This window comes from Vibrio anguillarum (assembly GCF_003390515.1).
Classification (GTDB): domain Bacteria; phylum Pseudomonadota; class Gammaproteobacteria; order Enterobacterales; family Vibrionaceae; genus Vibrio; species Vibrio anguillarum.
In genome coordinates this window covers 580984-793134 of record NZ_CP031478.1, presented here as the reverse complement: position 1 = coordinate 793134, position 212151 = coordinate 580984, and the positions used below count along the sequence as shown (strand labels likewise).

Here is a 212151-nt window from a genome sequence, read left to right as displayed (position 1 = left end):
GACGGATATCGACTTCTTGCACCGCTTAGCCGCCGAAGAGGGCTTGGTGTATCACTTCATTCATGAAGAAGGGAAACACACCCTCTTTTTCAGTGACGACAGCCAAAGCCTGATAAAGCGAGAAACGCCTATCCCTTACAACGTCCTTGCGGGTGGCGTAATGGAGAGCCCTTATGTGTCGCAATTAACGCAACACAGCCAAACCGAAGTGAGCCACAGCGCGCTGCAAGATTACAGCTTTAAAAAACCGAGCTACTCGTTTGCTCAGCAAGCGCAAGGGCGCGAGATGGATTACCAGCAAGCGACCTACGAACACTTTGATGCACCGGGTCGCTTTAAAGACGACGTCAGCGGCAAAGCCTTTAATCAAATTCGCTTAGAGTACTTACGACGAGAAGCGCGTACCGCGACCGGAAAAAGTAACCATCCGGGCCTGCAAGCGGGCACAAAGTTTGATTTACAAGAGCACCTTGACGACAGCATGAACCGCGATTGGGTTGTCGTGCAAGTGCATCATCAGGGGCAGCAGCCACAAGCATTGGAAGAAGAGGGCGGCAGTGGCGCGACCACGTACAGCAACCAATTCACGCTCATTCCTGCCGATGTCACGTGGCGTGCGACACCGCAAGCCAAACCTCAAGTGGACGGCCCTTGCATGGCTTTGGTGGTGGGCCCTGATGGCGAAGAAATCTTCTGCGACGAACATGGCCGCGTCAAACTGCATTTCCCGTGGGACAGATATTCCAACGGCGATGAGCACAGCTCATGCTGGGTGCGCGTCTCACAAGGTTGGGCTGGCAGCCAATATGGCATGATAGCCATTCCGCGCATTGGTCATGAAGTCATCGTCTCGTTTCTCAACGGCGACCCAGACCAACCCATAGTGACAGGCCGTACCTACCATGCGACCAACAAAGCGCCGTACACACTACCGGATAACAAAACCAAAACCGTGCTGCGCAGTGAAACGCACCAAGGAGAAGGGTTTAACGAGCTGAGTTTTGAAGACCAAGCAGCGCAAGAGAAAATCTACCTACACGCGCAAAAAGACTTAGATGCCTTGGTGCTCAATGACGCCACGGCGCACATCAAGCACGACCAGCACCTCACGGTGGATAACGACCAGTTTACGCACGTTAAACATAACCACCACCTCACGGTGGAGGGCGAAAGCCGCGAATCGGTTAAGGGTAGCTGTATATTAATGGTCGATGGTTCCTTGCACGTAAAATCAGGGCAAGTTTGGACTAATGAAAGTGGAGATGAAATCCACATCAAAGCTGGACAAAAAGTGGTGATCGAAGCTGGATCAGAAATTACCGTGACAGCCGGTGGCAGTTTTGTCAAAGTCGATCCTGCTGGTGTCCATCTTTCTGGGGCGGGCGTTAATTTAAACTCAGGCGGAAGTGCGGGCAGTGGCAGTGGTTTTAGTGGCGATTTACCGTTATTACCTGGTGAGCTTGAACTGCAAAAATCCCCCGCGCCACCTCAAACCATTCTTTACCAAGCGCTATTGCAAGCTGAAGAAGCACGAGTGCCAGCCGTAAAAGTATGCCCATTAGCCGGGGATGCCTAATGTTGAAATCGTGGTTTGAAGCACAGTCAGAGCATCAATATTGGTTGGTTGATCATAAACTTCACAAGCTTGCTTTAGCGCAAAATGGTGGTTTTGGATTTGAGGAAGCCGTGCCTTTATTTTATGGCTCCATGTTTGACTCCGTTATGCCGCTATCACCGTGGCTAATTCCTGTAACTGATATTGTGTTGGAGTTGCCAGAATCGCTCCTTGCTCAGGGACTAGCGTTGTCAAGCCCGGTAAGCACACAAGAAGTTTTGGGTCATCTGCGGAGCCTATTAGTTGCCGCATTAGATGGCGAAGAAGTGATGTTTCGCTTTTATGATCGTGATGTGATTGTTCCCATACTACGAGCGATGGATGAAGCCGAGGTGAATCACTTTTTAGGCAACATCAACCAATTGGTGGCGATTGATCACCATGAAGAAGACGTTCTCATTACCTTCAGTAATACCTCATGCAGTGAATTTGTGCTTCGTCACGGGACTTGGTGGAAGATGTTACCTCACCACCTAGCGCCTTTGTACAACATAAATGTTCATGCCAATTCTTTAGAAAGACGTTGGTGGGAGCTATTGCCGCATCTTTTACAACGCCTAGAATCACCGCAGCAGACGATACTATCAGCCTTGCAATCAGCATTAGAAAAGCAAAATAGCTACGAGGTCGCAGAGCAGCATGCGTTAGTTGCGCTCGTCACTGCAACCGATACCGCGCTTGATGATTTATCCCATCCTTTACATTTAACATCGGATGAACTGAAAGAGTTAAAAGCCATTAAGGAGAGCTGGCAATGAGAAGTACAACAGGAGTTAGCCCTTTTTGTGCGCCGTGTGAAAATCGAACGCATTGGATTGAAATTATCATCCGTGATGAGTTCAATAAGCCATTTGAAGGCATCACTGGTACTATCACTGACTCAGCAAAGCATGAATTTCCCATCGTATTAGGTGAAGCACCTATCTTGCTTAAAACGCTTGCCCCCGGCCCGGTGACGCTCACTCTCGATGCTGAACAATGGTTAAGAGAGTCTCAGGGTAAACTGAGAACACCCAATAATGAAGCCGATCCTACTTTGGATTTTGCCAAGCAATACCAAGACCATTTAGGTAATAGTGCTAGTTTTCTAAACGTAACCAGTGGCGATCTAACCGAATTAACGCCAGAACAAGCTCTACCCGTAAGGCACCAAAAAGGCCAAGCGGATGCTTGTAATTTACTGACAGATAAAAGTTATGTTCTTAAAGTGATAGGATTTAACTTTATTACCTTACGTGTAGGTATGTTTTTTGATGGTACGGCCAATAATAGCTACAGTGCGCAGTGGGGGAAAACTCAGTTAGAGAATTACTATCAAACATGGAAAATGAAATACAAGGTTGATTGCGACATTATTTCCAGAAAAACAGGGCGGCTTAAAAACGACATTCCTGCTACTCACTTATCGAGCGAGTGTTTTGATTATCCTAAAAAAGACAATTTTTTTATCTCTTTATTTAAAAATGATGAAGGCGAAGTAGAGACAGTGGCAGGCAGCGCCACTAATGAGCTAACTAATGTACAGAAGTTGTTTGAATTATACTCACAAGATAAATATCTCAGCGACCTAAATGTTTTTACACATGCTGAGTATGTCACTGGTATTGGCACTGGTAATAGTAAAAACATTGAACCCGCTGATGAATCTACGTTTGGGCAAGGGTTAGGGATAGGTCAGTATGGAGTCACAGCAAAAGTAACAACTGGCGTAAAGCAACTATCGGATAATATGCATATGGTTGTGAGTCAAATCTTTGCTCAGTTAGGAGATGATGTTGATGGAATAAATAAAATTCAGTTCGATGTGTTTGGTTTTAGCCGTGGAGCTGCCGCGGCAAGACACTTCATCAATGTGGTTTTGGATGGCGAGCAGAGCGAGTTTGCTCAAGCGTTTAGCGAGGCGTGCCAAAAAAGTGGCGTTCCCTTGGCGTATGGGTTTGATTGGGATGAAGCAGATGAGGCTAAAGCCAACTGTGAGATTACTTTTGCAGGCCTGTTTGATACCGTAGCTTCTGTGGTTGACCTACTCTCTTTTGATTTTTCAACTCATCATGATAACGGTGATGTGAGGTTATGGCTTGATCCTCAGCGCGTTCGGCGTGCTGTTCACTTAACCGCCGATCCTAGCATTGAGTGCCGCTATAACTTTAGCCTTAACCATCTTAACTCTGTTGATTCGGCTGCGCATTTTCATGAATTTGTTCTTCCTGGAGCCCATTCCGATATTGGTGGCGGTTACCATTCACGCCTGAGCTACAACAAGAGTGATTATCTCTTGCCGATCTTAGAAAAAAAGTTGGTGAAGCGTGCGAGCCGCTCTTTCTCTGACCGCTGGGATAAGGATCGCGCCGAGCAATACGTGAGAAGAAAGCTGGCTGAGTATAAACAGCGTGATTTAGCCACTGGTTGGCAGGAGAGTGATTACACAGAGCCAGAAATTGAATTTATCAATCATAGTAAAAAAGAGGGCGGAAGAGTGGTTGGTCGCCTTTATATACAGCGCAAAGTGGAAGGAGAGCTCTCCCGTTTATACCTCAGATTGATGTATGGTTTAGCTGAGTTTCACGGGGTACCAATAACTGATGATAATGGTTTTTTATGGCAAGACCCAGATCGTGGTTCTTATAGAGTAATGGACTTTCCTGCACAATCGAATAATAGTTTAGCTGCTAATTTTAAGGCATTAAATCAAAAAGTACTGGATATGGCGAAGCAAGGGCAATATGCCAAGTTAGAGAGTGAGTTTGATGCAAAACGTAAACAAGAGTTGATGCAGTTAAACTTATTTCATCATTCGTCGGATGATAGTTTTGCACTCAAACCGCTTTGGGACGAAAGTCAAGGCTGCTATAAACGGTCTAGCTACTCATGTGAGAAAGGAAAATAAGTTGAATATTAAGGCAATACTTATCATTTTATCTTTGTGCTTGCTGAGTTCTTGCGCCTCTAATGCAAATAATGCAAAATATGTACCAAGAGATAAATGGCGAGTGGGTGTTGTTATGCCCTCTTTTTACCCTGTTAAAGTTACTCAGGCGTATGGGGTAAATGAAAATGAAAATTGGACATCATTGCTGCATAGTTTTACACCGCAATCTTTTAGTAATAGTGAGTTAAGTAACGCGCGTAAAAAGCTGCCTAACTATGATGGTTTTGGTCTTCCTCTTCATGCCATAAGTATAACAAGTCGATACCAAATAGGTGGTACGAATCACTTGCCAGATAGTGTTTATTTATATTGGGTTTCGCTAGTAAATACTCAATTTTATGTCACGAAATATATTGTGCCAGAGTCTATAAAGCAACTTATGGCAAAACAAGACAGCTATACTCGAGCTAATGGTTTTGTTGTCAATCCCTGCTATCGCACGGACTTTGTATTTGGGTTACTGCCAAATGGGCAAGCCAAAGTTTGGCTAAGAGGTTGTGGCGAGACCGTATATCTAGCAGAATTAGCACCAGATAAAGTCATGGATCGTGATAGCAACGGTTTTACAGCTGACACATATAAAGAGGCTTCTTATTTAGGGCGTATTCACCAACGCGCAAAAGACGCAGGTGTATCAATTGACCCGATTCCTTGGGATAAAGTGGATAAGGTGTATTCAATGGAAGAGATCAAATATCTCAATTAACCATTTTTGACCTGAAAGTAAAATGTATTTGAAAAATGTATCTGTTTTGTTGATCACGGCATTGTTAAATGCTTGTTCATCGTATGCGGGGCCAATACCAGAGAAGGCATGGAGCGTTAGCGTCTCTATGCCCACTTTTTATCCTGTCAGTGTTACTCAAGCCTATGGGGTGAACGATGCGCAAGATTGGACATCCCCTTTACATACATTTTCTCAGTTTATGAGGATCAGTGCATTTGAAAATATCAAAAAAGAACTTCCTGACTATGATGGTTTTGGATTACCAATACATCCCTTCGCAATGAATCGACGAGGTGATCAGGTAATGCGAATTAAGCTACCACCTGATACTCTTTACTTGTATTGGGTTTCACTTATTAATACCCAGTTTTATGTCACCAAATATACTGTATCTGAAGACGTTAAAAGTTTGATGGCAAGAAAAAGTCTTTACCAAAATCGAGATGGTTCATTGGGTAATGTTTGTTATCGCACCGAATTCGTGTTTGGTTTACTGCCCAATGGGCAAGCCAAGGTTTGGCTAAGAGGCTGTGGTGAAATCATCTATTTAGCTGAGTTGGGACCGGATAGAGTATTGGATCGTGATAGTAATGGGTTTGATGAAGAAAGATATAAACAGGGTTCTTTACTAAATGATATACAACAACGCGCAAAGGACGCAGGTGTATCAATTGACCCGATTCCTTGGGATAAAGTGGATAAGGTGTACTCGGCGCAGGAGATTAAGCCACTCCAGCACTAGAGATTGCTTTGAATCAGAGTAGTGATCTGAACGTGCTTGATGCACTACTATAGAGACACTGCTGACTTGAAAAGGAATGACCATGGTTACTGCTCTATATGCATCGATACTTTCAGCATTATTTTTGTGGCTAGCGATTAACGTTATTAAACAGCGTCGGGCTAACCAAGTGAGATATGCCGATGGTGGAGTACCAGCACTGCAATTAGCTCGCAGCGCGCAAGGAAATGCCGCAGAATACATTCCTATTACTTTAATCCTAATGGGGTTATTGGAGTTTAATGGTGCCAGCGTATGGTGGATCCACGGGGTGGGTATTACGTTTATCGTTGGCCGAATTTTACATGCCAGAGCGATTTTAAGTGACCAACTGAAAGGGCGGATTCGTGGTATGAAGCTAACGTTCAGTGCGCTGGTTATCTTGATCGTGCTGAATATTGTTTACCTGCCTTTTGGCCAAGTATTGGGTTAAGAATGCTATTCATTCACGGCAGGGTGAAGTTTATCTTGATAGGTGGCCAATTCTCGGCGCAAGCCTTTAAATGTGGTAAAGGCACTGTCAGTGGACAGTTTGTTCACTAACCAGTTAGGTAGTGCACCTCCTGGATTAGCGAAGGCAATATAATCGATGTGAGTCATACCATTAGTCAGTTTTTGCAGCGTCCAATGTGCGTTGACTTGAGTGATACGGATGTATCCCGGTTGTTCAGGCAAGTAATTTAGGGCATCCACTATGTCTAAACTTAAACCATTAGGTAGCATCTCAAATTTTGAATAAGTCACCATATCTCTGTTTTTAGCTGGCCATGGTGCCGAGAATTGGGTGTAAACAATATTCTCGGTATCTGAAATTTTTTGCAGCACACGGCTGTTACTCACGTTATCTATCCAGTTTGGTACATGTTCACTGTCATCTAATAGCCGCATAAAAGCGAAATAGCTAGTGGGTACGAACATTTGCGCCCGTATTTGGACTAAGCCATCGCTATGGTGGCGCGAGTAGATCGTAATGCCGTCTTCTGATTTTACCTGTAACCAATCGACCGAAGTCGCTGCCAAACTAGCAACATTGCTAAATAGTAGGCTTAAACCAACTATCCATTTCATCATGGTTCTTTCCTCATTGATGTTGTAGCACGTGGCCTTATTTTTGTCGTGTTGGTTACAAAAAGTGGGTTTAAGAACTGCACTAGCATAAAAACATAAATATATTATGTATACGTTTTGTTTTATTAGTTTTTGTTATGTTTCTTAAAAGTTTGCTCAATGTTCAGGTACGGCAATGAAATCTTTAAGATGGTATGAGGTTTGGCTCTGTCTCATCCTATCATGGATTTCTATTCCCGCATGGGCAGCGCCATCCTCAATACACAATAATCATATTATTCGTATTAGTGCTGGTGAATGGCCGCCGTTTATTGGTCAACACCTTGAAAATAATGGTTTTGTTGCTGAGATCATCCGTAAAGTATTTAAGGATGCTGGCTACGAAGTTGAGTTTCATTTTTTCCCATGGGCGAGAGCATACGCCGAAGCCAAAGCTGGACGTTATGATGCAACTGCTATTTGGATGTTTAACCAAGAGCGAACGGTAGATTTTTATTATAGTGAAGCGGTGAGCGATGAACGCTTCGTGTTTTTTCACCATAAAGAAACCGACTTTCACTGGGAAAGTCTCTATGATCTTAAGGGGTTACATTTAGGAGGTGGCATTGCCTACAGCTATGGTGCCGAGTTAGACAGATTGTTAGAAACGCAGCAAATAAAAATGTCTCGAGTCAATGATCCAAAACAGAACTTCGAACGGCTGGTGAAAAAGAGGATTGATCTCATGCCAGAAGAAATTCATATCGGTTATTACACTCTGGATAAATACTTACCGCAATGGCGAGAAATGATCACGCACCATCCCAAACCTTTTCTCATCAATAATAACTATCTATTGTTCCCTAAAATGGGTGAACGAAGTGAGCAACTGTTGACGCTATTTAATCATGGACTGAAAGAAAGTGATGTCTCCATGATTGAATGATTCGCTTTTTTTGAATGGCCCTTCCTTCTTACCTTTCCGCAGTGAATTAAAAGGCGGTTAAATTAAGTTCAGAGACGCGAGCAGGAAGATGCCTAGTGTACAAGTAAACAGTGAAAATACGGTCGTCAATGCAATGATGTTGGCCGCTAAGGTTGCATTTCCTCCCATAGCTCTAGCCATAACATAACTGGCCGCAGCGGTAGGGGATGCACTCATCAAAAAGACTAGCCCGAGATCTAACCCGCGAAAGCCAAAAAGTAACGCACCCGATGTGATCAATATCGGGGCGAGAATCAGCTTATGGGCAGTGGCAAACCAAGCCGGTGCTTTGTCGCTTCTGAGTGAACCTATATTGAGTGAGCCGCCAGTACACAGTAGTGCTAATGGTAGTGTCATATTGGCAAAGTATTGGCCAGCATCAGTGACCATTTTCGGGATTGGAAGAGATAAGGAATAGCATAAAACACCGAGCAGAATACCAATAATCAGTGGGTTTTTGGTGAGTGTTTTGGCTATTACTCCTGCGGCTTTGAGCCCTGAACTTTCCCCTTTTGGCGTGAGTGTTATCACCGCTTGAATATTATAAAGGATAGTGGTTGCGGCAACGTACATCGCCGCTAATGCTAACCCAGGTTCGCCATAAGTATTTGCGACATAAGCCAAAGCGATAATAGCGGTATTCGCACGAAACCCGCCTTGGATGATCACGCCGTGATCCAGATGTTGTGGGAACGCTTTTTTGGTGAAAAAAGTCGTGAAAAGAAAAAATAGGAAATTAGCGAGTAGTCCATAGCCGATCAGTGCTGCACTGGAAGAAAAATCGTGCTGTGATTTGACTATGCTAAGAAATAGCATGGCTGGTAAGGTGACTTGGAATACGATGCGTGACGCGACATCGATGAAATTATCGTTGATAACCCCCGTTCGCTTTAGTACAACGCCCAGTACTAACATCAAACAGATAGGCCCTGTAATTGAGGCCGAAAACAAAAGTTGTTCGATAATCGTTGTCATATCAATCCATTGAAGTTGCTCATAGCGTTGCTATTCTTCCACAGTTCCTCATTTTGCAAAATCAAATTTGCAAAAAAGAACGAACGTGCTAAAAATAGCATGGTATGAATTGAGAGTCGGCATAATATGAGCAAAGGTAGAATTACAAGAGAAAATGTACTGAACAAAGCGTTCGAATTAGCCAGTGAAAGCGGTTTGGAAAGTATCACTATCGGTGAGTTGGCAAAACAGTGCGGTTTATCAAAAAGTGGTTTGTTTGCGCATTTTAATGCTAAAGAAAATTTGCAAATTGCAGTATTAGAGCATGCCCATTCTGTGTTTACTGAGCGTGTTATTACGCCGGCTCGCCTGATTGGCGACGAGAATATCGAAGCTAAATTGCGAGTGCTGTTAGAGCACTGGTTAGGTTGGAATCATTCATTCCAAGGCAGTTGTATGTTTTTAGATGCGTGGAAAGATGCCGCAACTTGTGATTGTGCAATTCAAAAAGTACTTAAAAAAACCATCGCGACTTGGATTCATTACTTGCAAATTCAAATTCAAAAAGGGGTTGATAGTGCACAGTTTCATCCGAAATTGGATGTAAAGCAGGCTGCTTATGAGTTGTATGGACTCTATTTAAGTGCTCATTTGTTCTACTCGATCTACGGCCAAGTGGAAAGTTATCAACATTTTTGGAAAGGCGTGGACGATTTAATGTCTCGATGGCGAAATATAGTGAAGCAGCAATGTTAGCTAATTCTCGCTTTTCGCAGCGAGAAGAACGAGCCTGCAACAGCGAAAATGCACTTTTATTTAACAAAATCAAATTCTTAATAAAATAAAAATTTTTAATTATAAATAGTACGAACGTTCTATTTTATCGAGAGGAAGGGCAACTCAGTGAGTGAAAAAATCTATTTCAGCACCTCAAACACATTCAGTGTGAAACGTACATTGGTCAATATGAGCACTCGTCTTCATCACACGCTCGCACCGTCACATGCCAAAAAAGTTGCACGAAATGTATTGTTGACTCCGGCAAGAAGTAAGCCTCAAAACCAGCCGCCAATTGGCCTGAAAACTGGCCGTGTAATGTGCGTTGAAGGGGCTCTGACTACTTATCAACTCGGAAGTGGTCCCATTTGGTTATTGACTCATGGTTGGTCTGGCACGGCAAGTCAGTTTTATCCACTGATGGAGCATATTGCGGCACGTGGTTATACGGCATTAGCTTATGATCACCCAGCACATGGTCAAAGCGAGGGCGTGTATGGTCACATTCCTGCGTTTGTTGGAGGGTTGGAAGCGATACTCGATAGTATTGACAATGTTGCTGGTATCGTTGGACACAGTATGGGGACGGCCGCCGCATTAGAGTGCCGACATCATAAAATTGAGCATTGTCCAATGCTATTGGTCGCGCCCGTGCTGGATTATTTGGATAACTTATTCAGCAGTGTGGCAAGGTCTGGCTATTCGATGCGCTTATTTGAGGCCGTTGTTGCGGAAGTTGCCGATCAATATCGTTATCCCATTCAATCTATCGATCCTTACCATAAGCTTGCTCAGCGTCAATCTCGCAGCGTCATTGTTCACGATGAGAATGACAAGTTCACCAAATATTCTGTTTCAAAGCGAGCGGCAGAAGAAATCGAGAAAGTGTCACTTATTACCACCCAAAACCAAGGACATGGACGTGTGATGAAAGGTGAACAAGTTAAGTCCGGATTTGATTTGTTGGCAGGAATACCATGCTAAGGTGTTCGTTTTAAGTTAATTTGAAGCCGTAATTGGATGGGCGTAATTTAACCAATAGTTTTCCATTTATTTCAAAGTGTTAAATTGTTAACCATAGTCTTGATAAGGTTAACAATTTCGCAATAATTATTATCTCCTTGTTTGAATATGTGTGATCATATTGTTGCCAGTAGGCCCTCATAAGGAAAAATAATAATGAATAGAAACGATAGTGTCCCTTTACCCTCCAACACCCGAGAATGGTTTTTTAACCGCAACAGCCTTATCATCCTAGCCGATATTGTCCTGTTTTTTGTCCTGTACAATGCCTTGCCTGTTGATTCTAATGTCGCTTTGGGCATTAGTATGCTGGCATTTATTGCTGTGCTGTGGTTAACGGAAGCTTTACATGTCACGGTCACTGCCATTCTTGTGCCTATCATGGCCATCGTTTTTGGTGTTTTTAACACCCAAACGGCGCTCAATAACTTTGCTAACTCGATTATCTTCCTATTTTTAGGTGGATTCGCATTGGCTGCTGCTATGCATCGGCAGGGGCTGGATAAAGTTATTGCCGATAAAGTTCTTATCATGGCGCGCGGGAAAATGAGCGTTGCGGTATTCATGTTGTTTGGTGTGACTGCCGCGCTTTCAATGTGGATCAGTAACACCGCCACCGCTGCGATGATGCTACCGCTTGTGCTTGGAGTGCTCAGCAAAGTGGATAAAGACCGTGGTCATTCGACCTATGTTTTTGTGCTGTTAGGTATTGCTTACAGCGCCAGCATTGGTGGTATTGCAACCATCGTAGGAAGCCCTCCTAACGCGATTGCCGCGGCTGAGGTTGGTCTTTCATTTACAGATTGGATGAAATTTGGTGCTCCAACGGCGGCGATTATGCTGCCCATTGCGATTACTATTTTATATTTCGCATTAAAACCGGATCTTAATGGAGAGTTCGAGCTCAATTATGAACCTGTTACTTGGGATAAAGGTAAAGTCGTCACGCTTGGTATTTTCGCATTAACGGTTTTTTGTTGGATATTTAGCAAACCAGTCAATGCCATGCTGGGTGGTTTTGCGAGCTTTGATACTCTGGTTGCGCTGGGTGCGATTGTTTTGGTCAATTTTGCCCGAGTGGTGCACTGGAAAGATGTAGAAAAAACGGCAGATTGGGGGGTATTACTGCTGTTTGGTGGCGGTATTTGCTTGAGCAACGTACTTAAGCAAACGGGAACCAGCGTTTTCCTAGCCAATGAACTAAGTGCCCTGATCTCTCATTTAGGTCTGTTCTTTATTGTATTCGTGATTGCTGTTTTCGTGGTGTTCCTAACGGAATTCGCGAGTAATACAGCCAGTGCAGCGCTGCTTATTCCGGTGTTTGCCAGTGTTGCTGAAGCCTTTGGTATCTCACCCGTGATTCTATCTGTATTGATTGCTATTGCGGCTTCTTGTGCATTCATGTTGCCCGTTGCGACGCCACCCAATGCGATAGTGTTTGCCTCTGGACACATTAAGCAAAGTGAGATGATGCGAGTGGGTATGATGTTAAATATTGCTTGTATTGGCTTGCTGACCATGATTGCGATGTTGTTCTGGTAAGCTAAGCACAAACTACTTCAATACTAATGAGCTCTCAATTCAGAGAGCTCATATTGAGATGTTATTACTGTTGGTTAACGAATTCTTTAAAGCGTGCTTTCGTTTTCTCATCAGCCTTGTTGTACCAAAAATGCAGCATTTCTTCGGCGGCGTTTTGTACATTTCCTGACTGAGCTAGTTCATTTTGCAGCATAGCAACATCCGTCATTCCAATAGCCGCAATACCCCCTGCGCGATTATAGTCATTTGCTTCACGGATATAGTCACGGCCTACTTGATACCCTTCTTTAAGAAGGCGATCTTGCTTTATCTCTAGTGTTTGGCCTGCTTGGTCAATCAGTGACCATTGCATTGTTTTAATCTCTTTCTCTGCTCGATGTGCATCACGGTATTCAGGCATGGCAAAATTCAGTTTTGCATCCTTTGCGGTGAATGTGGCAATGACTGCATCGCTTTCGATAATCACGCGATCATTCCCTTGCGTAAAATAAGGCGCGTATTTGAAGACGATTTGTTGTTCACCATCGGCCAGCTCAAGGCTTTTCGCTGAGGAAAATAGGCTGCCAGAAGTTTCGGGCTTCTGACCATTCACCGCTAATAAGTTAATGGTGTCTGGAATTTCAAGAGTGATATTAGCCAATACAGAGGTACTAAAGATCATGGTTAATGTACATAAAGCCGGTTTAATTAGGTTCATTATTTTATCCTTGCAAGCAATAGAGTAGAGGTTGCCGATAGTTGGTTGTAAAAGCAAGTTCTCAACGGCATAAGTGACTAATTTTCATTGAAATGTAACATCTTTAGTGCGAGGCATGCGTCATGCATTCGTCAATATTATCAGATCGTTAGTCACGTGATAATGTCATTCTCTTAATTTTAAATTATGCCATTTAGTCTTCTTCAAAGGCCTTAATTAGCGTAAAAAATTAAACTTACCTGCTTTGCTTTGTCAAAATTCTGAATTCCTGACTCAGAATTGCTTTTAAGATGTAACACGGTGAATCCCCATAACAAAATTTTAACGATGACTCGAAAAGCGTTTTTATTTTTTTGCTAAAAAAAATAAGTCTTGTAAATACTGAAATGGATGTTCTTCAATGCCTTATCAGAAGAGCAGCTTGCTTAAATGTAAGTGAAACATTCAGAAATGAGAGATATAGGTATGAATCGTATTACTTTGTGCGCCGCAAGTATTGCAATGGCTCTTTCGGGCACGGCAATGGCAGCACCAGCAACCCCTAGCGTCGATGTCTATGGGTCGAATAATCTACAGTTTTCTAAAGTTGAATTAGCCATGGAAAGCACGGCTGGTTATAACCAAATGGTCAAATATTATGACCAAGCGCCGATTGCCGTTAAGTTTAACCAATGGAGTGGTACAACGGGCAACACGTATAAAATCTATTTTGATGGCGCACAGGTCGCGACAGGCCCAATCACTGGCAGCCAAACCACCGCAAACTTCAGTTATGCACAAGGTGGTGTTTACCAAATGACAATCGAAGCTTGCGACGCGACAGGTTGCAGCAAAAGTGCACCCGTTGAGATAACAATTGCCGATACCGATGGCTCACATCTCAAACCTTTGGTGATGAATATTGATCCCAATAACAAGACTTACACGACCGATAAAGATACGGTGGTTGGAACCTACTTTGTTGAGTGGGGCATCTATGACCGAAAATATACGGTAGATAACATCCCGGCTGATAATCTGACGCATATTCTATACGGCTTCATTCCAATTTGTGGCCCTAACGAATCATTGAAATCCGTTGGTGGAAACAGCTACAACGCGTTGATGACAGCATGTAATGGGGTGAATGATTACGAAGTGGTGATCCATGACCCTTGGGCGGCCTATCAAAAGAGTTTCCCGCAAGCGGGTCACCAATACAGCTCTCCGATCAAGGGCAACTATGCCATGTTGATGGCGCTCAAACAGCGTAATCCAGACCTCAAGATCCTTCCTTCTATTGGTGGTTGGACACTCTCTGACCCATTTTTTGATTTTACCAACAAGGCCAATCGCGATACTTTTGTTGCTTCAGTGAAGAAATTCCTAACCACTTGGAAATTCTACGACGGTGTTGATATCGACTGGGAATATCCTGGAGGAGGTGGTCAAGCAGCGGATCGCGGTGACCCAGTCAATGATGGCCCTGCGTACATTGCGTTAATGCGTGAACTGCGTGCCATGCTTGATGAATTGCAATCGGAAACTGGTCGTACTTATGAGCTCACGTCAGCAATTGGTGTTGGTCATGACAAGATTGAAGATGTTAATTATGGCGAAGCCATTCAATATATGGATTACATCTTTGCCATGACTTATGACTTTTATGGCGGTTGGAATAACGTATTAGGCCACCAAACCGCGCTTTACTGCGGATCATTCATGCGCCCTGGTCAGTGTGATGGGAAAGGAGTAGATGAAAATGGCGAACCTTATAAAGGCCCAGCTTATACGGCGGATAATGGTATCCAGTTACTGCTAGCACAGGGTGTCCCTGCTAATAAGTTAGTCTTAGGTGCGGCTATGTATGGCCGTGGCTGGGAAGGGGTGATGCCGGCTTCATTAAGTGATCCAACCGACCCGATGACAGGGGTAGGTAACGGAAAATTGAAAGGCACTTCCGCGCAAGGCGTGTGGGAAGCGGGTGTGATTGACTATAAAGGCATCAAATCATTCATGTTAGGGGCTAATAATACCGGTATTAATGGCTTTGAATATGGATACGATGCACAAGCTGAAGCACCTTGGGTTTGGAATCGTACAACGGGCCAACTGGTTACTTTTGACGATAACCGTTCAATCAAAGCCAAAGGCGCCTATGCTCGAAACCTTGGTTTGGCCGGGTTGTTCTCTTGGGAGATTGACGCTGATAATGGTGACATCCTAAATGCGATGCATGAAAGCTTAGCAGGAGGAGGTACTACACCCCCCGCGAACCGCGTGCCCACTGCAAATGCAGGTGTTGATCAATCGGTGGTTGGTCCGGTGAGTGTTGTTCTTGATGGCGGTGCATCAAAAGACAGTGATGGTACTATTGTCAGTTACGTGTGGCAGCAAACGGCGGGCACAGCAGTGAGCTTAGTAAACGCTAATTCTGCACGAGCCAGTTTTGACGCGGCCGAAGTGGTACAAGTACAAACGCTGACGTTCAAGTTGACGGTCACAGATAACAAAGGCGCAACGGCTTCTGATGTTGTGACTGTAACGGTCAAACCTAAAGCAACTGAGCCTGTGAACACGCCACCAGTGGCGGTGATTACTGCGCCAAGCAATGCCAGTGCCGGTGAGGTTGTGGTGGTGGACGCTTCCGCTTCAAGTGACGTCGATCAAGACACCTTAACTTTCGTATGGGATGTACCTGCAGGCCTAAATGCAACCATTCAAGGTGCGAGTGTTTCGTTTGTTGCTCCTGAGTATACCCAAGACACCACGCTAAGCTTCACTGTAACTGTCAGTGATGGTAAAGCGGCGGCCTCTGCAAGTGCATCGGTTATCGTGGCGAAGAAAGATTCTGGTGGTGGTGACACTTGCAGTAACTTGTGGGATAAATCAGCGGTTTATACTGGCGGTCAACAAGTTTCTTGGGCTGGTAAAGTATGGGAAGCCAAGTGGTGGACAACTGGCGAAAACCCATCGACTACTGGTGTGTGGGGAGTATGGAAAGAGATTGGCCCTGCGAGTTGCCCAACAAGCTGATTGCTTTAATAAACCAGCTACCTCAATAAGCTAACGGGTTTAATAAACTTTTTATTGCAAACAATGACTTCAAGCCTCGTTCTAACACGAGGCTTTTTTGTGCGTTTTTCTATGTTTTTTCATTCATCACTTGCAATTCAATATTTTTGCTTTAGTGTTATATATGTGTATAACACTATATCGGTATAAAATTGTGACAGATTGGCAAGATAACCAACCCATATTCCGTCAGCTAGCCGACAAAATTACCGAGCAGATCCTACAAGGTATTTGGCTAGAAGATAGTGCGTTGCCTTCGGTAAGAACCGTTTCGGCAGATATGAAAATCAATCACTTAACTGTCATGAAAGGCTATCAACTGCTTGTTGACGAAGGCATTGTTGAAAAAAGACGAGGTCAAGGTATGTATGTCGCGAAAGGAGCGCTAGCGCAATTACAGGCGAAACAAAAGCAGCACTTTTTAGAGCAACAGATCCCAGAAATTGCACAAACACTCAAGCTATTGGCGATGCCGCTTGAGGATTTTATCAACCAACTACAACAGCATATTGAAGGTGACCAATGAATCCATTAGTCGAAGTCAACGGTGTATCTAAACAGTACGCAAAGCATGCCGAGTCGGAAGCTCTGCAGAATGTGAGCTTTAAGCTCTACGCAGGACAGGTGCTCGGTTTGCTCGGACATAATGGTGCGGGCAAGTCGACCTTAATTAAGTCGTTGCTCGGTGCTCACCATTATCAAGGTGACATTTTGATCCAGGGCTTAAATCCGATTACGGAACATGCGCAAGTGATGGCGCATCTTTCCTACATTTCAGACGTCAATGTGTTGCCAGATTGGATGACGGTTAAACAAATTTTGCGTTATACGTCAGGCGTGCATCCCAGCTTCTCGTTAGACAAGGCCACGCAAGTCCTTGCACAAACCAACATTCGTTTATCAAGTAAAATTCGTACCTTATCAAAAGGGATGAAAGTACAACTGCATTTAGCCATTGTGATTGCCACCGATACCAAAGTGCTGATTTTAGATGAGCCAACTCTTGGTTTGGACCTAATCTACCGTGATACCTTCTATCGTCACTTACTCGAATGGTTTCATGATGGTGAGCGTGCCTTGATTATTGCTAGTCATGAAGTATCGGAAATTGAACATTTGCTAACGGATGTGCTGATCTTGAAGCAAGGTAAGGTCGTGCTGCAAGACTCAATGGAGGCGATTACACAAGGGTATTTTGTTCTAGAGGCCAGTAACGCACATCAAGACGTTATCCAAACCTATCGTCCTTTGGCATCTCAGCCAAGCTTGGGAACAACAAAGTGGTTGTTGACTTCAGAACACCGTCAAGCCGTTGAAGGGCTTGGTTCTATTTACAGTGTAAAACTTGCTGAACTATTTCTTGCCTTGCAGAAGGAGAGCGCATAATGCACCCCAGTATTTATATGCTTGAAAAAGAGCTGATTGAAAACAAAAATGTTACGCGTATTCCTTTGTTTCTATTGGTATGCGGAACCCTATTGTTCATCAGTTTGTTAATGAACAATACACTGCAACACAACCTGTTTTTTGAGATGGAATTTGGTGGCGACATCAGTGATGTCCATATCGAATTTGTGGATGATTTCAACACCTTTATCATCATGCTTGTTGGTTTTATTTCGCTAATGCTCAGTTCACTCTATTTCCCCAGAACATTCCGCAAGGAGCGTAAAGAGGGAAGCTCGATGTTCTGGCGCAGCATGCCAGTGACGAACAATATGACCCACATAGTGAAACTGGGGTTTGGCTTATTTGTAATTCCTGTGGTCTGTTCCGTGTTAGTCATTTGTGCGGACGCTCTGCTGTGGGGGCTTAACTTAGCGACAGAAAACCGTTTAGCTCTACTATTTGAACAACGTTCTCTAGGATATGCCGTTCAACACTGGTTGAATTACCTCAGTATCATGTGGGTGATTGCTGTGACGATGCTGCCATTAGCCTGCTTTACTTTAGTTATTTCACAGATATTTAATTCGCCGATCCTTGTGATGTTCGTGGGCGGTTTCGCGCTTAAATGGATCTCGATTGTTATGCTGAATTCTGACATTGTAGGGGAGTTTTACCACGCGATTTTCAACTTGCCGTTGCAGTTAATGACTTCTTCAAACATGTTCACGGCTTTTGAAGGTGCTGGTTGGGGTAATTTATTTGTGTATATCATGATTGGTATCGCCAGTTACTGGATTAGCCACAAGCTCTATAGTACTGATGAACTTTCATTGAAGTCACTGTTGACCCGATAAGTTTCTGGTTAAGCTTAATCAAAAAGAGAGCGTTTGTTCTCTTTTTTTTCGCCTACTTCCTGCGGTTACTATGGTGAGGATAGAAAAGGTTAGACCAGAAAAATTCACTCAAAATTAGAAGTTAGTTCCAAAGTGATGAGTAATCAACTCTCTGACCCACATGATATAAATGTGTTAAATGCACTATGCTATTTTGTAGTCCTTTGTGAGCAATGACAAAGACGTGGACCGCTTCAAGTTTTATTTCGAGGCTTGAAATTATAATGTCCAATTGATCGAGAATTCTATCGGTTTGAGTTAAATTACTATTACAAATAGGTCTACCTATGTTTAAAAAAATGTCGTTAAAAAACAAACTGGCGATTTCAGCCAGCGCTGCCATTATTCTTGGGGGATTACTCGTTGAAGCATTGTCGTATCGAGCTGCACTGGAGCGATTAGATATTGATGTTGAACAACGATTACAAAGTACCACCGCTTCTTATAATCAGTATGTGACGGACTGGTTACTGTCGAAAGAGCGTGCTTTAACCTCGCTGTCGCAAGATGCCGAGAAACAAGCCATCGTGACACATTTAAAACAAGTTCGAGATTCTGCAGCGTTTGACAACGTATTTCTTGCTTACCCCGACGGTTCGCAAAACAACGCTAATGGTGTCATCTTGCCGCCGGGGAACGATGATCCGCGCAAATGGGGCTGGTATACAAACGCTAAAGCAAACCCATCAAAAGTGTTTATGGATAACCCAACCGTTGCTGCGGCAACGGGCGCTAATGTGGTTTCATTAGGTAAGGCACTGAATTTAAATGGCCAACAAGTCGTTTTAGGCGCCGACGTAGAAATTACTGACATCCTCAACAGCATGAAGCAAGTTATTTTGCCGGGTGAGGGGTACATGTTTATTGCTAACGATAAAGGCAATATTTTTACCCATAGTGATACTAAGCTGCTCAATAAAAGTGTTTCTGATCTGGGTTTAAATTTCGCTGATATCCGCCAAGCGATTGCGAAAAGCAGCGATTTATTGGTGGATATTCGAGGTGAGGAGTATGTTCTCTACGCCCGAAGCATCAACGGAACGAATCTCAGTACTGTTGTGGTCATCAATCACGATTCGCTCATCGCACCTTTATCTGAAGCTACTTTCAGCCAGCTCATTGTTACTGCCGTTGTCGTCATACTCTGTACTCTGCTGTTCAACTTATTGTGTAATATTTTGTTCCGTCCTTTGAATAATGTTTCTCAAGCGTTGGCACAAATTGCAAACGGTAGTGGTGACTTAACCCAACGTATTGAAGTAGAGAACAGCGATGAAGTAGGTGAATTGGCCAGAAACTTCAATACCTTTGTGGAAAGCTTACAACAACTTATTGGCCATATTCGTCACCAGTCTCATCAATTGGAAGCGCAATCAGAACATGGCGCGCATCGCGCTAATCAATCGGCATCAGAGCTTAGTCACCAGCAGCAAGAAATTGTGATGGTCGCTACTGCGGTCACTGAAATGGCGTCGGCAACGCAAGAGATAGCCTCTCACGCAGAGCAAACGGCAAAAGCGGCGCAAGACTCGGCAACCAGCACCAACAATGGACATGCCTTGGTGATTCATACCAAAGGCTCGATCAATAACTTGGCAAAATCAGTGAGTGAGGCCAGTGGCGTGATTGCCGCACTAAACCAACACGCGCAAGAGATTTCGACCGTACTGGCAACCATTCAAGGCATTGCAGAACAAACCAACTTACTTGCGCTGAATGCGGCTATTGAAGCTGCGCGAGCGGGTGAGCAAGGCCGAGGTTTCGCAGTGGTAGCAGACGAAGTCCGTGTGCTTTCTCAGCGCACCCATACTTCTACCGAAGAGATAAAATCAACCATTGATACCCTGCAAGAAACGACTAAACGTGCGGTATCGTTGATGCAAAGCAGCTCAACGCTCGCTGAGAACTCAGTGGAAGATGCCGATAAAGCATCCGGTGCGCTTGAAGAAATTAAAGCAGCGGTTGCCTTGATCAGTGATATGGCGACGCAAATTGCGACGGCAGCCGAAGAACAAACGCATGTGACTAGTGAAATTACACAAAATGTCACTTCTATCAAGGATGTGACAGAGCAACTGGTCATTGGTGCAGAAGATAGCTTGAGCCAATCCAACGAACTCAAGCAGCAAGCGGAAGAGCTGAGTGCAAAAGTGGCGACATTTAAATTAGCGTAACGGTTGTTTCTTTCTTATTCAAAAGGCTCTGCGGAGCCTTTTTTTGATCAGATTGTTATGTTTTCTCACTTGGTGAGAAAGCAAGTCTGTTATTAATCTTAAATTCTCGATATATAAGAATCATAGTTGAGGCGTGGAATAAATGAGGCTAAAAAGAAAACATGAACGAAACGAAATTATCGGCCAGCCAAGTTAATGAAAAGTCACTGCAATTATTGATGCAAGTGGCGGTAAATGAAGAGCCAGTATCAGCGAAAACCTTGAGCGAACAATTGCAAGTTCCGCTGAGTAGTTTGTACCGACATCTGAAGATTTTGAAAGAGTGGAACTTGATTGAAGAGAGCCCACACGACAAAACGTTGATCATCGGTTCGGCGGCTCTACTTTTAATGCGCAGTTATGAAACGAGTCAACACAATTTAGATGCAGTCGATGCGGTGTTAAGTCGATTACAGAAACAGACAGGCGAAATGGCGGCATACATGGTTCCGGTGGGATACCGAGCCTTGTGCGTTAGCCAAAAAGAAAGTATGCAGGCACTTCGATGCAGCTTCGTCCAGGGTCAAAGTCAACCCCTGCTTCGAGGTGCCTCATCTAAAGTGATGTTGGCGTATTTACCCGCTCCGCGCTGTGAAAAAATTCTTCGTTATTTTGGTGAAGACCACCAAATGGAAAAATGGCAGACAGAGTTGGAAAAAATACGTCGTAATGGGTACGCCGTGAGCACGTCAGAAATTGATCCTGGCGTTTCCGGAATTAGTGCCCCCGTAATGAAAGGGAGTAAGTTGATCGGCGCAATTTCAGTGATGGCTCCAGCCCATCGTGTTGAAACCAACAAGCAGCGGATCATTTTACATGTATTGCAGGCAGCAAGAGCGTTGCCACCAGAAAGGTAATTCATAATGCTAAGTTTATTCAAACGCTACCGTATGAGTCGTACACAGAGCCAACCCGCTTATCCATTCACGTTCATGACACTCTGTGAACAGATAAAGCCAATGTCTCAAGTAGAGTTTGAATTTGCTCAGCAGAGCCTTGAATTTGCATCAGATTGGCTCTATCAGCGTCAATCCACGCCTTGTTACTCTGATGCGGGACATATAGTCGTCAAAGATAAAAATGCCACCCGTTTTCAAGACACCTTGAGCCATCAATTAGCACTGAGCTCAGTGCCCGTCGTACTAGCGAATTGTCACGAAATGCTGCTCAATGCATTACCAGTGATGGCTTTTGAGAATGACGAAGTTGGTATTGTGAGTATCGGACATCATTTTGAGCTGAAACAAACGCTGGACCTACAAGTTGGCTCTGCATTTCATTTTGCACTCTCTCGCTATAACAATACGCGCCTATTTTGTATTGGAATTGATGAAATGCATCAATCCAACCAAGTGTGGGAGTATGCAGAAGATTTAGGCTGTGATTGGTTAACGCTGAATGAGTGTGGTTTTCGTCATCGTAATCAACTAAAAAGCCAATTAGGTCACTACATAGAGCATTGTGATCAACTGATCGTGACGATTGATTTAGCCTCTTTAGTTCCGGGAGTGGGGGTTGATGAGAACAACGCGTTAGATAACCAAATGGTATTAAGAACGTTAAGGCAATGTGCGCTTTCGGGCAAGGTAAAGCTTATCCAACTGGTGGGGGCGAAGGATAAATTGATTTATTCTAAGCAGACCAAAGAAATTTTAGATGAGCTATGTGCTTTATCACCTGATGTGATCCACGCTGCGTAGTGACATATTGATTATCATATATACCAAACAAAAACCCCAGTTGTCTGGGGTTTTTGTTTTATAGAACTCAACTATTTGAAGTATGCTAAGTGTATTGTTCGGTTTTTAGTATTAGGTTAATGAGCACTAAATTTGCTGAGTGATAATGAAGTGGCTTGTGCTTTCTGGAAGAGCTCTTTACTACAATCGCTCATCACTTTGCTGTCATTAAGCAGTTCGAGTGAATGTTGATTAAGATTGCTCAGTTGCGTTAGCAAATCTTCAACATGTGACAGTTGCTCATCAGATGAATTGACCGCTAAGTGGTTGGCGTTATTCGCTTGATTAACATCCTTGATTGCTTGGCTGACTAACTCGTTACTACTTTCAATAGCTTCAACGCAACTCATTGATGCATTGACACTTTCCCCCATGTAGCCGATCAAGTCTTTCGAAAAGTTACTAAGCACGGTAAGGATCTCTTCCACTTGGTTGGTTGAAGAGGATGTTTTTTCCGCTAGGTTACGCACTTCGTCTGCCACGACGGCGAACCCGCGACCATTCTCACCCGCGCGAGCCGCTTCAATGGCCGCATTGAGCGCAAGCAGGTTTGTTTGATCAGCGATCGTACGGATGATCTGTAAGATATCGGTGACTTTTTCAACCTGGGCATTTAGGCTCTCAGCGGTTTTTGCTGTTACTTGTGACTTTTCTGCTAGGTTTTTATTTTCACTTAATGCATGTTTAAGTTGTTGTTGACTTTCTTGCCCAGAAATAACTGCTTGTTGTAAAGACAGCGACGCAGTATTGATATTCTCAGTGACTGACGCAATGCTTTGCCGAGCACCTTCACCAATTTGTACTGATTGCGCAATTTCCCGCTGCTGACCATTGATATTGTGTTCTAGCTGCTTCACTTGTCGTTCAACAGCTTTCGTAACATCAGTGACATTGCAGATGTTTTGTTCAATAGGGTGGAAGGTGTGTTCCACTTTTTCAATGAACATATTGATTGCTGTGGCAAGGTCACCTAACTCGTTATCTTTGTTAAATGGAATTCGTTGCTTGAGGTCACACCGACCAGAAGCCAATGATTCACATAAGTTTTTCAGCTGATTTAAAGGATGCAGTAGAGCGCTCCTCAAAATAAAAAACAAGCCAATAAAAGTAATCAACACGAAGGTTATGCCAATTGAAATGGCCCATAGCCCCAGTTCCTTGGAAATGGCATTGACCTTGTCAAATTGCCACTGAGTGACTAAGTAACCCACCAATTTTGCTTCCTTGCCCGACGTTAATGGGTTGATGATGATCACGTGTTGTGTGCTTTGTTCAATAATGATGGCGTTGGTTGATGCTTGGGTCAGCGCATTTTTTATATTGACTCCGCTAGGAGATACGGACTTCTCATTTAATTGATAGAATAAAGATCCATCTGCAAGGAAAACCGCTATATGTTTGAGTTCTTTATTGCTGCTATCGACAGCGACTTTAACCCGCTCTTCCAAGCTCTCTACTTTGTTAAAGCGCACCGAAGTGGCGACGTTTTCAGCTAGAGAAGCCGCCATTTGTTGATAAGTTTGAGCGCTCAGCGAGTACATCACTGTGGCACTTTTCGACCATAGAGCATAGGAAATAGCAATCAGCGATACAACGCTAAGTAGCGACGCACTTGCCACTACCAACCGACTAATACTAAGTCTCATATAGAGTAATCCTGATCAATGAGTTAAAGAGCTTCTACGTTAACGCCGATGGTGATGGCACCAATCACTTTCCCTGAGCTAGGGTCAACCACGCTGTGGCTTATCTGTGACTGAAACATTTGGGTCGACTCATCTTCTTCTATCTCACCAATTAGATATGCGCTTGGACCTTTAAGGTAGGTGTCTTGCCACTTTTCCTCATCTCCTTGCCAGTAGTCAGAAGTAATCTCGCTTTGGGCGACATTCAGCCCTTTGTTATCCATAGCAAAGATCTCCGTAATTAGCCCGTTGCTAGCTTGTTGAATCGATTTAAGTTCAGAAGATGCGGGGGAAGAGAGCAGTTTGTTGATCAGTGGAGCATCGGTTTGGCCCACTTGGCTACGCCAATCCTTGTCGAGTTGATCAATTTGCATTTGAGTTAGGTTAGCGTGTTGAGCGTTTTGAGCATTAATGGCTTGGATTAAAACGGGATTAGCAATGATTTCAGCCACCTTGGTATCAATGAAGTTTTTTAGCGCCCCTTCAAACTCATTAGCAAAGGAGGAAAAGGAGAAACAAGCGATCAGGCAAATAAAATATTTCATAACAGACTCCAGTCGAGTTAGGTATTTTGCGTTGTGTATAAGGTATGTAGTGATCTTAGATGTTCATATTCATCCATATGCACTTTGAGCCTAGTTTAAGAATAGAAAACTGTAAAAAAATAGGTGTGATTTGAGCGCATGATCAAATGAATATTCATCTCTTGCCAAACAAAACAAAAAACTATCCGTTTTGACAATTGACAAGCTTGATGGCGGTGCCGGTTGTATTGTTTTCTCGACGAGGTCGGTTAGAAAATATCGATTTTGGAGTGATACTTGTGGTGACCCAGCTGTGCTGAATGGCTTATTTAGCTAACGCATAGATTTTATTTTTTAACTCACTGTCACCGTTAAGCAATGTAAATTTAACTTATTTGTCACGATAGACCGCTAAGCTGCTTGCAAAATCCAATAACAAGACAAGTAAAGTCAAGGAGCAAACATGTGGAAGCGTGAGAAGCGTGAAGAGCAAGAGTCTCAATTTAGTGAAATGATCGAAGCGAGACTCTCTCGCCGCCGTTTTATGGCGGGTAGTGCGGCAGTCAGTGCAGGCGCGTTTTTATCTTTAAATCCAGTTGCTAAGGCTGTGGCGGCAAAGTCGAGCTCTTCACTGCTCAATTTTGAAGCCATTCCTGTCTCAACGGCAGATGCCATCGTTGTTCCTAAAGGGTATAAAGCGACCCCGTTGATTTCATGGGGTGACCCCATTTCTGTTGATGCTCCTGAGTTTGACCAAAGTGGTAAACAAGATTCACGAGCACAAGAGCTTCAATTTGGTGATAACACTGATGGCATGAGCTTCTTCCCAATTTCGGATGATCGCGGTGTACTTGCGATTAATAATGAATACACCAACTACGAATACTTGTTTGATCACAAAGGTAAATCGATGACAGCAGATGATGTGCGTAAAGCGCAAGCTGCGGTCGGCGTTACTGTCGTTGAAGTGATGAACAAAAATGGCCAGTGGACGGTTGACCGCGCAGGGAAGCGTAACCGTCGTATCACGGCAAACACACCAATGTTGCTCACAGGGCCAGCTGCAGGCCATACGCTAATGAAAACCGCCACTGATCCTAAGGGCTTAAATCCACTGGGAACTTTTAACAATTGTGCGAATGGTCAAACGCCGTGGGGGACATACTTAACGTGTGAGGAGAACTTTGATGATTTCTTTGGTAGTAACCAAGATGGCGTGAAGTTAACGGCTGATCATAAGCGTTATGGTATTGAAGCCAAACCCAGTGATTATCAGTGGCACCAACATGATGAGCGTTTTGACGTTGCGAAAAACCCCAATGAGCCAAACCGCTTTGGTTGGGTGGTGGAAATTGATCCGAACGATCCAACATCGACGCCACTTAAACGCACGGCGTTAGGCCGTTTCAAACATGAGAATGCGGCGCTTACTCTCAACAAAGACGGCCATGCTGTGGTCTATCTGGGGGATGATGAACGCGGTGAACATCTATACAAATTTGTTTCAAAAAATCTCTACCAAGCTGGTAACGATGCGGCGAATCGCAATTTATTAGAAGAAGGAACCCTCTTTGTCGCTAAGTTTGATATGAATGAGAAAGAACTGAAAGGCTCGGGAAAATGGCTTGAACTGACCTTTGGTAAAAATGGTTTAACGCCAGAAAATGGCTTTAAGGACCAAGCCGAAGTGATGATTTTTGCTCGCCGCGCAGCGACTCAAGTGGGTGCTACGACAATGGATCGTCCTGAATGGGTTGCGATTCACCCTGATAATAAGCACGTGTTCTGTACACTGACCAACAATAAAAACCGAGGTAAAGAGGGGCAACCTGTTGGTGGTCCTAACCCTCGCGCTAAGAATAACTATGGCCAGATTCTGCGCTGGATGCCAGCCAATGAGGATCACACTAGTACTGTGTTTGCATGGGATCTGTACTTGATTGCGGGCAACCCAACGGTACATAAAGGCGATCTCTATGCGGGCAGCGACAATATCTCAGCAGACAACATGTTCAACAGCCCAGATGGTATCGGCTTTGACAAAGCGGGTCGCTTGTGGATTCAAACCGATGGCAACTATTCCAACAAAGGGGATTTTGCCGGGCAAGGCAACAACCAAATGTTGTGCGGGGATCCAATTACTGGTGAAGTAAAACGTTTCCTAACTGGGCCGATTGCTTGTGAAATAACAGGGTTAACTTTTTCACCGGATCAAAAAACCATGTTTGTTGGCGTTCAACACCCTGGGGAAGATGAAGCGCCATCGCATTTCCCATACGGCGGAACCACCAAGCCGCGTTCGACCATTATGATGATCACTCGTGAAGACGGCGGGGTGATTGGCGCATAAGCCCTGATCATTTCCTCTGAAGGGAGCTGCGGCTCCCTTTTTAACATTCTTGCTGTCGGTCAACGCTGTTGCCATCATCCATTCACGGTCTTGGAGTCTCCTATCTTGCACGAAAGAAGACGTTGTTTCGGTTAGGCAGGACATGGTCTGGTTTGCCTTTCCTACACGTTATGTATGAATTCTTTGTGTCAGGAAAATAAGTAAAAAGGGTGAGATCGGGGCGATTATTTTCCCTCAAATTGACAATTGCTTGATACGTTCTTTGCGTGTCGTCCGTTATTATGCTGATCTTCAATAATCCAGCGGTGTCTATTGAGCGTGAAAAAGCAAATCCAAATGAAAAAATCGGGCTTAGTACTCTTAGCCTTGTTCTCGTTGCTGTTAGTTCCCATCTCATTGGTTGGGTCTTCGATTGATTTGACCACGCCAGTGAGCGAGGGCGTCGGTGCATTTTTTACCTATTTAACCGATTCGGCTGGTTGGCAAGGTTTTGGCTTTACCTTTGCTTTGTTGGCTTTTTTGGCAACACGGACAGCGACTTCCCGCATTGAACTGCTTAACCGCATTATTCAAATTGGCTTGTTATTGATGATTGGTATGGCTGCCAAAACGGGTTTAAAACATCTGACAGAGAGCCCTCGTCCATACACCGAATTAATGACGTATGAGTTACTTATCCCAAACCCTGCGCATTTTTATAAATTGAGTGAATTACAAAAAGAAAGTGTGATGACCGACATCGCAACCCAAGTCAGTGACTGGCGTTTACGTCATTGGCAGGGTGAAAAGGACTATTCATTTCCTTCTGGCCATACGATCTTCGCTGCTATTTGTCTGGCTTTCTTTGGTGGTCTGTTTATTGAACAAAAGCGCTATATTTTTGCGGCAGGTCTACTGCTTTGGGCCTGTGGGGTCGCCTTTAGCCGCTTATGGTTAGGGATGCATCGTCCGGTTGATTTATACGGTTCCTTGCTGTTTGTCAGCATGATTTACCTTGTGATACCCAAGGTGTACCCCTTAGATCACCCTAAATTAAAACCACTATTAACGCGTCTTCATCTCTGTTAACGGGTCACGAGTCATCATAAAAAAGCCAGCACATTTAAACGTGCTGGCTTTTTTGTAATCACATTTTACAATCACATAAGTAACGGCAATCAGGCAAAGAAAGAGGAAGCCACACCAATCAAACCACCGAATACTCCCCCCCAAACAACCAGCCAGCCAAGGTGCTGTTTAATCATCTTCTGTACCATCTCTTTCACCAATTTAGGCGTGAGTTCATTGAGACGTTGATCGATGATGTTTTCGATGTTAGCGGTGATCTCTTCAATCATCTCAGGAGCTTCTAACTGCTCTTTGAGCGCTTGTTTAACGCTATCGCTTTGGCTGATATCAATCATAGATTGCTGCATTTTTTCGACAAACGGTTGCTTGAGTGGTTGTAGCGCGTCGGTTCCACCAAACATCGCCAGCATGCCGCCAAATGGAGAGTTTGCAATCACTTCGACCAAAGAATCAAAGGTTGGGTTGAAGTCAACTTTGGCAATCACAGGCTCAAGATCCAACGTTTTACTGCCCGTCATCTCTTTACTGAGGAAGCGGTCAATATTGGACTGGGTGAAAAATTGCTCCATCATCAGGCTCTTGATTGCGGTTTTGAACTCTTCAAAGCGAGCAGGTATCACACCCGAGCCATATAGTCCTGGCACTTTTTCAAACAGCATGTGAATCGCAAGCCAGTTGGTGATTGCGCCAGAGAAGGCAAATAAGCCCGCATACAGCGTAATAGTGTTATCCAGTTGATAGCCCGCAGCAAGGAGCGCTAGCGCAATGATATTAGTGAGTAAGCTCTTGTTCATAATCCAAATCTAGTTAAATAAAGGGAATGGGCGAATTCTAAGGAAAAAGAGTGAATTGTGGAAGCATCAACGGAGCGCAAACTCCGTTGATAAACCATTAAGCAATCTCAATGTCGTCGCAACCGATAAAGCCACCCGTTTGGTGCGCCCATAGATGTGCATAAATGCCGTTTTGAGCGATCAACTCTTGGTGTGTGCCTTGCTCAACGACGTTACCTTTATCGAGTACAATCAACCTGTCCATTGCGGCAATAGTTGATAAACGGTGAGCAATGGCAATCACGGTTTTGCCTTGCATCAGCTCATTTAAGCTCTCTTGAATTGCCGCTTCCACTTCGGAGTCGAGTGCGGATGTGGCTTCGTCGAGTACCAATAGTGGCGCATCTTTTAACAGCACGCGGGAAATAGCAATTCGCTGGCGCTGGCCGCCAGACAGTTTTACGCCGCGCTCGCCCACTTGCGCATCATAGCCTAGGTTACCAAATGGGTCGGTGAGTGTTTCGATAAACTCATGCGCGTGTGCCTGCCGGGTGGCTTGCAGCAGTTGTTCTTCACTTGCATCAGGGTTGCCATACAAAATGTTATCGCGGATCGAGCGATGCAGCAGTGAAGTATCTTGCGTCACCATACCAATTTTGCTGCGCAATGAATCTTGGGTGACGTCATTGATCGCTTGCCCATCGATACGAATTTGCCCACCTTCAACATCATGAAAACGAAGTAGTAAATTGACTAAAGTCGATTTCCCAGCGCCAGAACGCCCTACTAAGCCCACTTTTTCACCCGGTTTAATGGTCAGGTTTAAATGGTTAATAACGCCTTTATTCTCGCCATAGTGGAAACTCACGTCATCAAATTCGATGCCACCTTGTGCAACCTGCAACGGTTTTGCGTTGGGTTTATCTTCAATGGTGATCGGTTTCGAGAGGGTTTTCATGCCATCCACGACTGTGCCCATGTTTTCAAAGAGCGCACCGACTTCCCACATGATCCATTTCGACATGCCATTAATGCGCAATGAAAGGCTGATCGCAATCGCGATTGCACCAATACTGATGGCACTCTGCATCCATAGATAAATCGAAGTCGCCGCAATCACGAACACCAAAATATAGTTGGCGAGTTCAACGCACAGGTTAAAACCAGTCACTAAACGCATTTGGCGGTGAACCGTGTCTAAAAAGCTCTCCATGCCTTGTTCGGCATAGTCGGTTTCTCGGCGGGTGTGTGAGAACAATTTGACCGTGGCAATATTGGTGTAGCTATCGACAATGCGCCCCGTCATGGTTGAGCGAGCATCGGCTTGTTCTGATGCTACTTTTTTAAGCTGTGGTACAAAGTGAAGTTGAATACAAATGTAGGCCGCGAGCCAGACGAGCATCGGCACCATTAAACGCCAGTCTGCTTGCGCCAACATCACCACAATCGCAGTGAAATAGACTGACACATAGACAAACACATCCAAGGTCTTCATCACTGTTTCGCGGATGGATAACGCCGTTTGCATTACTTTAGTGGCAATTCTTCCCGCAAAGTCATCTTGGTAAAAAGAGAGGCTTTGTTTGAGCAGATAACGGTGCGCTAACCAACGGATCGACATGGGATAATTGCCGAGCATAGTTTGGTGGATCAACAGTGAATAGATGCCAATCAAAAGTGGCATGATCACGAGTACTAAAATAGATAAACCGATCAAGGTGTCTCGGTTCTCAGTTAGGAAAGTCTCTGGGTTACTGGATGAGAGCCAATCCACCAGTTGGCCCATAAAACCGAACAGTGATACTTCAACAACGGCAATTAACGTGCTGATTAACGCCATTAAAATGAGTGGTTTTTCAAAGCCGCGCGTGTAGTAACGACAAAAGGCCCATAAGGTCGCAGGAGGCTGTTTGGGTTCCTCTTTGGGAAAGGCTTGGGTAAAGCTTTCAAATTTTTTATACATCGAAAATCCTTATGCCAATTCTCGCTAAAGTATGAGAGACCAAAAGCCTAGAACGCGAGAATCTAACGTTGAACTCCTATAAGGGGAGCAAATGATGGAGTAAGCCGAACAGAAGTATAACGAAATCACAACATAAGTGGCGGATTACTTTTCGCGCTTGGCTCTAGAAAACGGCGCCTGATTAATACGGTGGTTAATGCAGCAAGCATCGGCTCGAATGGTCAGTAACGTCCATCGGGTGAAAAAGTGAAGCGAGTTAAATATCGTTATCGACGATAAGAGAACCATAAACGAGTTGCGTTACTTTTAAGTGAGTTTTTACTGTGAATATTTTTTGAATAAGGGTGAATATTTTTAGGTGTGATGAGGATTTTGCCGTAATTTTTAATGTGAAAAATAGTTTTCTCAGTAATTAATAGGAGTTATTCGATGAAATAACCCAAAATTCAGTCAATGTTGTTTTAACATTATGCTTACAATTGGCCTAAAGTGAGTAGAAGGGAAAGTTTCTATGATGTTGCAGGAACAAGTGATCACACAGCCAGCCGTGAATACGGTGCAAAATGCCAATTGTGTCGTAATGGTGCCGCCAAAAGAGTTCAAATTTAACGCTCAAACGGCACAAGATAATGAATTTCAACACCAAGTTGCATTGAGTACCGAACAAGTTCGCATCCAAGCCATGGCCGAATATCAAAGCATGGTTGAGACACTGCGTCTCGAAGGCGTACAAGTAGTGGAGTTTGATTACCCATTATCTGAAGTGGAAACGCCAGATGCCGTCTTTCCCAATAACTGGTTTAGCACTACGCCAGAGGGAACCTTGTTTACCTTTCCGATGGCTTGTAAAAATCGACAGCAAGAAGTGCGCCCACAAGCGTTGGTTGAAGCCCTTACTTTGTCAGGCCGAAAGGTATTGGCGCAAGATTCGTTGCTCGCGTATCAAGACCAGCAGGCTTATCTTGAAAGCACCGGTGTGATGGTGATGGATCACCTTAATCGAACCATCTATTCGGCGTTGTCACAGCGCTGCGACCGTGAAGTGCTAGAGGAGTACGCCAAACGTATCGGTTATGATCGCGTGGTCTCTTTTCAAACGGCGTTGCCTTCAGGCCAACCGGTTTATCACACCAATGTGATGATGGCGGTTGGTGAAGCATTCTGCGTGATTTGCGATGAAGTGATCCCGGAGTTTGAACGTCATTTTGTGGTTAAATCACTGGCTAAAGATAAACAGATCATCTCAATTTCACTTGAGCAGATGAACTGTTTCTGCGGCAACATTTTACAATTAGAAACGGCGGCAGGGGATAAAGTGATCGCTATGTCACAATCGGCGTTTGATGCCTTTTCGCCGGCGCAGCGTGCGCAGCTAGCCAGTCACGGTAAGTTACTGCCGTGTAATGTGAAGACCATTGAGGATATTGGCGGTGGTTCGGTGAGATGTATGTTAGGGGAAGTGTTTTTGCCTGCTATTGGCTAAGATTGATGTACTCAACGCCATTTTTGCCATTTTTCTTCACCTGATACATTGCTTGGTCGGCCAATTCATATAAGGTTTCAAAAGTATGCATTGAGGTTGTGAATTGGCAAACACCAATACTAAAGCCAATTTGCACTTCTCCATGACTTAATTTTAGTGGTGAATAGGCTTTGGTTAACAAACTGTCGATAAACTGCTTTAACGTTTCTGTGCTTTGATTGATGCACAATAGGACAAACTCATCGCCGCCCAAACGAGCAATCGATGATGGTTGAGGCGCATTTTCTTGAAGCCATTGAGAAACTTGGAGCAGCACGAAATCCCCAGCTTGGTGCCCAAGATGATCATTGACGGTTTTAAAGTCATCCAAATCGATAAAAATCAGTGCCGCAGAGTGTTCGACAAGATCATTCATCTCGTCAAACTTAGTTTCTAACGCCTTTCGATTTAATAGGTTGGTCAATGGATCTTGCGCGGCGAGTTTGGAGAGTTCTAATTCATAATGTTTTTCATTGGTAATATCCGTGTGGGTGCCCATCATGCGCAGCGGCTTTCCATTCTCATCATATTCAACGATTCGGCCGCGATCCGACACCCAGCTTTGACCTCCATCTTTGCGGATCATCCGGTGTATGATCTGATAGGTGTCAGCCTTGCCATTCAAATGGTCCTCAAAAGCGCCCACGGCTAAGTCATAATCATCGGGGTGGAGTTTGCTTTTCCAAATATCGACGGTGGCGTCTAGCTCGTGTGATTGATAGCCAAGCATATCACCCCATTCTCTATTGAATATTTTAAGGGTTCCGCTAGGAATGTGTTGTTCCCAAAGACAAAGTCCAGTGCCTTCTAGTGTTGCATTCAGTTTTTCTTCAAGAGAGCTGTTTTCTTTTTTGAGATGCTCAACTTGCTCTTCAAGCTGCTTGATTCGTTTTAAGTACTCTTCCATAAACCGTGATGAACCGAGTCTGCATTTATGTCGAGTGTGCCACAGTTTGCCGATGGATTCACAAGGTTGTTGATATCTTGTTCAACATACATCTCATTTTTTCCCGTGGGTCACAAAGCTTATTTGGTTTGAATAAATTTGCTGTAGGTACTGACTCGGCCGTTGATGTACTCAATACCGCAGTGAATGCTGTGTTCGTTATTGCCAACAATCTGATATTCGACAATAAATTCACCGCTGATCACTTTGATAAATAAGAAACCGTCGATGACTTTCCATAATCCTTGTAGCGTTTTTTCACCAAACAGATCTCGCTCGACCAACGTGCCATTAGGCTTTAAATGCAAAGCGGAAGAAAAACCGTCTACATTCACTTTTACCCAAGTATGTTGGTGAGCTTCAAAGCTTAATATTTTGCGTCGACACTTAACCCATTCTGCCAGCGCTTGCTCTTGGGTTGGGGTGAGCGTAGGGAGCGCTTCCATTTCTAAAAGGGTGTGATGCTTTTCATACCAGAAGAGTTGTAAGTGAAGTAATTTCATTGGTTCTCAGAGTGTTATGCATCGGGGCGTTATCAAAAAGCAACTCTGCGCGATTGTGTTGGTGATGTCAATATTTGCCAAGAAAAGCTACCGCGCTCATGGGGGAGAGGGCGCGGTATTATCCAATATGAGGATGAAGGATGCATAAAAGATGCACCCGAGCACAATTTATAGGTTGAATAAATGAGCTATAGGTTGAATAAACGAGGCGAATCAGCGGCATCGCAGGCTTGATTTAGCCGATGCTGCGCAACACGAATATTGTGTTTCCAATGTTCATCTTGCGCCCACATTTCGATCACCATCGGCACAACACAGTTTGCCTCTTTCAGCGTTTGGGAAATAGCATCGAAATTGACTTCTCCTTCACCAATCACCAAGTCTCGAAATTGGCCCGTGGAACTAGAGGTAACACAATGGGTATCTTTAAGGTGGATCTGAGTAATGTGTGGCATACCAAGTGCCAATTCAGTACACACATCGTAGTTCCAACCTGAAATGTTGCCTACATCTGGATACGCCATAAAATAAGGGGAGGGTACTTCCCGCTTTAGTATTTCGAACTTGCTCAGTGAATTAAGATAGCTGGTATCCATGATCTCCACTGCCAGCATCACGCCAGCACGCTCGGCCAGTTTGGCGGCAAGCTGCATGCCTTCAATGAAACGTTGATGAGTTTCTTTATTAGCGGGTTCGTAATAGACATCATAGCCTGCGAGTTGGATGGTGCGAATGCCCAGTTTGTAAGCTAAGGTAATCGCTTTCTCCATGTGCAGAATGGCTTGCTCTCTAATGGCGGGGTCTGACGAGCCAAAAGGAAACTTGCGGTGTGCACTTAGGCACATCGATTGCAGCGGGATTTGGTATTGCTCACACCATCTTCGTAGCTGATAGATGGTTGCATCATCCCAGTCTAAGCGTTGACGACGTTCATCCGACTCATCGACGGATATCTCTAAAAAATCAAACCCTAGCTCTTTCGTTGTGGCGAGCTTTTCTTCCCAACTGAAATGATTGGGGAGTGCTTTTTCATACAACCCGATACGTTGGCGTGGCAAATGCTGATACATACGGCCTCCTAGCACCAAAAACGATCGATTTGACTGCGCAGTGCTTCGGCAGTGACGCGACCTTTTTCACCGACCAATGCACGCCCCGCAATGAACGTTTTGGCCTTAATGCCTTCAAATAAATAGAGATCATCTGGCACGATGCCACCTGTGATGGAAAGTTCAAGCCCCATATCGGATAGAGTTCGCATCTTCTCAACATCTTCGCTTGTCCAACCAATACCGGCCAGTTCGGCATCTCTTGAACGGTGATAAATAGCTTGAGTGATACCAAGGTCAATCCACGCTTGTGCATCAGCAAAGGTCCAGTTGCCGTAAATTTCGATTTGGATTTCGCCATCCAGTTCATCGGCGACTTTCTTACACGCGCTGATGGTGGCGATATGTGCTGCGGCAGAAACGGTGATCCAATCTGCGCCAGCTTCAAATGCCATCCGCGCCAAAATAGCACCGCCATCGGTGGTTTTCATATCGCACACTAGAATATGGTCAGGGTGATTATGGCGTAACGTTTTGACGGCCTTCATGCCTTCAGCAAAGGCGAGGATGGTGCCGACTTCGATGACATCCACAAAGCTTGCTACGTTTTTTGCCACTTCGATGGCAGAAATAAGGTCAGTTTGGTCGAGAGCGATTTGGATCATTGGTTTAGTCATGAGAGTTATCCTTGAATTTTGTCACGGATCAAACGGGCGAGCCCGTCGTGATTGTTATCGGTTGTACAAATCAGTTTGGCGTGGGATTTCACCGTATCGTCGGCATTGGGCATCGCCACACCGAGCCCTGCGTAGTCGAGCATTGAAATGTCGTTATGGTTATCGCCGACAGCCAGCACGTGATTAGCGTGGTAGCCGAGCGATTGCACATATTCAGCCAAGCGCTGACCTTTACTGTTGCCTTTGGCAGCGAAGTCGACGCGATTCGACCATGAACGCTCACCGTTGAATGTCTCTTGTACCCAAGCTTGTTGGGCAAGGCGTTCAACGGAACTCGGTAGCCCTTCAACCACAAATTTCCAAATAAACGTTTCTTGCTCGACGCGGTGACGAAACGAGTCAATTTGCTCGATTTTGGGCTGTGCCGTCGGTGGATACTGGTTGGCCCATTTTTCTAACGCTTGCATGTAGGCGATTGGGCTACGCTTGGAATAGGTCATCGCGTCGGTCACATACATCACCAGTTTCATTTGAAACTCTTTAGCCAAAGCGAGAAAGGTCAATGCATCGTGCTTGGTGATGGCATTGTGCTTGAGCACTTTTTCATTTTGGTAGTCATACACATAAGTGCCGTTGCAGCAGATGATGGGGGTTGTGAGCCCCAATTCTTGATAATAGGGTTTAGCCGCCGTGTGGTGACGGCCAGTCACGATCACCACGTGGCAGTGTTGCTGCGCTTGTTGAATCGCCTGCTTTAGCTGAGGATGAATGGTGTGTTCATCAGTCAACACCGTGCCATCAAGATCGAGCGCGAGAACTTTATACATAGCCGCTACCTTTGGCCGTAGTAAGCGTTATCACCATGCTTACGTTGATAGTGTTTATCGGATAATTCCGGTTGAATTTTGATGCCACTGTTGAGTGAACGAGTCGCCAGCGCCATGGCGGAAATCTCCTCCAAGACGACGGCGTTATGAACCGCATCGTTAGCATCTTTGCCCCAAGAGAAAGGAGCATGCCCGGCGACAATCACGCTTGGCACCGCCATCGGATCAATGCGACGATGTTTGAACTCTTCGATGATCACAAGGCCGGTATTTTTCTCATATTGGCCAGCGATTTCATCGCAAGAAAGTTTGCGTGTGCAGGGGATGTCACCGTAAAAATAATCGGCGTGAGTGGTCCCTAAAGCAGGAATGTCAATGCCCGCTTGCGCCCAAATAGTGGCACTGCGCGAATGGGTGTGTACCACGCCGCCAATCTCTGGATAAGCTTTATAGAGTTCGAGGTGAGTGGCGGTATCACTGGATGGATTAAGTGTGCCTTCCACAATCGCGCCGTTAAGATCAACGATCACCATGTCATCGACTTTCATCACATCGTATTCTACGCCGGAAGGTTTGATGGCGATGACGCCCTTCTCGCGGTCTATTTCTGATACATTGCCCCAAGTGAAAGTGACTAAACCGTATTGGGGAAGCTTAAGATTTGCCGCAAATACTCGCTGTTTTAGTTCGCTATACATGACATCCTCACTCGACCAATTGTGCCGCTAACGCTTCATCAATTACTTGGTAAACATCCTGCGGAGTACGACAACGGCGCAGTTTATCGAGATCAACGCCAGTCTCGCTCTCTTCATCATCCAGCACTTGGGTTACTTCCATTAATCCTTCCATATGCTGATCAGACGAGCTGCCAGCCAAGGTGATCAGCACATCGACTGGTTCATCTTCGCCGTCAAAATAGACAGGCGTTTGTAGCGTCACTAAAGCAAAGGCGGTTCTGATCACGCCATTTTCAGGACGAGCATGAGGCAGGGCAAGATTCGGCGCGATGACGATATACGGGCCTAATTGTTCAACGCTGCTGATGATGGCATCGTGATAGCAGGGGTGGATGGCTCCTGATTTGATCAGCCTATCCGTACCAATTTTGATCGCCTCTTGCCAAGTGCTCGCTTGGGCATTTAATTGAATGGAGTCATTGTCGATCAGTGATTGTTTCAGTCCCATGGTTCTATCTCCAGAGTGGGTGCCAGTGCGTCTGGCACCTATTGTTTTTGTACCTATCGTTTTTGTACTTATCGTTTTGTAGTAATAGCTATTTCAAAGTGACAAAGTTTTTATCGATGATATCGAGCAGCTCATCACCAAAAGAGTTCGGATTCAGCATGTTTTGTACGCCGAGCACAAACTTGCCTTCTCCGGGCTCCATCTCACCAGAGAGATGTTTTGATGAGACGATGATGTCGGTGGTGGCGAGCTTAGATTTATAATCAGACACTGCGCAGGAATCCATCACGTGTGGAATGCCTTTTTTCTCCAGATACTTACCGATTTTCATCTTCATCATCATTGAGGAGCCTTGCCCATTGCCACACACGGCTAAAATGCTGACCGGGCGCACGCCATCACTGACTTTCAGTGCTTGTTCGACGGCGGCGATGACGTCTGGATCGTCACTGATGTTCACCAAACCTTGTGCATCTTCCTCTTCACGCAGTTTTTTAGAGGCAAAGAACATGTACACACCAGCCAATGCAATCAGTACAAAGAAGAACAGTTTTGAGACGGATAAGCCTTGCATGATTGGCGGGAAGACTAACGCCCAGTCGGCCATGCCCATCCAGCCACTGAATTCGGTGCCGTATTGGTTGAAGATGTGAATGGCCCATGCTGAGCCAACGACTTCGATGATACCCATCACAAAACAGATCTTCATGACCGCGCGCCAGCCGCCAAAGTGGTTGGCAAAAACACCAATGGTCGCGTTGGAGAAGAACATCGGGATAAAGCCGGGAATGATCATGATCGGTGCATCAAAAGCGAGCATGGCCAGCACCGCCGTAAATTGACCAATCGCGCCCCACATAAAACCAAACACCATGGCGTTAGGTGAGAACGCGTAGATAGCGGCGCAGTCAATGGCTAAAACCGCGTTAGGAATGACGCGCTCTGAGATACCTTTAAAGGCTTCAGACAGTTCGGCAACGAACATACGTACACCCGCTACGATAACTTGAATCGCTACCGCAAATTTAAGGCCAGTTTCTAGAATGTAGATAGACCAATGGGTTTTTCCCGCCATTGCTTGCAGGTTGTCTAAACCAAATGAGAGCAAAATAATGCCGAAAAATAGCGTCATCACAATCGCGGTTGCGGCAATACTGTCGTGGAAAATGTGCAACCATTTAGGCAGCTCAAGGTGGTCGACACTCTCGTTTTTGTCGCCCAATTTGGGGGCAATCTTAACCGCAATCCAAGACGCGACTTGTTGCTGGTGGCCGATGGAGAAACCGGCTCCACCCGTGACGGCTTCGGTGGGTTTGAACATAATGTTGGAGGAGATAGACCAGTAGAGCGCCATCAAAACAGCCGAATAAAGGATGGTTTCCCACATGCTTGCGCCCAGCACAAGGTAGAACACCGCAATTAACCCTGCCTGTTGGAACATAATATGCCCCGTTAGCATGATGGTGCGAATGCCTGTGTAGCGGCGCAGCAAAACGAGCAAGATGTTGATCGCCAGTGCCAGTAGTACGGTATAACCAACCCAAGAATAATCATCCCCCATGATTTCCATGGTGGCCATCATTGAGGTGTACGGGTCGATAACCGAGCCAGTTAAACCATGATATTCCGATAATTTCTCAATCACAGGCTTAAAGCCTGCCACTAAGGTCCCTGCACCCACCTGTACCAACATAAAGCCGACGATGGTTTTGATCGACCCTTTAATGATGGTGGTGGTATCTCTTCTTAATAACCAGTAACCGATAAGGGTGACTAAGCCCAGCAGCAAAGGTGCTTTAGTCATTACTTGGCTATAAAAAATGTAGAAGATATCGTAGATGAACTGCATATCTTTACCCCTTGATTCTCTATTTATCGTTATGTGTATTCCCGTCTTACTCGAAGCTGGGTGTAGGTCAGAGTGAATCAGCAAGGTGATGCCGATTTCAATCCTGTTTTGCTCACGAAATAGACTTTACCAATCAAAAGTAATCATTCAATGCTCATTTGTGATTATTTTGATTTTTATCAATTTCTTCGCCAAATGGAGACATTATTTGATACTCAAGTCACAGTTAAAATTTTATTTCAAATAAAATCAATTAGTTAGGTTTTATTGTGAGCGAGAGGGAAGTTTTGTTTGTCCAGTGTTTGACATTGTAATGGATGAGAAATAGAATCAAAACAAATCATAAATAATCACCAAGTAATCACTTGATGAAAAGATAAGGTGATAACCATGAACGAAGTACAAAGACATAACGAGATACTGTCTTTGCTAGACAATATGCGCACCATCAACGTCACGCATATTATTGAGAAATTTAACGTGTCACCAGCAACGGCCCGCCGCGATATTTCTAAGTTAGATGAGCTAGGTAAGCTGAAGAAAGTTCGCAATGGTGCTGAACGTTTAGAGATTAGAAAGCGAGCGTGGACGCCGTTAAATATCGACAGTACGGATCATTTCCATGAAAAATCACAGATTGCCATGGCTGCGGCTAAGCTCTGCAACCCAGGTGACAGTGTGGTAATTAACTGTGGTTCGACCGCCTTCTTGCTCGGTAAAGAGTTGTGTGGCCAAGATGTTCAAATCGTGACTAACTATTTCCCACTGGCCAGTTATCTTATCAATGAAGATCACGACGATGTGATCATCATTGGTGGGCAGTACAACAAAGCACAAAACATTTTCCTCAACCCCGCCCCTGATTCGTTAGGTGGTTATGCCGGACATTGGATGTTCACCAGTGGTAAAGGGCTGACGGAAAATGGCCTATACAAAACCGATATGCTCACCGCCGTTGCCGAGCAACAGATGCTAGAGCAAATCGGTAAGTTAGTGGTGGTAGTGGATAGTTCTAAAGTTGGGCAGCGTACGGGCATGCTATTTTGCCCCGCCAGCAAGGTTGATATTGTTATCACTGGCAAAGCCGCCGATCCGCAAGTTATCCAAGCGCTACAACAGCAGGGGACAGAAGTGATTCTGGTATAGAAAGCACTTCGTTCTACACATTCTAATAATAAACACAGGCTCAGTGTCTTCACCTTTGGTTAAGACGCTTGGCTCCCTACATCCAAAATTTGTCTAACTGATCGTGAAATAAAAGGTGTTGCTATGAGTAAAATTGATGAAATCACACGCGATTCATGGGTTCTCAGTACGTTTCCTGAGTGGGGAACTTGGCTGAATGAAGAGATAGAAAAGACCGAAGTGGAAGCTAACACCTTTGCTATGTGGTGGCTTGGTTGTACAGGCATTTGGCTAAAAAGTGCCGGTAATACCAATCTTTCGATCGATTTTTGGTGTGGGACGGGTAAGAAAACGCAAAAGAATGCCTTGATGAATCAACAGCATCAGATGATGCGTATGGGGGGCGTGCGTGAACTGCAACCCAACTTAAGAACGTCTCCTTTTGTGTTGGACCCATTTGGCATCAAAGAGATTGATGCGGTACTGGCGACGCATGATCACGCTGATCATATCGATATTAATGTCGCAGCAGCTGTGCTGCAAAACTGTGGTGAGCATGTGAAATTTATTGGGCCACAAGCTTGCGTTGACCTGTGGCAAGGCTGGGGAGTACCGAGTGAGCGCTGCATTGTGGCGAAAGTGGGTGATTGCATTGAAGTTGGCGATATCAGTATCCGAGTGCTGGACTCTTTTGATCGCACTGCGTTGATTACGCTGCCTAAAGGTGTTTCATCTTATGATAAGGGGATTCTTGATGGTATGGATGATCGCGCGGTCAACTACTTATTGGAAACCTCCGGTGGCTCAATCTACCATTCAGGTGATTCGCATTATTCGAACTACTATGCCAAGCATGGTAATGACTACAAGATTGATGTGGCGCTGCTCTCATACGGTGAAAACCCACGAGGCATCACAGATAAGCTGACTGCATCTGATATTTTGCGCGCAGGCGAGGCGTTAGATTGTGAAGTGGTGATCCCATTCCATCACGATATTTGGGCTAACTTCCAAAATGACCCGCGTGAAATTGAAGTATTGTGGCAAATGAAAAAAGATCGTCTGCAATACGGTTTTGCGCCATTCTTTTGGCAAGTGGGTGGTAAATACACTTACCCAACCGACAAAGGACGTATGCATTACCAGCATTTCAGAGGCTTTAAAGACATTTTTGTCGATGAACCAGAGCTGCCTTTCAAAGCATTCTTGTAATATTCTGAAAGCAAAAATTAGAGAAGAGAAAGAGGCCAATTGGGCCTCTTTGTTTATTGGTAATCTCTTTGCTTATCGGTAGTGATGTACAGCACTTAATTTTATACTTCAGGTTGGTAGTGCAAAATTGTCATTGATATGGGCGATTGCAACAACTCCCCTTCTGCATGGCCGGGTTGTACGTTACGTAAATTGGTATCGCATATCACTTCCCAGTTTTGGTTACGATCTTTAGGTAGAGTAAAACGAGCGGGTGCGTTGGTTTGGTTGATCAAGTAGAGCATTTCAGCCCCATCCGATCCAATGCCCATCTGCAATGCCACAGAACTTAAGCGGTTCCAATCATCATGTTCCATCAGTGTGCCATCCACGCGTCGCCAGAATACGCGGTTGGCATTACGTTCCTCACCGCTAAAAGCACGAATAAAGGGCACCATATAAAGGTGTCTTGCCGCCACCATTTGACTCAACCAATGTTTGAAGTAGCTTTTGCGTTCGGTCATGTTCCAGTCAAGCCAACTGATCTCATTGTCTTGGCAATAAGCGTTGTTATTACCTTGCTGAGTATGAGAAAGCACATCCGCGGTGAGAATATGAGGAATGCCAAAAGCAAAAAGCAAGCTCGCCATCATATTGCGTTTTTGCTTTTCGCGGGTTGCTTTTATCACCATGTTCTCGGTTTCGCCTTCGACGCCATAGTTGTCGGAGCGATTGTCACCGTGACCATCTCGGTTTTGTTCACCATTCGCTTCATTGTGCTTATGCTTGTATGACACCAAATCTTGCATGGTGAAGCCATCATGATAAGTGATGTAATTGACGGTCAGTTTGTAGGGCCAGTTTGCGGCACTGTACAAGTCGCGCGAGCCCATTAAGCGTGTGGCGAACTCTTTTAAATAGCCTTGATCGCCGCGCCAAAAGCTGCGTGTGATATCACGTAATTTGTCGTTACATTCATTCCAACCGAAAGGAAAATTGCCTACTTGGTAACCGTTTGGACCAATGTCCCAAGGCTCTGCAATCAATTTGACTCGTTTTAACGTTGGATCTTGCGCCACCGCTTTAAAGAACGCAGCATCGGGGCTGAAATTATCGCCATTTCTTCCAAGCGTTGCGGCCAAATCAAAACGAAAACCATCGATTTGGTATTCGCTAACCCAGTAGCGCAGCGTGTCCATGACTAGGTTAAGGGCGGGTTGATAAGAGAGATCAATGGTGTTACCACAACCGGTAAAATTCGCGTAATGTTGGCCGTGTTTTAGATAATATTTAGGGTCGAGTGCTTTTAAATTGAAAATAGGCCCATCTTCGCCCCCCTCTGCTGAGTGGTTATAAACCACATCCAGTATCACTTCAATTCCGTGACGATGCAGTTCTCTGATAGCCGTTTTCAGTTCCGTTACCGCATCTTTTTGCGCATAACGTGGATCTGGCACCATAAACAGATAGGGGTTATATCCCCAATAGTTGACTTTGCCCATATCCAATAGATGTGGCTCATGCATACAAGCCGCGATGGGCAGTAGCTGTAGTGTGTTGATGTTTTGCTTGCGATAAAACTCCAGCATCTCCTCACTGACTAAGCCTAAATAAGTGCCTTGTTCTGCTTTAGGCACTCGCGGATTGAGTTTGGTCACCCCTTTGACATGGGTCTCAAACAAAATAGTCTTATCGCGAGGTATGTGTGGCTTTTTAGTTGATTGCCAATCGAATTGATCGTCGACCACGACACACTTAGGCAGCTCGAAACTCTTTTTTGAACTAAATGGTGTTTTATAGCCTAAGTTTTTATCTATCGCCTTTGCGTAGGGGTCGGAAATATAGTGTGGCTCGTCACCATTTAAAATGAGGTAACCGTATTTTTGCCCTGCTTTAATGTTTGGCACATGAGTGTACTTCACGCCCGCATATTCATTCTCTAACTCGTGGGTGGTGAAACTTCCCTGTTGATCAAACAGAGCGAGTAGAAGCTGTTTATTTGCTGGAGCATGAATAGCAAAATTGCAACCTGTGTTGTCAAGGGTTGCACCGAGTGGGTAAGGGCTAGAAATAGTACATTTCATATGGGCATCTTTAATTGTTATTTTGCTGCACGTCATCGCTTTAAGTAAAAAGCTTTGTTGATATTAGGTCAAGCGCCCAATGAATAAAATTTGAATGTAATTTTATTTCATTTTAATGATGTTATTGGCCCTAAATAGTGATCAATAAGGCATTTTGTATTCTATTTTATAACCATTAACTGATCTCCTCCCCCTGAAATCCGTGATCCGTGCTTTAAAAACGCCATACTATAAAATTACTCATCCTTTCTCCTCCCCCCCAAATTACTTTGAGGTGGAGGAAGCAAGCCTATTACGCCTTTAGTAATCTTATCACCGTTGAAACAACTGGGGACTTAGTCCCGTCTTACCTCTTCTTTTAGCGTCTATCTGTCAACTGCCTTGCAGGTTCCAATAGGAGAAGAGTGAAAGTTTTAAATGCTGTCCGTAGTTAAAATTTTCCATAAATATAAATCGTCCTTAATGGAGTTAAGAATGAAAAAAGTAAGTGTAATTGCTGCCGCAGTGGCTGCTACTCTAGCAGCAGGTTCTGCTTTTGCTGTTGATTTTAATGGTTATTTCCGCGCGGGTACCGGAATTAGTGGTCAGGGTAATGGTGATCTTGCTGTTAACAAGAATGGTGTAGGTCGTCTCGGTAACGAAAACGACAACTACTATGAGTTTGGTTTTGCTGAGGAGTTAAAGACAGGCGAGCAAACTTGGCGTGTCGAATCAATGATTGCACAAGGTAACAAAGGTGCAAATGGTTGGGAAGATGGCGATTTCAACGTTGCTCAGTTTGCGGTAAAAGCTAAAGGTCTTATTGCTGGTGATGAGTCTGCTGAAATTTGGGCGGGTAAATCTTATTACCAACGTAAAGATATCCACATCACCGATTTCTATTTCTTGAACACTTCTGGTACAGGTGGCGGTATTCAAAACCTATCAGTCGGCAATCAGAAACTGTCACTTGCTTTGATCCAAGATGGCGATAATACCAACTCAACGGGTTATATCTTTGATGCGCGCTTAGCCAATATTGGTCTTTGGGAAAATGCGAATCTAGAATTTGCATTGGCTTATAACTTTGCAACCGAAAAAGGTGATGCAACAGAGCAAGCTGATGATGGTTTGTTGGCATCAGCCATTCTGCACCAAGGCCTATCAAACGGCTTTAACCAAACAATTCTTCAAGTGGGTACCAATGGTTATGGCGTGCAAGCGGCTAATCTTTGGGGTGCAGGCACTTATTATAACCGTGGTAATGCAGATCAGAACGATGCAACTGGCTACCGTTTATTAAACTGGGGTGTAGTGAGTTTTGGTCAATCGTGGGAAATGGGCCATCAACTTGCGTACTTAGCAGGTTCTGATATTGGGGCTAGTAAAAAAGACATTGATCAGTATTCAGTTGTTGTGCGCCCAATGTACAAATGGGATGAGACAATGCGCACTGTATTTGAAGCTGGCTATAACGCTGGTGAGAAAATTAATAGTGCAGGCACAGCAACAGAAGATTTCGGCAATGCGAAATTGACAGTTGCACAAGCGTGGGCAATGGGAGACAGCTTCTGGGCTCGTCCAGAGTTCCGTGTATACGGCTCATACCTACTTGATACCGAAAACAAAAATGCATTTGCAACTGGCAAAGACACTGAATACGTCGTTGGCATTCAAGTGGAAGCTTGGTGGTAATTCCTCCTTGTTCTTATTAGTCTAAATCCATATGCTGATAGCCGACTGATGTCGGCTATTTTTTTAACGACTCGGAGATGAGTCGTTAAAAAAATACTAAAGGAGCGGAAAATGGTTTTTAAAACACTACTATTAGGTAGTTGCATTGCTTTAACTGGCTGTCAAACAGCTCCTGTTGTTGAGCAAACACAAAGTTCGGCAGTGCAAGCTGTCAATAATATAGAACAACTACAAGTCACAAAAGTGAAGCTACCGAGTACAACAAAAATGGTGCTCACAGCCAATACTCAGCGCTTGCATAACTCATTGATTCATAGCCCTGTCGCCGTGTTTGAAATACCAGCCGATCGTGGCCAAATGAATTTAACGGTCACCAGCGAAATTCAAGATTCAGTATTTTATCCTTATGTTGTTATCACAGATAAAACAGGAACCGTTTTAGAATCGTATACCGACACTGAGTTCGAATATCGTAAGCCACGTTTAAATTTGGGTAATCGTCTGGTTGCTGATTTGGAGTTTTATCCTCCCCAAGGTCATAAAACGCTTTTACTTATTGTTTATACAAAGGAAAAAGATCTATCAGGCGTAACTTATGTTGCACATCCTGGACGTATTGATGCCGAAGGCCGTGGTAACTACATGCCGGAATTAAAAGATATTCCAATGCCACACGGTTTGACTGGAACCATTGAGTTGGATGTTTCTGGTCCCAGCTTTCTATCGTTTGTGAAGCCTGAGAATAAAGTAAAGACAGTTTCAACGGATGAAGCAAAACTGATAAAAAAAGTGCAGCCAGATACTGAAACTTACTACAAGGTATCGATTCAGAAAGCGGTAAAAGCGAACGATATATCTAAAGCACTTAGCTTACTTGATGAAGCCAAAGCGCTAGGTATTGATGGAGCACAAGAAGTCTTTGTTAAAGCCGTGAATGCGAAATAATTAAAGATCGTACTACTGGCGTCCCTATGTGGACGCCTTTCTTTTTCTAGTCTCAAAATTCTGAGCTTCGATTACTAAAGATGACAAGCGAATTATCACTTCTCTCACTTTAGAACTCACTAGATCATTCAATGCAGAGATAAATATCATGGAACCCAAATGGTGGCATAGCGCTGTGGTATACCAAATATACCCGCGCAGTTTTTACGATTCTAATCACGATGGTATCGGCGATTTAAATGGCATTATTAGTAAGCTTGATTACCTTGCAGAGTTAGGCATTAACGTTATTTGGCTATCTCCTGTTTATCAATCTCCAATGGATGATAACGGTTATGATATTTCTGACTACCAAGCAATAGCTCAAGAGTTTGGTTCCATGGAAGATATGCAGCGTTTACTGAGCGAAGCACAAAAACGCAATATTAAGATAGTGATGGATCTTGTCGTTAATCACACATCGGATGAACACCAATGGTTTTTACAAGCGAAGCAATCGCGAGACAATCCGTATCGAGATTACTACATTTGGCGGGATGCAAAACCGGATGGCAGTGTACCGGATGATACAGGGTCAATTTTTGGTGGCAGTGCTTGGCACTGGGATGAGCAAACGCAGCAATATTACTTCCACCTTTTTTCTAAACGTCAGCCAGATCTGAATTGGGAAAACCCTAAAGTGCAGCAAGAAGTGCACAGCATGATGAACTGGTGGATTGAACAGGGCATTGGTGGTTTTCGATTAGATGTTATTGATTTAATTGGCAAAGAAATTGATAAGGGCATTACTGGTAATGGCCCGCGCTTGCATCCGTTATTACAGCAAATGAATGCCGCCACCTTTGGTAATCAAGATCTGCTGACCGTGGGAGAAACTTGGGGAGCCACACCAGACATTGCAAAACTGTACAGTGCGCCGAGTCGTCGTGAGTTATCGATGGTTTTCCAATTTGAACACATCACTTTGACGTGGGAGCAGGGTGACAAATGGAGCCCTATTCCGTTAGATCTTAAGCAGTTTAAACAGGTATTAACCAAGTGGCAGATTGAGCTTGCCGATCAGGGTTGGAATTCATTATTTTGGAATAATCATGACCTACCACGCGCTGTATCTAAGTATGGTGATGACAAACGCTACCGAGTTGAATCTGCGAAAATGTTGGCAACGAGCTTACACTTTCTGAAAGGCACGCCTTATATTTATCAAGGCGAAGAGATTGGTATGACGAATGTGGCCTTCGATTCGCTCGCTCAATACCGAGACATCGAGACGTTAAATTTTTATCGTGTGAAGACAGAATCGGGCGTTTCTCATCAGCATATGCTGGATGCTATTCATCAAAACAGCCGCGATAACGCTCGAACGCCAATGCAATGGTCAGCGGATAAACACGGCGGATTTACTCAAGGTTCTCCGTGGATAGAGGCGAATCCTAACTACCTAAAAGTCAATGTTGAACAAGCGCTCGCTGATAAACAATCGATTTACCATCACTATAAAAAGTTAATTGCACTGCGTAAAAAACACCTGTCCATCGTCTATGGATCGTTCACGCCTTTATTTGAAGAACATGACCAAGTGTTTGGCTATGTGCGTGAGTACCAAGGTGAGCAAATTGTCGTGGTCAGTAATTTTTCATCGGCCACTGTTTGTTTAACAATACCCGAAAAGTTTCAATTGAGAGCGGTGGAGTGTTTGAGCTCTAATTATCAAGAGATTGAAAAATTAGAAGAAAACCTAGTACTCGAGCCTTATCAATCCATCGCGGTTTTGATGAGAGAGTAAAGTGAGTGGCTCATTTTTGATCTGGAATGAACGCAGCGATTTGGCTGCGTTTTTTCATTCATTGACTCAAATCGGAATCTATTCCTCAATTAGTGTGATTGTGCGTAACACTCTTGAAAAGAGTACGGTACTATCTTAGTGCTAAGGCTATGTGGCTTAATTAATCCACGAGCATTAGATATAGAGTGGCCTCTCTGTTTTGGATGAACGAATTTGACTGTTTCGTATGCTTTAAATGGTTCGAGACAGAATGAATGTGGTCAGACTTTTTCAAAGATTGAGAAAAATGGTCGATAATGAAGTTAATCAGCTAAATAAGATTTGAATCAATGAGCACTATTGGGATTGCCATAGGCGCAACCGGGTTATCACTTATCCTCATCTTCGTGTGGATGTTTTCGCTCTCTTTGCGCAAAAAACGCTTAGAGGAAGAGAGAAAAGAGAGAGAAATCGCTTATCGCAAAGCGATAGAAAAATCACGTGAACAAGAAAGACAAGATCGCTTGTTTAAGGCCGAAACAGGCCATGTGCCGACGATTTTGTATTTAGCGAAAGAAGCCGAACGAACCAACCTCAAAGAGGCGATGTACTGGTATGACAAAGCGGCAAATTATGACAATGTTACGGGAATGTATGGTGTTGTTCGGATTTGCCAAAAGTTTCGAGATGATCTGATTTTGCGGGAAAAAGAGAAGTTTTGGCAGACTTGTATTGCAGGAATTGAAGGTAACTTAACCGCAAAGTATGAAACTGGCATGGCCTATATTCATGGCCGTGGCGTGGAAGCGAATACTGCGAAAGGAGTCTCGTTAGTACAAGAGGCTGCGGAAGCGAATTTGCTCGACGCTGTGATTTTCATGGGGGATTGGTGTGTTTCACATGACAATATTGCGCCATCACCAGCGGATTCAACATTTTGGTATTCCAAAGCCGCGAAGCTAAATAGCCCGATAGGACAGATGAAACTAGGCTTGAATTACCTTAAGGGTGTTGGTGTCGCAATGGACCACAGTAAAGCTTGTTATTGGTTAGAGCGAGCTTCTGAAAAAGGTCATGTAGAGGCGATGTATCACGCAGGAGAAGCTTGGATAGATAAAGGTTCAAATGGCAATGCTATTGCTTATATTTGGTTATTTTTATCGGCTCATTTTGGTTTTGAACCAGCAAAGGTGCTAAGAGATCAAGTGGGCTCACGTATCGGTGTCGATTCTGTTGTGGGGTTACAATCGTTGGCCAAACCACTCATGAAGAAAATCGGCGCGGGTACTGTAAGTAAACACTCAATTATTAAGGCGCTGAACAAGCTCTACAAACGTGGGATCCCTATCCCAGAGAAAGGGGAGTTGCCTGATGAAGACGATCTCTCATTGAGCGTAGGGGCGGATGCCTCCGAAGAGCGTTTGTCATCCAGCCCATCTGATGATCATGAGGTTCTAACGAGATTAGATTTCTCCAATACTTCAATGGACAGGTAATGCTGGATCGATAAAGTGGCTAAGCACTGTAAATAAAAAATCTCTGAAATAAAAATCCCCAGCGAATCGACTGGGGATTTTTGTTGGTATCGGTTTTAGTGTATCGATTGATTATGCTGATTTATTGTGCTCAGCTTGGCAAACCGCAGCGGTGAAGACAACATCTGTGGAGCTGTTGAGCGCGGTTTCGGCTGAATCTTGAATCACGCCTATGATAAAGCCAACGGCAACAACCTGCATTGCTACGTCATTTGAAATGCCAAATAGCCCACATGCGAGCGGGATCAGCAGCAGTGAACCACCGGCCACACCGGATGCGCCACATGCAGAAACAGCAGCAACGATGCTCAGTAGCAAGGCTGTCATCAGGTCAATTTCAATACCTACTGTGTTTACTGCAGCTAGGGTGAGAACCGTGATAGTAATGGCGGCACCAGCCATATTAATGGTCGCACCGAGTGGAATCGAGACTGAATAAGTATCTTCATCCAGTTTTAGTTTCTCACACAATGCCATGTTTACTGGGATGTTGGCGGCGCTTGAACGTGTAAAAAATGCGGTGACACCACTTTCACGCAAGCACTGGAACACCAATGGATACGGGTTTTGGCGAGTTTTCGCGTACACAATGATTGGGTTGACAACTAATGCGATGATCAACATAGCACTGAGCAATACGAATAAAAGGTTGGCATAACCAGCCAAAGATTCAAAGCCAGTCGTGGCAAACGTGGATGCAACCAAGCCGAAAATACCAAACGGTGCTAGGCGAATAATAAAACGCACAATTTGTGAAACGCCGTGGCTTAAATCTTCAAATACGGCTTTAGTTGTTGCTGAGGCATGGTGTAAAGCTAAGCCCAACCCAACAGCCCATGCCAGAATGCCAATATAGTTTGCACTCATTAGAGCATTGACTGGGTTATCAACCAGCTTAAACAGCAGGGTATTAAGCACTTCAGCGATGCCTTGAGGAGGCGTTGCACCTTCTGCCCCCGCAACCAATGTTAAGGTTGTAGGGAAGATAAAGCTCAATACAACGGCAGTAAGAGCGGCGGTGAAGGTCCCAAAAAGGTAAAGCACCACGATTGGGCGCATATAAGTGTGTTGGTTTTTCTTTTGGTTTGCGATGGACGCGGCGACCAAAATAAACACGAGGATCGGCGCTACGGCTTTAAGTGCGCCAACGAAAAGGTCGCCAAGTAGGCCGACGCTTTTCGCATCATCGGGTGAAAGGGTTGCTAATATCCCACCGAGAACGATACCGGCGAGTATTTGCAGAACCAAATTGCCACGCGCAAAACGGGCGAAAATATTGTTGCTTTGCATAGTTATCCCTGCAATAAATCGAATTACATCCTGCATGACCTAAATACTACGAAGCCATAGCATCGGTTATGGTAGACAAATAGAGTTATAGTGACATCAGTGAGCTCCACTGAAGGGGGTAATGATATCTACGCGGGATATTGTGTCTAGAATTAATTGATAATCAGCACAAATAATTAATCAATGTGTGGAAATGCAATCGATTTTGAGTGAAATGTAAATAAAATGTAGCATTTGTGGTGGTGGAATGATAAGCCTCTCGTCGGGATGTCTCGCTCTCGCCATTAGACTGGTCAATGAGCGTTTAGTGCGATGATAAAAGAGGGTAAGCCAACATCGCTCACCCTCTTCTTTTTAATGGTGTGCCATACCACTCATCACTTTTTTTACTGGTGCAGTAATGGTTTGCTGCTCACCATTGGCAAAGGTCAGTTGTACGTCAATCTTTTCACCTTCAACCAATGGTTTCTTCAAATCAAAAAGCATGATGTGCAAGCCGCCCGGTTTGAGTTCGACGTGCCCTTTGGCCGGAATTTTAAATTCAGTGACTTGACGCATTTTCATCACATCTCCTTCGGTGATTACATCATGCAACTCAACTTTCCCTGCCACATCGGTGTTGGCCGATACAATGAAACGGTCCGTTTCACCTTTATTCATGATTTGAGAAAATACTGCGCTGGTGGTGGCGGTTGGTGCGGTAGCACGTGCGTAAGGGTGATGCACCATAATATCTGTGTTCGCAAAAGCAAGTGGGCTAAAGGCAAGGCTTGCTAAAAAAAGAGCATTGAGCTTCATGTTATTTTCCTTGTGATGACGTCATTATTGTTTTGATGGCTTCAACAATGGGAGCCGGTGAAAGCGTGTGTGGGACTTTAGTGATTAATGTTCCATCTGGTTGTAAAAAGTAGAAGTAGGAGCTGTGATCTAATGTGTATTTCAGTTCAGATCCCTTTAATTCGGTTTTGCGGAAAATGACGCCATACTGATGCGCCAGTGGTGTTGTAATGTCTAAAGGAGCAGAAAGTCCCTCGATCATAGGGTGGAAATATTGGGCGTATTGATGAGAAGCATCAGCAGCGTCACGCTCTGGATCGAGAGAGATAAATAAAGGGCGCAACTTTGCTTTGGTTACATCATCCAGTTGATTGAGTGCACCTGCTAACATAGCCAGAGATGTTGGGCAGACATCTGGGCAGCGTGTAAAGCCGAAGTAAACAACACGTATGCGTTCATCTTTAGTATCAAAAATAGAGATGGGTTGATTTGCTTTGCCAAATAAAATCACCTCAGAAGATGAGCTATTACCGCTCTCTAAATCCATACTTTGCTGCGTATCAAAATAGGTTTTTATGCCAAAGCCTAATACAAACGCAACCACCAATGCCAAAGACCAATTTTTACTCATCTTTCCATCCTTATTGCCGGAAATACTTGGGTACGACCGTCAGAGAGTTCGCCAATCCATGTCATTTTTTCAGTCGTGCAAACTGGGAGTACAATCTGTGCTGTGTAGAGCCCGTCTTCCTGCGGCGTCAGTGCATATTTAGCGGTGCCCATCTCCATCTCTAGCCCATTGAGTGTAAGTGTGAGTTTACTTGCATTGGCTTGCGGCCATTCAACGGTCAGAGTGTTAGCCACCAAAGGTTGAGATTTATCGTGTGCCAATGTCATGACAACATCTCCTTGTCGACAAGGGGCACTCGACAATTGGCAATATCGATTAATGTCTGGAGAAGAGTGTGCTGAAGAGAGCCAATTGAAAATATCGCTGCTAAAGTAACCCGCTAGCAGGGCTAGAACAAAGACGCCGATTTTGATTGCGTTGTGCATGGGGACAATCCAAGCGGTTATAAAACGCGAATGTTATCACAGCTATCTTTTTTCAGTGGTGATGAATGGATAAAATGTGCAACAAATCAATATAGTAAAGGTGAGTTTCCCCACCTTTTCTCATTCATGCTATGCGGTGTGATTTACACATCGTGATGTTTTGCATATTGCTCCAAGCCAAGCACGAGGGCAACAGCGCAAAGCATCAATAAAATGGCTACCAGCAGTTGCGAAGGCTGTGAAGTGATGGACTCAAATTCCAATGGAGAAAGGTTTCGCTGTAGTAAAGGAACGAGCTCGCCGTGAGAATTGGTTCGCCAAGTGAGCGTTTCTTTCCAAGGCCAGATTTTGGGTAAGGTGCCGATCATTAATCCCGTAAGAAAAATTAAGGTCAAATCTCTAAATTGTTTGAGTAACCAAGACAATACGTGAGAAAAACTCAGTAAACCACCAATACATCCGAGTAAAAAGAGTGCCAAAATATCGGCTTGCATCTCTTTCACCGCGCCCAGTACCGGTGCGTACATACCAATCAGCAACAGGATAAAACTGCCAGAAATTCCCGGTAGAATCATGGCGCAGATGGCAATAGCACCGGCTAGAACTGTGTTCAGCGCTGTTGGTTCCATCTGCATTGGGTTAAGCACCGTAATACTGTAAGCAAACGCAACTCCCAGCAAAGCGAAGAGCAACCGAGAAAGTTTGAATTGCTCAATTTGTTTCACAATATGGAATACCGAAACTAGAATTAAACCGAAGAAGAATGACCAAATGGGAATAGGATGCGTGGCTAACAGCCAAGAAATGAGTTTAGCCAAAGAGAGGATACTGGTGAATATTCCCCCAAACAGTGCGAGCAAGAAGAAGCCATTAATATGTTGAAATGCGGCGGCTAACCCATCTCGTTTGACTATGCGCAATAAACTCGGGTTAATCCTACGAATGCTTTCAAGCAAAGTGTCATAGATACCAGTGATGAATGCAATGGTTCCACCCGAAACACCCGGCACAACATCGGCGGCGCCCATGGCCATCCCTTTTAAAAACGTACTGAAATAGTTCATTGAATCTGCATGATTAAGTGTATGTGCCGGAAGTATATAATGAAATAACTAAGAAATGCTTGTACAAAAGATGAGTGAGTGGTGCTGGCTTAAGGTGAAAAAGCGCAGAAAGTTAGTTTGTTTTATAGCAACTGGGTGAGTATTGTTTTGCATTCGTTTCGCATAATGCAATTTGCGTAATGCGAAAAAGTACTACATTTTGATGAATTAATGCGATGCATAGCTAAAAAGCAGACCTTTTTTAGTTGGCATACTTCATGCATAATACTATTCGACCCTTCTTAAAGCCGAGGGTCACCTAGCCAACTGACGTTGTTAGTGAATGAATTTGTTCACACTATATATAAGCCAATCGCATCATTGCGGTTGGCTCTTTTTTTGTCTGTTAGGTATGATACGCCTCCTCGCTCGTCTAATGAGAGTTTGCAAATGACAATCACAAGCCGTGAGCGAAGATGTTTTTCGAGCAAAACCAGTTAGGCCATACGTTCGTAAAACCCATCAAATAAACATCGTATATCATTGAAAATAAACAATATCCATAAGGATGATCCGTATCGATCAATCGTATTTTTTTCGAGTTTATCAAGCTTTTCTTTGATGATCTCCAAACTCATTAAGGAAGATGAGTGAAGCAGTAATAAGAGGTTATATGCACCATTTAATTTCAATTGGGCCCCTTGAGTCTTTCTTAATCGCTATTAGCGTGCTTTTTTTAGGTCACTTTATTAACGCAAAACTGCCTATCTTGGAAAAATTCAACATTCCTGAGCCCATCGTCGGTGGCTTAATTGTCGCTTTCGCGATCACTCTTCTACATTTTTACGGCTTAGATTTAGAGTTCTCATTGCCGTTGCAGAATATTTTTATGCTGATGTTTTTCAGCACCGTAGGCCTTGCGGCCAATTACACTCAACTGGTTAAGGGTGGAGTAAAAGTCTTTCTTTTCCTCGCCGTTGCCTCGTTTTATATCATCATCCAAAATGGCGTCGGTGTATCGTTAGCGACGGCTCTTGGTCTTGACCCACTGATGGGGTTGATCGCCGGTTCTATTACCCTCTCGGGTGGACACGGTACGGGAGCGGCGTGGGCTCAAACATTCAACGACAATTATGGGCTTAGCAATACGCTAGAAATTGCCATGGCCTCAGCGACCTTTGGTTTGATCATTGGTGGGATTATCGGTAGCCCAGTTGCCCAAAAACTCATTAATAAAAACGGGTTTGAATCTGAGTATGGACGAGGAACCAAAACGCACGATAAGTTCCCAGAGCTGGTTACGTACAATGAATATGAAGAAGATAAAGTCACCGCTAAGAAAGTGATCGAGGGTTTGTTCATCCTTCTTATTTGTGTCACTGGTGCTAAATATTTAGAACAGTGGGTAAGTGCATTTGAAATCAAATGGTTGATGATCCCCGATTTTGTCTATGCGCTTTTCATCGGTGTGTTCATTACCAATATACTGGAATTGACGAAAGTTCATAAAATTGATGCTGAAACCGTTGACATCTTAGGCACCGTTTCTCTATCGCTATTTCTTGCAATGGCACTCATGAGTTTAAAGTTATGGAATATTTTTGACTTGGCTGTCCCATTTCTGGTGATTTTAGCGGTGCAATCGGTCGTGTTGGGTATTTTTGCTTATTTTGTGACATTTAAAGTCATGGGATCAAATTATGACGCTGCTGTGATCGCTGGTGGGCACTGCGGTTTTGGTCTTGGAGCAACCCCAACCGCTGTGATGAATATGGGCTCATTGGTGACACGATATGGGCCATCACCACAAGCGTTTATGGTTGTGCCTATCGTAGGTGCATTCTTTGTGGATATTGTGAATTTGGTTATCTTGCAGGGATATATTTCTTTTCTAGGTTAAAAACAATGCAGTTAAAAGCAATGTAAAAAGTAAAAACGCCCTGACTTAACTTGTTTAACAGGGCGTTTTTATTACTTCAACGTCAATTTGGTGCCATCAAACTTCAGTTGACCTAATAAACTTTTCGCATTTTTGACACCTTCTTCATCAAACTGCACTCCGTAACGAGCATAGTGCAGTGAGCGTTGCAAGTTACAAACTTTACCCATCAAAGGCGCAAAGAATTGGCTGCTGCGAGGATCAGTAAATAATTCGAGACTAATCTTATCACCCACTTGGAAAGTACGCCCAAGAGGAGGTGTGACAAAACGACAGCCACTTTTGGAGAGATCTCTTACCTCACAATCCGACTTATGCGTTCCTACCGTTGCTTTTCCTGCTAGATTCACATCGTAACGAGCTTCTTTGCGCAGTTGGGTCACTTGCATGCTGTTGGGAATAGATAACATGGCGAGCGGTATAGGCTCTTGCAATACATGTAACAACTGGCTACGAAAATGGATTAAAGCTCCTTCGCCACGTGGTGAAATAGCTCTGATATTCATCCAAAAACCTTCTTGGAAGAAAAAAGAGAGATCATCTGCGGAAATTTTAGGAATTTCTACAAGGAGATGGGAATGAGAGTAGGTACCGATAAATGACGTTTTACACTGGAATTTCGTACCAACGGGAGTGGTTATACTTAAGGTTAGTTCGCTACTGTGTTCAACCATAGATAACGCATCAGTACTATTAAGTGTCGATAGGGTTTTATTACGTTCGGTTGAACGGTTTGGGTTCTGTTCATCTTTCAGCACTGCCGACTGCGATTCCATCTTAATTTTCTCCGTGATGCAGTAGCTGCATTTTATTCTAATTTTTGTAATAGTTTAAATTCTAGGGGTAGATGTTGGAAGATTCAATTCTGAGAATATCAATTTATTTGATTTATATATCAATTAGGACGTTACCATGATTCATGAAGTGCAACATGATATACAAAATTGTCAATATAAAGTACATCTTGAGGGAAATCTATTCGCAACTGTGACATACCAACAACAGGATGAAGTGTTGTTTATTACTTCGACTCGCGTACCGGATGAACTTCAGGGTAAAGGATACGGAAAAATAATGATGGAGAGTGTATTACCGCAAATTGAAGCGCAAGGTTACACCATTAAACCTGTCTGTAGTTATGTTGTGCATTATTTAAATCGACACAGTGAATGGCAGCATTTATTGCATCGAGAGTCGTAGCATACAAACCCATTAGCTCGGTGTTGTGTTTACTTTTAATGTGACCGCGACCAGTGCATGGTCAGTACTAAAGTTATCGAGCTCATAGCTCGGGTTGACCAGATGTTGATCAAGCACAGTATAGTGGCTGATATAGCTTTTCATTGGCTGGACAAAAGGCGCGAAGTCTGCGGAAAGAAGAATATAGTCGAGTACAGATCCCGTGGAGCCGGCGTAATGAGTGGCTTTGCGAGGCTGCTCAACACTCTCGGTATGCAGATCCCAAGCATCGTAAAGCGCATAGTCAGCCAGCGGTTGTTGTGTTTCTGGTCTGCGGTATAAGGCCTGCGATAGTAGTCCTTGAAACTCCTCGTGATGTAACGGTTTATTAAAATCGCCCATTAGCACACAAGGCCGCCCAGTTTGTTTTTGAGTATTGACGATATATTGGTGAGTCAGGTTTGCTTCAAAGCCTCGCTGAACAGTAGAGAGCCAGCGTCCTAGCGTTTCTTGTTGCCATTCATCGATCAGATGATGAGGTGCCGCAGGCGATTCTGCCGGACGTTGAGATTTAAAATGCACAATATAGACATCGATATCCCCGAGCATTGGCAGGCAAACCGTAGCGTGTAACGGTGTACGATTAAAGCAAAAAGGGGCAGCTTGGTTTGGTAGCGTGCCATGTACGGCGCTCACTTGGCGCAGAGAATAGCGAGAGGCAATTACTACAACCGGATGGCTATAGATGTATCCATCTTTGACGATAGGTTCATCTACACAGGCCACATACGGGTAGCCTAAATCCATCATCTGGTTGCGTAGTTCATCAAAACTGAAAACTTCTTGAAAGCCAATGATATCGGCATCCAGCTGTTTGATCTTCTGGCTAAACCATTGCTTTTTTTTCTGCCACTCTGCTTGCGTGTAAATATTGTCGAACTGATAATATGCGTTCGGCGGAGCTAAATAATTGAATAAATTAATCGTTGCGAACGTAATCGTCATGTTAAATCCCAATATTTGTGTCTCGGTCGATCTTATACCCGAACGGTGTAATTTAGCAGTGCTAATCCCTAACCTTGTTTCCTGTTGTGATGAGCTCTCGCCTTTTAAGGCGACTTGAGTATATGATGCGCTGAAACATAGATAAGGATCTCTCATGTACCCTAAAGCCTCTCAAGGTTGGCGCACGCCACAAAATTTCCTATTGATTATCTCCATTATTGTGCCGATTGCATTTTCTAGTTGGATGGCACTGTTGAATAATTTCGTGATTGAAAAAGCGAATTTCGATGGTTCAGACATTGGCTTATTACAAAGTGTACGAGAAATCCCCGGATTTTTAGCCTTCACCGCCGTATTCGTTTTACTGTTCATTCGAGAGCAGCGATTTATCCTGATCTCATTGGGTATGTTGACGTTAGGAACCGCGATGACGGGTTTTTTCCCTTCTTTAACCGGGTTACTGCTCACGACATTATTGATGTCGACTGGGTTCCACTACTTTGAAACGCTTAAACAATCCTTGTCTTTGCAGTGGTTAAATAAAGATGAAGCGCCAGAAATGCTTGGCAAACTCATTTCGGTTGGAGCACTTGCATCACTGATCACTTACGGTGCTTTGTGGGTAATGTTAGAAGTGTTTCAGCTCGATTTTAAATGGGTCTATGTCATTTCTGGCGGTGCTGGTTTTGTGCTGGTGTTGATCATTGCATTTGCCTTTCCTGAATTTAAAGCGGAAGTGCCACAAAATAAAAAGCTCGTGCTACGCAAACGTTATTGGCTGTATTACGCCTTGACCTTCATGAGTGGTGCGCGTAGGCAAATTTTCACTGTTTTCGCTGGTTTCCTTATGGTGGAGAAATTTGGCTATTCAGCGGCCGATATTACCTTACTGTTTTTGATCAACTATTTGTTCAACTTTTTGTTTGCTAAACGTATTGGTAAGTTCATTGGTGTAGTCGGCGAGCGTAAAGCGTTACTGTTTGAATACACGGGGTTAATTGTTGTTTTTGTTGGGTACGGTCTTGTACAAAACGCACATTGGGCGGCGGCACTTTATGTGGTTGACCACCTCTTTTTTGCCTTGGCTTTGGCGATTAAAACTTATTTTCAGAAAATTGCAGATCCTGCGGACATGGCGTCTACAGCGGGAGTTTCTTTTACCATTAATCATATTGCGGCCGTGTTCATCCCCGCCACGTTTGGTTTAATTTGGCTTATCTCTCCGGCGAGCGTCTTTTACATTGGAGCGGTAATGGCACTTGTTTCGCTGCTTTTATCACTCAATATTCCAATTAAACCCGAAGCGGGTAATGAAGTTAGAATTCTGCGTTGGAGCGACAGGTAACAAAAGGGTCGTTTACGACCCTTCGGAAAGTTACTCAGTGCACACTTGGTTGCGGCCATTCGCTTTCGCGCGATATAAGGCTTTGTCGGCGCGGTAGAATGTGCGTTGTGTATTTTCACCATCTCGATGCAAGGTTATACCGATACTGACGGTTAAGCCGCGCTCACCTAGAATATCGTGCCAACCAAATTGGAATATGCGTTCTCGATAGTTTTCGGCATGCATTTCAGCTTGGTCGAGCGAGCAATCTTCTAAAATCACCAGAAACTCTTCTCCACCAAAACGGACACAGGAGGAGCCTCGGAATTTAAAGTAGTTTTTCAACTCACGTGAAACATTGACTATCGCTTTGTCACCAACCAAGTGACTAAGTTCATCATTAATCGATTTAAAATGGTCAATATCAATGACTAGAAATGCAAATAGCTTCTCATGAAGCAGTAGGTCTTTCAGCTTTACATCTAACCAGCGGCGGTTGTGTAAAGTGGTGAGTGGGTCAGTGAATACATCCTGTTGAAGTTGGGCTACGGCATTCTTTTGATGTTCTGTGGTTTCTTTGAGCTCGCGATTTTCAATCTCAGATAAGATCAATTTCAATTGCAATTCAAAGCGCGATAAGCGACGCAGTTGATTGGCCCCCAGCTCACTAATCGGGATGTTTTTCATCAGATCAGTTTCAATTCGAAAGCCTTTTTTTTCATAAATCAGGGCGGCTTGATAAAGGCCTTGGCGCTCGCACACGGCACTGAATGCTCGATACAGCTGCTTGGCCATCGTGGGTGACGTGTATCGTTGCAGACGTTTGTCTGTACTGGCCAGCATCATATTGGCAATATGACTTTTGCCTATTTTAGCCAGGCAGTTGGCCGTTTCAATTCGAATCATATTCGATAGCCAGGTGGAATTCATATTCCCAGCACTGTACTGAACACTAGAGAGCGTAATGAGCGCTTTATCGACTTGATCCTGATGAAGATAAAGTTGAGCTTGATAGAGTGAAATTTGCCCGGTAAGAATTTTATCGCTGACCAAAATACTCAGCTCTTCACACTCTTTAATTAGGTCGGTGGCGGCGGAGATTCGGTGCAGTTGAATGTAACACGATAGCATGTAAAGTTTATAACGCAGGCGTAATGAGCGGCTGGTGATTGCGTGATCAATACTATCAATTTTTTGATAGTAACGAAGGGCTCGGCTGTGCTCGCCATAAGCATCACACAGGTTACCCATGCCAATGACGGCTAGTACATATTCGTCAATGTAACCCGTGTCGACGGCAATATTAGAAGCGGACACATATTCGTTGAGCGCCGCGGCAAATTCACCGCTTTCCATTAGGCGATCGCTCAAACTGTTTTTCACAGACAAAATAATTTCGGCGTCCTTAGGCAATTCAAGTAATGCTAAGGCGTGACGAAGCTCCTCTATGCTGGCGGACGACTGATGCAGTTCTGAACGATACTCTGCACTGATGATGTAGCTAAGTGCTTTTTCTTTTGATGTTGAGGCTATATGTTGTCGGACGTGATTCCAGAAAATGATGGCCTCCTCTCCGGAAACGGAGGTGGCATCCAAACCCGTATCTTTAATTTTACTGAGCAGTACTTCCATGCGACCATTCCTGAGGTTGACTGTCTTCCAGTTGTTCTAATGTGAATGGGAAACTCAAAATGTCTTGGAACATCACTTGAGGTAGCGACCCCGTTAATCCTTTTCTTTCCCAGGGGTATATTTCAATCATCTTAGCCAATACATGGAAGACGTGCAGCGCTGCATCGCCTTTATCGGCAAGAAGCAGCGCTAAGCGTTCGCTACTTAAACGAGAAACGAGATCTTTTTGGTTACAGAGCGAGTGGGCAATCTCGGTACATACATCGAGGTACTTTGAGTCGTTATGTTGGATGACAATGACGGCGTGATTAGAATGCTTCAACTCGGTCTTGAACAGCATGAGTTGTTCCCACCAATAAGTCTCTGAAACTACATTGGAGAGATGTTTCTCTGGGTCGTATTCGTGTTGACCACGAATACGGTTAATGAGTTTACGTGCTCGTTGCTCAAGTTGTCGCTTAGAGGCTCTTGCTTTATCAAGGCCAATGCGCGCCGTTTGTTCTCGAAGCATCTCAACCGTAAATTGGCGATATTTCTTAAATGAGGCTAAAGAAGCTTTAAAATCACCACGCTGCTCTGCGACTAGGGATTGTTGGTAGCAAATTTGTGAAAGTAGCTCACCTTTATCAAATGAAGCAGCAGAGGCTTCAGCAAGAAGCAACAGCTCAGTTGCTTTCTTGGAGTCTTTTCTCAGCAGTTCCAAACGAGCTCGACTAATGAATGAGTGGGCCTTCATCCACACAAGATTATGCTCAACAGCAAGTTCGAGTGCTTTGGTGGTTGCCGCTTCCGCATCTTCGATTCGTTCAAGCCCGAGCAGTGCTAAGCCGCGAAAATCCCAAACCTCGGCTTGCCAAGTTTTATCGGGATGATCCTGTAGCGCTTCTTCTGCACCATCGAGCACTGTGAGCATATCGATGTATTGGTTAAGTAGATAGAGATCCCATGCCCACAGAATACGGGCTTTGCCTTCTAACCAATGGATACGTGCATTATTAGCGACTTTAACGGCTAGCTCGTGTGTTGAACATGAAAGTTGATATTCGTTGGTAATACGCCAAACATTACCCAGACCAATGAGGCACTCTATCTGGATATCAACTTCATCAACCAGAGCTGATTGTTCTAAGGCATTTATCCAATATTGTTGGGCGGTATAATATTTTGCCTGACCCCAAAGTTGCAGCGCGTGAATATGCAGAATTTCGGGAAGGCAATCATCAGTATCGAGGGTATTTTGAGTGGATAAGGCTTCTTTAATGTATTTTAAACCCACGCGGTAGTCCATTAGACACCAAGCGCAGCGAGATAAAATGATCAAACATTGAATCGCCCCTTCTGGGAAAAAGATCTGCTGTGCTCTCAATAAACACTGCTCCGCGACGATCGACACCTTCTCCGGCTCAGTTTCAATACGGGCTCTAAGCTGTTCTATTTCAATTTCAAGAAGGTATTGGCTTTTATCCAAACGGGCTGTTCCTCAAAAGTAAGAAGCCTAAGTCACCGATTCATTATATGAAGCCAACGTTAAAGCGCACTATTTACTTTCCCAAAAGTGGGTGCATTGGTTATTCATTACCACAATAATCTGCGCTACTTCACAATCCACAGTCTAAATATAACCTAAAAATCTAAGAGAGTAGTTCTTTCAATGTCAGTGGATGTTTAGTTAATTCCAAATTTTGGGCGGCGGTGAATCCATGTTTATCTTGGTAGCACAGATTGTGCCAAGCACGAAAAATATCCAGCATTGGTTGTAGGCCGCCAGGGCGAAGTTTACGCCTCGGTTCGTTGATAAAGCTTTCGAACAACAGTTGGAAGCGTTTTTGATAGAACTCTGTTTGCTTAATCGATGCTTTATCGAGCCAAGCTTCGGGTGTTGGATTGTCTCCTGCCAAATAGCAAACACCTTTGGCAGCCTGTGCCTGATTGGCAATAGCCCAGCGATCTCGCCACCATCCCATGTGAACAATGTCCGTTTTATTCACGGAATGTCCATTTTGCCATTGCGGATCTTCCTCAACGTACATCAAGTCAACATTCTTACGCTTGATTCGCGGCAAACAGACGCTCAATGCGGCAGAACGTAAAACCGGATCTTGAGGCAGATAGATAGAAACTCGCTTATCTTCAAGGCACAAATCCAGCACGTGGAGGAAGTGAGCATAAGAGGTGTAAGGAGGGCGAATCAAGGCGCCTTTAGAAGGGTAATGAAAAGTGGTGAGGTTACCCATGGGGTCTTCAACATTACCGCGGGCTAAAATTGTTTGGTATTTCTGATCAATACGCTCACGTAATAGCGGAGATGCGTCAGGAGTGGGTAGATTTGCTTCGGATGAATGTTCACGAGAAACAAAACGCGCGGGCGAGTGATAGGGGTTGTGATCAAGCTCGCCTGCAGGCTCTTCATTGGCGGAATAGTTTACGTGCTGACAGAGTATATAGCCTGTTTTGGCTTCACCTGTTGCAAACCACAATACGCCGTTGTCGCTATGGGGCTGGAGCGGGATGTAATTGCAAGCCAGTTCATATTGGTTTGCATGATTCACCCAACGCGCATCAATCATGGCCAGTTTTCGCCGACAGCGACTGGCAATGTGCTCGACATGATCATAAAACGTTTTTGGGTTGATGGATAATTTACGGCAAATCTCTCGCACCGAATAACTCATGAAGAGTAGGCCGAGTAAGGTTTCTTGAAAAACGAGTTTTTTGTTGGCTCCTGACCACTTATCAACAAAGGTACTCTGACAAGCTTTGCAACGGTATCGCTGGCGATCGCCGCTGTAGCCAAAAGCGTGATAGAGGTGTTTGTGCGTATGAACAGATAAACCGAAATTTTGGCAATCATCACTGCGACAAGCGGGCAACCCGTCGCTGTGAAGCTGCCTTAAACGGTGTAATTCGTTTAACACTTCTCGGTTGTTAAGTAAGGGGGGGAAAGCTCCACATTCACGACAAACCATCGTTGGACGCTTCGGGTTTACGCGCTGCAGAACGTACCGTTCGGCTTCACTCAGTCCAAAGTTGTCACACGCCAATGTTTTACAAAAGTTGAGTTGTAAACCATCTGCGTCCTTGGGTAGTTGGTCGTTGGACACAATCGCCCCCTCGGGGTAATTTAAGGCTGCCAATTTGGGTGAGCAGCTGAGGTTTAAAAATTAGATACTAATCGCTGTTTCAAGCGCGACTTTCATCATGTCGTTAAAAGAGGTTTGGCGATCTTCAGAGCTTAATTTCTCACCGCGAATGATGTGGTCTGACACCGTAAGAATCGTCAATGCTTTTGCGCCTAGATCCGCTGCAACGCCATAAATACCGGCCGCTTCCATATCCACACCTAAGATGCCAAGCTTATTCATTTTTTCGAATAAATCACCTTCAGGTGTGTAGAACAGATCAGCGGAAAACACGTTGCCTACTTTCACGGGCACGTTTTGTGCGCGTGCTTGATTGACGGCCGTTTCAAGCAATCCGTAATCCGCAATCGCGGCAAAATCGTGGTTGTTAAAACGGATGCGGTTAACTTTGGAATCGGTTGAAGCACCCATACCAATAACGATATCCATTAGATTGACATCGTCACGAACTGCGCCACAGCTACCAATACGGATGATATTTTTTACACCGTATTCTGAAATCAACTCGTGAACATAAATCGAGCATGATGGAATGCCCATACCGTGGCCCATAACGGATACTTTTTTACCTTTATAAGTACCGGTATAACCGAACATACTGCGAACATCACAAACCTGTTTAGCATCATCTAAAAAAGTTTCAGCAATGTATTTTGCACGTAATGGATCGCCTGGCATTAGAACGGTTTCAGCGAAATCACCAACTTGCGCATTAATGTGTGGGGTTGCCATCGTTGTTACTCCAAAGTTTTCGAGTCAGCGATTTATCCGCAATAAGTGGATTAAATTACTAATTCTGTTGAATCTGATGTGTTTTGTTGAGGCAATACTAGCTAGACCTGACAATGTCCCTTGAGAGATTTGTCACAGAATGGAGGTTAATACCCTTTTTGTGGCTCATTGATAACTAAAAGTGTTGAAAGTGGTAAGGCAATCGATTTGGGTAAACGTTTACCTTTTATGTGTACATAAATATATTTTGTATAAGGTGGTTGGAGTGTGCTATACATTATACAACAAATATTTTTGTATATGAGGCGGCGATGAGTAATCCAGAAATTCGTATCGGGATCAGTGCATGTGTGCTGGGAGAGCAAGTCCGTTTTGATTCTGGCCACAAAGCGAGTGACTTTGTGACCAAAGAGTTAACGAATTATTTCTCTTTCATACCCGTTTGCCCAGAGGTTGCGATTGGCTTAACCGTGCCAAGGCCTACCATTCGCCTGATCTCTCACGAAGAGCGTTTAGCGCTGGTTGAAACTAAAGATGAAACCAAAGATTACACGCAAGCCATGTTCGATTTCTCAGAACGAAAAGTTGATGAGCTCGAATTGATGAAATTGTGTGGTTATATCGTTTGTGCGAAATCCCCGACATGTGGCATGGAAAGAGTCAAAGTCTATAAGCATCAACGAGCAGACAAAGAGGGTGTTGGGCTTTATACCGCCACTTTGATGCGTAAAATGCCGTGGTTGCCTGTAGAGGAAGATGGCCGTTTGCATGATCCTGTGCTTCGCGAAAACTTCATTACGCGTGTCTACTGTTTACATGACTTTTATCAATCGATAGGTGACAACCCGACACCGGGCAAAGTGGTGGCCTTTCATTCACGTTACAAATTGACGTTAATGGCGCATCACCCGCAAGCGTATCGAGAACTCGGCCGTTTGGTGGCTGAAGTCAAGCAGCATCCGCCACAGTATTTTATTGAGCACTATCGCCAAGGGCTAATGGATGCGCTTAAACACAGAGCGAGCCGTAAAAATAACACCAATGTTTTGATGCACATTCAGGGTTATTTCAAACGAGCCTTAAACAAAGAGCAGAAAGTGGAGTTAGCGCAATTGATTGATGACTATCGAACTGGCGAGCTTCCTTTACTTGCGCCTATTACGTTGCTCAAACATTACATAAAAATGTATCCCGATGCTTATCTGCAGCAACAGCACTATTTATCGCCTTATCCACAAACGCTAAGGTTACGTTATGGACTATGAGAACCCACTGACTGAAAACATGATGACTGAAAAATTATACGCTATTCGAGACGTTGCCGAGATGACTGGAGTAAAGCCCGTTACCTTGCGTGCATGGCAGCGCCGCTATCACCTCGTTCAGCCACAGCGCACGGAAAAAGGGCATCGCCTTTATTCACAAGAGGATATTGCGACGATTCGCACTATTCAAGGCTGGCTGGCGAAAGGGGTTTCGATTGGCAAAGTGAGTGCATTGCTCAGTGGCAGTGAAAGCATCATTGATACTTTGGCAAATCATGGTTCAGAGCTTTTAGAGCAAGAACAATTGCTGCAAGCTTTAGTGGATCTCAATAAAGGCAAAGCGGAATCAACCATTGCTACGGTATTGAAAGAGTATCCGTTAGAGATTGTTGAGCAGCAGTTTGTCTTTCCTGTCATCGACACGTTAGAGCGGGTTAAAGGACCGCTGCGCAGTTTGCAAAAAGGGCTTTTTCAGGCACTGATGATAAGCAAGTTGAGCTCGATCATTGAAGCGGAAAACAAAGCGGCAACTAAAGGAAAATGTCTTTGCGTTAATCTTGATCCAACATCGAGCATACTGGCTTGGTTATGGTTCGTGGGAAAGGTGGAAGCTGGGTATAACCTCACTATCTTAGATGGTGTCGAAGATCTTACCGCTCTTGTTGATCATGATGCTTTAGCAAACTACCAACAGGTTGCGCTGTTTGCCAATCGAGCGTTAACCGAGCAGCAAGTTCAAGCGTTACGGAAATTGCGTATCTCACTGGGAGATAAGCTTTCGTTGTCAGATGTGGTTGCTCGTCTGCACCATTCGTTAGATTAATCAGTAAGGATGTACAGTGAAATTACTCTGGCTGCGCCGAGATTTACGATCCGTTGATAATACGGCATTACATGCCGCCATTGATGGCGAAGAACCTGTTGTTGCCGTATTCATTGCAACGCCAGCACAGTGGCAAAAACACCATCTTGCTCCGATGCAGGCGGATCTTATTTATCGGCGTTTATTTGAGCTGCAACGTGAACTGCAAGCACTCAATATTGCTCTGCTGTATGAGGAAGTTGATGATTACGCTGATGCTGCGCAGCAGATTGCCACTATTGCTAAGCAGCTTAATGCCAGCGCTGTGTTGGTTAATCGCGAGTATGAAATCAATGAGTTGCAGCGTGATGAGATGGCGAGCCAGTTTTGCCTAGAGCGCCAGATCGAGTGGCGAGCATACGACGATAAGTGCATTATTGCCCCCGGTTTGGTCAAAAACAAGCAAGGTGATTATTTCAAAGTCTTTACGCCTTTTAAACGAGCGTGGTTATCACAAGCGGCTATTCCTCAAATTTTACCAACGCCTATTTCTGCACATTATAAACCCATAAAGGATCTTGAGCCGTTGCTGTGGAGCGAACACCGCTCGTTCAGCTATCCACGCATCAGCAGTGATCATTGGGTGGTCGAGTTCGATGCAATTCGCGCTAAATTACGCCAGTTTTGCCGTGATAAGGTACAGAATTACCACCAGCAGCGTGATTTTCCCGCGTTGGATTCGACCAGCGCACTGTCACCTTATCTCGCAATAGGGGCGCTTTCTGCGCGTCAATGTATGGCGCGTCTATACGCTGAATCGCAACATATTGGGTTGTCTGAAGGGGCGCAAACTTGGCTGAGCGAAATTATTTGGCGTGAATTCTATCTGCATCTGATCGGGTTTCGTCCTGATCTCTGTAAGGGAAAAGATTTTGCACCTTGGGGGAAACATGTATCTTGGTGGGAGAACTCAACGGCCTTTGAACGTTGGCAGCAGGGTCAAACCGGGTTCCCTATTGTCGATGCGGCGATGCGCCAACTCAATAAAACTGGGTGGATGCATAACCGATTAAGGATGGTTGTGGCCAGTTTTCTAACCAAAGATCTGCATATCGATTGGCGACTTGGTGAACAATATTTTATGCAAACATTAGTGGATGGCGATTATGCATCCAACAATGGCGGTTGGCAGTGGTGCGCTTCAACTGGGTGTGATGGGCAACCTTATTTTCGAATTTTTAACCCTACCAGCCAAGGGGAACGTTTTGATCCGAAAGGTGATTTTATTCGTCAGTGGGTACCTGAATTGGCTTCGTTGCCAGATAAGTACATCCACACGCCTTGGAAATTCCCTGCCGTCAATTCCTTGTCATATCCCGCGCCAATGGTTGATCATAAAGTAGAAAGAGAGATAACCTTACAGATCTATAAAGACGCCAAGGATACCTGATCACCATGCTACGCAAGCTACTCTCTTTGTGTTGTTGCTGGGGTGCGCTCAGTGTGAACGCGTTTGCCGCGACTTATGATTTTCCTGCCGAAGGCAGTAGCATGGTTGGCCGAACTCAATATCACGTGATTGAGCAGGGCGAAACCTTAGCGCAAATTGCAAAACAGTACGATGTTGGGTTTTTATCTTTGATGGCGGCTAACAAAGGAATTGACCCATTTTTGCCGCAGCAAGAGTTTGTGCTAACCATTCCGTCACAAATTATTTTACCGCACGTGGCTTACGAAGGCATCGTCATCAACTTAGCTGAACTGCGGCTCTATTACTTTGAGCCTGAAAAACGCAAAGTGCATATTTTCCCCGTCGGTATTGGCCGTATTGGTCGTGACACGCCCGAAATGGAAACCACTATCAGCCAAAAACGGCCGAACCCAACTTGGACACCTCCTCAATCGATCCGCACTGAATATAAAGCGAAAGGTATTGAACTGCCTGCGGTGGTGCCTGCTGGGCCAGATAACCCGCTTGGCGAATACGCGCTTCGTCTCGCTTATGGTGCGGGTGATTATTTGATCCACGGTACCAACAAAGATTTTGGTATTGGTATGAGAGTCAGCTCAGGTTGTATTCGTATGGATCCCAAGGATATTGAATGGCTGTTTAAGCAGGTCCAGCGTGGCGAGAAAGTGAAAGTAATTGATGAGCCGATAAAATTAGCCTTAGAGCCAGATCGAAGCGTATTTCTTGAAGCTCATGAACCTTTAACGCGCAGTAACGGCAGTAAAAAAGAGTTGCAGGTACCGCAAGAACTTCGCTGGTGGTTGGATGAATTTAACAAATCAGATGCGAAAGCGAGAGCGGTGATCTTGGCGCAAAATGGTGTGCCTGTCGAAGTTGTGGCTGCAGATTTTTCAACCTCATTGGAGTAATTAAAGAAGTTGATGAGTTCATTAATGGTGAACCATGTAATAGCAGCAATAAAAAAGGCTTGAATTAACAAGCCTTTTAAGCAATTTCAGCTATGGAATATAACGAAATTATTTCGTGTATGACTGAGCAATATTATCGATACGCTCGTTTGCACGAGCCGCTTCTTCTTGCGCAGCGGCAGCGGCATCAGCCGCTTGGCTTACTTTAGACGAAAGTGTCGATTGCTCGCTCTTAAGTGCAGAAATTTGATCACTGAGTTGGCTAACTTGGTTGCTTAGCTGATCCATTTTCGTCATTGCTGCGTCATCAGGGCCTGATGCGCAACCAGCAAGTAGAAGTACAGAAGAGGCTGCAGCTGCAATTAACATCTTATTCATTATTGAACTCCTTGTTTGTAAGATTATTATCAATGACGCCCTATTATACTTTTCCTACTTGAAGCTACAGCGGTGCTGTTTACCTGCAACGTCAAGTTGTTTGGGTATACACTTGTTTGGAAATCATCATATAGTGACGAACTCAATTGTAGACACTATTCTAGCGTTCACCCAGTAGCCGAACGTCAAAATAATCCAAGAATTTCAATTTATGCTCATTTACTCCGCTATGTCTCATCGTTAAGAGACGTATTTTCTATCTTCTTATGCTTTGAAAAAGTGTGCGTGCTGATTATTTTTATGTGATCTCTATCTATCTAAGCGCCTTTCGGGCTATCATATTGCGTTTTCATTTTGACCTCTTGCCCTATTTATTGTGGCAACTTTACAAATTTTTGGAGAATCCTTTGCAGTTTAAAGATTTAGGCTTAGACAATCGCTTATTGAAGACCCTCAAACACTATGACTTCAAACAAGCGACAGAGATCCAACAACAAGCGGTTCCCGTGGCGATTGCAGGTAAAGATTTGTTGGCATCCTCTAAGACTGGTTCGGGTAAAACATTAGCGTTTGTTTTGCCAATGCTGCATAAGTCTCTAAAAACTAAAGCGTTATCAGCAAAAGACCCTAGAGCTCTGATTCTTGCTCCGACACGTGAGTTGGCCAAACAAGTGTACGGTGAGCTGCGTACTATGCTCAGTGGGTTGAGCTACGAAGCAACGCTGATTGTGGGCGGTGAAAACTTTAACGACCAAGTAAAAGCACTGCGCCGTTTCCCCCGTTTTATTGTAGCGACTCCCGGTCGTTTAGCGGATCACTTAGAGCACCGCTCGTTGCGTCTTGATGGTTTAGATACGCTGATCCTTGATGAAGCTGACCGCATGCTGGACCTAGGTTTTGCTCCGGAACTACGCCGTATTCATCATGCAGCGAACCACCGTCGTCGCCAAACACTGATGTTTTCCGCAACGCTTGATCACGGCCAAGTGAATGACTTTGGTACCGAGTTGCTTAAAGATCCAAAACGCATTTCGATTGGTGTTGTCAACGAAGAGCATAAAGACATCACCCAAAAATTCTACCTCTGCGATCATCTCGATCACAAAGAAGCCTTACTCGAACGCGTGCTGCAAGAAGCCGAATATCGACAAGTGATCATTTTTACCGCGACCCGTTCTGATACTGAGCGTTTAACGCTTAAACTCAACGAGCAGAAACTGAAAGCCGTTGCGTTGAGTGGTAATTTAAATCAAAACCAGCGCAACACCATCATGAGCCAGTTTGAGCGCGCTGTATTTAAAATTTTGGTCACGACGGATGTGGCTTCACGCGGCCTTGATATCGCGAACGTGACGCACGTGATTAACTTTGATATGCCCAAACATACGGAAGAGTATGTGCACCGTGTTGGTCGTACAGGCCGTGCGGGTAATAAAGGTGATGCAATCTCGCTGGTTGGCCCAAAAGATTGGGACAGCTTCAAGCGCGTGGAAGCCTTTTTGCAGCAAGATATCGAGTTCTCTCAATTTGATGATCTGAAAGGTAAATTTACCGGACTAAAACCACGTGTTCCGGCCTTTAAGAAAAACGCAGCCGCTAAGACTAAAAGTACTAAGCCCAAGGCGAACACCGCCAATAAGAAGCCCGTTAAACGCGATAAAACCTTTTATCAGAATGTGGCAGTGGGTGATGCGGTATTTGTGCCGAAAAAGAGAGTTGCACCTAAAGTTGACGATGAGTAACAGCGAGCGTCTTGTCTGCGTGACCTTTCGGTCAATCGAATCTGCTGACGGACTCAATGCCAGTATTTGCTGAGACAACCTCACCCTAATTATAAAAACACCGCCAAATAGGCGGTGTTTTTATATACACGCAAACGTTCACCCTTATAAATCCCATAATTTATTTATTTTATATAAAAATGATAATTGATCTCATTATCGTTTAGTGGCAAGCTGCGCCTCATTATAATAATTGGCTATGTTTTCACTGATCATAATGAAATTACTCAATATCATTACTTTTGTTGTTGGTTTGTCTTGTTTTCATTCATCTTATGGTGAGTCACTGCAGTGGCTGGAAGATGGCTCGCGTAGCCAGCCTAAGGTTCGAGCACACCTTGAAGATCACAATAAAAAAACACAACAGTGGCTCAATCAAGCCGCACCACTTTCTAATGCACTAGTCAAAACATGGTCAGAGAATAAGAGCGTAAAAGCACCGACACCTTGGCTCATCCAGTACCAAAATTACTATCATGATCAAGTAATTAAGGGTGAACGTTTTGTTGTTAAAAAGACCGCAGAAGACAGCCCAATTGAGCGCTTGGTCAATATCAGTGTAAGACAGCAGCAATCAGATTATTACCAGTTAGCCAATTGGGCGGTGGCAAAAGGGGACCGCTTTATTGCATTAAGCGAAGATTTGACTGGGGAAGAGCACTACACGCTGACGCTGCTGGATCGTGTATCGAAGCTGGAAATCGTGCTTAGCCAATCTGCAACGACCCAAGCTATTTGGTCTGAAAATGGCCAATACCTCTATTTTTTGGCGGCAGAAGAAAGCCGTTCTTCTCGCTTATTACAGCGCTATGATGTGCTGAGCAAGCAGACAAAAACCCTATGGGAGTGGGCTGATCCGCAGTGGATCGTGTCTCTCTATTTGGCGGCGGATCCGCATTTTGCCCTCGTGCAAGTCAACAACGAAAACAGCAGTGAACAACGTATTTTAGAGACTAACAGCTCTCACTTAAGCCTTCCGCTTCGTGCCGCACAGCCGGGTATTGAATACTACGCAGACGTTGCTAATGGTTGGCTCTACATCAATAGTAACCTCAACGGCAAGTTTGCACTCTACCGTCGATTACTGAGCATGAATGAAAACCCTTGGCAGCTTTTTTATGCGCCAGATGATCATTCCACGCTGGATAATTTTTATTTATATCAAGCTGGCGTTGTGGTTAAAACCAACCAAGCACAGCATTCTCAACTGGCCATTATGGATCAGCATGGAAAGTTGAGAGCATCACAGCCTTTGGAAACAGAAAGTGAGGTCGCTTGGGTCTCTCGTAACGGTGATTGGCAAAGCAATAAACTGCGCGTGCGTTCAATGTCGATGGTTTCTGCAGGAGTTTGGCGTGAGTTTGATGTGGCAAGCTTACAATGGAAGCGACTGGGTCAAGACCACTATCCTGCTTATTTACCGGAACAGTATGAGTCACAACAGATTGTGGTGGATGTTGATGGCGTGGCTATTCCTGTCACTTTGGCGTACCGAAAAGACACCTTGAGCGCACAGTCCAGCGTCTTTCTTTATGGCTACGGCGCGTATGGCGTCACTATGCGTCCGTACTTTATGCCACAAGTGATCAGTTTATTGGATCAAGGCGTAATTTATGCGATTGCTCATGTGCGCGGTGGTGGTTATCACGGTGAATCATGGCACCGCGCTGGGTCTGGCATTCTGAAAAAAATAGGCATCTCAGATTTCCTGAACGTCGCCTCTTCATTGCAGCATTTTAATAACGGCCAACGCGCTATTTATGCGATTGGCGGCAGCGCTGGTGGAACCTTAGTTGCGGCCGCGGTTAATCAAAACCCAGCACTTTTTGCTGGAGTGGTGCTGCAAGTGCCTTTTGTGGATGTGCTTAGAAGCATGTCCACAGAAGACTCCTCTTCACTCTCGGTGCAGCAGCGAGAAGAGTGGGGAGATCCTAGCCAGCCATTGCAACGCTCAGCAATTGAAGCTTATGACCCACTACTCAATATTCAAGCCAAACCTTATCCGCCAACCCTCGTCCGTGTCGGGTGGTTTGATAACCGTGTCCCTTATTGGGAAGGCGCGAAATACATAGAAAAAATGTCGCTGATGAGCACGGGTAGCGGGCCTTACTTGTTATGGACGGACTTCAATAGCGGGCACAGTAGCGATTCACGTAAGGCACTACAGCAACAGGCCGTGGAATACGCCTTTCTTCTTACCATAGATAAAAACAAAAAAGCGGAGCAGTAAATGAAGCTTTCTCCAATCACCGCAGCGGTGCTTAGCGTGCTTGCGGTAGGGTCAGTGCATGCCGAATTCAGCCTAACCAAGCTTGAAGAAGTGGTGGTGAGTGCCAATAAAGTAGAACAGCCGCTGTCAAAAGTCGCAGGCTCAATATCAGCGATTGACGGTGAAACCATTGAAAAACAAGGCGCGACAGAACTGTATGATGTATTGAGTCATGAACCCGGAATCAGTGTTACGGGTGGCGCTGGTCGGCCACAAAACATCACGATTCGAGGGATGACGGGCAACCGCATTGCGATCATTCAAGATGGCGTCGCCGCATCGGACGGCTATGGTGCCAATGACATTAACGATAAGGTAGGCCGCAATACTTTCGCCTTAGACAACATAAAAAGCATTGAGGTTGTGAAAGGGGCAGGGTCTACCATTCATGGTTCGGGCGCGATCGGCGGCGTTGTGGTTGTCACCACAAAATCGCCGGCGGATTATTTGCAAGGACGTGATTTCTATATTGATGCCTCTGGCTCCTACACAGGGATCAGCAATCAATATAAGAGCAGTAGCACGCTAGCGGTGCGCAATGGAAATGGTGAAAGCTTGGTGACCATTTCATATTGGCAAGGTGAAGAGACACGCAACTTTAACCAAGATCTCTATAACCGAGATATTGAAGGATTCAGTGCATCGTTAGCTCACGATCACATGGTCAATGATTCGCTGTTACTCAGTGCAAAATTTAACGCCTATAAAGATGAAAACATCCGCAAAGAAGGCATTGCTTCCATTCAACGCGATGACAAATGGGAAAGCAAAGAATTTTTTGAACAGGAACAGCACCAAACCTTATCGGCATCATTGGGGGTGCAATTAGATACCCTTTCTTTCTGGGCAGACCATGTGGACGCCAAGCTTTACTGGCGTGATAGTCAAAGTGATACTCAAACCAATCGCTTATTGACCAAAGAACATGCCTTTTTCGACACCCTTGAATTTCGTCGTGAGAGACGCGATGAAAGTTTTTCTGATCAGTTGATAGGGCTATCGGTTGATTTAGAAAAAGCAGCACGAGTCCACAACATCGAACACCAATTTATTTACGGTGCAGTGCTTAATACCAATCGTTATGAACGCCCTCGTCACGTGGATACCAAGGATTCCAATGGGGAAACCTACGAAAATATTATTCCGTTTGCACCAGCGAAGGCCTATGGTTTTGGCGTCTATTTGCAAGATAGATTCAGCCTCAACCAGTGGACATTTAGCGCTGGTTTACGTTTTGATTTGAATAACCTTACTCCTCAGTCAGAGCAACCTATTGCTGGTTTTGCTGTTAGTGAAATTCAAACCAGTGAATGGTCACCGAGCGCATCCGTGGCTTACCAGTGGACGCCATCATTCAACAGTTACCTCAGTTACAACCACGGCTACCGCGCTCCGACCTATGACAAAGCCTACGGTGCGGCAGACCACAGCTTTGTTCCACTGACGCCGTTTTTTATCGCGCCGAACATGAATTTACAGGCTGAAACCAGTGATAGTTTTGAGTTGGGTTCAAAATACGATAATGGCCAATCTCAAGCTTATGTCGCGGTTTTTTACTCTCTCTTTGACAATTTCATGGACACTAAAGACGTGGGATTTGATAGCGATAGAGGCGCTTGGATCAAGCAGTACCAAAATATTAATGGCGTCGAAACGTATGGCGTGGAGTTCACCTTCGCTCATCAACTGAATCAACAATGGTCAACCACGTTCAAAGCGGGTTATGTGGATGGCAAAGATGATCAAGATGAATACGTTCGTACCATCACGCCGTGGGAAGGAAATGGACAACTAAATTACCAGCAGCAAGATTGGGATGCCTACGCACGTTGGAACTGGGCGAGTTCGATGGACCGAGCACCAGCATGCTCTGATGATATAGGCCGTAAAGCGCAATGCGCGCAAACGTCGGCATGGTCTACGGTCGATCTTGGCGTGAGTTATCAAGTGATGCGTGACCTTGATGTGAGTCTCAACATCATGAACCTATTCGACCGTGAATACGTTCGTTATCAAGACGTCGCGGGTGTAAGTCAAAGTCAAACGCTCTATTCCACTGAGCCCGGGCGTTACTTTACCGCTACGGCTAAATACGTGTTTTAGGAGCTAGAGATGAAAAAAATTATCGTTCTGAGCACCTTGCTATGCTTGAGCCATTCCGCCTTTGCGGGGGAGTGGGACTATCCACTGGCGAAAACGACCATTGCAACGAAAGAGTCCGCTGAGCTGTATTTGAGCTCGCTTTATCCTGATGTTGGGACACTGAAGTTTCGTTATCAAACCGAGAGTTTACTGGGAAATCATTACAACTTTGATGTATGGCAGAACGGCCAATACCAACCGCAAAAAGCGTTAGTGCTCTCGACCGATCAGTCTGGCGTAGTGACGCGCGTGTTCAAAAGTTTGCACAATACAGTCGAGCGAGATGGCGTTGCATTGGTAGCGGCAGAGCTCGAATCGCCCCGCCGATTGGTGGCGAATGAACCGCCTGCGCTCTCATCGGGAGATGTGCAGAGCATCAATGTGCAACTTTTTGATCCCGATTTAAGAACCATGGATCAACTGCCTGCGCCAGATTCGGCGTGGAATGACCTTGCTGATTACCCAAACCAGCCGCACTACCAAAGTGCGAATGTCGAGATGTTGCAAAGTGCAGGTAAATATTACTTAGCCAATGAACGAGTACGACAAGTTGATGCCACCGCCATACAGCAACAAGATGATGCCAAGCAGTGGGTTGATAGCGGTGTTGGCTTACTTAGCGCTGAAAACGTGGCGCAATGGAACTCAGATGCTGAAATTCTCTCCATGGAGATGCTTGATGATCGCTTTGTACAGCTGATGGCTTTTTACCATCTTGATCAATCGATTGATTATACCAAACAGCTCGGCTTTTCCCTGTTTAGTGAGCCCGTGAGGTTTGATGCGAGAGGTTTATCTAGCAACAACTCTTCTTATTATGTTGGCCCGAAAGCGGTGTTGTTTGGTGTTGGGGGCTCGCCCGATGCATTAGATGCCGACGTGGTTACCCATGAACTTGGGCATGGAATTCATTATCAAATCGTTCCCGATTGGGCTTATGGGCATTCGGGCGCGATTGGGGAAGGCTTTGGTGACTATTGGGCGGGTTCGCACAGTTTTCGCCGCCAGTATACACAAGGAAAAGCATTCGAAATTGACACCGTGTTTAATTGGGATGGCTATTTTGGTACTCGTATTTCAACGCGCAGTTTGTGGAATCAACGGGCCAAATATTTTGCATCCGCAGAGTATCGAGCGCATGAAAGTGTAGCAGGTGAGTTGGGTGATGAATTGTGGTCTACCCCTTTATTTCAAGCGCTGAAACAGGCCGTGAATGAGTACGGTCAAGAAGCGTTTGCTGAATTTGACCGTATTGTTCTTGAATCAATGTACGGCTTAGGTCGTGGTCTAAAAATGCATGATTTGAGTGAAAGCATGCTGTATACCGCCAAACAGCTGTACCCGCATCGCGCTTATGATGCGATGCTATTACAGCAATTTAAGCAACATAACTTAGTCCAAGAACCCTTCAAATTCCTGTTGGAACGTCGATTTGTGATGCCAACGGATCCGCTGAACGTGCACATTCAGGCCACGAATCGCCAAGCAAGTTTACAAACGGTAGCCACTTTGCAAGGTGAAACCGTTACTTTCGCTAGCGAAAAATTCCAGCAGCAGCAATGGAGCATCGCGCTGCCAACCACCTACACCTGCGGAGTCAAACAGACTCTACTGTTTGAATCGAGTTATCAATATCAACCGTACCTTGCGATGCAATCTGACAAGCAAACTTTATCGTTTATCGTGGGTAAGCCACAGCTTGCAACGCCGCCAGTAGCGATACATTCAGTATTGAAAGACGCCAGTATTGACAGTACAGACACGGTTACGTCCGGATTTAAGAGCTATGGATTGACGCTCGATGTTGGCAATGTATTGATTGATGAAGATTTTGTGGTTCGCCTGCAGTTATCCCACCCAGAACTACAAGAGCTGCGCGTTACCTTAATTTCACCCGCAGGGACACGCGTCGAATTACTCAACCAAGCACCATCGGCCATAAATGGTTTTGATGACTATTGGGTGTTGGCACATGATGCCATATTGGGCTCTTTACAAGGCGAAGCCCTAAGCGGCTACTGGCGTTTGGAAGTGGTTGACTACAACCCGGGAAATTCCGGCACCTTGATTGAATGGGGGGTAGGCCGCCTAGCGGGCTATCAATGCCCTCAACCTGTGACCAACGCACTTTCACCTGAAACAGGTGGCGGTTCGACTTCACTGCTCTTATTACTTCCTCTCGCGGCATTCGCTATAAGACGACGTAATTTGTTGGCTATTTTTTCACTTAAACTGAAGAACACATAACTATGCACTTAAGACTTTCAACACTTTCGCTGGCACTTTTACTGGCTGGTTGTGGTGGCGGTGGAAGTGGAGATGTAGCCAATACATCTTTACCCAGCCATAAAATTAGCGGGCAAATTCAAGCGCAAAACGTCGCACTTGATGCCACTGTCTGCATTGATTCTAACCAAAACTTTGCCTGTGATGTGGGCGAAATCAGCACGCAAGCCGATAGCCAAGGGCGCTACACCCTCACGAGTGACAGCACTCAAATCTACCGTTTTCCTATTGTGGCTGACGTTTCTACTGGCATTAGTGTCATGACGAGAAGTCGCCAAACCAGCCAATCATCGATCCTGATTGCGCCGGCGCTGGGCAAAAGCAGTGGCAACATCCTCAACGGTGTGAGTTCTATTTTTGCCGGCATTATGCTGGATGGAAATACGGAGAAAGAAGCGAATCGCTTGCTGGCCGAGCAGCTTTTGCAATTAGGCGTTGAAGTGAATGGCGATATTTCACAAAACTTTAGCCACACAGCATTGGCAATATTGGATGCCAATGCTGTCGTGTTGCTCCAAAAAGCGAAAGCAAGTGAACGAATTGATTTGCTGGCAACGCTTGGGCAAACCATGGCAAAAAATACACCACTGATTGCCTCTGAGATCGTTTCTGGCGAAAAGATGACCGAATATGCTAATACATTGATGGCGCAAGTATCGGAAGAGCGACCTCTGCAAGACACGGGCATTATTCAGTTCTATTCCGATCAAGGTGCACAAGCGCGGGCTGATGCTGATTATCCCGGTCAAGATGCTGAATATGGCCTAGATATTACCGCCAAAAATGGCGTGACGGGTAAGAGCTTTGCGTTCATCAAATTAGATGCGGCTGGCAATGAACTTGAGGCAGAAGCGAGCGATTGGTCATGCGTTAAAGATGTTTACAGTGGACTTATTTGGGAAGTGAAGTCAGAAGATGCCGCGTCTTTGAACTATAAAGAACGGTTGTTTGCATTAGAAATTGCCGACAAGTTTATCCCTTTTGCAAAAGATGTGACGGCTGCTTCCTGTCAGGTGGCAGGTGATACTATTTGCACTACGCAAGATTACATCAATCGTATCAATCAAGATAAATTGTGTGGGTTACAAACGTGGCGTTTACCGACCAACAGCGAGCAATACATGATGCTCGATTTAGGCGAATTGGGTGACGATGCGGTTGGTTTCAACCGGGACTATTTCCCGCATCAGCCGCAGAACACCGAATTTTTTGATGGGCATACGTGGACTTCTGGCATTGCTTATCTCAATACCTCTCAATTTCAAAGCGATGGTTCGATGCAATATCTTTACACGGCGCTGTCTGGTGCAACCAAAGGGGAACGTAGCCCAATTGAACTCTACTCCAGCAGTACGGCGGCGGACAATGACCCGTCTTATGTCTCGCCGATTCGAGTTGTTGCAACCAAGGAGAACAACCAATGAAATCTCATTTAATCGCGGCTTCTTGCTTGATCTTTTCTGCTGTCGGCGTCGCCCAAGAGTGTTCTCCTGATATGACGAAAAGCGCACCCAACACGCGCTATGTCTACAGCGAGCAGGGGACGATCAAAGATAAGCTCACTGGCTTAACGTGGATGCGTTGCCAAGTTGGTAAAACATGGAACGCCGCCACGGAGCAGTGTGATGGCGAAGCGACCGGGTTTCGTTGGCAAAGTGCTTTGCAAGAAGTGGCGGCAATCAACCATCCTCAAAGCCGACACGCATTGCACCAATTTGCCAGCCAAGCCGAATGGCGATTGCCGAATATTAAAGAGTTAGTGTCATTGACTGAAATGGCGTGTTTTGGCCCAGCGATGAATAGCAGAGCATTTGCCCAAGGCTTTAAGTATGAGACAGGCAATATCTTGTCGTATTTATGGAGCCAATCACCCCATCTAGCGAGTGGTCAGGTGTGGTCTTTTGATTCCGTCAATGGCGAAATTTACCACTACGCACCGAATTTTGAATTTGGTGTTTTGCTGGTGGCTGAAGAATAAGTGTTATGAAATGACGCCACTTACGCTGTCAGGGAAACGATCAGTCATGTCATGTTGACATGACGATCGGTGTTTTGTTTCACTTCAGCAGCACCTAAGATTTGATCCATAGTTGTTGAGATAGGGCAGATGGAGAATTCAAACAGCTTCCAAATAAGGAAGCTGTTTGAATAAGTAAACAGCCTGTTTACTCGGTTAGTTCAAGAAAATAGCCAGTTGTGATAGCGCTCCAGCGCGAAGCACACCATCGGCCGTACCTTGTGGTGCGAGAAAGGTTGTGTGTGTACCACTGTCCATTTTTACGAAGACTTTAGACGTATTAGTGATTACATCAGAGGGTACTGCGTTGGCTAATCCCAATAGTGTTGCTAGGGGTTCGGTGCCTGCACGTGTATTTGTGACATTGTTAGGTACACTCTCGTCTCCCGCCACTTGCAATACATAAGTTGGGATTGTCGCGGTTCCACCACTGATTAGGTAACTTGCGTTTGTGTATGGATCCATAGTATCGAGCAAGGTTTGAGTCGCGTAGGTAAATTGATCCAACTGACTTTGCAGTGCCGCTTTGTCTGAGGCAGAGGCTGTGTTTTCAAACGTGGTGTAGCAAACTTTCTCTGTTAACCCTGGACAGTATTGGTCGGCGAATGCTTTGTATTTGGGGCTCGCACTTAAGGCGAGATTATGTTTAATGAGTGGGCCATAGTTTGCTGAACCCATTAACAAGTTACCGATTTGACCACCTGAGTTTGCAATGGCCATTCCAGAGAATTTATACAGCGCATCACCACTAGCATCACCGATAGTGCGGTTCGCGTTCGCGACAGCGCTTAAGCCGACGATTCCTCCTAATGAGTGGCCTAGGAATTTTGGTGGTGTCGTCGCGGTATTGTTTGCGTTTGCTAATTGAGAACCAACAAACAACCCTGCACTTTGTGAGTAAGTAATGGCCGCACGCAGCCCCATGATATCTAAGATACTCTGACGCGTGTTGTCACGAGCGACGGCCAAGTTGTTCAAATTGAGGTACGCTAGAATATCGGCATTAGCTGAGCGCTGCGCATCTAAACTGCGAGCACCATGCAGTGGCTGATCAATGGCAATCACGGCGATACCAGCATTGGCTAAATGTGCTGCTGTGAAGTACGCATCTTCTTTAACAGAAGTTATACCGTGTTGGTAAATCACGATCGGCCAGTTTGTTCCCGCGTTAGGAGTAAACAGTAAGAAATCAACGTCTTCTAACGATTTCACCTTAGGTACAGGGCTATAGCGTGTAATGATGCGCTGAGGATCGAGTGGGCTGCCATCAGACTTTGTGAGGGTCAATCCCACTAGCTTAAGCTGTTCATTTGGGCTGGTTGCTAGTTGAGTCACGTCGATATTGTTAGCAATGAGCTGATTGGCGATGGTGGCTTTTTCATTGTCATCTGCCAAAGCATTTTTAATCAAGGCCAAACTTGGCATTGCTGATTCAAACGGCTGTGAGTTCCAGTTGCTTCCTTTCTCTAAATAATAAGGGAGCTTAACCGTTCCAGTCGTGACATTAACGTGATAACTGCTGGTTGTGTATTCATTTTCAATAAACGCTTTAGCGGTTGTTTTTTCTGCGCCAATGTAAGTTTGAAAATTTGCATCGTTATTAAGTGCGCTTACAAAATCGGTTGTAGCACCAAAGCTCATGGTGTAAGCGGCGCTCAAATTAAGGTTTTTTGGGTTCGCACCTTGCTTCCAAATGTTGCCAATATCTGTCGTTGCAAGGCCTGCGGCGGTGGCGCCTTTCACACTGTAAAGTGTTTGACCAACAGATTGAGTACTAAACCAAGTTGAATAAATAATCTTGGTTTGATCCACCCCTGCCAAAGCGAAAATGCTTTCCACGCCTCGGGTCACTTTTTGTAATGCTCCTAGCTTATCATCGGTATAGATTTTCACTTTGGACTTCAACGCGGCGTAGCTGCTGGATGTGCCTGCAATATTGCCATTTACATCGGTAATCTCATCTGTCACGGCTAAAATATATTCACTGGCAGGGTTGAGCGCTTTGTTTGGTACGATTGCAATTTTATCGCTGCTGGCACTGGCGATGGCAGTAAAGTTGGTGTTCAATGTCAGCACATTTTTAACCGTTGGGCTGCCAATCATACTGTCGGTCAGCTCAATTAAATAAATACCGTTAGAGATAAGACCGTCAGCCAATCCTACGCCTTCAAAGTCTAAAAACAGTGGCATTGATGTTGACCAACCATCCATGGTACCCATAGCGGCGACTGGATTGGTTAAGGCGTCATCACCCTTGGTTGGAATTTCTAACGTGCCGTCTTTGGCATTCATGAGTGCAAAAGAGGGCAGTGGTACGTTTGCGTTTGCGCCACTGAGCGTAAATTTTATGCTGGTGTCGCGTTTTAACGCGTCTTGAATGTAGGCTTCGTAAGTGGGTGTTGTGCTTGCTCCCGAACTGCTCGTTTCATCACCACAACCGACTAACCATAACGCAGAGCAGAGCAGCGATATTTTGAATGTTGTTTTAAGCATGACTTATCCCTGAGTTTAGTTGAATGTGTAGTTAAGTTGAATAGCGCTAAGGTAAGCAGTCCCTTGCGATTCAAACGTCAATGTTTCATTGAGTTTGTTGGTTTCGGTAAACGTGCCGCTTTTACTTTTCACCAGTGCAAAACCCGCATCAATGGATAGCGAGTCGCTGATTACGTAGCTCACGCCCGCTGAATACCAATAACGGTCGCTATCTGGAATACTCAATGTGGCTTCGCCAGCTTGTTCATCAAAAGCAAAACCGGCGCGTAATGTCCAAGTCGAGTTTAATTGATAAGTTGAACCCAATGACCAACGGCCACTGTCTTCATACTTTTCAGACTTATAAAAACACTCTCCGTTGGTACATTGTGATGACGTTGCCTTTAACTCTTTGAATGAACTCCAGTCGGTACGTTGGTACCCGTAATGCAACGCCACGCTATCAGTGAGTTGGTGAAATGCGGAAACTTCCCACATCGCAGGTAGCGTGATTTTTAAACGTCCTTCAACAACAGCGTTTGTTGCAACACCTGAGCTATAGCTTGAAAACTCACCATCATCAAAATCCAGATCAACAGCAGAGCGGTAAGCAAAACCGACACGGTGGTTTTGGTTGAACTCATATAAGCTACCTATGTTCCAGCCCAAAGCTATGGTTTCGCCAGTCATTCCGACTAGGTTGTCAGAGGCAGAGCCGCCAGTAAATACGGCTAAAGCACCTTTATGTCGTGTCAGTTTTGCTTCGGCATAGACGAGGTTAATACCCGCAGCGAGACTAAGCTGTTCGTTAACACGGTAGGCAATATTCGGGTTTAAATTGACAGAAAGAAGAGAAGTATCGCCTGCAAGATCGCCTGCATAAATATCATTAGGGTAGTCTGTAGCTACGCCGTAAGTAGTGAATATTCCCATCCCCCAAGCCCATTTTTCATTGATTGGACTGACGTAGTAAGCCGCGGGAACGACTTGCAGTGGCGCAACATCGTTCATTTTCTGTTGGTTTTTCACATCATATACATCAACCTCTGGGTCAACGATGGACAGTGCACCAGAAAACTGCGTCGTATCAAACCGTGTCATGGCTGCGGGGTTGTGTGCAATCACACTCGCGTTATCGGCCACTGCTCCTTCACCAGAGAAAGCACGTCCTAGCCCTGAGGCTGAATGCTCTGCCACTTGGAAGCCTGCAGAGTGAACATTAAACGCTGTCAATATTGATAGCGCGAGTAGCGTGCGGGGTTTGATGATCATTCTCGACCTCCTAAGGCCTTGTTATGGTAGTGGCATTGCAATGCGAGATGTTAATTTTGTGTTGCTGATATGTCAAAGGAAATGATGTCTTTATTTCAATTAGCGGCGAATGATAGTGTGTAAGTATTTGTAAATCAAATGAAAAGTTGACAGTTTTGGTATGACCAGTAGGGTTGTGCTTATTTGGCGGGGTAATTGGTTTAGCTTGTGCTAAAGTTAATTTTTATGCTTCAACACGTTCATAATATTGATGTTTTGGTGGGTGAGTTTAAATTATTTGACCAAAAAAATGGTGAAGAAACAGAGGCAGTCACTATGGTGTTTGCAACTACCTCTGTGGTGGGTTTAACGGCCAACAAAAGCAATAACGACACGGTCATTATTTAACGTTCTAGAGAACAGATAGGCATTTTGCTGTTCAATCTCATGATGAATGCCTGCGCCAATGGCAGGGTGTGATTGACGAAATTGGCCTAGCGTTTGCCAATGCTTCAGCAGCGCTTGTCGCTCTTCATCCAGTGACCACACCATGTCAGAACGCGTGCCTTGGTGAAAATCATCGGCGTAAGGGCCAACTTGACGTGCGACTTCATCACCGTAGTAAATTTGCACCGCACCCGGTGCGAGAAGCAATGCATTGGCGGCATTACGCTGCATTTCAAAGGAGTTAAAACGGCTAAAAAACAGCTCGGTATCGTGAGAAGAGAGGTAGCTCACGGGGGTAAAGTCTGGGTATTTCGCTAGCGTTTGCGCGTAGTCGCGGTACACCATCGCCATTTGGCTTAAGCAGGCTGCGCCTTTATCGACTCTTTTTTGCATATCAAAGTTGATCAGTGCATCAAAGCCATCATCAAAATAGGGGCTGCGGTAAGCTGAATGGCCCCATACTTCGCCCATCATCCAAAAGGGTTGCCCTTGCTGCCCGTTTTGCTCGCGCCAAGCTTCTAAACTGCGTGATGCCTCGCTTTTTAAGCGTCGCCATACCTCGCCTTCCACATGTTTTACTGTGTCGACGCGGTAACCATCAATACCAAAGCGTTTAACCCAATCGGTTTGCCACTCAATTAAGTAATCGGCAACGCTATACTGTTCGCGCGCTACCACGCGAGTGCCGGGGTTATTAAGTAGCCACTGCGGCGGCGTCACCGCTTGTGTTGATTCAGTGCGAAAATCCGGTAAGCCGGCCAGCGTCATCGTGATATCGCTAGATCCGGGTTTCTGGTAGCCGGGCAACCCAGCGCGAACCCAATCCTTGCCCCACCACTGCGACCAGTTGGCGCTTTGATAATCAATGGATTGATTGTAGCTGTGCCAGTTTTCTTCAGCTTTCGGCATCCAATCAACCCATTTTTGCGGTAAATTTTGGGGATTAACCACCTCAATCTGATCAAATTGCAGGTCAGCCAAGGTGGCGTAGCCGGAATGGTTGAGCACCGCATCGAGCAAGATTTTTATGCCTCGTTTATGCGCTTCAGTGACCAGCGTTTTGAGATCCTCCTCATCACCAAAATTTTGATCGATCTTGGTAAAATCACGCGTCCAGTAACCGTGATAGGCATAAAAAGGGAACGAGCCACTGTCACCACCGCCGACAAAACCGTGCACCTGCTCCACAATCGGCGAAAGCCAAATCGCGTCGGTGCCTAAGCTTTTGATGTAATCGAGTTTGGCAATCACACCTTTTAGGTCGCCACCGTGGAAAGTGCCCACTTCTTCTTTGCCATCTTTTTTACGGCCATAGCTATTGTCGTTACTTGGGTCACCATTGTTGAATCTGTCCACCATCACAAAGTAAATCGTGGCATTGCGGTAGGTAAAGGGTTCGCTGGCGGCATCCGTTGCGGGGGCAAGCAGCACCAATCCACCACTGGTTGGTGACGGCATTAAGGTGACTTGGCTATTTTTTACGCTGAGGATTTGGCCGGTAAAGGTCTCTTTTAGTCGTGTGCCATCGGGGAACGTATTGCCCAGTTGTAAGGTCACTTCACCGCCTTGGTACTGTTCGCACGAAACACTCGGTATCGGCCGTTTAAATTTGCTAGTAGTGGATTTTTTGGCTTGGCGGACAAAGGTTAAGGTCTGCTGCTCGTCATTATAAGCGAAGGCGTAATCGCCAGTGAAACGTATCGTCAGCGGCAGTTCGGTTTCTTGTCCACAATTGAGGGCGATGGGCGCGTTGAATTTGATGCTCTGCTGAGCCGGCGCGCTGCACTGACCCTCAATCCCTGATACTTTTATTGTGTAGCTTTCTTTGGTCAAGGGAATGACTAAAGGCGTTTTCGAATCCAGCGGAAAGTCGCGGCTAGTCGTGGTGGTCGAGATGGTCAGATTGGGCGCGGCAAACACAACAGGCGCGGCAGCGCAAAGTGCGAGTGTTAACGTGGAGAATTTCATGCTCTATCCTTGGCCTTCATGGGTTAGGGTGATTCGTTTTTGCATTATCGTCAGTCGCTGTAGGGCGAGGTGCTTCATCGCTAACAATAAAAGCAGAGAGAGAAGTTGACATCATTCTTGTGCCTAAGCCTTAAGAATTTGGCGTTGATCACAAAGCATGGCTTGGGGGCGTAGAAGCGATGAATTTTCCAGCGATATAAATTGTCAACGTGTAGTGAATCTCACAACTTCGGCGCGTAATCTTAACTTATTCGGTAGATTCATTGAGCCGTCATCGAAACCTGCTTAGGATGACGGCAATTAAGTCAAAGGAGACAACCAATGGTTGCTAAAGTAACAATCGCGCCGCAAGGGCCAGATTTTTCAGAGCTAGTACAAGGTTACTGGCGTTTGGCAGATTGGGGCATGACGCCACAACAGCGTTTAACGTTTTTAAAACAGCACATTGAACTGGGCATTAGCACGGTTGACCATGCGGATATTTACGGTAACTACCAGTGCGAGAAACTGTTTGGTGAAGCCTTAGCGCTGGAGCCCGCGCTGCGCGAGCAGATCCAAATCGTCACTAAGTGCGACATCAATTTGTGTGGCGCAAAAACGCCGCAGCGTAAGATAAACCACTACGATACCAGTTCTGCGCATATCTATCAGTCGGTCAATAATTCGCTGGAACGACTTGGTGTGAGCGAAATCGATCTGCTGTTGATCCACCGCCCAGATGCCTTGATGGATGCCGATGAAGTCGCCGAAGCGTTTTCTGAACTGCGCAAAGTGGGCAAAGTGAAGCACTTTGGTGTATCTAACTTCAGCCCGCGCCAGTTTGAACTGCTGCAATCTCGCCTAGGTAAACCGTTAGTGACCAACCAAGTGGAGATGAACCCGCTCAACTTCGATGTGGTGCACGATGGCACTTTGGATCATTTGCAAACGCAGCGCATTCGCCCAATGGCTTGGTCTTGTTTAGCTGGCGGCGAGATTTTTAACGGTCAGACTGAACAAGCCCAACGTGTGCGCAGTGAGCTAGAAGCGATCGCCCAAGAGATCGGCGCAGACAGTATTGATCAGGTTATTTACGCTTGGGTATTGCGTCTGCCTTCTAAGCCGCTGCCGATTATTGGCTCTGGTAAAATTGACCGCGTCAAAGCGGCAATTGCTGCGCTTGATTTAGAACTGACCCGCGAGCAGTGGTATCGGGTTTGGGTCGCCGCCAAAGGGCATGGCGTGCCATAGAGCAGATGTTTTTTGGAACAGATGCTTTTGAAAACAGATGTTTTTGTCCCGCGATACGCTTTTCGTATTGCTATTATTTCAGTATTACGATTAGGTTTTAATCTCTCTCCCAACCAGCCCTCAGTGGCTGGTTTTTTTGTCTACTTCCCATTCACGTCATCCAGCCTGCCATTAACGCTGCATAATCCCCCTTTATCGCAAAGTGGCGCATCTGGCCTATTTACTGCGTAATCTGTCGTTATCAAGCAAATTTCATCACCAACGAATGAAAGGGACCATCATGATGACGACATTTTCTTATTCACGCTCACTTCGCAACCTGCTACTCAGTGTCGGGTTGCTGCTAAGCATCACGGCTGTTCAAGCTAATCCAAGCGACGCTTTAATTATGCAGTACAACCAAGCGGCCGAAGGCGACAGTGACAAAGTGGAGCTTGTGCTTCACCAACTAGAGCAGTTGATTAAACAGCAAGGGGCCAAACCGCTCAGTTTAGCTTATCTGGGCAGTGCACAAACCCTGCAAGGGCGTGATGCATTCATGCCTTGGAATAAGATGAGATACGTCGAAGAAGGCTTGGCCACCATAGACAAAGGCCTGACTTTACTCAGCAATCACCCGCAGCCGCTTGCTGAACAAGAGCGCGTCATGGGGCTGCCGGATAGCTATTTAACGCGCGCGGTTTCGGCCGCGACTTACACCTCACTGCCCGATATGTTCAACCATTTTGAGCGTGGTTATGATTTGTATCTCGACCTTCTTGTTGAACCCGAATTGACTGCGCAACCTTTTGCCGCCACCGCATGGGTTTATCGATACGCCATTCAAGCCGCCCTTCGTGCCAACGACATTCCTCAAGCAGAGCAATGGCTTGCCCAGATGCAAACTCATCAGAAGCAAGGTAAGCAAGTTGACAACCAGCCAGCAGAGCATCCGCAAATCATCCAAGCCAAGGCTTTGATTACAAATGCGTTGATTGAAAACGGATTGACTGAAAAAACGCATGAATTGAAAAGCGAATGAGGGAGGGCAACAAAATGCTACGATTTGAACAGATCAGTAAAACCTATCAATTAGGTATGCAGCCGCTGCTGGCGTTGAGCGCGGTGAATGGCGAAGTCAAACAAGGTGAAATGCTAGCGCTGTGCGGCCCGTCAGGTTCGGGAAAAAGCACTTTGCTCAATATCTTGGGGCTGCTTGATCAAGATTACCAAGGTGACATTGAACTGGCGGGTTACCCTTACCCAACCGATCCAAGAGAGGCGGCGGCGCTGCGGCGCAAAAAATTAGGCTTCGTTTTCCAAAAATTCAACTTAGTTCCGGTGATGACAGCGGCGGAAAATATTGCTTACCCGTTGATGCTAAATGGCTACAGCCTGCGCGATCAGCGTACTTTAACGCGCACTATGCTAGCCAAAGTGGGGTTAGAAACGCTGGCTCACCACCGGCCGGATCACCTTTCAGGCGGTCAGCAACAGCGCGTAGCCATTGCGCGCGCGCTGATCCATAACCCAGAAATGGTGATTGCCGACGAACCTACCGCCAGTTTAGACAGCCATACCGCCAATGTGGTGATCGACATCATGAAAAGCCTTGGACACGAAATGGGCACCACTTTTATTGTGGCTACGCACGACGCGCGCATGGCCAACCGCTGCGACCGAACCTTGCAGCTTGTGGATGGCAAAGTGATTCAGGAGGCGATGAAATGGGCAAGCTGATTTCTATGGAATGGCGTATGGCGGCGCTGAACTTACTGCGTAATCGCCGCCGCAGCCTGCTTTCGGTATTGATCATTGCCATTGCTGTTTTCGCATTGACCAGCGCCGGAGGATTTGGCCTTTACACTTACCAAGCACTGCGCGAATCCACTGCGCGCGACACCGGGCATTTAACGCTCAGCCAACCGGGCTTTTTTGAGCAAGATGAAGAGTCACCACTGGCTAATGGGATTGCCGACAGTGCGTTGATTGTTAAGCGATTAATCGACGATAAGCGGATACGAGGCATTCAGCCACGCATTGAGTTTAGCGGGTTGGTCTCTAACGGTAGCAAATCGACCATTTTTGTCGGTTCCGGCGTTAACCATAAAGAGTTTGATATGAAAGGGCCATTTTTGGACGTTCGCCAAGGCAAAACCTTGTCCAATATTGACTCACCTCGATTTGATGCGAGTGAACCGGAAGTAATGCTGGCGGTGGATCTCGCCAAAAACTTAAACGTGTCGATTGGCGACTGGATTACTTTACTGACCAGTACCGCTGATGGCGCGCTCAACGCGGTTGATTTCAAAGTGCACGGCATCTATTCCACGGGTGTGCCTGAATTGGATAAACGCCAATTGTATCTGCACATTCAATCGGCCTCTGAGCTGTTAGCTTCGAATAAAGTGAGCACCTTATCGCTGTTTTTGTTTAGTACCGAACAGACAGAAACCATGCGGCATTGGGTTGAAAACAAACTGTCATTAATGAGCCTTCGCCAAGCGATTCAAGTGACGCCTTGGCAGCAGCGCGCGTTTTTTTATCAAAAAGTAAAAGATCTTTACGATCGCATCTTCGGCATCATGGGGTTGGTGATGGGGTTGGTGGTCTTCGTCGCACTATTTAACACCTTAACCATGTCGGTCACGGAGAGAACCCGGGAAATCGGAACGCTGTCGGCGCTTGGCACTTACCCAAATGAAATCGTCGCCAGCTTCATACGCGAAGCCGTACTGCTAGCCATTTTAGGCTCGCTGGTGGGTGCGGCGTTCAATGCCCTAACAAGCGTGTTATTGATGGTAGTCGATGTGCAAATGCCACCACCACCGGGACGCACGGAAGGGTATCCTTTACATATTTATTTTTCATGGGAATTGGTTCTGCTGAGTGCGTTTGGCGTACTCAGCATTTGTATTGCAGCGGCTTGGTTGTCGGCACGCAAAGGAGTCAACAAGCCAATCACGGAGGCACTGGCTTATGTATAAATGGATGATGTTATTACTGATCACGCTTAGCGGTGGCTACTCGGCCGCTGGCTGGGCGGCGCTGGATGCAGGGCAAATGACCAAAAACGCCGACCAATATCGCCTTGGTTACAGCGCGGCTAAAGTCGTCTCTTTGGTGTCGCTTTATGAACGTGGTGAGCTCGATAAAACGCGTCAATATCACGTGTATACCAAAGCCAATCGCGACTCGTTAGTGGTGTTCAAATCCTCCGTTGAAGCGGGGCAAAAAATGCTGATGCTCGATGAAAACTACTGGTTGTTGATGCCAAAAAGCCGCCGCCCTATTCGTATTACGCCAATGCAAAAACTGCTTGGTGAGGCTTCGGTGGGCGATATTTCAACACTGACGTGGAGCGAGGATTACCAAAGTCAATTGATGGGTGAAGAGCAGATAGAAACACCCAGTGGTCAACCTTACCTGACGCATAAGTTGTCATTACTGGCTGTCACAGAAGGGGCGAACTACCAGCAAATTATCTTATGGTTGGATAAAGAGAACGATTTCCCAATCAAAGCTTCTTTGTATTTACGCTCTGGAAAACTGGCCAAGCAGGCTTGGTTTCGCGCTGGTGAAAAAGAGGGACGAATGCGCGTAACCAGTATGACGCTGCTTGATCAAATTCAACCGACCAAAAAAACGGTGGTTGAGTATCAACACATCGAGCCCATGGAGCTAGATGAAAAATATTACAACCCCGCCTATCTGACTCGTAACAGTCTATCGGAGTTATGAGATGAAGCGTGTTGCGTTCGCTTTTTTAACTAGCGTATTGAGCTTAGCTGCGCGGGCAGAAGCCCCCAGTTTTGATTGGGATTGGGTAATGAGCGCATCCACCACGGCGCATCGCGACAGCCTTTTTTTTCCTAGTAATCAAGCGCGCGATACGCAGCAGATTGAGGCGTTATTGGATGTAGAAATGAGGTGGCATGGCTGGTTGGGTCTAGTGGCTATCAAACAAAACGCCTTGTTGAGTAGCGATGCACAGCAGCACGCCGACAGCGAGTTCATTCTACAAGAACTGTTTTGGCAAGGCAGCCTAGTGTTGGCTGATGTGCCGTTTGAGCTGACACTAGGAAAAGTGCGCTTGGATTGGGGAGTGGGCTACGGTTATCGTCCGCTTGATCTCTTTCAACCTTATCGCCGCAATCCGGTCGGTATTCAGGTAGAAGAGGGGGCCGGAACGCTCTCTGCTTCTTATTATGATCAGCAAGGTGAATGGACGCTTTTTTATACAGATTCCTCTTGGACAGAGCAGCAAGGCAGCGAGTTACAACAAATGACCGAACAACAAGGGGCGGGCGTAAGGCGTTATCAGTTGATGGGCAATGCCGAATGGCAGGCGATTGCTTATTATGATGACGTTCGACGCGGCGTGCTAGGTAGCTCCTTTGTTACTGTGCTCACTGATGCATGGGAAGTGCATGCGTCAGCGCTCTATCAGCGTCACTATTTGGCGTACCAACAGCCCAGCGCGTTGGCTCAAGCAGTTTACTCTCAACAACAAGAGATTGAATCGCGCATGGCTCTTGAATCACGAACTCAAGGCTATCAGGCACTGGTGGGTTTCAACTGGTCGGGAAGTGATGGGCAAAGCGTCATTGCAGAATATTGGTTCGACAGTCGCAGTTGGGGAAAAGAGCAGTGGCAACAAGCGCAGACCAACGCGGATTCGGTTCGTTATCAGCATAATCAAGCGTTAGGTTGGTCTTACGCACAAGGCTATAACCACGTGAATCTCGTGCAGCATAATGTGATGTTGCATGCTTCGTTAGATAGCCAAGCTTGGCGTCATTGGGCGTGGAGCCAGAGTATTGAATGGTTGCAAGGCTTAGTGCCGACACTTGATGTGCTGATTGCACCGCAAGATGGCGGCGTGATCGCTACCCAATGGCTCAATTACTCAGTGTACGATTCTGGTACAGCCTCTATCGAAATCGAACTGGCCGCACGTTTTATGACTGGGCCTGCTGACTCTACATATGCAAACTTACCAGATAAGCATATGATTCTATTAAATATGAAAGGGAAATTCTAATGTGCGAGAAAGTTGAGATTCGAAATCTTGCCAAAAGCTTGTTATTTACTTCGCTGTTTTGTGTGGTGATCGCCTTTACCACTCAGGCCATTTGGCCCAGTGACATCACGTTGCACTTAGCAATAAGCTTTGGCTACGGTTACAGCGCTGTGGCTATTGCTCACTTACTGAGTCGCTTCGCACCGCAGTTGTCCGCACGCTTAGTGAACGTTTTTTCGCTCACGGGGTCGATGATTTTCGGTACGTTACACGCTTATTTATGGCTTAGTAAATACGCGCACTTTAGTCATTTTTCAGCAATGAAACCGGTGATTTTTCTCGGTTTCGTTTTTACTGGCGTTTGCTTTTTCTACTTCTACGCGCATGAACAAAAGCTGATTGCTGAAAAAGCGCTGGAAGCCTCCAAACGGCGTCAATCTGAACAAGAGAAAGCCTTGATTTTGAGCCAGTTGCAGCAGTTACAAAGTCAAATTGAACCCCATTTCTTATTTAATACGCTTGCCAATATCAGCGTGTTGATTGGCTCTGAGCCTTATAAAGCGCAAATGATGCTCGAAAAACTAACCGACTTATTGCGTGGGTCGCTGCGTAGTAACCGCAATCGCACCACAACGCTACGTGAAGAGTTACATTTAGTCGATGCGTATTTGGGTATTCAAAAAATTCGTTTAGGTGATCGGCTGGATTATGAGATTGCAATGCCTGGCGCAGCGGATGACATTCCTTTGCCGCCGATGCTGTTACAACCTTTGGTTGAGAATGCTGTTAGCCATGGTATTGAGCCGAAAGCCGCGGGGGGGAAAGTGACCATCAAAAGTGAAATTTATGACGAGTGGTTTGAAGTCAGTGTCTGTGACAGTGGCATTGGATTACAGCCGAGTGCTCTTTCAGCAGGGCATGGTATTGCGTTGGATAATATTCGCCAACGCTTAAGCGGCCTATTCGCTGATGATGCGTGTCTCACTATCGCCCAAAATCATGATGCTGGCGTGACGGCAACGATTAGAATAAAGCGGCTATTATTGGACCAACTACAAGGAAGTGCCACATGAGTACTGTCTCTGCGACCGCTATTATTGCTGATGATGAACCGCTATTGCGGCATCATTTAAACCGTGCATTAGGAGAAGTGTGGCCAGAGCTCGATATTGTCGCGCAAGCCGAAAATGGACGCGTGGCATTGTCCATGATTGAGCAGCATCAGCCTGAGGTGGCCTTTATTGATATTCGAATGCCAGAAATGGATGGTATGTCGCTCGCAAGGCAATTGGCTGGTTTGGCAAAGCCACCACTGATTGTATTTATCACCGCCTATGACGAGTATGCCATTCAAGCTTTTGAAGCCAATGCGGCGGATTATTTATTGAAACCGCTTTCTGAAGCGCGTTTAGTGCAGTGCTGTACTAAGTTGCAGCTAAGATTAGCCGAGCATTCTTCTGAGCGACAATTACCTGATTTGCAAACCCTTTTACAGCAGATACAGCATATAAGCCAACAGGCATCGCCGTCGTTTTTAAGCTGGTTAAAAGTTCAAAAAGGTGAAGATATTCACCTGATTTCGGTGGCGGATATGTTGTACGCCAAAGCTGAAGACAAATATTTATCCATATACGTAAAGAGTGATTCTGGAGTGCAGGAGTTCTTACTGCGCAGTTCATTGAAAGAGTTGCTGCAGCAGCTTGACCCGAATCAGTTTTGGCAAATCCACCGTTCAACGGCAGTGAATGTTGCCAAAATAGATAAAGTGAAAAAAGAGTTCACGGGTAAAATGTACGTCTTGATTGGTCCTGATAAGTTACCCGTCAGCCGTGCGCTGCAAGCTCAATTTAAGTCGTAACTGAATTTAAACCGCCGTTCGATTGATCGCGTGATTAGCGGTGTGCGATCTGCTTGGCGGACAGGGTGAATCGGAAGAACGCCTCTACAGACATAGGTTCAGAATAATAAAAACCTTGGATGTAACGTACACCCAACAGCTCTAATTCTCTCACCTGATCTTGGTTCTCAACGCCCTCAGCAATCAGCCGCATGTTCAATTGCTTTGCTAGTTTAATCATCGACACTAACACCGAAGTAATGGCTGAATTTTGATGCAAGCTTTTAATAAACACTTGATCAATTTTGAGAGTGTGGAAGTCGTGTTGGTGGATAAAATTTAAACCCGAGTAGCCAGTGCCAAAATCGTCAATCGCAATTTTAAAGCCTAGCTGTTTCAGTCGCTGTAAGTTTTCCATGGCTAACTTCAACTCGTCCACGTTGAAATGGTTGTCTTCGGTGATCTCCAACAGAAGTCGTGGAACAATCGCTGGGTGTTTTGTCGCGTAGCGTTTCATGTAATCCATAAAGTAATTATCAATGATCAATAACCGGCTGATGTTGATGCTGATGTATTGATCGTGCAACGCATGTTTGTGCTGCTCCACACATTCTGTCACCAATTTCAACACACGGTAGGTGATTTGGTGAATCACGCCAATACGCTCTGACAACGGGATAAAAATGGTGGGTGAAATATAGCCTTGAGAGGGTTCATTCCAACGCAGTAGCGCTTCGCTACCAACAATTCTATTCTCGGTAATGTCGACGATTGGTTGTAAATAGAGTTCCAACTGATGGTTTGATATTGCCTCTCTCAAAGAGACTTCTAAGGTGTTTCGGCTGAGGTAATAGTTGTGATAAGCAAGATAAATCAAAGAGATAATACTTGCTGTAAGCAAGACAAGCCATAAGTTATCGAGAAAATGGTAAGCATAAGATCCGTTATTTAAGTAGATCTGAATTGAGAGTGGGTAATGCTCGGATTTAAAGAGAAAGCTAGTATGAGCAGAATCGATCTCTTCCTGATCACTGCGAATACTTTGGCTTAACACGTTGACCTGATAGCCGTAGTGCCATTTGGCAAGTTTAGGAGCGACTAGGTTCATAAACTGTTCTGGAGGCATCAGTGCATTGAGGCCGCTCATATCTGGCTGTGAAGCATAGACAAAAAATGTTTGCTCTTTACTGCGAGATTTTGTTAATGAAATGGTCGTATTCGTTGGAGATTGTTTAAGCCTGTCAAGAATATGTTTGTACAAATGAATGGTGGTATGGCCTTCATTGCTGGTGCAAAAAATAGTCCCGTGAGCGTTGTACATGCCCACTTCTTTGACCATTTTCGAGCGAAATACATAGCTCCTCAGAGCAATGATGTCTTCTCTTTGGCAGTGCTTTGAAATGTTTTTACTTAACTGGTTCAGTTCATCCGACGTTTGATTGATGTGATGTTCCAGTTGTGTAATGGCTTGTTCACCGAAGCGGGTTGCCTGCCGGTTAGTGTCATAAAAGTTTTTAACTATCGCGAAAGTAAACACAAATAAGAAAATACCCAGAATAGGAATAAATGCGTTTATCTTTGCCGAAAGTATCTCTTTTGCAACGCTAAATTTGCTCGGTGAACTGTCATTGTTTTGCATTACAGACAGTGCTCATAGGTTATTACCAGTAAAAATCAGTATTGCTTTTATGTTGATTACTATAAGTAATTAATTTCTAAACGTAACCTAGAGTCTTGTCTCAAAAGTGAGATGAAAGAGCAGTTATCTGTTTTTCAAAGGCTTTGTTGCTCATTTCCAATTTCATAATTTTCTTAATATACAAGTCGATAGTGTTTTTTTATGGGGTTAGTGCCTAGCGCGACTCCATTTTGACGCTGGTGAGCCTTTAACGCACAATTAGATTAAAATGTAATCTACAGAAATATAAAATTGCATAATCAATTGCGACTAAACTAACAATTAGTTTACTGATCGTTTTTTCATCTATCTCATCGTCGAGAAGTATTTGGGGGCCTTATGGATTTACAAGTGGTTGTTCAGCCTGCGTCAGTAAGCGAAGTGGTGGGGGATGTTATTGCTGTCGATGCCAAAGGTAACGCGCGTCAAGTGACGGTGGGTGACTCCTTGATGAAAGGTGAAATATTAATCACGGTTAATCATTCATCGGTCACTTTGTTTATCAATGGGCAAGTGGCGGTGGTCGAACAAAACTGCGTCGCGTGCTTTGGTGACACTGTGTTAGAACACGATACATCAATGGATCTGATCCAGTTTCCTGTCGCGGGCGACATTAACGCTGATCTCACCCAACTTAATGAGGCCAATTTTGATGCGGATAATATAGCCGCTATCCAACAAGCCATTTTAGATGGCCAAGACCCGACCCAAATACTTGAAGCAACCGCCGCCGGAGCCGGTGGTGAAGGCTCTGCAAATGCTGGGTTCATCACCATTGATTACAATTTTGCAGAAGTATTGGCGAGTACGTTTTTCGAAACTGCAGGGCGTGATGCTCAGCAATCATTGACTGAAACGAATTTGAGTCCGTTGCGTTTTACCGCTGGGGGTGAATCATTATCAGCGGCATTAGTTGAAGGTTCGCTCTCACTAAATTCGTATCCACAATCAGTGACGGCAAATGTTTTAATCGCGGCGGGAGATCTGCCACTGGATGCCGCCTCTTTTGTCCCTGAATCCCTTTCATTAGCTGCGCTATTGTCAGAGCTGAATAGCGATATTACTTCGGCTGGGCGATCAGTAAGCTTTCGTTATGATGCTACGGCTAACCATATTGTCGGTGAACTTGACGGCAGTGAAGTGCTACGGATTGATTTAGTGGCGACGTCTGTCGGTAAAGACATCAACTTAGAGATAGTGACGACCATTAGTCAACCGATTGACCATGTTCCCTCCGTGGGAGGTGGCTTAGTTTCTTTTGCTAATGATCAAATTGCGATTCAATTCGATGTGACCGGTTCTGATGCGGGTGGAAATCCTATTCGCTCGCCGATTTCTATCGCAATCAGTATTGGTGATGGTAATAACCCTGTTATGTCCGATGAACCGTCGACGTCCGTTTATGAGGATAATTTGGCAAATATCGGTTCGGATGCCAGTGCTTCACAGACGATTACCGTTTCAGGACAGTTTGATACCCAATTGGGTTCTGATCAAATTGAAAGCTATCAGTTGGATTTAAGTGCTAACCCGTTGGCGGGGTTAACCTCGGCTGGTGTCGCGGTGCAATTGGCCTCTTCCTCGTCATTGAACGGGGTTTATACCTATCAGGCGAGCGCCAATGGCCAGCCTATTTTTGAGTTGATATTAAACCCAGACGGTCGTTACCAGTTTACGTTACAAGGCGCGCTGGATCATCCAGTCAATAGTGATGAGTTATTACTCAACCTTTCGGTATTGGCAACCGATTATGATGGTGATAGCTCTGAAAGTGTGCGTTTACCAATCAACATTATTGACGATAAACCTGAAATCATTGGTGTGGATACGCTCAGCGTTGACGAAGACGATTTAGCGTCAGGCTCAGACAGCAGCAAAGAGCCGTTGTTCGCCGAAGGCTATTTCACCACCACTCAAGGGGCCGATACGGTAGTGAGTTATCAGCTTGATACCAGCATTAACCCCATCGCTGGGTTAACCTCGCAAGGTGAAAGTGTGGTATTGGGCGCGGCGACAGTTGATGCCAACGGTAACTACCTCTATCAAGCAAGTACTACCCCAAGCGGTCAGACGGTATTTAGCTTAGTGCTTAACGCAGATGGTAGTTATCGTTTTACCCTACAAGGGCCAATTGACCATGCGCAGGGGAGCGATGAGCTACTGGTGAATTTCAAGGTGGTTGCAACTGACTATGATGGCGACAGCGCCAACATTCTGCTGCCTGTCACCATTCATGATGATCAGCCAATCATCGCGGGCGTGCAAGCGCTCAGCGTTGACGAAGATGATTTAGCGTCAGGCTCAGACAGCAGCAAAGAGCCGTTGTTTGCCGAGGGAGTTTTTACTACTCAAAGCGCGGATAAGGTGGTGAGCTATCAGTTGGATACCAGCAGTAACCCGCTTGCAGGACTAACTTCGCAAGGTGAAGCGGTGAGTTTGGGCGCGGCGACAATCGATGCCGACGGCAACTACCACTATCAAGCTAGCGCTGCACCGAGCGGCAATGCGGTGTTTAGTTTGGTGCTCAATGCGGATGGTAGCTATCGTTTTACCCTGCAAGGTCCGATTGACCATTCGCAGGGGAGCGATGAGCTGCTGGTAAATTTCAAGGTAGTGACAACCGATTATGATGGCGACAGCGCCAACATTCTGCTGCCCGTCACCATCCATGATGATCAGCCAATCATCACCGGCGTGCAAGCGCTCAGCGTTGACGAAGACGATTTAACGTCAGGCTCAGACAGTAGCAAAGAGCCGCTGTTCGCTGAGGGAATGTTTACCACTCAAAGCGCCGATAAGGTGGTGAGCTATCAGTTGGATACCAGCAGTAACCCGCTTGCGGGCTTAACCTCGCAAGGCGAAGCGGTGATCTTGGGCGCGGCGACAATCGATGCCAATGGTAACTACCACTACCAAGCCAGCACCACACCCAGTGGCAATGCGGTGTTTAGCTTAGTGCTCAATGCGGATGGCAGTTACCGTTTTACTTTGCAAGGTCCGATTGATCACGCCGCAGGCAGCGATGAGCGACTGGTGAATTTCAAAGTGGTGGCGACGGACTATGATGGCGACGCCTCTGACATTCTACTGCCTGTCACTATTGTGGATGACAAGCCAACGATTGTCGGCATTCGCACCGGTAGCGAACAGAGCGTGGATGAAGATGACTTAGCCACGATCGGTTCTGATCGTTCAGACAGCACCGTTATTGCTGGGCACTTTGATGTGATTGACGGGGCCGATGGTATTGTCAGTTATCAAGTGTCTGATCTCACCACGCCTGTCGAGAATTTAACGTCTGGTGGTCAAGAGATAGAGATCATCCAAATTTCAAGCAGTAATGGTGTCACTATTTATGAGGCGGTGATTAAGAATACGACGGACGTGGTTTTTCGTCTCACGTTAAATGGCTCGGCCGATAGTTACCAATTTGAACTGCTTAAAGCCATCGACCACCCTACTGCTGCTGGCGAAAATATCTTTATTTTAGATCTTCCTATCACCGCAACCGATAGAGATGGCGATGTTTCCGCTGCAATCAGTCTTCCAATCTCAATTGTTGATGATATTCCGACTTTGCATGACAAAACCATTGATCGTTATGAGAGTACTGGTAATAAGACAGTCAATTTATTTAGCCAAGACAACAATACCTCACCGGATACTCAAGGGGCTGATCACGCCGTTATCACTAAATTTGTGGCCGTTGATGAAGTGGGTCGTGATATTCAATTTAGGGATGGCAATGGCGCAAGCTTAGCTAATGAAATTGAACTTAACGGCATCACAAAAACGGTCACGGTTGTCGAAATAAAAAATGGTGTTGAGCGTGATTTAGGCACACTGACGATAACGCCTAACGGTAACGCGACATTTAAACCAGTTGCTAGCCTTGAACATGGTGATGATCCGACCATTTCATTTACTGTCGATGTCACTGCGCAAGATTTTGATGGTGATGCCTCAACCGAACAGTTGAACATCAATATTCTTGATAGAAATGCCACTATCACAGTTGCTAATGTTATTGGCGCTGAAGACGCTGGACGCGATGGTGTCACTATTTTGTTTAACGACCCCAATCAAATCACTAATAGGCAAGATAACCAATCCGGCTTAAATACTTCACCGCTTAAAGTGGATTTGCAGATCAATCTTTATGATTTGGATCGCAATGAATCGATTGGTGATGTAAAAATCACGGCCAGCAACGCGCATGGCGATTTTTACTATCTCAATAGTTCGGATGTTTATGTCAAATTAGAGCTAGTCAGTGGACGATTTGTTTTGCCCGCAGATGCGGTGGAGCAAAGCTTAACAGGCAGTGTTGCTAAGATTGAAAACTTGTATTTTGTGCCTGACCGTCACTATGCCAGCGCTAACGGTGGCTTCCAACTCAATATTACTGTGCAGGTTTTGAATAATGGCCAGCATGATCATAATGTGAACGGGAAATTGCGCATTGAGGTGGAAAGTGTGGCCGATATTGCTACTTGGACCTCAAGCAGCCAATTTCATTATGATGCAGTAGAAGATAGTGACAATATTACTCTCGATGTTTTAGCGCAGACACAAGATAACAGTACCCCCGAAACAATCCTGTATGAGATCCGCTTTACTCAAGGTGAAGGTGAGGCGCAGCTAGTTTATGCCGATGGTACGCCGGTTGTAATGAGCTCGGATGCTTCAGGTCACTATTATCTTGTTAGCGCGAGTAACATTAATCAAGTGCAAGTTGACCCTAATGATAATTTCAGTGGTCAGATCAAACTTGATATTACAGCGATCACGACCGAGCAAAATAACGTTCACGTTGGTAAAGAGAGCGCCCGATCAGAAACGAAAGAAATCGTGATAGATGTTAGCCCTGTTGCCGACATGGGCAGCTTCTCTGTCAATCGAGTCAATGTTTTTGAAGATAATGCCGCAACGCAAAATACCGTTGACCCCACCACAGATCACGATCCCTTGTTATTAAGTGAAGTCATTACGATGGCCGGATCCGTTGATTCTGATGGTTCAGAAACACTCTATGTGCGTCTTTCTGATTTTTCAGAAACAGGTGTCACACTGATTTGGTTGGGAGCCGGAGCCAGCGAAATATCACAAATAACCGATGCCAATGGTCATACTTATTATGAAGTTCCTGAACAATATCTTGACCAAGTTGAAGTGCTACCCCCGTTACATGGTAACGCTGATTTTACCTTCTCTGTTGAAGGGATTATTAAAGATGTGGTCAATCTTTCTACGGGTGCGGTGGCAGATGAAATATCGTTAGGTGCTAAGACGGTTAATGTTTCAGTTAAGGGCGTAGCAGACATTCCAACCATTGATTTTCACTCAAACAGTACTAACACTTGGAATGAATTTAGTGAAAATGGTCTGCAAGTGATTGAAACGACGATTGATGAAAATCAATCCGTTGGCTTTGGCTTTAGTGTGTTATCCGGTGAGCTTGCGGATAATCCAACTGACAGCTCTGAGTCGATCACCGTTTTGCTGTCGAACATTCCAGATGGTGTCAAACTGTATGATAGTGTTGGTAGCGTGATTAACTTGGTATTTGTTGGTTACGATACTGCGCAGCAACCTATTTATCAGGCGAATCTAACTTCAGCGCAGGTTGATTCAGGTATTCGAGTTGAGCCATCTCATTCATCGACCGAAAACATCAACATCAAAATGACCACCATCGTTACTGAAAATGATGGACATACGCGTCAAATTGAGTCGGAAATTCGCATTAAAGTGGCACCGGTGATTGATGTTGTTGACAACTATCAATCTCACTCGCTTGGTAACGAGGACAGCCGCATTAATATTCATTGGCAGCCAGAAGAAGAACAACATCTTGATGCTGATGAATATTTTGCCTCTGTTACACTTTCTGGCTTCCCAGCTGGTAGTACTATTTACGTCGATGGTGTTGTCACGGCCTTAGACAGTGACGGCAAGCTCATTTTGACCCCCGCACTGGGACAGAGCGAGCAAGATTTCTCAGCGCAAGTGCTGACAACTGGTTACGTTCAAGTTCGGCCACCAGAGCACTCCAGTACTGATTTTACCTTGAGCACTGAGATTGTGGTTAAAGAGCAAGACAACGAATACGTCGATGCAATCAATTCTGGCGAAGGTATTGCTTCGAAAGTCATTCACGGCTCTGTTGATATCACGGTAAGGCCGATAGTTGAAGCTGATGGACAACTGCGTGTTGAAGAAAACGGCGTAGTTACAAATAAAGCTGTCGCAGATGCCTCTGGTGCGATCTATTTTACTATTAATGATGCGGCCGGCGGCGAGCCCAATGCGAACGTTATACGCTTTGATAATGCAGACACTCAATCGACAGAAGGTTACCAATCATTAGAAGTGGTCGACCAGCTGGTGGTGCGTTTTAGCAATATTACGCCACAGGTACTTGATCAACTACTGATTACTGGTGCAATTAATAATGGGGATGGTTCATGGACCATTGTTGATGAGCAGAATTTCAGTGTAAAAGCACCGAATGGCCTGACATTGAGTAGTGGTAACGATCCTGATGGTGATGGTTATAACGACATCACTGTGACCATTTTTGCCCAAGTGTATGACCAAGGGGAAGATAGCTCTGAAGCCAAAGTAGTTCGACAAGTGCAATCAGAGCTCACCTTACAATTTCCGCTCACTGCTACGGGCAACAACACGGTAGCAGCTGACATTACTTTAGTTGGCAATGCGGATGATATTGTATTAGGCATCGAAGATAACGCTATTAATTTAGGTCAGCAAATCCAAGATAAATTAATGGTGAGCGCTTCAGGTTTTGATGGTGTAGAAGATGAGCTCAGTATTGTCATCGCGCAAAGTGTGCTACCAGCGGGCGCAAGTTTATCTGGTGGTCATTTTGATTTCGTTGATGGCTTGTATGTATACAAAGGTACCGTGAATACCGATGGCTCGATTTCAGGGTTAGAAAATCTGCAACTGCATCTGCCTGAAGATTACGCGGGCGACTTTAATTTGCCGATCACTTTTGTAACGACAGACACGGCTTCTGGTGATGAAAAAACCTTCAGTACGCAAATCCCAGTGGCAGTTTCTCCGGTAGCTGATGTTCCCGGAACGCATCAACCGCAAGATGATGACATTACCCCTAAAGCGACATTGACCATAGAAGGCACGCTTGGGTTAGATGCAAATCATCAGCCGACTTCAAGTTCGTCCGACGTTCCGACCAATGACGGAACCGGGTATGAAGATGGTATTATTCATCTTTCGCTCGACATTGACCTTGCTGATATTCGCAATAGCGCTACGGAAGGACAAGAGGTGCTGAGCGAAGTCACCTTAACCCTACAAGGAACCAATATCGGAACCTTTGTTGATGCGCAAGGCAATGATCTCGGTACCAGTATCACTTTTAGTCAGCCTCAGCTACCTGCGGCATTAGACAATGTTTATTTCAAACCCGCACCCAATTATCCGACTGGCGATGATGATAATACCGTCAACATTACCGTGGCGGGGAAAGTGACTGATATCACGCAATTTGATGATACCAATGCCAATGCGTTGGGTGTGGCTAATACTGATGCTGATAAACCATTTACCACACAAGTAAGTTTTGATGTGACGCCAGTGGTAGACGACGTCATTATTTCCAGTGGTGGTAGCAGTGATATTGAAGTGCATGGATTGGAAGATGAGTGGATTGTCCTTTCTAAACCGGGTTCTGAATTTACCGTTGATCTGAACGATACAGATGGCTCTGAGGTATTTGTGTCGATCAAGCTTACTGGGGTGCCAACGGATTTTGTCGTGAGTTCTCTCTCTTCTGACTATACCGTGAAAAATAATGGTGGTGGTGAGTGGAGTATTCAGATTAACAACCTAGCACAAACCTCGATCAATTTATCCGATATTGCGATGAAACCTGCGAAGAACTTCAGTGGCGAAGTGGAAATCGGCATCAAGGTCTTTACCCAAGAATCCTTGCTTGGTGTGCCTGTAGAGCATAACGGCAGCTTTAGATTGGATATTGCGCCCGTTGGGGATGTGGTGGATGTTGAACCAGTGACTAACGGCGCTGGCGATGAAGGCGTTGACATTGAAATTGATATCAACGCGCAAATTATCGATAAAGCCGATTCCATTGCAGCCGGTGCGAACCATAGTGAAAACTCGCCAGAAACGTTGCGAATTGAAGTTTCCGGGGTGCCAGATGGAGCAAGTATTGCATTGCCTGATGGCACGCTGGGGACTTACATCGGCGGTGGCGTATGGTTGTTGAATGCCGATGCGCAAAGCTTAGATAAACTGATTTTTAATTCTGGTGATTGGCATAAGGACACTTGGGCAGGAGATCTGACGATTAAAGTGCAGTCGGTCGATACAGGGCTGGACGGTACTGAACATTTGGGGCCTGCGCGTGAGTTTACTGTTTCAGTTGATGTTCAGGCGGTCAATGATGCGCCCACCATTGATAGTGCTACGGTCACCACAACGATTGATGAAGAGGCGGGGCAAAAAGTTACCGGCTTGAGTGTGAGTGATATCGATTATGCAGGCTCACATGCCAACGACCCCATGACGGTGATTTTGAGCGTGAGCGAAGGTTTGCTCAGTGCTGTGATCCCCGCGTTAAGTTCTGTCACGCAGAGCACCAATTTGGCTGGAGAACTCGTCCTACAAGGCACGTTATCGGATATTAATGCGCTACTTAATAGCAGCGATCCCGCCAGTGGCGTTTTTGTTGATGCCACCGCGATTGGTAGTGACCATATTGATCTGACAATTAAGGCCAATGATGGTGGTGTTTATGCCGACAATGTTTCTGGTATGGCGTTAGAAGAGACAGAAACCGTCAGTATTGCGGTGACGCCCAAAGCCAATACGCCGATATTAACCCTTGATCCGAGCTTTAATTATATGAAGCAGACGTATGTTAGCCAAAGTATCAGCGCTCAAGGTATTGCATTGCTGGGGTTAATCGCGGCATTAACGGATAGCCATGAAGTGTTGTCATTGGAGATCGACAGTCTGCCAAGTGGCGCTACCCTTTCTAGTAGCTCGGGCAGTGTGACTGAGCAAAACGGAGTGTGGAGTGTTTCCGCTGATGCTATCGACGGATTACAGGTTAGCGGGCTCGATTTAGGGCAACACACTCTGTCGGTAGCGGCTATCTCAACAGAAACGGATGGTAGCCGTGCAGCCTCTGCATCAATTGATATTGCGATTGAAGTATTGCCTGACGGCAGCACGATTGATCAATCAACGAACGGGGATGATGCGCAATTGCTCGCCGGTAATGTTGGGGCGCAGTTGCTAGGAGGCAGTGGTCATGATCACCTTGAAGGTGGTGATGGTGATGACTCCTTAGTGGGTGGTGGCGGAAATGATACCTTGATTGGCGGGCTTGGTGCCGACATCTTAACCGGGGGAAGTGGCGCTGACATATTTAAATGGACGCCCGATACTGTTGATGAGCAAACCGACACTATCACTGATTTCAACGCTGGTGAAGGTGATGTGATAGATCTCACTGATGTTGTGGCCGATTTACATTTGCCCATGGATCAACTGCTCGTTTCGCTACACACTTCTCATCAGATAGAAGCGAAAGTGATGACCAACACGACGGATGTGGAATTGGAAATTTTGACGGACAGTAACGTACATCAAACCATTGTGGTGCAAGATCTTGCCAGCCAATTCAATTTTGATGGCATGGCGTCGATTGACATTGTTGGTTTCTTATTGGACAACAACATTATCAAGCATGACGTTTAAATAAAGAAAAGAGCAGTTAAATAAAGAAAAAGTGCACCCAACGGCTTCAGGCTCAGTTGGGTGCACTTTTTTATTTAGCAGTAAACACACCCCAGCGCTGTATCAGTCTGGGGCATTTACAGTGGGTTAACCAATGATGATTTGGCTCAGCACATAACCTAAACAGCACGCACTCACGACGCCAATTAAACCGACGGACATGAACGAGTGGTTGAAGTAGTACTTACCGATTTTGGTGGTTCCTGTGGTATCAAAGTTGACCGTTGCAATATCTGACGGATAGTTTGGAATGAAGAAGTATCCGTACAGTGCGGGCATTAATCCCACCAGTAGCGCAGGTTCTAAACCTAGCCCGAGGCCTACAGGTAACATCATTACCGCTACTGCGGCTTGTGAGTTCACCACAACAGAAACAATGAATAGTGCAAGCGCGAAGGTCCAGTGATGGTCGGTAACCATCTCAACAATGCCTGATTTAAACTGCGGCATCGCGTATTGGAAATAGGTATCCGACATCCAAGCGATACCGAAGATGGCAATTGCCGCTACCATACCTGATTTGAATACCACACCGTTTGGTACATCTCGTGGGTCGGTTTTGGTTGCCAGTAAAATGATACCGCCAAAGCAGAGCATCATCATCTGGATAACCACCGCCATACTGATCGGTTTACTGCCTTCAACAATAGTGCGTGTTTCTGGCACCATCGCTAGCACGACTATGGTTAATATCGCACCAATGAAAATCAACACAGAATTACGCGCTGCCGCGGGTAACGTTTCATTCAGCGTTGTCGCGGTTGTGTTTAGGATTTTCTCTTTCCACACTGGATCTTGCAGACGTTCTTGATACTCAGGATCATCATCTAGTTCTTTCCCACGGCGCAAGCTGTACAAAGACATCAACAGCGTTCCGAATAAGGTCGCAGGCACAGTGACCAGCAAAATAGAGAGCAAGGTGATCTCGTGTTGAATATTCGACAATTGAGCAAGGTAGTAGACAACGGCCGCTGAGATTGGGGAAGCGGTAATCGCGATTTGCGAAGCAACAGAAGACGCAGCCATTGGACGTTCAGGACGGATCCCATTTTTCAATGCCACATCACCAATGATCGGCATGATGGAATACACCGCATGGCCAGTACCCAGCATAAACGTCATTGCGTAAGTGACGAACGGTGCAATCAAAGTGACATTTTTCGGGTTCTTACGCAGTAAACGTTCTGCCACTTGCAGCATGTATTTCAATCCGCCAGCCGCTTCGAGTATTGAAGCACAGGTGACAACGGCAAGAATGATCAACATGACGGTGATCGGTGGTGATGTGGGTGGCATTTTGAAGACAAAAACTTCAATGACCAAGCCAATACCAGAAACCACACCAAGGCCAATACCACCGTAGCGTGAGCCTATATAGAGCATTAATAGCAGGAATAAAAATTCCAAATACAACATATCTGTTTCCTATCCAAAGGTGTTAATGAAAATATTGTCTAACGTAACGTTAAAAAAAGATGAAACCTTGTTCACACAACCATTTACCCTATAAATGAAACGACATTAATCAGAGATTGCTCACGCATTTTATTCAATAAGTAATGAATATGAATAAACAAATGTAACCATTTTGTTGTGCTACAGGTGGGCTGGCGTTAATGATGAAGCTTATTTTCTCGCCGCGTAGGCTGTTTGCCGATCGCTAACCTTAATTTAAGATAGCACAAAGGGTACTGAGCTATTGGCCTTTGGGCGTTGGAATGAAATGCATATGAGAAAACTCATCGTCCATTTGGTAGTGCGTAAACCCAAATCGCTGATACAAAGCACCGACGGGGCTACCTTGCAAATAACAGAGCTTACATGGGTATTGAGTCAGATTGGCTTGGTTGACGACCAGTTGTAACACTTGGCTACCCACCCCTCTATTTTGAAAATCTGGCAGAATAAAAAAGCGTGAGAAGTAGAGCGTTTCATGCTTGCTCTGCAGTAAATAAGTGCCAATCGGTTGGCCATCAGCGCAGATGATCGTTGGTAGACCAGAATGCCATTCTTGGCGATGCAGCACTTGCTGCAACTCTTCATCCCAGCCAAATATCGCCGTAATAGCATCCATTTCTGCGACTTTTTTTAGATCAAAAGCAAATTGATAATCGCTGTCACTTGCGGGGCGAAAGGTTACCTTCATACGTTTATCTTTTTGTTTAATAATACGTTGCTTACCAAGATATCAATCGTCGGCGTATTCATGGGCAATCGAAATAAAGCGCTCTTCTATTGCCAAGAAGGCATCAATGACTTCTGGGTCAAAATGGCTTCCTCTTCCGTCCAAAATAATCCCTTTCGCATCGGCGTGAGGCATCGGCTCCTTATAGATGCGTCGGCAAATCAGAGCGTCATAAACATCAGCGACAGCCATTAACCGTGCGCTGAGTGGTATAGCATCACCTTGTAAACCGTTAGGATAGCCAGAGCCATCCCATTTTTCATGGTGCCCATGGGCGATCTCTTTCGCCATATCGATAAGGTCATTTTTCGCGCCTGACATCTTTTCCGCTTTTTCTAGCGCACGTAGCCCTAAGCTGGCATGGCCTTTCATGATCTCAAACTCATCACTGTCCAGTTTTCCTGGTTTTAATAGTATGTTGTCGGCGATGCCCACTTTACCAATATCGTGTAAAGGGGCGGCTTTAAAGTAGGTATTAATAACATTCGGCGTTAGCTTTTGTTGATATTTTGGCAGCTTAGCCAGTTGCTCGGCTAACGCTTTGACGTAATGTTGTGTTCGCAGGATATGGTTACCAGTATCTGGGTCTCTGGTTTCAGCGAGGCTGGCGAGAGCATACACGACCGCGTCTTGCATTTTATCCAATTCATTTGAACGTTTGATCACCTCTTTTTCCAAGTAGCCATTTTGGTTCTTCAGTATGTCTTTTGAAATTTTGTTTTGCAGGTGAGTATCTACTCTGGCTCTTAGCAACGGTACGCTTACGGGTTTGTATACATAGTCAACCGCACCTAACTCAAAGCCTAGTTTTTGATCTTCAGGGTTATCCTTTGCGGTCAGAAAAATCACAGGGATGTCTTGGGTGTTAGGGTTTGCCATGATCTTTTGTATGACTTCAAAACCTGACATTTCCGGCATAACAATATCGAGCAACACTAGGTCAATAGAAAACTTGTCTAAGATACTGAGCGCCATCGGGCCTGATTTAGCGGCCTTGACATGATATCGGTTAGCCAACCCCTGTGACATAAATGCAAGGTTATCTGGCGAATCATCGACGATTAACACGGTACAATTGTCCAAGTTTTCGATGGGCATGAGTCTTTCCTAATAAAAAATAGCAATTGAGCGGCGAAGGTTGGGTTTAAGTCTAAACTTATCAATAACTATAGCTAATCTCAGCGTTAGTAGAGTGAGAAAATTATTAAGAAGGCGCTTCACATGCGATCCATCCGAACTTTATTCACCGTCTTATTTATTGCTATGGGATTATGTTCCATTGCGATGTTTAGTATCACAGACAAAGTAGCCGCTCTGAGAACGGAGAGCCGACAACTGAACGACGAACTTTACCGTTTCTATCGTCTGTCACAAGAGTTGAAGCAGAGCTCAGATCACTTAACCAAATTTGCCCGAGCCTACGCTTCGACTGGCGATGAAAAGTGGCTCAACCTTTTTAATTATGTGCTGAGCGTCAGAAATGGTTCTGTGCCTTTACCGAAAGGGAATGAGTACGAATTTTGGGATGTTGTTGCACAAAACAAACTACTTGCCCGCTCACTGGGTGGCGCACCAGACAACCCTTCGTTACTCGATAGAATGCGTCTTTCGGGCATTGAATCGGTGGAGTTTTTAGAGCTCAAAAATGCGCTTACTTTGTCTGATTCACTGGTGTCACTCGAAAGAGAAGCCTTCATGGCCATCAAAGGATGGAAAAAGAATAGCCAAGGCGAATTTGTCGACACAGGTGAGCCGGATCTGGAATTGGCTCGGGCTATTCTCTATGGTGACCAATACTTCGCGGAAAAGGCGAAAATTATGCAGGCGATTGGTTCTGCGCATCAATCGATCATGCAACGCATGGAGCAAAACATCCAACGTGCCGATAGCGAAGCGCTGCGTTATGAATGGATAAACTTGGCGTTAGTATTAACCTTACTCAGCGTGATCATCTCCTCCTTTGTTCTGCTGTGGCGTCTTTACATCAATCCGTTAAGTCAGCTACTCAAAACGGTTGTGACTCAAGTTAAACGGGAAGATTACGCTTTTACGATCACTCAAACTGCCTATGCAGAGCTACAACATTTTATCGACAGTTTGAATGTGGTGTTTCATCACATCGCTGAGCAGCTTAGCCAAAATACCTTGCTTAAAGATTTCAATATCATCCTGCGCAAAAACGATTCTACGGACCGTTTGTGTAATGAAGTTACGCAGTTCTTACTGCATCAATTTCCTTTGGAAATGGTTGGCATGTACATCTATCAAGAGGGCGTATTAAAACGAGTGGCTGGGGTGGGTTATGGTGAGCATTCGGCCAGAGAATACACCGATCCATCATCGACGCAGCTCAGCGTGTTGCTCAGCGGTCAGCCCTATGCGATGAAAGCACTCGATGGCAACTGTCACATTGAATTTAACGGTGGCAAGTTAGTCATTAACGAAGTGTATTATTTGCCGCTGCACGTCAATCAGCATCCTGTCGCTTTACTAGAGCTGGGTACTATCGGGTCGTTGTCGAGTTTGCAATTTCAGTGGTTATCGCAAATGTTGGATGACTTATCGGTCAGTATTCAATTGAGCCAAAACATTGAAATTCAGCGACGAGCCGAGCAGAAAGTACTCGAACAATCTCAACTGAATCAAGAGATCCTCGATGCGACGCCGAACCCCATGTATTGCTTGTCGGCCTCGGGTACGTATCTGACCATTAACGCTAAGTTTATGGATTTAGTTGGCCTGTCTGCCGAGCAAATTATCGGTAAATCGCCGCAAGATATCTTTCAAAATGAAACGGCGACCATTTTTGCCCAAGTACATAAAAGGCTTGGAGAGGAGCAGTCTTCGCAAGATTACGAATTGTCTCTCTATGACGCTTCACACCACAAAAGAGAGATGTTGGTATACGAAGCTTCTTTCCAAAATAATCGCGGTGAAGTCTCTGGAATTGTCGGAATTTTGCTTGATTTAACCGATCGCAAGCAGATGGAAGAGCAGTTAAGAGAAGCTAAAGAGACCGCGGATGCCATGAGCCAAGCCAAAGGCGATTTCCTTGCGAACATGAGCCACGAGATCCGTACACCAATGAATGCCATTTTGGGCATGGCCCATCTAGCACTCAATACCGAGCTCAATCCTACGCAACAAAAATACATTTCACGGATTAATGAATCGGCGAAAAACTTGCTTGGCATCATTAACGACATTTTGGATTTTTCCAAAATAGAGGCGGGCAAGCTGAATGTTGAGCACATTGATTTTAGCCTTGATGAGGTATTGGATAACCTCACCACCTTGATTTCGCTAAAAGCCCAAGAGAAAAACATCGAGTTTTTATTAGATATCGATCCACATATTCCAGTGGGCTTGGTGGGCGACCCGCTGCGTTTGGGGCAAGTCCTCGTTAACTTATGTGGCAATGCGGTGAAATTTACCGAACGAGGGGAGATCATCGTTTCGGCACGAGTCGTGGGGCAAAACGACGCCAACGTGACCTTGAAGTTTACCGTTTCTGATACAGGTATTGGCATTGCTGAATCTAACGTAGCCACTCTGTTCTCTGCATTTTCTCAAGCTGATAATAGCATTACTCGCCAATATGGAGGCACGGGCTTGGGGCTTAGCATCAGTAAACAGCTAGTCGGATTGATGGGTGGCGACATTCAAGTACGCAGTGAAGAAGGGTCAGGATCCACCTTTGAATTCACGGTTGAGTGTGGGCTGCAAGAAGCCAAAATGCGCGATATCGCTAAGCCACTCAGCGCTCTAGCAGGCAAACGTGCGTTGGTAGTCGATGATAATGACTCGGCACGCAATATTTTAATGACCTTGCTCAATGCGATGCATTTTGAAGCGAAGTCAGTCAGTAACGGTTTTGAGGCGCTCGATGAAATCCGCAATACGCATTTTGATATGCTGTTTATTGATTGGAATATGCCGGGTATGAATGGCATAGAGTTGCTGCAGAGAATGAAACCATTGGGTGTTTTTGATAACACCAAACGATTCCTCGTCACGGCTTACGGCCGAGAAATCTCCTTGGTGGGAGAAAACAGTAAATTAGTCGATGCCTTGATTGTGAAACCTGTGAACCCATCAAATCTCCTTGATGCCATTATGGACAGCTACGGCATCGAGCAATTAAGGCAGAGCCATGAGTATCTTGATCATGATACAAGGCCAACATTTATTGGGCAAAAAGTGCTTTTGGTAGAAGATAACGAAGTGAACCAGGAGGTGGCTTTCGGCCTGTTAGAAAGTACTCAATTGAGCATTGTTCTTGCTAATAATGGACAAGAAGCTTTGACGAAATTGCAGCAAGAAGCTTTTGATTTAGTGCTGATGGATATGCAGATGCCCATTATGGATGGTATCAGTGCGACGAAAGAGATCCGCCAACATGAGGAGTGGAAAACGCTACCGATTGTTGCAATGACCGCCAATGCGATGTCTTCAGATGTCGAGCACTGTTTAAATGCAGGTATGAATGATCATGTGGCGAAGCCAATTGATGTACAGCGCTTGTACCACGTACTACGCAAATATTTAAAGGCGGATGAAACCACGCCAGTACCCTCTACGGTATTACCGAATCAAGTGAAACCGAGCACTGGCTACCCAGAATTGACGGGTATTGATGTGGAGCAAGCGATTTTCCGAATTGGTGGCAATGCGCAGCGATACTTTGAAATATTGGATCACTTCCTTGCCAGCCAGCAGCAAGAAATAGCGCAATTCCCTAAATTGATTGATAAGGGGCTGTGGGAAGAGGCAGAGCGAGTGATGCACACCCTAAAAGGTTCAGCGGCTAATCTAGGGATTGAGCCTATTGCGCAGCTAGCCAACGAGATGGAAGGGGTTGTGCAGCGACATACGAAACCCGCCATTCAAGATCTCAACACGGTATCAAAGTTGATGTCTACTTTGTTGGATGAGCTAAGAGATTGGGAGCAGACACAATTACATCCGCAGCAAGAGCACCGTGATATTGCGTTGCTCTACCAACAATTAGTGCAATGTGTTGAAAACTACGATGCTGATGCGATTCATATGATCCACCAAATTAAACAATGCAATTTATGGTCTGACGAGCAAAAGAAAAGTTTGATGCATGCGATTGAAGATTTTGATTTTGAAGCGGCTAAAGAGGTATTGGCTCAGTTGCCAGTACCGACTGAAAAAATAAGTTGAAGTATGATGGTGCTTAAAATTGATGCAATAATTGTGGCGTAAAATTCGACATTTTGGCCATTCTCATCCTATGCTAAAAGCAATAATAATAATGAATAAACAGAAATAATTTCGTTGATAAATGAAGAAGGATACTTTTATGAATATCAACAACACCATGAAGCTCGTGTTTGCTGTCATCGGTATTGGTATTGTCATTAGTGTTGTGACGGTATTGCAGCTCAATGGGCTGATGCAACAAGTTGATAATATGGCTCAAGTTCGTTATCAATCTTACCAAGCGGCCGATGAGCTTCGTCAAAGCTCTGATGACTTAACTCGGTTAGGCCGGACTTATGTGGTCAGTGGCGATGAAAAATACGAAAAAATGTACATGGATATTCTTGATATTCGTAATGGTAAGAAACCTCGCCCGCAGAACTACCACACGATATATTGGGACCTTGTGCTGCAATATGGACAAAAGCCTAAAGCAGACGGTAAGAATATCTCTCTCAACCAAATGATGACGGATCTTGGTTTTACTCAGCAAGAGTTTAGTTTGCTCAAAGAAGCTCAAGCTAATTCAGATGGCTTAGTGAACATGGAAGTCAAAGCGATGAATGCTGTTAAGGGGCTTTATCCTGATAGCAATGGCAACTACACCGTTAGAAAAGAGCCAGACCGTAATATGGCGATTTCTCTCTTACACAGTAATGAATACCATCAAGAGAAAGCCAAAATCATGGCTCCGATCGATAAGTTCTTTATTGAATTAGAAAATCGAACCAATAAACAATTCATGGATGCGGCGCAGAAAGTAAAAAGTACGGTATTGGTTGGAAATATCTCCTTAATTAGTGTTTTTATTATTGCCATTATTGGGTATGCCATTGTTAACCGAAAAGTAGTGAAGCCGATTGATACCATGGCTAAATTGCTACAACAAGTAGACAAAAATTCTGATTTGACTTTGCGAGTTGACGATAACAGCCACAACGAACTGGGCATAATCGGCGGTACAATTAATAAGGTGCTTGGTAGTTATGCCACCACCATTAGCAAAATAAACCAGGTAAACCACACCATTTCGGCCATCTCTGAAACGATAAGCGATGTCACCAAACAAAACGTCAAAGTGGCGAATCAGCAAAATCAAGAACTTGAAATGGCGGCGACGGCGATGGAAGAGATGACATCGGCGCTCTCTAGCGTGGCGGAAAGCACCACCATGGCAGAAGAGTATGCGGGCAGCGCGGAAAAAGAAGCCAGTACCAGTAAACAGGTCTTTGATAAAACGACCCATGAATTCGGTGAATTAGAGGGTGAATTTACCAAAACATCCGAGATCATCCAGCAACTTGCGAATGAGTCTAATAACGTTGGTAATGTGCTTGATGTGATTAAAGCGATTGCTGAACAAACCAACCTACTGGCGTTGAACGCGGCGATAGAGGCTGCTCGTGCGGGTGAGCAAGGTCGCGGTTTTGCGGTGGTAGCGGATGAAGTACGCTCACTTGCCCAACGAACTCAACAATCGACGGGTGAGATCGAGAGCATGATTTCGATGCTGCAAGAGAAAGCAGAACAATCGACCAAAACGATCCGGGTGAGTGCTGATAAAATGCAGTCAACGCGCTCTAATATGTCGGTGGCGAACGAAGCGCTTGGTACCATCCAAGGATCGGCGATTGAGATCCATAAATTGAATACGTCGATATCGGCTGCGACAGAAGAGCAATTGGCTGTGAGCGACGAAATTTCCAGCAATCTCAGTAACATTAAAGCCCTTTCGGGTGATATGAACGTTGCCATCAATCAACTCGGGCCTGTCGTTGTTGATTTGCAACGTAATGTCGATGAGTTAAATAGCGCGATTAAGCACATCCGCACTTAAATTTAATATCCTCTCCTTGCTATTTTTTAGGCTCTCTATACTGAGAGCCTTTTATTTCGGCAAAATTTTTTATTTGCAGAATGATGCCCACTTAAGTGGTCACGGCAATACCGCAAGGTAAGCGATAAGTTAAAGCTCTTGCTTCGGCTGACTTTTTCTTGCCAAACGTTGCCAAGGTAAAGAGAGCAAAATGAAGATAGTCAGAGCATACAGCATTGACCAGCCTAAGCAGATAAATACCGCAGTGCAGAGGATCAACGAAATCGCCGCCAACAGTTTGTTGATGCCACTGAGCAATTTATAAGCGGCGAACATCGCTAACAGATAAACTAAGACAAAGATTCCATTCGCAAGTTTTAGGAAAAATTCCAGATTAAGACCAGACCATTCACCAAGCAGGCAAGAAGCCATTAATACAACTCCAACAGCAATGGTTGCATTGGCTGGGACGCCGCGGATTGAAATTCTGGCGATTGCGCTTTCTGGTCGATATTGCCTTGCTTGTGCCCACACCATGCGAGATAAGCTTTGCGTGTATAAATTGATGCTCGCAAAGCACGCAAAAAAGCCGATAAGGCTTATCACCGTTGCCAAACTGCTACCAAAAATTTGTTCGCTCAGCCAAGGAATGGAGGTGCTATCAAATTCTGCGCTGCCATACGCACCAAATTTAAGGATGACCACCGAGCATGCCCAATAGGTGATTCCAGCCACAAAGCAGCCGACAATGATCGCGATCGGAAAATCGCGCTGTGGGTTTTTAAACTCTTCTCCCATATGAGCGAACGCTTCAATCCCGACGAAACACCAGAACATCACTCCGAGTGCGGCGCCAATCGGCCAAATACTGTCCGTGCTGAGTGCGGGCATGGTTAAATCTGCAGCACCAACATCGCCTATCCAGAAAAAAGCACCAACTAATACGAAAATGCTCAGCGCAATAACGGTTTGTAACTGCCCGGAAGATTTGGTGCCCGCCAAATTGACCGCAATCAGCAACAGTACGGTTAATACTTGCGCCATCATCGCCGAGTTCAGTGGCGCAGGGAGGAGTTGTTGAGCAAAGCCTGCCGCCAATGCGACAGCGGCCGGAACGCCGACAGGGATCACGCTGACAAAAAGCCAAGCAACCGAGCGTTCCAACTTAGCGTTAAAAGCTTGGCGGACAAAGTAGGCGGTTCCGCCGGCGTTAGGGTAACGCTTACCCAGAGCGGCAAACGTCAGTGCAATCGGGCAAATCGCCACAAACAGCAGTAGCCATGCCCACAGTGAGAGCTCACCTGCAATACCAGCGGCAATCGCTGGGATCATAAATAACCCTGTTCCCATTAAAGTGGTGGAAAGTTGTCCAATACCAGACAGCAAGGTGATCTCTTGTTTTAACTTATTCACGGCTTCCGTTCCCAAATATCGTTCTGGCGGTTAGCATACGCTGAAGCGAAATAATATGCATCTATCTCAGTTTGCTTACGCCCATTGAGTGCAACGGCTCACCTGCAATATCAGGCCGTTTGGGCAGCGCCACATTCAGGTAGCGTTATGCGAGTCATTTCGTTATCGTCATTACCTTAAATCACCGAAACAACAGCGAGAAATCCATGACATTCACCGTTTGGTTATCACTATTTACCATTTGTATTTTAGGCGCGATGTCGCCAGGGCCAAGCCTAGCGATGGTGGCCAAACATAGCCTCGCTGGTGGGCGTAAAAATGGGTTTGCAACGGCGTGGGCGCACGCATTTGGTATTGGTGTCTATGCCTTCATTACCTTAATTGGCTTAGCGGTTGTACTGCATCAATCCCCCTTACTGTTTAAGACAGTAGGCTATGCAGGCGCGTTGTATTTGGCCTATTTGGGTATCAATGCATTACGTTCAAAAGGGGGCGTGGCGGCTAAATTAGAATCGGGTGAGACGGTCAGTGTGTGGCAGTCGGCTAAAGAGGGATTATTGATTTCTCTGCTTAGTCCTAAAATCGCGCTATTTTTCATCGCGTTATTCAGTCAATTTGTCGCCATCGGCAACGAACTGAGCAGCAAAGCTATTATTGTGTTAACACCATTTTTAGTGGACGGGCTTTGGTATACGTTCATCACCTTAATTCTTTCTAGCCCAATATTACTCGATAAACTGCGCGCGCGTGCCGTATTGATTGACCGTTTGTCGGGCGTAGTACTGATTGCGCTTGCCATCCGTGTCGTCATGACTCTTTAGCTAATACCCAAAAAACGGGAGGAAATGCCTCCCGCTTCTAATCAGTTTCGCCGTGCCAATGAAAGAGTGCGAATAGGGTTGTTCATCGATAGTGTGCTTGAGTTTTTTCTTCATACTCACCTTCAATAACGTAGCCGCTTTTTGACGTAAAGGTGTGGCGCTTGAGCTGCTTCTCTATACGTTTGCCAGTGATGATCGCTGCAATAGCGAGAGGAATGGCGAGCAGCAAACTCAGCATCAACGCGAAAAACCCTACAACCAGCGCAAATGTAGTCACAATAAATCTATTCATAACCTGTACCTCTTTCTGAATTGAAGCTAGGTTAACGCAGCCAAGATGAATCCAACATGAATGTTGTGTCTCTAATTTTTTGGAGTTGTATGGACGATGTTCATTCCCCCAATAATATTGGGACTCTGACAGACAGTTCAAATTTTGAGTCATTTTGGTGTCTTTGTTTGTGGTGTGAGTGAACTCCCACTGACATTAGTTCTTTCTTGGTTTGAACAAAAGGCGATCGTTATCGATCTGACGCTACTCGCATTGGGTGTGAAAGAAATTTATATCGGACCAACTGCACCAGCATTACTCATCGAAACTTGATAAATATTTTGCAACCTTAGGCTTTGAATGACCAGAAGGCGCTGCGTGAACAAGGCTATGCCTTAGCGTGTTCGAGCAGATTAGTTTCGGACGTTGAAATCTCATTGAACTGATCACGTCATAAAAAAGCCGCCTTATATCAAAAGGCGGCAAGCAGGGGGAGGTGAGATAAACACTCACTATTATTATGTTGTGGAGATAAAAACAATATTAAGCCGTTTATTGGGCGATAGCTGGGAAAGTTCGGTAACGAACGCCCATCATCTGCTCCATACAATGTACAACTTGGCCGCTGTAGCCAAATTCATTGTCATACCAAATGTAGAGCACGCAGCGGTTGTCTTGAGCGATCGTCGCTGCGCCATCAACTACGCCAGCATGGCGAGAGCCTACCAAATCACTTGAGACAATTTCTGTTGAATCGGTGTAATCAATTTGCGCTGAAAGTGGCGAGCTAAGCGCCATTTCACGTAAATACGCGTTAAGATCTTGCTTATTCACTGCATTGGCTAAGTTGAGGTTAGCCACGGCCATCGACACGTTTGGCGTGGGGACACGAATTGCATTACCGGTTAACTTACCCGCGAGTTCAGGTAACGCTTTGGCAACTGCCTTGGCAGCACCCGTTGAGGTTAACACCATGTTGAGCGATGCGCTGCGGCCACGTCGTTCACCTGAATGGAAATTGTCGATAAGGTTTTGGTCATTGGTAAAAGAGTGCACCGTTTCGATATGGCCAGAAAGTACGCCATATTGATCATGAATTGCTTTCAATACCGGTGTGATAGCGTTGGTGGTGCAACTGGCGGCTGAGATAATGGTGTCTTCGGGCTGAATATCAGCGTGGTTTACGCCGAACACGATATTTTTAATCTCACCTTTGCCGGGTGCTGTCAGCAGCACCTTGCTTGCCCCTTGACAGTTCAAGTGTTGACTAAGCCCTTCGCTATCACGCCAAACACCAGTATTGTCGACCACTAACGCGTTATGAATACCATAGTGTGAATAATCAACCTCTTGTGGCTTATTGGCGTAGATGATTTGGATATAATTGCCGTTGGCAATAATGGCCTTGCGAGCCTCATCGATGATGATGCTGCCGTTAAACTGGCCATGAACTGAGTCACGGCGTAGCAAGCTTGCCCGTTTTTCTAAATCTCCTGCTTTACCCCCACGAACGACAATCGCTCGCAAGCGCAGTGGATAGCCCGGGCCACTTTTTTCTATCAAAAGACGAGTCAGCAAGCGACCAATACGACCAAAACCGTACAGCACCACATCCTTAGGCTCACTGAGTGTTTCACCATTCAACGCACCATTAAGCGCCGTTAGCAGGTAATCTTCAAGGCCATGTTCATCATCATGTTGTTGCCAAAATTGATGAGCAAGTTGGCCAATGTCGATACGACATGGCGACAGAGCAAGCGTGGTCAGTTTTTGTAAAATCGGCATCGTTTGCTGGGTTGAAAGCGCCTCACCTGTGTAGCGACGAACAACACGATGTGCCTTGATGATATCAATGGTGGTGGCGTTGATGAGTGTTTTTCCAAATAAAACCACTTCAACACCTTGTTGGCGATAAAGCTGACCGATGAGGGGAGACATAGATTCAGCAATCGTTTGGCTGGCTTGCCAGTCTGAGAGATGTTTCTCTGGGCTCATATTGACTTGGGACCTTTCACGTTATGTTAAGCAGTAATGTTCACAGTGTAGGGCTGGTGAACGCGTATCTTGCACGGTCATCTGTGCTGAGATACAAGTCGATGTTTATTGTTGTTTTTATGTGGCCGGATTGTAAATGTGGAATGGTTATTCTGCTAGCAAAAATAATGACGACATTTTTTACTGAAAACTAGGTAAAAATCAGCGTATTGAGTGGTTTTTGGCGGTGGTTAGAGATATTGACAAATTCTAAAGTCGCGACTTATTTTGTGATGATAATGGTCTGCTTCAAATATTTGATGTGGAATGGTTTTTCTTTTTCATAAAAATGAGATTAGATTCAAATTGTTATCTTAAAATGTGGTGAGTTTTCGGTTAATTCACCATCACGCTTATTGGATGAATCGTGACGCGCAATGCTTTCGTTACTGCGCTGGTTTTATCTTAATAAGAGCGCAGACGCATAAAATAACGTCTACTATTTAACCATTGGCTAGGATGTATTACTTCCAAGGATGATAACAATGGTAATACTTACCCACTTCTCAATTAAGGCACGGTTGTTCTTACTCTGCCTCATACCAACACTGGTTATTCTGGCTGTGGCATGGCGTCTATTCCCCCCATTTGAAAGCCGTTTAGATACATACCATGTGTTGAACCAAAAGATTGGAGCAATCAATCAGGTCACCACCAGTTCAGCCCTTTTTTATACCTTGCTCAGTGCGCAGCTGCGCAGCGAAAATAGCGAGGACTCTCGGCCGCAGCTCAAGCAGGAGCTAGCTGAATCGCTGGATAAAATTGTGCTGGATACAAATAGTCATTTTGGGAGTAAAAGTAACCGTACATTGATAGAAAACCGTGTGCTTGACCTTCACCATTTGTTGGATGAGTTGCCGTCGGCCTCACAAAGCGAGACCCTAGAATTAGGCCGCCAAGTATTTAATCTTTTGTATGAAGTGATGGCCGATCTGCAAAAAACCAACAGTTTTCTTGCGCCTGTTGATATCCATACCTTGGATCTGGTGTATAGCGACCTGCATTGGTTTGCATTTTGGGTGCAAAAAGAGGCGTGGTTAATCAAAGAATTAACCATGGATCAAGAGGTGTTTCAATCTCGACAAACAGAATACTTTCAAGCTGTTGAGCGCCAGCAACAATACTTCGAACGTATCATTGATAACGGTGCTCAACTCGAACAACTGATGCTGTCGTTTACGCAACCTGAATTTCTCCAAGCCGCTTTGATTCGCGAAAAAATCGTTAGTAATGAAGCCGATTCTCAAGCATTAGCTTCTTATGTCAAAAATGTGGAAGAGCGTTACTTGGCGATAGATAAACTGGTGCAAAGTGTCAACCAACACTTATCGACTCAACTGAATGTGCGTCTCCAGCAAGAAAAAATGAGTATGTTAAGTATATCGGCATCGCTGTTGGCCGTGTTGGCGCTGCTGTTTGTGCTAGGAGCAAGTACCTCATCTCGCATCTCGTCAAAGCTTAAGCGGATCATCAATACCATGAGTCGATTGCGTGAAAAGCAGAACGGCATTGAACAGATCCCGATTGATGGCAAAGATGAGTTTTCCCGCTTTACAATCAATCTCAACCATATTATTGAGAAACAGCAACAGTACGAGAGTGCTTTGGTGGAAACAAAGGAAGCGGCAATTGCCGCTAATCGAGCCAAAAGCGCGTTCTTAGCCAATATGTCGCATGAGATCCGAACGCCTCTTAATGGAATCATCGGTATGACTGAAATATTGTCACGCAGCGAGTTTACGGGGAATGAGCGTGAAATCCTGGCCGATATTGATACCTCTTCGCAAGCGTTGCTGATCTTGATTAACGATATTCTCGATTTATCTAAAATTGAATCAGGCAACTTGGAGCTTGCTCCACATCGCTTTGAACTCGCTGAATTGGTATACGACACGGTGAACTTGGTGAACGCGAAAGCGTTGAGCCAGCATATTGAGCTTAATATTTATCTCGACCCTGCATTACCTCGTTTTATCATCGCGGATGAATATCGTCTGAAGCAGGTCTTGATGAACTTGTTGTCCAATGCGGTGAAATTTACCAAAGATGGTTATGTCAACACGGGTTTAACCTTAGAAACGGGCGATATAATCTCGATACGTTTTGCTGTATCCGATACGGGAAGTGGCATCGATAAAGAGATGTTGAACACGATTTTTGATCCATTTATTCAAGAAGATAGCAGTATTACCCGTCGTTTTGGTGGGACTGGGTTAGGGTTGGCTATCTGCCGTCAATTAGTTGATCTGATGCAGGGTGACATTCATGTACAGTCCACTAAAGGCTTAGGTAGCTGCTTTGAATTTGTCGTCCCGATTGAGGTTGCCGAAGATCAGCCGCAAGTTGAGCCTCTTGCCACGCAGGCGTTGTTAATTACCAATATGTCTAACTACTCATCCGCTATTCGGCGTGAATGCGTTCAATGGGGGATTCAACTCAATGAAGCGCGTGATGTTGAACAAGCAGTCAAGAGTGGGCTTAGCGCCGTATGTATTTTATATTGCCAAAGCTTAAGCCACAGCGTGCAATCGGATCTCATTGCGCTACGTGAGCATTTTTCAAGTGCAAAAATAGTGGTTCTGCAGCATCACTTGTTCGTCAACAAAGACGCAATTCATCTTGCGCAGGCAAGTATCACGTTGCCTTTTTTAGGGGCGCGTTTTGAACGTGCCCTCAAAGCATTAGTGGCCGATACAGAAACGCTTTTAACGCCAGTCGAGGAGAGTCAGTTAGACTACTTAGAGTGCAATCATAAGCGTATTTTGATCGTTGAAGACAATTTGATGAACCAAAAAATCGCCAGCTTCTTCCTTGAAAAAGCAGGGATTGGTTATGTGGTGGCCAACAACGGGCAAGAAGCGGTAGATGCCATCACCCAAGGGGGACATTTTGCTGCGGTGTTAATGGACTGCATGATGCCAGTGATGGATGGCTTAACCGCGACTAAGAAAATCCGCGAATGGGAAAAAGAGCAAGGCGTTGAAAAATTACCCATTATCGCCTTAACCGCCAGCGTTTTGGAGGAGGATATTAAAAGCTGCTTTGACGCGGGCATGGATGCGTATTTGCCCAAACCTTATAAATCCAAGCAACTTTTTGATATTTTTAGCGATCTGCAAGTGGCGAACTCTTGAGAAGATAGCCTAATCGCTATTTTTATCGATTTTCGAAATTTAAATTAATTGACCTTACCCCTAGGGCAAGCTTTAGTCTGTTGGAGTTTTCAGTCAGATAGTGATATTGGATATGCAACTTTCGCTGCATACAATTTGGGTTTCCATGTTGGTGATGATGACGCTGCTTGCTTCAAGCTTAGTGTCTAGCGCACCTTTAATGGCGATCACAATGTCACCGATTTCGGCTGTATCACATTCAGTGACTGACGATGCAAACCCGCCGCAACACTGCTCAAATATGAGCGCCGCTCACCATGATTCCGATGCAAGTGACATGACGTCATCAGCGATGAGTAACGATTGTATCGATCACAGCGACCAAGGTGTTGATTCCTGTTGCAGCGTCATGTGCATGACCACGTTAGCTTTCTTTATCACTGAACACCAACCCTTCACACCTCACGCGGTTTTATTGTTGATCAATACAGAAGCAACGCGTGGCATTGTGATGGTAGCTCGCTCACTTTACCGTCCCCCTATCGTTTAATTTCTCTTTCATTACGCCTATGGCGTGTTTGTGCGGCCTTTAACTAGGTTCGTGACTCTCTGTTGCATCTCAACCTTTTGCGATGCATGAAAGATGGAATTTTATTGTGAACCTTAAACTCTCTGTGATCGCTTGGTCGATCAGTATAGTGGGCGTTTTGTCATTCCCCTTGATGGTGAATGCAGCCCCACAAGCCGCGATGGCTCAGCCAGATTCGCATGCAAAACAATTAGCTCAGCTGATTGACGCTGCATTATCGAATGATGCCGTCCGCAAGCAATATTTTGCTCAGTCTCAAGCAATACAAGAAACTGGAATGGCCAGCTCAACCCTGATGGATCCTAAGATCAAAGTTGGCTTTGGTGGTTTGCCCATTGATAGTTTTAAGTTTGATGAAGATCCTATGACTAACATTTCTGTGGGCTTAATGCAGCAGTTTGAACGGGGTTCAAGCTTGGCATTACAAGCGAAAAAAGCAAAGCAACAAGCCACTGGTGTTGCGCTTCAGGTTAATTTACGTGAGTTGGAAGTGGCAAACAGCATGACTCAATTATGGTTAGAGTTAGGCTACCAACAACGCGCTGAACGTATTGTGCGGGCAAACCAAACCTTAATGCGTGAGCTGGCTGGTTTTATTGAAACGAACTATTCATTAGGTAAAAGTGAAGCGCAAGATTTGCTGCAAGCGCGGTTACAAGTTTCCAAATTGGACGACAAATTACAAGCCAATCAACAAATGCAGCAACGCATTGTGTCGCAATTATCCGAATGGTTAGGTAGCGCTTGGTTGGTTGAACAGCCTATGTTAGCCGCTGAAGAGTCAGTGAACTGGTCCCGTTTAGATGCGCAATTGGTTACGGTTAACGACAGTACCACTCACTACGCTTTGTTGGTCACTCACCCGATGGTCGGCATGGCAGAAGCGGCAGTTCACACCAACCAAACGCAAGTCGAAATAGCACAAACGGCCTATCAACCTCAGTTTGGTGTGGAAGTGATGTACGCCTATCGCCAAGCAAGCAGTATGCAAGGCGGACCCGCAGCCGATATGGTCAGTGCTTATCTCACCATGGATATCCCGCTGTTTACGGGGAGCCGCCAAGATAGAAACCACGCTGCGGCGCAATATCAAGTGGGCGCGGCTAAATCACAGCGCGATGTTCTATTGGCGCAGATGAACGCCAAAGTGAATGCCTTATTGGTTGATAAAATGAACCTCGAACAGCGTTTATCGCGCTATCAAACCACCTTATTAACGCAAGCGAAAGCCCGCACTCAAGCGGTTGAGAGAGGCTATGAAAACAATACCTCCCAGTTTAATGATGTCGTCAGTGCTGCCAGCGATGAACTAGCGCTGCAATTAGAACAAATGCGCCTAATGACCGATTTAAACCTAACCAAAAGTAACCTTGCTTATCTGTTAAATGGGTTCGATTTTCAAGTTAGTGCGCCTTCACTTACGTCTGTAGAAAAACTTACCTCTTTAGAAACACTTACGCCTGTAGAAAAGTAGGAGAACTCAATGAAATCATTAAACATAGCCGTACTTTCCTTAGCGATAGGTGGATTACTGGGGTTTAGCATCAATCAATACCTGTCTGGTCATGATATGGAGACAATGAACTCAACCAATGCGATGTCTGAACCGCTGTACTGGGTTGCGCCGATGGACCCAAACTATAAACGTGATAAACCGGGCAAGTCACCGATGGGGATGGATCTCATCCCTGTGTACACCGAATCGCCGACGCAAGCACAAGAGAAGAGTGGCACGGTGACCATCAGTGCTGCGGTCGAAAATAACTTGGGTGTGAAAACGGAACCCGTGGTGTTTGCGCAGTTATCTCCACGTATTGAGACAGTGGGCTACATTGCATTTGATGACAGTTTATTGTGGCAAACGAACGTTCGCGTTGCCGGTTGGGTTGAAAAACTGAACATTAATGCGGTTGGAGAGCAGGTTCGTAAAGGCGATGTCTTATTTACGCTCTACTCACCGGAGCTGGTTAAAGCGCAGGAGGAGCTGTTAAATGCTCATCGAGCCAGCCGTGAAAGTTTACTGAAAGGCGCAACCGAGCGTTTGGTTTCACTGGGTGTTGATCGTGAACAGATCAGACAGATTATCGCTCGAGGAAAAGCCACTCAATCGATAGAGGTCAAAGCCATTGCTGATGGGGTGATTGCGAGTTTGAATATTCGCGAAGGGGGTTACTTATCGCCAGCGCAAGCGGTGATAAGCGCAGGTCCTTTAAACGAAGTGTGGGTCGATGCTGAGGTATTCGAGCGCCAAGCACATTGGATTACGTCGGGTAGTTTAGCGTCAATGACACTGGATGCTATTCCCGGCAAGGAGTGGCAAGGGAAGATAGATTACGTCTATCCCATTTTGGATCCGAAAACCCGAACGCTGCGTATGCGTTTGAAATTTCTCAATCCGAAGGGGGAGTTGAAGCCTAACATGTTCGCCAATATCGCTTTGCAGCCCGTATCGCAACAAGCGGTGCTCACCATTCCTAAATCAGCAGTCATTCATTCGGGCGGCATTACGCGAGTCGTACTTGCTGAAGGAAATGGCAAATACCGTTCAGCAAGGGTTGAAGTTGGCCGCGAAGCAGGCGAGCGCCTTGAAGTTTTACAAGGGTTAACGGAGCAAGACACGGTCGTCACGTCGGCGCATTTCCTATTAGATTCAGAGTCGAGCCAAAGCGCTGATTTATCACGTATTAATGGGGTGGAAGCTGCCAATGAAGCTTGGCTTACGGGAGACATCAGTACGCTTATGGCTGATTTCGGGATGCTCACACTTAACTATAAACCGGTAAGCAAATGGGGCTGGCAAGCGGGACAGATGAACTTCACGGTTGAGGAGGAGTTTGATCTCAGCTTATTTGCTGAAGGGCAAAGGGTTCGATTTCTAGTGGCAAAGCAGGGTGACGAATATGTACTAAAAGCACTGGAAGCGAGTGAGCAGGCAAATAGTGAGACGAACATTACCGCCGCAGAAACGTTAGGAGGTCAACAATGATTGGTGCGATTATTCGTTGGTCGATCAATAACCGTTTTTTGGTGTTGGTGGCGGCTCTGTTTCTCACTTTGGGCGGACTTTACAGTGTAAAGAACACGCCTGTTGATGCTTTACCGGATCTCTCAGATGTGCAAGTGATCATCAAAACCAGCTATCCCGGCCAAGCGCCGCAGGTAGTCGAAGATCAGGTCACTTACCCGCTCACAACGGCGATGCTTGCCGTCCCGGGGGCAGAAACGGTTCGTGGTTATTCATTCTTCGGTGATTCCTACGTCTACATCATCTTTGATGATAAAACCGATATGTATTGGGCTCGCTCGCGGGTATTGGAATATCTAAGTCAAGTGACGCCAAAACTGCCACCCAATGCCAAACCAACCTTGGGGCCAGATGCGACGGGAGTTGGCTGGATCTACAGTTATGTACTGCAAGATAAAACCGGCCAACACGATCTTGCGCAGCTACGCAGTTTGCAAGATTGGTTTTTGAAGTACGAGCTGCAAACGGTGAATGGCGTCTCCGAAGTGGCTACCGTTGGCGGCATGGTTAAGCAGTATCAAGTGCAAATTGATCCGGCAAAGCTACGCGCTTATAACCTGACTTTGCAACAAATCAATGCGGCGATCCAAAATGGTAACCAGGAGTCGGGAGCGTCAGTGATTGAGGTTGCGGAAGCCGAACACATGGTACGCACCAGTGGCTATCTGACCAGTATTGATGACATTAAAGCGCTACCACTGAAAGTGACCGACAGAGGAACGCCATTATTGTTAGGTGATGTGGCGGATATTAACCTTGGCCCACAAATGCGTCGTGGTATTTCTGAGTTTAACGGTGAAGGAGAAGCGGTTGGAGGCGTGATCGTGATGCGTTTTGGTGAAAATGCTAGCCAAGTGATTGATGACGTCAAAGCGAAAGTGACTGATCTCCAACGCAGCTTACCGGAAGGTGTCGAAATTGTTGCCACTTATGATCGTTCAACCTTGATCAATCAAGCCGTTGAAAACCTTTGGCATAAGCTAGCAGAAGAGTTCATTGTCGTTGCGGTCGTGTGTGCGCTGTTTTTATTCCATATCCGCTCATCATTAGTGATTGCTTTGAGTTTGCCCGTGGGCATTCTATCGGCTTTTATTGTGATGCATTGGCAAGGTATCAATGCCAATATCATGTCACTTGGGGGGATCGCCATTGCTATCGGTGCTATGGTCGACGGGGCGATTGTGATGATCGAAAATGTGCATAAACATATTGAACGCACCCCACTGACCGACAAAAATCGCTGGCAGGTGATTGGCAAAGCCGCTGAAGAAGTCGGTGCGCCACTATTTTTCTCACTACTTATCATTACGTTAAGTTTTGTGCCCGTTTTTGCACTCGAAGGCCAAGAAGGCAAGATGTTCTCGCCATTGGCGTTTACTAAAACCTATGCCATGGCCGCCGCCGCAGGTTTAGCGATCACGCTTGTCCCTGTTCTTATGGGCTATTTTGTGCGTGGCAATATTATTTCCGAGCACAAAAATCCTATCAATAAAGGGCTTGTGGCACTTTATCGTCCACTACTCAACCTGAGTTTGCGTTATCCCAAAAGCATGATTGTATTGGCTTTGGCATTAATGGCTTCCGCTTATTACCCAATGAGCAAATTAGGCAGTGAGTTTATTCCGCCATTAGATGAAGGCGATCTCATGTACATGCCGACAACCTATCCGGGGATCTCGATTGGTAAGGCGCGTGAGCTATTGCAGCAAACCAATAAACTCATCAAAACCGTACCAGAGGTCAAAACCGTGTGGGGCAAAATGGGGCGTGCAGAAACCGCAACCGATCCCGCGCCCTTAACCATGATTGAAACGGTGATCCAACTTAAACCTCGCGATCAATGGCGTGAAGGCGTAACCACAGAATCGCTACGTAAGGAATTTGACAGCTTAGTGCAATTTCCGGGGTTAACCAACGCGTGGGTGATGCCAATCAAAACACGCATCGATATGTTAGCTACAGGGATCAAAACGCCGATTGGTATCAAGATAGCGGGTCCCGATCTCAAACAGATTGAAACCATCGGTGCGCAGCTTGAACCTATCCTTAACCGCGTTCAAGGCACAGCATCGGTTTATGCTGAACGTGTGGCTGGTGGACGTTATGTAACGATAGACATCAATCGGTTACAAGCGGCGCGCTATGGGCTAAGCATTAAAGATGTGCAACAAGTGGTTTCAACCGCAGTGGGGGGCATGAATGTAGGGGAAACCATTGAGGGGTTAGAGCGTTACCCGATCAATGTACGTTACCCGCAAGATTACCGTGATTCGGTAGTGAAGCTGCAAAACTTACCTTTGGTGACTCAAAACGGTGCACGTTTGGCCTTGGCCGATGTGGCTGATATTCGCTACGAAGACGGCCCGCCAATGATCAAAACCGAAAACGCACGGCCAAACGGCTGGGTCTTTGTCGATATTGATGGACGCGATCTCGGTTCATATGTGGCAGAGGCGCAACAAGCGGTAGCGGAGCAATTACAGCTGCCAGCGGGATATTCTCTCGTATGGTCTGGTCAATATGAATACATGGAGCGAGCAAAAGCACGCTTGAGTGTCGTCGCACCGATCACGATCGCAATCATCATGTTGCTACTCTATTTCAGTTTCCGTCGAATCGGAGAAGTGTTGATCATTATGGCGACATTGCCGCTGGCGATGGTGGGTGGCGTGTGGTTGATGCACTACCTTGGCTACAACTTTTCAATCGCCGTGGGGGTGGGCTTTATTGCACTTTCAGGTGTTGCGGTAGAAATTGGCGTGATCATGCTCGTTTATTTAAACCAAGCTTGGCACTACAGAAAAATTGATGCGCAAGAAAATGGTGCGGTCATTGACAGCCAAGATCTCATCAATGCTATTGGCGAAGGAGCAGGACAGCGCGTGCGCCCAGTCATGATGACGGTACTGACAGTTATTATTGGCCTGATCCCGATTATGTATGGCACGGGAACTGGTTCGGAGGTAATGCAGCGCATTGCCGCCCCCATGATTGGAGGCATGGTTTCAGCACTATTGCTCACATTATTGGTTCTACCTGCGGTATTCAAGTTATGGAAAAACCGTGAAATCGCAACACTCAAATAGCGTGCAGCTGGCAAAGTAAAAGCTAAGCACTAATCGGAAAATAAATAGTAACTGAATGAATTTAAGGAAAATCAAAATGAAAAAAACACTAATCACACTTTCACTGGCGTTGTTCACTTCTTCTGTCATGGCTGAAATGGATCATAGCAAAATGGATCATGGCAGCATGGTGATGAAGCAAACAGACACGATGAACATGGCGATGGATGACATGTCAGAAGTCGGCATGCCTGCTAAAGGAGCAAAACCCGATAAAGTGGTGCATGTTTTACTCTCGGATGACATGAAAATCACCTTCAAAAAAGAGGTCAACATCGAACCGAATGACGTGGTGCAATTTGTTGTCATGAACACGGGCAAAATTGACCACGAATTTTCGATTGGTTCAGCCGCCGAGCAGCTAAAACACCGAGAAATGATGCGCCAAATGGGCAATCATAAACACGATGGCGGCAGTGCCGTCACCGTGGCACCGGGTAAAGCGAAACAACTGTTATGGCACTTCCATGGTGATAATAATGTTGAGTTTGCCTGCAATATACCCGGCCATGCTGAAGCTGGGATGATTAAGAAAATTCAGCTGTAAGCCACCTTGTTGATTGCGACAAGGTGATCACGGACGAACGGTACTAGCTCGTTTTTGTAACTGGAAGCCAACGTTTGTTGATTCCAGTTCAAGAGTTTGTTCTTTGATTTGTTTTAATAAGCGCTCAGCGGCCAAAAGACCAAGCTGTTCATAATTGACATGAGCGGCACTAATGGCTGGAAAAGCATACTGACAAAGAGATGATCCATCCAAACAGATGATGGCCATTTCCGTAGGAACTTTAATCAGCCTACGCTGACACTCGAATAATACTCCCAGAGCTATTTCTTCGTGGCTACATACCACAGCATCAAGCGTTGAGTCCCTTAATAACAATTTAGAAATTCCTTCCTTACCTAAGTGTGCAGAGGGAGCTTCATGAGTTGTTAGAAAGTGATCAGGTGCTTGGTAGTTATCAATTAATGCGCTTTGCCAACCCCGCAGTTCATTTCTTAGAACGGAGTGGTGGCTACGTGCTCCAATAAACCCTATATTTTGATATCTATTTTCAATGAGATGTTGAGTACATTGTTTGCCAACTTTGTAGTAATCAACGCCGACATTCAGATACGTTGATGACTCATTCAACTCAGCAATTTCAATGACGGGAATGTTAGCGCGTTGAAGAAGTTGATGACTTTTTGAACTGTGCTCACTCCCGAATAGCACAACAGCTGCTGGTTGACTTTCCAAGAAAGTGGCTAATAGTTTCTCTTCATTATCAATGGAATAATCACTATAACCGAGCAGTAACTGGTATCCATGACGGTTAAGCGAATGTTGGAAATTGGGTAAAAACACAGCGCAAGATTTTTCAATTAGCGATGGGATGATTAATGCTATTGAATAGTTTTCGCCAGATGCTAAAGCGCCAGCTGCTTTATTTGGGATATAACCTAGTTCTTCAACAACAAATTCTATTTTTTCTCTTAGTTTGCTAGAAACAAGCTCAGGTGTTCTTAATGCTCTTGATACCGTCATTGTGCCAACACCCGCCTTAGCTGCGACATCGGCAATGGTAACCTTTCCCGTGCTTCTACGTTTTCGCGATTCGCTCATATTTATCTTCATGTTATTAATAAGTTAGCGATGTGATTTTAACACACACACTCGGGCGTGTTGATATTACCGTATAACTATTGTTGCACCGATACATGAAATACTATGATTTCAATAAATGATAGCGCTATCACAAATCAAGCCAACACATAAAGATAGCGCTACCATTTGTGATTTCGATCTGGTTTTCTATTTGGATAGACAGATAAATTGATGCTACCTATTCATATCAAGAACCTAAAAAATGTTACGTGAACTATTAACCGAAGACGTTATTCGAGTGCATAAATCGGCTGACGACTGGCAAGATGCAATTCGCAAAGCATGTCAACCATTGATTGAAAATAAGGCCATTAATCCAAGTTATGTTGAAGCTATATTTCGGTCACATAGGGAGCTCGGTCCTTATTATGTTGTTGGACCTGGAATGGCGATGCCTCATGCTCGACCTGAAGATGGGGTTAATCGTTTAGCATTTGGCCTAACGGTAATTCAAGATGGAGTTAACTTTAATTCGGATGGCAATGATCCTGTAAAAATGCTGGTTACTTTGGCCGCGACAGATAGCAATAGTCACGTAGATGCAATATCTAAATTAGCCGAATTATTTATGAATGAAGAAGACGTAGAATATATCTGCTCAGCCAAATCTGTTGAAGATATTTTGCGTGTTATCCAAGACTATTAATAGTAAAAACACGATAAATAATAGTAAAAATACAATAAAGCAGAGGGTGAATATAATGAAAATTATGGTAGTTTGCGGCCACGGCCTAGGTACAAGTTTGATGATGGAAATAAGCATAAAAAATATAGTGAAAGATCTAAATGTTGACGCTGAAATCGACCACATAGATTTAGGTTCCGCAAAGGGGACCGTTTGCGACATCTTTATTGGTACAAATGATATAACAGACCAACTAAAATCATTGGGTGTTGAGCCTAAGATTGTGAGCTTGGATAATATGGTCGATAAAAACGCAATGAAAGAACGTTTGTCAGCGGCTCTTCAAGAACTTGGTGTGTTGTAGGAGGCACTATGGAATTCTTTAATTTTTTAATGAATGACGTGCTTTCTGAGCCAGCAGTGTTAGTTGGCTTGATCGCATTAATAGGTTTGATCGCACAGAAAAAACCATTGACGGAATGCATTAAAGGTACCGTGAAAACTATTTTGGGCTTCATTATTCTTGGAGCTGGTGCGGGGCTAGTTGTTGGTTCGCTAGGAGATTTTGCGACCATATTTCAGCATGCTTTTGGCATTACTGGTGTCGTTCCAAATAATGAAGCCATCGTGTCTATTGCTCAAAAGTCATTTGGTAAAGAAATGGCGATGATCATGTTTTTCGCGATGCTGGTAAATATATTGATTGCACGCCTTACACCATGGAAATTTATATTCTTAACAGGGCACCACACTTTATTTATGTCGATGATGGTGGCTGCAATTTTGTCATCAAGCGGTATGTCCGGTATTCCATTGATTGCCCTAGGTTCCATTGTCGTTGGTAGTGTTATGGTGTTTTTCCCAGCAATTGCACATCGATATATGCGTCAAGTTACAGGTTCTGACGATGTTGCTATTGGTCACTTCTCTACGCTTTCTTATGTATTAGCTGGTTTTATTGGTAGTAAATTTGGTAATAAAGAACATTCTACGGAAGATATGAATGTTCCTAAAAGTTTACTATTTTTACGTGATACACCCGTTGCGATCTCATTTACTATGGGCATCATCTTTATGGTGACCTGTCTATTTGCTGGTGGGGAATTTGTGCGTGAAGTGAGTGGTGGAAAACATTGGTTTATGTTTGCGCTGATGCAATCTATTACGTTTGCGGGGGGTGTATATGTCATCTTACAAGGTGTACGTATGGTTATTGCTGAAATTGTTCCTGCGTTTAAAGGTATTTCAGACAAACTAGTTCCTAATGCTAAACCAGCATTAGATTGTCCTGTGGTATTCCCCTATGCCCCAAATGCTGTCTTGGTCGGCTTTCTATCTAGTTTTCTGGCTGGCTTATTAGGTATGTTCTTACTCTACATTATGGGTTTGACAGTGATTATTCCTGGGGTTGTTCCACACTTCTTTGTTGGTGCTGCCGCAGGGGTATTTGGTAATGCCACAGGTGGGCGTCGTGGTGCTATTTTGGGCGCATTTGCGCAAGGTTTATTGATCACGTTTTTACCTGTATTTTTAATGCCAGTGCTTGGAAACCTAGGTTTTGCTAACACAACGTTTAGTGATGCTGATTTTGGCGCAGTTGGTATTTTACTCGGCCTGATTGTTCGTTAACGCTCCCAAACAAAAACCGCCCTTCCAATTTGGCAGGGCGGTTTTTTTGACCATTGATTAATTATTTCAAATCACTAAGCGGTAGCCAGTTTACTTTAACACCCGCTTGTAAAAACATATCTTGGCTGACTTTGATCTTATCACCCCAACGGGATAAGAAGTCTTCTGTTTGCTCTGGGCAGTGTACTGCGGAAATCCCAGTTTGAATGATTTTTGCTGCACAGTTTGGGCAAGGAAAATGTGTCACATAAATTTCGCAACCATCCAAATCACGCTTGGCGAATAGGATGGCATTTTCCTCAGCATGCAGTGTTTTGAGGTATTTCATATCACGATCATCGGTGCCTGCACTGTCTGAAATACCATGCGGGTAACCGTTAAATCCAACCGAAACGATGCGATTTTGCTTAGTGATCACTGCGCCGACTTGCGTGGAGGGATCTTTACTCCAAGAGCCAACAAGTTCTGCCATTTGGTAAAAGCGCTGTGCCCATTTCGAAATCATGTGTTGTTCCTCTGACGATTTTCTTGCATTTCCTCAGTAGCGAGGGAGATATGTGATTAAGATCGACATCAATATCCTAGTTTTCTCACACTTAGTCTAGAGCAATTCTCATTTCTAAACAGAATTCAGCCGTGCCAATCAGTATTAGAGTGAGAGCTCTATCTCATTTCGTGCGGGTATCTTAGCTACGGCGATAGGCAATTATAGGATTAAGTTTGTGAGAGATCTCTTACACGTATCGTGAGACTTTAACGTTTTGCTATGCAATAAAAAGAGATTGAATTCCTATAATTATTTGAATTTAAATGATAATTTTCATTCGGTGTCTTTCTGGTAGAGAAAAAACAACAGGTGGGGGATTGCTGAAAAAAGTGAAATCCGTAATCTGAAGTTGTCAGCAGGAAGCGGACACGGAACAGGAAAGACCCAAGGATAGGTCATCTTCAGGACGAAGATTCGATAATTCAGGAAGAATGATCGGCAAGGATAGCGAAGGACATTAGCTGGATGCTGAATAACTAGGATGGTTATCAAGGAAAGTTAATGGACGGTGCAAAGGAAAAGTGCACAAATCTGTCGGGACGACGGAGTTAAGGACACCGCTAGGAAGGCGATGAAAGGGAATGCGCTGAGGGAATCAGCAAACTATCAAGGAATTGATGCAGGGAGCACTTATCAGTAGCTGGATTGCTGCGAGTAAGAACTGGAACCCCACTAAGCGAGAGCTTAGTGGGGTTTTCTTTATTTTGGTTACCTGAAAATAATGGCCACCTGAAAATAATAAGTGGTGAGGTTAACATTGCTTCCTGCGGAGTAACTCCAGATAATAGGTGAAAATAATGAAAGGATATGATGATGATTCGCTTAGCCGTTATTGGAACCAACTGGATTACTGACCAATTTATCGAAGGGGCATTAAAAACGGGGGAATTTCAGCTAGTAGCGGTTTATTCCCGTTCGCTGGACAGGGCGAAACAATTTGCCGAAAAATACGATGCTCCTGCTTTGTTTACTGACCTTAAGAGCCTAGGTGAGAGTGACAATGTGGATGCCGTGTACATCGCCAGCCCGAATGTACTGCATGGTCCACAGTCGATTCAAATGATGCAAGCGGGCAAACATGTTATCTGTGAGAAGCCGCTGGCTTCTGATTTCTCATTAGCACAGCAGATGTATCAAGTTGCCAAACAACATGGCGTAGTATTATTCGAGGCCTTTATAACCCCACATTTGCCCAATTTTTCCGTTCTCAAACAAGAGCTATCGCAGATTGGCGCTATCCGTAAAGCGGTGCTCAGCTACTGCCAGTATTCCTCTCGTTACCCTAAATATCTCAAAGGTGAGATGCCCAATACCTTTTTGCCCGAGTTCTCTAATGGTTCGATCATGGATATTGGTTATTACTGTTTGGGCTCAGCCATTGAACTGTTTGGTGAGCCTAAATCGGTGCAAGCCCAAGCGCATTTACTGGAGACGGGGGTTGATGGTAACGGCAGTGTGATCTTAGGATATGACGGTTTTGATGTGCTATTAATGCATTCAAAAACCAGTGACTCCTATTTGCCGAGCGAAATTCAAGGTGAAGAGGCCGCACTGCACGTTGAGATGATCTCTACCTGCAACCGCATCACGAGAATTAACCGTGGTGGTCAAACCCAAGATCTGAGTATTGAGCAACACGCCAACCGCATGTTTTACGAAGCACAAAAATTTGCAGATCAGATACAGAACAAGACAATAGATGAGCAATGCAAATTACGCTCACTCACCGTTTCCAAATTATTGACAGAAATACGCCGCCAAACGGGCGTGATTTTTCCAACCGATAACCTGTAGTTTCATCGCACAGAGAAGAGAGCAAAAATAATGCAAGCTGAAGTAAAGTGGGTCGAAAATTTCAAGTTCTTGGGCCAATCCCAATCTGGTCATTCGGTGGTGATGGATGGCAGTGGTGGTGCAACCGCACCTAGCCCGATGGAGATGGTTCTGATGGCCGCGGGAGGTTGTAGCTCTGTGGATGTGGTTGATGGCTTAAAATCGGCCAATCAACAGGTCACTGCATGTAACGCCAAATTGACGGCTGAGCGCCGTGAAACCGCACCTCGGATTTTTACGCTAGTCAATATCCATTTCGACGTATCAGGCGTTGATCTTGACCCTAATGTCGTTGAAAAAGTGACGGCCGATTCATTAGAAAAGTACTGTTCTGTCTGCTTAATGTTAGGCAAAGGTGTCACAATGACTCACAGTTGGTCGATTGTTTAAGCCATTCAATCAATAAGACTAGGAAAAAGCAATATGCTCTGATCTTGCCTTTTCCTGTGCGTTACAGGTTGGTTGAAATTAAAGAGGAAAGTGAAACAGTGAGCTTTTCTCTTTTTTCTTTTGTTTATCCAAGTAGTCTAAATACACTAGATGCATAAGGAGGAACGGCTCATGACCGAAATGGAAAAAATGATGAATGGTATGGTGTTTGACGGTGCAGACCCAGAAATGGAAGCCATTCGTAGTAAAGCAGGACATTTACTGTTGCAGATCAACCAATGCGCCGATGCTACAGCCCGCCATCAATTGCAAACTCAGCTATATCGTCAAATTGGCCAACAAAGTGTGGTGCAGCCTCCTTTCTATTGTGAATTCGGTGAAACAATTTCCATTGGTGATGAAACCTTTATCAACATGAATGTCACTATGCTTGATGGCGCTAAAATCACGATTGGTAATCATGTTTTGATTGGCCCTAACACCCAGTTTTATACACCAGCGCATGCTTTGGATTATCGCAGCCGCCGCTTGTGGGAAACATTTTGTAAGCCGATTACGGTTGAAGATGACGTATGGATTGGTGGCAACGTTGTGATTAATCAAGGAGTCACGATTGGTGCGCGTTCGGTTGTCGCGGCAAATTCAGTGGTCAATCAGGATGTGCCAGCTGATAGCCTAGTCGGAGGCACACCAGCGAGAGTGCTCCGTTCATTAAAAGAAATGAATGGAACATCTGACCTGCATAGTTCAGTTAAGGAAGGGCATCATTGAAGCAGCATAAACATACACTATTTGGTGTTGCGGCTATCTTGCTGTGGAGCTGTCTAATGGGGCTAATCAGAACAGTCACCGAGCAATTTAGCCCAATTGGTGGGGCGGCGCTGATTTACACTGTGAGCTCAGTATTTCTGATGCTTGTCATGGGTGTGCCTACATTCAAACACTTTTCTCTGCGTTATGTTCTGATCGGTGGCGCGCTTTTTGTGAGCTACGAAATCTGCTTAGCATTAGCGTTAGGTATGGCCAATGATCGCCATCAAGCGCTTGAGATGGCAGTGATTAACTATTTGTGGCCAGCCTTGACGGTGTTGTTTGCGGTATTTCTCAGCCGTAAACCCGTCCATATTCTAGTGTATCCAAGCGTTGCGCTCGCATTTGTTGGGGTTGCTTGGACCATTACTGGTGATAGTGGATTTTCGGTGATGCAAATATCAGCCAATATTGCGACTAATCCCTTAACCTATAGCATGGCGTTTGGCGGGGCGATTATTTGGGCTGTTTATTGCAATATCACCAAACAGTTAGCCAATGGACAAAATGCCATTATCCTGTTCTTTATGGCTACTGCTATCGCCCTCTGGATTAAGTATTTTCTTAGCAGCGAAAGCACTTTAGTGTTTACCGTTCCAGCAACCTTGAATTTAGCGTTAACGGGTGTGGTGATGGGCAGCGGTTATGCACTTTGGAATGTGGCAATCTTGCGTGGCAACATGGTTCTATTGGCGACTCTTTCTTATTTCACGCCAGTGATTTCAACCTTGCTTTCATCGCTAATCTTAGGTGTAGCACTTGGGCTAAGCTTTTGGCAAGGTGTGATTATGGTGACGATGGGTTCTTTAATTTGTTGGTGGGCGACCAGAGAACGTCAATCGACGGTGCAAGAGAAAATGCCAATAGCCTGACATCGTAACAGCTTTGCTATGTATAAAAAAAGCCCTCTCGGGAACGAGAGGGCTTTTTCCGTTTAATTGAGACTGATTAACGAGCTACGTTCATGGTTAATTGCAGTACGAATGGCAGCTTTGATAAACGCTTATGTAGCGAGCGACGAGTACTTTCGATATCTTCGAGTGCAATCATTTCATTCTCATCAGGGCGAATATCGACATTGACCCACAGCTCATGACCGACTTTAGTCACCGCAGTCAACTCGATATCTTGCTCTGATTCTTCACCTACGGCAATGACACCTTGATCCACGGTTTTACAAATCTCTTTGCTTGGTGACATCATCAACAATTCACGCGTTGCCGATTTAAGCATGTCATAAGGCACTTTGATAAAATAAAACGACATTAATAGCATCATGATTGGGTCTGCATAGACGGCATATTTTGCCCAAGGAGACAAGGTCATCAACCAAGCGGCAATGAAACCGACCGTTACCGCGACGCTTAATAGCGTGTCCATTTGCCACTGTTTTACTTCAGCGTCAATCAAACCAGAAGAGTAACGTTTACTCTTGTTGACCATGAACCACCACGCAATCGCACAACCAATCACGTTCACTGTGCCAAAAACAGTTGCGATAGAAGCATCCACTTCTCGACCACCGCTAAACAATGCCATGACAGCCGAGTACAACGAATAACTCACGACTAACAAAATAACGCTGGCTTTGATAGCAATAACCGCAGGTTCTAGCACCGCGCGTCCAAAGGGAAAAGTCGAGTCAGAAGGTTTACGAATGTAGCGTGACGCCACCAGCGACAATAATGTTAACAGCAAACTAACCAGTGAATACACACCGTCAAACATGATAACCAGTGAACCGACAAGCATACCAACCACAAGTCCGCCACCAGCAAAGCCAGAAGCTAAAAGGGCTGAAATCGTCAAAATGCGATTTTCATTATTTCTTGTTCGAGCACACATAAAAGACTACCTGTTGAAAACATGCTGTTATTTTGGCTTAAAGCACGGTTTTGACAATCTCTAAGTGCATTGGTCGTTGGCTTGAATATTGGGAAGTAAGTTTATTTTTAATTAAAACAATTGGTTATGAGTTTATTTGCCTGTCAGAATAATTGACGCTGACTGTCTTCGCTTTAGATTGTTTGAAATGTGGGCATCTTGAAAGCTAAACAACGAAAATTAAAAATCAAACAAATAGTCACGCAACTTATCGGCTAACCAGTTCATGCCAGGGTGTTCGGCCATGCCAGTGGCCGTAAACATGCAGTAATCTTCTTGAGTGAGACCGTAGGTGTGCTTAATCACCGTTAGTTTTTGTTCACGTAGGAAGTGGCGAATTAAAGGTTCTGGCAATACGCCCCATGCATTCTCAGTCAAGATGGTATTGAGCATGTAATCGAAACTGGAGAAGCCAATGTAGCGACGAGAGAAAGGTTGTAATTCGGGGTTATCTTTTTCGTTTAAATAGACCATCACGGCTTGCATTGCTCTGCGCAGTTCTTCGTCGGTGACTCGCGAAATTTTAGTTAGCGGGTGGTCACTTTTGCACACCGACATCATCCGGATTTTACCCAAAGGTTGATAAGTGATCCGCGGGTCGTTGATTCTTTCGTAATCGACGCCAAAAGCAAAATCGACTTGATGAGTGGCAATCAAGTTGGCTAAGTCGCCGCTTGAAGCCAATACAAGGTTAAACGAGGTCGCGGGAAAACGATTATTCAGCTGGTGTGCAAAATCTTGCCACAAGGCATCAGGAAGAGAATCATCACGGGCAATCCACATCTCGGCGTTGAAGCCCCGTGATATTTGCGTACAGGTGTGTTTTATTCGCGCAATGGTCACCAAAACACTTTCACAATCTTTATAAATTGCTTTCCCCGCTTCAGATAAAGTCAGGTTGTTGCCGGTGCGCACAAAAAGAGCGGTATCGAGCTCTTTCTCCAACGCTTTAATCGCCATACTGAGTTTGGTTCGGTTACATTCTAATTGTCGCGCCGCTTCGGAGACTGAGCCTGTGTCCGCGACAGAGAAAAATGCTTCAATTTGAGAAAGGTTCATAACGTTCTCTAAGGCACAATAATGGGCTGATCATAAACAATTTTAGTACAACTGCCTATCTGATGTTCTTCTACCAACTGACGGTTTTCTCGCCAATCAAAGCCAGTTCATCATTTCTTAGTCAAGATTGAGCTGTAACTCTATGAACGTAACACAGTTTTGGTTTATTCTTGGGAAAATTTCCCCAATACAAGAAGTAACACGGAGGCCATGATGGCGAACGAATGGGATGAGTGTGCGGCTCAGTGGGAGCAGGACGAATCCACAACGCTTTTTGCTCAAAATGTGTTTCAGCAATTGCAGAAACGGGTCACTCTCGAAGGTAAACATGTTCTTGATTTCGGGTGTGGTACGGGCTTGCTGAGCCAAATGATGTCTCGCCATGCCAGAGATATTGTCGCGCTCGATGGCTCTGAGGCCATGATTGAAGAGTTGGATAAAAAAGAGTTGGTCAACGTTGAACCCGTGGTGGATTTTCTGACCCGTGGTCTAGTCGCGCAACATCCGGCCTTTCGCAAACAATTCGATCTTGTTGTGGCGTCATCTGTGTGCGCGTTTGTGCCGAATCTTAATGAAGTATTTACCATCATTCATTCTCTATTAGATGAGCATGGCGTTTTTATTCATTGGGACTGGTTGGTTGAAGAAGATGATCCTGACTATGGTCTTAGCCAAAACCAAATTGAGACACAACTGAAAAGCGCAGGTTTTAGCCAGGTGGAAACCGCAGTTGCGTTTGAGATTAAAAATTCAAAAGGTCTAGCGCCAGTAGTGATGGGCATTGGTAGGAAATAACATCATAAAGTCGATGGTTTTCCAGATTGAGAATGGCTTATTTACATTATTTCACTGTTCCATAATGACCAACTTGCGTAAGCTCTAGCTTGTTGATAAGTGTCATGATAGTCACTCCCTAGAAGACTATAAGGCATTGATCACGAATAATTCTGTTTGTTGACTGATAACTCATGGCTAGGGTTAAGCAAAAATAAAAGCACATCAGAAGATAAATAAAGAAGGCCAGCGCAAAATAGTGCTGGCCTTCTTTATTTTAAGCATTGAGCTAAATTTTCAATGTTGATTCACAAACATCAGTGTGGTTTTTTGAGCTGATCACACAACCATTTCAAAGCTTGGTCGTTCATACTGGGCTTGTTCCACACTAGGCTGTAAGCCACTTTCCCATAATTGAAAGGTAACGGTTTGACGAGCAACTCCCTAGCTTGCATCGCTTGTTCCGCCCAGCGTTTGGAGCAAGTAAAGAGTGAGTCAGTATGCTTGCATAAGATGGCGGCCGCACCAAAGTCAGCAACAACAACCGGAACATGACGAGCTCGATGAGATTGAGCTAAATTCTGTTCAAAAAAAGGTTCAGCCAGCTCTTTGTCCATGATGCCGATATGCGATTGAGCAAGGTAGTGATCGATAGTGAGTACTTCATTGGCTAAAGCATGATCACTACGCATTAAGCAGACCATTTCATCGTGAGCAATCACTTCCCACACGAGTTCTTTATCTCGCGTTGGGGGTTGGCTGATATCGTGTGGCAAAATGACGAAATCAATCAGCCCGCTTTGCAGGGCGTCGAAGCCATAGTGATCTTTCGAGTAGACAGTAAAGGAAGCTTGCGGTGCATGATTTTTTATCACGTTTGTTAAAATAGGAGCAAACAGCTCAAAGGCACTTTCTCGCATCGCAAGGCGGTATTTCCCCTGATAATGTTGAGGTTCGAAATTTGAGTGATGCAGCAATCCATTCATGCTAGAGAGGATTGAATGGACAGTGGGGCCCATTTGTAGCGCGAAAGGGGTAGGTATCAAATGTGTACCGTCACGATAAAATAGTTCATCTTCCAAGAGAATGCGCAATTGCGACAAGTTTTTACTGATGCTTGAAGGGCTAATGCAGAGCTGGGCTGCTGTCTGCGTGACGCTGCGGGTACTGAGCATGACGTGTAGCGCTGTTAAGTGTTTTAAACTGATTCTTGAAAGGTGAATATAATCCATAAATAAAGGCGGTTCCTCCAAACTTTTTCAAAAGCATATCACTGACATACTGACAAATTACACGAAAAGATGCGGGTTATTTGACAAGCTGCCGAAATATTTACCGCTATGTACCTACATCAACTTCCATCGCCTTTTATTTCGAGAATCGTGTTTATGTAAACAGCGCGTGGATTTCTTCTAATACATGAGGATTGGCAATGGCACCTAAGTTTTTGACTGTCTCGCCATGCAGTACTTGCTTCACCGCGAGTTCTACCAGTTTTCCGGATTTGGTGCGCGGGACATCACTGATGGAATGGATCTGCGCAGGAACATGACGAGGGGAGCAGTTTTCTCTTAGGCGCTGTTTGATGGTGTTCACCAGTAGGGTGTTGAGTTCGCACTGTGGAGCCAGTTGTACAAAAAGGATGATCTGCTCATCATTATCGATTTTCTGACCCACTGCGACCGAATCTTGTATTTCAGGCAAGCTATTCACTTGCTGATAAATTTCCGCCGTGCCGATACGCACGCCCCCAGGGTTTAAGGTGGTGTCACTGCGCCCATAAAAACGTATTCCCCCATTGTCGGTCCACTCAACTTCATCACCGTGGTGCCATACACCAGAGAACTTGCTCCAATACGCATCGTGATAACGTTGGCCATCGTCATGCCAAAACCCGATGGGTTGATTAGGGAAACTGTTACAGCAGACTAACTCTCCCCGTTGTTGTATCACGGGTTGACCAAGGTCGTTAAATACGGCGACATCAAGTCCTAAGCCTGCGCCTTGGCATTCTCCTCGATACACCGGCGATATGGGGTTGCCAAGCACGAAGCAGCCACAAATATCGGTTCCACCCGAGATAGAGGCGAGGTGTAAGTCCGCTTTTATGTTGGCGTATACATAATCAAACTGTTTTGGGTACAAAACCGAACCTGTTGAACATAATGTTTTCAGTGAGGAGAGAGGGTAGTAATCGCTCGGTGAATACGCGGTTTTTTGCAGTGCCTCTAAATATTTGGACGATGTACCGAACAAAGTGATGTTGGCTTCTTCTGCCAAATCCCACAATACACCCGGTTGCGGATACATTGGGCTACCATCATAAATAACCAACGTAGCACCGCTAGCGAGCGCCGAAACATGCCAGTTCCACATCATCCACCCACAAGTGGTGTAATAAAACACACGATCGCCCGGTTGAATATCACAGTGTAATTGATGCTCTTTGAGATGATTTAAAATCGTACCGCCAACCGAATGGGCGATGCATTTGGGTTTACCTGTCGTACCTGATGAGTACAAGATAAACAGTGGGTCATTGAAGCTAACGCGTTCATAGCGTAGCCCACGTGGAAGGTAACTTGCGAGAATTGCATTCCAATCAGAAAAAGCGTCGTTAAAATCAGCCGTGAGTGAGCGTTGATGTAAATATTCGATCTGACAAATGTTGTGTAGGCTCGAAATAGCATCGGCAATCTGACCGTTTTTTTCTTCCATGAGGTGGGTTTTGCCATTAAACGTATACCCATTGCAGCAGAACAAAATTTTGGGTTGTACTTGGCCGAAACGATCCACTACGCTGTCGACACCGAAATCAGGAGAGGTTGATGTCCAAACGGCTCCTAAGCTAGTAGTTGCTAACATAGCCACTAAAGTTTCGGTCATATAGGGTAAGTAACCGGCGACAACATCACCTTTTTCAACTCCATTTTGTTTTAACCACTGCTGGATAATAGAAACCTGATCACTGAGTTGCTGCCATGTTAGCTTCTTGCTTTGCCCATTTTCATTTTTAAACCAAACGGCAATGCCTTCTGGTTGTTGAAACGCATAAGAGAGCAGATTTTCCGCGTAGTTCAATTGTGCTTGGGGAAACCAAATTGTGTCTCTGGCGGCGGTGAAGTCGTCCCATCTCGCAATCCCCTCACCGTAAATGCAGTTACCACGAAAGCCGATCACATCGCAAAATTGCCACACTTCTAACCAAAATTGTTTTCTCTCGGCAACGGACCAGAGATGCAGTTGTGAGTAGCTTTCTATCGCCTCACCTTGCATATTAATGTGCTCAATAAACTGGTTTAAATTGGACGCTTTGATGCGGTCTTGGCTAGGGACCCAAAGCGGTGTGTGCGGCGTCAAATTTTCTTCAAACATAATCGCGTTCCCTACAAGTGGGTATATATCCGTTTATTTTCTGATCTGTTGGCACTGTTTAGTGTTGTCGGCGAATGCCGTAAAGTCAAACGGGTTGGCCATAATCATATCCCTGATATCTAAGTAAAAAAACCATAGATGTAAAATATTTGTTACGCGCGAGCGTCGTCAGATGTCGAGCCTAAGATTGGCAGACTTTTCACGAGGCGATAGGCTTAATGTAATCGGTTTGTTAAAAGGTTGTGGTATGACGCAGTATCATTCTAAGCCATTAAATAGCAAAGGTTTCATTGACTGGAGTAACGAAGAGGATCGGATTTGGTATGATCTGATCGCACGTCAAGAGACCGTCGTTGAGCAGCGAGCATGCCAAGCCTATTTGGATGGGTTAGCGATGCTGCAACTCTCTAAAGATCAGGTTCCTCAGTTGCCCGATATCAACCGTATTTTGCAACGTGAAACCGGATGGCAAGTCGAGCCGGTGCCCGCTTTAATTAATTTCGATCGATTTTTCGCCTTGTTGGCAGAGAAAAAATTTCCAGTTGCCACGTTTTTGCGTAGCCGTGAAGAGTTTGACTATTTGCAAGAACCGGATTTTTTTCATGAGATTTTTGGTCATTGCGCGATGCTTACTCATCCTGATTTTGCATCATTTACTCAGGTTTACGGCAAGCTTGGGGCTAACGCGAGCCCAAAACAGAGAGCTTATTTGGCGCGGCTCTATTGGTTTACGGTCGAATTTGGTTTAGTGCAAGAAAGTGACGGTGTAAAAATCTATGGCGGAGGTATTTTATCCTCCCCCGCTGAAACCGTGTATAGCCTTGATAATCAAACGGCCATACGTGAAAAATTTGACATCCAACAAGTGCTGAGAACGCCATATCGTATTGATATCATGCAACCCATTTACTATGTGTTGGATGATCTACGAGATCTGTACCGTTTGAGCCAAGAAAATCTTGTACAGCAGGTAGAAAGTGCCATGCAGGCAGGCTTGTTGGCCCCCTTATTTCAACCCAAGGAAGAGACCCATGCTTGAAGAATTACGTTGTGAAGCTTGTAGCCTTGATGCGCTAGCATTATCGATCCCCGAGCAGCAGCAACTACTCACTGAACTTGAGGGGTGGTCTATTGTTGTACGTGATGGCATCCCCCAGTTGGAAAAAGTGTATGTGTTCAAAAACTTCAAGTTGGCGTGGGCATTTTCTAACCAAGTTGCTCAATTAGCTGAAGCGGAATTCCACCACCCCAGTTTGTTATTAGAGTGGGGCAAAGTGACCGTGACTTGGTGGAGCCATTCCATCAAAGGATTGCACAAAAACGATTTTATCTGCGCCGAAAAATGTGATGGATTAATCGATTAAAATTAATACTATCAATGTGTTAGGTTTAGATCTCGACCTGATGGTTATTTTCCCTTCGTTGTGCACTTGAAGCTGCAGCAGTGCTGGCTACGTTTGCTCACCCCAAGCCTAGAGTTTACTTGTGCTCATGGGGATGAGCTCACTTACCGCCTACCTGCAACTTCAAGCTGTTTGGATGTATCCGGTCGTTTTTTTACGCAAAAGCCAAACCGTGACCTACACTTTGAAAAGCTCATAATACAAATTTCATATAAACCCAGTGGCTGGGGGCGACGATGGCTTTACAAAAAGTTGTTCATTTCTATGCGTAGGGTTTGACTATGAAAATATCAACGAAAATCATTGCGGCATGTACTATCTTGTGTTCAGTTGGCGTGGTAATCAGCGGTGGTTTTGTTGGGTGGCGAGCATCAGAGCTCTCAAGCCAAGCACTTTATGACCGAGCCGCAAATCAACTTACCTCCGTACGCGAAATCAAAAAGAGTGAAATAACTAACTATTTCAAACAGATCCGTCTGCAAATTGAGACCTTGTCTTCCGAGGTATCGACTCAAGAAGCAATGGATTCTTTTACTCGTTCGTTCTCTCGTTATCCTGCCCACCGTATAACGCCCCAAGATACGGATGCGCTAGAACGGTATTATCGTGATCAGTTTGGTCGTACTTACCGTCAGGAAAACAATGGCAGTCAGCCAAATGAACTTGGTGCATTTGCACAGCTTTCAGAGCAGGGAAAAGCACTGCAGGCTCGCTACATCGGCGTAAACCCTAACGAGCTTGGATCCAAACATCACTTGGATTTTGATTCATTGGGCAGCAGCTATGATGAAGCTCACCGGCGTTATCACGCCTCGTTTAGGCGATTTTTAGAAGCGTTTGGCTATTACGATATTTTCCTTGTCGATTTGTCAGGCAACGTGGTTTATACCGTGTTTAAAGAACTGGATTTTGCGACCAATTTATCAACTGGCGCATATCAAAATTCGGGGCTAGGCCATGCATTTGCTAAGGCAAAAAACTTGCAAGAGGGGCAATCCTACCTCGAAGATTTTGCACCTTATTATCCTTCCTATGAGGCAGCGGCTTCGTTTATTTCGGCCCCAATTTTCAAAGAACAGCAGCGGGTAGGCACGCTGATCTTTCAGATGCCGATCGATGTGATCAACAACATCATGACATTTGGCGGTAGCTGGGCTGATGCGGGGCTCGGTAAAAGTGGAGAAACTTACCTTGTGGGGCAAGATGGTTTATTGCGCAGTCAATCACGGTTTTTATTAGAAGATCCTGAGCAATACTTTCAAACCTTAACTGATATTGGTGTTGAGCCTGCCACCATTGAGCAAATCAAAACCAAGGGTTCGGCCATTGGACGTCAACGCATCAAGACCGACGCGGTACGACAGGCATTGGCGGGTGGACAAGGCCTAGAAACCATCAAAGACTATCGTAATGTTGAAGTACTTTCGGCCTACGCACCTCTGGATGTTTTAGGACAAAAATGGGCTATATTAACTGAAATCGATCAATCTGAGGCGTTACAAGATGTCTCGACTTTAGAGCGTTCAGTACTGCAAACTGTGTTGATTAGCATTGCTGTTCTTGTGATGCTTTCACTCTTTATTTCTTACATCGTGGGAAGTGGTATATCCAAACCTATCCGCAGTGCGTCGTTAGAGCTGCATCGGATTAATCAGGAGAATGATTTAACCGCGCGTTTAAGTGAAAAGGGTAAAGATGAAATGGCGGAAGTTGCGGTTGCCTTTAACCAGCTATTTAGCAGCTTACAGAAAACCATTGAGCAGTTTGCGCGGGCGACGGAGTCACTCAACGGCAGCACTCATCGTATGTCTTCCAATATGGAGAGCACGCGAGGCGCTGTTGCCGAGCAGAGTATGAGAACAGAATCGGTCGCGGCGGCGGTAAATCAAATGAGTGCTTCAATTGGCGAGGTAGCGCAGTTTGCTAGCCGAGCTGCCGATTATGTGAAATCAGCTAATGATACAGGGTCACAAAGTGTCGACGTCGGGGAAGCGTTGGGAAATGAAATCAGTTTGTTGAGCGATGAGATGAAGATGGCGGTGGAAGCTATTGAGCGGCTCCATAGTGAAAGTAATTCTATTGCTGAAGTGCTTAATGTTATCCAAGGTATCGCCGAGCAGACCAACTTACTGGCCCTTAATGCGGCGATTGAAGCAGCACGTGCTGGCGAGCAGGGTCGTGGTTTTGCGGTCGTTGCCGATGAAGTGCGATCATTAGCAGGGCGCACGCAGACTTCTACTGAAGAGATCCGTAAAAAAATCGATTCGCTACAACATGAAATAAACAGTGTGTCGCAGGGAATTGAAAAGGCCAATAAAACCGTGGTGAAAGGGGTTGAAACCTGCCATTTGAATACGGATATGCTTGCTCAAATCATGTCGATGTTAACCGAACTGAATGACATGAATGTGCAAATTGCTGCCGCGACAGAAGAGCAAAAATCAGTAACGGATGAAATCAGCAGCAGTATTACTTCGATTGCTGATGCCTCACTGTCGGTTTCTGGGCAGGTGAATGATGTTGATGGGGTGCTTACCGACCTTTCTGGGCAAGCAGAGACACTAAATAGTGAGATTGCTCAGTTCAAATATAAGGCGTAACGCTAAGACATTCCCTACTTAATCAGCAACTGTGTTGGTTACGTTCGCTCCAAGCATAGAGTTATACTCAGTTTAACTATGCTTGGAGCGTTGAAGGCTCTGTCTCGTTGACCAAGTTATTGATCCAACGTTTGGAATAGATCCGTTGTGTTGTAAGGATAATTTTGACGGCCTCTTCAAGCATAATAACCATCATAACCCAATGCAAAGGCCAGCCAAGAACCAACCCTGTGTAATAAGCCAACGGAATGCCAATCGCCCATTGGCCAAATAAGTCAATGAAAATACTGTAGTTAATATCGCCGCCACTTTTTAACACGCCACCGATACCGACCATATTAAATACCCGTAGTACCATCCCAAACGCCATTACTAAGCAAACATTCACAGCCATTTGTGTATCATGCAGTGGACTTTTTTCGATCAAAGCGTAAATCCAAGGTTCAGCCAAAAAGCAGAACAATGCCAGCAGCAACGCCAGCCCGCAGCTAGTAAGTACATACCACCAAGAAGTCTGCGCGGCACGTTCGTAACGCTGTGCACCAATTTCATGTCCAAGCAAGATAGAGGCGGCCACGGCAAATCCAAGAAAGGCGGAAATGAGTACACTTTCAATGGGGGAAAGCAGTGAGATAATCGCAAGTTCAGAAACGCCCAACTGGCCGACAATAACGTTGTAAATCAAAATGCCAGCCGCCCATGCTGAATCGTGAATAATCATTGGCCTTGCGACTTTAAAATAGCGCTGTCTATGGTGTTTCATTTTTGCTTGCTGCCAGTTTTCGCGATTGGGCAATAGATGAGCGTAATGTCGCTTTACTTGCCAAAAAAGAAGCATGGTTTGACAGCCGCGTGAGATGCTTGTGCCAATCGCTGCACCCACAACCCCCAATTCTGGAAAGCCGAACAGGCCAAAGATGAGTAAAGCGTTTAAGACAGCGTTAATAATGATGGCCAGAATGCTTACTTGAGTTGGCAACTTTGCCACGCCGACAGAACGTAGTGCGCTCTCTAGTGGCACTACTAATGCGGTACAAAATAAGCTAAGTGCTGTGATCCATAAATAATCCGTGGCTAGTGTGACGTATTGAGCATCATTGGCCACTAAAGAAACAACAGACTGAGGTATCCACAAATAGAGCAGCATAAAGGGGAGTGTAAACAGCAGAGCCACTATCCAAGACTGAGCCAATGTCCGTTTTATGCCCTCGATGTTACCTGCACCAAAATATTGCGAAGCTAACACGCTTACTGCACCGCTAGCGCCAACAATAACGATGAGATTAAAGAAAAATATTCGGTTGCCAACACCAACGGCCGCCGTAGCGGATTCACCTAATTGGCTGACCATAAAAATATCTACTACACCTAACAGTGAAAACAGCATTGACTGGAGGGATACTGGTACACCAATATCGATCAATTTGCGCCAAAATTGACGGTCTAGCTGATGAAAGGGAGTCATAAACATGGTGCATTACCTCATTTTGATATGCGGCAAGTGTAAATCGAATCGTAATTTTTGTATTCTCTCAATACCTCTATAACTTTTGCCAAACTCTCATATGTCAGACAAGCAAGAACGGTATTCCATCTCAGATAAAACACATCAAGAATTTATTGACCAAAGTCGCGTCTTAGCATTGGAGCAAAGCGGCATTGTGCAATGCGGAATTGCAACCTGCCGCGAAATGTTTTCTGTTTATCGGAAAAATCAGAGCGTGCATATGCTGTTATACACGGTGAAGGGAAAAGGTTGGCTAACGAGTGGAACTGACCGTTACTTACTGGAACCGAGCTCATTAATTGTGGTACCAGCGGGTGTCGAAAATGGTTTTGGAATTGAAGAAGAAGAGTGGCAAGTGGTGTGGATCTTTCTTGCACCACAGCGTCATTGGAAAAACACCGTAAAAGAAGAAATACATTACACATTAACGCCTATCGCTGCGGTCATGTATGCGAGTATTCAAGCGCTGCTGCGAACCTTAACATTGCCTGCTGAGCTTGGTGAGCAGGTCGGGCAACGCATTGTTGAACAGATAGAAATCATGCTCCGAGCACCGATTGAACTGCCGCTCTCGCGTACTTTGTTGCGTTTAAATCGCGTCTTTCAGCGTGTCCAGAGCCAGCTGCATAAAGATTGGACAATAGAAAATCTCGCCGCATTATTTCCTTGCTCGCAAGCTCATTTACATCGTTTATGTCAGCAGCACTTTGGCCACAGTCCTAAAGCCCACTTAACGCGAATGCGTATGGAGTACGCCGCTCGTTTGCTTGTTTCTACCGACTGGCCAATCCAACATGTCGGTGACATTGTCGGCTATCCTAACCCAGCAAACTTTAGTACTCGTTTTAAGGTATGGAGCCATTGCACACCACGAGAATTTCGTAAAAAACGAAATGATTAATTCCACGGCATTGGTAAATGGCACTCTTCATTCATAAACTTTCTTATCTACTAAACGCGATGAAATTATTGCACCTCGAGCACGGCTTATGAAGGTGATTGAAATATCAATATCATTGAGGATATGGTTTGTAAAAATCAATTTATTCATCACATTAATTAGATTCTAACCACCAACAAAACGGTTATGTGCTAAACCTATAAGAGTAGGAATATTGTCAATATAGAGAGATAAGCGATGGATCTGTTTGCGGATTTTCGACAAGAGACTCAACCAAAGGGTGAAGAGAGTCATGAACTTAGTGTTGAAAATAAGCCATGGCGAGTACTGCTGGTGGATGATGATGAGCAGATGCACCAGATCACTCGTTTAGCACTAAGAGGTTTTTCATTTCAAGGACGACCGCTAGAGCTCTTGTCCGCCATGTCTGGCATTGAAGCCAAAGAGCTCATCAGAACAAAGCAAGATATTGCGTTGGCATTAGTCGATGTTGTCATGGAGACCGAAAATGCAGGCTTGGAATTGGTAAAATATATTCGTGAAGAGTGTAGGAATAAAATTATTCGTTTAGTGCTGCGCACGGGTCAAGCAGGGCAAGCCCCTGAAGATACGGTCATCCAAGAGTATGAAATCGATGACTATAAAGAGAAAACAGAGCTTACCACACAAAAACTCAGAACCCTGCTCTATTCGATGTTGCGATCTTATCGGGATCTCTGTTTGATAGAAGAGCAGAAAGAGGGGCTTAAACGCGTCATTGAAGCCTCAGCGAAGGTACAAAATACTACCACCTTGCAAGCTTATGCTGAATCGGTATTAAGTCAACTCACCTCCTTGTTAAAGCTTCACGCATCTGCTTTTTACTGCATCGTTCAGCCTAAGTCAGATGGTGAAGGTTCGTGTGCTTTAACGCTCGCGGCTATTGGAGGATTTGTCGATTTTTATTCTGATTGTGATTTCTCGCGCTTACCTTCGGAAGTGGCTAAGCGTTGTCTTCTTGCTTTGCAGACCAAAATGTCTCATAGCTATGATGATGCTTCTGTACTGTATATGACAGACAGCCGTGGCGTAGAGAATCTACTCTATATCAATTTACTTGAGCGCTTGTCTGAAAACGATGAACGTCTACTTGAAATCTATATGCATAATATTGGGCTGACTTTTGAGAACTTGAACTTACAGCTTGATTTACGCGAAACATCGAGGGAGCTTGTTTATAACTTAGCCAATGCCGTCGAAGCCAGAAGCAAAGAAACAGGGGCTCACGTACAGCGTGTTTCTCTGATCTGTGAAAAATTAGCCACATTAATGACCCTACCTGAGCAGGATATTTATATGATTAAAAATGCGTCACCCCTGCACGATGTAGGTAAAGTGGCGATCCCTGATAGTATTCTTCATAAACCAGGGAAATTGGACGCTCAAGAATGGGCGATCATGCAAAAACACGTTGAATACGGTGTTGATATCTTAAGTCGTTCAAAACGCAGTTTAATTATCAAAGCGAAAGAGATTGCCGGTTCTCACCATGAAAAATGGGATGGAAGCGGTTACCCAAACCAATTAGCTGGTGAAGGCATTCCTATCAGTGGCAGAATCACCGCATTAGCCGATGTGTTTGATGCCCTTGGTTCTAAACGCAGTTATAAAGATGCCTGGCCGGAAGAGGCGATCAAGCAAGAAATTGTTGTGCAAAAAGGAAAACATTTTGATCCGATGTTGGTCGATCTGATGCTGGCGCATTGGGATGATTTCATTGCCATTCGAGATCAACACCCAGATTAATAAATTTCTCCATCTTGCTTGTCGACAATGCAACGATTGAATGCAACGATTGATTGGCATCTTTAATGCCTTTTCTTTTGATCGGAACTCAGTGTAACCTCGCTGAGTTCAAGTGCTTTGGGTAGAGTAAAGACGTAATGTACACCTTGACCCACATTGGAATTAAATTGAAGTTTCCCCTTCAATTTCTGAGTGGCAAGGTTGAACACAAGATTTAAGCCAAGACCGGATCCTCCTCTACCTCTTTTGCTGGTAAAGAATGGCTCAAAGATTTTATGGTGCAGTTTTGGTTCGACGCCACAGCCATTATCTTTATATTCTAAGAGGATATTTTCTCCTTCCTGTTGGAACGCAATGGTTATTATGGGGTTTTTCTCATCACTAAAAGCGTGGTTGACGCTATTCATGACTAAGTTCGAGACAATTTGAGTGAGGACGCCTGGTAAGCTATTCATTGTGAGTCCGACATCTCCCTCTAGTTGTGGGATGACTGGAATTTTCCTAGTTTCAGGATGTAGGCTAGCGATCAACGCGCTTAATACTTGGTGGATCGAGAATTGACTACGACTCTCAGATACCTGATCGACCGCTGTTTGTTTAAAGTCTCGGATCAGTTTGGCAGCACGATTTAAGTTGCTTTCAAGCATCGTATTGGTTTCATTCATTCTCTGCATCAATTCAGAAAACTGCTGGCTTGTAAGCGTTTGGTTGGCGAAGGCGGTATTTAGCTCTTGTGTGACCTCAATGATTACCGAACTTGCGGTCACCGCGATACCCAATGGCGTGTTGACTTCATGTGCCACCCCTGCAACTAAACCACCTAAAGCCGCTAATTTCTCAGATTCAATCAACTGTGTTTGCGTGGCTTTTAGTTGCTCAATACTGTTTTCCAGATCGCAGGTTCGTTTGGCGACTTGACGCTCTAAGTTTTGGTTGAGTTTTTGTAGTTCAAGCTGAGCCAGTTTTAGCTCGGTAATATTAATGGCAGTGCCCCGTAACCCGAGAAACATATCCTCCTCATAGCGTGCTACCGCTTGAAACATCAGATAGTGCTTACAATCATTGATGATAATCGTCTCTTCACACATTGAAAACGAGCAGTGTTTAGTAATGGATTGGAGTAATTTTTTCATATCTCTCAGTGAGTCAACCTCTGAAAGTAGTGGCTTGCTATTTTCACTGATCTCTAAAGCTTGACGCATGGATTCGGAAGTATAAATCAACCTGTCAGTACTATCCGTCTCCCATAACCAGTCTGATGAGACGTCCGTAAAATCGGCTAATCGTTCTTGTTCAAGTTTTATATTGCTGTACAACGTAGTTACATTTCCGGTGATTTTATTAGTCTCATCGGCCAGCCAAGTGAGTTCATCGTTATGCCCCATAATCCATTTCTTATGAGGAAGTTTTAGTGGTTTTGGCGGATGGCGAGGGTTGTATTTGCGTAAGTATTGAGCAATGGCGAAGACACGTCGGTTTACGCTCTCATGGAAAATCATCAAAATAGCGTAACAAATAAAGGCAGTCTTAATCGCGTTCACGACCAATATCAGTAGAAACTGCTTGATTAAGTAGTTGTAGATTTCTTGGGCATTAGACTCAACGTAGATCTCACCAATCTGCTCTTTGGCTTCCGTTTTTGGGTTGATATAAAGCATGGGATAACGGTGTGCGACTAATTGCTCCGTCACTTTTTCCCCCGCACTGAACTGATAGCTGTCAGATGTGACTTCCAAATAATTAATTTTAGGTAAATTCACTAAGCCATCTAAACGTTGTTGAAGTGTTAAGAGATCATAATTCCATAAAGAAGCGGCAAGCAATTCGGCATGAACGAATTCTATTTCGTGATGACGCTGAGCCACATCATCGAACTCCCTGTCATAGTCGAAATATGTTTGTGCTAACGTTGTCATCAGGGTGACAGCCCCACTCAAAATGACAAGAAAAAAAATGATCCTGCGACCAATACGACTCGATAGTGGGTTATCAATGCTTTCATTAAATGTTCGGCTTTTGTTCATCCTGCTTCTCATTTTTTTGAGTGATAATTTGAGTATAGATGTCACATGGGAAGTGTGAATAACATCTTATTGACTACACTATAAAAAAATAGCCGAATCATTGGAGGCAGTTCATGCGTTGGATATGGATATTGTGTTTTATAAGTGTGCCCGTTATGGCGGGAAAAGTACTCTTAATAGAGAGCTACGAGCAAGGTTATGAATGGGACGCTAGCTATGTATCCGCCCTTAAGCAGTCGTTAACGCCTGCGCATGAACTGCATACCTTTGAGATGGACACTAAACGGGTACCAGCGAACCGTTATTCACAAATCGCCGAACAAGCCTTTAGCCGATATCAGCAACTGAAACCACAGGTGGTGGTTTTAGGTGACGACAATGCGTTGGTTTATATGCTGCCGAAACTCTACAACGAGCCAATCTCAATCGTGTTTCTGGGGATTAATTCCAACCCACGAAAATTCATGGCTCAATACCAAGGGCAAGCCAAAGTGACTGGTATTTTAGAGCGCCCCCTCTATGTGAAAACCATGGGAGAAATTGGCCGGATGCTCGATAAAGATAAGCGTAAAGTATTGGTGTTATTTGATTCGGGTAGTACGGCGAGTATTGCGTTGGAATTTATGCAAACCCAAGCGAGTATGATTGAAAAGAATTTAGGCATTGCGACAGAGATAGCTTCGGTGGCGACAGAGAAAGAATGGCAGACAAGAATAAGCACAGCTAAAGAGCAAGGGTTTGGCGCCATAGTCGTGGGGCTTTACCAAACCTTGGTCGATGAGAGCGAAAATAATGTGCCAGCGGATACTGTATTAACGTGGACAAACCAACATACAGAGGTTCCTTTATTTGGTTTTTGGGATTTTTCGATCGGTGCGGGCAAAGCGGCTGGGGGTGTAGTGTTAGCCGGTCGTGACCAAGGCGAAATGGCGGGCAAGACAGTGTTACGCATTTTAAATAATAATGAAGACGCAAGCCGCATTCCTATCCAAATCGGCCAGCAAGGGCGTGCTATTTATCATCAGGGCGAAATGTCACGCTGGGGGTTAAGCGTACCGGAAGGATGGATGAAGATTGACTGACTTTGATGAGACTGTATTGAATTGTCGAATTCAGCATTACGTCTAAAATAAAAAAAGCAAATAAAAAAGCAGAGAGGCGGGTACCTGTCTGCTTTTTCTTCATTACAGTTTATTAAACAGCCAATGGCATTTCATTTGATGGATCATGTTTACTGTAAACACGAATCAAACCAACCACAGCAAACACAGACATCAACAGCATCAATGCACCAAGTGGCATCTGGTCATGAGCTGGAATAGCCGACGCTAAAAGGGTGGCTAAACCAGCCCCAAGGTTTTGCATGCCGCCTAACACAGCACCTCCTGTTCCTGCATGGTAAGGCAGTGGTGTTAACGCTCCAGTGGTCGCTGCGGGAAAGAGAATGCCTGCACCGAGAAAATAGACAGTGGCACCACCAATTAGGGTCAATGCGCTGGTTTGCCCCAACACTCCAGGAACAAACACCACCAATGAACCTAATGCTATCGCTACCAAGCCCACATACAAGGCGCTTTTTTCGTTGAAGTTCAACGCAATAACACTCGATAGCGCCGCACCAACTAAATAACCAGGGATCGGTAAGACAAACAATAAGCTGACGGTGGTGGCAGGCAGTTGCAAAACGCCACCAAGTAATACACCTGCAGCGGCTTCAAACACCGCGACGCCAGAGAAAGTTGCTACGAGACAAATTAAATACCCTTGGAAGCGTTTGTCACTCAGCACATAGCGATAGCTGTTTGCAACCGATTCGTGTCTGCGAGCCGCTTTAGGCAATGTTTCTACCATACTCGTCATCATAGTGATCACCACGGCAATCGCGAATAGGGATAAAAATAAGTAACTAGAGCGCCAGCCAAAACTTTCTGTTAAGTACCCACCAAGAACAGGAGCAATGAGTGGCGAAAAAATAACGCACATGCTGATAAGGCTATTGGCCTTATGTAATTCTGCTCCTGAAAAACAGTCTCGAGTAAGGGTTCGAGACATTGCGCCACCACACCCAATGCCAAGCCCTTGAATAAAACTACCGACCAAAAACCAATCGTATTGGTGAGCAAATAATGCGAGTAGCGATCCTGCAATATAAATCAGCAACCCAGCGATAATAATCGGTTTGCGTCCTAGACGGTCTGACAATGGACCATAGACAAATTGTGATAGTCCATAAGGGATTAAATAACATGCCATGACCGCCTGCAGTGATGCAGGAGAAACTAAAAATTCTCCCGCCATATGGCCAATGGACGGGACGTACATCGTTTGTGTCATTTGGCCGACAGCGGTCAAAATCGCAATTAAAAATGTGAGTTTCACTAACGGAAACGATGCGGACATGGTCTATCTCCTGCACAATAGTGCAACTACGAAATATAATTAATATGAATAATGAAACTAATGGCCAGCGTTAAAAGTATCGCTCTTTCGGTGCGAGATATTAGTGAGGCCAGACGCTTTTATCAATCTAAAAGTGTGAAGTTGAGCAAGATAAAAATCTATGATTTGAATTAGAAAAACTAATCATTATTTGGGTAGGTAAAGAGAAATGAAAGACGGTTCCAATGCCTGTGTTGGGTATGGCTCTTGGTGTCTGATAATGTACCTAGTTTTTCTATTGCTTTTGCGCTGAACAGTGACTAATATTTAATGTAAATGAGAATTAATATCATAAAGGTGTGATTAATGATGTTACCTTTACTTGCTGCATTATTATTTATAGTGGGACTTGGCAAAAAGTTGTCGGTTCCAAATTCGTGGCTCTTCTACTATGCACTTTCTGTTGTATTGTTAAGCTGGCTATTCAGTATGAACCCCATTTTTGTCCTGATCCCGTTGTTTGTCTTGTCACCTTGTCTTATCCACTATCGACATATCAAGGTGATTAAAATGGCTTATGTGGGCTGCCTGCTGCTGTCTTTTTTCGTCTCTTGGTTTGTGTAAACCAATCCATGTCTTTTCTCGCCAGACATTCCAAGTAGCTTGGGGATAGTATTTGTGAAAATCATAAGGTAGGATCGCCGGCCTTTTTCTGATGCTAGGAGGTAGCGATGTTTATTGGTTTTGACTATGGAACGGCGAACTGTTCTGTCGCTATGATGCAAGATGGGCAACCAACATTGTTACCCATAGAAGGTAAAAGCCACTACATTCCTTCGACAATATGCGCCCCGACGCGAGAGTCCATTTCTGAGCATCTGTTCCGTCATCACAATATTACGCCAAGCGATAAAATTGGTGAGCAAGTACTTCGCCGCGCGATCAATGTGAATAGAGAAGAGAGTATTGAACTTGCCGCGCAAGACATTGCCTTTGGCCAAGCGGCGCTCGATCTCTATCTGCAGGATCCGCGCGATATTTATTACGTTAAATCCCCTAAATCATTTCTAGGCGCGGCAGGTTTACGTGATGTGCAGGTCAGTTTTTTCGAAGACTTGGTGTGCGCCATGATGGTCAATATTAAGCATAATGCAGAGCAGCACCTTCAGCGCACCATCCAAGATACTGTGATTGGTCGTCCTATTAACTTTCATGGCCGAGGTGGTGAAGAGGCCAATCGACAAGCGGAATCTATTTTACAACGTGCGGCGAAACGCGCCGGTTTTCAGCACATCAGTTTTCAGTTTGAACCCGTTGCGGCGGGCTTAGAATATGAAGCGACTCTGGTGCAAGATCAAACCGTACTTGTGGTTGATATCGGTGGTGGAACCACCGACTGTTCATTGCTAAAAATGGGGCCGAGTTGGCGAGGGCGTGACGACCGCACCGCGAGTTTGCTTGCGCATAGTGGCCAACGGGTCGGAGGCAATGATCTTGATATCTATATTGCTTTCAAACAGTTGATGTCTTCTTTTGGATTAGGCAGTAAAGCCATTTCTGGCATTGATATGCCGATCACGCAGTTTTGGAACCCGATTGCAATTAACAACGTGGAAGCGCAACGTGACTTCTATGCTCAGCAAAACTTGGCAGCATTGAAATTGCTACACAAAGAGGCGCAGCAACCAGAAAAGTTGGCGCGTTTGCTGAAAGTCTATTTTGAAACGCTCGGCTATCAAATTGTACGCCGTGCAGAAGAGGCAAAAATTGCTCTATCTGATCTTACGCAATGTCAGGTGGTGCTCGATCTTCTTTCTGAGCAGATCGAAGTGCAAATTGAGCGTGAGCAAATGATCGACGCCATTGAATCCCCTAAAGCGAAAATGGTGGAATTGGTCAAAGAAGCGGTTGAACAAGGTGGTGTGAAGCCGGATGTTATCTTTATGACGGGCGGATCTGCTCGTTCTCCAATATTACGCCAAGCGGTAGAGCAGCAACTTCCCCACGTACCCGTTGTCAGCGGTAACTACTTTGGTTCAGTGACTGCTGGTTTGGCTCGTTGGGCAGAGATTTGCTATCGCTGATATGAGCGCTTAGCGCTTCGTTTTTGATGCGTTGGCGGCCGGTAATATTGCGAATGATCGTGTTTCATTAAAACATTACTGGCAACCAAGCTACCTAAGCTTATCAACCCTAATCCGATCCAAGTCAAAGGCGTTGGCATCTCACCAAAAACGGGAATCGCCAACAAGGTTGCCACGACTGGTGTTGCAGAGCCAAAGGCCGCGGAGCGTTCTGCGCCGAGTGTTGAAACTGCATATAAATAGGTAAATGCTGCAATGAGCCCCGCCCCGACACCTTGTAGCAGTGTGTGTCCCGCCAGTTCTTTCCACGGCCAGTGTGCAAAAGAGTGTGTGGCTAAGTAGCTATCGACGATGCCTAAAGCGATTAGAACGGCCAATAAAATAGTAGAAAGTAAAGCAACCCATCCCGCGCTGACGAGCGCATGCAAATTCGCTACCCGCGCACAAATCGTAAACATTGCCCACATCAGGCTGCCGGTTAAAAACATCAAATGTCCGGTCAAACGGTTTGACTCAAAATCAGTGGCACTTGAATAGAGGAAAATACCAACCCCTGCCACCACTAAAGTCAGCCCAGCGACTCGATGGCGACTTAACGGCTGTTTAAACAGCAACACCGCGATACCCGAGACAAACAGCGGCAGCACGCCCGGAACAAGCGCGCTACCATCAGAAACCGGAACGTAGTGCATCGCATGGCTTGTCACTAGTAAATAGGGCAATCCACAGCCAATAAATAGACCAATTAAGTAACGTATAGGTATATTTTGCAATTGATGTCGAGTTCTCCAAACCAATGGAGAGAGCAACAAAGCGGGCAGTAAAAAGCGTGTTAATGCAATATCCGCAGGGGTTAATAGGCCGCTGGCTCCTGCCTTTAAAGAGAGGAAAAAGCCGGACCATAATAACAGCGTGGTGCCTATCGCGAGGTAGCCATAAATCATAATTTTATTCACATCAATGGATGGTTTCTCACCATTATCTATGGTTCGGCTTACTTTTATCCGGCAAGTTCACCCTTATTGCTAGATGGTTTAGCACTTATCCGCTATAAATTAGCAAAATGTTAGTGGATTTCATCAAGGATCGAGTAATGGATAGAATAGACCGCCGTATGTTGACCTTATTACAAACAGAGGGACGCTTAAGCACCGCAGAGCTTGCGGAAAAGGTTGGATTATCACCTTCTCCCTGCGCAAGACGCTTGAAACGATTAGAGGAGAGCGGGATCATTGATGGCTATCAAGCTCGCTTAAGCCGGCAAGCTGTCGGAGTTGGTATGACGGTTTTTGTTGAAGTTAGCCTGAATAATCATCAAGCCGCTTCCATTGATAGTTTTGAAGAGGCAATCAAAGAGATGGAGGAGGTGATCAGCTGCCATGTGGTTTCAGGTGCGTATGATTACTTGCTGGAAGTCGTTAGTGCCAATTTATCAGGGTACGAAGCATTTACGCGTCAGTTACAGCGGCTCAACAATGTAAAAGATATGCATACCCACCTCGCCATGCGTCAAGTGAAAGCCGCTACCGCGATGCCTATTTGGGTTTAGAGACAGCACTTGCGTGCTGTCTTCAAGGCCAGGCGTGCTTATTCAAATTGAAATGACGCGAGAGAGTTTTTACTGATTTCGTTGGCAATCAATTGATGGATGGCCGTGGTAGGGTGCGTGACGCCCCAAAATACGTATTTGTCAGAGCTATGGTAAGCGCAATCATTGGTTAAGCTATGACGGTACAAGTAATCTAAAGCTGAATTGCGATTGATGTTGAGGCATGCATCGGTCGCATTTTCAAAGCCGTATTGCTGTGGATTGGCTGTGAGGTTTTCAAACAAGTTATGGGCATCAAATAGGATGATATTTACCCCTTGCATCTGATAATACAGTGCTTGTTGCTGAATAAACGCATTGAAAGTGGTGATCTTAGCGCTGACTTTCGCTATCTCTTCTGCTGTTGAATATTTAAATTGCGGGGCTTTGGTTGCATCGGGGAGGGTGAGTAGAATAATATTTTTGGCCCCTGAATCCACAAGACGAATCATCGCGCTGCTAAAATCTGCTTTGACTTCATATACTTCACGGTTGTAATTCATAAAGTCATTCAAGCCAAATTCAAGGGTAAAGAGCGTATTTTCTGGCTGGTAGTTTTTGGCCATTGTCATGTAATTTAGATAAGAGCTGACTTGATCGTTCACACCCGTCAGCGCGATATATTGATTACGCCCTGCGGCACCGCCAATCGCCCAGTTATATACAGGTAAATTGTGCATTTTTGCTAAATACTCTGTCCACACCAAACCATTGGAAAAGTGTCCTAAAAACCAAGAGTTAGGATTGGGAAATTTCCATTGTGACGCATTGAATATATTTCCTGTATCCGAAAGGCTGTCACCTATGGTCACCATTTTATTAATGACGGGTTTGGCATTTTGTTTATCGTTAGTCCAGATCGAATGATTGTATGAGAACCTATTGTCTGCTGCGAAATAAGTAATATCTGCAGAATCGTGACTGACGCCGAGCGTCTCTTCACAACGCTGCTTTATTTCATATTGTGAGGTGTCAGTATAAAACATATTTTTAAAGCGCACAGATGACCACCAGTAACCACTAATGGTGTAGTCATTTCCTTGTTCATCCAATGCCCACTCCCAATCTGTTGCTGGGTCATCATGATTGCCAGCGGGCCGATACCAACAGCGTACATAAGTGTAGGTTTGCTTATTTTGCGTATTCATTACGCCATAAGCGGTAACTGGTTCTGAGGTGGTATCCGTATTTTCTGCAATCGCCATGGAGAGTGGCAATATTGCAGTCATCAATAATGTTATTAGTTTCATATTTTTTTCTTATTGGTTTAGGCGCATATTCATTCAAGAATAAGTGCGAAAGTGAAATTAAACAACTGGTCAGACCTATTTTGAATTTATAGTGTTAAGCGTCAATCAATAAACGACTATGTTGGACATTATTTGGTATTAAGATCAAATAATGAATTATCAGTGAAACGAACGCTGAGGTTTTTTATAAATTCTAATTTAGATAAATAACAATAAGGCTTTGCTTTATTATTTCATTCTAATATTAACTTTTATCTACTTAATACAAGTATCAATAAATTTATAGTCAGTCAATGAGTATAAAAATTAAACGGTTTTATTGTGATTCTAAGCCACATTAAAGATATTTTCTCTTTGTGTTCTTTATTTTTAGAACTATTAATAATTCACCACAAAAGTGCCAAAAAACTAATGTCCTTTTCTTTTGTGGCCTGAAAAAATAAAAAATGGGTATTTATTTTCTTTTAAATACCGTGATAACAATAAAAATGCTTAGAGGTTTATATGCTAATAAACAGAAGAAAAGCACTCAGCGCTATTGCCATTATGTCAGGCTTGGTATGGAACACCGCTCAAGCTGATGTGTATCAGCCGCAAGGTTTGGCCATTGAAATGTTCAGTGAGCTTCAGGATGACAGCCAAATCAACTACCTCAATGCAAGCTACTGGCTACAAGAAGAGGTTGAGCCACCAGCACTAGCTCAGATCCGTGACGATGTATTGAATCAGCATCTGCGCTATTTTGTCGATTTCAGTATGATTGAAGATGAATCGCAAAAGGCTGAAGCGAAAACACGCTTCAGGAAAAAACTAGGGTTAGCGTTTGCCAGTGACTTTTTGATCATCAGTGAACACAAGGGAGAATTACTGTTCACACCACTAGATGACGAGAATGATCCCAACATTCGTTTGTTGGAAGCCGCTAAAATGACTCATTCTCGCCAGCGTCGCAGTACGGCCAACGCGCTGTCAAGTAGTGTTTCGGAGACAAATTCTCTGCCACACGTTGCGTTTTATTTGAATGTCAATCGGCCTATTACTGATAATGAATGTACGTTTAATAACTCACATCTTTGGGATCGAGGCACGCGAGTATTTTGCGATAACCCGAATATCTCGTTGATTTATAGAGTTAACCTAGAGCGTTCATTGCAATATGGCACCATTGGCTCTGCGACACCGGACGCGAAAATTGTTCGCATCAGCTTAGATGATGATACAACGGGAGCGGGGATCCATCTCAATGACCGTCTTGATTATCGTCAATCGGGTGCTGATTACCTGACATTAGATGCTTATTTCCGAGATTGGTCGACTGATGCCATCGCTCAAGACTATCAATTTGTATTTAACTCTTCGAACAACAAAGCGCAGATCTTAAAAACGTTCCCGAGAGAAAATCTCAATGCCGAATATGAGGTAAAAGAGGTATCCGGCTTCCAGCTAGGGGTGAGTGGTGGTGTCGAGGTTAGTGCTGATGGGCCTAAAGGAAAGTTAGAAGCTAATGCTAGCTACAACCAAAGCCGTTGGTTAACCTTTAAAACGCATGATTACCGTGTTGAACGTAGCACTAATAACGCGCAAAACGTCAGCTTCAAATGGAATCGTAGCCAATATGCGACCGCCGAATCGATGATGAATCGCTCTACGGATGCAATATGGGTCAATACTTACCCTGTGGATACCAACCGCATTAACCCGATTGGTTACGCAAGCTTTGTACCAAAAATGGATGTGATCTATAAAGCCGCTCCCAATGCGACGGGGACAACGGAGTTCACCATTGACTCTTCGGTCAATATCCGTCCTATTTATAACGGTGCTTATAAGCATTATTATGTTGTAGGTGGGCATCAGTCCTACCATGGTTTTGAAAATACGACGCGTCGCAGAGTGAGCAAAAGTGCCAGTTTTACAGTGGATTGGGAGCACCCAGTATTCACGGGCGGTCGTCCAGTGAATTTGCAATTAGGCAGCTTTAATAATCGTTGCGTTGATGTGGCCGATAATGGCGTACTCTCTGCCTCAAGCTGTGATGAAACCAAAAACTCACAATCGTTTATTTATGATCAGTTAGGTCGCTATGTGAGTGCAAACGACATCCATCAATGTTTGGATGGACAATCACTGGGTCAATTACAAACCTGTAGTTCGAGTTTAAGTCAGCGTTGGGAATGGGTAGAAAACAGCGATAAGCTGAGTAATGTTTTCTCTCATGAGCTGCTTGGTCATGACAAAACAAGTGGAGAATTAGGCTTGTATGCTGATGACAATGATCAAGTGAGTGTGCGCACCATTACTGCTTATAGCAATGTATTCAAGTCAGATAATGAATCGGTCGTATTTGGGTTTACGTCGGGTTCACTGGCGTTGCAAGATGTTGGCCAAGCAGGAATACTCTATATTCGTCATGGCGCTGCGATCGATGCAATTGGTACGCAAGCCAATGCGACGCAAGGTGGTGGAAGCGGTAGTTTGACTGAAATTGATCTGAAACGTGTTACGCAAATAACCGTGACTTCCGGTGAGTTCAAGTACGGTGGTAACCATTTACTCCGTATGGCTTTTAAGCTTGATGATGGTTCAACCAAAGTGGTGGGGTCAAAAGGCTCTGCAATAAGCACACACGATGAAGTGTTTGAGTTGCCAGCCGGATCGGCCATTCGGCAAGTCAAGGTTTGGTCTGAAGGTTGGTTAGCCGATGGTATTCAATTTATTATAAAATAGCGCAATCAGTTCATGATTGAGTAGTAAAGAGCGCTCATGCTTTTGGCTTAATTAGCTAAAACGTGAGTGCTCTTTTTGTTAATGTAATGTTAATTTTATCTGTTGTTTTTTTTAGTTCATTCACGAAGCTGGTAAGCCGACATGAAATAAAGTGCTTTTCTTCTACAGTTAGGGTGCTCCTCAGAGGTCTAATCTCTGGTGTGGTAACGGTAGGCTAGATGTATGCCGCGCCTAAACCAGGCACTACAATAAGAAGGAATTTACTTTGAAAAAAACGATTATTATTGCTGCTTTTTGTCTGCTGAGTACCACGGCGCTGGCGGCAACCAGCACGGTGGCGTTAAGTAAGACAGGCTATACCCAAACCCAGTACCCTATTGTGTTAGTTCATGGCTTATTTGGTTTTGATACACTGGCCGGAGTCGATTATTTCTACGGCATTCCGCAATCACTGACGAAAGATGGCGCAAAGGTCTACGTGGCTCAAGTCTCAGCAACCAACAGCTCTGAGCTGAGAGGTGAACAACTATTGCAACAAGTGGAGTCACTTTTAGCCGCTACGGGCGATCAAAAAGTTAACCTGATTGGCCATAGTCATGGCGGACCAACGGCTCGCTATGTTGCATCAGTTCGGCCCGATCTTGTGGCGTCCGTGACTAGCATTGGTGGTGTGAATAAAGGCTCAATCGTGGCAGATTTAGTGCGTGGGCACATCAAAGAGGGCTCCATTTCTGAAGCGATTGCCGTCAAAATGGCGCAAGGATTGGCGGGTTTGGTTGGCCTTCTTTCTGGGGGAAGTAACCTAGATCAAGATCCTTTAGCTTCCTTAGAAGCTTTAACTACCCAAGGTTCGCTAGCGTTTAATCAACACTACCCAGAAGGTGTTCCAAGCAGTGAATGTGGTGATGGTGAATTACTGGCTGACAATGGTGTTTATTACTATTCGTGGACAGGATCTTCGACCTTTACCAACCTCCTTGACCCAACTGATGCTGCGATGATGTTGACTGGGCTTGTCTTTAATGGCCCTAATGATGGTTTAGTCGGCGTATGCAGTACTCACTTGGGTAAGGTGATCCGCGATGATTACCAAATGAACCACTTAGATGAAATCAACGGCTTGCTTGGGATACACCACCTTTTTGAAACTGACCCCGTTACCTTGTATCGCCAGCACGCTAATCGATTGAAGCTTCAAGGTTTATAACTTCGAGGTCTATAGTTTCGAGGTTTATAACTTCAAGTTTTGAAACATCAAACTTTATAAGGATTGGCTATGAAAAAGCCCGCACTATTTGGTTTTGTCGTGATCATCTTGGGGAGCATCGGTGCGGTGCTTTTTCTGCAAAAGCCAGTATCATCACAGAGCGCGTTACAAACGCCATCTCAACAAGATACGCAGATAGACAGCGCATCGAGTCTTGATTTAATTCACTATTTTATCTCTACATTAGGAGAGAGCTCATTGCCTGAGGTTGAGCTGCGCATTGCCCAGCATGCTGAGCAAGATGAGGGCGTGGTGATCGATCCAATGCTTTTTGAACAGTTTATCCAATACAAACAAGCATTAGCTGAGTTAGAGGCTAATTCTTCCATCGCCAGTCTCGATCTTGCTACCTTAGCTGAGATCAATCAGCAGTTACTGAAAATACAAAGTCAATTTTTTAACGTTGATCAGCAAAGTATGTTGTTTGGTGAAGAGAATGCGTTACGAAATTTAGCGTTAGAAAAGCTGCGCATTAAAGCTCAAGCAGTCGATTCATATGATGAGCAGTTGCAGTGGCAAACGTTATTAGCACAGCAGCCAGAATACATTCAGCGCAGTGAACGCAATGTACAACTACTGCCAGCACTCAACGCGAGTCGCCATTTGTCCACGCAAGAGCAATACTTAGCTTGGAACGAGTTGGTTGGCGAACAAGGAGCACAGCGGTTAACGCAGCTTAGTGAGCAGCGAGAGCAGTTTTCTCAGCATCTCGAAAACTATCTACAACAGCGTTCGGCGGTGCTTGAAAATACGCGCTTGAGCCAAGATGAAAAAAATCAGCAAATTACGCAACTGCGTACCCAAACGTTTGAGGCCAAACAACTCAAACGCGTCGAGGCGTTGGAAAGGTTAAGTGATCAATCGCTTTAATTCTGTTTATCCAATAAAGAAGAGCGCGACCGAAGCCGCGCTCAAGTTCTCTAAGAGAAAATAGAATAGGTGGTTACAAATTCACCACAATGGTGTTAGTCACTGTTGCACCTTTGTCATCCATCACTTTAATTTTCACTTCATGTTTTCCAGAGCTTGGGAAAATGGCGGTGAAGAGTTTGCCACGTTTTATTTTTCCATTCGGCAGGGTCCATTCCGTATCGACAATACGCCCATCGCTATCGCTGCTGGTTGACCACATCGTTACCCAGCGTCCAAGGTGGATGTACTTAGCACTGGCTTGCGGTAATGCGTTAGGCACTTCAACCTGTGTTGTACGCGTAGTGGTGTTGGTTGCGCCTTTATCATCCGTTACGGTTAGGCTTACGGTGTATTGCCCTGCTTTGGTGTAGCTCCAGCTTGGCGCCATTTCGCTGCTCATTTGGCCGTTACCAAAATCCCATGCGTAACTGACTAGCTCGCCATCTTCATCATGGCTGTAGTTGAGAGCACTGACAGATAAACCGTCGGTTTTAAGCTCAAAGTTGGCGACAGGAGCTTGGTTTTGTTCGCTGACTTTTGATAAGCGAATTACGCCATACTCATTGTCTTGGCCTTGGTTGAGGATGTCGATCATCAAGCCAAATTCCGTTAACTTACGCCCAGCATCTGGTACTAATGGTGAGCTGTAATCCGCGCCATCAGAGAAATTACCATTACCGATTAAGCTTGTGTCTTCGAGCACATCACCATCGGCAGCGACTAAACGTAGAGGTGTTTGATCTTGCAATGAGAAGGTTGCATCTCGCACTTGGAAGCGCGTTTGTGCGGCCTCACCGGTTTTTGACCAAACCAATGCGTTTTGATCCGCATCGACGACACCTAACCAACCTTCACCTGGGTGGTTACCTACCCAGTTATCCGTGTAAGATTCATCCACATACCAAACCAGTAGGCCGGGTTCGAAAGTCATCAACTGGCCCATGCGTTTGATATTGGCTAAGCCTTGGTCGACGTCATTGTGGCTACGCCATTGCAGTAAATAATAGTGTGGCGCTTCATGAAAGCCATTGTTGGTGGTGTAACCTTTAAAGGCGAAGGTGGATGTTCCTTCGGCATCATCAATAAGGGTTTGCTGCCCGTCGACCTCTAACTGTAGGTTATCAAGGTAAAGACCTTCCATGGCTAAGCCGCCATCAGTGACATAGTCAAAGCTGAGTGTCACTTCTTGGCCTGCCCACTGGGAGACGTCAAATATCGCATCGACCCAACCATCCGACTGACCAGCAATAGCAGGTACAAGCCCTGTATTGTACGGGTCATCCATGGTGGTGATGTTACCTGCAATCGCTTTACCATTGATCAGTACGCGTGCAAAGTCGTAGTCTTTTTCAATCTGATACCATGCTTTAAAATTCAGCGTAGCTTGTTCACCAGCAGGGATAGAAAGCTTACGAGACATACTATTTTTCAGATCATCGCCTCGGTTTGAATAAAAAGCGGACGAACCTTGATAAGGCTTCACCCCATCAACACGCTTCAGTGGTAAATCAATCTTCACCATATTTGGTCGAGCATTGTCAGTGGTTTGGAATAGGGTAAATACGCGAGGATTTTTCTCTAACTCTGCAATCGAAATTTGATCGTCATTGATCCAACGACCACCGACCGCTTTTTGTAAGAACTGTTTAGACCAAGAGCTGAATGCCGTCGGTTGTGTCCCGCCAATTTTTCCGGCCCAACTGCCAGAAGACATGATGGACCAATAGGAAACTGGCTCACCTTTACCTGTGTATTGGGTATCGTATTCGTCAGGCAAACCTAAATCGTGGCCATACTCGTGTGCGCAAACCCCAGCGGCCGCATCAATCGGTTGCATTGTGTAATCAAAGGCGGCATATTGGCCGTTAAAGCGATCTGGAAGCGTACTTTTTGTGCCTTGAAGGACATAAGGTTGGCCGAGATTATAACGGTGGGACCATATGGCGTCAGGTCCAAGCACACCGCCGCCGGCTTCTTCACCAACGGATGCATGGAACACCATCAAGTGATCGATGACGCCGTCCGGTTCGCGGAAGTTGCCATTACCATTGTAATCGTAACGATCTTCAATATCGTAATCGGCCAGATTAATACTAGGGTCTTGCGCCAGTTGGTTCAGTGCTTCGCGTACCAACTCTTGCGCATTCATATCTTTGTCTGTTGTTGCCGAGTTGCCCCCGTAAAACGCGGCGTTTTTAGACGCGCGATACCAACCTGCGGCTTGCCCGGCCACACTGTAGCTTTGCCCAGACTCGCTTTCATAATACTGACGCATCGAGATGAAATTTTCTCCATTAGGGCCTGCATAGCCCGCATCGGAAAAAAGCAGATCTTGATAGTGAGGTGGATTGTAGCTGGCATAGAGCATTTCAGTATGCTCTTTGGTCAGGCGGTTATCGTTCCAAGGTAAATCGGGAAAATCAATTAAAAGCGCTAATACCTTATCGGTGCGTTTGGTGCTGATATCGAGAGCAAAAACGCTGGCTTTTTGCTGGCCTTTTTGTTTTTCAATGGTCTTTAATACCCGTGCGCGTTGCTCAAGAGCTTGCTTACCAAATTGCGCATCGCCGTGGAAGCCCGATTTGATTTTCTGCTCTAAATAACGATCCAAGGCATCGCGCTTAATTGCATCGGTAGCATTGGCATCCACAACACCGTTACGCACTAACATTTCAATGAGTTTATCTTCATTGACTACCCCTAAATCAATCGGGGTGTGCGCATAAGCACTGACGTTAAATAGTGTTACCATTGCTGACGCAAGCAAGGTTTTCCTTATGTGTTTCATCTGCTTTCCTTATTTGTCTTTCTGTATTTATGGTATTAACAATTTCACTGAACTGATTTCCATACGACTGAGCGCTATAGAGAATAGATGGCTTTCATCGCCATAAAATAGAATTCATGGACGCAATGAGTGGCTGGTATATTCTTATCTAGGCAAGTTTTCTGAGTGTTATTCAGTGAAGATTGAACGGGTGATTTAGTCGCTCTTCGGCGGAGAAATACACGCTTCTTCTTGATGAGTTGTCGAATTGAGAGACTTTTCTTTGTGGTGTTTTCTTTGTAGATAAAGGGCAAGTGCTTGTTGTTGCTGTTCTGATGTCAGCCCTTCACATATCACACCTCGTTCGATTAATGAGGCGAGCAACCGTTCATCATCAACTGAAGATTGAGCAAGGCTAATTGATGAGTAACTAATTAATAAAAAATAAATTAAATGTTTCACAGTATATCCATATAATGTGTGAATTATTCGTAACAATCTATATATCAGTCATGCGCATAGCAAGTGTAAATAATTGTTGTTTTGAAATAACATCATATTTTAAACATAACCAGTTAACATTTGGTTTGTTTTTAATTGATAAATATGTTGGTTCTTTATTCTTAAATTTAGAATTAATAATTGATGGATTTGTATTTTATTCTTAATGATGAAGATGAAATTCTTTAGATAAATAAAGTGATAGGTTAGAATTCAATCGAAAGTGAATGTTGGGTCAAAACCAACAATGACTAATAATAGGTTTAGTGTTTTTAATAATATGAACTTTGCTAAAAGATGATCTTAGTTCAATAAATAATTCATCATTTAAGCCTGCATTTAAGAGTCATTAACTTGTGGCGTTGATGAGCCAAGTGGCAAAGGTATCGTTGCCTGGACACCTTGCAGCCATTGAGCAAACGTGCTTTATTGAAATCAGTGACTGATTATTTTGGAATGTTTGCATTATGTGCCGCTGGCTCGCCTACCAAGGAACTCCTATCTACCTCGATCAACTGGTTTATCAACCGGAACACTCTCTCGTGCACCAAAGTTTAGAAGCGCGTAAAGCGGTCACCCGTGTCAACGCTGATGGGTTTGGGCTGGGTTGGTATACCGAACGCACTACACCCGGGCAGTTTCATGAAGTCTTACCCGCTTGGGGAGATGAAAACCTGCGATCCTTAACGCATCACATTCGTTCTCACCGTTTTATGGCACATGTGCGTTCGTCCACCGGAACGCAGGTTTCCCGTTCTAACTGTCATCCGTTTATTTTGGATCACTGGATGTTTTTACATAACGGGCAAATTGGTGAGTTTGAAAAAGTGAAATTCGCCTTAGAACGGCAGCTACCGGAATCGCTATACGTCAAGCGTGTTGGGACAACGGATAGTGAATTGATTTTTTTATTGATGATGAGTAATGGGTTACGCAGTCAGCCAGTACAAGCCATTACGACCACGATTGGTCAAATTGCGCAGGCTTTGGCGGAGAAACAGATAGTCACACCTTTTAAAGCTTCGATTTGTATCTCTGATGGGCAAGATTTTTGGTTAGTGCGTTATAGCTCTGATGGTAATCCGCCGACCGTGTTTAGTAAAAGCGAAGGCGATAATATGGTGGTTGCGTCAGAACCCCTTGATAGTGAAAGTGGTTGGCAAATGATTGAGCCGCAAACCATTACTCATGTGATTGGCACTCAATGTACTGTGTATCCGATCACTTAGTTAGTGGTGGAAAAATTAGTAATGTATTGATATATAAGATCTATTGGTTAATCGATTGCTCTCTCATGAGAGCAATTCTTTTTTGAAGTAAGATCCTGGTTTCTGTGCATCAAGTTTCATTTTGTTGATGTGATTCTGATATAAATCGCGACTCATTCATTTCTATGATCTATAGAGAGTCGTTACTATGCGTATTGCTCCGGTTCCATCTATTCATTCCCCTCGTCCCAAACCTAATGCTTTGCTATTGGCATTATCGTTAGCAGGATTACCGTCTTTTTCTTATGCATTAGATGCCTGCCAGTTTAATGATATCACCCAAGCACAAGAGCCAATTTTAGCGATTAAAAATGCACAACCAGCCTGTTATAACTCGTGGTTTTATACCGATAGTAAAGCCATCTTGGGTCTATACAGTGAAAATAGTATAGACAGCATTAACCGAGCGCTGGCGTTAGAGGTTTCGCAATATCAAGGAACAGAAGCGCAAGCCAAATCTATTGCTAATCTGGGGGAGTTTATCCGTGCCGCGTATTATGTGCGCTATGGTGTAAAACAAGATTTTGGTGATTATTCGGACCAATTGAGTAATGCGATTGCGGATACGATTAACCAGTTTATGTTATCGCCTTATAGTTTGAGCTTAGGTCGTGAACAAGTGGCGGCCATGTCGAGCTTAACGTTAATGGTCGATAACGTGAAACGCCTACCTTCAACGATGACGAATTTCATCGTGCTATTGGACGCCTTTAACCCACAAACGGCGCAAGATGTGCAGTTTGTTGATGGTTTAAATAACTTATTTCGATCCATGAGCGGCCATGCTTCGCGTGATGATTTTTATCAAGACATTGAAGCCCATCCAGAATATTTGGAGACACTGTATCGTTTTGCCACTGAGCATGATTGGGCGTTAGGAACCGATGCCGATTTCATTTTGTACAATGCGGTGCGTGAAACGGGGCGCTTACTGGTTAGCCCTTACCCAAACACCAAAACTCGAGTCATTGCGATTTTAGAAAAAGTACTGGAACGTTACCCGCTGGGTGGACGTAGCGATAAACTCTGGATTGCTGCGGTTGAAATGCTTTCTTACTACGCGCCAGAGACATTGGAAGCGCTTAATTTAACGCAAGCTAAGCAGCAACTTGAACAGCGTATCATGCCAAATCGTCATCAATGTGATGGGCCTGCCATTATCCGTTCGCAAGGCTTAACACCACAACAAGCAGAGCAAGCGTGTGAAATTTTGAATGAGAAAGAAGCCGACTTCCATGCCGTTGCCAACACAGGTTTCACGCCCGTGGCCGATGATCTCAATCAACAAGTGGAAGTGGTGGTATTTGATAGCAACGAAAGTTATGTCAGTTATTCCAACTTCTTGTTTGGCAATACTACCAACAACGGCGGGCAATACCTTGAAGGCAACCCGGCTGATGCCAACAACACAGCGCGCTTTGTCGCTTATCGATATGCGCAGGATGAGGCGTTGTCTATTCTCAATTTAGAGCATGAATATGTGCATTATTTGGACGGACGCTACAATCAATACGGTTCGTTTTCTCTCAATTTAAGTGAAGGCTATATCGTGTGGTGGTTGGAAGGCTTCGCTGAATACATGCACTATAAAAAAGGCTACCAAGCGGCGGTAGACTTAATTGCTGAGAAAAAACTGAGCCTCACGCAAGTGCTAGCCACTACTTATCAAAATGACACCAATCAAATTTATCGCTGGGGCTATTTAGCGGTTCGTTTTATGCTGGAAAACCATCCCAATGAAGTGGATCAACTGCTAGCGCTATCACGTAGTGGCGATTTCAAAGTATGGGCTGAGCAAGTGAAACGGATCGGCAAAAGCCTAGACAGCGAATTTTCAACTTGGTTAGACACTTTGACAACGGACAGTGGTAATCCAGACGATCCGACTGTGCCGCCAATTCAACCAGAAGACACGATGAATCATTTAGCGTTAGGGCAGAGTGTTACCTTGTCGGGTGAGCAGTACAGTGAACAACTCTATTATATTGATGTTCCAGATAATATCAGTGAATTGTCGATTAATATTAGCGGTGATGGTGACGCCGATCTTTATTTAAGTTATGAAAAAATTGCGCATTATTATGATTATCAAATAACAAATTTTGAACTGCATAGTAATGAAACAATTGCACTAGAAAAACAAGCCAATGGTACCGTTTTACCGGGTCGCTATTATTTTAGTATTACGGGTAGAGAAGCTTACCAGCGTGTTGAATTAAATACGAAAGTAAGTTACGCCATTACCGATAATACGCAAAAGCCTAGTGATGATTTAGCACCTGTTGTTCTCGAAAATCGTCAGCCAATGACGTTGGGTATTCATCAAACTCGCTATGCAGCGATTTATGTACCAGAGGGAATGAGCAGTGTCAAAGTTTGGCTCCAGCCTATTGATGAGATGGCAGCCCACAATGTTGATCTTTATGCAGAAAGCGAGCACTGGCCTACATTGACTCATTTTGACCAAGCGTCTAAACGTGCTGATAGCTATGAGTATATTGAACTGCCAGTAACGCAAGCGGGCTATGTCCATTTCATGCTTAATGCACAGCAAGCCAATAGCCAAGTTGAGCTCTATGCAACTTATGAATAATTAATGAATAAAAAGAAGTGTAAAAGCACTTCTTTTTATTAAAATCATATGATTAGCCAGAAAAGTAATAGCTATATTAACATTATGTAATTTAATCTTTACTTAATAATAATTTGATCTTGTGGGAAGAATATAAATTAACACTCTATTTATTTCTTGAAAGAATAGCATTCGGTGATATTGTGTTTTTATGTAGAGTTATTACTCTATGTTGTAATTAAAAATATTAAGGGTTCATTATGAGATATATAACACCCGTTTCATTACTGCTTGTGGCCACTATTATGGGGTGCAACTCAGAAGAAGCGACAACCAGTAGCACCAGCCAATCTAATGCTGATGCGATTGCACAGCAAAAAAGAGCGTTAGCACTGCAACTGAGTGAAAGTTACGCCGAGCTTGAAACTACACTTAAAACTGAAATCAGCGCGCAAAACCTATCCATTTCTGTTTCCACTTTGTTTGAAGAGCAGCCTGATTCCGATTTTAGTCAACAGATGGTTGTAGCGGACGCGCAAATTCGTTCAATGAAAGGCATTGAGGATTTTACTGAGCAATTGCTGCAACTGCGTATTGCCGATGCGTCGATGATTAAAGAGTGGCAAGAAGGGCAAAGCCCGTTGTTTGCTTTTGAGCCCAAAGGTAATGATGCGTCTTGGCAATATATTGAAGCGTTTGATGTGTACGGACAGGTGCATCAACTGGATGTATATCAAATGCCAGATGTACCCGTTTTCGTGGTTGATAGTAATAGCGAAGTGGAATTGCGCGCAGGCTTACAAGCAATGCGTGCACAGATGAACGCATTGGGTCAATCGACCACATTGACCACAGTAGAAAGTGGTAGCGTCGCCGCGCAAGCGATGGCCCGCAGCAGCGATAATAGCGCTGAGCCTATTTCCACCACAGTGCTGAAAAAAATTCGTTTAGCGGATGACAAAGAACCGTGGATCTCTGGAGCGGCTGAAATTTATGCGATTGTTACAGGCATCAATCCAAGCCGAGATGAGCCGACCATTGACTTAGTTGAAATGCCTTATTTGGATTACGACAAGCAAGATTACTTCCCAAATCAAGTGATGATCCAATGGTCTCGTTACCGTTGGGGCGCAGCCGATCTTATCTTGATGGAGCAAGATGATGGTACCGATTATAAAGAGCTGGCTAAATTACTCGTCAAAGTAGCCGAAGAAGTGCTGAAGCTTATCCCTGATCCAGAAGTGCAGGCGTATGCGATTATTCCGCAAATCACGGGCAAGATCATTGATGCGATTCCCGATGGTTTACTGGTCAACGACGACGATTATGTCGATGTCTTTTACACCTTGATGCAAGACACCAGCTATGTTGATCATCCTGGAGCGAGTGGTAACGCAGTGGCCACTTTTGAGCCTTTGACGATTAACCCGACACGTCCATAACATTTCTCTCCCCCTAGAAAGCGAGCGCGAATCTCTTATTAGCGCTCGCTTTTTCATCATTCTTGCTGCTTCTGATCATCATGGCTGATTTTGATGTGAATAGGGTTGCTTGAACGACGGTCAACGATTATATTACCCGAACTTAATGCGAATGCTTATCAAAATCTGTCGCAGTTATTTTAAATGGGAACCTATATGAAATCGTTGTTTAGTTTGGCAGCACTTGGCTTGCTTACCTCTTTTACTCTCAGTGCTAAAACCGTTTCTGTGGAGCATCAACTCGGTACCACGACGATCGAGCAAAATCCGCAACGTGTGGTTGTCATTGGTTTGGGTGCGTTAGATACATTAGATCGCTTTGGTATTGAACCTGTCGCGGTATCGAAAGTGACTGAACTGCCGAATTATTTAGCGAAGTACAACAGCGATACATACGCACCTGCCGGTTCTTTATTTGAGCCTGATTTCGAAACCATTTATATGCAAAAACCGGATGTGATTGTGATTGGGCCGCGCGCCGCAACCAGTTATGACGAGCTATCTAAAATTGCACCAACTATCGTTTTTGCAGCCGATGCAAGCCAAGGCTACTGGCAGAGTACACAACAGCAGTGGCGTAATCTAGGCAAAGTCTTTGCTATTGAAGACCAAGTGGAAGCCAAAATTGAAGATTTAGATAAGCAGTTTCAAGCACTTCGTAGCTTTAATCAGAACAACCAAATCGATGCGCTCACAGTGATGAGCTCTGGCGGTAACATTACCGCTTTTGGGCCTGAATCACGTTTCTCGGCGGTGTATAAAGATTTTGGATTCAAAACGACCGTCGATAGCATCAAAGCGACACGCCATGGCGATCTAATCTCTTATGAATTTATTCGCGAACATGATCCTAAAACCTTATTGATCATTGATCGTGATACGTTAGTCAACAAAGGGCAAAGTCACACTCGCCAAGAGTTTGAAAATGACCTGATCAAAGCGACTGCAGCCTACAAAAATAAAAGCATGGCGTTTTTAGACCTTAATGCTTGGTACCTATCCATTTCTGGTGTGACTGCTACCGAGCAGATGATCAGCGACGTTAGAAATGCTGTACACATTCACTAATTTGCCACAAACAAGCTGAGGTTAGCTTTGAAAAAGTTATTGCTTGCTTTGTTGGTAGTCAGCCTATCTTCACTGTTTGTGGGGGTAGGCAATCTATCACTAATGGCATTACTGCAAGGGGATGCCCATGCTTGGCAACTGCTCTTTACCAGTCGTTTGCCACGTTTGTTGGCGATTGTTTTAGCCGGGGCAGGGCTCAGTATCGCGGGTCTTATTATGCAGCAAATCAGCCAAAACCGATTTGCCGCGCCTTCTACCTCCGGTACCATTGAATGCGCCATGCTGGGCTACGTGTTGAGCTTAGTCTTTTTTGGCCACGGTGAAAGCTTGTGGCTTATTTTCTCGGTTTCGATTGCGGGCACTTTGCTGTTTGTCCAACTGATTCAGCGCGTGCAGTTTAAAAATGCCATTTTTGTCCCTTTGATCGGCATTATTTTTGGTAATGTGGTGGAATCCGCCGCCTCCTTCATCGCTTACAAATACGATGCGATACAAAACCTTTCTAGCTGGACGGTAGCCAATTTTGCCAATTTGCTGAAAGGGGATTTCGAACTGCTCTATATTGCGATTCCGGTTGCCCTCTTTAGCTATTTGTATGCGGCGCGAATTTCGGCGGTCGGCATGGGTAAAGATTTTGCTGTGAACTTAGGGCTTAACTATCAGCAAGTGCTGGTGATTGGCGTTTGTTTGGTGTCGGTGATGTCTGCGACGGTTGTGATGATTGTCGGTCAACTGCCTTTTTTAGGGTTGATTGTGCCCAATTTAGTCAGCCACTATTACGGTGACAACTTGCGCAAAAATATCCCTCGTACGGCCATTTTCGGTGCGTTATTGGTACTGCTATGCGATTTGGGCGGCCGTTTGATTATTTTCCCCTATGAAGTGCCGATTTCGATGATCATCAGTATTCTCGGTGGCAGTGTATTTATTGTGTTGCTGTTGCGAGGCCAACGCCATGGGTAAGTCTGTATGTGCGAGCATCACTTTGCATGATCATACCAAACTGTGGTTACTGGTTTTGGCTTCTCTGCTTTTTGCTGGGTTATTTATTGGTGTTGGATTGAACGCCGACAACTATCATTATTTTCTTTCTCGTCGTGTACCCAAAGTATTGGCGATGGTGTTAGCGGGTATTGCCATTGCGCAGTCCTCTCTAGCATTTCAAACCATTACCCACAACCGAATTTTAACGCCCAGCATCATGGGGTTTGATTCACTCTACCTGTTCGTGCAGGTGCTCGTGGTGACTCTTTTTGGTGGCCTAAGTAGCTACGCGCTTAATGCTTACCTCAATTTTTCGTTGTCCGTTGCTGCCATGTTGCTCTTTTCTAGTTTATTGTTCGCTTTTTATTTTCGTAAGCAGCAGAGCAACTTAATGGTGTTGTTGTTATTAGGAGTCATTCTGGGGCAACTGTTTTCCAGCATTTCCTCTTTTTTGATCATGCTGATGGATCCGAATGATTTTTCATCGGTACAGGCCAATATGTTTGCGAGCTTCAACAACGTGAAAGTGGAACTTGTGTATTGGGTAACACCGTTACTGCTGTTGGTTTGCTTTGGCCTGTTTCGCCTGCATCGCGTGTTGGATGTTTTATGGCTGGATAACGATAACGCGGTCAGTTTAGGGGTGGATGTACGCCGAGTGACGCACCATGTATTGATGCTTAGTGCGGTATTAATTGCTATTTCTACAGCTTTAGTTGGGCCCGTGATGTTCTTTGGCTTATTGGTCACCAACTTAACGCGTGAGTGGTTTCGTTCATACCAACACCGAACCTTATTGATTGGTTGTTCCGCGATGGCGGTGTGTGCATTACTTTCTGGTCAATGGGTGGTTGAAAAAGTATTCCAGTTTGAAACAACGCTGAGTGTGGTGATCAATTTCATCGGAGGCCTCTATTTTCTCTCCCTCCTTTTACGTAATAAAATGGTTTAATTTCATATGATTCAGCTAGATAAACTGACTAAAGTGTTTGGCCAACAAGCCGTTGTGGATAAGGCCTGTGCGCAGTTTGAAAAAGGCAAGGTCACTTCAATTATTGGCCCTAATGGCGCAGGGAAAAGTACCTTACTGTCGATGGCCAGCCGTTTGGTCAGCCGTGATAGCGGTAAAGTTTGGATTGAAAGCAAAGAGCTGGTTGAATGGGATACTAAAGCGTTGGCTAAAAAGCTATCAGTTCTGCGCCAAGCCAATACTCTGACCATGCGTTTTACCGTGAAAGAACTGGTGGCTTTTGGCCGTTTTCCTTATTCGCAAGGTAAATTAACGGCCAACGATCATGCGATGATTGAGCAATCGATCGAATATCTTGATCTTAAAGCGATAGAAGATAAATACCTAGACGAACTGAGTGGCGGCCAACGCCAGCTGGCCTTTATTGCCATGGTGATCGCCCAAGATACCGATTACATCTTTCTCGATGAGCCATTGAACAACCTCGATATCAAACACTCATTGCAGATCATGGCCACTATTCAGCGTTTAGCACATGAGTTGAATAAAGCGGTGGTCGTGGTGATTCACGACATCAATTTTGCATCCTGTTACTCCGATTCCATCATTGCGCTGAAACGAGGCCAAGTAGTAGCAACTGGCACAGTACAAGAGGTGATTCAATCGTCGGTTTTGAGCGATATCTATGAAACGCCGTTCAACGTATTAGAAATAGAAAGCAAGCGTATTTGTATGTATTACACCCATTGATGCGGTTTAACTACCGGTGTGCGTAACGTTACGAGTACTGAACAGAACGCTTTCGATTCACCGTAAGCCCCCTTTTTACTTCCTAATGTTGTCAACGCAAAATGGTGGAAGCGCAGATGTTTACTGCGCGCTACAGGATGGACTTAAATATTGATATATTTCTCACTTCAAAAGAAATAATAACTTGCCTCAGATCAAGAAAAAATCGTTTGGCATGATGCTGAAACTAAAACAAAGTTGAAAGATTAAAAAATTATTGAATAATGAGGGTCACGTAAACCAAGAAGTTGTATACTTCAACACTTAGTCTAAAACAGGAAACTTACCCCATGTCGAACTCGTTTGTTTTGGTTATTAACTCTGGCAGCTCATCACTGAAGTTTGCGGTGATTGATTCAAATACGGGGGATGCCGTACTGAGTGGTCTAGGTGAATGCTTTGGGCTTGATGATGCCCGTATGAGCTGGAAGTTTAACGGAGAAAAAGCCAATTGTGCGATTCAAGGTGAAGTGAATCACCACCTGTTGGCGGTTGCAAAACTGGTTGAGCTTGTGAAAAGCTACGGCTTGATTGATGACGTCGTTGCGATTGGGCACCGCGTAGTACATGGTGGCGAGAAGTTTACTAAGACCGTTAAGTTAGACGAAAAAATCGTCAACGAAGTTGAAGCGCTTAGTGATTTAGCACCGTTACATAATAAAGCACACGCGATTGGTATGCGCGCGGCAATGCTAGCGTTTCCTGAGTTACCGCAGTTTGCTGTTTTTGATACCGCTTTCCACCAAACCATGCCAGCAAAAGCCTACACAGGTGCGATTGCAAAAGAGTTATACACTGAGTTTGGTATTCGCCGCTATGGTTTCCACGGAACCAGCCATTATTTTGTGAGCCGTGAAGCGGCAAAAATGATCAACAAGCCAGTTGAAGAAAGCAGCTTTATTTCTGTTCACCTTGGTAATGGTGCGTCAGTGTGCGCAATTAAAGATGGCCAGAGTGTCGATACCAGTATGGGTTTTACACCGCTTTCTGGTTTGATGATGGGCACTCGCTGTGGTGACCTTGACCCCGGCATCATTGAATTTCTATTGAAGAAGGGGTGGACACAAGAACAAGTGTTTAATTCATTGAACAAAGCCTCTGGTTTCTTGGGTGTTTCTGGTTTAACCAGCGATGCACGTGGCATTCTAGAAGCCATGGAGCAAGGTCATGAAGGCGCTACATTGGCCTTCCAAGTCTTCACCTACCGTGTGGCGAAATACATCGCATCATACCTTGCAGCGCTTGATTCGCTCGACGGTATTATTTTTACCGGTGGTATTGGCGAAAACGCATTGCCTATTCGTCGTGAAATTCTACGCAACCTGAAAATTCTTGGTTTTGTGGAAGATGAGCAAGGTAACGAGCAAGCTCGATTCGGTAATGCTGGCATTATCGCAAAATCAGACATGCTAAATGCAGTAGCGCTTGTGGTACCAACTAACGAAGAATTCGTGATCGCTCAACAGTCGGTTGAGTTGCTATAATTACATTTAAAATCAAATAGATAAAAGCGAGCTTAGTGCTCGCTTTTTTTGTACTCATATGTTGGATAGACCATCGCTAAGGATGTGCATGGCGACACACCCATTACTAGCTCTATTGACTTCTACAATTCATTTTGTGCCCTCAAATCAACAAGGTTCGTGTTGACTTGTTTATACCCCATTCCTTTTCAGGATCCGTCTAATTAATTTTTACCTAAGTCAAACACTGTAATACTTAAAGTAATGCGTTCAACTCTCATACGACAGAGCCGAACCGCATTGCCTTTATTTTTTCACTTCTTTCTCATTTATTTGCGTTTGACTAAGCCAAAATGCTTCTTACCGCGCTTAATCAACCAGTATTGATCAAACAATGGGAAACCTAGCAGTGAATTATCTGGTGTTATTTTTTCACCATTTACACTAATCGCATTGTCTTCAATTAGCTCTCTGGCGATGCGTTTTGATTTCGCTAACCCTGATTCGACCAACAATTCTACAATGTCTTGTTGAGTGCTTTCGATGCTTGGAATACCATCTAGCTCTAATTGTTTGAGTTCACTATAACTCAGCTTCTCAAGGCTATTTGTGAATAATGCTTGTGTAATACGCTCTGCGCTGAGTAGCCCTGATTCACCATGAACAAAACGAGTCATATTCTGCGCCAGAATCTTTTGTGCCTCGGGTTTACCGTTGCTTGACTTATCCTGCCATTCTATCTGATCGATTTCTTCACAGGTTAAGAATGTGTAGTATCGAAGAAGGTTATAAACATCGGTATCCTCAGTGGATAACCAAAACTGATAAAACATATACGGTGATGTTTTTTCAGGGTCAAGCCAAACGGCTCCTCCTTCTGTTTTACCAAATTTAGTACCGTCAGATTTCGTTATCAAAGGTAGGGTCAAACCAAATACTTGTTCTCCATTCTGACGACGTGTTAAATCAATACCGCTGACAATATTTCCCCATTGGTCATTACCACCAATTTGTAAGCAACAACCATGGTTTCGATTAAGCACCGAAAAATCATAGGACTGGAGTAAACTATAACTAAATTCTGTAAATGAAATGCCCTGTTCAGGCCTTTGCAATCGTTGTTTTACCGACTCACGGCTGATCATATTGTTGACTGAAAAATGCTTACCGACATCACGGAAAAAATCGATGACATTAATATCTCTCATCCATTCTGCGTTGTTGACGATAGTCATGGGTTTGCTTAAATGAGGAGCTAGCAACTGCTCGATTTGAGTAGTGAGATCTTTGACCCAACTGGCTACCGTTTCTTCAGTATTCAAACTGCGCTCTACAGCTTTGAAACTTGGGTCGCCAATCATGCCCGTTGCACCACCAATAAGCGCTAATGCTTGATGTCCGGCATCTTGAAAACGCTTGAGCATAATTAGAGGAACTAAGTGCCCAATATGAAGGCTGCCAGCGGTAGGATCGAAACCGCAGTAAACTGTTTGTGGCTGGTTCAGTTGTTGCTGTATTTGGTCTAAATCACTGGCTTGAGCAATTAATCCGCGCGTTTGTAGTTCCTGAATGAATGTCATCTATCACGTCTTCTCTGTAATGAATAATGTGATGTACAGATTACGAATAGAACCTTATGCGAGATATATCCTTAAAGGGATAATGAGTTCATTTAGTGGGTAATAATATGGTTGAGGAAGATTTGAAACAGTTCACTGAGTGACGATACCCTCAGTTGAGCATAGATACGCTTTCTGTGATTTTTTACCGTTCCTTCTGTAATGCCCAACTGTTTTGCTATTTCTTTGGTATCAAGTCCTTGCAATATTAAACGGGCTATTTGTTTCTCTCTAGTTGAAAGTAAATCTTTGCCAAAAGAGTGCAGGCCATCTTCTATGAACTTTCGTTTTTTTACTGAGTAGGATTCCGGAGAAAAGACAGGTTCCGCAAGAAGGAATTCAGTTTGCTTCCAGTGTTGTTGACATAGCGATTGAATGACTGAGAAGTATGATTTTAACGTTTTTACATTTAATGGCGAAAATAAATTGTCTTCATGGGTGCAGCCTAAATAGATAAGGACCCAGCGAGTTGCTTCAACTTTAATAAGAATACTTAACTCATCTTTCCAGCCAGTTTGTAGATAAAACTGATTACAGTATGTTTGATAATCCATATCCCGTTTGGCTACGTCTTTTAATGAAAAAACGCCTTGCTGCTCATTAATAGTGAGCATTTTGTAGAATGGGTCATCTTGAAATGCAGAAGTGAGGTAACGGTCAAAAAGTAATTCTCGATTATTTTTAATGGAATCATAAAGATAAATGGGATGTTTATCTGTACGCAGGCCGAGAATTACTGCACAGTCATAATTCACTAGAGAAGCGATGAAAGCCATTAGATTAGGCGTAAAACTCGGTGATTTCAGAGAAGAAATAGAGTCAGCGAGTAGATTATTAAATTGCGATTTAGTCATAACGTATAAGATGAACAATAAAGGCCTACAGCATAACGTAACTACTTAAGTTGCTCAAAGATGAGCTTATTCAACTCGCCTCTGGCTAACAAATTTATGCCCCTTTATCACTTAGAGTAGATACTCTTCACTAAACAAGCACGATTATATTGACCAACGTTTTCTAATGTTAGAATCTCATATGCAGATAGCTTCTTTGACGGGCACATAGAGAGCAAAACTTTGGTTAACTAAAAAATTACGTACCCAAAGGTAAGCTCTATATCTGGAAGGATTTCAAAAACAGTATCAATTTGCTAAAAGTAATTTGATTGCTGAAAACATCTACTTAGAAGTCCAGTCGATACGTAGTTCAAATAGGTCAGTTATTAAGCTGTAGTGTAGCTGGCTTTTTGGGATTAAATACGGTTAACGAAATATAAGGTTTTAACTGCAACATGAACTCGAATCTTAAAGATATTTTTGATAAAAGCCGTCAAGAACTCCTTGATATGGGTCTTAGAGGAAATACATTACTTAATGTCGGCAAGGGAGCCAAAATTCTAGACATTGTTGATGAAAAGTCCGAGCAAGTGTTTCAACATTTGGTTGAAGACTCAAAGACAATGTCATTTCTTCCAGCTCCTGATTCTCTAGAGAAAGAGGATAGCAATTCGATATCTTTAACTGATTTGACAGCTCATCTTGAAGAAACAAATGGTGATAAAAGGCACGCTGATAACGCTCTGCAAACTCAGCTATTTAGAAAATCACTTGATACTCGCTTACTAAAGCTGAGCACGGAAGCTACGACCTTTGTCCAAGAACAGGGGGTTGATTTACTTTATCTTGCTCTTGGTTTAGTTAAGTGGTTTGAAGATGATAATTCTGACAAATCGAGACATGCTCCCTTAGTACTTATCCCTGTCGAAATTTTCCGAGCTGATGCAGGTGAAGCATATAAAATTCGCTACACAGAATCAGAACTAGGAACAAACCTTACCCTTGCGGCTAAGCTTAAAATGGAGTTCGGTATTGTCTTACCTGACTTTGAAGAAGGAGATGAGGGCTATGATTTCCAAGGCTACTTAAAATCAGTCGCGAATGCCATTTCAGGTGAAAAGCGTTGGTCGGTAGAAAGCGATAAAATCGTATTAAGTTTCTTCTCTTTTGGTAAGTTTCAGATGTATCAGGACTTGTCAGATGAAGTGTGGCCTGAAGGTAAGAAACCAGCGGAAAATAGCTTAATTAAAAAGCTGTTTGCGGAAGGTTTTGAACGTGATGCAACTTTGCTCGATTCAACACCAATGGATGTCAACCGTGTTGAAGAAGTTCAACTGGTTTTAGATTCGGACTCAAGCCAAACAGAAGCCGTATTAGCGGCAAAGTCGGGGGCCAATCTTGTTATTCAAGGTCCTCCTGGTACAGGTAAATCACAAACTATCACAAACATCATATCTCAGGCTTTAGCTGATAATAAAAAAGTGCTGTTTGTTGCTGAAAAAATGGCAGCACTTGATGTTGTTAAACGACGACTGGATAACTGCCATATTGGTGATTCAGTATTAGAGTTACACTCCCACAAAGCGAACAAGAAATCAGTACTTTCTTCATTAGAAAGTACACTGATGCAGCACGCTCCTGTCACTCCAGAGAGAAGTGACGATATAGGCCGCTTAGTGTCTCTTCGTAATAAGTTGGATGATTATTCTCTATCGGTGAATGAAAGTATTGCCAATTCCGAAGTGAGTTATCATGATGCTCTAGGTTATAGTTCACAGCTTGAGCGAATCGTTACTGACGCTTCAATCGATTTAGATGAGCTACCAAGTACCGACTTTGATTTAAATGTCTGGGATAAGAGTTATTACTTATCTGCCCTGGCGAAGATAATTGAGACTGTTGACTATTTAAGTGAGCACGATGCGCCAAGCCTTAATCTGTTTTCATCAACCACTCTCAAAGATTATTCGCCGTCTGATGATAAAGTGGCTCAAAAGCTCGTCTCTGAATTAGAAGAAACACAGCAAGAAATTATTAACCAGATTAAAGGCCTTCATATCTGCGCTGGTTATATTTCACCTATCTTTAATTACACAGACTGTATCTCGGTTTTAGAGGGGCTTTCTCTTATTGCAGATAGACCCGAGCTTGAGAGCGTTGATGCGAATTCTTCTGCGTGGGAGTCTAAAGGTGATGCGATACTCGACTTTGCTCTTCAAGGTGTAACTCTACAAGATCAAAAGGCAGAGTTATCAGAGTGCTTTGTCGATAATGCTTTAGATTACGATTGGATGCCTGTCCGTGGCTCATTGCTGACGACTGGTCAGAAATGGTGGCGATTCTTATCAGGTGACTATCGAAGAGCGAAAAGTACTTATGCTGGTATGTCTAAGAATGGACTTGCTGGCGGTGTAAATGAATGGATTGAAAGAATTGATACCGTATTGGAGTATCGCTCAACTCAAAAGCGCTTCATCGATTCTGCACAACTAGCAATAGATACTATCGGTAGTCATTTTAAAAATGAGAGTACTGACTGGATCGCGATCTTAAAACCGCTTCAATGGGTTCACCAGTGCCATTCAGGAATTAAGTCTGGCTCACTCGATGCGAGTGCTGCGCAGTACTTAGACCCTTCAAAGGAAATTGGATTTACCACGACAGAGCTTAACCATGTAAAAGAGTTAATCAGTAAGCGTGAAAGTATGCTGAGCGAATTAGCTTCATTACTTCAGCTAGATCTGACGAACTTTACTGACTGTTGTGACTCTTTATCTATTGATGATGTTGAGTTGTTGGGGAAAGATATTCAAAAATTTTACCCTCTAACTCGCTTTAATCGCTTAGGAGCTGAGTTAGACCGAATCGGACTTTCAAAATGGAAACAGGAGGCATTTACTTGGGCTAATGTGCCAACACTTTTCCGTGACTGCTTCAAATATACGTTTTATCGCTCACTTGTTGAACATCAGTATGATTCAATAGATGAAATCCGTTATTTCGATCGAGTTGAGCATGAAAAACAGATTGAGCAGTTCAGCTTCATAGACGGGCGACTGTTCCACTTTGCTCAAGAGTCATTGGTTAAGCAGCTCTACGATAATTTACCCAACCCATCAGCAAGAGGTGAAGTTGAAACTTTAAGACGTGAGTTCAATAAGAAGCGCCGTCAAATGCCAATTAGACGACTGCTTAATAAATCAGGTCGTGTGATCCAGCAGATCAAGCCCGTATTTATGATGAGTCCAATGTCGATAGCGACTTATTTAGAGCCAGGTGTGGTTGATTTCGATTTGGTAATCTTCGATGAAGCCTCACAGGTTAAAGTTGCTGATGCGCTTGGGGCTATTATGCGTGGTAAGCAGGTTATCGTGGTTGGTGATACCAAGCAGATGCCGCCAACAAGTTTCTTCGGCAAACAATTAGTCTTAGATGATGAAGACGCAGAAGAAAGCCTCACTGCGGATATGGAAAGTATTCTGGGCATGTTCTTAGCGTCAGGTACACCAGAAAAGATGCTTAAATGGCATTACCGTAGTCGTCATGAGTCATTGATTGCAGTGTCTAACCAAGAGTTTTATGACAATAAGCTGATGATTTTCCCTTCGTCGGGCATTAACCCTCATGCGAAAGGTTTGAGTTTTAACTACTTGCCGAATACTACATACGATCGTGGTGGCTCACGAAGTAATGTGGGAGAGGCGACAGAGGTTGCAGAAGCTGTAATTAAACATGCTAAGACAACGCCAAATCAAACACTAGGTGTTGTTGCATTCAGTACAGCTCAGCGGGATGCAATCCTTTTGGAAGTTGAACGACTAAGAAAAGCGAACCCAGATCTTGAGGACTTTTTTGGAGAGCATGAAGAAGGGGAAGATTTCTTCGTTAAGAACCTTGAAAACGTGCAGGGTGACGAGCGTGACACCATCTATATCAGTATCGGCTATGGTAAGACGAACGAAGGTCGCTTGCCAATGAGTTTCGGTCCACTAAACAGTGATGGCGGTGAACGAAGACTCAACGTTCTTATCTCACGTGCTCGTATGTGCATGGAGGTATTCAGTAACTTCAAAGGTGATGAAATGCCAACGACTGAGGCATCGCCGTTTGGTGTTCGAGCGCTGAAGAACTTCTTACATTATGCTGAAACAGGCGATCTCATTAAGCGAGAAGAGACGGGCAAAGCACCTGATTCACCTTTTGAAGAGGATGTTATTTCTTCCATTCGCTCTCTAGGTTATCAAGTTCAACCACAAGTAGGTTGTGCTGGTTTCTATATTGATATTGCAGTGAGAGATCCAAATAAACTTGGTCGCTATATGCTTGCGGTAGAGTGTGATGGCGCGACATACCACAGTTCAAAGAGCGCACGTGATAGAGATCGTATTCGTCAGAGTGTCCTTGAAGGACTTGGTTGGCGCTTTCACCGCATTTGGAGTACTGATTGGTTCCGCAACCGCCATAAAGAAACGGAAAGGTTAAATGATGCTATCAAGTCAACTATTGCTTATTATGAAGCCTATGATTCAGAGCCTATTGTTGAAGAGACTGTAAAATCAAAGCCAAAAGCGGCGATTGACAGGGTAGAAGTTGAACATCAGGCATCTGCTGCCGTTTACCAGGCTTTCCCTGAAGAGCAGTTATACCTTGGGTATGGCGATACGATCCCAGAAGTAAGCACGACAGCCCTAGCAGAGGATATTATCAAAATTGTAGAGCTTGAATCTCCAATTCACGTCAAGCATCTAACCATTCGTCTTTTGTCTGCGGTGGGTAGCACGCGAAGTGGGGCTCGGATTAATCGATCGATTCTAGATGGTATTGGTTTACTCAATCGGCAAGGTAAAGTTGAATTAGACGGTGAATTCATTATTGCTAAAAGCCAAGGTGAGATTACGATTCGTAATCGAGTTGAACTCCCGTCAAACGAGCGCAAGTATGATTTGATCTATGATGGTGAAATCGCAAAAGCCGCAATAGAGACTGTTAAGGATACTTTCTCTATATCTAGCGATGACTTAGTTAAGTCGATTACGGAAGTACTCGGTTTTTCTAGCACAAGTAAAACGATGAAAGATAGAACAGAAACAATACTGTTTGAGCAAGTTCAGTTAGGTTATTTGGAAATAAAGGGCGACATCTACCGAATTTCTTAGTTTAGCTTGGTGAACAGCACTATCTAGACTTGCGCTGAGTTAATTGACTTTACCATACATGTGGTTATTCATGTTTTGCTTATTTAGAAAAAGCACGGAAACATTTATGTCCAAATCCCTGTTAGCGGATACGATACTAATGGAAACCCAACTAACGAAGAATTCGTGATCGCCTAACAGTCGGTTGAGTTGCTATAATTACATTTAAAATCAAATAGATAAAATCGATCTTGGTGCTCGCTTTTTTTGTGCTCATATGGTGGATAGACCATAGCTAAGGATGTGCATGGCGACACACCCATTACTAATTCTATTGACTTCTGCAATTCATTTTTTTGCATCTAAGTTAGCGAGGTTAGTGCTGGGTTGTTGATGCCCCGTTACTGGTTAGGGTAAATACTCATTCACACTTTGTTAATACGATTTTGCCTTACTAAAAGTAATATTTTTCTGTATAGAGAAGTACTTTGATTAGATGCTCAACAGAGCAAATGGTTTGTGATTAATGATGATTCTTTAAATGGTTATCGAAACTTTTTAGCCGAGCGCGCTTTCTCCTGAACGGAGCTCACCATCTTCGTAAACGCACGATCTTTCGCTCTTCTCTCCGCCAATGTCGCACTGTTGTGGGCTTCTTCGCGCAGTAGCTTTTTGTAGTTGTTTAATCGCCTAGAGGATAGCTCTCCTCTTTCTACTGCTTCTCTGACCGCACAACACGGTTCATTCTCATGCAGGCAGTCACTAAAACGACATTGAGATGCGAGGGATTCAATATCGGCAAAGGTGAGTTGAATCCCTTCTTTGACATCGCTCAGTTGTAACTCTCGCATTCCTGGCGTGTCCATCAACAGACCACCTCTGGGTAACCATTTAATCGCACGATGGGTAGTGGTATGGCGACCTTTGCTGTCTTGTTCACGAATATGGCCAGTTTCCATTTCATGGCGACCAAGTAAGCTATTGACCAGTGTTGATTTTCCGACACCCGAGGAGCCGAGAAACGCAATGGTCTTGCCTTTCTGACAGTAATTTTCCAATACAGAAACGTCTTGGCTATCCAACGCGTTAACACAGTGAACGCCCAATAGCGGGTCAAGCTTTTGTACTTGCTCACGAATATCATCAGGATCAGGGCATAAATCGGCTTTTGTCAGCACAATCACCGCTTGAGCACCCGCTTCATTAGCCAAAGCCAAATAACGCTCAATGCGATTTAAGCTGAAATCTTCATTAAATGAACTGACGATAAAAACACAATCAATGTTGGCTGCGATTAGCTGTCGCTTGAGAGTGCTGCCAGCCGCTTTGCGCTGGAACAAGGATTGTCTTTCGAGCACACGAAGTATTCGTTCGTGATCGAACACAACCCAATCGCCCACGCATACCGCTTCGAGTTTCGGTGGGAGATTCAAGCGTAACGTCCCGTTGTCACTCATCAAAACAACGTCAGATTTATGATGTTCGATGATTCGACCGAGCGAGCCGTTCTCTAACTCTTCTAAAGACAGTTGCTGCTGGAAAAAAGGTCGCATACCTAACTCTAGTAATGAAGGAGCGTTCATGTTCACCACCTACCAATAATAGGGATTGTCGAGGGCGGGTAAATATGTTGGTTTACCCGCAACGTGAGGGATCACTCCACCAACTAAAGATTGTGCAATAAACACATAAAGATCCTCATCTTTGGTTGGTAAAGTGAGAAAGTCTTCCACGAGTTTCGCAATTAATGCACCTTCTTCTTTACCTTCTGAATCCGAAAATGTGTCATTGAACAGTGTAATGATTTCTTGAGCTTGTTCTTGTTTGTACAAAGCGTATTTCATATATCTATCTCTAGTTTGCAAGTTTTAAAATAAGGTACTGATAGGTAAAGTCTTTTGTGGCAAATCGCTCATAAATCGAAATCTCTTTGTTAATGTCCAGTAATGCTTGGGACGCAGGCATAACAGCTTGCAACTCTTCAACTCGGTCTTGCAAAGGTTGCCAGTAGTTTTGCCATGCATCGACGCCTAATGAGAAGTGTTCGATCACATCGTAGCCATGCTTTTTGAACAAAGCGAGCCGTTTAGGTATCGATTGAATGTCTGGGTAGTCTGCCAGCCAAAACTGTTTTGTCTCTTCGTTGGGAGAGTCAGTCAGCCAAACCAAATCACTCACCATCAATACGCCATTGTCTTTTAACAGAGGCTTCCATTGTTTTAATGCGTTCTCCATCCCCATAATGTAGACGCAGCCTTCCGCCCAAATGGCATCAAAACTCTTTGCCTGAAATGGCAGTTCCGTCATGGAGGCACAAACAGGAGAAATCCGCTCATGTAACTGTGCGTTTTGGATTTTTTTATTGAGCTGTTCGATGGCAATAGGCTCGTTGTCCACGGCGGTAATGTGCGCGGTACTGTTACCGGCTAGCAGTAATGTTGAGGTGCCCGTACCACAACCAATGTCTAAAATATCGGTCATTGTTTGGGGCGACATCAACGAAATCGCTTTTAACGAGTCCTTGTGACTCCCTGGCCCCCATCTTTCTAATGTTGCAAAGACTGTCATAAAGTCTTTCATGTAACTCTCGTGTTCGTTCATATCTTTTGATAACCACTTTAATCTGAGCGCTTCTTTTTCACTGTAACCCTGCGTACTTAACCAGTTTAAGTAAGCGCTAGGCGCACTTTGACTCAGGGAATGGTGTAACTCTCTTTGAGGGCGTTCCCCAAGTAATGCCAGTAGCAACTCACGAGCGTGGATTTTTTTATCAATTTCATGGTTGAGTTGCGTCAGCCGATTTTCCAATAAGCTTCGGCTTAATTTGGCGTCCAAGCATTGTTCGCACTCTTTCAATGAGAGTCCTGCGCTTTGAAGTTGTTGAATTAAAAACAGTCGCTGCAAATCGTTTTCGCTGTAATAGCGATATCCATTGTCAAGGCGCTGGCCGTTAATCAGCCCTAACTTCTCGTAATAGAGTAAGGTGGTGCGAGAGATCCCCGCCTTTGCTGCCAGTTCCGAAATCAAATACATGTGAGATTTGACCTAGATGTTGTTTGTATGTCGAGAGTATGAACTATGGAGTAGTAGACAGGTCAAGTGGCCGTGTTCGAATTTTTCGCCAACAGTGACAGAAGTGAGATGATGGTAGTGAGGACTGCGGATGATTTTGAGATATTAGTCGGTAGCTAGTAGCCAGTTTTCAATACCAGAGCTTATTTATGAATAGATAAATTAGCAAAATCACTGGCAACCTATTGTCCAAATTCCTGTTAGCAGATGCGATACGAATATAAACCTAACCAATGAAGAGCTGGTAATTGCTCGTGAATGTGTAGAGCGCATCTAACGCCGTAGACCTTGTTCCCTATCTTAAAGCCTGAACCCAAGCGTTCGGGCTTTGTCTTTAACACACTGACTGATAAGTAAAAGCAGAGTTTTCTACTCGCTTGAACAGATATGACCTCTAGTTACTTAGTATTAGAAATGGTGTGTTTTAGGTTTTACTAAACTATCTTTAACAGCATAACAATATTCATATAAACGAATGGCTTTAATGATTGTGTTTGGAGAGCGCATTTATGCAGTGGATTAAAGACTTATCGATTACCCAAAAAATGATTTCGCTAATTACGCTAATGCTGTGCCTAATTGTTGGTGTTGCAAGCTTTAGCGCTGTAAAAATGAATCGTATTGCGCTTGAAATTGAAGAAATCGCGGATGAAAGTATTCCTTTAATCCGGTTGACGTCGGATATTACCATCAAACAGTTGGAAAGCTCTATCGTGTTAGAAAAGGCTTTTCGACTGGCTAAAATCCCTGTCGAAGGCAACTCACAAGCGCTGAAAGACCTTACTCAGAAGACAGAAAACATCGTAAAAGTGTTGGAGTCTGAATTGACACAAGCGAAGCAAATACTCAGTGATGCAAAGAAGCATCGTCAAGCGAAGGGTGTTGATCAAGAGAGCCAAAACCGATACCAAACATTTGAAGCGTTAGAACGTTCTTATCACCAATATGAGGTGGCTTTATTTGAGTTGCTCAAGCGCTTAAATAGTAATGAGCCAGTAGAACAACTTGCGCCGCAAGCACTCGCACTAGAAAATATGCAAAGGTCATTTAATACCGAAATTGAACGTTTTCTACGCGATTTAGAGCAAAAAACAGCAACCTCTATTCTCATTACTGAGGATGAAGAACACAGAGCATTGCAGGGCACAATAACATTAGCTGTCGTTTCGATAATTCTTGGCCTTGTTATGGGGACGTTACTCAGCCGTCAAATTGTTCGCTCTGTGCTAAAAGTGAGAAATATAGCGGCGAAAATGGCAAATGGTCATTTTGATCAGCACATTGTGCCAGAGTCAAAAGATGAGATCGGCCAGTTGACGCAAAGTATGAACACCATGGCGGACTCGTTGAGTAAAACCGTTGGTGAGGTGATTCAAAGAGCAAACAGCATTGCAGGGCTGGTGACGGAATTAAATGTGTTGGCAGAGAATAACCGTAAAGCGATGCTTGTACAGCAAGAGAGCACTCAGCAAGTTGCGGCTGCAATGGAGCAAATGGCATCAACGATTACAGAAGTGGCGAGTAATGCTGAAGGTGCAGCGGAGTCGACTACTCGTGCAGATAACAGCGTTAAAGCGGCTTGTGAGACGACGGATGTGACACAAAAAATCTCCCATCAATTGGTGATTAACGCGGCTAACTCACAGAAAATGATCTTAGAGTTACAAGACAGCACACATAAAATTCAGAATTTCGTTTCAGTGGTTGATTCGATTTCAGAGCAAACCAATTTGTTGGCACTCAACGCTGCAATTGAAGCGGCAAGGGCGGGTGAACAAGGAAGAGGATTTGCGGTTGTGGCTGATGAAGTGCGCGCTTTGGCGTCTCGCAGCCAAGAAGCGACTCATGAAATCAGCAGTTTGATCCAAGTGTTGGTGAATAAAGCTCAAATTGCTGCAAAATCGATAGAAGATAATGACCAGCAGATCAGCGAATCATCAACACTCGTCGATAGTGCAAAAGCTCAGCTCTATTCGATAGCGGGAGCGTTAGACGAACTGATGCAATCTAACTTGCAAGTCGCCTCCGCCAGCGAGCAGCAAGCCGTGAGTGCTGAAGAAGTCAGCCAAAATTTGTTGGGTATTCGTGATTCAGGCGACAAAGTATTAGTGAGCACGGAAGAAACTGCTAACGCTAGTAATGATTTATCACAGCAAGCCAATGATTTAAAAGCGTTAATGAGCCAATTTAGTGTGCGTAAATTAGCTTAACGTCAATAGTATTCGGATAGAAGAAAGGGCGACGTTGCTGTTCGCCCTCCTGATATCAATTATCTCTTCAATGTGCTGAGGACTTTGACCTTAGCAAAGGCATGGGCCTTTTTAACGAATATGGTTTTGACGTATTTAGCTTTGACGTAGACGTATATAGCTTTAACGGACGTAGCTGCTTAATCTGGATTGCTTGTTTCTTCGCCCATTGAATATGACAAATCTCCATTGCCAAACCAAACGCCATCGCAAAATAGACGTAGCCTTTATTGATGTGCAGCTCAACACCTTCCGCGATTAACAAACCGCCCAGCATCATTAAAAACAGTAATGCCAGCGTTTTAAAACCCGGATAACGGGTGACTAAGGCGTTAATGCGCGCTGCGGTTAATATCATGATCACCGCAGACGCTAAAATGGCCGCGACCATGATAGGAATGTCGTTAGTTAGACCCACCGCAGTGATTACCGAATCCATGGAAAATACCGCGTCAACCGCGACAATTTGCAGTAATACGACCGCAAGGCCAGCACTTACTGTCGTCGTATGTGAATGCTCATCAGGCATTAGCCAGTTCCACAACTCTTTTGCTGCTTTGAATAACAGAAAAGCACCGCCGAAGATGAGGATAAAATCTCGTCCAGATAATTCGTTGCTAAACCAAACGACTATCGGTGCAGTTAACGACATCAGCCAACTGATAGAAAACACCAAACCAATCCGAGCGATAACCGCTAACAAAATGCCTAAGTTACGCGCAAGCGGCCGCTGCTGAACGGGGAGCCGTTCACACAAGACGGAAATGAACACTACATTATCAACGCCAAGAACCACTTCTAAAGCAAGCAGTGTGGCAAATATCGCCCAAGTTTCGGGTAGTAGGAAGAGTTCTAACATGTGGCCTCCTTAAATAAGGGGGCACGGTGAAGGGGGGGATCAGTAAATATTGGTCGCCTGAAGGGGTCGTCCATTGTCAATAAAAGCCTCTGTTGCTAAGGAAGCGACAGTAAATCATTGACTGAACCACAAGACAAGAGGGCGATTTGTAACAAAATACATATTCATCTTATCGAACAACGCCCTACGAGCTATTTGTTCGCTCGCAGGCTAATTGTATCTTCAAAATGATGAGTCTTATTTAAATCTCGCTTTGCGATAGAACCTTAGTTTGCCGTGTTGATGAGGTGGCGCATAGTTGAGCACTGCTCTCCGGGGTAACCAGGCAGAGCCTTAGCTGCTGAGCTACATGCCAGTTGTGCCGCTTGTTCGAGTCGTTCTGGGAGCGTACTCGCATTGACCGGCACCCAATTCATTTGCTCCCCAAGCCAGCTAGCCCAAGCAAACTCAACAAAATAAACCTGTTCATGCTTGCTGTAATAACCGGCATCTTGTAGTTCACCAGCCAAAGAGCGGTAGGGGTAGTCGGGTAGCTTACTTATGTGTACAGGTAATTGATCGGGAGTTAGCGGGGCTCCTTTTTCATCGCGCAGCCATGTCCAGTGGTTGCCTTGCATGTCTTGCCAAAAGCTCTCCTTGTTGTCGAGGTGAGCAAGGATGTGGACGGTCACCTCTTTCACACCTTGCTGCCAAAGCGCCTTAGTCAGATGATGTCGGTCAACCAACCAATACTGGCCATCAGCATCTACGATTACCGGAATCTTTTTCTTTTTCATGTACTTTTTAAGTTGTGCTGGGCTTTTTGTCGCCAGTTTGGCTTGTGTTTTATCAACTTGTTGTTGACCAACCCCGGCCTGAGTGGGGTGTAGCTGATTAATATCCAGGCTGCACCAGTCCCCGATGCCACTGTCTGGCCCGCAAGGAGCGAGTGCCCATGCTCCCTGACTGATGATTGCGGCGGCAAGCAATATCCATCCTTTGCTCAACATACTATTCCTTTTGAATGATGACGGTACCAATGCAATCAAATGCATTGTTGAGTATTCAATATGTAAAAGTGAAAGTTTAGCCTTCACCGACCCTCTGCCTTGCATTGTAGGAGTTTGAAGCCTAACGGTACAGAAAACATCGATAAGGTATTGGAGAATTTATCAGTCGGTATATAGTTTGATAAAAATCATAGGGTTACAGTGAGGGTGTAAAGTTATAACTTTGAATGAATGCATTAACGTTTACCATTTGGAGTGTGTTTCAGAGTAGAGTGATTAGCGAGCCGTCAACACAGTTTTGCCCCATTCTTTGGTTCGATGAATTTAACACACACTTCACCAAAGCATCATTTGACTTACTTTTCGTAATACCAGTAACGTGTCTACGGATTAACCTGAGATTAGGCTAGATAGTGACTAGTGAATAACTTGATTTTTGACCTAAATCACCCTGAACACACTTGTAGTTCATCTCGTTAAGCACCATAATCAACAAAAATACGTTGATTATGGTGTTTCCGTGCTAATAAAATTTATCTGTGAAAATTTCTACTCTTTTGGCAGCGAGCAAGAAGTATCTTTTGAAGTTGGAAAAAAACCATCAGCTTCCTACTACGACATAAACCTAGAATCTGGTGAGCGTCTGAACAAGGTATTGGCTGTTGTTGGTGCTAATGGTGCTGGTAAGACTCAGCTGTTGCGTCCACTTGCTTTCCTTGGCTCATTTATATCGACTTCTGTGTTCGACTATAAACCATCTGAGAATATCCCATGCATGCCACACCGATTGTATACCGATAAGTCTACTGATTTTGAACTGTACTTCATGCTCGGTGGGGAGCAGTACAAATACAACTTATCGATTACAAAAAACGATGTATTGTTGGAATCACTGTATAAAAAAACGAGTCGTAGCTACTCGTATGTGTTCGTCAGAGAGAAAACTGAGGATGGATACAGCTACAAGCAAAAAGGCTTCGGCTTTTCTGTAGCTCAAGCCAAGAAAGTTAGAAGTAATGTCTCTGTTATTTCAGCAGCATTCCAACAGAATGTGTCTAACGCATCTAAGTTCTATGAGTACTTTGATAGTTTTATTTTCAATGTGAATATGATGGGGCGCAGACATTTCAATGATGGTGATATTCTGGAAGCGACCGAGTTTCTAAAAGAAGATAGTGAGTTGAAACAGAGATTACATCAAGCTGTCTTTGACTTCGATTTGGGAATTCACGATATTGAATATAAGTCGCAAAAGCTTACAGATGAGAAAGGAGACGAAATAGAGTTTGATTTTCCTTTCGCTATCCATAAGTGCGAAAAAGGTGAATTTACACTCCCATTCTTCGAGGAATCTAGCGGTACTAAAGCTCTTTTTGTAATGCTTCGTAGGGTACTTCCAGTACTACAATATGGTGGTGTTGCTATTTTAGATGAGATTGATAACGACCTCCATCCTCATATGCTCCCAGTTATTCTAAATTGGTTTAAGCACAAAGAGACTAACCAGCATGATGCACAGCTTATCTTTACCTGTCACACACCAGAAGTGCTAAATATACTCAAGAAACACCAAGTCTACCTCGTAGAAAAAGAGTGCCTTGAAAGTGATGCATGGCGTTTGGATGAAATGGTAGGCATCCGTGCCGATGACAACCTTTACGCTAAGTACCAAGCTGGCGCTCTAGGTGCAGTCCCCAACGTATAGGAGTGTTGAAGTTGGCGAAGAAGAAAGTTAGAAAGGCTAATATTGCGTCACTTATCGTCGTTGGTGAAGGTATACACGACAGAGCGTTCTTGAATCACATGAAAGACAACTATGACGGCCGAAACACTGGGCAAGTAGTTAAAATCGAATCATCAGATGGTGGTTCACCTAGAAATATTCTCATGTCTGCTAAAAAGAGCCAAGAAGCCGCTTACGACAAACGATATGTGTTGATGGATAGTGACGTAGCAATACCACAACAAGATTGGGCGTATGCGGAAAAGCATAAGATTGAAGTAATTTTATCTGCACCTGTATGTCTTGAGGGGATGTTACTTGATGTCCTTGGTGTTAAGGCTGGAACCTGCGGTGACAGCTGTAAAACTAAACTCAAACCTTTTCTTGGTGGCTGTCCTACTCAAAAAACTAGCTACCAAAAATCGTTTTCAAAAGAAGTTTTAGATGCTACTGAAAAAGAAGCGATTGTTAGTCTTAGAGAATTGATTTCTAATCAAAAATAAATGCAAATAACTTAATTTTTCATTATAAGGATTTACGGACAAAATCTCCACCGTCGGGAATTTGTTGCAGAAAACGTTATGTGATCTATTTAAACTTTCATGGTTTCAAGATACCTTTTCTTATCTGAAAACAACCTTGTTAGATCAAAAGCACTAACAAGGTTCTGTCCAAAAATCGTTTTACAGCATAACAAAAAGGCGAACTTCTCAGTTCGCCTTTATTATTGAATATTGATAACAAAGTCAGTCACAATCTAAAAGATAATCATAAGCTGTGACGACGAGCCGTCAACATCAGCACCTACTCTTGGTAGTTATCGATACTTGGGCATGAGCAGACAAGGTTACGGTCACCGTATACGTTATCGACGCGGCTCACGGTTGGCCAGTATTTTGATGCCTTAGTATGAGTGGATGGGAAGCAAGCCGTTTCACGAGAATATGGATGAGCCCATGCTTCACTTGCGAGATCCGATTGTGTATGCGGCGCATTCACTAACGGGTTGTCGGCTAATGGCCATTCGCCTGATTGAACTTTCTCCATTTCGGCGCGAATCGCAATCATCGCCTCGCAGAAGCGATCCAATTCGGCTAAGTCTTCCGATTCGGTTGGTTCAATCATCAAGGTGCCAGCAACAGGGAATGACATCGTCGGTGCGTGGAAGCCATAATCCATCAAACGTTTAGCAATGTCTTCTTCGCTGATACCTGTCGCTTCTTTAAGCGGACGAATGTCAATAATGCATTCGTGCGCTACGCGGCCGTTACTACCACGGTAAAGAATAGGGTAGTGTGGGCGCAGTCTTTCCATCACATAGTTAGCATTTAAAATAGCGACTTGAGTCGCCGTGGTTAAGCCTTCTGCACCCATCATGGCAATATAAGCCCATGAGATAGGTAAAATAGAAGCGCTGCCTAAATCGGCCGCAGATACTGCGTGATCGCTGCCTTCAACTCCCCCTTCAATATGTCCCGGTAGGAAAGGCGCTAGGTGAGATTTTACACCAATCGGCCCCATACCTGGGCCGCCGCCGCCATGTGGAATACAGAATGTTTTGTGCAGGTTGAGGTGAGAAACATCAGAGCCAATAAAGCCCGGATTGGTCAAACCAACCTGCGCGTTCATGTTGGCACCATCAAGGTAAACTTGGCCGCCTGCGGCGTGAACCATGTTACAGACCTCTTTAACTTGTTCTTCGTAAACGCCGTGCGTTGAAGGATAAGTGATCATGATGCTAGAGAGGTTCTCTTTATGCTTCTCAATTTTGTCTGCGAGGTCTGCGATATCAACGTTGCCGTTATTATCACATTTCACGACCACTACTTTCATCGAAACCATTGAAGCGGTTGCAGGGTTGGTACCGTGTGCTGAGCTCGGAATTAAGCAGACGTTACGGTGCCCTTCACCACGGCTTTTGTGGTAGCGCTGAATCGCTACAAGTCCTGCATATTCGCCAGAAGCACCGGAATTTGGTTGTAGCGAGAAGGCATCATAGCCTGTGATTTCACAGAGCTTTTCTTTTAAATCCTTAGCGAGAGCGGCGTAACCTGCGGCTTGCTCTTTCGGTGCAAATGGATGGATCGAACCAAATTCAGGCCAAGTGACAGGGATCATCTCCGCTGCGGCGTTCAGTTTCATGGTGCAACTGCCAAGCGGGATCATGCCGTGAGTTAATGAAAAATCTTTATTCTCAAGTTTTTTCAAATAACGCATCATTTGTGTTTCGCTGTGATAGGTGTTGAACACAGGATGCGTTAGGAAGCGAGATTGACGACGGCAGTGTTCTGGAATCGCTGCAAATTCGTTGGCGGCAATTTCTGCCGACAGCGCGCTTACCGATTGCTTAATATCGAAAACCGCAAACAGGGTTTCAAGATCAGCTGTGGTGGTGGTTTCATCTAAACTGATGCCTAATTGGTCATCAAATCGGCGTAAGTTGATGCCGGCTTGCTGCGCTTTTGCGTAGAGCGCTTGAGTTTGAGCGGCGCTCTTTAAGGTAATAGTGTCAAAGAAGCTGTTATGTACCAATTCGTAGCCCGCCTGAGTTAAGCCTGCCGCTAGAATTGCTGTCATATGATGAGTACGGCGCGCAATGGTGCGCAACCCTTCTGCGCCATGATAGACAGCATAAAACGAGGCCATATTAGCCAGCAGAGCTTGCGCGGTACAGATGTTCGAGGTCGCTTTTTCGCGGCGAATGTGCTGCTCGCGAGTTTGCATTGCCATGCGCAGTGCTGGATTACCTTTGGCGTCAATCGACACTCCGATCACGCGGCCGGGCATAGTGCGTTTGTGCGCTTCACGCGTGGCCATAAAGGCGGCGTGTGGGCCGCCATAACCCATAGGGACACCGAAACGTTGAGCCGAGCCAATCACGACATCCGCGCCCATTTCACCCGCTGGTTTTAGCAAGGTGCTGGCCAGTAAATCCGTGGCAACAGTGACCAATATTTTATTGGCTTGCGCTTTAGCAATCAGGTCGCTTAAATCACGCACTTCACCTGTGGTGCTTGGGTATTGCAGCAGCGCGCCAAACACATCTTGTTCAGGCAATGAGTCGAGTGCGCCGATTTGTACCTCAAAACCGATAAATTCAGCGCGAGTTTTTACTACTTCAATGGTTTGTGGATGAACATCGTCCGCCACAAAAAAGACGTTACTTTTGCTTTTTCCTGCGCGTTTACACAGTGTCATTGCTTCGCCAGCAGCCGTTGCTTCATCGAGCAGCGACGCGTTGGCAATATCCATCGATGTTAAATCCATCACCATTTGTTGGTAGTTAAGCAGCGACTCCAAACGACCTTGAGAGATTTCTGGTTGGTAGGGCGTGTAAGCCGTATACCAGCCCGGATTTTCCAGTACGTTACGCAAAATGACGTTCGGCGTGAAGGTGTTGTAGTAACCTTGACCAATGAACGTGCGTTTAATCTGGTTTTGATTGGCAAATACTTTCATCGCGCTGAGCATATCGGCTTCGCTTTTAGGCGCAGCAAGGGACATTGGGCTTTCTAAACGAATTTGCGCAGGAACGGTTTGTTCGATTAACGCGGCTAAGCTTTCGGCGTTAATCGCGTTGAGCATTTTTTGTTGATCGGCTGGGTTGGGTCCGTTGTGGCGTGCAACAAACTCATTTTCGGTACTTAACTGGCTAAGCAGTGGGCTGTGAAGTAATTCAGTCATTTCCTTTACCTTTTCAAAGATCGTGTGCGACCTTAAAAAAAAGCCGCCCATGCTGGGCAGCTTTGATCCGTGATGGGCTAATTAATCTTCTTCGATAGAGTTTTGGTACTCTTCTGCATTTTTTAGATTGTCGAGTTCAGAAGCATCAGACATCTTCACTTTCACAATCCAGCCACCTTCATACGGTTCTTCGTTGATGAGTTCTGGGCTATCTTCTAACTCTTCGTTGATTTCAACGATGACACCTGTAATCGGTGCGTAAATATCTGAAGCGGCTTTGACAGATTCAACCAGAGAAAAACTGTCTCCAGCATCAATTTCTGTATCTACTTCAGGTAGGTCAACAAACACGACGTCACCAAGCATCTCTTGCGCATGCTCAGAAATACCGATGGTCACTGTGCCGTCACCGTTGTCGCGCACCCACTCGTGGCTATCTGCAAACTTCAGTGTATTGTCCATTGCTTTATCTCCAAAAAAGTATCGTATTGATTTGAACTTGTGTTTAATTTAAAAAGGCTATTGGTAGAGTGGGAAGCGTTGGCACAGCGCTTTAACTTGTTTGCGCACACGTTGCTCAACATCACTGTTTCCTTCTGGGCTCACAACAAGGCCATCGAGAACATCGCCAATCCACTCACCGATGAGTTTGAATTCTTCACGACCAAAACCACGGCTGGTTCCAGCTGGCGTACCTAAACGAATACCCGAAGTAATCATAGGCTTCTCGGTATCAAATGGGATGCCATTTTTGTTACATGTGATTCCTGCACGCTCTAATGCTTGTTCGGCGATATTCCCCTTCAGCCCTTTAGGGCGAAGATCAACAAGCATGAGATGAGTGTCAGTCCCGCCAGTCACAATGTCACAACCGCGAGTTTGCAATACTTCGGCGAGAACTTTTGCGTTATCGATCACCGAATCAATATAACGATGAAACTCAGGGCCTAACGCTTCGCCTAGTGCTACCGCTTTGGCCGCAATTACGTGCATTAACGGGCCACCTTGCAGGCCGGGGAAAACCGCCGAGTTAATTTTTTTGCTGATCTCTTCGCTGTTGGTCAAAACCATACCGCCTCGTGGGCCGCGCAAGGTTTTATGTGTGGTGGTCGTGACAACGTGGGCATGCGGCAATGGGCTTGGGTGAGCACCAGTGGCGACTAATCCGGCAATATGCGCCATATCGACCATTAAGAGCGCGCCCACTTCATCAGCAATGGCTCGGAATTTGGCAAAATCAATCACGCGAGGAATGGCAGAGCCGCCCGCAATGATCATTTTTGGTTGATGCTCTAACGCGAGGCTGCGTACATCATCATAATTGATTTCTAAGGTCGTGCTATCGACACCATATTGGATAGCATTAAACCACTTACCAGAGAGAGCAGGCCGAGCGCCATGAGTGAGGTGGCCTCCGGCATCCAGAGACATACCTAAAATCGTGTCACCCGGTTGCAGTAAAGCCAGCATCACCGCGCCATTAGCTTGTGCGCCTGAATGCGGCTGCACGTTGGCGTATTGACAATGGAATAGGGATTTTGCACGTTCAATCGCAATGGTTTCGACGGTATCAACGTGTTCGCAACCACCGTAATAGCGACGGCCGGGGTAGCCTTCTGCATATTTATTGGTGAGACAAGTACCTTGCGCTTGCATAACGGCTTTTGAAACGATGTTTTCTGAGGCGATCAGCTCAATTTGTTCATTTTGGCGCACGTATTCGGCTTGAATACCCGCAAAGACAGCATCATCAGTGGCAGCAAGGTTGGTTGAGAAAAAGCTCTCAAGGCAGTGGTTGGGGTAACTTTTGTTCACGTTGGCATTCATGGTAGATGACCTTCCAATAATCCGACGGATTGGCTAAACATTCCGTCATTCCTTTTTAGTGGCTGCCTTATCGTTAAGCCGTTAGGCGACAACAAAGCAGAGTGTCAGTTATCCTTAAACTGGATTGCAACCCCAACAATACGGGGTGAAAAGCCACTTAAACCTTGTTAAATCCCTAACCGCAATAAGTGGTAAACTGCATCTCTTTATCTAACAAGTCAGTAACATACTCTTTGACTTATAAACAATCAATCAAAAATTTCCTATAGGAAACATGGTTTCTTTTTTTGTAAGCAAGAGCACGCTTTATTTACGTTCAGCCTCTTTAACCTTGCGTTGGCTTTATGCCACAATGATGGCCGAAATCAGGAAGATAACAATCGAGGGAAAGCATGTCTGAAGACATTTATGATGAGTACCCATCGTTGACCTTGGCCAAGGAAACTGGTGAACAAACGATCGAACCGCTTAAGCTTGGGCAACGTATTAAAGAGATCCGCTCTAAGCTTGGGATTACGCTAGAAGAGGCGAGCCAGCGGACAGGATTAGCTCGATCTACATTGAGTAAAATCGAAAACGAACAGATTTCTCCAACCTACCAAGCGATGCAAAAACTCGCTCATGGATTGCAGATAGATATGCCTCAACTATTTGAACCACCAAAGAAAATTGTGGCAACAGGTCGTAGGGATATTTCTCGTATTGGTCAGGGCAAGCCGCATCCCACCCCAACTTACGAGCATGAATTGCTCGCCACGCAGCTCTCTAATAAGAAAATGATGCCGTTTAAAAGCCGAGTGCGAGCTCGTGCATTTGAAGAGTACAGTGACTGGGTTCGTCACGATGGTGAGGAGTTTTTGTTGATCCTCACGGGTGAAGTTTTGTTCTATAGCGAATTTTATGAACCGGTTCGATTGGCGGAAGGTGATAGCGTTTATTACGACGCTAACATGGGGCACATGCTGGTCTCTGTCAGCGAAGAGGATGCATTGATTTTGTGGGTTACGGCAAAATGAGTGTGAAAACGCGAAGTTTCTTATAGTGACAGCAATCGTTTGCTATTTGTTGGCTTTGCCCTCTGTAGTGTGCTTTTAATCACTTTTAGCTCAGGCGATGGTAAGCATCTCGCGACTTTTAATTGTGATTGGGTTGTTAATTTTGACAATTCATCTTGTTTTGAACTTGTTAATCCGTCCGAACAGGCGCATTCTTGTTCACTATTGGAAACATGGTTTCCTCTTCTTTGGACATAATAGCCAAAATTTGGTGGTGAATTCCCTGCTGGGTCGGCTGAAATGGAGATAAAAATGACTCAAGAACATGCAAATCAAACACTACTCACTACTCCTTTACATGCGCTGCACATCGAAGTTGGAGCGAAAATGGTGCCATTTGCTGGCTATGACATGCCCGTTCAGTACCCATTAGGGGTAAAGAAAGAGCATTTGCATACTCGCGAGGCGGCTGGTTTGTTTGATGTTTCGCATATGGGCCAACTTCGTTTGCATGGAGCCAATGCCGCGCAAGCATTGGAGTCATTGGTTCCGGTCGACATTATTGACTTACCAGCAGGCAAGCAGCGTTACGCCTTTTTCACGAATGCACAAGGTGGCATCATGGATGACTTGATGGTTGCTAACCTTGATGATCATTTGTTTGTTGTGGTTAATGCGGCTTGTAAAGCACAAGATATTGCTCATCTACAAGCACATTTGCCACAAGGTGTTGAGCTCGAAGTCATTGACGATCGCGCGCTGTTAGCGCTGCAAGGGCCAAAAGCCGCTGAAGTGCTAGCTCGCCTGCAACCACAAGTGATGACGATGCACTTTATGGATATTCAGCTAATGGACATCGATGGAGCTCAATGTATTGTCAGCCGAAGTGGTTATACGGGTGAAGATGGTTATGAAATTTCTGTACCAGCAGAACAGGCCGAAGCATTGGCGCGTAAACTGACCTCTTATGAAGAAGTGGAATGGATTGGTCTGGGCGCGCGCGATTCACTGCGTTTAGAGTGTGGTTTGTGCCTTTACGGGCATGATCTCGATACCACCACAACGCCAGTTGAAGCGAGCTTGTTATGGGCGATAAGCAAAGTGCGTCGTGCTGAAGGTGAGCGTGCGGGTGGTTTCCCGGGTGCAGACATCATTCTTAGGCAGATCGAAAGCAAAGATGTTGCACGTAAACGTGTAGGTTTAGTGGGGTTAACTAAAGCGCCAGTACGTGAAGGAACGGAGCTATTTGACGCCGATGGCCAGCATATAGGCGTAGTGACCAGTGGTACAGCGGGACCGACGGCCGGAAAGCCCGTGTCTATGGCCTATATCCGAGCTGATTTATCAGCGATAGGCACAGAAATTTTTGCTGATGTGCGCGGAAAAATGCTGCCAATGGTGGTTGAGAAAATGCCGTTTGTGGCTCAGCGTTATTATCGCGGCTAAAGCATCATAAAATGTAATAAAAGTGCATTTAAAGATGTTTCATATCGATAACGGATTAAGTACTATCTGGGTTCAAAGTGATAAGGAATGACATGATGAACAAATGGGTAGTATTTTTTTCTTCGCTCGCCTTCTCTGGCAATGTGTTCGCCGTTGATGCTCAGCCCTACATAGTAAACGGTACGGATGCAAGCGTGACGGAGTTTCCTTCTATAGCGAGCTTGTTTTTTGATCAAATTGCTTATAACGGTTCATATGAAAAAGGAAGTTATTGTGGTGCTTCGTTGCTCAATAACCAATATGTATTGACGGCTGCGCACTGCGTTTATGGTAATAGTGCAAATCAGCTTTTTACCTCTGTTGTACCTAAGCTGCAAATTGAAACAAACTTTCCATTCAACATATTAGAAAAAGCGCGAGTGGCGGAGATCTACTACCCATCAACTTATAACAACACCTCTTTATTGGATGATATTGCGATCCTCAAGCTTGAAACACCTTTGACAATGGTGTCGTCTGCTGACTACTTAACGCGGCCTACCGCAAATTCTGATAGTACTTATCGTTCATCAAGTGAAACCTTTATTGCCGTTGGACATGGTAATACTGCTTCTAATGTCGATACTAAAACGTATCTACAGAAAACTAATTTAACCTATGTGGCTAATGTATATTGCAATTACACTTCCACCACGGACACTAATTTATGTATGGAAGGGGCGATAGGTTCTACGGGGCTGCAAAATGCAACCTGTCAGGGCGATTCTGGGGGGCCGTTATTTTGGCATATTGGCGGTAACTATATCCAAGTTGGTATAACCAGCTTCGGGCCAAATACCAAGTGTGGAGACCCACTGGTTACTGCTCCATCGGTATTTACGGAAATCCTTGACTATTCTACTTGGATAGAGAGTGTTCTGCTTGGTTCTGAACCACCAAAATTTGTCGCAACAGAAGCGAAACGCCAAGCTTATTTAAACCCACCTTCTGACAGTGGTGGTTCATTCGGCTGGTGGTCTTTACTGCTGATGTTTATCCGCTTCATTCGTAGACGTTGAACCCTTATTGATCTCGAGCGACCTGTTTAGGTCGCTTTTTTATTGCTTTTTTGAGCAGGTTCCACTTAGAGCGCTAAACTTGGAAGTGATACACGCGTATCTTTCTAGATGAGTGACGAGGTGATGGATGTACAAATGGATACTGTTCAGTGCGATGCTATCAGCAAATACTTATGCGGTTGATTTCCAGCCTTACATTGTGAATGGTTCGGATACCAGCAGTGCCACTTACCCTTCTTTTGCTAGCCTTTTATATCAAAGCAGCACTCAATCTAGTAGCAACAGTTTTTGTGGGGCGAGTATCATCAATTCACAGTTTATTTTGACAGCAGCTCATTGTATCTACGGTAAAAAAGATACCATGCTTTATACGGTGGTAGTGCCTCAGTTGGATAATGTGGCCGATTTCCCCTACGGGAATATCCAGATATCGCGCGCGGCGGCTTTTTATTACCCCAGTACTTACATCAATTCGTCCAGCGTACTCTGGCGTGATGACATTGCGATTATCAAGCTCGAAACACCGCTCAATGTGGCGGACTATTCTGCGCTACTCAATACTCAGTTAAATAATGATTACCCTGCTGGCAATAATTACAAAGCGATTGGGCATGGCTACGTGGCGGGTAATGTCCCGAATGCTAATAAGCAGTTGCAAGAAACGACCCTCACTTTTGTTAGTAATGCCGTCTGTAGCGCTTTTTATGGCTCGGCACTGACCTCAAAGCAGATCTGTTTTGATGGTGCGGTAAGCGGTGCATATAAAAACTCCACCTGTTCTGGCGATTCCGGTGGGCCTATCTATTGGTTTAATGGCTCGCAATACATTCAAATTGGTTTAACCAGCTTTGGGCCTTCACTATGTGGCGATACTAACCAACCGATCACCTCGGTATTTACGGAGCTTTATGATTATCAGAGCTGGATTCAGCGCGTTCTTACAGGGGCAGAGGTGCCTAAATATTATGTTGCCACTCAAAATGGGGTACGTGTTCTGATTGATACTCAAACTGTTGCCCCTCAAGAGGAGAGCGGTGGCAGTTTGAGTATCCTAGGGTTGACTCTACTGCTGTTATTTCGCTTTCGGGCGCATAATAATTTTGGTTCGTCTGTTGTGGTGATTAAAAATTTGCTTGGCTCTCAACGTCATCTCTTGTGCGGTGATTCGGTTTGCCGTTTGCTCTATGTTAAACAACGCATCGATGCCGTACCCGTGCAGTGAATAACGTTGAATAAACCAATTCATCTGCTTGGGGTCGTCTTTGAGTGGTTTGAGATCGGCAATCAATTGTTTTGCTGCGGTGAGCGTTTCCTCTTCCGTTATCTCGACAGATAAACTGTCAATCAGCTTATCAATGGCTTGCTCTGCGGTATCGACATCATTGGATGAAATGTCCACGCTAAATAGCCAATCGTTGTGTGGTTCACTATCGGCTGAAACCGAAAAAGCATTGGGAGCGTAATCCAACCCTAGCTGTTCACGCACCTGACTCACCATGCGGCGGTTTGCCACACGCCACAACATATCATCCATAAAGATAGTAGTAGCCGATTTGTGTTCCGGGTCGTTACTGATCACTCTGGCAAGATAGGCACTGCTTTTTTCATCGTTGATCGCCATGTCGATTCGAGGCTGAAAGTCTGCGCGATAATCAATGCGATAATCGACCTCAGGTGCAGAGCTGAAGGTTAATGACGCTACATAGGTACGCAATAGCGGTTTCAGTTCGGCAGGTTTAATGTCTGCGGTAATAAAGAGTTTAAAGCCTCTATTTTTCTTAAAGAGATCATCATGGGTTTGCATCAGTTGTTCAACACTCACCGTATTGATGTCCGATCCTTCGTATAACCAATGAGTGGTGTCCGGCAGATAGCTATTGCGATTAATGGCGAGCGCCATCTGGCCAATGGGTGAGCGAAGAAAAGTATCTCGATTTTGCTTAAACTCTTGTTTTGTTAACTGCAGATGGCTGTCGTCGATGTTGATGGCTGTCATCGCCGTATAAAGGGCCGCAAACGCTTCGGCTAACTCATCTTTAGATGATTCAAGGCTGATACCATGCGACGTAAAGTCGATGTAGGGATTCAATATGATGCCGTGTCTTCTCAGGTGATTATCCAACTGAGAGCCGCTAAAGTTACCAATTCCACCGCGTATGGCACTCGGAATAAGCACTTCAGAAGCTTTACGCAAATCAGGCTCTAAGCTTGCTTTACCACCAAGGCTAGCCAAAGTGGCATACACTTTTTCCCCTGCGTTAGTGTCTCTGTGATACCACACTTCAACACCGTTACTTAGCATCCAAGTGGTGATATCCATCGACTCTTGAGGTTGAGATTCTGACAAAATGACACCTATCTGCGTAGGTGTTACAAAAGCTTTATTGACCTCTTGTAGTAGCGGTGGCTGCCCTTTTTGGGCAAACAGGGTTTTGAGTGTTGGCAGTGTCGCGACGACGAATTCTTTGTCTTCACTTTTATCCAGCCCAATATTGATCTGGTAGTCGCTAGACAATAATTTGCGAAGGTGTTCATCGAGTATGGCACTGTTGGTGGTCGAGATAAATTCGGTTAACGTCGACCGTCGGTCTAAATGCGACTGGATTGGTTGATCCAACGTGCGCGCCAGCGTTTTTTCTTCGACTAAATCTATCGCGGTGGCTTTTTGCCAATTGTTATCGAAGTTCGCTAGCATCTCTTGATACTGACGGAAAATCGCCTGAAACTCTTGCTCACTCACACCATGATCACGCAGTGCAGCAAGTGTGGAGAAGAAGAGATTTTGCGATGCTTCTCTTGAGTCCACTGGAAACCCGACTTCTGCAAACGAATAGCGCTGGGTTTCAAACGGGATAGTTTGGGAATAAATCCAAAGTGCCGGAAGGTTGGCGTCACTAAAATTGCTGGATAACCGCTGTTGTATCAGTTGCTGGGCGATATCATCGAGCCACCACTGGGCTTGTTGTTCACGGCTGGCTATTTTTTGCTCGCCACGGTCGATGAATAGGCTAATGTTCGGTGAGTCATTGGCACCAATGTAACCCACAAAATCTGTATTATTGGCCGTAATGCTGTGATTTCTAGTCGGCATTGGCGTGCTGCCTTTTTCCCAGCTCGCGAAATGTTTTTCTATCAATGCCGTGGCTTGCTCTAATGTGATATTGCCAGCGATAACGATTTCGGTGAGCTGTGGCTGATACCAAGTGCGGTAAAAATCGGCAATCCCTTCGGCTGTCGCTTGGTTCACGCTCTCTTTGGTGCCCAAGGGATCATGCTGCGCATATAAAGTATTAGCAATCATGTGCTCATAAACGTTTTGAGCGTAGCTCTTCTCCTCTTTACGTGAAAAACGAAACTCGCCCATGATCACGCGTTTTTCATTTTCAACCGATGTGGGAGTAAGCTCTATACCATCGGCAATATCTCTAAACCAGACCAGAGCTGGCTCTGCCGCTTGGTTATCGGGTAAATCCAGTTTGTAAACCGTTTCTTGATAAGCAGTATAAGCATTGATGTCAGGACCAAAACTGACACCTGATTGCTCAAAGGTTTTGATCGCATCATTTCCGGCATAATGAGCGCTGCCATTAAAAGCCATATGCTCAAGAAAATGAGCGTAGCCCTGTTGCTGATTGTTTTCTTGAAATGCGGCTGCGTGAACAATCAAGCGGATGGAAACGGGTTCTTTTTGATTGGGATAAATGTGGTATTTCATGCCATTGGCCAGCTCGGCGCTTGCCCAATAGGGATCTTCTTTGATCGGAGTGAACGCTTGATTTGAAGCACATCCCAACAGAAATAAGCAACTAACGAATAGTAGACGATATATTTTCATAACAACCTCGACATGTATTTGGTGGCAATATACGTCATGAGGTTTGAATTATTTTGGGGAATGTGACTGTCAACTCAGGTTTTGAGAAAGAAGTTTCAATTTTTTCGTAACAATGAATGTTATTAATTACATTGTGTAATTTAAGTGTTAACAGAGTGATGTGGATTGAAACGAGTTTGACCACTATTACTACATTTTGCTCAATCTGGGATTGAATCTTTATACTTTTTATATGCCTATCCTTGGTTTTATACATTTTCTTTAAATCTATCTGATTACTATGAGGTGAGCATAGATTAGATAGGATGCCCATTTAGGGCAATATTGAAATGAAACAACCACAAAAAAGTACCGCTTCGCTTGCACTATTAGCCGTAGGTATCGTTTATGGCGATATTGGCACTAGCCCGTTATATGCACTAAAAGAGGTGTTTTTTAGTCACCACCCATTACCGATCAATTCATTGAATGTACTTGGCATCCTCTCTTTGGTGTTTTGGGCATTTGTGTTGATCGTCTCGGTGAAATATTTAATGCTCATCACTCGTGCGCATAAACATGGTGAAGGTGGTATTTTAACTTTATCTGCAATTGCTAGAGAGCATTGCCCAGATTCACTAAAGCCTTTGGTGTTATTACTTGGGTTATTAGCCACCGGGTTCTTTTTTGGTGAAGCGGTAATAACGCCGGCTATGTCAGTACTGTCTGCTGTGGAAGGTATCGCGGTGGTGGAGCAAGATTTCGCACCATTCGTTCTACCGATTTCAGTAGGAATTATCGTGATTCTGTTTGCAATTCAAGCATTAGGCACCGAACGTATTGGGCGATTTTTTGCGCCGGTAATGGTTATATGGTTTCTCTCGCTGGGCGTTTTAGGGTTTAACGCTATCATTGAGCAACCACAGGTATTAGTCGCAATCAATCCTTATTACGCGTTTCATTTTATCGCCGAACAGGGGGTAAATACGTTGATCATTCTTGGCGTCGTAGTGCTGTCAGTGACTGGCGTTGAAGCCTTGTATGCAGATATGGGACACATTGGTATTAAGCCAATCCGTCTTGCTTGGTTTATGATTGTGTTACCCAGTTTATTGCTTAACTATTTTGGGCAAGGGGCTTATCTGTTGGTTTCTCAAGGTGTTACAGGTCAAACCTTTTTTGGTTTAGTGCCTAGCCTGTGGCTATGGCCTGTGATTATTTTGGCTACCTTAGCGGCCGTGATTGCTTCACAAGCGGTGATTTCGGGGATCTTTTCATTAACTCGTCAAGCAATGAACTATGGTTATCTCCCGCCATTGAAAATTACCCATACGTCAGAGCACTCTCAAGGGCAAATTTATGTTCCAGCAGCCAATGTGTTGCTGTTTGTCGCTGTGCTGTTTGTGATGATGCGTTTCCAATCATCGGCTAACTTAGCCGCCGCTTATGGTATCGCCGTAACGGCGATCATGGCAATTTCGTCGTTACTGATAGTGATTGTGGCACGTTATTACTGGCAATGGCCGCGAGCACATGTTTGGTTGCTGGGGACGGTTTTTGTTAGCCTAGATGCCTTTCTCTTTACTTCAACTTCGACCAAATTGAGTGATGGTGGTTGGTTGCCGATTTCGCTAGGTGGTCTTATCTTTGCTGTGATGTCTATTTGGCAGCAGCAGAAGCAGCGTTTACTTGACGTGTCGGGCAGTGATTTGTCGCTTTCTGCCATGATTGCTTCTCTTGAAGGGGAAACATTTCGTCGTACCCAAGGTAATGCCGTCTACCTTTCGCGTGTCAGCCATCATGTCCCTCGCTCTTTGGTGCATAATTTGAAATACAATAAAACGCTTCATGAGCGTAATATATTGATGACGTTTCAGTATGAATCACAGCCTAAAGTGCATCCTTGTCGCCGAGCAGAGATCGAGCAGTTGTCAGAAACGTTTTGGCAAGTGATCATCCATACGGGCTATCAGGAAGTACCAGATATTGAACAAGTGATGCACTCCTGTTCGCTTAAAGGGCTGCATCTACATCCCAATGAGACTATTTTCTTGCTCTCTGCTGAGCGTATTCAGGCGCAGAAAGTGGGCCTATGGCATGATTTCAAAGCGCGGTTATTTATCTTAATGAGCAAACATGCGCTGCGTACGGCAGAGCGGCTTAACATTCCTTCTGATCGTTTGATTGAGATGGGCGTCTATCGAGAAATTTAATGTCTTGATTGCATTGTGTTGCGGTTCAGCGCACCGACTCATTGAGCTTAAAGTAAGATCCATCAACTCACGTAGAAACAAGCCGTTTCTTTATCAAGGAACGGCTTGTTTCTTAGCAGGGTTAAGGTGTGTTATTCAACGTTTTTGCCAAGCGCTGCATACAGTGGCCAGTCACCTTGCTTAACCAGTGCCTTGGTGTATTCGGCGCTCTGCGCAAGATCATAATGGTGCTCAATGCATGGAGAATAAGCGATAACCAATGATGGCCCCTTATGTTCCCCAGCCGCTTGTAGCGTTTTGATCGTGTGGTTCATATTGGCCGCTAAAGCGATTCTTGCCACATAAATACCGGGTAGGTTTTGGTAAAGAGCAACCAAATCTTTGGCGGGATTTGGGTTGGGTAAA

At 44.7% G+C, this 212151-nt stretch carries 158 protein-coding genes and 2 pseudogenes (1 of these 160 only partly in view); 97 read left to right on the top strand and 63 right to left on the bottom strand.

All coding sequences use genetic code 11. From position 1 onward, the window contains the following. The 6 genes from DD616_RS03300 to DD616_RS03275 all read left to right on the top strand — a co-directional run. Window positions 1–1576, top strand: a 1576-nt coding sequence (locus DD616_RS03300) for a type VI secretion system Vgr family protein (RefSeq protein WP_234826169.1), incomplete at its 5' end; no start/stop codon positions are given. Continuing rightward, on the top strand, window positions 1552–2373 hold the full coding sequence (locus DD616_RS03295) for a DUF4123 domain-containing protein (RefSeq protein ID WP_370685846.1): 822 nt from the start codon (window positions 1552–1554) through the stop codon (window positions 2371–2373). The genes DD616_RS03300 and DD616_RS03295, both read left to right, overlap by 25 nt. Continuing rightward, on the top strand, window positions 2370–4502 hold the full coding sequence (locus DD616_RS03290) for a phospholipase effector Tle1 domain-containing protein (RefSeq protein ID WP_017049287.1): 2133 nt from the start codon (window positions 2370–2372) through the stop codon (window positions 4500–4502). Before DD616_RS03295 ends, DD616_RS03290 begins: the two co-directional genes overlap by 4 nt. 1 nt (window position 4503) lies before the next feature. Continuing rightward, a complete protein-coding gene (locus tag DD616_RS03285; protein WP_017045005.1) occupies window positions 4504–5250 on the top strand; it encodes a DUF2931 family protein in 747 nt (248 codons plus the stop codon). Between the two features lie 22 nt (window positions 5251–5272). Continuing rightward, on the top strand, window positions 5273–6013 hold the full coding sequence (locus DD616_RS03280; protein WP_208871449.1) for a DUF2931 family protein: 741 nt from the start codon (window positions 5273–5275) through the stop codon (window positions 6011–6013). Window positions 6014–6089: 76 nt separating this feature from the next. Next, a complete protein-coding gene (locus tag DD616_RS03275; RefSeq protein WP_017049285.1) occupies window positions 6090–6485 on the top strand; it encodes an MAPEG family protein in 396 nt (131 codons plus the stop codon). Window positions 6486–6490: 5 nt separating this feature from the next. On the opposite strand, the gene DD616_RS03270 is transcribed toward DD616_RS03275, so the two are convergent. After that, the gene (locus tag DD616_RS03270; protein ID WP_026028159.1) at window positions 6491–7120 is read right to left on the bottom strand and encodes an START domain-containing protein; all 630 of its coding nucleotides are present in this window, start codon (window positions 7118–7120) and stop codon (window positions 6491–6493) included. Window positions 7121–7295: 175 nt separating this feature from the next. Between DD616_RS03270 and DD616_RS03265 the strand changes: the two genes are divergently transcribed. Beyond that, window positions 7296–8045 carry a substrate-binding periplasmic protein gene (locus tag DD616_RS03265; RefSeq protein WP_208871448.1) on the top strand — a complete coding sequence of 250 codons (750 nt, stop codon included), beginning with the start codon at window positions 7296–7298 and terminating at the stop codon, window positions 8043–8045. 57 nt (window positions 8046–8102) lie between these two features. Here DD616_RS03265 and DD616_RS03260 read toward each other — a convergent pair whose 3' ends face one another. Further along, window positions 8103–9059, bottom strand: coding sequence for an AEC family transporter (locus DD616_RS03260; protein WP_013868314.1), 957 nt, complete (start codon window positions 9057–9059; stop codon window positions 8103–8105). Window positions 9060–9185: 126 nt separating this feature from the next. Here DD616_RS03260 and DD616_RS03255 point away from each other — a divergent pair, with 126 nt between their 5' ends. The 3 genes from DD616_RS03255 to DD616_RS03245 all read left to right on the top strand — a co-directional run bounded on the left by DD616_RS03255 (window position 9186) and on the right by DD616_RS03245 (window position 12380). Then, window positions 9186–9794 carry a TetR/AcrR family transcriptional regulator gene (locus tag DD616_RS03255; RefSeq protein ID WP_208871447.1) on the top strand — a complete coding sequence of 203 codons (609 nt, stop codon included), beginning with the start codon at window positions 9186–9188 and terminating at the stop codon, window positions 9792–9794. A 147-nt stretch (window positions 9795–9941) separates the two neighbouring features. Then, window positions 9942–10799 (top strand): alpha/beta fold hydrolase, encoded by an 858-nt coding sequence (locus DD616_RS03250; protein WP_019283476.1) that lies wholly within the window; start codon window positions 9942–9944, stop codon window positions 10797–10799. A 195-nt stretch (window positions 10800–10994) separates the two neighbouring features. After that, entirely contained in the window at window positions 10995–12380 is a 1386-nt protein-coding gene (locus tag DD616_RS03245) for an SLC13 family permease (RefSeq protein ID WP_017043564.1), read from the top strand. A gap of 64 nt (window positions 12381–12444) precedes the next feature. Here the strand turns inward: DD616_RS03245 and DD616_RS03240 are convergent, their stop codons facing one another. Beyond that, window positions 12445–13068, bottom strand: a complete 624-nt coding sequence (locus tag DD616_RS03240; RefSeq protein ID WP_026028160.1) for a DUF2057 family protein — start codon at window positions 13066–13068, stop codon at window positions 12445–12447. Between the two features lie 474 nt (window positions 13069–13542). Here DD616_RS03240 and DD616_RS03235 point away from each other — a divergent pair, with 474 nt between their 5' ends. The 7 genes from DD616_RS03235 (at window position 13543) to DD616_RS03205 (ending at window position 22326) form a co-directional block, all read left to right on the top strand. After that, entirely contained in the window at window positions 13543–16092 is a 2550-nt protein-coding gene (locus DD616_RS03235; protein ID WP_094126664.1) for a glycosyl hydrolase family 18 protein, read from the top strand. Between the two features lie 193 nt (window positions 16093–16285). After that, entirely contained in the window at window positions 16286–16657 is a 372-nt protein-coding gene (locus DD616_RS03230; protein WP_026028428.1) for a GntR family transcriptional regulator, read from the top strand. Beyond that, a complete protein-coding gene (locus tag DD616_RS03225; RefSeq protein WP_088729359.1) occupies window positions 16654–17517 on the top strand; it encodes an ABC transporter ATP-binding protein in 864 nt (287 codons plus the stop codon). Before DD616_RS03230 ends, DD616_RS03225 begins: the two co-directional genes overlap by 4 nt. Then, window positions 17517–18374, top strand: coding sequence for a hypothetical protein (locus DD616_RS03220; protein WP_208871446.1), 858 nt, complete (start codon window positions 17517–17519; stop codon window positions 18372–18374). The genes DD616_RS03225 and DD616_RS03220 overlap by 1 nt, the downstream gene beginning before the upstream one ends. Window positions 18375–18700: 326 nt before the next feature. Next, window positions 18701–20587 carry a methyl-accepting chemotaxis protein gene (locus tag DD616_RS03215; RefSeq protein ID WP_094124805.1) on the top strand — a complete coding sequence of 629 codons (1887 nt, stop codon included), beginning with the start codon at window positions 18701–18703 and terminating at the stop codon, window positions 20585–20587. A gap of 161 nt (window positions 20588–20748) precedes the next feature. Continuing rightward, window positions 20749–21483, top strand: coding sequence for an IclR family transcriptional regulator (locus DD616_RS03210; protein WP_010316838.1), 735 nt, complete (start codon window positions 20749–20751; stop codon window positions 21481–21483). Window positions 21484–21489: 6 nt separating this feature from the next. After that, window positions 21490–22326: an arginase family protein gene (locus DD616_RS03205; protein WP_013868324.1), complete on the top strand. Its 837-nt coding sequence runs from the start codon at window positions 21490–21492 to the stop codon at window positions 22324–22326. 116 nt (window positions 22327–22442) lie between these two features. Here DD616_RS03205 and DD616_RS03200 read toward each other — a convergent pair whose 3' ends face one another. Next, window positions 22443–24011, bottom strand: coding sequence for a methyl-accepting chemotaxis protein (locus DD616_RS03200; protein ID WP_013868325.1), 1569 nt, complete (start codon window positions 24009–24011; stop codon window positions 22443–22445). A 23-nt stretch (window positions 24012–24034) separates the two neighbouring features. Further along, entirely contained in the window at window positions 24035–24595 is a 561-nt protein-coding gene (locus DD616_RS03195; RefSeq protein ID WP_047688797.1) for a hypothetical protein, read from the bottom strand. Between the two features lie 442 nt (window positions 24596–25037). On the opposite strand from DD616_RS03195, the gene DD616_RS03190 reads away from it, so the two are divergent. Next, window positions 25038–26924, top strand: a complete 1887-nt coding sequence (locus DD616_RS03190; protein ID WP_208871445.1) for a PhoX family protein — start codon at window positions 25038–25040, stop codon at window positions 26922–26924. A gap of 312 nt (window positions 26925–27236) precedes the next feature. Then, the gene (locus DD616_RS03185; RefSeq protein ID WP_081265595.1) at window positions 27237–27992 is read left to right on the top strand and encodes a phosphatase PAP2 family protein; all 756 of its coding nucleotides are present in this window, start codon (window positions 27237–27239) and stop codon (window positions 27990–27992) included. Window positions 27993–28081: 89 nt separating this feature from the next. On the opposite strand, the gene DD616_RS03180 is transcribed toward DD616_RS03185, so the two are convergent. Both DD616_RS03180 and DD616_RS03175 read right to left on the bottom strand, forming a co-directional pair. Then, complete coding sequence (locus tag DD616_RS03180; protein ID WP_208871444.1) at window positions 28082–28786, bottom strand: DUF445 domain-containing protein; 705 nt, start codon at window positions 28784–28786, stop codon at window positions 28082–28084. Window positions 28787–28883: 97 nt separating this feature from the next. Next, window positions 28884–30728, bottom strand: coding sequence for an ABC transporter ATP-binding protein (locus DD616_RS03175; RefSeq protein WP_105976796.1), 1845 nt, complete (start codon window positions 30726–30728; stop codon window positions 28884–28886). 511 nt (window positions 30729–31239) lie between these two features. On the opposite strand from DD616_RS03175, the gene DD616_RS03170 reads away from it, so the two are divergent. Continuing rightward, complete coding sequence (locus DD616_RS03170) at window positions 31240–32211, top strand: arginine deiminase-related protein (protein WP_208871443.1); 972 nt, start codon at window positions 31240–31242, stop codon at window positions 32209–32211. Here DD616_RS03170 and DD616_RS03165 read toward each other — a convergent pair. The 8 genes from DD616_RS03165 to DD616_RS03130 all read right to left on the bottom strand — a co-directional run bounded on the left by DD616_RS03165 (window position 32201) and on the right by DD616_RS03130 (window position 39289). After that, entirely contained in the window at window positions 32201–33157 is a 957-nt protein-coding gene (locus DD616_RS03165; RefSeq protein WP_208871442.1) for a diguanylate cyclase domain-containing protein, read from the bottom strand. The genes DD616_RS03170 and DD616_RS03165 overlap by 11 nt on opposite strands. Before the next feature lie 119 nt (window positions 33158–33276). Next, on the bottom strand, window positions 33277–33699 hold the full coding sequence (locus DD616_RS03160) for a hypothetical protein (RefSeq protein ID WP_010316849.1): 423 nt from the start codon (window positions 33697–33699) through the stop codon (window positions 33277–33279). Between the two features lie 188 nt (window positions 33700–33887). Continuing rightward, entirely contained in the window at window positions 33888–34769 is an 882-nt protein-coding gene (locus tag DD616_RS03155; RefSeq protein WP_029189691.1) for an L-ribulose-5-phosphate 3-epimerase, read from the bottom strand. A gap of 8 nt (window positions 34770–34777) precedes the next feature. Continuing rightward, window positions 34778–35425 carry a 3-keto-L-gulonate-6-phosphate decarboxylase UlaD gene (locus tag DD616_RS03150; RefSeq protein ID WP_017049270.1) on the bottom strand — a complete coding sequence of 216 codons (648 nt, stop codon included), beginning with the start codon at window positions 35423–35425 and terminating at the stop codon, window positions 34778–34780. Window positions 35426–35430: 5 nt separating this feature from the next. Beyond that, window positions 35431–36252 (bottom strand): pyridoxal phosphatase, encoded by an 822-nt coding sequence (locus DD616_RS03145; RefSeq protein WP_208871441.1) that lies wholly within the window; start codon window positions 36250–36252, stop codon window positions 35431–35433. Window positions 36253–36257: 5 nt separating this feature from the next. Then, a complete protein-coding gene (locus tag DD616_RS03140; RefSeq protein ID WP_013868339.1) occupies window positions 36258–36950 on the bottom strand; it encodes an L-ribulose-5-phosphate 4-epimerase in 693 nt (230 codons plus the stop codon). A 7-nt stretch (window positions 36951–36957) separates the two neighbouring features. Continuing rightward, complete coding sequence (locus DD616_RS03135; RefSeq protein ID WP_094165661.1) at window positions 36958–37440, bottom strand: PTS sugar transporter subunit IIA; 483 nt, start codon at window positions 37438–37440, stop codon at window positions 36958–36960. An 88-nt stretch (window positions 37441–37528) separates the two neighbouring features. Then, window positions 37529–39289 (bottom strand): PTS ascorbate-specific subunit IIBC, encoded by a 1761-nt coding sequence (locus DD616_RS03130; protein WP_208871440.1) that lies wholly within the window; start codon window positions 39287–39289, stop codon window positions 37529–37531. Window positions 39290–39679: 390 nt separating this feature from the next. Here DD616_RS03130 and ulaR point away from each other — a divergent pair, with 390 nt between their 5' ends. Both ulaR and ulaG read left to right on the top strand, forming a co-directional pair. Further along, window positions 39680–40435 carry an HTH-type transcriptional regulator UlaR gene (gene ulaR, locus DD616_RS03125; protein WP_026027147.1) on the top strand — a complete coding sequence of 252 codons (756 nt, stop codon included), beginning with the start codon at window positions 39680–39682 and terminating at the stop codon, window positions 40433–40435. Between the two features lie 123 nt (window positions 40436–40558). After that, window positions 40559–41626, top strand: a complete 1068-nt coding sequence (gene ulaG / locus DD616_RS03120) for an L-ascorbate 6-phosphate lactonase (protein ID WP_013868344.1) — start codon at window positions 40559–40561, stop codon at window positions 41624–41626. A 101-nt stretch (window positions 41627–41727) separates the two neighbouring features. Here the strand turns inward: ulaG and glgX are convergent, their stop codons facing one another. After that, window positions 41728–43725: a glycogen debranching protein GlgX gene (glgX, locus tag DD616_RS03115; protein WP_370685845.1), complete on the bottom strand. Its 1998-nt coding sequence runs from the start codon at window positions 43723–43725 to the stop codon at window positions 41728–41730. 438 nt (window positions 43726–44163) lie between these two features. Here glgX and lamB point away from each other — a divergent pair, with 438 nt between their 5' ends. The 4 genes from lamB (at window position 44164) to DD616_RS03095 (ending at window position 49569) form a co-directional block, all read left to right on the top strand. Then, window positions 44164–45363: a maltoporin LamB gene (gene lamB, locus DD616_RS03110; RefSeq protein ID WP_017042148.1), complete on the top strand. Its 1200-nt coding sequence runs from the start codon at window positions 44164–44166 to the stop codon at window positions 45361–45363. Window positions 45364–45474: 111 nt separating this feature from the next. After that, a complete protein-coding gene (locus DD616_RS03105) occupies window positions 45475–46308 on the top strand; it encodes a MalM family protein (RefSeq protein WP_017048140.1) in 834 nt (277 codons plus the stop codon). A gap of 148 nt (window positions 46309–46456) precedes the next feature. After that, window positions 46457–48094 carry a glycoside hydrolase family 13 protein gene (locus tag DD616_RS03100; RefSeq protein WP_094147694.1) on the top strand — a complete coding sequence of 546 codons (1638 nt, stop codon included), beginning with the start codon at window positions 46457–46459 and terminating at the stop codon, window positions 48092–48094. A gap of 329 nt (window positions 48095–48423) precedes the next feature. Next, window positions 48424–49569: a tetratricopeptide repeat protein gene (locus DD616_RS03095; RefSeq protein WP_194575483.1), complete on the top strand. Its 1146-nt coding sequence runs from the start codon at window positions 48424–48426 to the stop codon at window positions 49567–49569. A gap of 111 nt (window positions 49570–49680) precedes the next feature. Here the strand turns inward: DD616_RS03095 and sstT are convergent, their stop codons facing one another. From sstT to DD616_RS03070, 5 genes are all read right to left on the bottom strand, one after another. Next, window positions 49681–50898 (bottom strand): serine/threonine transporter SstT, encoded by a 1218-nt coding sequence (gene sstT / locus DD616_RS03090; protein ID WP_026028166.1) that lies wholly within the window; start codon window positions 50896–50898, stop codon window positions 49681–49683. Between the two features lie 354 nt (window positions 50899–51252). Next, window positions 51253–51696: a copper chaperone PCu(A)C gene (locus DD616_RS03085; protein ID WP_017048143.1), complete on the bottom strand. Its 444-nt coding sequence runs from the start codon at window positions 51694–51696 to the stop codon at window positions 51253–51255. Window position 51697: 1 nt separating this feature from the next. Continuing rightward, window positions 51698–52306, bottom strand: a complete 609-nt coding sequence (locus DD616_RS03080) for an SCO family protein (protein WP_013868355.1) — start codon at window positions 52304–52306, stop codon at window positions 51698–51700. After that, window positions 52303–52731 (bottom strand): hypothetical protein, encoded by a 429-nt coding sequence (locus DD616_RS03075; RefSeq protein WP_208871438.1) that lies wholly within the window; start codon window positions 52729–52731, stop codon window positions 52303–52305. Before DD616_RS03075 ends, DD616_RS03080 begins: the two co-directional genes overlap by 4 nt. A 143-nt stretch (window positions 52732–52874) precedes the next feature. Continuing rightward, entirely contained in the window at window positions 52875–53795 is a 921-nt protein-coding gene (locus tag DD616_RS03070) for a polyprenyl-phosphate transporter (RefSeq protein ID WP_047688758.1), read from the bottom strand. Between the two features lie 652 nt (window positions 53796–54447). Between DD616_RS03070 and gltS the strand changes: the two genes are divergently transcribed. After that, window positions 54448–55674 carry a sodium/glutamate symporter gene (gene gltS, locus DD616_RS03065; RefSeq protein WP_208871437.1) on the top strand — a complete coding sequence of 409 codons (1227 nt, stop codon included), beginning with the start codon at window positions 54448–54450 and terminating at the stop codon, window positions 55672–55674. Between the two features lie 71 nt (window positions 55675–55745). On the opposite strand, the gene DD616_RS03060 is transcribed toward gltS, so the two are convergent. Further along, the gene (locus tag DD616_RS03060; RefSeq protein WP_013868359.1) at window positions 55746–56489 is read right to left on the bottom strand and encodes a flagellar brake protein; all 744 of its coding nucleotides are present in this window, start codon (window positions 56487–56489) and stop codon (window positions 55746–55748) included. A 136-nt stretch (window positions 56490–56625) separates the two neighbouring features. Here DD616_RS03060 and DD616_RS03055 point away from each other — a divergent pair, with 136 nt between their 5' ends. Then, the gene (locus DD616_RS03055) at window positions 56626–56913 is read left to right on the top strand and encodes a GNAT family N-acetyltransferase (RefSeq protein ID WP_013868360.1); all 288 of its coding nucleotides are present in this window, start codon (window positions 56626–56628) and stop codon (window positions 56911–56913) included. 12 nt (window positions 56914–56925) lie between these two features. On the opposite strand, the gene DD616_RS03050 is transcribed toward DD616_RS03055, so the two are convergent. Beyond that, complete coding sequence (locus DD616_RS03050) at window positions 56926–58053, bottom strand: endonuclease/exonuclease/phosphatase family protein (protein WP_094143602.1); 1128 nt, start codon at window positions 58051–58053, stop codon at window positions 56926–56928. Between DD616_RS03050 and DD616_RS03045 the strand changes: the two genes are divergently transcribed. Continuing rightward, the gene (locus DD616_RS03045; RefSeq protein ID WP_094123956.1) at window positions 58052–59242 is read left to right on the top strand and encodes an MFS transporter; all 1191 of its coding nucleotides are present in this window, start codon (window positions 58052–58054) and stop codon (window positions 59240–59242) included. The two genes, DD616_RS03050 and DD616_RS03045, sit on opposite strands and share 2 nt — an antisense overlap. Window positions 59243–59272: 30 nt before the next feature. Here the strand turns inward: DD616_RS03045 and DD616_RS03040 are convergent, their stop codons facing one another. The 4 genes from DD616_RS03040 to deoD form a co-directional block, all read right to left on the bottom strand. Continuing rightward, entirely contained in the window at window positions 59273–60853 is a 1581-nt protein-coding gene (locus DD616_RS03040) for a diguanylate cyclase domain-containing protein (protein WP_013868365.1), read from the bottom strand. Then, a complete protein-coding gene (locus DD616_RS03035; protein ID WP_013868366.1) occupies window positions 60834–62321 on the bottom strand; it encodes a tetratricopeptide repeat protein in 1488 nt (495 codons plus the stop codon). The genes DD616_RS03040 and DD616_RS03035 overlap by 20 nt, the downstream gene beginning before the upstream one ends. A gap of 163 nt (window positions 62322–62484) precedes the next feature. Then, entirely contained in the window at window positions 62485–63954 is a 1470-nt protein-coding gene (locus DD616_RS03030) for a lactate dehydrogenase (RefSeq protein ID WP_026028170.1), read from the bottom strand. Window positions 63955–64014: 60 nt separating this feature from the next. Further along, window positions 64015–64725, bottom strand: coding sequence for a purine-nucleoside phosphorylase (gene deoD, locus DD616_RS03025; RefSeq protein ID WP_013868368.1), 711 nt, complete (start codon window positions 64723–64725; stop codon window positions 64015–64017). Between the two features lie 311 nt (window positions 64726–65036). Here deoD and DD616_RS03020 point away from each other — a divergent pair, with 311 nt between their 5' ends. The 4 genes from DD616_RS03020 to DD616_RS03005 are packed head-to-tail and all read left to right on the top strand — an operon-like array spanning window position 65037 to window position 69171. Then, window positions 65037–65990, top strand: a complete 954-nt coding sequence (locus DD616_RS03020; protein WP_026027151.1) for a YbgA family protein — start codon at window positions 65037–65039, stop codon at window positions 65988–65990. Next, entirely contained in the window at window positions 65980–66813 is an 834-nt protein-coding gene (locus DD616_RS03015; protein ID WP_013868370.1) for a MerR family transcriptional regulator, read from the top strand. The genes DD616_RS03020 and DD616_RS03015 overlap by 11 nt, the downstream gene beginning before the upstream one ends. 16 nt (window positions 66814–66829) lie before the next feature. Beyond that, window positions 66830–68242 (top strand): deoxyribodipyrimidine photo-lyase, encoded by a 1413-nt coding sequence (phrB, locus tag DD616_RS03010; protein WP_208871436.1) that lies wholly within the window; start codon window positions 66830–66832, stop codon window positions 68240–68242. A 5-nt stretch (window positions 68243–68247) separates the two neighbouring features. Beyond that, window positions 68248–69171, top strand: a complete 924-nt coding sequence (locus DD616_RS03005) for a L,D-transpeptidase family protein (protein WP_017049254.1) — start codon at window positions 68248–68250, stop codon at window positions 69169–69171. A gap of 108 nt (window positions 69172–69279) precedes the next feature. Here the strand turns inward: DD616_RS03005 and DD616_RS03000 are convergent, their stop codons facing one another. Then, window positions 69280–69549, bottom strand: coding sequence for an Lpp/OprI family alanine-zipper lipoprotein (locus tag DD616_RS03000; RefSeq protein WP_026027153.1), 270 nt, complete (start codon window positions 69547–69549; stop codon window positions 69280–69282). Window positions 69550–69944: 395 nt separating this feature from the next. On the opposite strand from DD616_RS03000, the gene DD616_RS02995 reads away from it, so the two are divergent. The 6 genes from DD616_RS02995 to DD616_RS02970 all read left to right on the top strand — a co-directional run bounded on the left by DD616_RS02995 (window position 69945) and on the right by DD616_RS02970 (window position 80005). Then, window positions 69945–71291 (top strand): DEAD/DEAH box helicase, encoded by a 1347-nt coding sequence (locus tag DD616_RS02995; RefSeq protein WP_026028423.1) that lies wholly within the window; start codon window positions 69945–69947, stop codon window positions 71289–71291. Between the two features lie 256 nt (window positions 71292–71547). Continuing rightward, on the top strand, window positions 71548–73560 hold the full coding sequence (locus DD616_RS02990; protein WP_208871435.1) for a prolyl oligopeptidase family serine peptidase: 2013 nt from the start codon (window positions 71548–71550) through the stop codon (window positions 73558–73560). Further along, window positions 73561–75702 carry a TonB-dependent hemoglobin/transferrin/lactoferrin family receptor gene (locus DD616_RS02985; RefSeq protein ID WP_208871434.1) on the top strand — a complete coding sequence of 714 codons (2142 nt, stop codon included), beginning with the start codon at window positions 73561–73563 and terminating at the stop codon, window positions 75700–75702. A gap of 9 nt (window positions 75703–75711) precedes the next feature. Beyond that, window positions 75712–77988, top strand: a complete 2277-nt coding sequence (locus DD616_RS02980; RefSeq protein WP_208871433.1) for a proprotein convertase P-domain-containing protein — start codon at window positions 75712–75714, stop codon at window positions 77986–77988. A gap of 2 nt (window positions 77989–77990) precedes the next feature. Beyond that, window positions 77991–79451, top strand: a complete 1461-nt coding sequence (locus DD616_RS02975; protein ID WP_094123391.1) for an Lcl domain-containing protein — start codon at window positions 77991–77993, stop codon at window positions 79449–79451. Next, window positions 79448–80005 (top strand): Lcl C-terminal domain-containing protein, encoded by a 558-nt coding sequence (locus tag DD616_RS02970; protein ID WP_017042172.1) that lies wholly within the window; start codon window positions 79448–79450, stop codon window positions 80003–80005. Before DD616_RS02975 ends, DD616_RS02970 begins: the two co-directional genes overlap by 4 nt. Before the next feature lie 195 nt (window positions 80006–80200). On the opposite strand, the gene DD616_RS02965 is transcribed toward DD616_RS02970, so the two are convergent. Together DD616_RS02965 and DD616_RS02960 are read right to left on the bottom strand one after the other, a co-directional pair. Beyond that, window positions 80201–82537, bottom strand: coding sequence for a VolA/Pla-1 family phospholipase (locus tag DD616_RS02965; RefSeq protein ID WP_208871432.1), 2337 nt, complete (start codon window positions 82535–82537; stop codon window positions 80201–80203). A gap of 15 nt (window positions 82538–82552) precedes the next feature. Further along, a complete protein-coding gene (locus tag DD616_RS02960) occupies window positions 82553–83788 on the bottom strand; it encodes an outer membrane protein transport protein (protein WP_019282643.1) in 1236 nt (411 codons plus the stop codon). 225 nt (window positions 83789–84013) lie between these two features. On the opposite strand from DD616_RS02960, the gene DD616_RS02955 reads away from it, so the two are divergent. Next, window positions 84014–84175 carry a hypothetical protein gene (locus DD616_RS02955; protein WP_017049245.1) on the top strand — a complete coding sequence of 54 codons (162 nt, stop codon included), beginning with the start codon at window positions 84014–84016 and terminating at the stop codon, window positions 84173–84175. Here the strand turns inward: DD616_RS02955 and DD616_RS02950 are convergent. After that, window positions 84134–86182 (bottom strand): alpha-amylase, encoded by a 2049-nt coding sequence (locus DD616_RS02950; protein ID WP_208871431.1) that lies wholly within the window; start codon window positions 86180–86182, stop codon window positions 84134–84136. The genes DD616_RS02955 and DD616_RS02950 overlap by 42 nt on opposite strands. A gap of 321 nt (window positions 86183–86503) precedes the next feature. Here DD616_RS02950 and DD616_RS02945 point away from each other — a divergent pair, with 321 nt between their 5' ends. From DD616_RS02945 to DD616_RS02905, 9 genes are read left to right on the top strand one after another with little or no spacing between them, the layout of a single operon-like run. Beyond that, window positions 86504–87412 (top strand): aldo/keto reductase, encoded by a 909-nt coding sequence (locus DD616_RS02945; RefSeq protein WP_017048162.1) that lies wholly within the window; start codon window positions 86504–86506, stop codon window positions 87410–87412. Between the two features lie 21 nt (window positions 87413–87433). Continuing rightward, the gene (locus DD616_RS02940; RefSeq protein ID WP_208871430.1) at window positions 87434–87643 is read left to right on the top strand and encodes a hypothetical protein; all 210 of its coding nucleotides are present in this window, start codon (window positions 87434–87436) and stop codon (window positions 87641–87643) included. Further along, a complete protein-coding gene (locus DD616_RS02935; RefSeq protein WP_094164472.1) occupies window positions 87615–88433 on the top strand; it encodes a hypothetical protein in 819 nt (272 codons plus the stop codon). The genes DD616_RS02940 and DD616_RS02935 overlap by 29 nt, the downstream gene beginning before the upstream one ends. A 14-nt stretch (window positions 88434–88447) precedes the next feature. Beyond that, complete coding sequence (locus DD616_RS02930) at window positions 88448–89131, top strand: ABC transporter ATP-binding protein (protein WP_020477135.1); 684 nt, start codon at window positions 88448–88450, stop codon at window positions 89129–89131. Beyond that, the gene (locus DD616_RS02925; protein WP_208871429.1) at window positions 89119–90378 is read left to right on the top strand and encodes an ABC transporter permease; all 1260 of its coding nucleotides are present in this window, start codon (window positions 89119–89121) and stop codon (window positions 90376–90378) included. The genes DD616_RS02930 and DD616_RS02925 overlap by 13 nt, the downstream gene beginning before the upstream one ends. Beyond that, window positions 90371–91132 (top strand): outer membrane lipoprotein-sorting protein, encoded by a 762-nt coding sequence (locus DD616_RS02920; protein ID WP_019282639.1) that lies wholly within the window; start codon window positions 90371–90373, stop codon window positions 91130–91132. The genes DD616_RS02925 and DD616_RS02920 overlap by 8 nt, the downstream gene beginning before the upstream one ends. A 1-nt stretch (window position 91133) precedes the next feature. Continuing rightward, window positions 91134–92435 (top strand): hypothetical protein, encoded by a 1302-nt coding sequence (locus DD616_RS02915; RefSeq protein ID WP_208871428.1) that lies wholly within the window; start codon window positions 91134–91136, stop codon window positions 92433–92435. Next, window positions 92435–93487 carry a sensor histidine kinase gene (locus tag DD616_RS02910; RefSeq protein WP_017042182.1) on the top strand — a complete coding sequence of 351 codons (1053 nt, stop codon included), beginning with the start codon at window positions 92435–92437 and terminating at the stop codon, window positions 93485–93487. Before DD616_RS02915 ends, DD616_RS02910 begins: the two co-directional genes overlap by 1 nt. Further along, on the top strand, window positions 93484–94272 hold the full coding sequence (locus tag DD616_RS02905; RefSeq protein ID WP_017042183.1) for a LytR/AlgR family response regulator transcription factor: 789 nt from the start codon (window positions 93484–93486) through the stop codon (window positions 94270–94272). The genes DD616_RS02910 and DD616_RS02905 overlap by 4 nt, the downstream gene beginning before the upstream one ends. Before the next feature lie 34 nt (window positions 94273–94306). Here the strand turns inward: DD616_RS02905 and DD616_RS02900 are convergent, their stop codons facing one another. After that, window positions 94307–95890: an EAL domain-containing protein gene (locus tag DD616_RS02900; RefSeq protein WP_094126728.1), complete on the bottom strand. Its 1584-nt coding sequence runs from the start codon at window positions 95888–95890 to the stop codon at window positions 94307–94309. 378 nt (window positions 95891–96268) lie between these two features. Between DD616_RS02900 and DD616_RS02895 the strand changes: the two genes are divergently transcribed. Next, complete coding sequence (locus DD616_RS02895) at window positions 96269–105703, top strand: retention module-containing protein (RefSeq protein WP_208871427.1); 9435 nt, start codon at window positions 96269–96271, stop codon at window positions 105701–105703. 126 nt (window positions 105704–105829) lie between these two features. Here DD616_RS02895 and DD616_RS02890 read toward each other — a convergent pair whose 3' ends face one another. From DD616_RS02890 to DD616_RS02880, 3 genes are all read right to left on the bottom strand, one after another. Then, window positions 105830–107158, bottom strand: a complete 1329-nt coding sequence (locus DD616_RS02890; RefSeq protein ID WP_013868401.1) for an anaerobic C4-dicarboxylate transporter — start codon at window positions 107156–107158, stop codon at window positions 105830–105832. Window positions 107159–107438: 280 nt separating this feature from the next. Next, window positions 107439–107888 (bottom strand): GNAT family N-acetyltransferase, encoded by a 450-nt coding sequence (locus DD616_RS02885; protein ID WP_047688721.1) that lies wholly within the window; start codon window positions 107886–107888, stop codon window positions 107439–107441. 42 nt (window positions 107889–107930) lie between these two features. After that, the gene (locus DD616_RS02880) at window positions 107931–109025 is read right to left on the bottom strand and encodes a response regulator (RefSeq protein WP_013868403.1); all 1095 of its coding nucleotides are present in this window, start codon (window positions 109023–109025) and stop codon (window positions 107931–107933) included. A gap of 123 nt (window positions 109026–109148) precedes the next feature. Here DD616_RS02880 and DD616_RS02875 point away from each other — a divergent pair, with 123 nt between their 5' ends. Both DD616_RS02875 and DD616_RS02870 read left to right on the top strand, forming a co-directional pair. Continuing rightward, complete coding sequence (locus tag DD616_RS02875; protein ID WP_208871426.1) at window positions 109149–113117, top strand: response regulator; 3969 nt, start codon at window positions 109149–109151, stop codon at window positions 113115–113117. A 139-nt stretch (window positions 113118–113256) separates the two neighbouring features. Next, window positions 113257–114993: a methyl-accepting chemotaxis protein gene (locus DD616_RS02870; RefSeq protein WP_047688716.1), complete on the top strand. Its 1737-nt coding sequence runs from the start codon at window positions 113257–113259 to the stop codon at window positions 114991–114993. 129 nt (window positions 114994–115122) lie between these two features. On the opposite strand, the gene yjeH is transcribed toward DD616_RS02870, so the two are convergent. Further along, a complete protein-coding gene (yjeH, locus tag DD616_RS02865; protein ID WP_019282631.1) occupies window positions 115123–116400 on the bottom strand; it encodes an L-methionine/branched-chain amino acid transporter in 1278 nt (425 codons plus the stop codon). A gap of 191 nt (window positions 116401–116591) precedes the next feature. On the opposite strand from yjeH, the gene DD616_RS02860 reads away from it, so the two are divergent. Beyond that, window positions 116592–117206 (top strand): LysE family translocator, encoded by a 615-nt coding sequence (locus DD616_RS02860; protein WP_013868407.1) that lies wholly within the window; start codon window positions 116592–116594, stop codon window positions 117204–117206. 82 nt (window positions 117207–117288) lie between these two features. Here DD616_RS02860 and DD616_RS02855 read toward each other — a convergent pair whose 3' ends face one another. Beyond that, a complete protein-coding gene (locus tag DD616_RS02855; RefSeq protein WP_017045072.1) occupies window positions 117289–117498 on the bottom strand; it encodes a hypothetical protein in 210 nt (69 codons plus the stop codon). A 162-nt stretch (window positions 117499–117660) separates the two neighbouring features. Between DD616_RS02855 and DD616_RS02850 the strand changes: the two are divergent. Beyond that, window positions 117661–117804: pseudogene (locus DD616_RS02850) on the top strand (hydroxylamine reductase); the annotation flags it as partial. A 225-nt stretch (window positions 117805–118029) separates the two neighbouring features. On the opposite strand, the gene DD616_RS02845 reads toward DD616_RS02850, so the two are convergent. Further along, complete coding sequence (locus DD616_RS02845) at window positions 118030–119472, bottom strand: glyceraldehyde-3-phosphate dehydrogenase (protein ID WP_208871424.1); 1443 nt, start codon at window positions 119470–119472, stop codon at window positions 118030–118032. 515 nt (window positions 119473–119987) lie between these two features. On the opposite strand from DD616_RS02845, the gene DD616_RS02840 reads away from it, so the two are divergent. From DD616_RS02840 to copI, 6 genes are all read left to right on the top strand, one after another. Beyond that, window positions 119988–122645, top strand: coding sequence for an ATP-binding protein (locus tag DD616_RS02840; RefSeq protein ID WP_208871423.1), 2658 nt, complete (start codon window positions 119988–119990; stop codon window positions 122643–122645). Window positions 122646–122757: 112 nt separating this feature from the next. Next, window positions 122758–123174, top strand: coding sequence for a hypothetical protein (locus DD616_RS02835; protein ID WP_040122740.1), 417 nt, complete (start codon window positions 122758–122760; stop codon window positions 123172–123174). A gap of 82 nt (window positions 123175–123256) precedes the next feature. Continuing rightward, window positions 123257–124687 carry a TolC family protein gene (locus DD616_RS02830; RefSeq protein WP_208871422.1) on the top strand — a complete coding sequence of 477 codons (1431 nt, stop codon included), beginning with the start codon at window positions 123257–123259 and terminating at the stop codon, window positions 124685–124687. Between the two features lie 9 nt (window positions 124688–124696). Further along, window positions 124697–126199 carry an efflux RND transporter periplasmic adaptor subunit gene (locus tag DD616_RS02825; RefSeq protein ID WP_208871421.1) on the top strand — a complete coding sequence of 501 codons (1503 nt, stop codon included), beginning with the start codon at window positions 124697–124699 and terminating at the stop codon, window positions 126197–126199. Then, window positions 126196–129324, top strand: coding sequence for an efflux RND transporter permease subunit (locus DD616_RS02820; protein WP_208871420.1), 3129 nt, complete (start codon window positions 126196–126198; stop codon window positions 129322–129324). Before DD616_RS02825 ends, DD616_RS02820 begins: the two co-directional genes overlap by 4 nt. 76 nt (window positions 129325–129400) lie before the next feature. Next, window positions 129401–129910, top strand: coding sequence for a copper-resistant cuproprotein CopI (copI, locus tag DD616_RS02815; protein WP_306307605.1), 510 nt, complete (start codon window positions 129401–129403; stop codon window positions 129908–129910). Between the two features lie 27 nt (window positions 129911–129937). Here copI and DD616_RS02810 read toward each other — a convergent pair whose 3' ends face one another. Next, a complete protein-coding gene (locus DD616_RS02810) occupies window positions 129938–130969 on the bottom strand; it encodes a LacI family DNA-binding transcriptional regulator (protein ID WP_017048181.1) in 1032 nt (343 codons plus the stop codon). A 244-nt stretch (window positions 130970–131213) separates the two neighbouring features. Between DD616_RS02810 and DD616_RS02805 the strand changes: the two genes are divergently transcribed. The 3 genes from DD616_RS02805 to ulaA are packed head-to-tail and all read left to right on the top strand — an operon-like array spanning window position 131214 to window position 133265. Next, window positions 131214–131657, top strand: coding sequence for a PTS sugar transporter subunit IIA (locus DD616_RS02805; RefSeq protein WP_017048182.1), 444 nt, complete (start codon window positions 131214–131216; stop codon window positions 131655–131657). Between the two features lie 55 nt (window positions 131658–131712). Beyond that, window positions 131713–132000, top strand: coding sequence for a PTS sugar transporter subunit IIB (locus DD616_RS02800; protein WP_017048183.1), 288 nt, complete (start codon window positions 131713–131715; stop codon window positions 131998–132000). A gap of 8 nt (window positions 132001–132008) precedes the next feature. Next, entirely contained in the window at window positions 132009–133265 is a 1257-nt protein-coding gene (ulaA, locus tag DD616_RS02795; protein ID WP_019282681.1) for a PTS ascorbate transporter subunit IIC, read from the top strand. A 61-nt stretch (window positions 133266–133326) separates the two neighbouring features. Here the strand turns inward: ulaA and DD616_RS02790 are convergent, their stop codons facing one another. Then, entirely contained in the window at window positions 133327–133770 is a 444-nt protein-coding gene (locus tag DD616_RS02790) for a dCMP deaminase family protein (protein ID WP_010319355.1), read from the bottom strand. 849 nt (window positions 133771–134619) lie between these two features. On the opposite strand from DD616_RS02790, the gene DD616_RS02785 reads away from it, so the two are divergent. The 4 genes from DD616_RS02785 to yddG all read left to right on the top strand — a co-directional run bounded on the left by DD616_RS02785 (window position 134620) and on the right by yddG (window position 137717). Beyond that, entirely contained in the window at window positions 134620–135606 is a 987-nt protein-coding gene (locus DD616_RS02785; protein ID WP_013868419.1) for a Gfo/Idh/MocA family protein, read from the top strand. 30 nt (window positions 135607–135636) lie between these two features. Further along, entirely contained in the window at window positions 135637–136035 is a 399-nt protein-coding gene (locus DD616_RS02780) for an OsmC family protein (RefSeq protein WP_026028175.1), read from the top strand. 171 nt (window positions 136036–136206) lie between these two features. Further along, window positions 136207–136806, top strand: a complete 600-nt coding sequence (locus DD616_RS02775) for a sugar O-acetyltransferase (RefSeq protein ID WP_026028176.1) — start codon at window positions 136207–136209, stop codon at window positions 136804–136806. Continuing rightward, the gene (gene yddG, locus DD616_RS02770; protein WP_208871419.1) at window positions 136803–137717 is read left to right on the top strand and encodes an aromatic amino acid DMT transporter YddG; all 915 of its coding nucleotides are present in this window, start codon (window positions 136803–136805) and stop codon (window positions 137715–137717) included. The genes DD616_RS02775 and yddG overlap by 4 nt, the downstream gene beginning before the upstream one ends. 76 nt (window positions 137718–137793) lie before the next feature. Here yddG and DD616_RS02765 read toward each other — a convergent pair whose 3' ends face one another. Together DD616_RS02765 and DD616_RS02760 are read right to left on the bottom strand one after the other, a co-directional pair. Further along, on the bottom strand, window positions 137794–138690 hold the full coding sequence (locus tag DD616_RS02765; protein WP_208871418.1) for a cation diffusion facilitator family transporter: 897 nt from the start codon (window positions 138688–138690) through the stop codon (window positions 137794–137796). A gap of 219 nt (window positions 138691–138909) precedes the next feature. Then, window positions 138910–139788, bottom strand: a complete 879-nt coding sequence (locus DD616_RS02760; RefSeq protein WP_010319645.1) for a LysR family transcriptional regulator — start codon at window positions 139786–139788, stop codon at window positions 138910–138912. Between the two features lie 213 nt (window positions 139789–140001). Here DD616_RS02760 and DD616_RS02755 point away from each other — a divergent pair, with 213 nt between their 5' ends. Further along, window positions 140002–140583 (top strand): class I SAM-dependent DNA methyltransferase, encoded by a 582-nt coding sequence (locus tag DD616_RS02755; RefSeq protein ID WP_049785471.1) that lies wholly within the window; start codon window positions 140002–140004, stop codon window positions 140581–140583. A gap of 296 nt (window positions 140584–140879) precedes the next feature. Here the strand turns inward: DD616_RS02755 and DD616_RS02750 are convergent, their stop codons facing one another. Both DD616_RS02750 and DD616_RS02745 read right to left on the bottom strand, forming a co-directional pair. Further along, entirely contained in the window at window positions 140880–141815 is a 936-nt protein-coding gene (locus DD616_RS02750; RefSeq protein WP_208871417.1) for a LysR family transcriptional regulator, read from the bottom strand. A 133-nt stretch (window positions 141816–141948) separates the two neighbouring features. Further along, entirely contained in the window at window positions 141949–143922 is a 1974-nt protein-coding gene (locus tag DD616_RS02745; protein WP_208871674.1) for an acetoacetate--CoA ligase, read from the bottom strand. Window positions 143923–144184: 262 nt separating this feature from the next. Between DD616_RS02745 and phhA the strand changes: the two genes are divergently transcribed. The 3 genes from phhA (at window position 144185) to DD616_RS02730 (ending at window position 147940) form a co-directional block, all read left to right on the top strand. Beyond that, entirely contained in the window at window positions 144185–144976 is a 792-nt protein-coding gene (gene phhA / locus DD616_RS02740; protein WP_208871416.1) for a phenylalanine 4-monooxygenase, read from the top strand. Further along, window positions 144969–145301 carry a 4a-hydroxytetrahydrobiopterin dehydratase gene (locus DD616_RS02735; protein WP_208871415.1) on the top strand — a complete coding sequence of 111 codons (333 nt, stop codon included), beginning with the start codon at window positions 144969–144971 and terminating at the stop codon, window positions 145299–145301. The genes phhA and DD616_RS02735 overlap by 8 nt, the downstream gene beginning before the upstream one ends. A 314-nt stretch (window positions 145302–145615) precedes the next feature. After that, a complete protein-coding gene (locus tag DD616_RS02730; protein WP_208871414.1) occupies window positions 145616–147940 on the top strand; it encodes a methyl-accepting chemotaxis protein in 2325 nt (774 codons plus the stop codon). 76 nt (window positions 147941–148016) lie between these two features. On the opposite strand, the gene DD616_RS02725 is transcribed toward DD616_RS02730, so the two are convergent. Continuing rightward, a complete protein-coding gene (locus tag DD616_RS02725; protein ID WP_064626635.1) occupies window positions 148017–149411 on the bottom strand; it encodes an MATE family efflux transporter in 1395 nt (464 codons plus the stop codon). Between the two features lie 94 nt (window positions 149412–149505). On the opposite strand from DD616_RS02725, the gene DD616_RS02720 reads away from it, so the two are divergent. Both DD616_RS02720 and DD616_RS02715 read left to right on the top strand, forming a co-directional pair. Continuing rightward, window positions 149506–150348 carry an AraC family transcriptional regulator gene (locus tag DD616_RS02720; RefSeq protein WP_181185552.1) on the top strand — a complete coding sequence of 281 codons (843 nt, stop codon included), beginning with the start codon at window positions 149506–149508 and terminating at the stop codon, window positions 150346–150348. 237 nt (window positions 150349–150585) lie between these two features. Then, window positions 150586–152133 carry a DUF3369 domain-containing protein gene (locus DD616_RS02715; protein ID WP_208871413.1) on the top strand — a complete coding sequence of 516 codons (1548 nt, stop codon included), beginning with the start codon at window positions 150586–150588 and terminating at the stop codon, window positions 152131–152133. Between the two features lie 62 nt (window positions 152134–152195). On the opposite strand, the gene DD616_RS02710 is transcribed toward DD616_RS02715, so the two are convergent. Then, on the bottom strand, window positions 152196–154157 hold the full coding sequence (locus DD616_RS02710; RefSeq protein WP_231140439.1) for a PAS domain-containing sensor histidine kinase: 1962 nt from the start codon (window positions 154155–154157) through the stop codon (window positions 152196–152198). A 113-nt stretch (window positions 154158–154270) separates the two neighbouring features. On the opposite strand from DD616_RS02710, the gene DD616_RS02705 reads away from it, so the two are divergent. Next, a complete protein-coding gene (locus tag DD616_RS02705; protein WP_208871412.1) occupies window positions 154271–155239 on the top strand; it encodes an ABC transporter substrate-binding protein in 969 nt (322 codons plus the stop codon). 112 nt (window positions 155240–155351) lie between these two features. Here DD616_RS02705 and emrD read toward each other — a convergent pair whose 3' ends face one another. Next, entirely contained in the window at window positions 155352–156557 is a 1206-nt protein-coding gene (gene emrD / locus DD616_RS02700; RefSeq protein WP_013868437.1) for a multidrug efflux MFS transporter EmrD, read from the bottom strand. A 345-nt stretch (window positions 156558–156902) separates the two neighbouring features. Here emrD and DD616_RS02695 point away from each other — a divergent pair, with 345 nt between their 5' ends. Together DD616_RS02695 and yegD are read left to right on the top strand one after the other, a co-directional pair. Next, window positions 156903–157160: a hypothetical protein gene (locus tag DD616_RS02695; RefSeq protein ID WP_208871411.1), complete on the top strand. Its 258-nt coding sequence runs from the start codon at window positions 156903–156905 to the stop codon at window positions 157158–157160. Between the two features lie 107 nt (window positions 157161–157267). Continuing rightward, complete coding sequence (gene yegD / locus DD616_RS02690; protein WP_017045097.1) at window positions 157268–158620, top strand: molecular chaperone; 1353 nt, start codon at window positions 157268–157270, stop codon at window positions 158618–158620. Here the strand turns inward: yegD and DD616_RS02685 are convergent. After that, window positions 158611–159564: a DMT family transporter gene (locus DD616_RS02685; RefSeq protein ID WP_208871410.1), complete on the bottom strand. Its 954-nt coding sequence runs from the start codon at window positions 159562–159564 to the stop codon at window positions 158611–158613. The two genes, yegD and DD616_RS02685, sit on opposite strands and share 10 nt — an antisense overlap. A 149-nt stretch (window positions 159565–159713) precedes the next feature. Here DD616_RS02685 and DD616_RS02680 point away from each other — a divergent pair, with 149 nt between their 5' ends. Further along, window positions 159714–160169, top strand: coding sequence for an Lrp/AsnC family transcriptional regulator (locus tag DD616_RS02680; protein WP_026027548.1), 456 nt, complete (start codon window positions 159714–159716; stop codon window positions 160167–160169). 38 nt (window positions 160170–160207) lie between these two features. Here the strand turns inward: DD616_RS02680 and DD616_RS02675 are convergent, their stop codons facing one another. Beyond that, window positions 160208–161458, bottom strand: coding sequence for an SGNH/GDSL hydrolase family protein (locus DD616_RS02675; RefSeq protein WP_208871409.1), 1251 nt, complete (start codon window positions 161456–161458; stop codon window positions 160208–160210). Window positions 161459–161962: 504 nt separating this feature from the next. On the opposite strand from DD616_RS02675, the gene DD616_RS02670 reads away from it, so the two are divergent. The 3 genes from DD616_RS02670 to DD616_RS02660 all read left to right on the top strand — a co-directional run bounded on the left by DD616_RS02670 (window position 161963) and on the right by DD616_RS02660 (window position 166322). After that, window positions 161963–164185 carry a leukocidin family pore-forming toxin gene (locus tag DD616_RS02670; RefSeq protein WP_094126764.1) on the top strand — a complete coding sequence of 741 codons (2223 nt, stop codon included), beginning with the start codon at window positions 161963–161965 and terminating at the stop codon, window positions 164183–164185. 265 nt (window positions 164186–164450) lie between these two features. Then, on the top strand, window positions 164451–165392 hold the full coding sequence (locus DD616_RS02665; RefSeq protein ID WP_208871408.1) for a lipase family alpha/beta hydrolase: 942 nt from the start codon (window positions 164451–164453) through the stop codon (window positions 165390–165392). Between the two features lie 69 nt (window positions 165393–165461). After that, the gene (locus DD616_RS02660) at window positions 165462–166322 is read left to right on the top strand and encodes a lipase secretion chaperone (protein ID WP_208871407.1); all 861 of its coding nucleotides are present in this window, start codon (window positions 165462–165464) and stop codon (window positions 166320–166322) included. 73 nt (window positions 166323–166395) lie between these two features. Here DD616_RS02660 and DD616_RS02655 read toward each other — a convergent pair whose 3' ends face one another. Together DD616_RS02655 and DD616_RS02650 are read right to left on the bottom strand one after the other, a co-directional pair. Then, window positions 166396–169152 carry an immune inhibitor A domain-containing protein gene (locus tag DD616_RS02655; RefSeq protein WP_017049998.1) on the bottom strand — a complete coding sequence of 919 codons (2757 nt, stop codon included), beginning with the start codon at window positions 169150–169152 and terminating at the stop codon, window positions 166396–166398. Between the two features lie 195 nt (window positions 169153–169347). Continuing rightward, window positions 169348–169593, bottom strand: a complete 246-nt coding sequence (locus tag DD616_RS02650; RefSeq protein WP_017043657.1) for a hypothetical protein — start codon at window positions 169591–169593, stop codon at window positions 169348–169350. 506 nt (window positions 169594–170099) lie between these two features. On the opposite strand from DD616_RS02650, the gene DD616_RS02645 reads away from it, so the two are divergent. From DD616_RS02645 to DD616_RS02610, 8 genes are all read left to right on the top strand, one after another. Continuing rightward, window positions 170100–170861 carry a class II glutamine amidotransferase gene (locus DD616_RS02645; RefSeq protein WP_019282661.1) on the top strand — a complete coding sequence of 254 codons (762 nt, stop codon included), beginning with the start codon at window positions 170100–170102 and terminating at the stop codon, window positions 170859–170861. A gap of 187 nt (window positions 170862–171048) precedes the next feature. Continuing rightward, complete coding sequence (locus DD616_RS02640) at window positions 171049–173493, top strand: M9 family metallopeptidase (RefSeq protein ID WP_208871406.1); 2445 nt, start codon at window positions 171049–171051, stop codon at window positions 173491–173493. 239 nt (window positions 173494–173732) lie between these two features. Further along, the gene (locus tag DD616_RS02635) at window positions 173733–174914 is read left to right on the top strand and encodes a DUF3103 domain-containing protein (RefSeq protein ID WP_017045107.1); all 1182 of its coding nucleotides are present in this window, start codon (window positions 173733–173735) and stop codon (window positions 174912–174914) included. 195 nt (window positions 174915–175109) lie between these two features. After that, window positions 175110–176021, top strand: a complete 912-nt coding sequence (locus tag DD616_RS02630; protein ID WP_026028180.1) for a siderophore ABC transporter substrate-binding protein — start codon at window positions 175110–175112, stop codon at window positions 176019–176021. Between the two features lie 27 nt (window positions 176022–176048). Beyond that, a complete protein-coding gene (gene vctD / locus DD616_RS02625) occupies window positions 176049–176984 on the top strand; it encodes an iron chelate uptake ABC transporter permease subunit VctD (protein ID WP_026027432.1) in 936 nt (311 codons plus the stop codon). Between the two features lie 22 nt (window positions 176985–177006). Then, complete coding sequence (gene vctG / locus DD616_RS02620) at window positions 177007–177957, top strand: iron chelate uptake ABC transporter permease subunit VctG (RefSeq protein ID WP_026028182.1); 951 nt, start codon at window positions 177007–177009, stop codon at window positions 177955–177957. Window positions 177958–177963: 6 nt separating this feature from the next. Then, on the top strand, window positions 177964–178725 hold the full coding sequence (gene vctC / locus DD616_RS02615; RefSeq protein WP_013868453.1) for an iron chelate ABC transporter ATP-binding protein VctC: 762 nt from the start codon (window positions 177964–177966) through the stop codon (window positions 178723–178725). 329 nt (window positions 178726–179054) lie between these two features. Beyond that, window positions 179055–180248 carry an acetate/propionate family kinase gene (locus DD616_RS02610; RefSeq protein WP_094144255.1) on the top strand — a complete coding sequence of 398 codons (1194 nt, stop codon included), beginning with the start codon at window positions 179055–179057 and terminating at the stop codon, window positions 180246–180248. Between the two features lie 308 nt (window positions 180249–180556). Here DD616_RS02610 and tyrS read toward each other — a convergent pair whose 3' ends face one another. Together tyrS and DD616_RS02600 are read right to left on the bottom strand one after the other, a co-directional pair. Continuing rightward, entirely contained in the window at window positions 180557–181807 is a 1251-nt protein-coding gene (tyrS, locus tag DD616_RS02605) for a tyrosine--tRNA ligase (protein ID WP_013868455.1), read from the bottom strand. Window positions 181808–181899: 92 nt separating this feature from the next. Next, the gene (locus DD616_RS02600) at window positions 181900–182700 is read right to left on the bottom strand and encodes a response regulator transcription factor (RefSeq protein ID WP_208871405.1); all 801 of its coding nucleotides are present in this window, start codon (window positions 182698–182700) and stop codon (window positions 181900–181902) included. Between the two features lie 437 nt (window positions 182701–183137). Between DD616_RS02600 and DD616_RS02595 the strand changes: the two genes are divergently transcribed. Beyond that, on the top strand, window positions 183138–187838 hold the full coding sequence (locus DD616_RS02595) for a DUF3320 domain-containing protein (RefSeq protein ID WP_208871404.1): 4701 nt from the start codon (window positions 183138–183140) through the stop codon (window positions 187836–187838). Window positions 187839–188362: 524 nt separating this feature from the next. Here DD616_RS02595 and rsgA read toward each other — a convergent pair. Genes rsgA through DD616_RS02580 form a run of 3 tightly spaced genes read right to left on the bottom strand, consistent with a single transcriptional unit; the run spans window position 188363 to window position 190850 of the window. Continuing rightward, on the bottom strand, window positions 188363–189400 hold the full coding sequence (gene rsgA / locus DD616_RS02590; protein WP_208871403.1) for a ribosome small subunit-dependent GTPase A: 1038 nt from the start codon (window positions 189398–189400) through the stop codon (window positions 188363–188365). A 9-nt stretch (window positions 189401–189409) separates the two neighbouring features. Further along, window positions 189410–189661, bottom strand: coding sequence for an acetyltransferase (locus DD616_RS02585; protein WP_208871402.1), 252 nt, complete (start codon window positions 189659–189661; stop codon window positions 189410–189412). 10 nt (window positions 189662–189671) lie between these two features. After that, entirely contained in the window at window positions 189672–190850 is a 1179-nt protein-coding gene (locus DD616_RS02580) for a methyltransferase domain-containing protein (protein WP_208871401.1), read from the bottom strand. 548 nt (window positions 190851–191398) lie between these two features. Here DD616_RS02580 and DD616_RS02575 point away from each other — a divergent pair. Further along, window positions 191399–193099, top strand: coding sequence for a methyl-accepting chemotaxis protein (locus DD616_RS02575; RefSeq protein ID WP_208871400.1), 1701 nt, complete (start codon window positions 191399–191401; stop codon window positions 193097–193099). A 67-nt stretch (window positions 193100–193166) separates the two neighbouring features. Here the strand turns inward: DD616_RS02575 and DD616_RS02570 are convergent, their stop codons facing one another. Beyond that, the gene (locus DD616_RS02570) at window positions 193167–193997 is read right to left on the bottom strand and encodes a TerC family protein (RefSeq protein ID WP_047688625.1); all 831 of its coding nucleotides are present in this window, start codon (window positions 193995–193997) and stop codon (window positions 193167–193169) included. A 266-nt stretch (window positions 193998–194263) separates the two neighbouring features. After that, window positions 194264–194986, bottom strand: coding sequence for a ParB-like protein (locus DD616_RS02565; RefSeq protein ID WP_208871399.1), 723 nt, complete (start codon window positions 194984–194986; stop codon window positions 194264–194266). Between the two features lie 520 nt (window positions 194987–195506). Here DD616_RS02565 and DD616_RS02560 point away from each other — a divergent pair. Then, complete coding sequence (locus tag DD616_RS02560; protein WP_094124152.1) at window positions 195507–196691, top strand: AAA family ATPase; 1185 nt, start codon at window positions 195507–195509, stop codon at window positions 196689–196691. Window positions 196692–196702: 11 nt separating this feature from the next. Further along, window positions 196703–197212 (top strand): hypothetical protein, encoded by a 510-nt coding sequence (locus DD616_RS02555; protein WP_208871398.1) that lies wholly within the window; start codon window positions 196703–196705, stop codon window positions 197210–197212. A 301-nt stretch (window positions 197213–197513) separates the two neighbouring features. On the opposite strand, the gene gcvP is transcribed toward DD616_RS02555, so the two are convergent. The 3 genes from gcvP to DD616_RS02540 all read right to left on the bottom strand — a co-directional run bounded on the left by gcvP (window position 197514) and on the right by DD616_RS02540 (window position 202220). After that, entirely contained in the window at window positions 197514–200393 is a 2880-nt protein-coding gene (gene gcvP, locus DD616_RS02550; RefSeq protein WP_208871397.1) for an aminomethyl-transferring glycine dehydrogenase, read from the bottom strand. Window positions 200394–200474: 81 nt separating this feature from the next. Then, the gene (gene gcvH, locus DD616_RS02545; RefSeq protein WP_013868476.1) at window positions 200475–200855 is read right to left on the bottom strand and encodes a glycine cleavage system protein GcvH; all 381 of its coding nucleotides are present in this window, start codon (window positions 200853–200855) and stop codon (window positions 200475–200477) included. Window positions 200856–200912: 57 nt separating this feature from the next. Next, window positions 200913–202220, bottom strand: a complete 1308-nt coding sequence (locus DD616_RS02540; protein WP_017043957.1) for a serine hydroxymethyltransferase — start codon at window positions 202218–202220, stop codon at window positions 200913–200915. Between the two features lie 392 nt (window positions 202221–202612). Between DD616_RS02540 and DD616_RS02535 the strand changes: the two genes are divergently transcribed. The 4 genes from DD616_RS02535 to DD616_RS17295 all read left to right on the top strand — a co-directional run bounded on the left by DD616_RS02535 (window position 202613) and on the right by DD616_RS17295 (window position 206941). Further along, window positions 202613–203236, top strand: a complete 624-nt coding sequence (locus tag DD616_RS02535; protein ID WP_010320321.1) for a helix-turn-helix domain-containing protein — start codon at window positions 202613–202615, stop codon at window positions 203234–203236. A 291-nt stretch (window positions 203237–203527) separates the two neighbouring features. Next, the gene (gcvT, locus tag DD616_RS02530; RefSeq protein ID WP_208871396.1) at window positions 203528–204661 is read left to right on the top strand and encodes a glycine cleavage system aminomethyltransferase GcvT; all 1134 of its coding nucleotides are present in this window, start codon (window positions 203528–203530) and stop codon (window positions 204659–204661) included. Window positions 204662–204738: 77 nt separating this feature from the next. Continuing rightward, window positions 204739–205719 (top strand): trypsin-like serine protease, encoded by a 981-nt coding sequence (locus DD616_RS02525; protein WP_208871395.1) that lies wholly within the window; start codon window positions 204739–204741, stop codon window positions 205717–205719. 127 nt (window positions 205720–205846) lie between these two features. Beyond that, window positions 205847–206941, top strand: a complete 1095-nt coding sequence (locus DD616_RS17295) for a S1 family peptidase (protein WP_208891535.1) — start codon at window positions 205847–205849, stop codon at window positions 206939–206941. Between the two features lie 75 nt (window positions 206942–207016). Here DD616_RS17295 and DD616_RS02520 read toward each other — a convergent pair. After that, window positions 207017–209434: pseudogene (locus DD616_RS02520) on the bottom strand (M16 family metallopeptidase); the annotation flags it as partial. Between the two features lie 449 nt (window positions 209435–209883). Here DD616_RS02520 and DD616_RS02515 point away from each other — a divergent pair. Then, on the top strand, window positions 209884–211746 hold the full coding sequence (locus DD616_RS02515; protein ID WP_199871571.1) for a potassium transporter Kup: 1863 nt from the start codon (window positions 209884–209886) through the stop codon (window positions 211744–211746). A gap of 131 nt (window positions 211747–211877) precedes the next feature. Here DD616_RS02515 and nifJ read toward each other — a convergent pair whose 3' ends face one another. After that, window positions 211878–212151, bottom strand: partial view of a pyruvate:ferredoxin (flavodoxin) oxidoreductase gene (gene nifJ / locus DD616_RS02510; protein WP_208871393.1) — the final stretch only. The gene runs 3011 nt beyond the window's last position; only the last 274 of its 3285 coding nucleotides appear in the window; its start codon lies off the right edge, out of view — the gene reads right to left on this strand; the stop codon is at window positions 211878–211880.

Coding starts and splice junctions, on each gene's coding strand:
- DD616_RS03295 (WP_370685846.1), top strand. CDS start 1,552: ATGCCCATTAGCCGGGGATGCCTAATGTTGAAATCGTGGTTTGAAGCA.
- DD616_RS03290 (WP_017049287.1), top strand. CDS start 2,370: ATGAGAAGTACAACAGGAGTTAGCCCTTTTTGTGCGCCGTGTGAAAAT.
- DD616_RS03280 (WP_208871449.1), top strand. CDS start 5,273: ATGTATTTGAAAAATGTATCTGTTTTGTTGATCACGGCATTGTTAAAT.
- DD616_RS03275 (WP_017049285.1), top strand. CDS start 6,090: ATGACCATGGTTACTGCTCTATATGCATCGATACTTTCAGCATTATTT.
- DD616_RS03270 (WP_026028159.1), bottom strand. CDS start 7,120: ATGAAATGGATAGTTGGTTTAAGCCTACTATTTAGCAATGTTGCTAGT.
- DD616_RS03265 (WP_208871448.1), top strand. CDS start 7,296: ATGAAATCTTTAAGATGGTATGAGGTTTGGCTCTGTCTCATCCTATCA.
- DD616_RS03260 (WP_013868314.1), bottom strand. CDS start 9,059: ATGACAACGATTATCGAACAACTTTTGTTTTCGGCCTCAATTACAGGG.
- DD616_RS03255 (WP_208871447.1), top strand. CDS start 9,186: ATGAGCAAAGGTAGAATTACAAGAGAAAATGTACTGAACAAAGCGTTC.
- DD616_RS03245 (WP_017043564.1), top strand. CDS start 10,995: ATGAATAGAAACGATAGTGTCCCTTTACCCTCCAACACCCGAGAATGG.
- DD616_RS03235 (WP_094126664.1), top strand. CDS start 13,543: ATGAATCGTATTACTTTGTGCGCCGCAAGTATTGCAATGGCTCTTTCG.
- DD616_RS03225 (WP_088729359.1), top strand. CDS start 16,654: ATGAATCCATTAGTCGAAGTCAACGGTGTATCTAAACAGTACGCAAAG.
- DD616_RS03220 (WP_208871446.1), top strand. CDS start 17,517: ATGCACCCCAGTATTTATATGCTTGAAAAAGAGCTGATTGAAAACAAA.
- DD616_RS03215 (WP_094124805.1), top strand. CDS start 18,701: ATGTTTAAAAAAATGTCGTTAAAAAACAAACTGGCGATTTCAGCCAGC.
- DD616_RS03210 (WP_010316838.1), top strand. CDS start 20,749: ATGAACGAAACGAAATTATCGGCCAGCCAAGTTAATGAAAAGTCACTG.
- DD616_RS03205 (WP_013868324.1), top strand. CDS start 21,490: ATGCTAAGTTTATTCAAACGCTACCGTATGAGTCGTACACAGAGCCAA.
- DD616_RS03200 (WP_013868325.1), bottom strand. CDS start 24,011: ATGAGACTTAGTATTAGTCGGTTGGTAGTGGCAAGTGCGTCGCTACTT.
- DD616_RS03195 (WP_047688797.1), bottom strand. CDS start 24,595: ATGAAATATTTTATTTGCCTGATCGCTTGTTTCTCCTTTTCCTCCTTT.
- DD616_RS03190 (WP_208871445.1), top strand. CDS start 25,038: ATGTGGAAGCGTGAGAAGCGTGAAGAGCAAGAGTCTCAATTTAGTGAA.
- DD616_RS03180 (WP_208871444.1), bottom strand. CDS start 28,786: ATGAACAAGAGCTTACTCACTAATATCATTGCGCTAGCGCTCCTTGCT.
- DD616_RS03175 (WP_105976796.1), bottom strand. CDS start 30,728: ATGTATAAAAAATTTGAAAGCTTTACCCAAGCCTTTCCCAAAGAGGAA.
- DD616_RS03170 (WP_208871443.1), top strand. CDS start 31,240: ATGATGTTGCAGGAACAAGTGATCACACAGCCAGCCGTGAATACGGTG.
- DD616_RS03165 (WP_208871442.1), bottom strand. CDS start 33,157: ATGGAAGAGTACTTAAAACGAATCAAGCAGCTTGAAGAGCAAGTTGAG.
- DD616_RS03160 (WP_010316849.1), bottom strand. CDS start 33,699: ATGAAATTACTTCACTTACAACTCTTCTGGTATGAAAAGCATCACACC.
- DD616_RS03155 (WP_029189691.1), bottom strand. CDS start 34,769: ATGTATCAGCATTTGCCACGCCAACGTATCGGGTTGTATGAAAAAGCA.
- DD616_RS03150 (WP_017049270.1), bottom strand. CDS start 35,425: ATGACTAAACCAATGATCCAAATCGCTCTCGACCAAACTGACCTTATT.
- DD616_RS03145 (WP_208871441.1), bottom strand. CDS start 36,252: ATGTATAAAGTTCTCGCGCTCGATCTTGATGGCACGGTGTTGACTGAT.
- DD616_RS03140 (WP_013868339.1), bottom strand. CDS start 36,950: ATGTATAGCGAACTAAAACAGCGAGTATTTGCGGCAAATCTTAAGCTT.
- DD616_RS03135 (WP_094165661.1), bottom strand. CDS start 37,440: ATGGGACTGAAACAATCACTGATCGACAATGACTCCATTCAATTAAAT.
- DD616_RS03130 (WP_208871440.1), bottom strand. CDS start 39,289: ATGCAGTTCATCTACGATATCTTCTACATTTTTTATAGCCAAGTAATG.
- ulaR (WP_026027147.1), top strand. CDS start 39,680: ATGAACGAAGTACAAAGACATAACGAGATACTGTCTTTGCTAGACAAT.
- ulaG (WP_013868344.1), top strand. CDS start 40,559: ATGAGTAAAATTGATGAAATCACACGCGATTCATGGGTTCTCAGTACG.
- glgX (WP_370685845.1), bottom strand. CDS start 43,725: ATGACGTGCAGCAAAATAACAATTAAAGATGCCCATATGAAATGTACT.
- lamB (WP_017042148.1), top strand. CDS start 44,164: ATGAAAAAAGTAAGTGTAATTGCTGCCGCAGTGGCTGCTACTCTAGCA.
- DD616_RS03105 (WP_017048140.1), top strand. CDS start 45,475: ATGGTTTTTAAAACACTACTATTAGGTAGTTGCATTGCTTTAACTGGC.
- DD616_RS03100 (WP_094147694.1), top strand. CDS start 46,457: ATGGAACCCAAATGGTGGCATAGCGCTGTGGTATACCAAATATACCCG.
- DD616_RS03095 (WP_194575483.1), top strand. CDS start 48,424: ATGAGCACTATTGGGATTGCCATAGGCGCAACCGGGTTATCACTTATC.
- sstT (WP_026028166.1), bottom strand. CDS start 50,898: ATGCAAAGCAACAATATTTTCGCCCGTTTTGCGCGTGGCAATTTGGTT.
- DD616_RS03085 (WP_017048143.1), bottom strand. CDS start 51,696: ATGAAGCTCAATGCTCTTTTTTTAGCAAGCCTTGCCTTTAGCCCACTT.
- DD616_RS03080 (WP_013868355.1), bottom strand. CDS start 52,306: ATGAGTAAAAATTGGTCTTTGGCATTGGTGGTTGCGTTTGTATTAGGC.
- DD616_RS03075 (WP_208871438.1), bottom strand. CDS start 52,731: ATGCACAACGCAATCAAAATCGGCGTCTTTGTTCTAGCCCTGCTAGCG.
- DD616_RS03070 (WP_047688758.1), bottom strand. CDS start 53,795: ATGAACTATTTCAGTACGTTTTTAAAAGGGATGGCCATGGGCGCCGCC.
- gltS (WP_208871437.1), top strand. CDS start 54,448: ATGCACCATTTAATTTCAATTGGGCCCCTTGAGTCTTTCTTAATCGCT.
- DD616_RS03060 (WP_013868359.1), bottom strand. CDS start 56,489: ATGGAATCGCAGTCGGCAGTGCTGAAAGATGAACAGAACCCAAACCGT.
- DD616_RS03055 (WP_013868360.1), top strand. CDS start 56,626: ATGATTCATGAAGTGCAACATGATATACAAAATTGTCAATATAAAGTA.
- DD616_RS03045 (WP_094123956.1), top strand. CDS start 58,052: ATGTACCCTAAAGCCTCTCAAGGTTGGCGCACGCCACAAAATTTCCTA.
- DD616_RS03050 (WP_094143602.1), bottom strand. CDS start 58,053: ATGAGAGATCCTTATCTATGTTTCAGCGCATCATATACTCAAGTCGCC.
- DD616_RS03040 (WP_013868365.1), bottom strand. CDS start 60,853: ATGGAAGTACTGCTCAGTAAAATTAAAGATACGGGTTTGGATGCCACC.
- deoD (WP_013868368.1), bottom strand. CDS start 64,725: ATGGCAACCCCACACATTAATGCGCAAGTTGGTGATTTCGCTGAAACC.
- DD616_RS03020 (WP_026027151.1), top strand. CDS start 65,037: ATGAGTAATCCAGAAATTCGTATCGGGATCAGTGCATGTGTGCTGGGA.
- DD616_RS03015 (WP_013868370.1), top strand. CDS start 65,980: ATGGACTATGAGAACCCACTGACTGAAAACATGATGACTGAAAAATTA.
- DD616_RS03005 (WP_017049254.1), top strand. CDS start 68,248: ATGCTACGCAAGCTACTCTCTTTGTGTTGTTGCTGGGGTGCGCTCAGT.
- DD616_RS03000 (WP_026027153.1), bottom strand. CDS start 69,549: ATGAATAAGATGTTAATTGCAGCTGCAGCCTCTTCTGTACTTCTACTT.
- DD616_RS02990 (WP_208871435.1), top strand. CDS start 71,548: ATGAAATTACTCAATATCATTACTTTTGTTGTTGGTTTGTCTTGTTTT.
- DD616_RS02985 (WP_208871434.1), top strand. CDS start 73,561: ATGAAGCTTTCTCCAATCACCGCAGCGGTGCTTAGCGTGCTTGCGGTA.
- DD616_RS02980 (WP_208871433.1), top strand. CDS start 75,712: ATGAAAAAAATTATCGTTCTGAGCACCTTGCTATGCTTGAGCCATTCC.
- DD616_RS02975 (WP_094123391.1), top strand. CDS start 77,991: ATGCACTTAAGACTTTCAACACTTTCGCTGGCACTTTTACTGGCTGGT.
- DD616_RS02970 (WP_017042172.1), top strand. CDS start 79,448: ATGAAATCTCATTTAATCGCGGCTTCTTGCTTGATCTTTTCTGCTGTC.
- DD616_RS02965 (WP_208871432.1), bottom strand. CDS start 82,537: ATGCTTAAAACAACATTCAAAATATCGCTGCTCTGCTCTGCGTTATGG.
- DD616_RS02960 (WP_019282643.1), bottom strand. CDS start 83,788: ATGATCATCAAACCCCGCACGCTACTCGCGCTATCAATATTGACAGCG.
- DD616_RS02955 (WP_017049245.1), top strand. CDS start 84,014: ATGCTTCAACACGTTCATAATATTGATGTTTTGGTGGGTGAGTTTAAA.
- DD616_RS02950 (WP_208871431.1), bottom strand. CDS start 86,182: ATGAAATTCTCCACGTTAACACTCGCACTTTGCGCTGCCGCGCCTGTT.
- DD616_RS02945 (WP_017048162.1), top strand. CDS start 86,504: ATGGTTGCTAAAGTAACAATCGCGCCGCAAGGGCCAGATTTTTCAGAG.
- DD616_RS02940 (WP_208871430.1), top strand. CDS start 87,434: ATGCTTTTGAAAACAGATGTTTTTGTCCCGCGATACGCTTTTCGTATT.
- DD616_RS02930 (WP_020477135.1), top strand. CDS start 88,448: ATGCTACGATTTGAACAGATCAGTAAAACCTATCAATTAGGTATGCAG.
- DD616_RS02925 (WP_208871429.1), top strand. CDS start 89,119: ATGGGCAAGCTGATTTCTATGGAATGGCGTATGGCGGCGCTGAACTTA.
- DD616_RS02920 (WP_019282639.1), top strand. CDS start 90,371: ATGTATAAATGGATGATGTTATTACTGATCACGCTTAGCGGTGGCTAC.
- DD616_RS02915 (WP_208871428.1), top strand. CDS start 91,134: ATGAAGCGTGTTGCGTTCGCTTTTTTAACTAGCGTATTGAGCTTAGCT.
- DD616_RS02910 (WP_017042182.1), top strand. CDS start 92,435: ATGTGCGAGAAAGTTGAGATTCGAAATCTTGCCAAAAGCTTGTTATTT.
- DD616_RS02905 (WP_017042183.1), top strand. CDS start 93,484: ATGAGTACTGTCTCTGCGACCGCTATTATTGCTGATGATGAACCGCTA.
- DD616_RS02900 (WP_094126728.1), bottom strand. CDS start 95,890: ATGCAAAACAATGACAGTTCACCGAGCAAATTTAGCGTTGCAAAAGAG.
- DD616_RS02895 (WP_208871427.1), top strand. CDS start 96,269: ATGGATTTACAAGTGGTTGTTCAGCCTGCGTCAGTAAGCGAAGTGGTG.
- DD616_RS02890 (WP_013868401.1), bottom strand. CDS start 107,158: ATGTTGTATTTGGAATTTTTATTCCTGCTATTAATGCTCTATATAGGC.
- DD616_RS02885 (WP_047688721.1), bottom strand. CDS start 107,888: ATGAAGGTAACCTTTCGCCCCGCAAGTGACAGCGATTATCAATTTGCT.
- DD616_RS02880 (WP_013868403.1), bottom strand. CDS start 109,025: ATGCCCATCGAAAACTTGGACAATTGTACCGTGTTAATCGTCGATGAT.
- DD616_RS02875 (WP_208871426.1), top strand. CDS start 109,149: ATGCGATCCATCCGAACTTTATTCACCGTCTTATTTATTGCTATGGGA.
- DD616_RS02870 (WP_047688716.1), top strand. CDS start 113,257: ATGAATATCAACAACACCATGAAGCTCGTGTTTGCTGTCATCGGTATT.
- DD616_RS02860 (WP_013868407.1), top strand. CDS start 116,592: ATGACATTCACCGTTTGGTTATCACTATTTACCATTTGTATTTTAGGC.
- DD616_RS02855 (WP_017045072.1), bottom strand. CDS start 117,498: ATGAATAGATTTATTGTGACTACATTTGCGCTGGTTGTAGGGTTTTTC.
- DD616_RS02845 (WP_208871424.1), bottom strand. CDS start 119,472: ATGAGCCCAGAGAAACATCTCTCAGACTGGCAAGCCAGCCAAACGATT.
- DD616_RS02840 (WP_208871423.1), top strand. CDS start 119,988: ATGATAACAATGGTAATACTTACCCACTTCTCAATTAAGGCACGGTTG.
- DD616_RS02835 (WP_040122740.1), top strand. CDS start 122,758: ATGCAACTTTCGCTGCATACAATTTGGGTTTCCATGTTGGTGATGATG.
- DD616_RS02830 (WP_208871422.1), top strand. CDS start 123,257: ATGCATGAAAGATGGAATTTTATTGTGAACCTTAAACTCTCTGTGATC.
- DD616_RS02825 (WP_208871421.1), top strand. CDS start 124,697: ATGAAATCATTAAACATAGCCGTACTTTCCTTAGCGATAGGTGGATTA.
- DD616_RS02820 (WP_208871420.1), top strand. CDS start 126,196: ATGATTGGTGCGATTATTCGTTGGTCGATCAATAACCGTTTTTTGGTG.
- copI (WP_306307605.1), top strand. CDS start 129,401: ATGAAAAAAACACTAATCACACTTTCACTGGCGTTGTTCACTTCTTCT.
- DD616_RS02810 (WP_017048181.1), bottom strand. CDS start 130,969: ATGAGCGAATCGCGAAAACGTAGAAGCACGGGAAAGGTTACCATTGCC.
- DD616_RS02805 (WP_017048182.1), top strand. CDS start 131,214: ATGTTACGTGAACTATTAACCGAAGACGTTATTCGAGTGCATAAATCG.
- DD616_RS02800 (WP_017048183.1), top strand. CDS start 131,713: ATGAAAATTATGGTAGTTTGCGGCCACGGCCTAGGTACAAGTTTGATG.
- ulaA (WP_019282681.1), top strand. CDS start 132,009: ATGGAATTCTTTAATTTTTTAATGAATGACGTGCTTTCTGAGCCAGCA.
- DD616_RS02790 (WP_010319355.1), bottom strand. CDS start 133,770: ATGATTTCGAAATGGGCACAGCGCTTTTACCAAATGGCAGAACTTGTT.
- DD616_RS02785 (WP_013868419.1), top strand. CDS start 134,620: ATGATGATGATTCGCTTAGCCGTTATTGGAACCAACTGGATTACTGAC.
- DD616_RS02780 (WP_026028175.1), top strand. CDS start 135,637: ATGCAAGCTGAAGTAAAGTGGGTCGAAAATTTCAAGTTCTTGGGCCAA.
- DD616_RS02775 (WP_026028176.1), top strand. CDS start 136,207: ATGACCGAAATGGAAAAAATGATGAATGGTATGGTGTTTGACGGTGCA.
- DD616_RS02765 (WP_208871418.1), bottom strand. CDS start 138,690: ATGTGTGCTCGAACAAGAAATAATGAAAATCGCATTTTGACGATTTCA.
- DD616_RS02760 (WP_010319645.1), bottom strand. CDS start 139,788: ATGAACCTTTCTCAAATTGAAGCATTTTTCTCTGTCGCGGACACAGGC.
- DD616_RS02755 (WP_049785471.1), top strand. CDS start 140,002: ATGGCGAACGAATGGGATGAGTGTGCGGCTCAGTGGGAGCAGGACGAA.
- phhA (WP_208871416.1), top strand. CDS start 144,185: ATGACGCAGTATCATTCTAAGCCATTAAATAGCAAAGGTTTCATTGAC.
- DD616_RS02735 (WP_208871415.1), top strand. CDS start 144,969: ATGCTTGAAGAATTACGTTGTGAAGCTTGTAGCCTTGATGCGCTAGCA.
- DD616_RS02725 (WP_064626635.1), bottom strand. CDS start 149,411: ATGTTTATGACTCCCTTTCATCAGCTAGACCGTCAATTTTGGCGCAAA.
- DD616_RS02720 (WP_181185552.1), top strand. CDS start 149,506: ATGTCAGACAAGCAAGAACGGTATTCCATCTCAGATAAAACACATCAA.
- DD616_RS02715 (WP_208871413.1), top strand. CDS start 150,586: ATGGATCTGTTTGCGGATTTTCGACAAGAGACTCAACCAAAGGGTGAA.
- DD616_RS02710 (WP_231140439.1), bottom strand. CDS start 154,157: ATGAACAAAAGCCGAACATTTAATGAAAGCATTGATAACCCACTATCG.
- DD616_RS02705 (WP_208871412.1), top strand. CDS start 154,271: ATGCGTTGGATATGGATATTGTGTTTTATAAGTGTGCCCGTTATGGCG.
- emrD (WP_013868437.1), bottom strand. CDS start 156,557: ATGTCCGCATCGTTTCCGTTAGTGAAACTCACATTTTTAATTGCGATT.
- DD616_RS02695 (WP_208871411.1), top strand. CDS start 156,903: ATGATGTTACCTTTACTTGCTGCATTATTATTTATAGTGGGACTTGGC.
- yegD (WP_017045097.1), top strand. CDS start 157,268: ATGTTTATTGGTTTTGACTATGGAACGGCGAACTGTTCTGTCGCTATG.
- DD616_RS02685 (WP_208871410.1), bottom strand. CDS start 159,564: ATGATTTATGGCTACCTCGCGATAGGCACCACGCTGTTATTATGGTCC.
- DD616_RS02680 (WP_026027548.1), top strand. CDS start 159,714: ATGGATAGAATAGACCGCCGTATGTTGACCTTATTACAAACAGAGGGA.
- DD616_RS02675 (WP_208871409.1), bottom strand. CDS start 161,458: ATGAAACTAATAACATTATTGATGACTGCAATATTGCCACTCTCCATG.
- DD616_RS02670 (WP_094126764.1), top strand. CDS start 161,963: ATGCTAATAAACAGAAGAAAAGCACTCAGCGCTATTGCCATTATGTCA.
- DD616_RS02660 (WP_208871407.1), top strand. CDS start 165,462: ATGAAAAAGCCCGCACTATTTGGTTTTGTCGTGATCATCTTGGGGAGC.
- DD616_RS02655 (WP_017049998.1), bottom strand. CDS start 169,152: ATGAAACACATAAGGAAAACCTTGCTTGCGTCAGCAATGGTAACACTA.
- DD616_RS02645 (WP_019282661.1), top strand. CDS start 170,100: ATGTGCCGCTGGCTCGCCTACCAAGGAACTCCTATCTACCTCGATCAA.
- DD616_RS02640 (WP_208871406.1), top strand. CDS start 171,049: ATGCGTATTGCTCCGGTTCCATCTATTCATTCCCCTCGTCCCAAACCT.
- DD616_RS02635 (WP_017045107.1), top strand. CDS start 173,733: ATGAGATATATAACACCCGTTTCATTACTGCTTGTGGCCACTATTATG.
- DD616_RS02630 (WP_026028180.1), top strand. CDS start 175,110: ATGAAATCGTTGTTTAGTTTGGCAGCACTTGGCTTGCTTACCTCTTTT.
- vctC (WP_013868453.1), top strand. CDS start 177,964: ATGATTCAGCTAGATAAACTGACTAAAGTGTTTGGCCAACAAGCCGTT.
- DD616_RS02610 (WP_094144255.1), top strand. CDS start 179,055: ATGTCGAACTCGTTTGTTTTGGTTATTAACTCTGGCAGCTCATCACTG.
- tyrS (WP_013868455.1), bottom strand. CDS start 181,807: ATGACATTCATTCAGGAACTACAAACGCGCGGATTAATTGCTCAAGCC.
- DD616_RS02600 (WP_208871405.1), bottom strand. CDS start 182,700: ATGACTAAATCGCAATTTAATAATCTACTCGCTGACTCTATTTCTTCT.
- DD616_RS02595 (WP_208871404.1), top strand. CDS start 183,138: ATGAACTCGAATCTTAAAGATATTTTTGATAAAAGCCGTCAAGAACTC.
- rsgA (WP_208871403.1), bottom strand. CDS start 189,400: ATGAACGCTCCTTCATTACTAGAGTTAGGTATGCGACCTTTTTTCCAG.
- DD616_RS02585 (WP_208871402.1), bottom strand. CDS start 189,661: ATGAAATACGCTTTGTACAAACAAGAACAAGCTCAAGAAATCATTACA.
- DD616_RS02580 (WP_208871401.1), bottom strand. CDS start 190,850: ATGTATTTGATTTCGGAACTGGCAGCAAAGGCGGGGATCTCTCGCACC.
- DD616_RS02575 (WP_208871400.1), top strand. CDS start 191,399: ATGCAGTGGATTAAAGACTTATCGATTACCCAAAAAATGATTTCGCTA.
- DD616_RS02570 (WP_047688625.1), bottom strand. CDS start 193,997: ATGTTAGAACTCTTCCTACTACCCGAAACTTGGGCGATATTTGCCACA.
- DD616_RS02565 (WP_208871399.1), bottom strand. CDS start 194,986: ATGTTGAGCAAAGGATGGATATTGCTTGCCGCCGCAATCATCAGTCAG.
- gcvP (WP_208871397.1), bottom strand. CDS start 200,393: ATGACTGAATTACTTCACAGCCCACTGCTTAGCCAGTTAAGTACCGAA.
- gcvH (WP_013868476.1), bottom strand. CDS start 200,855: ATGGACAATACACTGAAGTTTGCAGATAGCCACGAGTGGGTGCGCGAC.
- DD616_RS02540 (WP_017043957.1), bottom strand. CDS start 202,220: ATGAATGCCAACGTGAACAAAAGTTACCCCAACCACTGCCTTGAGAGC.
- DD616_RS02535 (WP_010320321.1), top strand. CDS start 202,613: ATGTCTGAAGACATTTATGATGAGTACCCATCGTTGACCTTGGCCAAG.
- gcvT (WP_208871396.1), top strand. CDS start 203,528: ATGACTCAAGAACATGCAAATCAAACACTACTCACTACTCCTTTACAT.
- DD616_RS17295 (WP_208891535.1), top strand. CDS start 205,847: ATGTACAAATGGATACTGTTCAGTGCGATGCTATCAGCAAATACTTAT.
- DD616_RS02515 (WP_199871571.1), top strand. CDS start 209,884: ATGAAACAACCACAAAAAAGTACCGCTTCGCTTGCACTATTAGCCGTA.